Annotated in this window: 154 protein-coding genes, 1 tRNA gene and 1 riboswitch; of the genes, 92 read left to right on the top strand and 63 right to left on the bottom strand. The window is 48.3% G+C overall.

Annotated features, from left to right (window positions below; all coding sequences use genetic code 11):
* Positions 1 to 207: 207 nt before the first annotated feature.
* The 5 genes from aspA to AC5FX6_RS20915 form a co-directional block, all read right to left on the bottom strand.
* Positions 208 to 1,617, bottom strand: coding sequence for an aspartate ammonia-lyase (gene aspA, locus AC5FX6_RS20935; protein WP_493598911.1), 1,410 nt, complete (start codon positions 1,615 to 1,617; stop codon positions 208 to 210).
* A 29-nt stretch (positions 1,618 to 1,646) separates the two neighbouring features.
* Positions 1,647 to 2,831, bottom strand: a complete 1,185-nt coding sequence (locus tag AC5FX6_RS20930; protein WP_493598910.1) for a ribonuclease D — start codon at positions 2,829 to 2,831, stop codon at positions 1,647 to 1,649.
* A gap of 131 nt (positions 2,832 to 2,962) precedes the next feature.
* On the bottom strand, positions 2,963 to 3,193 hold the full coding sequence (locus tag AC5FX6_RS20925; RefSeq protein ID WP_493598909.1) for a hypothetical protein: 231 nt from the start codon (positions 3,191 to 3,193) through the stop codon (positions 2,963 to 2,965).
* A gap of 334 nt (positions 3,194 to 3,527) precedes the next feature.
* Complete coding sequence (locus AC5FX6_RS20920) at positions 3,528 to 5,252, bottom strand: M28 family metallopeptidase (protein ID WP_493598908.1); 1,725 nt, start codon at positions 5,250 to 5,252, stop codon at positions 3,528 to 3,530.
* Between the two features lie 77 nt (positions 5,253 to 5,329).
* On the bottom strand, positions 5,330 to 5,815 hold the full coding sequence (locus AC5FX6_RS20915) for a very short patch repair endonuclease (RefSeq protein WP_493598907.1): 486 nt from the start codon (positions 5,813 to 5,815) through the stop codon (positions 5,330 to 5,332).
* Between the two features lie 206 nt (positions 5,816 to 6,021).
* Here AC5FX6_RS20915 and AC5FX6_RS20910 point away from each other — a divergent pair, with 206 nt between their 5' ends.
* The 5 genes from AC5FX6_RS20910 to AC5FX6_RS20890 all read left to right on the top strand — a co-directional run bounded on the left by AC5FX6_RS20910 (position 6,022) and on the right by AC5FX6_RS20890 (position 13,320).
* Positions 6,022 to 8,775: a 2-oxoglutarate dehydrogenase E1 component gene (locus AC5FX6_RS20910; protein WP_493598906.1), complete on the top strand. Its 2,754-nt coding sequence runs from the start codon at positions 6,022 to 6,024 to the stop codon at positions 8,773 to 8,775.
* A 99-nt stretch (positions 8,776 to 8,874) separates the two neighbouring features.
* Complete coding sequence (gene odhB / locus AC5FX6_RS20905) at positions 8,875 to 10,443, top strand: 2-oxoglutarate dehydrogenase complex dihydrolipoyllysine-residue succinyltransferase (RefSeq protein WP_493598905.1); 1,569 nt, start codon at positions 8,875 to 8,877, stop codon at positions 10,441 to 10,443.
* Between the two features lie 253 nt (positions 10,444 to 10,696).
* A complete protein-coding gene (gene lpdA, locus AC5FX6_RS20900) occupies positions 10,697 to 12,100 on the top strand; it encodes a dihydrolipoyl dehydrogenase (RefSeq protein ID WP_493598904.1) in 1,404 nt (467 codons plus the stop codon).
* 140 nt (positions 12,101 to 12,240) lie between these two features.
* Positions 12,241 to 12,450 carry a hypothetical protein gene (locus tag AC5FX6_RS20895; RefSeq protein WP_493598903.1) on the top strand — a complete coding sequence of 70 codons (210 nt, stop codon included), beginning with the start codon at positions 12,241 to 12,243 and terminating at the stop codon, positions 12,448 to 12,450.
* Between the two features lie 84 nt (positions 12,451 to 12,534).
* Complete coding sequence (locus AC5FX6_RS20890; protein WP_493598902.1) at positions 12,535 to 13,320, top strand: pentapeptide repeat-containing protein; 786 nt, start codon at positions 12,535 to 12,537, stop codon at positions 13,318 to 13,320.
* A gap of 39 nt (positions 13,321 to 13,359) precedes the next feature.
* Here the strand turns inward: AC5FX6_RS20890 and AC5FX6_RS20885 are convergent, their stop codons facing one another.
* Positions 13,360 to 14,361: a S41 family peptidase gene (locus tag AC5FX6_RS20885; protein ID WP_493598901.1), complete on the bottom strand. Its 1,002-nt coding sequence runs from the start codon at positions 14,359 to 14,361 to the stop codon at positions 13,360 to 13,362.
* A 232-nt stretch (positions 14,362 to 14,593) separates the two neighbouring features.
* On the opposite strand from AC5FX6_RS20885, the gene AC5FX6_RS20880 reads away from it, so the two are divergent.
* Together AC5FX6_RS20880 and AC5FX6_RS20875 are read left to right on the top strand one after the other, a co-directional pair.
* Entirely contained in the window at positions 14,594 to 15,688 is a 1,095-nt protein-coding gene (locus AC5FX6_RS20880; protein ID WP_493598900.1) for a sensor histidine kinase, read from the top strand.
* Positions 15,689 to 15,707: 19 nt separating this feature from the next.
* A complete protein-coding gene (locus AC5FX6_RS20875; RefSeq protein WP_493598899.1) occupies positions 15,708 to 16,460 on the top strand; it encodes a LytR/AlgR family response regulator transcription factor in 753 nt (250 codons plus the stop codon).
* Positions 16,461 to 16,472: 12 nt separating this feature from the next.
* Here AC5FX6_RS20875 and AC5FX6_RS20870 read toward each other — a convergent pair whose 3' ends face one another.
* A complete protein-coding gene (locus AC5FX6_RS20870) occupies positions 16,473 to 17,036 on the bottom strand; it encodes a hypothetical protein (protein WP_493598898.1) in 564 nt (187 codons plus the stop codon).
* Positions 17,037 to 17,345: 309 nt separating this feature from the next.
* Between AC5FX6_RS20870 and AC5FX6_RS20865 the strand changes: the two genes are divergently transcribed.
* The 4 genes from AC5FX6_RS20865 (at position 17,346) to AC5FX6_RS20850 (ending at position 21,934) form a co-directional block, all read left to right on the top strand.
* Positions 17,346 to 18,065, top strand: coding sequence for an ABC transporter ATP-binding protein (locus tag AC5FX6_RS20865; protein WP_493598897.1), 720 nt, complete (start codon positions 17,346 to 17,348; stop codon positions 18,063 to 18,065).
* Between the two features lie 41 nt (positions 18,066 to 18,106).
* Complete coding sequence (locus AC5FX6_RS20860; protein ID WP_493598896.1) at positions 18,107 to 19,351, top strand: ABC transporter permease; 1,245 nt, start codon at positions 18,107 to 18,109, stop codon at positions 19,349 to 19,351.
* 191 nt (positions 19,352 to 19,542) lie between these two features.
* Entirely contained in the window at positions 19,543 to 20,793 is a 1,251-nt protein-coding gene (locus AC5FX6_RS20855; protein WP_493598895.1) for an ABC transporter permease, read from the top strand.
* A 43-nt stretch (positions 20,794 to 20,836) separates the two neighbouring features.
* Entirely contained in the window at positions 20,837 to 21,934 is a 1,098-nt protein-coding gene (locus AC5FX6_RS20850; RefSeq protein WP_493598894.1) for an efflux RND transporter periplasmic adaptor subunit, read from the top strand.
* Positions 21,935 to 21,989: 55 nt separating this feature from the next.
* Here AC5FX6_RS20850 and AC5FX6_RS20845 read toward each other — a convergent pair whose 3' ends face one another.
* Entirely contained in the window at positions 21,990 to 22,580 is a 591-nt protein-coding gene (locus tag AC5FX6_RS20845) for a membrane-associated protein (protein WP_493598893.1), read from the bottom strand.
* Between the two features lie 165 nt (positions 22,581 to 22,745).
* Between AC5FX6_RS20845 and AC5FX6_RS20840 the strand changes: the two genes are divergently transcribed.
* Together AC5FX6_RS20840 and AC5FX6_RS20835 are read left to right on the top strand one after the other, a co-directional pair.
* Positions 22,746 to 23,243: a CHRD domain-containing protein gene (locus tag AC5FX6_RS20840; protein ID WP_493598892.1), complete on the top strand. Its 498-nt coding sequence runs from the start codon at positions 22,746 to 22,748 to the stop codon at positions 23,241 to 23,243.
* A 91-nt stretch (positions 23,244 to 23,334) separates the two neighbouring features.
* Complete coding sequence (locus AC5FX6_RS20835) at positions 23,335 to 23,814, top strand: GNAT family N-acetyltransferase (protein WP_493598891.1); 480 nt, start codon at positions 23,335 to 23,337, stop codon at positions 23,812 to 23,814.
* A 15-nt stretch (positions 23,815 to 23,829) separates the two neighbouring features.
* Here the strand turns inward: AC5FX6_RS20835 and AC5FX6_RS20830 are convergent, their stop codons facing one another.
* A complete protein-coding gene (locus tag AC5FX6_RS20830; RefSeq protein ID WP_493598890.1) occupies positions 23,830 to 24,372 on the bottom strand; it encodes a DUF4864 domain-containing protein in 543 nt (180 codons plus the stop codon).
* Between the two features lie 157 nt (positions 24,373 to 24,529).
* Here AC5FX6_RS20830 and AC5FX6_RS20825 point away from each other — a divergent pair, with 157 nt between their 5' ends.
* From AC5FX6_RS20825 to AC5FX6_RS20810, 4 genes are all read left to right on the top strand, one after another.
* Positions 24,530 to 25,321 carry a phosphatase PAP2 family protein gene (locus AC5FX6_RS20825; protein WP_493598889.1) on the top strand — a complete coding sequence of 264 codons (792 nt, stop codon included), beginning with the start codon at positions 24,530 to 24,532 and terminating at the stop codon, positions 25,319 to 25,321.
* Between the two features lie 66 nt (positions 25,322 to 25,387).
* Positions 25,388 to 26,647, top strand: coding sequence for a zinc dependent phospholipase C family protein (locus tag AC5FX6_RS20820; RefSeq protein ID WP_493598888.1), 1,260 nt, complete (start codon positions 25,388 to 25,390; stop codon positions 26,645 to 26,647).
* Positions 26,648 to 26,911: 264 nt separating this feature from the next.
* Positions 26,912 to 27,361 (top strand): hypothetical protein, encoded by a 450-nt coding sequence (locus AC5FX6_RS20815; RefSeq protein ID WP_493598887.1) that lies wholly within the window; start codon positions 26,912 to 26,914, stop codon positions 27,359 to 27,361.
* Between the two features lie 136 nt (positions 27,362 to 27,497).
* Positions 27,498 to 27,944 carry a hypothetical protein gene (locus AC5FX6_RS20810; RefSeq protein WP_493598886.1) on the top strand — a complete coding sequence of 149 codons (447 nt, stop codon included), beginning with the start codon at positions 27,498 to 27,500 and terminating at the stop codon, positions 27,942 to 27,944.
* Positions 27,945 to 27,990: 46 nt separating this feature from the next.
* On the opposite strand, the gene AC5FX6_RS20805 is transcribed toward AC5FX6_RS20810, so the two are convergent.
* The 5 genes from AC5FX6_RS20805 to AC5FX6_RS20785 form a co-directional block, all read right to left on the bottom strand.
* On the bottom strand, positions 27,991 to 29,505 hold the full coding sequence (locus AC5FX6_RS20805; protein WP_493598885.1) for an HTTM domain-containing protein: 1,515 nt from the start codon (positions 29,503 to 29,505) through the stop codon (positions 27,991 to 27,993).
* A gap of 86 nt (positions 29,506 to 29,591) precedes the next feature.
* Positions 29,592 to 30,056, bottom strand: a complete 465-nt coding sequence (locus tag AC5FX6_RS20800) for a hypothetical protein (RefSeq protein ID WP_493598884.1) — start codon at positions 30,054 to 30,056, stop codon at positions 29,592 to 29,594.
* Positions 30,057 to 30,230: 174 nt separating this feature from the next.
* Positions 30,231 to 31,595: a lysophospholipid acyltransferase family protein gene (locus AC5FX6_RS20795; RefSeq protein WP_493598883.1), complete on the bottom strand. Its 1,365-nt coding sequence runs from the start codon at positions 31,593 to 31,595 to the stop codon at positions 30,231 to 30,233.
* Between the two features lie 173 nt (positions 31,596 to 31,768).
* The gene (locus tag AC5FX6_RS20790; RefSeq protein WP_493598882.1) at positions 31,769 to 32,167 is read right to left on the bottom strand and encodes a hypothetical protein; all 399 of its coding nucleotides are present in this window, start codon (positions 32,165 to 32,167) and stop codon (positions 31,769 to 31,771) included.
* Positions 32,168 to 32,432: 265 nt separating this feature from the next.
* Entirely contained in the window at positions 32,433 to 32,654 is a 222-nt protein-coding gene (locus AC5FX6_RS20785) for a hypothetical protein (protein ID WP_493598881.1), read from the bottom strand.
* 170 nt (positions 32,655 to 32,824) lie between these two features.
* Between AC5FX6_RS20785 and AC5FX6_RS20780 the strand changes: the two genes are divergently transcribed.
* The 6 genes from AC5FX6_RS20780 (at position 32,825) to AC5FX6_RS20755 (ending at position 40,599) form a co-directional block, all read left to right on the top strand.
* Positions 32,825 to 33,022 (top strand): helix-turn-helix transcriptional regulator, encoded by a 198-nt coding sequence (locus AC5FX6_RS20780; RefSeq protein WP_493598880.1) that lies wholly within the window; start codon positions 32,825 to 32,827, stop codon positions 33,020 to 33,022.
* A gap of 133 nt (positions 33,023 to 33,155) precedes the next feature.
* Positions 33,156 to 35,969: a carbamoyl-phosphate synthase large subunit gene (carB, locus tag AC5FX6_RS20775; RefSeq protein WP_493598879.1), complete on the top strand. Its 2,814-nt coding sequence runs from the start codon at positions 33,156 to 33,158 to the stop codon at positions 35,967 to 35,969.
* A 227-nt stretch (positions 35,970 to 36,196) separates the two neighbouring features.
* Positions 36,197 to 36,469, top strand: a complete 273-nt coding sequence (locus AC5FX6_RS20770; RefSeq protein ID WP_493598878.1) for a DUF4834 family protein — start codon at positions 36,197 to 36,199, stop codon at positions 36,467 to 36,469.
* 42 nt (positions 36,470 to 36,511) lie between these two features.
* A complete protein-coding gene (locus AC5FX6_RS20765) occupies positions 36,512 to 38,956 on the top strand; it encodes a YfhO family protein (protein WP_493598877.1) in 2,445 nt (814 codons plus the stop codon).
* A 39-nt stretch (positions 38,957 to 38,995) separates the two neighbouring features.
* Complete coding sequence (locus AC5FX6_RS20760) at positions 38,996 to 39,901, top strand: 1-aminocyclopropane-1-carboxylate deaminase/D-cysteine desulfhydrase (protein ID WP_493598915.1); 906 nt, start codon at positions 38,996 to 38,998, stop codon at positions 39,899 to 39,901.
* 68 nt (positions 39,902 to 39,969) lie between these two features.
* Positions 39,970 to 40,599, top strand: coding sequence for a DUF4230 domain-containing protein (locus AC5FX6_RS20755; RefSeq protein WP_493598876.1), 630 nt, complete (start codon positions 39,970 to 39,972; stop codon positions 40,597 to 40,599).
* Positions 40,600 to 41,046: 447 nt separating this feature from the next.
* On the opposite strand, the gene AC5FX6_RS20750 is transcribed toward AC5FX6_RS20755, so the two are convergent.
* A complete protein-coding gene (locus AC5FX6_RS20750; protein ID WP_493598875.1) occupies positions 41,047 to 41,529 on the bottom strand; it encodes a regulatory protein RecX in 483 nt (160 codons plus the stop codon).
* 147 nt (positions 41,530 to 41,676) lie between these two features.
* Between AC5FX6_RS20750 and AC5FX6_RS20745 the strand changes: the two genes are divergently transcribed.
* The 3 genes from AC5FX6_RS20745 to AC5FX6_RS20735 all read left to right on the top strand — a co-directional run bounded on the left by AC5FX6_RS20745 (position 41,677) and on the right by AC5FX6_RS20735 (position 45,829).
* Positions 41,677 to 42,558 (top strand): DMT family transporter, encoded by an 882-nt coding sequence (locus AC5FX6_RS20745; RefSeq protein ID WP_493598874.1) that lies wholly within the window; start codon positions 41,677 to 41,679, stop codon positions 42,556 to 42,558.
* A gap of 208 nt (positions 42,559 to 42,766) precedes the next feature.
* Positions 42,767 to 45,352, top strand: coding sequence for a DUF5686 and carboxypeptidase regulatory-like domain-containing protein (locus tag AC5FX6_RS20740; protein ID WP_493598873.1), 2,586 nt, complete (start codon positions 42,767 to 42,769; stop codon positions 45,350 to 45,352).
* Positions 45,353 to 45,463: 111 nt separating this feature from the next.
* Positions 45,464 to 45,829: a hypothetical protein gene (locus AC5FX6_RS20735; protein WP_493598872.1), complete on the top strand. Its 366-nt coding sequence runs from the start codon at positions 45,464 to 45,466 to the stop codon at positions 45,827 to 45,829.
* A gap of 74 nt (positions 45,830 to 45,903) precedes the next feature.
* Here AC5FX6_RS20735 and AC5FX6_RS20730 read toward each other — a convergent pair whose 3' ends face one another.
* Positions 45,904 to 46,854 (bottom strand): EamA family transporter, encoded by a 951-nt coding sequence (locus AC5FX6_RS20730; protein WP_493598871.1) that lies wholly within the window; start codon positions 46,852 to 46,854, stop codon positions 45,904 to 45,906.
* A gap of 304 nt (positions 46,855 to 47,158) precedes the next feature.
* Here AC5FX6_RS20730 and AC5FX6_RS20725 point away from each other — a divergent pair, with 304 nt between their 5' ends.
* From AC5FX6_RS20725 to AC5FX6_RS20690, 8 genes are all read left to right on the top strand, one after another.
* The gene (locus tag AC5FX6_RS20725; protein ID WP_493598870.1) at positions 47,159 to 49,609 is read left to right on the top strand and encodes a bifunctional UDP-N-acetylmuramoyl-tripeptide:D-alanyl-D-alanine ligase/alanine racemase; all 2,451 of its coding nucleotides are present in this window, start codon (positions 47,159 to 47,161) and stop codon (positions 49,607 to 49,609) included.
* Positions 49,610 to 49,719: 110 nt separating this feature from the next.
* Positions 49,720 to 49,968, top strand: coding sequence for a FeoA family protein (locus AC5FX6_RS20720; protein WP_493598869.1), 249 nt, complete (start codon positions 49,720 to 49,722; stop codon positions 49,966 to 49,968).
* Positions 49,969 to 49,980: 12 nt separating this feature from the next.
* Positions 49,981 to 52,134 (top strand): ferrous iron transport protein B, encoded by a 2,154-nt coding sequence (gene feoB, locus AC5FX6_RS20715; protein WP_493598868.1) that lies wholly within the window; start codon positions 49,981 to 49,983, stop codon positions 52,132 to 52,134.
* Between the two features lie 908 nt (positions 52,135 to 53,042).
* Positions 53,043 to 56,291 (top strand): SusC/RagA family TonB-linked outer membrane protein, encoded by a 3,249-nt coding sequence (locus AC5FX6_RS20710; protein WP_493598867.1) that lies wholly within the window; start codon positions 53,043 to 53,045, stop codon positions 56,289 to 56,291.
* An 11-nt stretch (positions 56,292 to 56,302) separates the two neighbouring features.
* Positions 56,303 to 57,790: a SusD/RagB family nutrient-binding outer membrane lipoprotein gene (locus AC5FX6_RS20705; protein WP_493598866.1), complete on the top strand. Its 1,488-nt coding sequence runs from the start codon at positions 56,303 to 56,305 to the stop codon at positions 57,788 to 57,790.
* A 180-nt stretch (positions 57,791 to 57,970) separates the two neighbouring features.
* Positions 57,971 to 60,322: a TonB-dependent receptor gene (locus tag AC5FX6_RS20700; protein ID WP_493598865.1), complete on the top strand. Its 2,352-nt coding sequence runs from the start codon at positions 57,971 to 57,973 to the stop codon at positions 60,320 to 60,322.
* 9 nt (positions 60,323 to 60,331) lie between these two features.
* Positions 60,332 to 61,396 carry a DUF4249 domain-containing protein gene (locus tag AC5FX6_RS20695; RefSeq protein ID WP_493598864.1) on the top strand — a complete coding sequence of 355 codons (1,065 nt, stop codon included), beginning with the start codon at positions 60,332 to 60,334 and terminating at the stop codon, positions 61,394 to 61,396.
* A 35-nt stretch (positions 61,397 to 61,431) separates the two neighbouring features.
* Positions 61,432 to 62,460: a DUF4249 domain-containing protein gene (locus AC5FX6_RS20690; RefSeq protein WP_493598863.1), complete on the top strand. Its 1,029-nt coding sequence runs from the start codon at positions 61,432 to 61,434 to the stop codon at positions 62,458 to 62,460.
* A gap of 4 nt (positions 62,461 to 62,464) precedes the next feature.
* On the opposite strand, the gene AC5FX6_RS20685 is transcribed toward AC5FX6_RS20690, so the two are convergent.
* From AC5FX6_RS20685 to AC5FX6_RS20665, 5 genes are all read right to left on the bottom strand, one after another.
* Entirely contained in the window at positions 62,465 to 63,181 is a 717-nt protein-coding gene (locus AC5FX6_RS20685) for an SAM-dependent methyltransferase (RefSeq protein WP_493598862.1), read from the bottom strand.
* Between the two features lie 205 nt (positions 63,182 to 63,386).
* A complete protein-coding gene (locus AC5FX6_RS20680; RefSeq protein ID WP_493598861.1) occupies positions 63,387 to 64,157 on the bottom strand; it encodes an alpha/beta fold hydrolase in 771 nt (256 codons plus the stop codon).
* Between the two features lie 57 nt (positions 64,158 to 64,214).
* Positions 64,215 to 65,270 (bottom strand): selenide, water dikinase SelD, encoded by a 1,056-nt coding sequence (selD, locus tag AC5FX6_RS20675; protein ID WP_493598860.1) that lies wholly within the window; start codon positions 65,268 to 65,270, stop codon positions 64,215 to 64,217.
* Positions 65,271 to 65,274: 4 nt separating this feature from the next.
* Positions 65,275 to 66,303: a tRNA 2-selenouridine(34) synthase MnmH gene (gene mnmH, locus AC5FX6_RS20670; RefSeq protein ID WP_493598859.1), complete on the bottom strand. Its 1,029-nt coding sequence runs from the start codon at positions 66,301 to 66,303 to the stop codon at positions 65,275 to 65,277.
* A gap of 1 nt (position 66,304) precedes the next feature.
* Positions 66,305 to 67,018, bottom strand: coding sequence for a pyridoxine 5'-phosphate synthase (locus tag AC5FX6_RS20665; RefSeq protein ID WP_493598858.1), 714 nt, complete (start codon positions 67,016 to 67,018; stop codon positions 66,305 to 66,307).
* Positions 67,019 to 67,184: 166 nt separating this feature from the next.
* On the opposite strand from AC5FX6_RS20665, the gene AC5FX6_RS20660 reads away from it, so the two are divergent.
* The 14 genes from AC5FX6_RS20660 to AC5FX6_RS20595 all read left to right on the top strand — a co-directional run bounded on the left by AC5FX6_RS20660 (position 67,185) and on the right by AC5FX6_RS20595 (position 80,617).
* Positions 67,185 to 67,646: a GatB/YqeY domain-containing protein gene (locus AC5FX6_RS20660; protein WP_493598857.1), complete on the top strand. Its 462-nt coding sequence runs from the start codon at positions 67,185 to 67,187 to the stop codon at positions 67,644 to 67,646.
* Between the two features lie 103 nt (positions 67,647 to 67,749).
* Entirely contained in the window at positions 67,750 to 68,268 is a 519-nt protein-coding gene (locus tag AC5FX6_RS20655) for a CvpA family protein (RefSeq protein WP_493598856.1), read from the top strand.
* Positions 68,269 to 68,559: 291 nt separating this feature from the next.
* The gene (locus AC5FX6_RS20650) at positions 68,560 to 69,132 is read left to right on the top strand and encodes an anthranilate synthase component II (RefSeq protein WP_493598855.1); all 573 of its coding nucleotides are present in this window, start codon (positions 68,560 to 68,562) and stop codon (positions 69,130 to 69,132) included.
* A 43-nt stretch (positions 69,133 to 69,175) separates the two neighbouring features.
* Positions 69,176 to 69,952, top strand: coding sequence for an alpha/beta fold hydrolase (locus AC5FX6_RS20645; protein WP_493598854.1), 777 nt, complete (start codon positions 69,176 to 69,178; stop codon positions 69,950 to 69,952).
* The gene (locus tag AC5FX6_RS20640) at positions 69,949 to 70,614 is read left to right on the top strand and encodes a CBS domain-containing protein (RefSeq protein ID WP_493598853.1); all 666 of its coding nucleotides are present in this window, start codon (positions 69,949 to 69,951) and stop codon (positions 70,612 to 70,614) included. Before AC5FX6_RS20645 ends, AC5FX6_RS20640 begins: the two co-directional genes overlap by 4 nt.
* Positions 70,615 to 70,706: 92 nt before the next feature.
* The gene (locus AC5FX6_RS20635) at positions 70,707 to 72,011 is read left to right on the top strand and encodes a POTRA domain-containing protein (protein WP_493598852.1); all 1,305 of its coding nucleotides are present in this window, start codon (positions 70,707 to 70,709) and stop codon (positions 72,009 to 72,011) included.
* A 15-nt stretch (positions 72,012 to 72,026) separates the two neighbouring features.
* On the top strand, positions 72,027 to 72,914 hold the full coding sequence (locus tag AC5FX6_RS20630; RefSeq protein ID WP_493598851.1) for an NAD kinase: 888 nt from the start codon (positions 72,027 to 72,029) through the stop codon (positions 72,912 to 72,914).
* Positions 72,915 to 73,037: 123 nt separating this feature from the next.
* Entirely contained in the window at positions 73,038 to 74,039 is a 1,002-nt protein-coding gene (locus AC5FX6_RS20625) for a DUF6089 family protein (protein ID WP_493598850.1), read from the top strand.
* Positions 74,040 to 74,088: 49 nt separating this feature from the next.
* Positions 74,089 to 74,895, top strand: a complete 807-nt coding sequence (gene porG, locus AC5FX6_RS20620) for a type IX secretion system protein PorG (RefSeq protein WP_493598849.1) — start codon at positions 74,089 to 74,091, stop codon at positions 74,893 to 74,895.
* Between the two features lie 60 nt (positions 74,896 to 74,955).
* The gene (gene uppS, locus AC5FX6_RS20615; protein ID WP_493598848.1) at positions 74,956 to 75,699 is read left to right on the top strand and encodes an undecaprenyl pyrophosphate synthase; all 744 of its coding nucleotides are present in this window, start codon (positions 74,956 to 74,958) and stop codon (positions 75,697 to 75,699) included.
* An 8-nt stretch (positions 75,700 to 75,707) separates the two neighbouring features.
* Positions 75,708 to 78,185, top strand: coding sequence for an outer membrane protein assembly factor BamA (bamA, locus tag AC5FX6_RS20610; protein WP_493598847.1), 2,478 nt, complete (start codon positions 75,708 to 75,710; stop codon positions 78,183 to 78,185).
* 9 nt (positions 78,186 to 78,194) lie between these two features.
* Positions 78,195 to 78,860 (top strand): OmpH/Skp family outer membrane protein, encoded by a 666-nt coding sequence (locus AC5FX6_RS20605; RefSeq protein ID WP_493598846.1) that lies wholly within the window; start codon positions 78,195 to 78,197, stop codon positions 78,858 to 78,860.
* A gap of 31 nt (positions 78,861 to 78,891) precedes the next feature.
* Positions 78,892 to 79,500: an OmpH/Skp family outer membrane protein gene (locus AC5FX6_RS20600; protein WP_493598845.1), complete on the top strand. Its 609-nt coding sequence runs from the start codon at positions 78,892 to 78,894 to the stop codon at positions 79,498 to 79,500.
* A 31-nt stretch (positions 79,501 to 79,531) separates the two neighbouring features.
* Entirely contained in the window at positions 79,532 to 80,617 is a 1,086-nt protein-coding gene (locus AC5FX6_RS20595) for an RluA family pseudouridine synthase (protein ID WP_493598914.1), read from the top strand.
* A gap of 85 nt (positions 80,618 to 80,702) precedes the next feature.
* Here the strand turns inward: AC5FX6_RS20595 and AC5FX6_RS20590 are convergent, their stop codons facing one another.
* From AC5FX6_RS20590 to mazG, 9 genes are all read right to left on the bottom strand, one after another.
* Positions 80,703 to 82,307: a tetratricopeptide repeat protein gene (locus AC5FX6_RS20590; RefSeq protein WP_493598844.1), complete on the bottom strand. Its 1,605-nt coding sequence runs from the start codon at positions 82,305 to 82,307 to the stop codon at positions 80,703 to 80,705.
* A 41-nt stretch (positions 82,308 to 82,348) separates the two neighbouring features.
* Complete coding sequence (locus AC5FX6_RS20585) at positions 82,349 to 83,317, bottom strand: PstS family phosphate ABC transporter substrate-binding protein (protein WP_493598843.1); 969 nt, start codon at positions 83,315 to 83,317, stop codon at positions 82,349 to 82,351.
* 1 nt (position 83,318) lies between these two features.
* Positions 83,319 to 83,573, bottom strand: a complete 255-nt coding sequence (locus AC5FX6_RS20580; RefSeq protein ID WP_493598842.1) for a hypothetical protein — start codon at positions 83,571 to 83,573, stop codon at positions 83,319 to 83,321.
* Positions 83,574 to 83,686: 113 nt separating this feature from the next.
* Positions 83,687 to 84,520, bottom strand: coding sequence for an energy transducer TonB (locus AC5FX6_RS20575; RefSeq protein WP_493598841.1), 834 nt, complete (start codon positions 84,518 to 84,520; stop codon positions 83,687 to 83,689).
* 236 nt (positions 84,521 to 84,756) lie between these two features.
* A complete protein-coding gene (locus tag AC5FX6_RS20570; protein ID WP_493598840.1) occupies positions 84,757 to 85,581 on the bottom strand; it encodes an energy transducer TonB in 825 nt (274 codons plus the stop codon).
* 3 nt (positions 85,582 to 85,584) lie between these two features.
* Positions 85,585 to 86,112, bottom strand: coding sequence for an ExbD/TolR family protein (locus tag AC5FX6_RS20565; RefSeq protein ID WP_493598839.1), 528 nt, complete (start codon positions 86,110 to 86,112; stop codon positions 85,585 to 85,587).
* 17 nt (positions 86,113 to 86,129) lie between these two features.
* Complete coding sequence (locus tag AC5FX6_RS20560) at positions 86,130 to 86,735, bottom strand: ExbD/TolR family protein (RefSeq protein WP_493598838.1); 606 nt, start codon at positions 86,733 to 86,735, stop codon at positions 86,130 to 86,132.
* Positions 86,736 to 86,753: 18 nt separating this feature from the next.
* Entirely contained in the window at positions 86,754 to 87,629 is an 876-nt protein-coding gene (locus AC5FX6_RS20555) for a MotA/TolQ/ExbB proton channel family protein (protein WP_493598837.1), read from the bottom strand.
* A 561-nt stretch (positions 87,630 to 88,190) separates the two neighbouring features.
* Positions 88,191 to 89,003 carry a nucleoside triphosphate pyrophosphohydrolase gene (mazG, locus tag AC5FX6_RS20550; RefSeq protein WP_493598836.1) on the bottom strand — a complete coding sequence of 271 codons (813 nt, stop codon included), beginning with the start codon at positions 89,001 to 89,003 and terminating at the stop codon, positions 88,191 to 88,193.
* Positions 89,004 to 89,172: 169 nt separating this feature from the next.
* Between mazG and glmM the strand changes: the two genes are divergently transcribed.
* The 3 genes from glmM (at position 89,173) to AC5FX6_RS20535 (ending at position 92,520) form a co-directional block, all read left to right on the top strand.
* Positions 89,173 to 90,564 (top strand): phosphoglucosamine mutase, encoded by a 1,392-nt coding sequence (gene glmM, locus AC5FX6_RS20545; protein WP_493598835.1) that lies wholly within the window; start codon positions 89,173 to 89,175, stop codon positions 90,562 to 90,564.
* A gap of 135 nt (positions 90,565 to 90,699) precedes the next feature.
* Positions 90,700 to 91,842: a cysteine desulfurase family protein gene (locus AC5FX6_RS20540; RefSeq protein ID WP_493598834.1), complete on the top strand. Its 1,143-nt coding sequence runs from the start codon at positions 90,700 to 90,702 to the stop codon at positions 91,840 to 91,842.
* Between the two features lie 96 nt (positions 91,843 to 91,938).
* Positions 91,939 to 92,520, top strand: a complete 582-nt coding sequence (locus tag AC5FX6_RS20535) for an LOG family protein (protein WP_493598833.1) — start codon at positions 91,939 to 91,941, stop codon at positions 92,518 to 92,520.
* Between the two features lie 151 nt (positions 92,521 to 92,671).
* On the opposite strand, the gene hemH is transcribed toward AC5FX6_RS20535, so the two are convergent.
* Positions 92,672 to 93,700: a ferrochelatase gene (hemH, locus tag AC5FX6_RS20530; protein WP_493598832.1), complete on the bottom strand. Its 1,029-nt coding sequence runs from the start codon at positions 93,698 to 93,700 to the stop codon at positions 92,672 to 92,674.
* Positions 93,701 to 93,924: 224 nt separating this feature from the next.
* Here hemH and era point away from each other — a divergent pair, with 224 nt between their 5' ends.
* From era to AC5FX6_RS20510, 4 genes are all read left to right on the top strand, one after another.
* On the top strand, positions 93,925 to 94,812 hold the full coding sequence (era, locus tag AC5FX6_RS20525; RefSeq protein ID WP_493598831.1) for a GTPase Era: 888 nt from the start codon (positions 93,925 to 93,927) through the stop codon (positions 94,810 to 94,812).
* Between the two features lie 63 nt (positions 94,813 to 94,875).
* Positions 94,876 to 96,189, top strand: a complete 1,314-nt coding sequence (gene der, locus AC5FX6_RS20520) for a ribosome biogenesis GTPase Der (protein ID WP_493598830.1) — start codon at positions 94,876 to 94,878, stop codon at positions 96,187 to 96,189.
* Between the two features lie 72 nt (positions 96,190 to 96,261).
* On the top strand, positions 96,262 to 96,447 hold the full coding sequence (locus AC5FX6_RS20515) for a hypothetical protein (RefSeq protein WP_493598829.1): 186 nt from the start codon (positions 96,262 to 96,264) through the stop codon (positions 96,445 to 96,447).
* A 162-nt stretch (positions 96,448 to 96,609) separates the two neighbouring features.
* Positions 96,610 to 96,771: a hypothetical protein gene (locus tag AC5FX6_RS20510; protein WP_493598828.1), complete on the top strand. Its 162-nt coding sequence runs from the start codon at positions 96,610 to 96,612 to the stop codon at positions 96,769 to 96,771.
* Positions 96,772 to 96,853: 82 nt separating this feature from the next.
* On the opposite strand, the gene AC5FX6_RS20505 is transcribed toward AC5FX6_RS20510, so the two are convergent.
* A complete protein-coding gene (locus tag AC5FX6_RS20505; protein ID WP_493598827.1) occupies positions 96,854 to 97,423 on the bottom strand; it encodes a hypothetical protein in 570 nt (189 codons plus the stop codon).
* 224 nt (positions 97,424 to 97,647) lie between these two features.
* On the opposite strand from AC5FX6_RS20505, the gene AC5FX6_RS20500 reads away from it, so the two are divergent.
* A complete protein-coding gene (locus AC5FX6_RS20500) occupies positions 97,648 to 98,730 on the top strand; it encodes a TPR end-of-group domain-containing protein (protein WP_493598826.1) in 1,083 nt (360 codons plus the stop codon).
* Between the two features lie 91 nt (positions 98,731 to 98,821).
* On the opposite strand, the gene murQ is transcribed toward AC5FX6_RS20500, so the two are convergent.
* From murQ to AC5FX6_RS20480, 4 genes are all read right to left on the bottom strand, one after another.
* A complete protein-coding gene (murQ, locus tag AC5FX6_RS20495; RefSeq protein WP_493598825.1) occupies positions 98,822 to 99,640 on the bottom strand; it encodes an N-acetylmuramic acid 6-phosphate etherase in 819 nt (272 codons plus the stop codon).
* Between the two features lie 47 nt (positions 99,641 to 99,687).
* Positions 99,688 to 100,548, bottom strand: a complete 861-nt coding sequence (locus AC5FX6_RS20490; protein ID WP_493598824.1) for a hypothetical protein — start codon at positions 100,546 to 100,548, stop codon at positions 99,688 to 99,690.
* A gap of 61 nt (positions 100,549 to 100,609) precedes the next feature.
* On the bottom strand, positions 100,610 to 100,867 hold the full coding sequence (locus AC5FX6_RS20485; protein WP_493598823.1) for a cytochrome b5 domain-containing protein: 258 nt from the start codon (positions 100,865 to 100,867) through the stop codon (positions 100,610 to 100,612).
* Between the two features lie 109 nt (positions 100,868 to 100,976).
* Positions 100,977 to 102,128, bottom strand: a complete 1,152-nt coding sequence (locus AC5FX6_RS20480) for a formimidoylglutamase (protein WP_493598822.1) — start codon at positions 102,126 to 102,128, stop codon at positions 100,977 to 100,979.
* A 233-nt stretch (positions 102,129 to 102,361) separates the two neighbouring features.
* Between AC5FX6_RS20480 and AC5FX6_RS20475 the strand changes: the two genes are divergently transcribed.
* From AC5FX6_RS20475 to AC5FX6_RS20450, 6 genes are all read left to right on the top strand, one after another.
* Entirely contained in the window at positions 102,362 to 104,119 is a 1,758-nt protein-coding gene (locus AC5FX6_RS20475) for an AMP-dependent synthetase/ligase (protein WP_493598821.1), read from the top strand.
* Between the two features lie 235 nt (positions 104,120 to 104,354).
* Entirely contained in the window at positions 104,355 to 104,789 is a 435-nt protein-coding gene (locus AC5FX6_RS20470) for a MarR family winged helix-turn-helix transcriptional regulator (RefSeq protein WP_493598820.1), read from the top strand.
* 26 nt (positions 104,790 to 104,815) lie between these two features.
* Entirely contained in the window at positions 104,816 to 107,218 is a 2,403-nt protein-coding gene (locus tag AC5FX6_RS20465) for a 3-hydroxyacyl-CoA dehydrogenase/enoyl-CoA hydratase family protein (protein WP_493598819.1), read from the top strand.
* A gap of 30 nt (positions 107,219 to 107,248) precedes the next feature.
* On the top strand, positions 107,249 to 108,427 hold the full coding sequence (locus tag AC5FX6_RS20460; protein WP_493598818.1) for a thiolase family protein: 1,179 nt from the start codon (positions 107,249 to 107,251) through the stop codon (positions 108,425 to 108,427).
* A gap of 39 nt (positions 108,428 to 108,466) precedes the next feature.
* Entirely contained in the window at positions 108,467 to 110,263 is a 1,797-nt protein-coding gene (locus tag AC5FX6_RS20455) for an acyl-CoA dehydrogenase FadE (RefSeq protein ID WP_493598817.1), read from the top strand.
* A gap of 145 nt (positions 110,264 to 110,408) precedes the next feature.
* On the top strand, positions 110,409 to 111,140 hold the full coding sequence (locus AC5FX6_RS20450) for a glycosyltransferase family 2 protein (RefSeq protein WP_493598816.1): 732 nt from the start codon (positions 110,409 to 110,411) through the stop codon (positions 111,138 to 111,140).
* On the opposite strand, the gene AC5FX6_RS20445 is transcribed toward AC5FX6_RS20450, so the two are convergent.
* The 9 genes from AC5FX6_RS20445 to mutY all read right to left on the bottom strand — a co-directional run bounded on the left by AC5FX6_RS20445 (position 111,141) and on the right by mutY (position 120,730).
* Positions 111,141 to 112,601 carry a hypothetical protein gene (locus AC5FX6_RS20445; protein ID WP_493598815.1) on the bottom strand — a complete coding sequence of 487 codons (1,461 nt, stop codon included), beginning with the start codon at positions 112,599 to 112,601 and terminating at the stop codon, positions 111,141 to 111,143.
* A gap of 150 nt (positions 112,602 to 112,751) precedes the next feature.
* A complete protein-coding gene (locus AC5FX6_RS20440) occupies positions 112,752 to 113,147 on the bottom strand; it encodes an acyl-CoA thioesterase (protein ID WP_493598814.1) in 396 nt (131 codons plus the stop codon).
* A 219-nt stretch (positions 113,148 to 113,366) separates the two neighbouring features.
* Positions 113,367 to 113,562: riboswitch (cobalamin riboswitch) on the bottom strand.
* An 8-nt stretch (positions 113,563 to 113,570) separates the two neighbouring features.
* The gene (gene recG, locus AC5FX6_RS20435) at positions 113,571 to 115,667 is read right to left on the bottom strand and encodes an ATP-dependent DNA helicase RecG (protein WP_493598813.1); all 2,097 of its coding nucleotides are present in this window, start codon (positions 115,665 to 115,667) and stop codon (positions 113,571 to 113,573) included.
* A gap of 115 nt (positions 115,668 to 115,782) precedes the next feature.
* Positions 115,783 to 116,256 (bottom strand): DUF6252 domain-containing protein, encoded by a 474-nt coding sequence (locus tag AC5FX6_RS20430; protein ID WP_493598812.1) that lies wholly within the window; start codon positions 116,254 to 116,256, stop codon positions 115,783 to 115,785.
* A gap of 73 nt (positions 116,257 to 116,329) precedes the next feature.
* Positions 116,330 to 116,875, bottom strand: a complete 546-nt coding sequence (locus tag AC5FX6_RS20425; RefSeq protein ID WP_493598811.1) for a Riean_0653 family protein — start codon at positions 116,873 to 116,875, stop codon at positions 116,330 to 116,332.
* 193 nt (positions 116,876 to 117,068) lie between these two features.
* Complete coding sequence (gldD, locus tag AC5FX6_RS20420; protein ID WP_493598913.1) at positions 117,069 to 117,641, bottom strand: gliding motility lipoprotein GldD; 573 nt, start codon at positions 117,639 to 117,641, stop codon at positions 117,069 to 117,071.
* 7 nt (positions 117,642 to 117,648) lie between these two features.
* Complete coding sequence (gldE, locus tag AC5FX6_RS20415; RefSeq protein ID WP_493598810.1) at positions 117,649 to 118,902, bottom strand: gliding motility-associated protein GldE; 1,254 nt, start codon at positions 118,900 to 118,902, stop codon at positions 117,649 to 117,651.
* Positions 118,903 to 119,045: 143 nt separating this feature from the next.
* Entirely contained in the window at positions 119,046 to 119,528 is a 483-nt protein-coding gene (locus tag AC5FX6_RS20410) for a single-stranded DNA-binding protein (RefSeq protein WP_493598809.1), read from the bottom strand.
* A gap of 110 nt (positions 119,529 to 119,638) precedes the next feature.
* Positions 119,639 to 120,730 carry an A/G-specific adenine glycosylase gene (gene mutY, locus AC5FX6_RS20405; protein ID WP_493598808.1) on the bottom strand — a complete coding sequence of 364 codons (1,092 nt, stop codon included), beginning with the start codon at positions 120,728 to 120,730 and terminating at the stop codon, positions 119,639 to 119,641.
* Between the two features lie 352 nt (positions 120,731 to 121,082).
* On the opposite strand from mutY, the gene AC5FX6_RS20400 reads away from it, so the two are divergent.
* The 3 genes from AC5FX6_RS20400 to AC5FX6_RS20390 all read left to right on the top strand — a co-directional run bounded on the left by AC5FX6_RS20400 (position 121,083) and on the right by AC5FX6_RS20390 (position 124,119).
* Complete coding sequence (locus tag AC5FX6_RS20400) at positions 121,083 to 121,388, top strand: HU family DNA-binding protein (protein WP_007655567.1); 306 nt, start codon at positions 121,083 to 121,085, stop codon at positions 121,386 to 121,388.
* Positions 121,389 to 121,460: 72 nt separating this feature from the next.
* The gene (locus tag AC5FX6_RS20395) at positions 121,461 to 122,324 is read left to right on the top strand and encodes a tetratricopeptide repeat protein (protein WP_493598807.1); all 864 of its coding nucleotides are present in this window, start codon (positions 121,461 to 121,463) and stop codon (positions 122,322 to 122,324) included.
* Positions 122,325 to 122,532: 208 nt separating this feature from the next.
* Positions 122,533 to 124,119: an Rne/Rng family ribonuclease gene (locus tag AC5FX6_RS20390; protein ID WP_493598806.1), complete on the top strand. Its 1,587-nt coding sequence runs from the start codon at positions 122,533 to 122,535 to the stop codon at positions 124,117 to 124,119.
* 88 nt (positions 124,120 to 124,207) lie between these two features.
* Here AC5FX6_RS20390 and AC5FX6_RS20385 read toward each other — a convergent pair whose 3' ends face one another.
* Positions 124,208 to 124,885, bottom strand: coding sequence for a porin family protein (locus AC5FX6_RS20385; RefSeq protein WP_493598805.1), 678 nt, complete (start codon positions 124,883 to 124,885; stop codon positions 124,208 to 124,210).
* A 67-nt stretch (positions 124,886 to 124,952) separates the two neighbouring features.
* Here AC5FX6_RS20385 and gldB point away from each other — a divergent pair, with 67 nt between their 5' ends.
* Together gldB and AC5FX6_RS20375 are read left to right on the top strand one after the other, a co-directional pair.
* The gene (gene gldB / locus AC5FX6_RS20380; RefSeq protein ID WP_493598804.1) at positions 124,953 to 125,948 is read left to right on the top strand and encodes a gliding motility lipoprotein GldB; all 996 of its coding nucleotides are present in this window, start codon (positions 124,953 to 124,955) and stop codon (positions 125,946 to 125,948) included.
* Positions 125,949 to 125,977: 29 nt separating this feature from the next.
* Positions 125,978 to 127,180, top strand: a complete 1,203-nt coding sequence (locus tag AC5FX6_RS20375) for a glycosyltransferase family 4 protein (RefSeq protein ID WP_493598803.1) — start codon at positions 125,978 to 125,980, stop codon at positions 127,178 to 127,180.
* A gap of 2 nt (positions 127,181 to 127,182) precedes the next feature.
* Here the strand turns inward: AC5FX6_RS20375 and AC5FX6_RS20370 are convergent, their stop codons facing one another.
* Positions 127,183 to 127,599, bottom strand: coding sequence for a hypothetical protein (locus AC5FX6_RS20370; protein ID WP_493598802.1), 417 nt, complete (start codon positions 127,597 to 127,599; stop codon positions 127,183 to 127,185).
* 421 nt (positions 127,600 to 128,020) lie between these two features.
* On the opposite strand from AC5FX6_RS20370, the gene AC5FX6_RS20365 reads away from it, so the two are divergent.
* Positions 128,021 to 128,542 (top strand): DUF4890 domain-containing protein, encoded by a 522-nt coding sequence (locus AC5FX6_RS20365; RefSeq protein ID WP_493598801.1) that lies wholly within the window; start codon positions 128,021 to 128,023, stop codon positions 128,540 to 128,542.
* 65 nt (positions 128,543 to 128,607) lie between these two features.
* On the opposite strand, the gene nth is transcribed toward AC5FX6_RS20365, so the two are convergent.
* The 5 genes from nth to AC5FX6_RS20340 form a co-directional block, all read right to left on the bottom strand.
* Positions 128,608 to 129,294 carry an endonuclease III gene (gene nth, locus AC5FX6_RS20360; protein WP_493598800.1) on the bottom strand — a complete coding sequence of 229 codons (687 nt, stop codon included), beginning with the start codon at positions 129,292 to 129,294 and terminating at the stop codon, positions 128,608 to 128,610.
* A 19-nt stretch (positions 129,295 to 129,313) separates the two neighbouring features.
* A complete protein-coding gene (locus AC5FX6_RS20355) occupies positions 129,314 to 129,544 on the bottom strand; it encodes a hypothetical protein (RefSeq protein ID WP_493598799.1) in 231 nt (76 codons plus the stop codon).
* Complete coding sequence (locus AC5FX6_RS20350) at positions 129,519 to 130,121, bottom strand: RNA polymerase sigma factor (RefSeq protein ID WP_007655595.1); 603 nt, start codon at positions 130,119 to 130,121, stop codon at positions 129,519 to 129,521. The genes AC5FX6_RS20355 and AC5FX6_RS20350 overlap by 26 nt, the downstream gene beginning before the upstream one ends.
* Positions 130,122 to 130,508: 387 nt before the next feature.
* A complete protein-coding gene (locus AC5FX6_RS20345) occupies positions 130,509 to 130,898 on the bottom strand; it encodes a group III truncated hemoglobin (protein WP_493598798.1) in 390 nt (129 codons plus the stop codon).
* Positions 130,899 to 131,054: 156 nt separating this feature from the next.
* Positions 131,055 to 131,390, bottom strand: coding sequence for a hypothetical protein (locus tag AC5FX6_RS20340; protein ID WP_493598797.1), 336 nt, complete (start codon positions 131,388 to 131,390; stop codon positions 131,055 to 131,057).
* Positions 131,391 to 131,908: 518 nt separating this feature from the next.
* Here AC5FX6_RS20340 and AC5FX6_RS20335 point away from each other — a divergent pair.
* Complete coding sequence (locus AC5FX6_RS20335; protein ID WP_493598796.1) at positions 131,909 to 133,177, top strand: MFS transporter; 1,269 nt, start codon at positions 131,909 to 131,911, stop codon at positions 133,175 to 133,177.
* A gap of 64 nt (positions 133,178 to 133,241) precedes the next feature.
* Here the strand turns inward: AC5FX6_RS20335 and AC5FX6_RS20330 are convergent, their stop codons facing one another.
* Positions 133,242 to 133,364, bottom strand: coding sequence for a 30S ribosomal protein THX (locus tag AC5FX6_RS20330; RefSeq protein ID WP_493598795.1), 123 nt, complete (start codon positions 133,362 to 133,364; stop codon positions 133,242 to 133,244).
* 364 nt (positions 133,365 to 133,728) lie between these two features.
* On the opposite strand from AC5FX6_RS20330, the gene uvrA reads away from it, so the two are divergent.
* The 7 genes from uvrA to AC5FX6_RS20295 all read left to right on the top strand — a co-directional run bounded on the left by uvrA (position 133,729) and on the right by AC5FX6_RS20295 (position 145,811).
* Complete coding sequence (gene uvrA / locus AC5FX6_RS20325) at positions 133,729 to 136,536, top strand: excinuclease ABC subunit UvrA (protein WP_493598794.1); 2,808 nt, start codon at positions 133,729 to 133,731, stop codon at positions 136,534 to 136,536.
* A 137-nt stretch (positions 136,537 to 136,673) separates the two neighbouring features.
* On the top strand, positions 136,674 to 137,435 hold the full coding sequence (gene tpiA / locus AC5FX6_RS20320; protein ID WP_493598793.1) for a triose-phosphate isomerase: 762 nt from the start codon (positions 136,674 to 136,676) through the stop codon (positions 137,433 to 137,435).
* Positions 137,436 to 137,527: 92 nt separating this feature from the next.
* Positions 137,528 to 137,899, top strand: coding sequence for a 7(1) septoil knot domain-containing protein (locus AC5FX6_RS20315; protein ID WP_493598792.1), 372 nt, complete (start codon positions 137,528 to 137,530; stop codon positions 137,897 to 137,899).
* Positions 137,900 to 137,908: 9 nt separating this feature from the next.
* On the top strand, positions 137,909 to 138,739 hold the full coding sequence (gene prmA / locus AC5FX6_RS20310; protein ID WP_493598791.1) for a 50S ribosomal protein L11 methyltransferase: 831 nt from the start codon (positions 137,909 to 137,911) through the stop codon (positions 138,737 to 138,739).
* A 19-nt stretch (positions 138,740 to 138,758) separates the two neighbouring features.
* Positions 138,759 to 143,549: a hypothetical protein gene (locus AC5FX6_RS20305; protein ID WP_493598790.1), complete on the top strand. Its 4,791-nt coding sequence runs from the start codon at positions 138,759 to 138,761 to the stop codon at positions 143,547 to 143,549.
* Positions 143,550 to 143,711: 162 nt separating this feature from the next.
* Entirely contained in the window at positions 143,712 to 144,356 is a 645-nt protein-coding gene (plsY, locus tag AC5FX6_RS20300) for a glycerol-3-phosphate 1-O-acyltransferase PlsY (protein WP_493598789.1), read from the top strand.
* A 93-nt stretch (positions 144,357 to 144,449) separates the two neighbouring features.
* Positions 144,450 to 145,811 carry a dipeptidase gene (locus AC5FX6_RS20295; protein ID WP_493598788.1) on the top strand — a complete coding sequence of 454 codons (1,362 nt, stop codon included), beginning with the start codon at positions 144,450 to 144,452 and terminating at the stop codon, positions 145,809 to 145,811.
* A 78-nt stretch (positions 145,812 to 145,889) separates the two neighbouring features.
* Here the strand turns inward: AC5FX6_RS20295 and AC5FX6_RS20290 are convergent, their stop codons facing one another.
* From AC5FX6_RS20290 to AC5FX6_RS20255, 8 genes are all read right to left on the bottom strand, one after another.
* Entirely contained in the window at positions 145,890 to 146,549 is a 660-nt protein-coding gene (locus tag AC5FX6_RS20290) for a porin family protein (RefSeq protein WP_493598787.1), read from the bottom strand.
* Positions 146,550 to 146,705: 156 nt separating this feature from the next.
* Positions 146,706 to 147,371 carry a porin family protein gene (locus AC5FX6_RS20285; RefSeq protein ID WP_493598786.1) on the bottom strand — a complete coding sequence of 222 codons (666 nt, stop codon included), beginning with the start codon at positions 147,369 to 147,371 and terminating at the stop codon, positions 146,706 to 146,708.
* Positions 147,372 to 147,728: 357 nt separating this feature from the next.
* Positions 147,729 to 148,313: a porin family protein gene (locus tag AC5FX6_RS20280; RefSeq protein WP_493598785.1), complete on the bottom strand. Its 585-nt coding sequence runs from the start codon at positions 148,311 to 148,313 to the stop codon at positions 147,729 to 147,731.
* A gap of 245 nt (positions 148,314 to 148,558) precedes the next feature.
* Entirely contained in the window at positions 148,559 to 150,097 is a 1,539-nt protein-coding gene (locus AC5FX6_RS20275; protein ID WP_493598784.1) for a YifB family Mg chelatase-like AAA ATPase, read from the bottom strand.
* Positions 150,098 to 150,233: 136 nt separating this feature from the next.
* Positions 150,234 to 150,809 (bottom strand): D-sedoheptulose 7-phosphate isomerase, encoded by a 576-nt coding sequence (gene lpcA, locus AC5FX6_RS20270; RefSeq protein WP_493598783.1) that lies wholly within the window; start codon positions 150,807 to 150,809, stop codon positions 150,234 to 150,236.
* Between the two features lie 8 nt (positions 150,810 to 150,817).
* Positions 150,818 to 151,159 (bottom strand): hypothetical protein, encoded by a 342-nt coding sequence (locus tag AC5FX6_RS20265; RefSeq protein WP_493598782.1) that lies wholly within the window; start codon positions 151,157 to 151,159, stop codon positions 150,818 to 150,820.
* A gap of 128 nt (positions 151,160 to 151,287) precedes the next feature.
* The gene (locus AC5FX6_RS20260; RefSeq protein ID WP_493598912.1) at positions 151,288 to 153,126 is read right to left on the bottom strand and encodes an ABC transporter ATP-binding protein; all 1,839 of its coding nucleotides are present in this window, start codon (positions 153,124 to 153,126) and stop codon (positions 151,288 to 151,290) included.
* Between the two features lie 254 nt (positions 153,127 to 153,380).
* Entirely contained in the window at positions 153,381 to 155,060 is a 1,680-nt protein-coding gene (locus AC5FX6_RS20255; protein WP_493598781.1) for a capsule assembly Wzi family protein, read from the bottom strand.
* 217 nt (positions 155,061 to 155,277) lie between these two features.
* Here AC5FX6_RS20255 and upp point away from each other — a divergent pair, with 217 nt between their 5' ends.
* Genes upp through AC5FX6_RS20240 form a run of 3 tightly spaced genes read left to right on the top strand, consistent with a single transcriptional unit; the run spans position 155,278 to position 156,890 of the window.
* Positions 155,278 to 155,940 (top strand): uracil phosphoribosyltransferase, encoded by a 663-nt coding sequence (gene upp / locus AC5FX6_RS20250; RefSeq protein ID WP_493598780.1) that lies wholly within the window; start codon positions 155,278 to 155,280, stop codon positions 155,938 to 155,940.
* Positions 155,941 to 155,954: 14 nt separating this feature from the next.
* Entirely contained in the window at positions 155,955 to 156,398 is a 444-nt protein-coding gene (locus tag AC5FX6_RS20245) for a GNAT family N-acetyltransferase (protein WP_493598779.1), read from the top strand.
* Between the two features lie 42 nt (positions 156,399 to 156,440).
* Entirely contained in the window at positions 156,441 to 156,890 is a 450-nt protein-coding gene (locus tag AC5FX6_RS20240) for a small multi-drug export protein (RefSeq protein WP_493598778.1), read from the top strand.
* A 37-nt stretch (positions 156,891 to 156,927) separates the two neighbouring features.
* Here the strand turns inward: AC5FX6_RS20240 and AC5FX6_RS20235 are convergent, their stop codons facing one another.
* Positions 156,928 to 158,268 (bottom strand): DEAD/DEAH box helicase, encoded by a 1,341-nt coding sequence (locus AC5FX6_RS20235; protein ID WP_493598777.1) that lies wholly within the window; start codon positions 158,266 to 158,268, stop codon positions 156,928 to 156,930.
* A gap of 122 nt (positions 158,269 to 158,390) precedes the next feature.
* On the opposite strand from AC5FX6_RS20235, the gene AC5FX6_RS20230 reads away from it, so the two are divergent.
* The 8 genes from AC5FX6_RS20230 (at position 158,391) to AC5FX6_RS20195 (ending at position 165,203) form a co-directional block, all read left to right on the top strand.
* Positions 158,391 to 159,014: a hypothetical protein gene (locus AC5FX6_RS20230; RefSeq protein WP_493598776.1), complete on the top strand. Its 624-nt coding sequence runs from the start codon at positions 158,391 to 158,393 to the stop codon at positions 159,012 to 159,014.
* Positions 159,015 to 159,085: 71 nt separating this feature from the next.
* On the top strand, positions 159,086 to 160,318 hold the full coding sequence (locus AC5FX6_RS20225; RefSeq protein WP_493598775.1) for a serpin family protein: 1,233 nt from the start codon (positions 159,086 to 159,088) through the stop codon (positions 160,316 to 160,318).
* Positions 160,319 to 160,421: 103 nt separating this feature from the next.
* The gene (locus AC5FX6_RS20220; RefSeq protein ID WP_493598774.1) at positions 160,422 to 161,756 is read left to right on the top strand and encodes a dihydroorotase; all 1,335 of its coding nucleotides are present in this window, start codon (positions 160,422 to 160,424) and stop codon (positions 161,754 to 161,756) included.
* Positions 161,757 to 161,767: 11 nt separating this feature from the next.
* The gene (locus tag AC5FX6_RS20215; protein WP_493598773.1) at positions 161,768 to 162,136 is read left to right on the top strand and encodes a DUF6980 family protein; all 369 of its coding nucleotides are present in this window, start codon (positions 161,768 to 161,770) and stop codon (positions 162,134 to 162,136) included.
* Positions 162,137 to 162,268: 132 nt separating this feature from the next.
* A tRNA-His gene (locus AC5FX6_RS20210) sits at positions 162,269 to 162,344 on the top strand.
* A gap of 144 nt (positions 162,345 to 162,488) precedes the next feature.
* On the top strand, positions 162,489 to 163,412 hold the full coding sequence (locus tag AC5FX6_RS20205; protein ID WP_493598772.1) for a PfkB family carbohydrate kinase: 924 nt from the start codon (positions 162,489 to 162,491) through the stop codon (positions 163,410 to 163,412).
* A gap of 156 nt (positions 163,413 to 163,568) precedes the next feature.
* Positions 163,569 to 163,769: a hypothetical protein gene (locus AC5FX6_RS20200; protein ID WP_493598771.1), complete on the top strand. Its 201-nt coding sequence runs from the start codon at positions 163,569 to 163,571 to the stop codon at positions 163,767 to 163,769.
* 198 nt (positions 163,770 to 163,967) lie between these two features.
* The gene (locus AC5FX6_RS20195) at positions 163,968 to 165,203 is read left to right on the top strand and encodes an NAD(P)/FAD-dependent oxidoreductase (protein ID WP_493598770.1); all 1,236 of its coding nucleotides are present in this window, start codon (positions 163,968 to 163,970) and stop codon (positions 165,201 to 165,203) included.
* Here AC5FX6_RS20195 and AC5FX6_RS20190 read toward each other — a convergent pair.
* On the bottom strand, positions 165,200 to 166,924 hold the full coding sequence (locus AC5FX6_RS20190) for a M61 family metallopeptidase (RefSeq protein WP_493598769.1): 1,725 nt from the start codon (positions 166,922 to 166,924) through the stop codon (positions 165,200 to 165,202). The two genes, AC5FX6_RS20195 and AC5FX6_RS20190, sit on opposite strands and share 4 nt — an antisense overlap.
* Positions 166,925 to 167,144: 220 nt before the next feature.
* On the opposite strand from AC5FX6_RS20190, the gene rpmH reads away from it, so the two are divergent.
* The 5 genes from rpmH to AC5FX6_RS20165 all read left to right on the top strand — a co-directional run bounded on the left by rpmH (position 167,145) and on the right by AC5FX6_RS20165 (position 170,760).
* Positions 167,145 to 167,303 carry a 50S ribosomal protein L34 gene (gene rpmH / locus AC5FX6_RS20185; protein WP_071594924.1) on the top strand — a complete coding sequence of 53 codons (159 nt, stop codon included), beginning with the start codon at positions 167,145 to 167,147 and terminating at the stop codon, positions 167,301 to 167,303.
* A gap of 57 nt (positions 167,304 to 167,360) precedes the next feature.
* Positions 167,361 to 167,753 (top strand): ribonuclease P protein component, encoded by a 393-nt coding sequence (gene rnpA, locus AC5FX6_RS20180; protein WP_493598768.1) that lies wholly within the window; start codon positions 167,361 to 167,363, stop codon positions 167,751 to 167,753.
* Positions 167,754 to 167,782: 29 nt separating this feature from the next.
* On the top strand, positions 167,783 to 169,432 hold the full coding sequence (locus AC5FX6_RS20175) for a S41 family peptidase (RefSeq protein WP_493598767.1): 1,650 nt from the start codon (positions 167,783 to 167,785) through the stop codon (positions 169,430 to 169,432).
* A 107-nt stretch (positions 169,433 to 169,539) separates the two neighbouring features.
* Entirely contained in the window at positions 169,540 to 170,238 is a 699-nt protein-coding gene (gene tsaB, locus AC5FX6_RS20170; RefSeq protein ID WP_493598766.1) for a tRNA (adenosine(37)-N6)-threonylcarbamoyltransferase complex dimerization subunit type 1 TsaB, read from the top strand.
* 9 nt (positions 170,239 to 170,247) lie between these two features.
* Positions 170,248 to 170,760 carry a DUF2480 family protein gene (locus tag AC5FX6_RS20165; RefSeq protein ID WP_493598765.1) on the top strand — a complete coding sequence of 171 codons (513 nt, stop codon included), beginning with the start codon at positions 170,248 to 170,250 and terminating at the stop codon, positions 170,758 to 170,760.
* Positions 170,761 to 171,286: the final 526 nt, after the last annotated feature.

Here is a 171,286-nt window from a genome sequence, read left to right as displayed (position 1 = left end):
CAAAGCGAAGGTATCTGTTAAAATTGTTGTGATTCTTACCCACATACTTATAGGTATAACTTAAACTGAATTGAAGTACTTAGTTATGGGATGTTAAAAGTTTTATAAGCTTTATTTCCTATTATTTTCGTCGCTACAACACCAGACAATAAAAAAGGGGCTGCATTTGATCAAATGCAGCCCCTTTTTTATTGATTACTCTGTAGACTATATATTGATGAACTTCGGATTGATCAGGTTCTCCATGGAAAAAATTTCATCCCACTTAGCCTGAGTGATCAATTTACGCTCTAACACTGTTATCTCATGAATAGACTTTCCTGTTGCTAATGCTTCTTTAGCGATGGAGGCTGACTCTTCATATCCTAAGATCGGGTTGAGTGAAGTCACAATGCCTATGCTGTTCATAACCATATTGCGGCAAATCTCTTCGTTGGCCGTAATGCCATCAACGCACTTGCTTTGCAAGGTATAGCATGCATTCTCCAGGAAAGTCAGAGAATTAAATAAACTGTACGCTATCACTGGCTCCATGACATTGAGTTGTAACTGACCAGCTTCCGCAGCCATCGTTACTGTCATATCTGCTCCTATCACATAGTAAGCAGTTTGATTAACTACCTCGGGTATCACAGGATTCACTTTGCCTGGCATAATAGAAGATCCTGGTTGCATGCGCGGGAGGTTAATTTCATTTAAGCCTGCTCGTGGGCCAGATGATAACAAACGCAAGTCATTGCAAATTTTAGACACTTTGATGGCGCAGCGCTTCATGACACCAGAAACCTGTACATAAGCTCCTGTATCGCAAGTAGCTTCGATCAGGTCTTCTGCAAGCACAACTGGCACACCCGAAATCTCCTTCAGAATATCTGTTACCATCTGAGGATAACCCTGCGGTGCGTTGATAGAAGTACCGATAGCCGTAGCCCCCATGTTAATCTCACAGATTAGCAGCTTGACTTCGTGCAGACGCTGTATATCTTCTCTGATTGTAGTCGAAAAGCCATGAAACTCTGCTCCTAAGGTCATTGGTACAGCATCCTGCAATTGGGTACGTCCCATTTTCAGTACTTCTTTAAACTCATCTGCCTTCCGTCCAAAGGCTTGCTGTAAAGCTTCCAGACTTTCGATGAAGGCCTGTATTTTCCAGTAAAGTGCCAGTCTGAAAGCAGTAGGGTAAGCGTCGTTTGTAGACTGTGAGCAATTCACATGGTTATTGGGGTGAAGGAAGTTGTACATTCCTTTCTGGTGACCCATATACTCTAAGCCAACATTAGCAATCACTTCATTCACGTTCATGTTTACGGACGTGCCTGCACCTCCTTGTATCATGTCAGTTACGAACTGATCCAGATACTCTCCAGCGATCAATCTGTCACTGGCATAAACGATCGCATCTGTTACTTCTTTGCTTAGTACGCCGCATTTGTGGTTCGCTAGTGCCGCTGCTTTTTTTACGTAAGCAAAAGCTTTTATAAACAGAGGCTCTTTCGAGATAGGTGTACCTGTTATGTGAAAGTTCTCGAGTGCGCGCGATGTTTGAATTCCATAGTAAACTTCATGAGGGATTTCTTTTTCTCCCAGAAAGTCGTGTTCAATCCTTACTGTATCCATGCTTATGATGTGTTCTTAAAGACAAATTTTTATTCGCCTGTCTGCTGTGGAGCAGTTACAACAGGTATTTCTATACCTAGGTCCTGCGCAACGGCCAGCACAATGTCGGTGGCGTACTTTTTGGTGCAGCGTAGTTTGCCGTTCTGGCTGTAATCGGTAATCAGGCTTTGGTTGATGATGAGCTTAGAAACATATTCTCCATACCGCTTGATGATTTCTTTCTGCACCTCCGTCAATAGCTCCTTGCGGCGTTCTGTTTCAGGAGTCCGCATTGGTCTATGAAAACGATGCTCCGGATAATCATGGCTGATATGATTTGCCTTGGCTGCTTCTTTAGCCTCGTGCAGCGCTTCCTCTAACATGCGCTCATTCTTTGGTTTCTTCAGGTTGCCATGTATACCTCGTGTATGGTTAAGCCATTCGTGCAGATCCGTGTTAGGGTTATTAGCTAGCTCAACCAAGGCATCATTGGGAATGACAAAGTGAGCAGGCTTGTTGAATTGCTTAGCTAAGTTCTCTCTGAAGGTATAGAGGTTTTTCAGGAGATACTGCTGGTAATAGTTAAGGCGGTAGGAATGTTTTAGCCGGAGGTGCGGGTTTTCTGATTCCGTATACTTCAGTTGCTCTAACAGATAGTCCTCTTCTTCGAGCCAGTGCATACGGTCTAGCTTCTCGATTTCCTGAAGTAGCTTCGCTTTGATCTCATGCAGGTAAATAACATCAATTGCTGCGTAGCGAAGCTGATCTTCAGTAAGAGGGCGCTTGTTCCAATTACTGGATTGCTGAGACTTATCTATCTCTTTTCCGAACTCTTCCTTCAGTACCGTTGCAAGTGAAGAGCGCTCGTAATTAAGAATTTTAGCGGCTACATCTGTATCGACTATACCTTTCAAGGAACAGCCCATCTTATCAAGCAACAGAATGTCGTTATTGGAGTGGTGAATGATCTTTGTGATAGCAGGGTTTTCCATTAGTTGGTAAAACGGCTTCAGATCATCAATGTAGAATGGATCAATAATAAAGCAAGTGCCTTTGCCGTCAGCAATCTGGATCAGGCAAAGGTTGAAGCCATAGGTATAGCGGTTTTGATCAAACTCAAGGTCAACGGCCAGTTCACGGCACTGCTCTAATCGCTCGACAGCCTGACGCAAGTCAGCATCAGACGCTACCAGTACAATTGTTACACCGTCCTCTTCTAAAGATAATTTTTCCATTGGCTAAATTTAAACAAGTATTAAGCCATATCCATACGCCGTGTACTATTTTTCTTTTACAGGTATAGCATAAAAAAGCCCCCTTCCATTACACTGGAAGAGGGCTTTTTAAACTAATGTATTTATGTATGCTACTGTATAGGTCTTTCTTCCGGAATATCGTCCGCTACACCATCATTTACGGTTGTATCCATAACAGTAGTAGTATCAGCTTCCATGTCCATATCTGCATCCATATCGATGTCAGAGGTTTCTACCTCGTCTATGCGGTCAGTTTCAGTTGCGGTGTTGTTATCAGAACCACAGGCCGTGAAAGCAAAGAAAGCGAATGCAGCAAATGCAAATTTTATTGTCTTTTTCATGATATTCAAGTTTTGTTAAACAAGTAAATTTGTACTTATTTATTCGGTTTATACGGAAAGGTAACCCCAGAGATTATATTTTTTTGTACAAATACCTGCGAATGCTCCTCAATATACTGTAAATGGATGTTTTTCGGGGGTTAAGAGAGCAGTTTATAGAATACATAGTTTGAGGTCTATTATGAGAGCTTGATTATAAAATAGGATATTATTTATTTTAGCCATGGGTGAGGCTGGTGAATTGCCAGTTTATCCGAACACTAAGGATAGAATCAAAAAAGAGCCTTCTCAGTTTTCCGGGAAGGCTCCTATTTTTGTGAAAGATTGGGTCCTACTATTTGCTATTAGATAGAGACTTCTCTCTTTTCGCTCTGAATTCGGACTTTTCACGCCACTTCGGGTATGTGTCACCATTTGCTACGCGATACCCCACTCTAAAGTAAAGCTGTAAGTCTTCAACAGCACCGTCCAGGTTCCAGTCATCGTATACCTCATCGCCCACCTTATGATAATGTTCGGCTGTATACTGCTCTTGTTTTTTGGTAATGAAGTCGGCTGGCTGATCGCGGGCGACTATACCTGATTTGGCATATAATGCAGGCACACCTTGCTTGGCAAACTCAAAATGATCAGAACGATAAAAAGAGCCTTTCTCAGGAGACGCCTCCGGCACGATGCGACGATTCTGCGTGCGAGCCTCTTCTGCCAGCACATCTTCGAGGTCAGAGTTGCCATACCCGATCACGATCACATCCTCAGTAGGGTGATAAGGGTTGAGCACATCCATGTTGATGTTAGCCAGTGTTTTGTTCAACGGGTATAACGGGTTAGATGCATAATACTTAGACCCAAGCAATCCTTTTTCTTCAGCGGTAACAGCCAAAAACAAAATCGAGCGTTTGGGCTTTTCGGGTAGTTCTGTGAAAGCTTTGGCCAGTTCAATCAGTCCAGCTGTGCCACTGGCATTGTCCATGGCACCGTTATAGATCTGGTCGCCCTGTAGTTTCTCATCCTTGCCCAGGTGGTCCCAATGGGCCGTGTATACCACATACTCATCTTTCAGTTTCGGATCTGCACCTTCCAGCTTAGCGACCACATTGCGAGACTCGATCTCGCGCAACTGGTTCTTGATCGTGAAGTTGGCTTTCGCATTCAGGGGAACTGGTTTAAAGCCCTTCTGAGCAGCCGCATTCTTCAGCTTTTCAAAGTTATTACCGGAAGCATTGAAGAGTTCGCGTGCCTTATCTTCCGTTATCCAGGACTCCACCGCTACACGGTCCATGTTCTTGCCTGAATTGCTAATGTCAAAGTTCTCACGGCTCCAGCTTCCCGATACTACTTCATAAGGGTAGCCAGCCGGTCCGGTTTCGTGAATGATAATAGCGGCGGCAGCGCCTTTCTCTGCCGCTATCTCGTACTTATAGGTCCAGCGACCATAATAGGTCATGGCCTTTCCACCAAACATAGTGCTATCCAACTGCTCAGGATTACCTGTACTAGGTATAGGCGGATCATTGATGAGCATGACGATGGTCTTGCCTTTTACATCTAAGCCTTTATAATCATCCCAACCGTACTCAGGTGCCACGATGCCGTAGCCTACAAACACCAGATCAGAGTTGGTTACGTTTACATCCTGCACAAACCGGCGTGATACAGCTACATAGTCGTCAGGGAAAGACAGGTTGATAGTTTTGCCGCCAGCTGTAAAGTTTGCCTTAGGCTGTGCTGTAAAGCCAAACATAGGAACGTTCTGCACAAAGGTGCCATCCGGATTGCCGGGCTGTAAGCCTAGTTTCTTAAACTCACGGGTAAGGTAGTTGACAGTAGAATCTTCGCCAACGGTACCGGGGCTGCGGCCTTCAAATTCATCTGATGCCAGCACACGAATGTGTTGCAAGAGGTCGTTCGCGTTGATGCTCTGTTGGGCAGCAAGTAAGCCAGTCGTATCACTGGCAACAGCGGTGCGTTCATCGCTGTCTGCTATCTCTCTGGAATTCTCATTACAGCTGTAAGTCAATAGGCTGAGCAAAGCCAAACCAATCAAATCTTTCTTCATAGGGTGGTGTAAGTATGTTGAGTTACTGAAGATAATACTTTTATTCAAGCCTATAGTTACGGCCGCCTGTATTTTGATCAAGCGGCTATTTCCCAGCTGGCAGGAACGCCTTGATGCAAGGTTTTAATCAGACTCAGGCACGAAGAAAGATCCTGATACAGTTGGCACTCCCTTATAACTACCCGCTGCCAGCCCGCTTCCCGATAGAGTGTTTTGTTCCGCTCGTCACGCAACAGATTATTTGTAAACTTATCTTCCCAGAATCGTAGGTTTGACTTGGGAAAAGCAGGTTGGCAGTAAGGACAGCGGTGCCAGAAGCAGCCGTGCACAAAAATGGCGAGTCGACGGGACGGGTAGCAGATGTCAGGCTTGCCGGGGGCTTTGCGCCAATGGATGCGATAGCCACGCAAATCATTCTGCCATAGTGCGCGACGCAATAAGAGTTCAGGCTTTGTATCGCGGCTCTTATTAGCACGCATGTACCGGCTCACTTTTTCCTGAGCAGTCAGAGGTTTGTTGGGTGCTGTCTTCTTATACCTTTTAGCTTTTCTGCGGGCTGCCAATCGTAACAGATGTGTAGATTCTAGCCTTTAACAAGGTATAGCCACAAGAAGTGCCGCAAGCAAGGAAATACAATCCTACTATATAAATGTTACAATGTAATGTATGATGCTGATTGTTAGGTGTATTTGCTTATGCGAATGTATAAAGTTTGATTTCTTATAAATACTCTTAACTTTGCCTTTACACACAGCCGTAAACATTAGTTATGGATAAATATACCTATATCGCCAATGCGCACGGAGCCTACATTGATGAGCTGTATAAAGCTTATCAGCAGGATCCTGAATCCGTTGATTTTGGATGGCGCAAATTCTTCGAAGGCTATGAATTCTCAACTGCTTACACTGAGAATGGCCACGAAACAGCGGAAGCTCCAGCTGTTGCCCCTGCCAAAGCCACAGCTGCAGGTGAGTCCGATAAAGAAGTCGCAGTACGCAACTTTATATACGCCTATCGCAGCCGCGGACACTTGCGCTCTAAGACAAACCCGGTTCGTGAGCGTAAAGACCGCAAGGCACTGCTGGACCTGAAAGATTTTGGTTTATCAGAGGCTGACCTGGGTACGGTTTTCCAGGTAGGTGAAATTATTGGTATAGGACCTGCTAAGCTGCGCGATATAGTAGCAGCAGTTCAGAAAATATACGAAGGCCCGATCGGTTACGAGTACATGTACATCCGTGATCCGGAAGTACTGTCCTGGTTGCAGAATAAGATCGAGAACGAGTCTTTGAACTTCAACCCGGGTATTGAATACAAGAAGCGCATTCTTTCTAAACTGAACGAGGCGGTTGTATTTGAGAACTTCCTGCACACAAAATTCTTGGGTCAGAAGCGTTTCTCACTGGAAGGTGGCGAAACGACTATACCTGCGCTGGATGCCATCATCGACAAAGCTTCTGAGCTAGGTGCGAAGGAAGTGGTGATTGGCATGGCGCACCGTGGCCGTTTGAACGTGCTGGCCAACATCATGGGCAAAACCTATGAGCAGATCTTCTCTGAGTTTGAAGGTACGGCTACGCCAGACCTGACCATGGGAGACGGTGACGTGAAATACCACATGGGCTTCTCCTCTGAAGTGGATACCCCATCTGGCAATAAAGTAAACCTGAAACTGGCACCAAACCCATCGCACTTAGAGGCGGTGAACCCAGTAGTGGAAGGTTTTGTACGTGCCAAGATCGACTGCATGTACGACCGCGATCCGAAGCAGATCGTGCCGATCCTGATCCATGGTGACGCAGCTGTTGCGGGTCAGGGCATCGTGTATGAAGTGACTCAAATGGCGAAGCTGACAGGCTACCAGACAGGCGGTACCATCCACTTTGTGATCAACAACCAGGTAGGTTTTACAACTGACTTTGAAGACGCACGTTCTTCCATCTACTCTACTGATGTTGCCAAAATCATTGATGCACCAGTGCTGCACGTGAATGGCGATAACCCGGAAGCGGTAGTATTTGCCGTACGTCTGGCCACGGAGTACCGTCAGAAGTTTGGCAATGACATCTTTATTGACATGGTATGCTACCGTCGTCATGGCCATAACGAGGCAGACGAACCGAAGTTCACACAGCCGCATCTCTATAACCTGATCTCGAAGCATCCGAACCCACGTGAGGTATACAACAAAGAGTTAATCAGCAAAGGAGATATTAATGCAGAACTGGCGAAGACAATGGACAAGGAGTTCCGCCAGATGCTGCAGGACCGTTTGGATATGGTGAAGCAAAAGCCGCTTCCATATAACTACCAGTCACTGGAGAAAGAGTGGAAAGAGCTGCGCCGTTCCAAGCCGGAAGATTTTAATCAATCGCCTGAAACAGGTATATCAGAGGAAGTAATCCAGAAAGTAGGTACAGCACTTTCAAACGTGCCGCAAGGCTTCAAGCCGCTCAAGCAGATTGAGAAGCTGTTGAAAGAGCGTAAGGAAATGTTCTTCGAAACTCGTCAGTTGAACTGGGCTGCCGCCGAATTGCTAGCTTACGGTTCCATCCTGGCTGAGGGCAGAGTAGTACGCTTAAGCGGACAGGATGTGCAGCGCGGTACCTTCTCGCACCGTCACGCTGTGCTGCGCGACGCTAACACCAGTGCTCCTTACTCTAACCTGAACTACATCCAGGAAGACCAGGTAAAGCTTGAGATCTACAACTCTCTGCTATCAGAATATGGTGTGCTGGGTTTTGAGTTTGGCTATGCCATGGCTAACCCGAATGCACTTGTAATCTGGGAAGCACAGTTTGGTGACTTCGCCAATGGTGCACAGGTAATGATCGACCAGTTCATCGCCGCTACAGAGTCTAAGTGGCAGCGTATGAACGGTGTGGTGATGCTGTTGCCGCACGGCTACGAAGGTCAGGGACCGGAACACTCCAACGCCCGTCCTGAGCGCTTCCTGCAGCTGGCAGCCGAGAATAACATGTTTGTGACCAATATCACAACGCCTGCCAACTTCTTCCACTTCCTGCGTCGTCAGCTGGCCCTGCCATTCCGCAAGCCGGCCATCAACATGGCGCCTAAGTCATTGCTGCGTCACCCGAACGTGGTTTCTCCTGTAGAGGAATTCACCAAAGGTGGTTTCAGAGAAGTGATCGGTGATAACTACGCTTCTGCTAAGTCAGTGAAGAAAGTGTTACTGTGCACTGGCAAGGTATACTTCGACCTGTTGGAAGAGCAGCAGAAGAACAAGCGCAAAGATGTAGCCCTGATCCGTATGGAGCAGCTGGCGCCATTCCCGAAAGTGCAGTTGGAAGCTGAATTGAAAAAATACAAGAACGCCAAGGTATACTGGGTACAGGAAGAGCCGGAGAACATGGGTGGCTGGATGTATATCCTGCGCATCATGCGCAATGGCATTGAAGATGTAGTGGCACGTAAGCCAAGTGCGTCACCTGCAACCGGTTACAACAAGATCCACGGCAAAGAGCAACAGGAGCTGGTTGAACGCGCGTTTGCGATATAATTTAATGAGCAGGTATAGGGGGATTAACTCGACTGATTTAGTCTATTATACCTGCTCGTTCGTAAGTCATAATTCGTAATTCATAATTTATAAAAAAATATGAGCTTAGAAGTTAAAGTGCCTGCTGTAGGTGAGTCGATCACCGAGGTAACCATAGCCCAGTGGCTAAAAAAAGACGGCGACCGTGTGGAGATGGACGAGGTGATTGCTGAGCTGGAATCTGACAAAGCCACCTTTGAACTGCCCGCAGAAGCCGCAGGCATTTTACGCATCGTTGCGCAGGAAGGCGATACCATTGATGTGGGCGCCACGATCTGCCGCATCGAGCAAAACGGTGAGGCCGGTGGCGCACCAGCTGCCCCTGCCGCCAAAGAAGAAACCGCTGCCCCGGCTGCACAGGAGTCTGCTCCTGCCGCTGCACAAGGCACTGGCGAAACAGTAGAAATGCGCGTACCAACCGTAGGCGAATCTATCACAGAAGTGACGATCGCCAGCTGGTTGAAGAACGAAGGTGACCACGTAGAAATGGACGAGGTAATCGCCGAACTGGAGTCTGATAAGGCGACGTTTGAGTTGCCAGCCGAGGCTGCCGGTACACTGCAGATCGTAGCGCAGCAAGGCGATACCGTAGAGATCGGTGGCCTGCTTTGCCGCATCGTGGCAGGTACTGGTGCAGGCGCTTCTAAACCAGCCGCTCAGCCGAGCGCTCCGGCCGCACAGCAGGCTTCACAGCCAGCTGCCGCTGCTCCATCTGGCGCACAGACTTATGCATCCGGTACGCCATCGCCAGCTGCTGGCAAGATCCTTTCTGAGAAAGGCATCAACCCAGCTGATGTGCAAGGTACAGGCCGCGACGGTCGCATTACAAAAGAAGATGCGATGGGTGCTCAGAAATCAGCTGCACAACCAACTGCCGCTCCGGCTCCTGCTGCAAAGCAAGAAGCTGCTGCTCCGGCTGCTACCGGCGATCGAAACCAGCGTCGTGAGAAAATGAGCTCACTTCGTAAGACAGTTGCCCGCCGACTGGTGCAGGTGAAAAATGAAACGGCTATGCTGACTACTTTCAATGAGGTAGACATGAAGCCGATCATGGACATCCGCGCCAAGTACAAAGACAAGTTCAAAGAGAAGCACGAGGTAGGTCTTGGTTTTATGTCCTTCTTCACGAAGGCTTGTACTGTAGCCCTGCAGGAGTGGCCGGCTGTTAATGCTCAGATTGACGGAAATGACATGATCTTCAATGATTTCTGCGATATTTCCATTGCAGTTTCGTCACCAAAAGGTCTGGTTGTTCCGGTTATCCGCAACGCAGAGCAGCTGACGCTGGATGGCATCGAGAAAGAAGTGATCCGTCTGGCCAAGAAGGCACGCGACGGGAAACTTTCAATCGAAGAGATGACTGGCGGTACCTTCACGATCACCAACGGTGGTGTGTTCGGTTCTATGATGTCAACGCCGATCATCAACGCGCCGCAGTCAGCTATCCTGGGTATGCACAACATCGTGCAGCGTCCGGTTGCTGTAAACGGTCAAGTAGAGATTCGCCCAATGATGTACCTGGCCCTGTCTTACGACCACCGCATCATCGATGGCCGCGAGTCAGTAAGCTTCCTGGTTCGAGTGAAAGAACTTCTCGAAGATCCGATGAGATTGCTGTTAGGCGTTTAATTTATTGATATAAGGAAGGAGGGGTAAGCGAAAAGGTTTGCTCCTCCTTTTTATGTTATTATAATTGCATTATGGCGCGAGCGTCCTCGCTCGTGACTTATATAGTGGGGCCTCCGGCCCATTTGGCTATACCTGAATTATAAGCTTGGTAGGCCAGAGGCCCACCCATAATAGACTCGAGCAAAGACGCTCGTCCCATATTAAAAGAAATCAAATACAAACGAGAGTATACCTCTCTTCAAAGTATAGAAAGATGAAATACGACGTTACAGTAATCGGTTCTGGTCCTGGCGGGTATGTAGCAGCTATACGCTGCGCACAGCTGGGCTTGAAAACCGCTATTATAGAGAAGTATAATGTGCTGGGCGGTACTTGCCTCAACGTGGGCTGTATACCTTCTAAAGCACTCCTTGATTCATCAGAGCATTATCACAATGCGGCGCATACCTTTAAGGAGCACGGCATCGAACTGAATGATCTGCAGGTGAATATCCAGCAGATGATCAAGCGGAAGGGCGAAGTAGTGAAGTCGAACAACGACGGCATCGCTTTCCTGATGAAAAAGAACAAAATCGACACGTACTATGGTCTGGGTTCGTTCGTGAACAAAAACACGATCAAGATCGCAGGTATAGACGGTCAGGAGCAGCAGATCGAGACAGAGAAAACCATCATCGCGACAGGTTCTAAGCCTACTGCGCTGCCATTCCTGCCAATCGACAAGAAGCGCATCATTACTTCTACAGAAGCTTTGTCGCTGACGGAGGTTCCTAAGAAAATGATCGTGATCGGTGGCGGTGTGATCGGTCTGGAGCTGGGTTCTGTGTATGCCCGCCTTGGTACGAAAGTGCAGGTGATCGAGTACATGGATGCCATCATCCCGACGATGGACCGTGCGCTCGGCAAAGAACTGCAGCGTGTGCTGAAGAAAACACTCGGCTTCGAGTTCTTCTTCAACCACAAAGTGACCGGCGCTACCAACGAGGGCGAAACAGTGACTGTGACAGCTGAGAACCCTAAAGGTGAGACAGTGACGTTTGACGGTGACTACGTGCTGGTGTCAGTTGGTCGTAAGCCATATACCGAAGGACTGGGCTTGGAGAACGCTGGTGTGCAGATGGGTGAGCGCGGTATGATTGCCGTGAACGATCACCTGGAAACCAACGTGCCGGGCATCTACGCGATCGGTGACGTGGTGCGTGGCGCTATGCTAGCGCACAAAGCCGAGGAAGAAGGCGTGTTTGTGGCCGAGACCATAGTAGGTCAGAAGCCGCACATTAACTACAACCTGATTCCAGGTGTGGTGTATACCTGGCCGGAAGTGGCAGGCGTAGGCTTTACCGAAGAGCAGCTGAAAGAGCAGGGCCGTGCTTACAAAACCGGTTCATTCCCATTCAAAGCGTCGGGCCGTGCCAAGGCATCAATGGACACTGATGGCTTTGTAAAGGTGCTCGCTGATAAAGAAACTGATGAGATCCTGGGTATGCACATGATCGGTCCGCGTATCGCTGACCTGATTGCAGAGGCAGTAGTGGCGATGGAGTTCCGTGCTTCGGCTGAGGATATTTCCCGCATGAGCCATGCGCACCCAACTTATACAGAAGCTATCAAAGAGGCTTGTCTGGCAGCGACTGAAAACCGCGCTTTGCATATCTAATTTGGAATCATTTATCAGTCCAAAACAGCATCATTCCGCAAGGGGTGATGCTGTTTTGCTTTATCACTATATAGGGATGATAACTCTCAATATGGATTTTACGTTGTATTAAAACATGAAAAATTAAACCAGGTACAGCCATGAACAAGCCGCAGCAGTCCTTCGACAAAGCTTTTAAAATTTTGCTTGGGCTCGGCATTCTGCTTCCATTTCTGGTAGCGAGTTATACCTGTCAATTGCTCTGCTCCAGCCTTGTAGAACGAGTACTTACCTTTGGCGCAGTTTTCCTGTTCGTATTTTTGATTTTCTGGATCGTGGCACGCACCATCGTGCAACTTTTGGATGAATAATTATTTTGTCAGGCAACCATCCTCCTGCCTGTTTCATCTTAGGGGTATAAGCTGATTTTCAAACCACTAATTATACCTTAGACCATGAAAAAATCATTCCTACTCCTTTTTCTGTTAGTTGTTCCTTTCCTGACGCAAGCACAAACACGTGTAAACGCCTCCGAAATCATCGACAAGATAAACCGTGGTGAAGCCGTCACTTACAAGAATGCTTTGATTGTGGGTGTGCTGGATCTGACAACGCTGGATAATATGCGCATCGAGAAAAAATCTGACGATAAGTACAGCACGAAAGAGTATCTGAGTACTGTGAAAGTGCCACTAACCTTTATTGACTGTACTTTTAAAGATGATGTACTGGCTTACTACAACTCTGACAATCAGGACTTAAAGCTATTCAACAGAAAAAACGAGGTATTCAATGCTAACTTCGATAAGGCGGTGCGCTTTGAGAACTGTGTGTTTGAAGGGTATAGTGCATTTAAATACTCTAAATTTAAAGACGACGTATCGTTTGCAGGCAGCCGTTTCCGAAACGAGGCAAACTTCAAGTATAGTAAGTTTTCGCAATCAGCTGACTACAGCAATGCGAAGTTTGAAGAAGAAGCCAATTTCAAATACGCCAACTTCCCACAGACTGCCAGCTTTAACCGTGCTACTTTCAGGAGAGAGGCAAACTTCAAGTACACGAAGTTCAGTCAGGATGCCAACTTCAGACAAGCGAACTTCAGAGGTTTGGCCAACTTCAAATATACCAAAGTGGGTAACAATCTGGACTTTCAAAGAACTGAGTTTAATGGGGATGAAGACTTTAAGTATACACAGGTGAACAACCGCAAAGTATCAAGAGCTGACCTGGTGAATAACTAGTTGTTAAATAAGAAAGGCCACCCCTAGGGGCGGCCTTTCTTATTTTCTGGCGTTTTTGAGATGTTTGATTGCTGCCTCCAGGTATAGTGCGTTGTTTTCCTTTTCGTTATCAGTCAGGCTAAGCTCAATATCAGGGGTGATGCTCTTACCGTATACCTTGCCGTTCCGGTCAGTGGCTTTTGTAGTGGTCAGGTTCAGCCAGGCGCCGTCAGACAAAACAAAGGGCTGATTGCTGGTCGTAAGGCCCAGTGTGCTGGTGCCGATTAGCTTGGTACGTTGTCTGCCGATAAAGGTGATAGCTGCAAACTCTCCCGAAGAGCTAGTGGATTTGCTCACCAGTACTGCAACAGGCAAGTTGCGTTTCTTTACTTTATAAGGTTTCGCAATTGTGTATTCCAAGCTATCTGTCAAACCTGTGATAGTGCCGTTTTTGTAAGTTTCGTGTCTAAGGTTACCATCCGCATCGGTATAACCTATCCAGTTGCCATCGCCTAAAATCGGGAGTAAGCCTGCCATGGTGGGTTCAAAATTGCCTCCTTGGTTTCTGCGCAGATCTATAATCCATCCTTTCGGCTTCTGGGCATCCAGGCTTTTAATGATGATTTGCAGGGAGTCTGTGAAGGCAAGTTGTTCTTCATTAAGAAAAGCGGCGAAGCCCGGAATAACGATCATGGCGTATTTCCCCTCCACCATGCGCCCCGATGGCATAGGCAATTTCTGAGAAGTGGCCTCCTCGTAGCTGTACTTCGATAATATCTTAATCACTTCGGCGCCATACAAGCCACTGTGCCCGTCACCCAACCGTTGCAGCGCTTTTTCTATAACCGGATAGGTGGCTCTTATTGACGTAGCGGCCTTCGCATCTTCCAGTGTTTTGGCATAAAGCGTTTCCCAGTCTGTCGTGTGCTTTTTCAGGGAGTTCTTTTTCATGATGTCCAACACCTGCACCACGTATGTCTGGATGGAGTCGGGCAATGCCTGTGCAAAGGAAAGCTGTGCTAAGGCAAGGAAAACAAGAAGGAGGGTGAGCGGCTTTTTCATGGAGCTAAAGTTTCGTTTTATATCAGTTTGCTTGTTTCATATAACTGATACAAACATACTGGCTCCTGAGTGAAGGCAACGGCAGTAATACAGCAACTGCCTATATCAATTGACGAACCGGTCTTTCACTACATATACGGCTTGTTACACGAGGTAGAGCGGTTGGTAAAGTAAATTGGGCAGTTGCTGTATTTTACCTGCGATGTTCTGTTCAATTCATTTATTTTTAGGGATGAATAAGAAGAAGATCATCCTGTTTCATTGTCTGTTCTGGTTTTTCGATTTCTTCAAAGACGCGGTTTACGGTTTCCAGTACTACTACTTTTATGATGCCCAGTATACTCTGGCGTCACTTTACAAAACCACAGCCGTTGACTTTGTGCGCACGCTATTGACGGCAGCACTGTTTTACCTGAATGCCTTGGTACTGGTACCTCGTTTTTTTGGCAAAGGCAGGTATGGAATTTATGCGCTCAGTGTGTTGACCTTGCTGGTGGTTTTTACACCGGTACACTATCTGCTGGAGGTTATCCTGTTGAAGTACTTTAATTGGGCTACCTATGGACGGGAAATCACCATGATTTGGATCTTTCAGAGTGTGCTGAGAGGCAGTCTTATGTACATCTTATTAGGTATAGCCTATGGGTATGTAGTGGATTACTTTAAAACACAGGAAGAGAAAAAGGAACTGGAGAAAGCAAAAATGGCAACAGAGCTGGCCTTTCTGAAATCACAGATCAATCCGCATTTCCTTTTTAATACCATCAACGACATTTACTCACTCACCTACCAGAAATCTGATCAGGCGCCAGAGGCATTGCTCAAACTTTCGGCGCTGCTGCGCTACATGCTACGCGAAAGCGAGGCAGACAAAGTGCTGCTCTCGAAGGAGGTAGCATACTTGGAGGATGTGATAGACCTGCAGCGCATCGGTTTGAAAGGCCAGGCTTTTATTGAGTTTGAGAAAGAGGGAGCTATTGACCAAAAGCTGATATCGCCGCTGGTGCTGATCGCTTTTGTGGAGAATGCCTTTAAACACGGTGTGTGCGATGATCCAAACCATCCGATCCACATCAATTTAGCTGTAGAAGGTGATACCTTGTTATTCGGGGTGCTTAACTGGAAGAACAATGACCAGAAAGACAGAACAGGAGGTATAGGGCTGGTGAATGTACGGCGCCGGCTGGAGCTGTTATACCCTGATTGCTATACCCTGGAGATTACAGACGAGCCGTCTACCTTTGAAGTGGAACTGGCACTGCAATTAAATGCCATGAAATCAATTCAACCAAACCAGCACCAAGCTATACCTGCCGCACCGTACTAAGCCTGACATGAACAACCAAATGAAAACAATACGCTGCCTTGTGGTAGATGACAAGCCGCTGGCGCTGGACATCCTGACAGATTATATTCGGAAGATCGACTTTTTAGAACTAGTGGCCAGCACCACCAGCGCTTTGGAGGCATTGAAGCGAATAGAACGGGAACAAATAGACCTGATCTTTTTGGACATCCAAATGCCTGAGTTGACAGGTATACAGGTTATGAAAATCATCGGTGACAAGTGCCGGGTTATCCTGACAACTGCCTACACCGAGTATGCACTGGAGGGTTATGAGCACAACGTGGTGGACTACCTGCTCAAGCCGATTGCTTTTGATAGGTTTTACAAAGCAGCACAGAAGGCACGGCAGCAGCTGGAGGCTAGTATCCCATCTATCACTACTATGCCTCCGGCTCAGTCAGAGGAAAGAGCTCCGGAGACAAGTAGCCGAAGTTTTATCTTTGTGAAGACGGAATACAAGATCGTGAAGGTGAGACTGGATGACATTCTGTATGTGGAGGGGCTGCAAAACTACGTGTCCATCTATACCCGCCACGAGCGTATCTTATCACTCCGGAACATCAAAAAGATGCAGGAGCAGTTGCCTGCGCAGCAGTTTGTACGGGTGCACAAGTCTTATATCATCTCACTTGATAAAATTGACTCCATTGAGCGGAACCGGATCTTTATAGGCGATGCCGTTATACCTGTTGGCGACACCTTTAAGGATAATTTTATGGAATTGATCGAAAATGCCAATAGGAGAGAGTAGCAGGATAAGCGGTCACTGCTGCAGTAGGTTGAACATCTTTCCCAAGCCTTCTTCAGGTGAATAAGTAGGTATAGGCGCTAGCTCCAGCCATTGTGCGCGCACCTGGTTGATCAGTGATAGGTCTGGTGGTGGCTGCTTACGCAATGCCACAATGCTGGCTGCGATGGCGGTTTTGAGAGTATTAGCCTTCACTCTGATCGTATACTGGCTATACCTTGCCGGGTGCAGGTGCACATGCCTTCCTTTCATGACGCCCCATCGCAGCACCCACTGGCTCGTGTCAGATAGTGTCACCAATCCATAATCTGCATCATCGCTGCCGGATAGGTAGATCTGGTATGCTTCTGGCTCCAGGATCTGATGCTTTTGCAGGTATAGGATTGTTTCGTGGGCAATCTCCTGTGCAGGAAGCTCACCCAGGTATAGGTCGAGCTGTGAGCTGCCTATCGTTTTGAGCAGTGCTACCAGATACGCATCTTCCGCATTAGTACAAGTCTTTATAAACTCCCGAATATAACCCAGGTGATGTTTGAGTGGATGGAAGAGGATAGGGGCGGATATATCCGAGTATCGCATAGCTTTTCTACGGAAAGTGCGCCTGGTAAGCAAAATATTTACGATACCCCAGGCAACCTGCCTTCCCTCTTTTTCATCTTTATGATGAGCACGGCAAAATAGTCGTGTATTGAGTTTCGTTTTAACTTAAATAAGACCTTAGGTAACTGGAGCTTGTCTGGTGTACTGTAATTGGTTGATAGATAAACTATACCTATCAATCGATATAATGTCGCTGTAGGTATAAGATTCAGAAAACTTAACGCTATATAGAGCACTTTGCAAAGCAATTACTTGTAATTTATTTGCCACCATTTTTGTCTGCTGCCTATGATACAGTTGGAAAATATACACAAATACTATGCGGTGGGGCACAACAAACTGCATGTGCTCAAAGGCATTAATATGCACATAGAAGAAGGTGAGCTGGTGTCGATCATGGGCTCTTCGGGCTCCGGCAAATCCACTTTGCTCAACATCCTCGGTATTCTCGACGATTACGACAGCGGCAGCTATACCTTAGCGGGCACACCTATCCGCAATTTATCGGCAGCGAAAGCGGCTTACTACCGCAACAAGTTTCTAGGCTTTGTATTTCAGTCCTTCAACTTGCTCTCTTTCAAGAATGCGATGGAAAACGTGGCCTTACCGCTCTATTACCAGAACGTGGGTCGCAAACAGCGCAACAAACTGGCACTGGAGTACCTCGACATGGTGGGCCTGAAAGACTGGGCAGAGCACTCCCCCAATGAAATGTCAGGCGGACAGAAACAACGTGTCGCTATTGCCAGAGCGCTTATTTCGCAACCCAAATTAATCCTGGCCGACGAGCCAACAGGCGCCCTTGACACGCAGACCTCTTACGATGTGATGGACATTTTCAAGGATGTCAACAGCAAAGGGATGACCGTGGTGATCGTGACGCACGAGAACGATATTGCAGCCCAGACGCACCGCGTCATCCGGCTCAAAGACGGCTTGATCGTGCACAATGACCACAGCGCAGAAGAGGCTGTACTGGCTGCAGAGGCCGTAGCAGCCAAAAGCTAAACCAGAAGGACAAGCACTAATAATAAACAACAAGCAATCAGATGTTCGACCTAGACAAATGGCAGGAGATACTCGGGACGATGCAGAAAAACAAGCTGCGTACGTTCCTGACCGCTTTTGGCGTGTTCTGGGGTATCTTTATGCTAGTACTGTTGCTGGGTGCCGGCAAGGGGCTGGAAAATGGGGTATACAACCGTTTCGGAGCCGGAGCCAAGAACAGCATCTACTTATGGACCGGCAAGACGGCATTGGCGCATAAGGGGATGTCGCCGGGGCGTGAGATCAAACTGACCAATCAGGATATCACGTCAGTACACCGCGATGTGGATAACGTGCAGATACTCTCACCCCGCAACCGAGTTTTGGGGGAGTATACTATCAATTATAAAACCAAGAACGGCTCTTATCAGGTGTTTGGTGCTGAGCCGGGTTTCCTGAAAATAAACGGAGAGATACCGTTCAGAGGCCGCTTGCTCAACGAAATAGACGAGCGTGAAAAGCGCAAGGTCGTTGTGATTGGTGATCAGGTAAGCAAGGTATTGTTTGGGGAAGGCGACCCGGTGGGAGAGTACGTCAACATCAAAGGGATACACTTTAAAGTAGTCGGCACTTTTAAGATGCGCGGCAACAACAGTAGCCGTCGTGAAGAGCGGGCCTATGTACCTTTCTCGACGCTGCAAGCCGCTTTTAACCAGCCCAACCAGGTACAGATGATGGCACTGGTAGCTGAGCCCGGTGTGAGCGCCAAAACCATGGAAGACCGTCTGCGCAACTTACTGGCTGAGCGGCATAAGTTCTCCAGTGAGGACAAAATGGCCATTGGGGTAGAGAATACCGAGGCGGAGTTTCTGAAAGTGATGGGCCTCTTCAATGGCATCAAGATATTTGTGTGGATAGTAGGTATAGGCACCCTGATCGCTGGTATTGTGGGCGTGAGCAACATCATGCTGATCATTGTGAAAGAGCGAACCCGTGAGATCGGAGTGCGCAAAGCCTTGGGGGCGACCCCTTTCTCTATCGTGAGCCTGATTTTGCAGGAGTCTGTGGTGATAACGGCCTTTTCGGGTTATCTGGGCTTGCTGGCAGGTACAGGTGTGCTCGCAGGTCTGGAGTATTTGATGGAGTCGTCGGGTGCAGAAGCACCTTTCTTCGCCAACCCCGAGGTAGACCCCGGTGTGGCGCTGGCAGCTACTCTGATCCTGGTTATTTCCGGAGCCCTGGCCGGTCTGATGCCTGCCCTGAAAGCGGCCAGGATCAAACCGATAGAAGCGCTAAGGGCAAGTTAATTTTGATTTAGTGATTGAGAGTGGTTGAGTAAATTATCTAAAAGATGGAAAATAAATTAACGAAGCTTATGAAGCATCTCGATTACCTGAGGGGTCTTCACCATTAAATTCTGCCTATCCCAAATTTTAATTCAATCATTCACTAAATCAAAACTCACATAGTCACTAAATCACTCATTCAAAACTAGAGTATGATCGACATTGATAAATGGACCGAGATTTATAACACCGTAAAGAAGCACAAGTTGCGTACGGCGCTGACGGCTTTTGGCGTGTTCTGGGGCATTTTCATGTTGGTGCTTTTGCTGGGTGCAGGCAAGGGGCTGGAGAAAGGGATTACCTCAGAGTTTAATGTGGCTAAGAATGCCGTGTTTGTGTGGACGCAACGTACGAGTGTGCCTTACATGGGGCTGAAAGCAGGCCGCTTTATCCAGATGACCAACGACGATATAGAAGCCATTCGGACATTTGTGCCGGAGGTGGATGTGATTGCACCGAGTAATCAACTGCGAGGCAGCTTCTCGGTGGTATATGGTACCAAAAGTTCGGCCTTTACCGTGAATGGCGAAACGCCCGAAGTACTACACGTGAAGCCGACTAACATCTTGAGTGGGCGCTTCATTAACCAAAAAGATATAGTGGAACGCCGCAAAGTAGCGATAGTGGGGCCACGTACCTTAGAGCTTCTATTTAGCGAAGGCCAAGATCCGATTGGCAAGTACATCAGCATCAAAGGCATCTACTTTCAGGTGGTGGGTACTTTTAAGCCGATCGGCAAAGACGAGGAAGTAGTGCAGGACGCTCAGACCATCTATATACCTAACACGACCTTGCAACAGGCCTTTAACCAGCCAAACCAGGTGAACTTTTTTGCCATGACACCCAAGACAGGTATACCTGCTGCGGTGGTGGAGGAAAAAGTAAAAGCCCTGTTGATGAAACGTCACAAAGTGGCTCCGACGGATCTGAAGGCTTTTGGGTCGGCCAACGTGGAGAAAGAGTTTCAGGATGTACAGGGGCTGTTTGCAGGTATAGCTGGCTTTAGCTGGCTGGTGAGTATCGGGACTATTATTGCCGGTATCATCGGGGTCGGCAACATCATGCTGATCGTGGTGAAGGAGCGAACCAAGGAAATAGGTATACGCAAGGCCCTGGGTGCTACACCGCTGTCTATTGTGAGCTTGATCATACAGGAATCCATTGTAATTACAGGCTTCGCCGGCTACATCGGTTTGCTGGCTGGCACCGGGCTCATCGCAACCATCGAAGGCTTTATGGTGGACAATAACGTGCAGGCAGGCTTCTTCGGACCGCCGGAAGTGAACCCGACCGTAGCCGTAACCGCTACTATTCTACTGGTGGTAGCCGGTGCGCTGGCTGGGCTTATACCTGCCACCAAAGCGGCCCGCGTGAATCCGGTCGTGGCCTTGCAGGAAGAGTAATTTTAAGCATCGAATAACAAAGAACATAATTGAGTATAGCACTATGAAAAAAGTTTTTATCGGACTGTTTGTGATTGTCATGCTGGCCTTGTCTGTTTGGCTGGGTCGGTACTTCTACAACAAGGCCAACACCGACCCGATCGTGTATAAAACGGAAGAGCCTTTTGAGGCAGACATCGTGAAAAAGACAGTGGCCACAGGCTCCATCGTGCCGCGCAAAGAGGTGGAAGTGAAGTCGCAGGTATCAGGTATTGTGGAGGAGCTCTACGTAGAGGCCGGGCAGATCGTGAAGCAAGGGCAGCTGCTGGCCAAGATCAAGATTGTGCCGAACATCGTGAACGTGAACAATGCCCAGAACACGCTGGAAACTGCCCGTATTAACTTCGAAGAAGCTAAGCGTGAGTTAGCTCGCCACGAGCAGCTCTACGAGCAGAAGGTGATCGCCGAACAGGAGTACCGCCGCTTTAAATCGGACTATGACCTGAAGCGCGAAGCCCTACAGTCAGCGGAGAGTAACCTGCAGCTGGTGCGGGAAGGTGCCTCCAAACGCAGTGGACAGGCCTCTAACCTGGTATACTCTACCATCGACGGTATGCTGCTGGATGTGCCAGTGAAAGTGGGTACTTCCATTATCGAGCGCAACAACTTCAACGAGGGCACCACCATCGCCTCCGTGGCCGACATGCGCAGCCTGATCTTTGAAGGTAAGATAGATGAATCGGAGGTAGGCAAGCTGAAAGAAGGCATGGACCTGATGCTGACCATCGGTGCCATTGAAGGGCGGGTGTTCAATGCCGAGCTCGAGTACATCGCCCCGAAAGGTGTACTGGAAGAAGGATCCATCAAATTCCCGATTCGTGCCAAGGTACTTCTCGACGAGAAAGACTTTATACGGGCAGGGTATAGCGCCAACGCTGACATCGTGCTCGACAAGCGTGAGAACGTAATGGCGGTGAAGGAAAGCTTGTTGAAGTTTGAGAAAGACAAGTCGTTTGTGGAAGTGGAAACCGCCCCGCAGGTGTTTGAGAAACGTGAAGTGAAAACCGGCCTTTCAGACGGCATCAACATTGAAGTGGTATCCGGGCTGAAGACTACCGAGAAGGTGAAAGTGCCGGATGCGAACGCTACGCAGAATATTTAATTGTTTAATTAGAGTGCATAAAAAAAGCGGGTTATACCCGCTTTTTTTATGCACTCTAATTAAACAGCCACTGCAGGATAAAGTGTGAGGGTAGAAAGATGCACAGAGGGAAGAAGAGCATGGTCAGGGCAAAGTACAGGCCTCTGGGTATAGCTTGCTGTGGCTCATTGCCCGGACCGAATACCCAGTTAACATTTTCTTTGGGGTCGGTGAGGAAGTAGCTGAGCGGCACTACCACCCACGCCAGAGCCGTCTGGTACCAGATAGCGCGGGTATCGTAGCCCCACTCGATCAGCAGCCAGATCACAATGGCCGGCAGAAACACATGAAACAGCGACAAACCTCTCAGAAACAGACTTTTGTCCGGGTGAAACATATAATCACTCAGGCCTAGCAGCTCCTTGCCAGTGAGCAAGCGACCAAAGTAGTCCACATTCCAGACAAGCTCCAGTCCCAATACGCCCACGGCCATCATACTCAGCAACAGGTGGTTTTCCGTCCAGAGCACGATGCCCACCGAGAAAAGCGCCACATCCGAGAACCAAAGAAAGTTGCCCGGGCCGTAGTGTTTCCAATATACGGGCACTAACACCAGTAGAAACAGGGTATAGGCAATCGTCAACCAAAGTGGAATAGTCTCGGGCATGAATTCAGACGCGTTCGGTCAATCTTTTTATACTCATGTTTATCGCCTAAGGATTGCAGGGGGTTCATAAACGGAATCGAATTGCACTTACTGGTTAACAATTGGCGGCGAGAAGAGTAAAACAATATAAGATATTGATTGATAAAAGCTTAAAATATTTAGTCTATGAAACGCCAGGATATAATTGCCAGAAAGATAATGTTCTATTGTTTAGTCGTGCTGAGTTGTTTTGCTTACGCCTGCGACAACGATGATGAAATGGATGACATGCTCGAAAGTGAAATTGAGTTCACAAACGTGGAGCTGTCCGGAGAAAACGAGGTGCCAGCTGTTGCCACAAGCGGATCAGGCTCCATTACGGCTACCTACGATCGCAGTACCAGGATACTGACTTATAACTTTAGCTGGACACTCGGGAATCCAAGTGACAATACAGTAGGGATACACTTTCATGGTCCGGCCCTGGCCACTGAGAATGCCCCTGTTGTAATACCAATCGAAAATCACACGGACAGCTATACCGGTACTGTCACAGGCACGACACGAGAGCTGACGCAGACCGAAGAGGACCAGTTGCTTGACGGAAGATGGTACCTGAACATACATAGCACTACCTACCCAAATGGTGAGTTGAGGGGGCAGTTGTTGCGTGGGGAAAACTAGGTATAAACTTGTAAGGAGAAATCCTTTTGTAATGTCCTGTTTGGGAATGATGTAGGTATAAGTGTAGATTTGCAGCAAATTAGAATGACCTATGCACTTGGCTACTACTGAAGCTACCGTACAGATACTGGATTTCGAGCCGCCGCACGCCGCCGTCTTCCGAGCCCTTAATGAAGAGTGGATTACCCGTTATTTTGTGATGGAAGAAGCCGATCACAAATCGCTCGGCAATCCGCAGAGCTATATTATTGACAAAGGTGGCTATATCCTGATGGCTAGCTACCAAGGCGAGGTCGTGGGGACTTGCGCGTTGATTAATGATGGGGATAATGTGTATGAGTTAGCTAAGATGGCAGTGGCTCCTAAGGCGCAGGGACTCAAGATCGGTAAACTATTAGGAGAGGCAGCCATCCAGAAAGCCCGGAATGCAGGAGCCCGTATGGTATACCTGGTATCGAACCGTAGACTTGAAACAGCCCTGAATCTATACCGTCGCTTAGGTTTTGTAGAAGTGCCGATGCCGCCGAGCATCTACGAGCGTGCCGACATCAAAATGGAATTGCCGCTGTAAAAACAGGTATAGCCGCTAGATCAGGCTGGTTTGGCGGTTTGAGTCCTGCCGGGCGACACCTACTGTCATCCAGCAGCCTTTGTACATGCCTTTTCGCTGCTTGGCGAGTATAAACAGGTAAGGCACTTGTTCTCCATTGGCTCCTTTGATCACCACAAGCTGATAAGCTGTATCATCTGTTATCACCATCTTACCCGTTTTGTATGAAACAAAGTTGAGCATCGGGCTATAGGCGGGATCGCGCACCATCATTCGGAAATGGTTGAGTGGTCCCAAACTTACCCGGCTGGTAGGAGATGAAAAGTTAAACACGGTGATAATGCCGCTATCTGTAACGTCGTTTCGTTGTAAGGCGTGAAGTTGGATTTTGATAACCTGACGAGGAGAAAGCGTCTTGGAGGGCTTCAGAAAACGGGCTTTTGAGTTCATAACCGTTTTGGCTTCGTCCGAGGTATAGCGTATATGATCTTCCGCATTCATCTCGGGCATAGCCGGAAACTGAACCCACAGCAACGCGAGCAGTATGACCCCTACAGCGAGCAGGAGTTTGTCGTACATATTTTCAAACCCTCTCATGTTAAATATGTACTTTATATAGAGCTAATAAGTTGTTAATAAATCATTTTGCTATGTGAACGGCTTATTTTTGCGGGTAAATGATCATTGCAGTATATCAAATTGAGAGAATTGCGTATAACAGTTGGATTTTTCCTTTATGCGGCATTCCCTTACATATCTCTTCCAAAACCTGAGAAGCTGGCTGGCGAAACAGCCGCTGGTGCAACAGTTTTACCAGCGTTTTCCCAGGCTCTCTTCCTTTGTCCTGCGCCGCTTCGATACCACGACTTTTATTGGACTGCCACTATCCATCTTATTGCTGGTCATCGGCGTCAATGCTGCCTTGCTTTCTCAACTGACAGAAGATGTGATCGAGTCGGAAGGGGTGGTGCACATTGACAAAGCTTTTACAGCTTTCCTTTACAGCATGCGCAGCGAATGGCTGAGTCAGACCTTCTATGCACTTACCCAGTTGGGTACCCGGGAAGCAGTGTTTGCCATCGGAGGCCTGGCTACGATCGTGTTGCTGTACCGGCGACGCTATACGGCGGTTTTAGCTTTCTGGCTTACCATGGCAGGGGTAGGGCTTTCCGTGCAGTACGGTAAGAAATTCATCAGCCGCGACCGACCGACTGAGGTGGCTTTTTATCCGGAGCATAACTTTTCCTTTCCAAGCGGGCATGCCACCACCAGCATGGCACTTTGGGGAATATTGGCCTATTTTGGATATCGCCATATACGTCAGAAGCGCTTGCGCAGTGGAGTGCTTGTAGGAGCCGGGGCGTTGATCTTATTGGTTGGGTTCAGCAGAATCTATCTGGGGGTGCATTTTCTTTCGGATGTCCTGGCCGGCTTTCTTCTGGGAGCTATGTGGGTACTTTTAGGGATAAGCATTGTGGAAGTGATGAGTTACCTCAAAGACCGAAAAAAACTGCGATCTTCTCTATAGAATATAGCCCATATCCTATCTCTTGCGTCGGCTTCTGCGTATAACACCCGACGCATACCCACTAGCATGAACTACCGCATCTTACCAAGGCTTAGTCTCCTGGCCTTCTTTCTATACCTGTTGCTAACAGCGACTACCGTGCGCGCTTATGGTGTGCTTACGCATCAGGCTATAATCGATGCTGCCTGGAAAGACTCCATAGAGCCTCTCCTGCGCAAGCGCTTCCCTAAGGCCACAGACGAAGACCTGCAAAAGGCGCATGCACACGCCTATGGGGGCTCTATTGTGCAGGACATGGGCTATTTCCCTTTCGGCAATACATTCTTCACAGACCTGACGCATTATGTGCGCAGTGGTGCTTTTGTAGAAAATCTTCTTAAATCATCCTCTACCATAGAAGAATACGGTTTTGCACTCGGGGCTCTGTCACACTACAATGCCGATATACATGGCCACCCACTTGGCACCAACAAGGCGGTGGCACTGGTATACCCGAAGGTAAAAGCCGAGCATGGTAAAGAAGTTACTTATGCAGAAGATCCCGTGTCGCATATCAAGACAGAGTTCGGGTTTGATGTGCTGCAGGTAGCTCGTGGCAACTATGCACCTGACGCCTACCAGGCTTTCATTGGTTTTAAAGTGTCGAAAGAGCTGTTGGAGCGGGCTTTTCTGGAAACCTATGGGCTTGAACTGAGCGATGTGTTTGTGAACGTGCCACTGGCAATCGGGACTTACCGCTACACTATCCGCGGCCTGATACCGGACCTGACCAAAGCAGCCTGGCAGGCCAAGAAAAGTGATATACAGCAAGCTAGCCCAGGTATAACCAGGAGTAAGTTCCATTACCACATGAAACGGGCAGATTTTAACCAGGCTTGGGGAACAGACTACGAGCGCCCCAACCTATTTGCCCGCTTTATCGCCTGGATCATTAAAGTGCTGCCAAAAGTAGGACCTTTCCGAACGTTAGCCTTTAAGCCGCCTACGCCCGAAGCGGAAAAGATTTTTTATCATAGCTTTAACACCACAGTCGAGAACTATACCAAGTTGATCAAGCAGCTCAGGCAGCAAGACCAGCTTACGTTGGCTAACATGCAGCTCGACACGGGGGAGCCAACAAAACCTGGTGGCTACAAGCTCACGGATGAGACCTATGCGGAATTGTTGCAAAAACTTGCCAATTCTGATTTTAAACACACAAGCCCTGCCCTACGACAGGACATACTCGCATTCTACCAACCCCGTAAAGCGATACAGGAAGTGGAGGAGGATGAGCGCTCTGAATTAAAAGAAGCCCTTCAAAAACTAAGAGCGCATCAGTTATAAGATCAAGCCTGTTCCTGATCTGTAAGGTACAGCTGCGTGAGCTCCCTCCCAGGGAAATTAAAATCAGCCTGCTCGCCGTTTCATTGGTTTTGTGACGTGGATATGATTATTGCGGGCCTGACTTGTGCGCATAGTGGAATATGATCACCAAACGAAACCCTGTACTCCAAAAACCGATACATATAAGTCTGACACCTTGTCTGATCAAGCTAAGTGTAGACGTATGACAGGGTGTACATGTGTTTAATTAAAATTAACTTACCTATGGAAAACAAAACAAATAAGAACTCGCAATCCAATCAGAATCCATCAGCTCAGAGCAGCTCACAATCAAATACATCAAATATCGGCTCAAGCCAGTCATCTGCTTCAGGCGCTACTAGTGGCAATCAGTCATCTGCCAGAAACACGTCAGGAAACAGCCAGTCGGCTTCATCAGGCAAGTCTAACTGGAAGGACACTTTCAAGAAAGAAAACCTGGATAAGATGTCAGGCAAGCTGCAGGAGTTTGGTAGCAGCACGATGAATAAAGTGAATGGCCTGAGCACTACTCAGAAAGTAGTAGGCGGATCATTGCTTGCGCTGGGCGCAGGCTGGGTAGCTATGAACTCGATGAATAAAAATAAATCAGGCAAAATGGGCTCTAAAATAGCGAGCGCCCAGGAAAAGCTGAAGAAAAACCTGAATAAGAATCTGGGAAGCAGCAATAAATAATTGCTCCTTTATAAAGCTACATGGCAAAAAGCCGGGTGATTAACCCGGCTTTTTGTTTCGTATAGGTATAGCAAACAGGCTAATCTTGCGTATAGCAACAAACTGACCTTAATAACTCTATGAAGAAGCTAATACTATGGAAGTAAGCAAAGCACTGGTAAGCGGTCTGGCAGGGGCCGTTGCCTTAACAATCGCACATGAAACCCTGCGCCGGCTAGTTCCCGAAGCACCCCGCATGGACGTGCTGGGAATGCGGGCTATTTCTAAAGTCATGAAAAAGGCAGGTGCCCAACCACCTGAAAGTAGTGTGTTGCGTGCCTGGGCCATGGTAGGGGATGTGGTATCTAATTCTGTTTACTACAGCATGGCCGGAACCGGCAAAGACACCTGGTTACGCGGCAGTCTGCTGGGAGCCGGAGCAGGGGCCGGTGCTGTGTTGTTGCCCGGCCCGATGGGCCTGGGCACTGACCCGAGCAACCGTACCAACAGTACCCGTGCCATGACGGTGGGACTGTACCTGATGGGCGGTCTGGTGGCCGCTGCCGTAAGTAGCGCACTTGCCTGCGACGACGATAGTTGTTGATACCTGTCATAAGGCATCAATGTAGTGCTCTGTCATTGCGAATAATCTACTCTGGTAGATTGGCGCAGATACAGAGCACTTCTTTTTGTGGAGTAACCGGTTGATAGTCGGGTAAGGTATATTCTTTCATATACACCACTTGCAACTCTTTCACAGGATTGCCTGGATGCGCTTCATTCCAGCGACGCACGAGGTAGTTGCAGTAGTACGGCCTCAAAAATGCGTAATGCACGAAGAGGTAGTTCTCAGAGTATTTTCGCCAACGGTCGTTTTTGAACATGCTCATAACGGAGGCAGGCTTGGCATAATCCGCCTCTTTGCCTTCACGGTTCAGGTCAATGAGCTGCCCGTCAGCTGCCTGGCCTTCCAGTACATACCAACCATCGTCTTTAAACACGGCTGGTGCAAACATGCCCCATCGTTGGTCCACACGCAGGAGATTGCCAAACCAGGTGGCAGAATCGGGCATAACGGGTACTCGGGCAGTTGCTCCTGACAGATTCCACCAAATGCAGTAGATCAGCACAAAAGTCACAAAACCTTCCCGTACATAATGTAGCTGGCTCTTGGTTAGCAGCGGCCTTTGCAAGCTGATCTGTAGTCGTAGCTGTGCAGGGCTTCTCAAGCCTTTGAAGATGCGCTGAAACTGACCCGAAAACGGTCTTCTGAATGAAGAAAGCAATTTCCTTTCTGCCCAGTTCATGGCTTGAGGCGGGAGCAAACCAGAGATGGAGGCAATGTTGATCAGGTAAAACAAGCCGACAAAGAGGGTCAGGCTAATACCGACATGAAACATAAACAATACGCCGATGACCACAAGCCGCCATACATGATTGTAAAAAGGAATCAGGAGCAGGAAGGGGAGCAGCAGTTCGGTATACCAGGTGGTCAGCGTCAGGAACCTGAGCAACTCAGGATAAGGGTATATGAGTTTGCCTACAGGCATCAGAATCTGGTCGAGACTGAGGGCATAATAGAGCGCAGTGCCATCGAGGTTCCACTCAGGTGAACTCTTGAGCAGGGCAGTGCAGAAATATACCAGAAAGATCTGCATAATGTAAGCTACTGTCGCTGCACTGAAGTAGGTAGTTTGCTGCAGTTCAAGCTTGGGAGACTTTGCAGCATCGTAGCTGTAGAACTTTCCCCATGGCAGGAACATACCCCAGAAGAGCAGCATGCGAAGAAGGTCGTCGCCCCCTTGCGCAATAAAAGTATTTCGGTTCTGGAGTGATACAAGCAGTATCCAGCTGACAATAGTGGCAGTGCGCGTCTTGTAGCCAAGCATCAAACAAACGGCAAACACAGCAGCAATCAGAAATAGAAAAGCCTGGACCTGCCAAAGTCCACTCAGGGTATGGAAAGAGAAATGATAAGGATGCCAGCCAAACTGATGGAGCACGTGCAACGGCAGCACGCCCATGTTGGAGTAATGTGCTTCGAGGTCCGTCGCACGTATGGCCAGGTCAGTTAGAATAATACCGGCCACCCATATGCGCATGATGGCCAGGGCTCGCAAGTCAACTGTAAAAACACGGCGCAGGTATAGTTGCAGTTGGTGCATGTGTGATCAAGGGTTATAATTAAAAAACAAAAAGGCAAAGACCGAAGAGGTGCTTGCCTTTTTGTTTAAGTAATTGAGTAAATCACCTATCTAGGTGAAGTGCCCATTGTGGTCGTTCCAGTTGTAGTACCTGTTGTGGTTCCAGTGGTTGTCCCTGTCGTGGTACCCGTTGTCGTGCCAGTAGTAGTACCAGTCGTTGTGCCGGTTGTGGTTCCTGTTGTCGTACCAGTCGTGGTGCCAGTAGTCGTACCGGTCGTTGTACCGGTTGTAGTTCCAGTGGTCGTACCGGTTGTTGTACCTGTCGTCGTACCAGTTGTTGTACCTGTAGTAGTGCCGGTTGTGGTGCCAGTAGTAGTACCTGTTGTAGTTCCGGTCGTTGTACCGGTCGTCGTACCCGTTGTCGTGCCGGTAGTAGTACCAGTCGTTGTGCCATACACGTCAGTATCTGTAGCGTCGGTATCAGTGCCGGTAGTAGTGGTATCTGCACAACCTGTCATTACCGTTGCTGCTACAAATGAAAGTGCAAGCATGTTTACAAATGTCTTTTTCATAGTCCTTATTGTTTGTAATACTGTAAAAATTAGATTTCAGTATCCTATTTACGGAACTAGTGCTATTTGGATAGTTATTTTGAGGAAATAGACTGGATAATTCCCGTTTCAGTACCAGATGTATGGTCTTCAGAATAGGAAAACAGGTGTAATTGCTATGAAATCGACGTGATCTTAACCAAGGCTTTGGCTGTCGGTTTGTTGGTGAAGGTATTCTTTTCGCGCTACTTCTAATTCTTCAATAAGCTCCTGCCGCTGTCTTTTCAGACTTTCCGCCACTGGGCTATTACTCAGAAAAAGGCGTAGCAGCAGCCAATGCTCCCGCACCCGAAGCAGAGTGTTCCAGTAGCGCAGTGCAAAAAAGCCCGACAAAGGTAGGCTGATCAGGTATAGCAGCAGGTATACGGCATTAGGCCAGAAGTGCCATAAGGCATAAGCCTGCAGTGCGTATAGGATCGGAAATGAGAAGATACCCACTGAGAGCATGATCGGCGCTCTGAACTCCTGCTCCTCTGTGAGGGCATCGGCTACTTTGGAAGGTATAATGTAGGCCAGGTAATTATTAATAAGTCCGTACAGGTATAGCGGGATGGTAAGTGCTAGCAGTAGGGTGCGGGCAAGACTCTGGCGTAGCAGTACATTGTTTTCCTCTACAGTGGGGAGGCGCTGCAGGTCGAGTTCCTGAAGCTGTTGGGTATAAGAGCGCAATTTATGTCGGAATTGCTCCACCCGCGATGGCTGCGTTTCCAGAAAGTAAGCCAACCCTTTCACAATAGCCCGCGTCAGCAGAAAATCGCGCACGTGGCGAGGAGCCTCTATGGTAGTCTGCAATGCCAGTTTCTGTTTGTATACCTGTTCAATCTGACGCACAAGCGTATCCTCGTCATCGGAGGGCGTTACGACGATCAGCTTCTCAAGTTGCTGGCGTATCTGGTCTGTCAGTTCGGTGACGGTACCCTTCTCGTTTTGCTGATACTGCGCTAAGTAGGGGGCTACTGCAATGGGTTTGCCCACATTCACAAACACATCACTTCGGAAGCGGGTAGGGTCGGAGTAGTTAAGGCCGACAGGAAGAATCTGCAAGTCAGCTACCGCTGACATATGTGCCACAGCGCCTAGCGCCATCCGGGCCGTGCCTGTTTTGATTTTGCGCAGACGCCTTTCATTAAAGCTAGTCCCCTCCGGAAATATAAGCAACGTTTTGTGTGCCGCGAGTGCCTGGTAACTGGCCTTAAAGGCTGCTTCGTTGTCCACTGCCTGGCCTGGCGTATCTTCCCTGCGGTGAATCGGAATAAGGTTCATGCGGTGTAGCAGCCAGTTATGCAGTGGCGAACTGAACACTGTACTTTTCGCGATAAAGTACACCTGTTGCGGAAGCAAGGAGGCGATCACGATCGGATCCATGAACGTGTTGGGGTGATTGGCAACAACGAGCAGTGGCCCACGTGTTGGCATCAGGTGACGGTTGCGCACCACAAACCTACGGAAGAACACCCAAAGGCCTGTGCGTAAAATCAGCTTTAAAATAAGGTATAGCATGTGCGCTTATCAGGTATGGGCATAACCTCACCGGGTAAGGATGCCTGCATTTAGCCTGACAATATAAGCAATATCATTTAATAGCCCGATACTGGCAAATGGAAGGCGAATAAGTCGCAACGGCAGGAATGGTAAGATGCTAATGGGTAATAGTAGAAGTAAGAAGCATCAGCTTATTCTTCAGAAGTAAGCCAATCGTAAGCGGAAGTGAGGTCATCAAACTCCCGGGTTTCGAAAGGGAGCGGAGATGATCTGCTGGTAAATACCTGCTGGATCTGGCGGCTGGCGGCTGGGTCAAAAGGAGTAAGGGATGCGGAACGTTTAAGCGGGAGTTGGCTGAAAGCCTGGGCATATACATCACGGGTCCAGGCCAGGTCATCGGGGTCGAGGGGGGCGAGCAAGCGGCTGTCTGTAATGGCGTACGGCACCCCCAACTCACGGGCAAGCCTGACCAGCCTAATAAGCGCCTGTCTGTATTGCAGGCTGCTGCATTTACCATACCATTGGCTTAGCAGCACATGACTGGCCGCGTGGTACTCTACAAGCAGATAATCTGTCTGGAAGTATACCATAATTTATGGCGTTAATTCGGTGAATTCCAGTCTAATGATACTGAATAATTATGGTAGAGTCAACCTTTGTAGCATAAAATAAAACTATTATAATAATATAGTAATGCTAGGCCTTGCAGGTGCTTTCCTGATTTATGCTGCTATCGTACATCAAAAACGAGTTGGTCGGGCTGGGGTATGCTGCAGATCGCACTGAATGGCCATGAAAAGCCGCAGATCCAGGCACTAAGTGCTTGAACCTGCGGCTTTTGGGGATAATAATTTTTTATTTCGTTCTTAGGTTGTTGGCGTTACTGCCATCTAACTTGCGAGTATCCTCTTCCTCTTTTGCAGCTGCGTTGCCGCCTTCTTCCACTCCTTCCGGCTCAGAATCCAGGATGTCGTGCTCCTCCTTTTTGAGACCCTCCAGTGGTTCCGGATTTTCTTCAGGCAGACGCTCGCTCTCTTCCGAATTGGTTATATAATCGTCTTCGCGTGGTGTTTCCATGGGTATTTAGTTAGGTTATACCTTGTGTACGTATCACAGACGCAAGGTTTGTGTGTATCCCATGTTAAGAATCTGATCTGTTTAACCCGGTGCACTCGCTCTACTACTTTTCTATACCTACGGCTCATTCAGGTATAATCTGTACCGCACCCGCAAAGCACTCGAGGCAGATGAAGAAACATCAAAGTAGAGCGGGCCAAAAAGACATGACCCAGGAGCAGCTGGCCGATGCTCTGGGCGTGAGCCGCCAGACGATCAATGCCATTGAGAAAAATAAATACCTGCCTTCTACCTTGCTGGCTCTTAAAATGTCAAATCTCTTCGGCTTGACCGTAAATGAGCTTTTTGTGCTCGAGGAGGGTGATTAGCAGGCTTCTTTTCACCTTAATATAGGTATAGCGGGTACCTTATGTTAAAAAAAGAAAGCCCTTTAGGGCATTTTTAGTTTGTGAGCCCGAACATTTTGCGGTAACTTTGGGCAATTTATACCTACCAAAGCACATGCCTAGAGACACCAGTATTAAATCCGTTCTGATTATTGGTTCTGGCCCCATCGTTATCGGCCAGGCCTGCGAGTTTGATTATGCGGGCTCCCAAGCCTCCCGTTCCCTTCGCGAAGAGGGGATCGAAGTGACGCTCATCAACTCGAATCCCGCCACTATCATGACCGATAGCGTAACGGCGGACAATGTGTACCTCAAGCCGCTTGAGAAGAAGTACATCATTGAAATTCTGGAAAAGCATAAGATCGACGCCGTGCTCCCGACCATGGGTGGGCAGACAGCCCTCAACCTGTGCATCGAATGCGATAAGGCAGGTATCTGGGAAAAATACGGCGTTCGTATCATCGGGGTGGACATCAACGCGATCGAGACCACCGAGGACCGCGAGAAGTTCCGTTTGAAGATGCTCGAGCTTGGGGTGAATGTTTGTAAGGGAGAAACAGCTACCTCGTTCCTGGAAGGAAAAGAGATAGCGCAGGAAATTGGTTTTCCACTCGTGATTCGCCCTTCGTTTACCCTTGGTGGTACGGGGGGCGGTTTTGTTAATACCCCTGAGGAATTCGACGCAGCCCTCACCCGTGGCCTGCACGCCTCGCCAGTGCACGAAGTACTGGTAGAGCAAAGCATCATGGGTTGGAAAGAATATGAGCTCGAGTTGCTGCGCGATAACCTCGGCAACGTGATCATCATCTGTTCCATCGAGAACTTCGACCCGATGGGCGTACACACCGGCGACTCCATCACGGTAGCCCCAGCCATGACCCTGCCCGACACGGTATACCAGCAAATGCGCGACCTGGCCATCAAGATGATGAACGGCATCGGGCAGTTTGCAGGCGGCTGTAACGTGCAGTTCTCCGTGAGCCCGGACGACGACACGATCATCGGCATCGAGATCAACCCGCGCGTTTCCCGCTCTTCGGCGCTGGCCTCTAAAGCGACGGGTTACCCGATCGCGAAGATCGCCGCCAAACTGGCCATCGGCTATAACCTCGACGAGTTGAAAAACGCCATCACCAAGACTACCTCGGCTTACTTTGAGCCAGCGCTGGACTACGTGATCGTGAAGATACCACGCTGGAACTTCGATAAATTTAAAGGTGCTAACCGCACGCTGGGTCTGCAGATGAAGTCTGTGGGCGAGGTGATGGGCATCGGCCGTACCTTCCAGGAGGCGCTGCAGAAAGCCTGCCAGAGCCTTGAGATCAAGCGCAACGGTCTGGGTGCTGACGGCAAGGAGATGACCAATTACGATGACCTCATCTACAACCTGAAGAATCCAAGCTGGAACCGTTTGTTCTGCATTAAAGATGCCATGCGCATCGGTATACCTACCAGCACCATCCAGAACCTGACCAAGATCGACCCTTGGTTCCTGGCGCAGATCGAAGAGATCGACATGCTGGAGAAGGAGATGGAGAAGTATACCCTGGCTACCCTGCCGGGAGAACTGCTGCGTGAAGCCAAAGTAAAAGGCTACGCCGACCGCCAGATCGCGCACATCCTGCGCTGCCTCGAAAGCGAAGTGCATGCTGTGCGTATGGAGCTAGGTATACAGCGTGTCTACAAAATGGTGGATACCTGCGCCGCCGAGTTCGAAGCCAAAACGCCATACTTCTACAGCACTTTCGACGGCGAGAACGAGAGCATCGTGACCGACAAGAAAAAGATCGTGGTATTGGGTTCTGGTCCGAACCGCATCGGCCAAGGCATCGAGTTCGACTACAGCTGCGTGCATGGGGTGCTGGCGGCCAAAGAGTGCGGCTACGAAACCATCATGATCAACTGTAACCCGGAAACGGTTTCAACAGACTTCGACATTTCGGACAAACTGTACTTCGAGCCGGTGTTCTGGGAGCACATCTACGACATCATCCTGCACGAAAAGCCAGAAGGTGTGATCGTGCAGCTGGGCGGACAGACGGCCCTGAAACTGGCCGAAAAACTGGACCGCTACGGCATTAAGGTAATCGGTACGAGCTACAAAGCGCTTGACCTGGCCGAGGACCGCGGTTCGTTCTCTTCTTTGCTGCGCGACCTGGACATCCCATACCCTCCGTTCGGTGTGATCGAAACGGCAGAAGAGGCGCTGGAACTCTGCAAAGAGCTCAAGTTCCCGCTGCTGGTGCGTCCAAGCTACGTACTGGGTGGTCAGAGCATGAAGATCGTGATCAACGAGAAAGAGCTCGAAGCCCACGTGATCGACTTGCTGAAAGACCATCCGGGCAACAAGGTGCTGCTTGACCACTTCCTTGATCATGCCATTGAGGCAGAGGCCGACGCGATCTGCGACGGTGAGGACGTGCACATCTGCGGCATCATGGAGCACATCGAACCGGCCGGTATCCACTCCGGTGACTCTTACGCGGTGCTGCCTCCTTTCGACCTGAGCGAAAACGTGATCAAGAAGATCGAAGACTATACAAAGCGCATTGCGCTGGCACTGGATACGGTGGGTATCATCAACATTCAGTTTGCCGTGAAAAATGAAGAGGTGTATGTAATTGAGGCCAATCCACGTGCGTCGCGTACCATACCGTTCATTGCAAAAGCGTACCGTGAGCCGTACATCAACTACGCTACCAAGATCATGCTGGGAGCGAAGAAGGTGAAAGACTTTAACTTCAACCCGCACAAAGAAGGCTATGCCATAAAAGTGCCGGTGTTCTCGCACAGCAAGTTCCCGGAAGTAAACAAGGAGCTCGGCCCTGAAATGAAATCTACGGGTGAGGCCATCTACTTCATCGACGACTTGCAGGATGATTACTTTGTGAAGATTTACTCGGAGCGTAATCTATACCTGAGCGTTTAGTAAATCGCTTCTGATAAACCGAAAAGCCTTCTCTGTAATAGGGAAGGCTTTTGGCATTTTGGGGACTATCGTCATTTTTAAGCCGTATACAAAATCCTTACCTTTGCATAAGCCTCCGCCGAAATGACAGGAAAAACTTTTTGGCAGGGGAATTGTATCTGAACAGGTACTGTTTTTGTTAAATAATAGGCAGCTGCCGTATGCTGGCTATACCTTAACCGACTATCATGATCAAATTCATATTCGTTACCCTACTCGTTATCTTTTTTATCCGACTGGTAGCGCCTTTCCTTTTCCGCTGGCTGCTGGCTTTCTTTGTGAAGAAGAGCCTGCGCAATGGCACTTTCTTTTACTCTAACATGAACCAGCCGCGTCCTGAACCGCAATCCAATGGCAATGGCCGACAAAAGGGCGATATCAAGATCGACTATGTGCCGGAGCAGCCTGATCGCAAGGATTTCAACGGCGGGCAGTATGTCGATTATGAAGAAATAAAATAAAAAGCCTATCTTTCAGCTCTATTCTGAGGTTTCCTGAAAGATATGACAGCTTCTATTGACTTTAAGCGCGATGTGCTCCCGCATATCATCGCGATTCTGATTTTCCTTCTCCTTACCGCCGTATACTTCGCTCCTGTCCTGTTTGAGGGCAAGGGGATGGCGCAGCATGACATTCTGCAGTTTAAGGGCGGCGCCAAAGAGATACAAGACTACCGCGAGGCCACCGGCGAAGAGACCCTCTGGACAAATTCCATGTTCAGCGGTATGCCTTCGTACCTGATCAACACCCGCTACCCCGGTGACTTCTCGGGCTACATCCATACCCTCCTGACTTTCAACCTGCCGGCTATGGCGGGCAATATCTTTATTACGCTCCTCTGTGCCTACATTTTGCTGGTCACACTGCGGCTCAATACCTGGGTTTCTATTATTGGTGCCATCGCCATTGCCTTTACTTCCTACAACTTCATCATACTGGAGGCGGGGCACAATACCAAGTCGCTTACCATTGCTTACATTCCGTTAGTACTGGCCGGTATGTTCTATGCGCTCCGGCGAAATGTTTGGATAGGGGCGACCATCTTTGCGCTGGCTCTGACGCTCAACCTGCACTTCAACCACCTGCAAATGACCTACTACATGCTCCTGATGGTACTCGTGTGGATCGTGGTGGAATTGATCTATGCCATCAAAGAAGGCCGTATAGCCGACCTGATCAAGCGTGGGCTGGTGCTGGCCGTGGCAGCCGTGCTGGCGGTAGGTGTGAATTTCGGCAGACTGTATACCGTGGCCGAGTACAGCCAGCACAGTATCCGCGGCAAGTCGGAGCTGAGCGTGGCCAACAGCGGCGACAAAACTTCCAGCGGCCTTGACCGCGACTATGCTTTTAGCTGGAGCTACGGCGTGGGCGAAACCATGACATTGCTTATACCTGATTTCTATGGTGGAAGCAGCAGTAACACCCGACTCGATAAAGATTCGCAGAGCTACCAGGCGTTACTGGGGCTTGGCTTGCCACCGGTTCAGGCAGAGCAGGCGCTAGAGCAAGGCTTGCCAACTTACTGGGGACCGCAGCCGATGACGAGCGGCCCGGTATACGTGGGAGCCATTGTGATATTCCTGTTTGTGTTGGGCCTCTTCATTGTGCACAAGCCAACCCGTATCTGGCTGCTTGGTGCTACGATTCTGTCTATTTTACTAGCTTGGGGTAAGAACTTTGAGGCTTTCAACTACTTCATGTTCGATTACTTCCCGGGCTATAACAAGTTCAGGGCAGTTTCATCAGCCCTGATTATTGCCCAGATCACGATGCCGTTGCTAGGTATACTGGCGCTTTACAAAGTCATCCGCGATCGCAATCTGATTAAAGACCTGGACAAGAAACTGATGATTTCAGGTGGTATTACAGCTGGTGTATGTTTGCTGGTGTGGGTGTTTGCTGGATCAGCTAGCTTTGTAGGAGCTGTCGATCCGCAGCTGCAGCAGTCTTACTTCCCGTTAGACGCTATCCGTGCCGACCGCGAAAGCATGATGCGCTCCGACGCCCTGCGTGCATTCGTCTTTATCGCCCTGGCCTTCGGTCTGCTGTACTTCTACCTCAAAGGCAAAGTGTCGGCCACCATGGCCATGGCAGGTATCGGTTTGCTGATACTTGTAGATTTGTGGAGCGTGAACAAGCGCTACCTCAACGACAGCGATTTTGAGAAGCGTGTGGTGGAAAACCACTTCCAGCCAACCAAAGCTGACCAGATGATCCTGCAGGACAAAGACCCGCACTACCGCGTGCTTTACCTGCCAAATCCGTTTAACGATGCCCGCACCTCTTACTTCCATAAGTCAGTAGGTGGTTACCATGGCGCCAAAATGCGCCGTTACCAGGACGTGATCGACCGCCACATAGTGCAGAATAACCTGGAGGTGCTGCGCATGCTCAACACCCGCTACGTGATCACAGGCGATCCGCAGCAGCCGGTGCAACGTGTACCAGGTGCCTTGGGCAATGCCTGGTTTGTGAGCGAAGTGAAAACGGTGAATACTCCGGATGAAGAGATCGAAGCCCTGAACGGACTGGACGCCAGCACCACAGCTGTGGTGGACGTGTCGAAGTTCAAGACGGCAGCGACAAGTTATAATGCGGAAGGCTCTACCATCGAGCTGACCGAGTATCAGCCGAATGCCCTGACTTATGCAGTGAATGCGGCGCAGGCAGGTCTGGCAGTATTCTCAGAGGTATACTATGCCGACGGCTGGCAGGCTTACCTCGACGGGCAACCAGTGGATCACATCCGGGTGAACTACATCTTGCGTGCCATGGAAGTACCGGCGGGTAAACATACCATCGAGTTCAAATTCGAGCCGAGTTCTTATACTTTAGGCAATACCATCTCTCTAATTTCGTCGATTCTGCTGTTAGTGGTGATCGGAGGGGCCATCTTTTACGGAATGCGCCGTAAACCTGCAGAAGTAGAAAAAGAAGTAATCGTGTAAGCCAAAGGCCCTGTATGCAAATGCGGGGCCTTTGTTTTGATGCCGATGGAAGCACCGCTGCAACAGTTACACAGTCCTGTTTGGGAATCGCATGGTATAGCGCTTTGGGTGAAGCGGGAAGACTTGCTGCACCCTACTATATCGGGTAATAAGTGGCGCAAACTTAAGTATAACCTGCAGGAGGCAACGAGTCTGCAGCACGACACGCTGCTGACCTTTGGCGGCGCCTATTCCAACCACATCGCGGCCGTAGCGGCGGCAGGGCAGGAGTTCGGTTTTAAAACCACCGGTATCATCCGGGGGGAAGAACATCTGCCGCTCAACCCAACACTCAGCTTTGCCACTTCGGCAGGTATGGCGCTGCACTACATCTCCCGCGAAGCGTACCGGCAGAAGTCCGACCCGCTATACCTGAAACAACTGGCTGAACAGTTCGGGCATCCTTACATTATACCTGAAGGCGGCACCAATGCCCTCGCCGTGAAAGGCTGTACTGAAATTGTGTCAAATATCTCCATCGACTACGACTACATCTGCTGCGCCAGCGGCACGGGTGGTACCTTAGCTGGCATCATCGCCGGGCTTGAAGGCAAGAAGCAGGTGCTGGGCTTTCCGGCCTTAAAAGGTGGAGACTTCTTGAAAGTGGAGATCGAGCAACTGATCAAAAGCTATAGCGGACAGCATTACTCAAACTGGCAGCTGATCACGAATTACCACTTTGGTGGCTATGCTAAGGTGAAGCCTGATTTATTGGACTTTATGCGCAGTTTTCAACAAGAGCATAATCTGCCGTTGGAGCCTGTTTATACCGGTAAGATGTTCCATGGTCTGGTTGATTTGATTCAGCAAGGCTATTTCCCAGAGGGCAGTCGCATTGTAGCGGTGCATACCGGCGGACTGCAAGGTAATGCCGGTTTTCAGGAAAGGCTAGGTATAGCCCTGTAGCAAATTTGAACTTTAGCACCATAATTGCTGTGTAGACCGTAGTTAACACAACCGACATCAATCTGCTCATGCCCCTCATTCGACTTTTGTTCCGCCTGCTGCCCTTCATCCTGTTGCTGCTGGTCGGCTGGTTTGTCTGGCGCCAGGTAAAAGACACCTTTGGACCCGACGAGAAACAACCTGAAGTCATCGTCAACCACAACACCATCCTAACTACTGTAGAAGAACTTGGGAAAATGGAGCTTGTGCGCTATAATTTTAAGGACGTGGTGGAGTATGAGAAAAACGTCTCCCGCTGGGTGCCTAACTCAAAAGTGGTGCTAATCGTGACAGGGGAAGCCGTAGGCTGTATTGATTTCACGAAACTAACCGAACAGGATATCTTCTTTCGAGGGGACTCACTCGTGCAGATCAGTCTGCCAGAACCTGAGATTTGCTACTATAAAATAGACCACAGCAAGTCCAAGGTCTTCTCTAAAGAAAACACCTATTTCCAGGATGCAGACCTGGTGCAGGAAAGCTATCGTTATGCAGAAAGCAATGTAAAGGAAGCTGCCTTGGAGTCAGGTATATTGCGCCAGACACAGGTAAACGCCGAGAAGGTGCTCAAACCGATGCTAGAGGAAATCACCGGACGCAAAGTGGTGCTAGTGCCGCAGCGGCGTATTCAGAATCCAGAGATGCCGAAGAGGAGGTAGTTTGAATTGTTGATAGGTAAATTTTCCGTGATCCTCGCTCGCGTCCCGCGAGTGTAAGCTTTTCGGTGGCCTCCCGCCAATTTTTGAGGATTTAAAGTAATTGCTAGAGGTCGTTTACCTTGTATGTCGCAGCGACAGAAAGCCTCTTCTTGGGGGGGAGGCTTTCATCCAAAGAGATCTTGTTCAAAGACCACTGTCATTCTGTAAAGAAACTTGTTTAAATGGAGGGACCCTTCCCCCCGGAGGTTAAGACTATGCTACTTGCGGGGGTAGGAACCCTCTCTACCAAGATCCTTTCAGGATGACAAAAAAGGCAGAGTAAAACGGGCTTGCCTTTCGGGAGGGGCTGTACAATCGTCCTCAAGCGGCCAGAGTCCGCCGGATAACTCACACTCGCGGGACGCGAGCGAGGGCAGGGACACACCAACTTTCTAACTTCTAAACTTTCTACTTTTCCAGATTTTTCAGCGCATCCTGCACTAAGTCATTCTCATAACCTTTGCTCACTAAGAAATAAGTTAACTTCTGGCGTCGGGCGAAGGGGTTCTTTTCTTTCTCGGTGGCGTTTTTCTTCTCCAGGAGCTGTTGCAGGTTTTGGTCGTATACCTCAAAGTCAATCTCTTTCAGGCCCTGCTTGATGCAGTAGTCAGAGATGCCTTTGGATTTAAGCCCCTGCACGATCTTGCGGCGCCCCCATTTCTTTAGACCATACTTGCCGCGCACATAAGCCTGTGCATAGCGTTCCTCGTCCAGCATTTTCTCCTGACCCAGCCGCACAATGATTTCCTCTACATCGTCGGGTTCGAGACCGTACGAAAATAGCTTTGTGCGCACCTCTTGTTGGGTCCGCTCCTGGTAGGCGCAGTAAGCCGCGGCCTTGATCAGAGCTTCTTTCGGGGTATAGGTTTTCTGTTTTTTCTGTCGTTCCAAATCGTTCGTTTTGCTCCTGTTTAAAACAAGTTTGGGCTTGCAAGAGTTGCGCTATTGCCAACTAAAAACAAGTTAGCAATACCACAATTAAATTACGCAAATCAACCTAATTCCCCCCACCTTTGTGGTTTCAAAATAGAATTAAGTATGTTTTCAAAAGGAGTCAGGTACATGCTACTGTCTACGCTGTTTTTCTCGCTCATGAACGTGTGCGTGAAAATGGTGCCGCATATACCTGCCATTGAGGTGATTTTGTTCCGCTCGGTGGTGTCGTTGGTAATGAGTTTCGTAGTGCTGCGCGCTAAGCGGGTAAGCGTATGGGGCAGCAACTACGGGCTCCTGATAGCCCGTGGTGCGGCTGGGGCCATGGCGCTTATGCTGTTCTTCACTACGCTGCAGAATATACCCTTAGCCACAGCAGCTACGCTGCAGTATCTGTCGCCCATCTTTACCACCATCATGGGTATTTTCATTGTGAAGGAGAAAGTCAGATCCTGGCAATGGGTGTTCTTTGCGGTGTCCTTTGCAGGGATTTTGGTCATTGAGGGTTTTGATGCAACTGCCGATTCGTTTTATGTATGGCTGGGCGTGATGAGTGCTGTCTTCTCGGGACTGGCTTATAACTTTATCAGGCGCCTGAATACACGGGAGCACCCATTGGTGATCGTGTTTTACTTTCCGCTGGTGGCACTCCCCATCTCGGGCATTTACTCTATTTTCAACTGGGTGCAGCCCGACGGTTGGGACTGGGGCATTTTGCTGCTGGTAGGCGTGCTCACGCAACTGGGGCAATACTACATGACCATGTCGTACCAGGCGGAGGAAATCTCGAAGGTGGCGAATCTTAACTTCATCGGAATTATCTATGCCCTTTCACTAGGCTTTATCCTGTTCGACGAGCAATTCGAACTGGCAACTTACATAGGTATGGGGCTGGTGCTGGTAGGGGTGGTTTTGAATGTACGCTACAAGAACCAACTATCGCAACGCAAGATCGAGGCACACGAAACGAAACTGCCTAAGGTATAGCGGATGAGGTTTTGCTAGATGCTGCCGCACCTGTTACATGATGCTGAAGCTGGCGTGCACCGGGGTTCTCTAAGGTATGGCCATGCAAAAGCATATACCTGTAAAGGGTTTGGCGAGCTAAATTCTGAAAAAGCTAAACACGATAGGCGGGTTTTGTCGTTAGTTCTTAAATTGTAAAGCATAACATTCAAGACAAGAGACTTCGTACATGCGCCCTGCTTTTCTACTTTTCCTGCTATACCTGCTGCCGGCCATTACTTTGGCGGGTACCTTGCGTGGACGCATCACTGACGAAAACAACCAGGGCCTGCCTTTTGCCAGCATCTATATCAAAGAAACCGCCAGCGGCACCGCCTCCAACGACCAGGGCAATTACCAGCTGCAACTACCAGCAGGTACCTATACCCTGGAGTTTAAGTATGTCGGGTATAGAGCCCGCATCGAAACCGTAACCATAGGCGAGAGCACGCAGGAACTGAATGTGCAGCTGATGCCGGAGGTGCTCAACCTGAAAGAGGTAGTGGTAAAGGCAGCTGATGAAGACCCGGCTTATGGCATTATGCGCAACGCCATCCGGCTGCGCAAGTACCACCGTGACGAAGTGAATGCCTGGAGCGCACGCGTGTATATGAAAGGCGTGGCCCGCATGGACAAAGTGCCCGGCAAAGTGCTTGGAGTGCGGGTAGTGGATGTGGATACGGGCATCGTATACCTGTCGGAATCGGTGTCGGAGCTACACTTTAAGAAACCTAACAAGGTAAACGAGCGCATCATCTCCTCTAAAGTGAGTGGCAAGAAACAAGGTTTCAGCTTCAATCAGGCCTCTGAGATGAACATTAGTTTTTATGACAACCTGCTCAAGGTACAGGGCCTGAGTGAGCGGGGTTTTGTGTCGCCGCTGGCCAACAATGCGCTCTTCTTTTACCGTTTCGAGTACCAGGGAGCTTTTGAAGAAAACGGACGTACCATCAACAAGATAAAAGTCATTCCACGGCGCAAAAACGATCCGGTGTTTCAGGGTAACATTTACATCGTGGACGGCACCTGGCGCATCCACAGCACTGATTTAACCCTCACCAAAAACGCAGGTATAGACTTCGTCGACTTCATCCGGGTGCGGCAGGTATACGCGCCGGTGCAGGACCATGTCTGGATGCCGGTGTCGCAGCGCTTTACTTTTGAGGCCTCGGGACTGGGCTTTAAGGGGGGCGGTTATGCCACAGGGGTGTACTCTAACTACAGGGTGCAGCCTGCTTACAGTCGTCCGCCAACCGTGGTGGAGCCGGAACCGGAAGTGGTGGAAGACGCCGTGGCGGTGGAGGTGAAACCAGCCCGACGGCAGCGTGCCCGCGTGATCAAACCTAAAGAGGCTACACCTGAAGAGCAACCCGCCATACACGACGAGAAATTGTTCAGCCGCGAAGTACTGGTAGTGGAGAAGGAGGCGAATACCCGCGACTCAGCCTATTGGGCCGCGATCCGTCCGGTGCCGCTTACCGAGGAGGAGCAAACTGACTATCAGCGCAAAGACAGTCTGGAGGTCATCCGTGAATCCAGGGTATACAAAGACTCCCTGGACCGCATCCGCAACAAGCCGACCTTTGGCAACTTTTTCATGCGCGGCTATACCTACAGCAACACCTACGAGCGCCGCTTTTTCCGGATAGACCCGTTGCTAAGCCTGACAGGTGGACCTAGTGTGCTGCAGTACAACACCGTGGAGGGCACCGTACTGAATGTGGGCATGGAGTACCGCCAGAACTTTGAGGATCGCAGGTATTACGAAATAGAGCCGACCATCCGCTACGGACTCACCAATGAGAAGCTCAATGCCAAACTACGCCTGAGCTATACCTACGACCCCATCAAGCGGAGCTCGATTTCGGTGGAGGGCGGCCGCTTTGTGGATCAGATCAACTCCACTAACCCGATCTCGCCTTTCGCCAATACGGTTTATACCCTGCTGTTGCAGCGCAACTACCTCAAGCTCTACCAGCGCGACTATGCCCGGGTGAACTACCGATCCGAAATACTGAACGGCGTCACGATCCTGACATCGCTGGACTACAGTCACCGGATGCCGTTGGAGAACACTACCACCTATACCTTCCGGGAAAGTAGTAGCGGCGGCTTTACCTCCAATGTACCCGAGACCGCTGAGTTGGCCGATGCCTCTTTTGAGCCGCATCAAGCACTGACAGCAGCCTTTACTGTGGCTTTCCGGCCGGGCATGAACTACATCTCCCGACCCGACCGCAAGATCAACATCGGTTCGCGCTGGCCTACTTTCTCGCTGGGCTACCGGGGAGGCCTCAAAGCGTTGGGAGGCGATGTGAAATACACCACCGTAGCGCTGCGCATCTCCGACGACTTCAGCTTGGGCCTGCTGGGCAGTAGTGAGTATAGCTTTACAGCCGGTACCTTCTGGGGTAAGGAGAACATGCGGCTGATGGACTATCGCCACTTCAATGGCAACCGCACCATTTTCGCGGGTGTGTACACTGGCTTCCAACTCCTCGACTACTATAGGTATAGCACCAACAGCCGCTACCTGGAGGGGCATTACGAGCATCACTTCAATGGTTTCCTGTTCAACAAGATTCCGCTCTTCCGTCGTTTAAAATGGCAGGAGGTCGTGAGCCTGCATTACCTGAACACACGCAAATCAGAAAACTATCTGGAGCTCGGCCTAGGTATAGAGCATATCTTTAAAGTGCTGCGCGTCGATTTCTTTACCTCTTTTCAGGAGCAGCAGAAGGTGCACACGGGAGTGCGAGTAGGATTCGGGTTTTAGGTTCGAAGCTTAGAAAGTATAATGCCCGTGAAGGGGCAGGAGCGCTGTTTTACAACCAAATAGACAGGTTGGACGTTAGAAATCAGAGAAGACTAATATTTTGAAACGACCATGAAAAACCTGAAAAATATACTTAAGACCGGACTTGCCGCTGCCTTTATGGCTACTGTAACGGTGGCTTGCGGCGATAGGCCGGCTTCGAACCCAACGGATGATACGAGTACCTCTGAGGCAATAACAGAGCGAAGCAAGTCCACCCAAAACCTGAACAACCCGCGCCCTGCACCAGTGGGCCGTACTGCTGAAACCGGCGAACAAGCAGACCGCTTCGGTGATCTGCCAGCTAATGTGGATTCAGCTGCCCGGGCCAAAGTGGAGCTTGATAAACAAAGGCAACTGGAAGCAAACCCAGACCAGCGCCCGAGACCACGCACGCCGACAGGCCGCCGCGTGGAAGGTGGTCGGGTAGATCAGTAAGAACTAACCTAAACCAGAAGAGGCCATACCTGTACGCATAGCAGGTATGGCCTCTTTGTTTTGCGAGATTTTAGTTACTTCACCACCGCCGTTGTGCCCACTGGCGGAATGACCATACCGGCCCCGGTCTTCTTGCGTCCTTTCAGGTTGATGTTGTAGATGATCACCGAGATAAAGATCAGAATATAGGCCGCTACTTTTACCGCCGTGGTCTCTTCGTTGAAGTATAGGAAAGCCACCACAAAGTTGAGGATCGGGTTGATGTACATCAGGATGCCAATCGTTCCCGACGTAAGCTCCTTGAGTGCATACAAATTCAGAAACAGCGGCAGCACCGTGAAAAGGGCGCTCAGTATACCTGTCATCAGAAAGAAATGCCCGTCGAGCGCCACGTCAGAGCTTCCTTTGAGCTGCCCGTAAAACGGCGCAATAAAAATGAAAGAGAGCAAAAGCTGCAGCGTGAGCAGCACGATCTTGTCGTATACCTTGAGAATGCGCTGCGTGATCAGGTAGAAGGCATAGCTCAGCGCAATCAGCAGACTGAACAGCAGGCTGGTCAGTTCACCTGTCCCGATCAGCACACAGCTTAGGGCACTCAGTCCAATGGCTACCCACTGGTTAGCCCGCAGTTCCTCTTTGAGCAGCGCAAAACCCAACACCGCCGTCAGGATCGGGCAAAGCAAATAGGAGAAAGAGCCCGTCTGGATGTTGATGTGGTTGATGACGTAAATAAATGCCAGCCAGTTGATGGTCAACAGCGAGCCGCCCAGAAAGGTGAAGAGTAGAAATTTGCGAGCCTCACGTGGTTTCGATGCCTTTACCAGGGCCAGTGTCTGCACGAGGTTCTTGCGCCGGAACAGCACCGTAATCAGCAACAGCAGGACTACCGACAAAGCCACCCGGAAGAACAGGATCTGTCCGCTTGGGTAGTCAGCCAGCGCCTTCAGCGGAAAAGGGATAAAGCCCCAGATCACAAAGGCCGCTATACCTGCCGCGTAGTATGGTTTGGTATTCGTTGTTTCCATTTTAAAATATAGTTGAAGTCCAGCATCCGGTACAGCTATCAGCAGTGTATGAAGCTGCATTTTTTGGCTGCCTGTGATGTTTCGACTTTATAATTATGTAGTCTCCGTCAATTTCCCAAAGACAGGAATAATACCTGTCAAAGAAATTAAAAGAGCGCAAAGGTATCGTTTTGATTTTGAAAATGCTGCTATATAGTTTCTTGTATTTATGTTTCAACATTGATTGTGGGGTGTTTTATTCTTCGTAGCCTGTCATAACCCTTTATTGGAAACACTATCTTTGAGCTTTTAAATCGATTTGTGTATGCTCACCTTTTACCAGCTTCAGACCATTACAGGAGGTACCCCGGTACAGCTAGTGCAGGACAGCTCTGTTGTGCATCTGCTCACGGACAGCCGCAAGCTTTCGCAGCCTGCGGGCACGTTGTTCTTTGCGATCAAGGGGCGCCACAACGATGGGCACGCCTACCTGAGTCAGCTGTATAAATTGGGGGTGCGACAGTTTGTAGTGGAGGAGGCAACAGGCCTAAGTGCGCTATATCCGGAAGCCAACATGCTGCAGGTGAGCAGTAGTCTGGAGGCACTGCAGGCGGTGGCAGCCTGGCATCGGGCGCAGTTCCGTATACCTGTGCTGGCCATCACCGGCAGCAACGGCAAGACCATCGTAAAAGAATGGCTGGCCCAACTGCTGAATCCGGAAGAGCTGGTGGTGAAGAGCCCGCGCAGTTATAACTCTCAGATCGGAGTGCCGCTCTCGGTCTGGCAACTGGATACCAACCATACCTTCGGCCTCTTTGAAGCAGGTATATCGCAGCCGGGTGAGATGCAGAAACTCCAGCAAGTCATACTGCCTACACTGGGACTGTTCACCAACATTGGCAGTGCCCACGACGAAGGTTTTACCAGTCGCCGGCAAAAAGTAGAAGAAAAATTGCAGCTATTCGGCCAAGTCGAATTGCTCTTTTACTGCCTCGATCACAAACTGGTGCATGAAGCAGTGCAGGCGAAAGCTATACCTGCTTTTACCTGGTCACGCCAGCAGCATGCGGATGTAAAGATTGACGGGAGTACTATCTCCGGCCACAAAACCATCGTGAGCTATACCTTCCGGGGCGAGCAGCATAGTTTGGCTATACCGTTCACAGACGATGCCTCGGTAGAGAATGCTCTGCATTGCCTGGCGGTGCTCTTACAGCACGGTATTAACCTGATGGATATACAGGACCGCATGGACCGTTTGCAGCCTGTGGCGATGCGCCTCGAAATGAAAGAGGCGATCAACGGCTGCTACCTCATCGACGACACCTATAACAACGACCTCGCCGGTTTATCCATCGCCCTTGACCTGCTGGCCAGTCAGCCGCAGCGAGGCCGGCGCACTTTGATTTTATCAGACTTGCTGGAGTCCGGTATGCCGGAAGAGAAACTTTACAGCGAAGTAGCGGCCCTGACCAAAGCGCACCAGGTAGAGCGCCTGATCGGGGTTGGCCCGACCATACAGGCGCATGGAGCAAAGTTTAGCGGAGACACAGCCTTCTATGCCAGTACTGCTGCATTTTTAGAGCAGTTCAGTTCTGAGCAGTTCCGCAACGAACTGATACTGGTCAAAGGTGCCCGTGTGTTCGGCTTCGAAAAAATTGTGCAGGCCTTTCAGCAAAAAGTGCATGGCACGGTGCTGGAGGTCAACCTGGATGCACTGGTGCACAACCTGAACTACTACCGCTCCAAACTGGCATCGGGCACTAAACTGATGGTGATGGTCAAAGCCCTTGCCTATGGCAGCGGCAGTTTTGAGGTTGCCAACCTGCTGCAGTTCCACCGGGTAGATTACCTGGCTGTTGCTTACGTGGACGAAGGGGTGAGTCTGCGCGAGCATGGCATCACACTGCCTATTATGGTCATGAACCCGTCACCGGACAGCCTGGCCAAACTGCATCAGTACAGCCTCGAACCCGAGATCTACTCTCTAGAACTCCTCCGCGATTTTCTGGCTACTGCTCAGCCTGACAGGCACTATAAAATTCACCTGAAGCTCGATACCGGTATGCACCGCCTGGGCTTTACGGATGAGGACTTCGAAGAACTGTTCGCATTGCTCTCCCATTCTCCGCAGGTGCGGGTGGTCAGCACGTTCAGCCACCTGGCCGGTGCCGACGAAGCCTTGCACAATGATTTTTCGCGCATGCAGCTGCAAAACTTCACGGCCTTGGCTGCTGAAGTAGAAGAGTGTCTCGGCTATACCGTGATCAAGCACATTCTCAACTCGGCAGGCATCGTGCGCTTTCCGGAGCATCAACTGGACATGGTGCGCCTGGGTATAGGGCTGTACGGCGTAGAGGCCACTGGCTCAGAGCAGGAGGCGCTACAGCCTGTCAGCACACTCAAGACCACCATCTCCCAGATCAAGCGCATCCGCAAAGGCGAAACCGTAGGCTACAGTCGCAAAGGCATAGCCGACACCGACAAGACCATCGCGACCATTGCCGTTGGTTACGCCGATGGCTACGATCGCCGCTTTAGCAACGGAGCAGGAGAGGTACTCCTGCATGGCAGAAGGGCGCCCATCATCGGCAATGTGTGCATGGACATGTGCATGGTGGATATAACAGGTATACCTGCCAAAGTAGGTGATGAAGTGACTGTGTTCGGTCCGCAGCTCACTTTAGTTGAATTAGCCCAGCGCATCGGTACTATTCCCTACGAGTTGCTTACCAATGTCAGCACCCGCGTCAAGCGCATCTTCTTCTCCGAGTAATCTGCAAATCGCCACATCCTCAAATCATAAGTCCTATTCTTTTGCAATACCGGGGAACAGCTTGTATCTTGCAGTTGTTTATAACAAGTCTAAATAAAAGAAGAGAAATCGTGCGTAACAGGACAAAAGAAACACAATCCCAGAAGAGTGTGCGCGATCTGAAGATCGGGGAGAGCGGAGAGATATGCTGTTTGAATGACCCTGAAATGGCGCTTAAGCTGTTGGAGATGGGTTGTATACCTGGTACCGCAGTAAAGTTGAACAGCAAAGCCCCTTTCGGTGATCCTGTCACGATCATTGTGAATGATTATACACTTTCTTTACGTTTAGACGAAGCTGAAACCATTCTGCTGAAGTAGATTTATTACCACATGGCTGTTACCATAGAGGCGGAAGCGCCAGAAGCCAAAAAAGCAACGCTCCATCAGCCGGTGGCCAAAATTGCTTTGATTGGCAACCCGAACTCGGGTAAGACTTCACTATTCAACCAACTCACAGGCCTTAACCAGAAGGTAGGCAACTTTCCGGGCGTCACTGTCGACAAGAAGACGGGCATCAGCCAGATTACCCCTAACCTGAAGGCGCAGATCATTGACCTGCCGGGCACTTACAGCCTGTATCCGAAGTCGCTGGACGAGCGTGTGATCATTGACCTGCTCTACGATCCGGCTTCCAAACATTATCCTGACCTTGTTATCGTAACGGCCGACGCCTCTAACCTGAAGCGTAACCTGCTGCTCTTTACCCAGTTGGCTGACCTGCGCATACCTGCCGTGCTTGGCCTCAACATGATGGACGTAGCAGAGACGGAAGGTGTGAAGATCGATATTGATGTGCTGCAGCGTGAACTGGGCGTGCCTGTTATTCCGCTTAATGCCCGAAAAGGGATTGGTATAGCTGCACTTAAGATCGTGATGTCGCAGCAACTGGCACCTGCCCAAACTTCCTTTTTTGATATTCCGGAGGATCTGAAGCCGGTGGTGCTTCAGATCAAAGAGCGATTCGACTTGCGCAACGATTATCTGGCGCTACACTATGCCCATCAGTATAAGAACCTGCGCTTCCTGTCAGAGCAAGACAAGGCATGGTTGGCTCAACTGCTGGAGTCGGTAGACTTTAAGTCGAACTCGGTGCAGGCCAACGAAACGATTGCTCGCTACGTGCGCATTAACGAGGTACTGCTCGATGTGGTGCGTATAGAGAAAGCCAAGGAGGAAGAGAAGTTCAGCAACAAGCTTGACCAGATCCTGACGCACCGCGTGTTCGGCTACCTCATCTTCCTGGTGCTGCTGTTCCTGGTATTCCAGGCCGTGTTTGCGTGGGCCAGTTACCCTATGGACCTGATTGACGAAGGTATAGCCGGTCTGAACAGTTTAATTCAAGAGAACTTCAGCGGCCCGCTGATCAACTTGCTCACCGAGGGGGTGATCGCCGGCTTGGGCGGTGTGCTGATCTTTATACCTCAGATCGCGATACTGTTTGCATTCATCGCCATACTGGAAGAAACCGGCTACATGGCCCGCGTGACGTTCATGATGGATAAGATCATGCGCAAGTTTGGTCTGAACGGCAAAAGCGTCGTGCCACTGATTTCAGGCGTGGCCTGTGCGGTGCCGGCTGTCATGTCAGCGCGCACCATCGAGAATTGGAAAGACCGGATGATCACGATCTTCGTGACGCCACTCATGAGTTGCTCAGCACGCATACCGGTATACACAGTACTGATCGCACTGGTGGTGCCGGAGGTATACTACTTTGGTTTCCTGAACCTACAGGGCATTGTGCTGATGGGCCTATACCTGCTGGGTTTCCTGTCAGCTATCTTCTCAGCGCTTTTATTAAAGGTATTGCTGAAGGCCCGTGAGCGTAGCTACTTCATCATGGAGTTTCCGGTGTACAAGATGCCGCGCTGGAAGAATGTGGGCCTGACCATTTTTGAAAAGTCCAAAACCTTCGTGCTCGAAGCTGGTAAGATCATCGTGGCGGTATCCATTATCCTGTGGGTGCTGGCCTCTTATGGTCCTGGCGATAGCTTTGAGCGTGCTGAAGAACGTGCTACGGCTGAGGCCGAGGCAAAAGGCTTCAGCGAAGAACAAACCAATAACCTGGTGTCGTCTTACCAGTTGGAGTCAAGCTATGCAGGCAAGTTCGGGCAGGCGATCGAGCCGGCTATCCGTCCGCTGGGTTACGACTGGAAGATAGGTATAGCGCTGCTTACTTCTTTTGCCGCCCGTGAGGTGTTTGTGGGGACTATCTCCACGATCTACAGCATAGGAGAGGAGGAGAACGTGAGTACGATCAAAGACAAGCTGATGTCAGAGAAGGATGCCGATGGCAATCCGTTCTTTACACCAGCGCGTGCCTTCTCTCTTCTGGTGTTTTATGCTTTTGCTATGCAATGCATCAGCACACTGGCCATCGTGCGCCGCGAAACCAAGAGCTGGATGTGGCCATTGGCCCAGCTCGTATATATGACAGGACTGGCTTATGTGGCTGCCTTTATCACCTTCCAACTGATGAAATAAGCTTCAACAAAATACTATTGAAAGCCCACTCCCTAAAGGAGTGGGCTTTTTTTTGTGCTGACAAGACTGTTTTAAGCATTAAGACTGCATCGATTTAAAAGGCGTACTATTTTCCATCTTTTAAGCTAAAAACTTGATTTTGTACAGCTTATGTTTTTAAAATTTGATTTTTCTGGTAAATTATTGAATAAATTTATCCTTTATATGACTCTATCGTATAAAGAGAAGCTTTTACCGTTTTGATCGAATTCTGATGAGGCGAAGAGTAGTCAAAGGGCACTGGAAAGATGGTCAGGTTTTGGTTTTAAGATCAAAAAAACGCATTAAATATTTGTGAAAGCCGAAAACATTCTTTAAAATTGAGAATCTCTCACCTTAAACAAATAAAACAATGAAAAGAACTCTACTACTCTCAGAGTCATTTTTACCCCACTGCCGCTTACCTATTCCAACCAAGCTAGCGGCCTCCTAGATTTATTCGATTAGCATAGCCTGCTATGAAGGCTATTTAACTGTTGTTTATCAGACTTTGACTGTCTGCTGTAACGACGGCTATATCCTTATTTGATTTACAATTTAACGTAACCAGCTTTCCCGGTATCTGATACAGTGATCTGTTGAGGATTTTTTCTGTTATGGTGCAATAGCCTGCTCTCATGGAGATGGCGTCAGCTTTATAAGCGAGCCTAGGTTAAATCCAACTACAGAAGCCCTTTCTACTACTGTCGTTCATCAGTATCAAATGTCAGGAGCAAAGGAAATTGGCAAAAAGGAGGTGATCAACGGAATAGAGCGAGCCTTTGCTCAACTATAAATACAAAACAATCGTACTGTGGCGGTTCACTGACACAGTACAACAATAACACCTTAACTATTTTGAATTAATTCTTACCTAAACAAACAGCGCAATGAAAAAAATTCTAATGCTATGCCTGCTGCTTGTGTCGGCCTTGATCCACGAGGCCATGGCTCAAGTCAGGGCGATCACCGGTACGGTGACAGACGCTACTACTAATCAGCCGCTGCCAGGAGTTACCGTCCTGGTGAAAGGCACAACAGTGGGTACTGCTACCGGAGCAGACGGTACTTATACTGTGAATGTGCCTGAAGGCAGCAACACACTTGTTTTCCGCTTTGTGGGTTATCAAACTATTGAGCGACCTATTGGCAATGCAGCTAGTGTAAACGTATCTATGGGCACTGATACCCGCCAGTTAGGTGAGGTAGTAGTAACAGCCCTTGGTATCGAGCGTACTAAAAACGAACTACCTTACGCTGCTCAGACAGTAGGTGGTGAGGAAGTGGCTCAAACACGTCAGCAGAACTTCACTAATGCACTATCTGGTCGTGTGGCTGGTGTGCAGGTAACCCAAAATAACAACCTGGGTGGCTCTACAAACGTGATTATCCGCGGTAACAAGTCTATCGGTGGTGCTAACCAGGCACTCTTCGTAGTTGACGGTGTTCCACTCGATAACTCTACCAACAACACTGCAAACCAGCAAACCGGTCGTGGTGGTTATGACTACGGTAACGCCGCAGCAGACATCAACCCGGACGACATCGAGTCGATGACGATCCTGAGAGGTGCCGCAGCGACAGCACTTTACGGTTCCCGTGCTGCCAACGGTGTTGTAATGATCACAACTAAGAAAGGCTCTAAGCGTCAGGGTATTGGCGTAACTGTTAACTCTGGTGCCAACTGGGGCTTCCTGGATAAGAGCACTTATACTCGCTTCCAGAAGGAATACGGTAGAGGCTATCCAGGTGCTGTGTATAGCACACAATACCCTGGCTTCTATGCGAACAATGTCGATGGTGACCCAGCTGGAACTCTGGAAAGAGTGGTTGTATTGAACGAAGACGGCTCGGCCGGTCCTCAGTTCGATCCAAACCTGCTGGTATGGAACTGGGATTCGTTCGACCGCTCTTCTCCTAACTTTGGCCGCCCTACTCCATGGGTACCAGGCGCAAATGATCCGACTACTTTCTTCGAAAACACTTACGGAACATCACACAGCATCGCTATTGACGGTACTAGTGACAAAGGATTCTTCAAGGTGAACTATGGCCGCAACAGCAACGATGGTATGCTGCCAAACTCTAACGTAACGAAGAACTTCATTAACTTCTCTACTTCCTTCGACCTGGTTGACAGGTTGACAGCTACTACCTCTTTGAACTATACTGAAACTGACGGTATTGGCCGTTACGGTACTGGTTACAGTGGCCTGAACCCGAACCAGGGCTTCAGACAGTGGTGGGGTACTGACGTAGACATTAAGGAGCAGGAGCGTGCTTACTTGGATACCCGTGAGAACGTAACCTGGAACCCAAGAGCATTCAACGATCCTCGTCCGATGTTCTTCGACAACCCGTACTGGACTCGTTACGAAAACTTCAACACAGACAACAGACGCCGTGCTTTGGGTTATGTACGTTTGGATTACAAACTGACAGACTGGTTGAACATCATGGGGCGTGCCTCACTTGACACTTACGACGAGGTTCGTGAAGAGCGTTATGCAGTAGGTTCAGTTGGTGTATCTAGCTATACAAGACACAATGGTCGTTTCAGCGAAGCTAACTACGACTTGATGGCCAACGTTGACAGAGACTTCTCTGAAGACTTCAACTTCAAAGCCACTGTTGGTACTAACATCCGCGACACGAAATTCTCGATGATCCGTTCTACTACGAACGGTGGTCTGGTAGTTCCTCGCCTGTACTCACTTTCTAACTCTCGCAACCCACTTGGACCTCCGGTGGAGCAAGACACTCGCCTTCGCGTGAATGGTTACTTTGCAAGTGCTACACTTGGTTTCAGAGACCTGGCCTTCCTCGATGTAGCATCCCGTGTTGACCAGTCTTCTTCACTTCCTCCTGCCAACAGAAATTACTTCTACCCATCTATCTCTGGTAGCTTTGTATTCTCTGAACTAATGGAGCCTTCTTACTGGTTCACTTATGGTAAGATCAGAGCGAACTATGCGGAAGTTGGTAACATGGCACTTCCTTTGAGTGTGTACGATACGTATAACCTGCTAGCTCCATTCGGTTCTACTTCGCTGGCATCTGTTAACGGTACCAGAAACAACCCTAACCTAAAGCCAGAGCGTACAAACAGCTGGGAAGTTGGTGTTGAATTGACCTTCATGGACGGCCGTACTGGTTTTGACGTGACTTACTACAATGCAAGCAGCGTTGACCAGATCTTGAACGTTCCGCTTTCAAGAGCTACTGGTTTCAATGCCCAGTGGATCAACGCCGGTGAGGTTGTAAACAAAGGTTTCGAGGTATCTGCTTTCGGCAGCCCAATCAAAACGGATGACTTCTCTTGGACAATCAATGCTAACTGGACTAGAAACAGAAGCATGGTAGAGGACTTAGGTCCGATTCAGAACTACCAGATCGCAGCTTTCCAGGGTGGTGTATCGCTTAACGCAGCTGAAGGTGAGCCATTTGGTACTATCAGAGGTGCAGGTTTCGTGTACAACGACAACGGCCAGCGTGTAGTAGGTGCGAATGGTCTGTACCTGTCGAACAGAAACGCTAACACAACAATCGGCGACATCAACCCTGACTGGGTAGGTGGTGTGACTAACACATTCCGTTACAAAGGAGTATCGTTAGGCTTCCTGATCGACGTGAAGCAAGGTGGCAGCGTATTCTCACTTGACCAGGCTTATGGTCAGTACACTGGTATTCCTGATAACACGGTATTCAACAACGACCTGGGCAACCCGGTACGTAACCCAATTATCCGTAACGCTGATGGTAGCTACGCTGAAAACAGCGGTGGTATGATTCTGCCAGGTGTGAAGGAAGACGGTACGCCAAACGACACACGTGTAGAGGTATTCTATGCAATGGGTTACAACAACCCGCCAGAAATGCACGTGTATGACGCCAGCTATGTGAAACTGAGAGAAGCTACTTTAGGCTTCGCACTGCCTGAGTCTCTAGTGTCTAGATTCAAAGTGTTCCAGGGTATAGACCTGTCGATCTACGGCAGAAACCTGTACATCTTCCACAAGAACACGCCGTACTCTGACCCAGAAGAAGGCCTGAGTGCAGGTACGCAGTCGCTTGGTTATCAAAGTGGTGCCTATCCTACCATGCGTAATGTAGGCTTTAACGTAAGAGCAAGATTTTAATAATAATGAATATGAAAAAGATATTTGCACTCTTGATGATCGCCATATCCTTTGTCGCGTGTACAAAGGAGTTTGATGACGACCTGATAGATCCGAAAAACCCTGTCTCGGTACCTGCCCCGATGCTTTTTTCAAATGCGCAGCGTAACCTGGTAGATCAGATGATTACCCCTAACGTGAACTCTGGTATCTTCAGACTGATATCACAGCACTGGGCCAACACGACCTATCCTGAAGAAAGCAGATACGACCTGGTAAGCCGTAACATTCCTCAGAACTTCTGGTTCACGCTGTACCGTGACGTACTGATGGACTTCAGAGAAGCTTCGATCATTATCAATAATGATCAGGCCATGAATGCTACAGTAAAAGCTAATCAGCTGGCTGTGATCGAAGTGATGGAAGTGTATACCTGGTCTGTACTGGTAAACACATTCGGTGACATACCTTACTCTGAGGCGCTGAACCGTGACATCATCTACCCAAGCTATGATGATGATGCAGCAATCTATGCTGACTTGTTCGCAAGATTGGATGCTGCTATCGCCACAATGAACGCCGATGGTGCTGCTGCTGCCGGAAGCTTTGGATCTGCTGACCTGCTGTATGGTGGTAATGTGGGTCGTTGGATTACTTTCGCCAACTCGCTGAAACTGAAACTTGGTATGACAGTAGCGGATGTGAATCCGGAGCGTGCCAGAACAGCTGCCAGCCAAGCTGCCCCTAATGTGTTCAAGTCAGCTGCTGACCAGGCTGTGTTCAGATACACTGCTACAACACCAAACGTAAACCCAGTGTGGACAAACCTGGTGCAAAGCGGTCGTAACGACTTTGTGCCTTCTGCCACACTAGTTGACAGAATGAATGAGCTGAATGACCCACGTCGTGCTGCTTACTTCACACAACTTAACGGTGCTTATGTAGGTGGTATCTATGGTAACAACAACACGTACGCTAACTTCTCGAAAGTAAATCCAACCATCACAGCGCCTGACTTCCCGGCAATCCTGCTTGGCTACGACGAGATCGAGTTCTACCTTGCAGAGGCTGCAGCTCGTGGTTTCATATCTTCCCCTGCTGCCACTCACTACAGAAATGCGATCACAGCTTCTATGATGCTGTGGGGTGTTACAGAGGCGCAGACTGCCGCTTACCTGGCGCAGCCACAACTAGTGGCCAACATCGCCGCTATGTCTGTACCTGGCCCTGCTAACAGCCTGACTCAAGCGCAGCGTCAAGCCCTTGGTGTACAGAAGTGGATTGCGCTTTATGAGCGTCCGTTCCATGCCTGGACAGAGTTCCGCAGACTGGACTATCCACAACTGCAGGCTCCAGATCCACAATACAGACCAGCTTACAACGTAGTACCGGTGCGTTACCCTTATCCACCGACTGAGCGTACGCTGAACCCTGACGCTGTGAATGCTGCTGCATCTGCAATTGGAGGTGACGAAGCCACAACCCGTATTTTCTGGGATGTAAGAGCCGCTGGACAATAAAAAATAGACATGATAATATTGAAGAAGTTTAATTAACTAGGTAGTAGTCTTCTTCATTTGAAAAAGGCCTTCGGTTTCCGGGGGCCTTTTCTGTTTTTATTTTAATCCGTGTTTGCACATATTTTATGTTGGAATTTGTAAATTGCTTTTGACCCTTCTGCTCACCAAAACAAACTCCCCATGCACAGGTTTGCTTTTACGCTTACACTGCTTCTTTACATTTTTAATGCTGCTTCGGCCCTGGGCCAAGTGGCAAACTATGAACTTAGCGGGACTATAACCAGCCAGTCAGGAGAGCCAATGGTCGGTGCCTACATCCTGATTAATCCAGGTAACAAAACGATCAGCACGGACGAGCGTGGGCGCTTCAGCGTCACTCTGCCGTCGGGCCAGTATACCTTGGAGAGCCAGTATTTAGGTATGGAGCGGGTCGTGCAGGAGGTTAATCTCAATCGAAACCTGAACCTGCGCTTGCAGATGAAGACGAAGGCCACCAGCCTGAGGCAGGTAGAGGTGGTAGCCAAGTCGTCAATGGATGTGCAATCGACTCAAATGGGCAGTACCTATATGGACGTGAAACTGCTCACCAAAATGCCCGCACTGCTGGGTGAGGTGGATGTGATCCGGTCAGTCTCCAGTTTGCCGGGGGTAGTGAGTGCAGGGGAGGGCACAGCGGGCTTCTACGTAAGGGGTGGCAGTGCCGACCAGAATCTGGTACTTCTCGACGATGTGCCTGTGTTCAACTCTGCACACTTGTTCGGTTTCTTTTCAGTGTATAATCCTGATGTACTCAAAAGCTATACCTTGCACCGGAGCGGCATATCGGCCAGGTACGGCAGTCGTATTTCCTCTATTTTGGATGTGCAGCTGCGCGATGGCAATGAAGAGCGCATGCAGTACCAGGCAGGTATATCACCTATTTCGGCGAAGTTTAGCGTCGATGGACCTGTTAGTCCTAAACTGACCATACTTGCAGCAGGACGTGCCGCTTATCCGACCTATTTGCTCCGGATGTTCAACAGCGAGAATATACGCGAGAGCTCCGGCCACTTTTATGACCTCAACCTAAAGGCGAGCTACAAGCTCAACGAAAATAATACCATCTCTTTCTCCTCTTACCACAGCGAGGATGGCTTCAAATTTCCGTTTGATACAACCTACCAATGGTCAAACACGCTGGGCAACCTGAAATGGACGCATGTGTACGGCAATAGCCTAAGCAGCACTGTGACAGTAGCCAAAAGCGTGTACACCAACAATATTGAAGGTATAGCTCCGGGAGACGAGTTCAATATGAACTCAGGTATAGACTTCACGCAGATTAAGGCGGACCTGGGTTATTTCGGACTGGAGCGCCACGCCATTGATTTTGGAGGAGGAGTTTCTTACTATGACATCCAGCCGGGTAAGCTCGAACCCTACGGGACTTCCAGTCTCAATCCGCGGGAATTGCAGATCGACAAAGGCACCGAATACCACGCATACCTGAACGACGAGATCACGCTAAACCAACGCCTGACCGTTTCATTGGGGCTGCGGCATACCTATTTTGTAAAACGTGGTCCGACGGAAGTGTATGTGTTTGCGGAAGGAAGGCCACGCAGCGAAACTACGATCACCGATACGCTTCATTATGGTGAAGGCAGTCGGGTGCATACCTATCAGGGATTGGAGCCGAGGGCTTCTATGCGGTTTTTGCTCAGTGACTCCCGGTCGCTGAAGGCAAGTTACAGCCGAACGCGGCAGTATCTTCAGCTAGTCACCAATACCGCCGCTATTACCCCAGTGGATGTGTGGAAGCTGGCTAACACCCATATTCAGCCGCAGGTAGCTGACCAGGTATCTTTAGGCTACTTTTATGTGAAGCCCGACAATGCTTTTGAATTCAGTTGGGAAGTGTATTACAAGTGGCTACAAAATCAGGTAGACTACAAGGACGGTGCTGTGCTGCTGCTTAATCCGGCGTTGGAAGCCGAGTTGCTGATCGGCAATGGTATAGCATACGGTTCGGAGTGGCTGCTCAAAAAGAACACAGGTCGCACTACCGGTTGGGTGAGTCTGACCTACTCTCGGTCTTTGCGTCAAATTGCCGGCGGGACGCCAGAAGAAACCATCAATAACGGCGATTGGTATCCGTCTAACTATGACAAGCCTCTTAACGTGAACATATTCGTGAACCGGCAGCTGCATCCGAAATGGACCGTTTCGGGCAATCTGAACTATACCACAGGCCGCCCCATTACAGCTTCTGACTCATGGTACCGTTACTACGGACACATATTTGCCAACTATGTCGGCCGCAACCAGGCCCGCATGCCCGATTATCACCGACTAGATGCTTCGCTCAACTATGAGTTCGAAAAGCGAAAGCGGGTTGCCTACACTGCCAGTTTCTCGGTGTATAACCTCTATGGTCGCAAAAACGCTTACTCGGCTTTTTTCAGGCACTACTATGGTCGTCCGCCGGGTGCCTACAAACTGGCGATCATCGGCGTGCCTATACCATCTGTTAACCTGAATGCCCGTTTCTAGGTGTGTAGCATGAACAGGAAACTCTTTATCATAGCGCTCGTGCTACTGGCAGGGTGTATCGATCCGATAGACTTTAAAAACAACAACCAGCAAAAGCACCTGGTAGTAGAGGCCAGCTTTACAAATGAGCCGGAACTGAACTATGTGAAACTGAGCTATGCCCAACCCTATGACTATCCCTACAATGAATTCGTGACCAATGCCCAGGTGTTTGTTACGAGCACTGAAGGAGAGCGCTTCGAGTTTAGCTATGGCGGAGAGGGAGGCACATTCTATGATAACATGGCCGGAAACTACTATCCGGTGTCGCCAATGGAGGCGGTCGGTAAAGTGGGCCACACCTATACCTTGCACGTCCTGTTCGATGGCCAGGTTTATCAGTCGCAGGCAGTGACGCTCCAACCTCCTGTGGCCATTGACTCGGTGCATTTTGAGGTAGATGAGCAGGTGTTTTCCTTTAGGGGATATCTGGAGCGGAAAAAATGGCCCGGCTATCGGGTACTCGTGAACTACCAGGATCCTGCCGGAGAGAAAAATTTTCTGCGCTGGACGTTTGCCAGCCAGTACGAAGTATCCACGCAGCCCGAAGACTACATAAATCCCGCTACCGGCAATCCGGCTCCCAAAAGCTGTTGCTCGCGTTGCTTCCTGAAAGAAAGGCTTGACAGATTTAAAGTCGTGGATGACCGTTTGGTGAACGGGCAGAAAGTGATTAATCAGGAAGTGCTTTTTTTGCCTTTTGAGCGGTACCTTGGGGTAAAGCACAAGCTACACGTGTACCAGCATTCTCTCACCGAAGAGGCTTACAATTTCTTCCGGATCATGGAACAGCTGCGCCAGAGCACCGGCACTGTATTCGACCCACCCCCGGCTGAGGTAAAGGGCAACTTGTTTAATTTGAATCAGGCAGAAGAGCAAGTACTCGGATTCTTTGATGTCTCAGCGGTTACGAAACAAGAAGTGGTTATTCTGCGGCAAGACATCGACTATCCCATAGCCCAGTTCAAGTGGCCCGACGATTGCCGCGAACTGCCTGGCGCTTCCATCGAAGTTCCGGTAGACTGGATGAAATAAGAAAATGACATTCGCCTGATTAAATGGTGCACTCTATGTTTAGAAAAATTCTTTCCTGCCTGCTTCTACTACTTGCCGGCTGCATTGACCCGATTGACTTTAAGCATAACAACCAGCAGGAGCACCTGGTCGTGGAGGCTAGCTTTACCAACATGGCCGGCATTAACTATGTGCGGCTTACGTATGCACAGCCCTATACCTCGCCTTACAATAAGTTTGAGGGAAGAGCGTCGGTAGTGATCACGAGTCGGGAAGGGGAGCAGTTCTATTTCAACTATGACCAGGCCGGTTATTACTACCCTGTGGATGTCGAAAGCACTTATGGAATACCTGGCCATACCTATACTTTACAGTTAACCGTGGGCGACAAATCATACCACTCAGAGTCGATTACCCTAAAGGAGCCTGTACCCATCACGCAAGTGCACTTTGCCGTGCATGAAAAGACTTTTGCTCTGCAAGGAGACAAAGTAAAAAGGAAGCACATGGGCTACCAGGTGCTGATGGATTTTCAGGATCCGGGGCAAGTACGTAATTATTACCGTTGGTCTTTTGCCCGGCAATACGAAATACTAACCCAGCCTTGGGACTACCTGAACGACATGGGTGACCCGGCTCCCAAAAGTTGCTGTGCCCGCTGCTGGATACAGGAAAAGGAAGAGACCTTTACCGTGTCAGACGATCGCTTAACCAACGGCAAATATGTGATCAACAAAGAGGTGCTTTTTATACCTTTTGAGAAGTATCTGCAAAGCAGGTATAAGATGAAGGTATACCAGCATGCCATCACCGCCGAAGCCTATGAGTTTTACCGTATTATGGGCCAGCAAAAAGAGAGTACTGGTACGGTGTTCGACCCGCCACCGTCAGAAATCAAAGGAAACATGCGCAGTATAAGCGCCCCGGAGGAGCAGGTGCTAGGCTTTTTTGACGTGTCGGGCGTTGTGATGCAGGAAGTGGACATCAGGGCTGACGACATTCCATATCCGGTCGGTATTTTTATTCACCCTGATGACTGCCGTGAATTGCCCGGAGCGACAGATGTGCAGCCTGTAGGTTGGTAATAGTTTATTTATAAATCAGAAAAACCGCCGGCTGCTTGTGTATGTCCGGCAGCTTGCCTTTCCACTCAGCTATCGTTTTAGTTTGGATGAATTCATGTTCAGGTGAAGTGATGTTGGCCGCAATGCACAGTCGTGTGCCGCCGCTTAGAGTCTGCACTAAGTCTTCGAGGAGCTTGTTGTTACGATAGGGCGTTTCCATGAAGATCTGCGTCTGATCCCGCTGCTGCATTTCCTTCTCCAGGTTGCGCAGCGCCTGTAATCGAGGCCCCTTCTCGATGGGCAGGTAGCCGTGGAAGGCAAAGCGCTGCCCGTTAAAACCACTGGCCATCAGGCTGAGCAGAATGGCTGACGGTCCGGCAAAAGGCACCACCCGTATACCTTTCTGATGCGCATACTTGGCTACCTCCGCACCTGGGTCGGCTATACCTGGGCAGCCCGCCTCCGAGATGATGCCTGCATCTATACCTTGCTCCAGCAGCGGCTTGAGTGAAGCCTGTACTTGTGCGGGCGTCGCATCCTTGTCTACCTGTATAAAGTTCAGCTGTTCGATTACTAACTCCGGGCAAATGCTTTTAACAAAGCGCCGGGCCGTACGCAGGTTCTCGACAATGAAATAAGTCAGACGGTTCACAGTTTCTTTTACCTGCGGCGATATCACTTGATCGGCCGTGTCATCAGCCAGAATGGTCGGGATAAGGTATAGTATGCCAGTCTTCTTCATAAGACAAAGGTATAGTTTAATTGTGAATTGACTGAATTGTTACAAAGGGGGCTATACCTGTTGATGGCTATACCTGAAGCACAAAGCCGCAGTTTTAGGCCGCGGCTTTGTGCTTAAAATTTAGCTGCATACAGGTTCAGTTAGATGCCGTCATACGGAGCAAATGACCCCGGTAAGACATACTTCACCCCGGAAATCCTGATATTTAGTCGGTATCCAGAAACCTTGTGACTAAGTCATATACCTCATCCGGTGCTTCGGCATGAACCCAGTGCCCGGCATTCGGGATAGTTTCTACCTCTACAAGCGTGAAAAGATGCTCAATGCAGGTATACACATCTTCTGGCAGGATGTAGCGCGAGCGTCCGCCTTTGATAAAGAGCGTGTGCTTTTTGAAAGGTGTATCCGATGTGATTGGGGCTGCTATCTTTTCGTAGTTCTTTTCGATCGCATCGAGGTTCATGCGCCATCCAAAGGTATTGTCCTCTTGGCGGTAAAGGTTCTTCATCAGGAACAGACGCACTTCTTCCTGTGATATTGTTTTGGATAGCTGCTTGTCCACATCGCTACGGCTTGTTACGCTGCTAATATCTACTGACTGTAGCGCATCAATGATCTCGTCATGGTGCGGCGGGTAAGCCTTTGGAGCAATGTCCACCACGATCAGTTTGGTGAGGCGAGTTGGGTACTTCAGTGCATAGTTCATCGCCACTTTGCCACCCATGGAGTGTCCCATGATGGCCGGCGTTGGGATTTGCAGTTCGTCTACGAGGCGTAGTACATCCTCGGCCATGGCGTCGTAGTCATGCTGTTCGCTGTGTGGGGAGCGCCCGTGGTTGCGCAAGTCTACCAGAAAGACGTTATAGTGCTCGGCCAGTCGCTTGGCCAGAGTTGCCCAGTTATCTAATGTACCAAACAGTCCGTGCAAGATCAGCAGCGGCTGTCCGTGGCCCATTTCCTTGTAGTGTAGTTTCATGTTTTTCAGTGATCAGTCAATATCAGTTCTTAGCTTACGGTAGAAGAGGAGAATGGATTATGATACCACCCGAATCAGCTTCTCTTCATTGCCTCGCTCATTCAGCACGCCTAGTGGCTCCAGCTGTAGGCCGTATTTCTGGAATACCTGCAGCACTTCTCCGCGGCCACTTGGTTCAACGGCTACCAGCAGACCGCCACTGGTTTGCGGGTCGCAGAGCAAATGCTTTTGGTCCGGGGTGAGCTCGGCTACTTTGTGGCCGTAGCTGTCGAAGTTGCGGTGGGTACCGCCAGGTATAGCTTTCTGAGCCAGATAATCCAACGCCTCAGGTATAACCGGCACTTTGTCAAAGTATACTTCGGCTGACAAGTTACTGCCTTCGCACATTTCTGAAAGGTGACCCAACAGACCAAAACCCGTCACATCGGTCATGGCTTTTACCTGTGGTAGTTGTCCCAGATCTGCGCCTATTTTATTAAGCTGCATCATCTGCTGTGGTGCCAGGTGCGTATGCTCCGGTTTTAGGATGGCTTTCTTTTGGGCTGTGGTGAGGATACCTACACCAAGCGGCTTGGTCAGGTATAGTTCGCAACCAGCTGTGGCCGTATCGTTTCGCTTCAGGTTTGGGATATCGAGCATACCAGTTACGGCGAGTCCAAAGATAGGCTCCGGACTATCAATGCTGTGGCCGCCAGCCAATGGTATACCTGCTTCGTGGCAGATGCTGCGGCTGCCTTCGATCACACGCTTGGCTACCTCAGGGGCCAGCTTGTCTACGGGCCAACCCAGCACGGCAATGGCCATGGTGGGAGTTCCGCCCATGGCATAGACATCCGAAATGGCATTGGCGGAGGCGATGCGCCCAAAGTCGTAGGCATCGTCCACGATCGGCATAAAAAAGTCGGTTGTGCTGATGACAGCACGGCCATGGCCAATGTCGTACACAGCGGCATCATCACGGGAACTGTTGCCAACCAGTAGCCTTTCGTTCTCAGGATAGTGAATGTCGGTGTGCAGGATTGCGTCGAGCACTTTAGGGGATATTTTGCAGCCGCAGCCAGCACCGTGGCTGTACTGGGTTAGCTTTATGTCTTGTGTGTTGGTTTCTTCCATCGTATTAAATCAGCTGATGCTGTTTCGAGAATTCGATCAGGCGACGTGCGTTCTCTTCCGTATTCAGTGTTTCCAGGGGGAGTCGCAACGGTGCTTGTTTTTTGGCCAGTTCATAGGTATAGGCCTTATCATAATAAGTCAGGGCGATGTCGACCATCTTTTCCATGTCCCCAGTATGGATGGCTTCAACTGCCTCTTTTGTGGCCAGTCCTCCCAGGCGTTTCTTTATTCTGAGGATGGCGGATTCTAAAATAGCCGGATCTGTGCGGCAGTATTCCTCGGCCAGTTTCTGTATACGCAGTGCTTTAGGGACTTCGAGCACAATAGTAGGAGAATGTTGCATCCGGTCAAAAAGGGGCTTGGGCAACTGTACCCGGCCAATGCTGATGCTCTCGTCCTCCAGCCATAGCGGACGCTGGGTGTCCAACTCAAGCATGGCCATACCTAACAAGTTCTCAAAGTGCTCGGTACTCGGTTGAGGTGCCATGCCAATGCTTCCAAAAGAAGAGCCTTTGTGATTGGCCAGTCCTTCAAGATCAATGATCTGCTGACCATGTTGTTGCAGGTATGGGAGGAGATCGGTTTTGCCGCTTCCGGTATGGCCGCTTAAAATTAGTAGCGGCCGCTCCCGCTCCATCTGCTCTTGCATGTAATGCCGGTAAGCCTTGTAGCCGCCCTGTAGCAGGTATACCTGAAAGCCCGAGAAGTCTAGGAGCCAGGCCATGGCCCCACTGCGCATACCGCCGCGCCAGCAGTGCACCAGTAGCTCTTTGCTTGGCGCCAATTTCTCTGCCTCCCGCACAAAGCCTGACATCTTTGGGCCAAACAAGTCGAGCCCGATCAGTACGGCCGGGTCATGCCCCTCTTGTTTGTAAGCCGTACCTACTCTAGCCCGCTCCTCATCCGAAAAGATAGGAAAACTCAAGGCCTGCGGTATACGCCCGATCGCATACTCTTTGGGTGCGCGGGCATCCAGCACAGGCAATTGCTTCGCTTTTGCCAGAAACTCTTCTACACTTATGCTTTTAACCACTTTATTTAAGTTGGCGCAGGTATAGCTGAATCGTATTCTCCAGCCCAAAGTACAATGCGTCACAGATCAGCGCATGCCCGATGCTCACTTCCAGTAGGCCGGGCAAGGTTTCTTTTAAGTACTTCAGATTGTCAAGGTCCAGGTCATGGCCTGCATTGAGACCTATGCCAAATTCTTGTGCTTTTTGAGCTGCCACCAGGTATGACCGTATGGCTTCTTCAGGATTGGTAGGGTATCCTTTGGCATAGGCTTCGGTATAAAGCTCAACCCGGTCAGTACCCACCAGCGATGCGCCTTCAATCATGCGCACATCCGGATCCACAAAAATAGAGGTGCGAATTCCTAGCTCTTTCAGTTCGCTGATCACATCGGTCAGGAAATCTTTGTGCTGCAGGGTGTCCCAGCCGGCGTTGGAGGTAATGGCATCGGGCGCATCCGGCACCAAGGTAGCCTGGGCAGGGCGTACGTCCTTCACCAGTTTGAGAAAATCAGGCGTTGGATTGCCTTCAATGTTAAATTCAGTGGTCACCACTTCTTTCAGATCGTATACGTCGCGGTAGCGGATGTGACGCTCATCAGGACGAGGGTGCACGGTGATGCCTTCGGCTCCGAATCGCTCGCAGTCTTTAGCGGCCTGCACTACGTTAGGTCTGTCACCGCCGCGGGCGTTCCGCAGTGTGGCTATTTTGTTTATATTTACACTGAGTTTGGTCATGGTATGTAGGTTGTAGCCCGCAGGCTGGTGATACGTATGCTTACGGAAAGACTAAATTAGTGGAAATTTGCTTAAGATGATAACCTATGGCTTTGGCCGTAGTAGTGTATAATATAAAGGCAGGAGGTTCATCGCTTGCTGTAAACAATCAATCAACAATAAGACTATGAGTTTAAAACAACGCATTGAAGCCGATATCAAGCAGGCGATGTTGGCCAAAGACAAAGCCCGTTTGCAGGCGCTTCGCAGCATAAAATCACAGATCCTGCTGGCTGAGACCGAAAAAGGCGGTACCGATGGTCTGAGCGAGGATACGGAGTTGAAGCTATTGACCAAAGCAGCAAAGCAACGCCGTGAGTCAGCAGAGGTATACGCCACGCAGCAGCGCCCCGATCTGGAGCAGGTAGAGCTTGCCGAGCTAGCCGTGATAGAAGAGTATATGCCAAAGCAGCTGGATGAGGGTGACCTGCGCATTCGTCTGCTGGACATTATACAGCGAGTGGGCGCAACCGGCCCATCGGACTTGGGTAAGGTAATGGGTGTCGCTTCCCGCGAACTGGCCGGGCAGGCCGACGGTCGTGCTATTTCCAAAGCCGTGGGTGATTTGCTCAACAATACCGATTTTTAATATCTCGATTTTTGCAGCCTCTCCACTAGGGGGAATGCAGCAATTGCATTATATTTGAAGGCAGTGGCGACAGGTGTTCGTCTCTGCCTTTAATTTTTTACGCGTGAGTACCTTCGATATTTTTCTGGCTATACCTATTCTGTTCGGCGCCTTTATGGGTTTTCGCAAAGGCCTTTTGCTCGAACTGATCTCGCTTTTCGCGCTTGTGCTGGGCATTCTGCTCGGGCTGAAACTGCTGGACTCTGGCCTGCCCATCATGAAAGAATATATTGGCGATGCCGGTGGTTTGCTGCCTTTCGTTACTTTTCTGGTCATCTTCGTAGCGATTATTCTAGGAGTGCGGGTGCTGGGCATTCTGCTCAAAAAAGTAATTGACTTTACTCCCTTTGGCCTTTTTGACAACATCCTGGGAGGTATGCTGGGTGCCCTGAAATGGACGCTGGCTCTGAGCCTTTTGCTGTACGTTTCGGAGATGGCGGGTATTTCAATCACACCCGAAACAGCAGCAAGCTCTATGGTATATCCATTCGTCGTCAAAACGACTCCATATGCCCTCAGTGTAATGAGTTATGTGCTACCGTTTGTGAAGTCGCTGTTGCTTTCGCTGAAGGATCACTTTTAGGCTTTAAGCTGCGGGATGGCATGTGCTTTTCAGAGTTTAGGAAAGTATCAGAGCAGGTATCCCGACGCTGTGGATCAAACCAAGCCTTACGTTTTTTTAAGTAGGTACAGCGCTATACTGGTCCGGTCAGAACCCTGGCTTATACCTTCGCTCTAGCCTAAGCTGGTTGCTGCGTTACAAGCTTTCAGTACAGCTGCAGTCACCAAAATTGACAATAGCTTTCTAAGCCGCCAATGGGAAAGGATGTTAATGTTAGCAACCGCTGCTTCACATCCACAAATTTTACAAATCATGCTGCTTCTGCTCGACAACTTTGACTCCTTTACCTATAACCTGGTTGACTACTTTGGTCAGTTAGGGGTAGAGGTGCATGTGTTGCGCAACGACGTGAAACTTGAGACCATTGAAGCTCTTCCAATAGAGGGAATCGTATTATCACCTGGACCGGGAGAGCCTAAGAAAGCCGGTATAATGATGGAGGTGATCCGTCACTACCATGACAAGGTGCCTATGCTGGGGATTTGCCTGGGACATCAGGCGCTGGGTGAGTTTTTTGGAGCCCGACTTGACAAAGGAGTGAAGCCCATGCATGGCAAGATTTCTGAGATTACTTGTGAAGCCGATCCGCTTTTTGCCGGACTTCCTTCTAAAATGTCCGTGGTGCGCTACCATTCGCTTGTTTTGCAACATTGGCCTGACTGTATTGTGCCGCTTGCGTATACAGCCGAAAGAGAGTTGATGGCCTTCAGGCATAGCGTACTGCCGCTGCATGCGCTGCAGTTTCATCCGGAGGCCGTGCTCACGACTTATGGGCTCAATATGCTGCGAAATTGGCTTAGTATTGCTAATATTGCAGGTCGGTAGCAGCCGGATTTTTTTCATCACATTACTTTTACCAATTTCAGGAATGAATCTACAGGTCAAACACGAAGGCGAATTTCAGTACATTGACGAAGGCGAAGGAGAGGTATTGCTGTTGCTGCACGGCTTGTTCGGAGCGCTGAGCAACTGGAATGGCGTAGTAGACCATTTCTCTAAAAATTACCGTGTGGTTATTCCGCTGATGCCGATCTATGAAATGGCACTTCACAAAGCAGGTGTACCTGGACTGGTTTCTTTTATAGAAGATTTTGTTAAATTTAAGAATCTGAGCGACCTAACGCTGCTGGGTAACTCCCTGGGCGGACACGTAGCGCTAGTCTATACCTTAAAGAATCCCGCCAAAGTGAAGCGACTTGTCCTGACGGGTAGCTCAGGTTTGTTCGAGGACTCCATGGGTGGTTCTTTCCCGAAGCGCGGCAACTACGAATATGTGAAAGAGCGCGTGGGTTATACCTTCTACAGCCCCGATACGGCTACCAAAGAGCTCGTGGATGAGGTGTTCGATATTACTAACAGCAATGCCAAGTGTCTGCGTATTATCGCTATTGCCAAGTCGGCGCAGCGTCATAATATGGCCAAAGATATCACAAACATAAAAGTGCCTACGTTGTTGATATGGGGATTGAACGATACCATCACGCCTCCGCTTGTAGCGCATGAGTTCAATAGACTGATGCCAGGCTCAGAGCTATACTTTATAGATAAGTGCGGGCATGCACCGATGATGGAACATCCGGAGCGGTTTAACAGTATCTTAGATAAATTTTTGGCCAAAACAGAAGCACGGGAAATAGCCACATGATCGCAGAAGAACTCATCAACCAAATGATACCACCGCTGAAGCTTTACGACACGGTCGAGAAGGCTTTGCGATGGATGGATGAGTTCCGCGTAAACGAACTGCCTGTGTCGCGTAACCGCAAGTACATGGGCTTGGCTACCGAAAGCAGTCTGATCGAACTGCCAGACCGCAACCAAACGCTGGAGCATGTAGCGCTGGAGTTTCAGGAAGTGTTTGTGATGCACCACCAGCACTTCTATGATGTGATGGAGGCCGCCATCAAAAACAAAATACAAGTTGTGCCCGTGCTTGACGAAGAGCAGGATTACATGGGCATCATCACGATCAATGACACGCTGGCTGCTTTTGGACAGATGTCGGCGCTGCAGGGGCAGGGTAGCATACTGGTGCTAACTATGCAGGAGCGCGACTATTCCCTCGGGCAAATTAGCCGCTTGATAGAGGAGGAGAATGTCAAGATACTGAGTGCTTACGTATCGCCTGACGAAGTAGACCCTTACAACATTAAACTCACGCTCAAACTTAATACGACAGATCTTACCCGCATTATTGCCACCTTAGAGCGATTCGAGTACAGGGTAACGGCGCAGTTCCAGGATGCATCCAAGTACGATGTAGGACGTGACCGTCTGGATATGCTATTCAAATACCTGGACATATAAGCCTGTCCGTGATCACGCGCACTTTCTTACTGCTTTGCTTTAGTTTGCTTTGGCATACCTTGGTGGCTCAGCCTTGCTATACCCAATCTGTTGTGATAGACAGTATCAGTTTTCAAGGCAATGAGGTCAGTAAAAGTCGCATGCTTCTTTTTGAATTGAATATAGCTCCCGGAGACACCATATTGACGGATGAGCTGGAAAAGCGACTGGAGGAAAACCGCAGAAGGCTGTTCAATCTGCGTCTGTTTCATGAAGTAGGCTATACCTATACCTGTCGCGAAGGACAGGTCGCCGTCACATATGCCATGCAGGAGCGCTGGTACCTATACCCTATACCTATCTTCGACTTAGCTGACCGCAATTTCAACGCCTGGCTCGAGCGCCGCGATTGGGGGCGTGTCGACTATGGTATCAATTTGATCAAGCGTAACTTCAGAGGTCGTAATGAAGAAGTGCGCATCAGATTGCAACAGGGATTTAACAAACGATTAGAGTTCATTTACCGGGTGCCGTATATCAGTCGCGCTCACAAGCTGGGTATGGACTTCGGCATAGCGGACTACCGCAGTCGCGCTATCGATTACCGAACCCTCGATAACCGGCAACGTTTCTTCGTGCAGGAGAGTGGCGTACCTATTCAGCGCACACTACTCACCACCGGCCTCACGCACCGGCAAAGCGTGCAACGACAAGAAGGACTTAGGCTTACCTATGTGAATGAGCAGGTGGCTGATACGGTGCTGGCCTTGAATCCATCCTATTATGACGGTGGTACACACGACCGGCAATATCTGCGAGTGGAGTTATCCAAAGTAGTGAACCTGCGCAACTCCTTTATCTATCCGCTTACGGGCAGTTATTTTGAAGCGATCGCAGCACAGACTTTCTTTGTGAACGGAAACGGGACACCTATCACAACCTTGCGCGCAAGGTATGTAGATTATCGCCATATATCGGGCAAATATTATTATTTTGTGGGTGGCGAAGCGCAAGCCAGGCTCTCAAAAAGGTATGCTTACGCTGATAATGTGGCATTAGGCTTTCGCTCGATGGTAAGGGGGTACGAGTTACAGGTAGTAGGAGGGCAGCACTTCGGATTATTGAAGCAGGGGCTTACCCGGGAGCTGTTTCAGCATGAGGGAGTTCATCTGAAGTTTATTCGGAGCCCTAAGTTCAACAAAGTGCCATTGGCTCTGTACGCCAATGTGTTTACTGATGCTGGTTACGTAGTCGATGATGTTTTCAATAAAGGCAATCCTTTGGCAAACCGGCTTCTGGCTGGAGCGGGAGCAGGCCTGCATATGGTCACATTCTATGACTTTGTATTTCGGGCAGAGTATACCATCAACCGTGAGGGGACAGGCGGTTTCTACTTTAGTGGTCGTTTTCCCTTCTAACATAAAAGAAATGATATGAAGATAGCTATACTGGGAAAACCCTTCGACGAGGAGTACGGGCCTTTTATCCAGAATCTGTTTGACGAGTTACAGCGCCGGAAAACTGATTTAATGGTGGTGGAGCACTTCAGCCTTTTTCTGCAGAACCGCATTAACCTGCCAGATGGTATACAGACCTTCACCCGCGGCGATAACCTGGACGGAGTTGATTTTGTGTTGAGCTTGGGCGGTGACGGCACACTGTTGGATACAGTCACTTATGTCGGGGCGCTCCAGATTCCGATCTTAGGTATCAATACAGGGCGACTCGGCTTTCTGGCTACCATCGCGCACGACAGTATAAACCTAGCCCTTGATGCACTTTTTAAAGGCCACTATACCTTCGATGACCGGGCGCTGATCCGGGTGGATTCCGACCTGGAGATCTTTGATGGCATCAACTTTGGGCTTAACGAGTTTAGTTTGCTCAAGCGCGATTCCTCGTCCATGATAGCCGTGCATGCGTATATAGATGGGGAGTATCTGAACACATACTGGGCTGACGGGCTAGTTGTAGCCACCCCAACCGGATCGACGGGCTACTCACTGAGTTGCGGCGGTCCGCTGGTGCTGCCACAGACTAACAATTTCGTCATATCACCCGTATGCCCTCACAACCTGAATGTGCGGCCCATGATCGTGTCAGACCGGAGCGTTATCTCTTTTGAGGTGGAAGGGCGTAGCAGCACATACCTCGCCTCGCTCGACTCGAGGTCCGTTCCAGTAGACATGTCAGTTCAGATAGCGGTGCGGCGTGAAAATTTTGTTGCCAGGCTTGTTAAGCTGCATCACGTAAACTTCCTGACCACATTGCGTGGCAAGTTAAACTGGGGTCTTGATAAAAGAACAAATATTTTCAGGTAAATTATATTCAATATTTAATATACAAATTTTTATACCAGAAAATTATTTCTATTTTTGTCACAATGGTTTAATTTGGATGAATTATAAGCCTGCGGAAATACGCTTAAAAGAAATTGGTTCGCTATGAAGAAATTTACTACGCTGTTTTTATTACTTACTGTTGTGCTTAGTACTGTAGCCATTGAGGCTGAAGCACAGCGCTTTACAAAAAGGAAGGAGTACTCGACGGTGGGTATCCAACTTGGTGCTTCCAACTACTTCGGCGACCTGGTGCCTCAGCCTAACTTCACGAGTATGCGTATCAAGTCTACTCGTCCGAGTGTAGGTATTAACTACACGCATCGTCACTTCCCTCGTATTTCTTCGCGTGTGGCTTTCAACTGGAACCGCATTGCGGGTGATGACGCCCTAGCAGCCGGACCTGATGAAGGTGAGAACTTAGGCCGATTCAGACGTAATCTGTCTTTCCGCAACGATATCAAAGAACTAAGTGCTGTAGCGATCATTGACCTTTTCGAAAACCGCAACTATTACCGTCGTCGTCCAGACTTCGTGCCTTATGGTTTCATCGGTGTGGCAGTAATGCACCACAACCCGAAAGCGTATTATGAAAATGGCTCTCACCCAGGCTTGTCAGCTGATCAGGATATTCCTTCCGGATGGTATGCCTTGCAGCCGCTTGGTACAGAAGGTCAGTTCGTAGATCATCCGGGTACTGTAAGCAGTCCTTATAGCCGCGTGCAGGTTGCCATTCCATTTGGCCTTGGCGTAAGATACAAACTGGATCGTAACTGGGACTTTAGCTTCGAAGTAGGCTGGAGAGCTACTTTCACTGACTATCTGGATGACGTAAGTACAGCCCACGTAGATAAAAATGTGCTGTTAAGTGAGGGTAATAGAGTAGACAACCGCAATGCTTCTGTGATTTTCTCTGATAGAAGCGCTGAATCAGGCTTCACAAATGATTTGATCACAGAACCTAATGGTTTTAGCCGTCTGCGTCCATATGGTACAAGCAATAACCGTACACGCGGTAACAGCTCTGACAATGATTGGTACATCCAAACAAGCTTAGGCCTGAACTATATCTTGAACCCACGTGTAAGAAGACCTAAATTCAGATAATATAACGGAGTATAGTGCGTTGTTTTCCTAAACTCCGAAATAAGTTTACATGATTTTGAATACATTCAGACAGACGCTCCTTATTTGTGTACTACTGCAAATTGGGAGCGTCTTTTTATGCAATACTGCTAAGGCACAGCTGCAGCAGATTAAGCCTGTAACTACCAGTGAGATTGGTGCAGGCATTGGTGGAGCTAATTATGTTGGTGAGATATCGCCCAATTATCGCTTTCTGAACAATCAGCCTGCTATGACGATCTTCTATCGTCATGATATTTCTGCTCCCATTACACTAAAGGCTGCCTTTATGGGTAGCCACCGCATTTTTAACGACAAGGCGTTCAAAGACGAGTCACAGAATTTACCCCATCACGATTGGCGTGACACGGAGCTAAAGCTGAGTATGCTGGAGTTCTCGCTAGGTATAGAGTACAACTTCCTTGACTATTATGCTGACATCCGTCAACCGCACCGCGTATCACCTTATTTTTTCTTAGGTGCAGCTCTGCTCAATTTTAACCATCAGCTAACCCGTCAGGGCGATGTGATGGAGCCATTCGACAACAAATTTACCGTTACAATTCCTTTTGGAGTAGGGGTGAAGTATGCTTTGAGTAAGCACTGGAACCTGGGTCTGGAGTTTGGTCCTCGTTTTATGTTTACAGATAACCTGGACTACCTACAAGAGAATGGGTCTGGGCTGTTGGCTGCCGATTTAGGCGCTGGCAACTCTAAGGCTTATGCTAACCCATTTGATAAGGATATGTACTTCTACAATGGTATAAGCCTTTCATACACGCTATACCGACTTAACTGCCCACCTGTTTACAAACGCAAAGCCGGAATACTAGATTAACCCGCTAAAATTTCATTAAATTATCTTGCTTTTTGTAACTTGCAAGGAAATTGTGGTTTAATGAATTTTAGGGAACAAGTAGATTTAGACAATTTGCCAAGACACATTGCCGTTATCATGGACGGAAATGGACGTTGGGCAAAGAAACGCGGTGGCTTGCGAATTTTCGGCCATCAAAGTGCTATCACAGCTGTGCGCGAAACAGTCGAGTCTGCGGCGGAGATGGGAATCGAGTATCTTACCCTATACGCCTTTTCTACAGAAAACTGGTCGAGACCCGCTACAGAAGTTTCTGCGCTGATGCAACTGCTGGTATCTACTATCAGAAAAGAAACCGCGACTCTCAATAAGAACAACATTCGCCTGCAAACGATCGGAAATACTGAAAGCTTGCCGAAAGCCTGCCAAAAGGAGCTGCTAGAAGCGATAGAGATAACAAAGGGTAACACCCGAATGACTCTGGTTCTCGCCTTAAGCTATAGCGGTCGTTGGGATATTGCGCAGGCTATGCAACGGATCGCAGTTGAAGTGGGTCATGGTACTATAGCGCCAGCTGATATAAGCGAGGCTACTGTAGCACAGTACCTCTCTACAGCAGGTATGCCAGATCCTGAGTTATTGATCCGTACGAGCGGAGAGCAGCGTATCAGCAACTTTTTGCTTTGGCAACTGGCTTATACGGAGCTATTTATTACCGAGCTATTATGGCCTGACTTTCGCAAAGAGCATCTCTACGAAGCCATATGTGCCTACCAGAGAAGAGAACGCCGCTTTGGCAAGACAAGTGAACAACTAACAAAGTGAACATATTAATGACAAGATGCATCTGGGTGCTTGTGTTTCTGCTAATGACAGGCACAGCTTCTTCACAAGTTCTGAATAATCAAGCACAGGGCAATAAGATAGACTACGCTCAGCCTCAGCAGTACCGCATTGGTGGAATTGAGTTTACAGGAATCAAATTTCTGGATCCAACTGCGCTCACCGGTATTATAGGTCTAAAAGTTGGCGACGAAATCACGGTACCGGGCGAAGATATAAGCCGCGCCATTCAGAAGTTGTGGGATCAAGGCATTTTGGGGGATGTGGATGTATACGTTACCCGAATCGAAGGAAACCAAATCTTTCTGAACTTCGATCTGAAGGAACGCCCGCGTCTGTCCCGTTTTGAATTCAACGGTATCAACAAATCACAGCAGGATGCACTTCGTGAAAAGATCAATCTGATCAGGGGAAAGACAGTAACAGATGCTGTGCTAAACCAAACGCGTAACATTATCCGCAAATACTACGCTGAGAAAAGTTACCTCAACGCGAAGATCAACATTGTGCAGCGCCCTGACTCGCTGATCCCAAACAGTGTTGTGCTCAATATCAATATTGATAGAGGCAATAAGGTAAAGATCTCTGAAATCATTTTTGAAGGTAATGAGGCCTTTGCTGACAAAAAGCTACGTCGTCAGCTCAAGAAGACAAAAGAGAAGCGCTTCTATAAAATATTCACTTCCTCTAAGTTCCAGCGCTCTGAGTATGAAAATGATAAGCAACTCCTGCTCGACTTCTACAACTCAGAGGGTTATCGTGATGTGACCATCGTGTCAGATAGTGTGTATAATATAACGGAAGACCGCCTCGGTATACGCATCACCCTGGATGAAGGCAACCGCTATTATTACCGAAACATCACCTGGAACGGCAACTACCTGTATGATGATGAGTACCTGACCCGAGTGCTAGGTATAGCCAGAGGAGATGTGTACAATAAGCAAGAGCTGGACAAGCGTCTGAACTATAACCCAACCGGAGTAGACGTATCAGCGCTGTACCAGAATGACGGTTATCTCTTCTTCAACATTGATCCGGTTGAGGTGACCGTAGATGGCGATTCAATAGACATCGAAATGCGTGTCTCAGAAGGACCTCAGGCTACGATCAGTAAAGTAACGGTAACCGGCAACACCAAGACAAGCGACCATGTGGTACTTCGCGAGATTCGTACCCTGCCTGGTCAGAAATATAGCCGCGACGACCTGATTCGCTCCCGTAATGAATTGGCTAACCTGGGCTACTTTGATCCGGAGACAATTGGGTTGAATCCAATGCCGAATCCGGAAGAAGGAACGGTGGATATTAACTATTCTGTATCAGAGCGCCCTAATGATCAAATCAGCCTCTCAGGTGGTTGGGGTGGTCCAATTGGAGCAGTAGGTACAGTAGGCCTTACGCTGAACAACTTCTCTACCCGTAAGCTGCTTAAGCTGTCGGAGTGGCGACCACTTCCGAGTGGTGATGGACAGCGCTTGTCCCTGAACGTACAGGCTAACGGGCGTTTCTACCAGTCTTACTCTTTCTCATTCACTGAGCCGTGGCTAGGTGGGCGTAAACCAAACTCACTTACGATGAGCTTATTTAAGACCATTCGCCGTGATCCAAGAGCAGAAGTGGACAGTCGCCTGAATGTTGATGGTGCTGCGCTGAGTTTAGGTAGAAGGCTAGAATGGCCGGATAACTTCTTCCAGCTGAGTCACTCCCTGAGCTATAACCGCTATACCCTGAAAAACTTCAACCTGTTTGGTGGTTTTAACAACGGTGTTTCTAACAGTATCTCATTTAACACGACACTGGCGCGAGTAAGTATTGATAACCCTACCTTCCCAAGAAGGGGCTCTAATATTTCACTCAGTGTGAACCTGACGCCTCCGTACTCCCTGTTTTCTGAGCAGCGTAACAACTATGAGTTCGTTGAATTCAATAAATGGATGTTCGATGGATCATTCTTTATGAATTTGGCAGGGAATTTGGTATTGAACACACGAGCCCACTTTGGTTTCGTCAATAACTACAGCTCTAAGACAAGCATTGGTCCTTTTGAGCGTTTTAGATTAGGAGGCAATGGCTTGGGTGGTGCTAACATCTTTGTAGGAACCGACTACATTGGTCTGCGTGGTTACGATGACGAGTCTGTGATCAATAATCCGGATGCGACTTTAATCAACACAGGTGGTATTGCTTATAACAAATTTGTGACGGAGGCCAGGTACTTGATTTCTCCTAATCCGGGTGCCACCATTTACGGTCTGGCATTCCTGGAAGCAGGTAACAGCTTCGGCTCTTACGACCGCTACAATCCATTTAAGCTGTATCGCTCAGGTGGTGTGGGTGTGCGTATCTTCATGGCAGCCTTTGGTCTGTTAGGCTTTGATTACGGCTGGAGATTTGATGATGTGCCTGGACGTCCGGAAATGAAACGTGGCCAATTCCACTTCATGATCGGACAGCAGATACGATAATGAATTAGTATGAAAAAGTTTTTGTTCATCTTTTTAGCCGGGTTTTTCTTAACGACTGTTTCGCAGGCGCAGAAGTTTGGCTATATTGATTCTAACTTTATACTGAGCAAGATGCCGGCCTACGGCAAAGCGCAGGTAGAGCTGGATAAGCAGAGTGCGGCCTGGCAGAAGGAAATAGAGGGGATGTACCAGGCAGTAGAAAAGATGAAAGAAGACTACAAAGCTGAAGAGGTGCTTCTCACAGAAGAGATGAAAAAGAAGCGCCAGGCAGAGCTAACCCGCAAAGAGAATGAAGTGCGGGAGTACCAGCGTAAGGTCTTCGGCTTTGAGGGTATGATGTTTAAGCGTCGCCAGGACTTGATCAGACCAATACAGGATGAAGTCTTTACGGCTGTGGAGAAAGTAGCTAAGGCAAGGGGCCTGCAAACGGTATTTGATAAGTCAGGTGACCTGATCATGATCTACACCAATCCTGTACACGACTATACTGAGTATGTACTGGAAGAGCTAGGACTTGCTACAGATAAACAGAATGTCCCTGGCAAACGGCCGGCAGATGCGTTAGTGGATGATCCGAATAGTTTGCCTGAAACAGGTATAGAGAACGAAGAGAATCAGACACAGCAAAACAGGCAGAAAACGCCGCCTCCAACAAAAAAGAAGTCAAACAACTAAACAACAAGAATAACAAATTAACCATCCAATCATGAACAAAATCAAATTTTTAGTAGTAGCGTTTTTCTTTATCAGCTTTGCCTCTTTTGCACAGACTAACGAGCAAGCGACTAAGATAGGATATGCTAATGTGGAAGAGATACTGAGCAAGATGCCGGAAAGAATGGCTATGCAGAAGGATCTTGAAATCTATGGTAAGAAACTGCAGGAAGAGTTTTCAACTAAAGAAAATGAATACAATACTAAATTGCAGGCTTACCAGAAAGGTGCTTCTACCATGGACAAAGTGGTGCGTGAAGACAAAGAGCGTGAGCTGATGAACCTGGAGCAGTCTATCCAGAAGTTCCAGTACGATGCCCAGATGTCTATTCGCGACAAAGAGCAGTCATTGATACAGCCTGTACTTGTAAAGATCGAGAATGCAATCAAAGAAGTAGCAAAAGAAAACGGCTACCTTTACATCTTGAGCGAGCAGGCTATTCTGGAAGGTCCTGACAGTGGCAACATCAATAACCTGGTGTTCAAGAAATTGGGTGTAGACCCTAACAAGCAGCCAGCAGCTGCACAGCAGGCGCAGCCACAACAGCAACCAGCTGCTGCTAAGCCAGCCACTACTACGCCAGCGAAGAAGAAAAAGTAATTAACACTCCTTTGTGAGTTCAGGAAAGCCGATGTTCTATACCTCGGCTTTCTTTTTGTTTATACCTAAATCTAGTACCGTGATTGACTTTGAAGAAGAAGAGCAGGGCAGTATAGAGGACTCGGATGAATTATACGAGCACCATCGGATAGTGGTGGATAAAGGGCAGGCGCTGTTGCGCATCGACAAGTTCCTGATGGACCGGCTGCCCAATGTAACCCGTAATAAGCTACAAGGCGCCATACGCTCTGAATCAGTACAGGTAAACCAAAAGCCGGTAAAAGTAAGCTATAAGGTGAAGCCACTGGATGTAATCACTATTACGTTGGCGACACCTCCTCGGGACACTGAGATCGTTCCGGAGAATATCCCTATTAACATTCTCTATGAAGATGACGAGCTCCTTATTATCAACAAGGAGCCAGGTATGGTGGTGCATCCAGGGTTTAATAACTGGTCTGGTACGCTGGTAAACGCGCTAACTTACCACCTGCAGCAGCTACCCACTTCTCGTAATGGGGAAGGTCGTCCCGGATTGGTTCATCGCATAGATAAGGACACATCTGGCTTGCTGGTGATAGCGAAGACAGAATATAGTATGGCTTATCTGGCGAAACAGTTTTTCAAACATACAATTGAGCGGACCTATTATGCACTGGTATGGGGCATACCAAAGCAAGATGAAGGTACAATTGTAGGGCATGTAGGACGTAGTGCCAAAGACCGGAGAGTAATGACCGTATACCCAAATGGCGAATTTGGGAAACATGCCGTTACACATTATAAAGTTCTCCAAAAGTTTAAGTATACATCTTTGGTACAGTGCAATCTTGAAACAGGACGTACCCATCAGATAAGAGCACATATGAAGTACCTGGGACATCCCCTGTTTTCAGATGCTACATATGGCGGCGATAAGATTCTGCAAGGTATGCCTACTGGATCTTATAAGACGTTTGTAGAAAATGCCTTTAAACTGATGCCGCGTCAGGCCTTACATGCTAAATCACTTGGCTTTGTACATCCTACTACAAAGGAGTTCATTCAATTTAATTCAGATCTTCCTCAGGACTTCCAATCTGCATTAGAGAAATGGTCTCTTTATGAAAATCAGTAAGATGAGGCTATAAGTAGTAGAGTCCCTTTAAAACAAAAAGCCCGCTCCATCTGGAGCGGGCTTTTATATATGCTATTAAAGACGATTAACGTTTCTTCTTAGTAGCAGTCGTCTTGTTAATCTCAGCAAGAGCTGTTTCAGCCTGCGTATTTGTAGGGTCTAATGTTTTTACTTCTGTCCAGTGCTTGATAGCGTTATCACGCTCACCTTTCAGATAGAAGTAGTAACCCAAATAAGTGTTAGCTTCAATTAGCTCCTTCTTATACTTTTCTTTCTCACCATTAGTCAGCTTAATAAACTCTTCGTAGTGAGGTTTCGCTAAGCCTTTTTCCGTTTCAGGGTCCATGTTAGACTGTGCACGAGCTCTCCAGATGTGACCGTAAGCATAAGTAGGGTTAGCGTCCGTGATCTTCTTGTAAGTCTCGTCAGCCTTCTCATACTGCTCAGCCATCATATAAGCATTGCCAAGGTGGAAGTAATCAGTGTTTGAAGCACCTAGTTTCTCCTGCTTTCTGTTATAAACCTCTACAGCTTTATCAAACTGCTTTTCACGGGCATACATGTTAGCCAAGTCATAGTAAAGCTCAGCTTTGGTAGGGTCCAATGAAATAGCTTTCTCGAGGTTTTGTACGGCCTTAGCAGGTTGGTTATTTCTAGCCAATATTCTGCCATAATATTCGTAGTCACTAGCGATCAGGTTATTCTGATCAACCTTGCTCAGGTAATTCTCCATTGCCTTGAGAGCCTCTTCTGGTTTTCCAAGTTCCAGGTAAGAATAAGCCAACAGACGGTTCATTGTCTTGTTATTCGGTTCAGTCTTCAAAACTTCCTGAACTTCACGCAATGTACCTTCATAATCCTTAGTTAAGAAAAGGAAAGATGCATACTTAGCACGTGTAGCAGGAGTATTCTCTGACATATCTACATACTGCTTGAACGTAGATAATGCTCTGTCATACTGACCAGCGAAGTAATAAAGCTCGCCCAAATCCCTGTAAGCTGGAGCATATTTTGGATCAAGCTCAATTGCCTTCTTATAAGCTTCTTCAGCTTCATTATAATTACGTGAGCTTGTATATAGCTGACCTCTTCTTAAGTGTGTCTTAGGGGACTTATCGTTGATACGAACAGCATTGTCATAGCTAGTCATAGCCTGACCACCATTTCCTAATTTCAAGTAAGCATCGCCCATCAGCAAATAAGCCTCAGCATTGTTCTTGTCGCGATCAATTGCCTGCTTCAGGTACTCAATTGCTTTGTTATAATCTTGCTCAGTAGCTTCAGGCGCCATCAAATAAGCTTCGCCAATGCTTGTCAATACATAAGAGTCTTTTTTGCCACGCTTCATCGCATCAGAAAAATGCTTCTCAGCAGCAGAACGGTTTCCTTTAGCAAGCTCTACCTTACCAAGGCCTACCATGTTAATAGCAGACTTAGAGTTATTGGCCAAACCGCGATTAAAATAAAAAGCAGCAGAGTCAACATTGTCAGAACGCAGGTATACATCACCTAATGCAAAATAGGCATTGTCAGCGTTCTTGTTGTTCAATTGAGATTTATAAATAGACTTAGCTTCCTGATAGCGCTCCAGCTCTACGGCTCTGCGGCCCTGATCGCCAGTCTGTGCAAATGCCGCTGCCGTAGGGAACATGGCAGCTACCAGCAAAGCATATTTCCAGTTATTTGTCATTGTTAGTTTATTTAGGTTGTGTTATTATTGTTTGTTTATTTTTAATCCTCTTCCTGACTGAAGTTGCGGGCCTGATTATTGAAGCCTACTATACGTACAGGCATAGTGGCAGGTACAAGACCAGACTTCAGTATTATACGTTGACCACGGTCACTTGCTACATAGGATGCAAAACCTGTGCCAAGACCTGCACGGCCCTCAGTACTAATGATATACCAGAATCTTCTAAGTGGATAATCCCCCTGCGCAATGTAGGCCTGATAGGGTTGAAAGTAGCTATCCGTTGTAACCGGATTATCCTCAGCACTTACACCTACAACCTTTACCTGCTTCAGGAAATTAAGGGATGTGGTATCATCGCGGTCACTTATCCAATTCACACCGATTACCCCTATCGCATTTTCGTTTTTAGCTACATAGTCAATGAGAGCAGGGTGGGAGTTGCTTGCTGATGCTGTAGAAGGCAATGGTTGGCCTGCCATCAAAGTATCACGCATATACCTGGCTGTGCTCGAGTTATTGTTATCGAACACGATCGCTATATCCTTTAACTTGCTTTCAGGGTTCAACTGCTTCCAAGTAGTGATCTTTCCAGTGAAAATGTCACGCAGTTCACTCATTGTCAGGAGAGTGTCCTGATTTTTGTTATGTACAATAAGAGCAACGCCATCAATGGCGATTCTTGTATAGCGAGGTGTTAATTTTCTCTGATCAAATACCTCTTTCTCTTTCTCTGTTAGTTTTCTCGAGACAATACCGATACGTGTGCTGTCATTCAGAAGGTCATCAAACACTTTACCTTCTGCTTTGTACTGCGCATTGATGTTGGCGTATTTGTAAATACCTTCAAATGTGCTGACCTGGCTCTCGATTATAGGCTGAAAAGTTTCATCAACACTAATGCCGATGGTACCTGTAGTAGAGGTATCGCGTTTTGTTTCAGGATCTCCGCCGCAGGCTGCTAGTGCAACCAGCCCGAGCCCCAAAAATATTTTGGCTGCTTTAATCATTTTATCTATCTCTCCTTGATTTGGAATTAACCTGATATGCTCTCACAAATCGTATGAGTCCATACAATATGAGTGTTCCGCCAAAGATAGTTCGTGTCGTTTGAGACATATCCAGGTTGTACTGTTCTTCATCCATAAAGATGATAAACAGACCTAGCGCTACATATACCAGTGTCATAAGCATGCCAAAGTAGCGTGCAAATTTGTTGAAAAATGTAACGGACGGTTTTTCGTCTTCTCCCCTTGGTCGTAGCATGTTGAGGTTTTCCTATATATGTAGGCCTAAATTTAAGGTTTATACTTTAAAAACTAAAGCAGAAGCTATTGCTATATGCAGATTAGCCTCTGCTTTATACTTTATATTACCGCTTATCGTTGCAAGTTGAATCGTATTGGTAAGGTATAGCGGACTGCAACTGGTTTGCCATTCTGTTTTCCTGGTGTCCAGTCAGGCAGGCTTTCTATAACGCGCAGCGCCTCTTCATCAGTTCCGAAGCCTAATCCCTTCAATACAGTGGCATTGGTCACTTTCCCATTTCTATTAACAACAAAGCTTACAATAACTATGCCTTCTATTTGCTCAGTGATAGCTTGTCGAGGATAGCGGATTTTCTTACCAATGTAGCGCATAAGAGCCGCCTCACCTCCTTCAAACGAAGGCATTTCTTCGGCAAAATCCATAATGGTATTCGTTTCACCACTTATATTGCCAGGGGATCCTTTGTCTCCATCTATACCTGTTAAGTCTATTCCGCTTAGCAGTTCACCATCAATATTTTGAGTACCTATTATTGCGCCATCCATCTGCTGTTGTGTGGGTGGTGCCTCATCTGGTCCGGGATGGGAATCCGGGACAACTTTTGTAGTGGGGTTCCTGACGGTTTTGATTTGTTTCTCTGTTACAGGAGTCGATGCCTCTTGTGCTGGCTTTGAATCTGATGGAGGTGGTGGCAGTATTTTATGATCAAGGATAATAAAATCATCCTCCAGGTTTTGTTTTGGTTGGGTAACTACCGCTCTTTGTTGCTCTGGCAGTAATAAAGGCCATCCAAGCCCTGTCGCAAATATGCTGGTAGCCACCAATGCTGCTGCCAACATGTGCTTACTGTATTCTTTTCTCAGTTCATAAGCTCCATACGCTTTGTTACGTGTTGCAAACACTACATTGTTGAATGTCATGTCGAATAAATAGTTCTCTTTCATGGCGCGTAAAGTTTAAGTGTGAAGCAGGGTTTTCCTGCATTTTCTTATTGGATGCACCATTGTCTATTATTCCATAAGTGAACCGTCTATTTCTTTCTTTTTAATTATAGGTTTGAGTTTAAGCTTTAAGCAACATTTTATTCAAGCGAAGACAGTTTCTTAGATTATTTTATAAAAGAGTTATAAACAAAAAAGGCCCTCGGAGGAGGGCCTTTTTTGTTAGTATTTAATAAGACTTACTTGATAGCAAATCGTACTGGCAACGTATAGCGAACTGGTACTGATCGTCCGTTCTGCTTACCTGGAGACCACTTTGGCATTGTTTTCACAACGCGCACAGCTTCTTCGTCAGTACCAGAGCCGAGGCTCTTAACAACCTCAATTTCTGAGATCTCGCCTGTACGGCTTACTACGAACGAAAGAACTACAAGGCCTTCTACGCCTGCACGCTGAGCGGCAGCTGGGTAGCGGATGTTTTTACCAAGATACTTCATCATTTCGCTTTCACCACCTGGGAATTCAGGCATCTGCTCAACGTAAGTATATGGCTTCTCTTCTACTACTTCAGCAACTACATCGCTGGTACCGTCAATGTCACCTAGATCAAGTGGAGCACCTTTAACACCTTCAACGTTCTTAGTACCGATGTCAATGTCTTCCAGTTCCTTTTGATCTGGCACTTTCTCTTCTTCTGTTACTTCAGCATCACGCTTCACTACAGGAGGCGTAAACTTCACCTGAGCGCGCACTGGTGGCGGCGGCGGTGGAAGATCTGGTGGCGGTGGCGGCGGTGGTGGCGTCGCTTCATCAATTGGTGGTGGTGGTGCTAACTCTACTTCTGTTACAATTCGCTCTACTGGTACCACTACTTCTTCTTCTTCGAACAGCTTTGCTATCAGTGGAATACTGATTAGAAGCGCGAAGATGGAGATAGCCATTATGGCAGCGGTAGTAACATGCTTGTTGTACAGTTGACGTAGTAGGTAGGCGCCATACGCTCTGTTTCGTCCGGCAAAGACGATATCGTCGAGCGATGCTTTTTCTAACTTACTAGTTTCCATGTGTTACTCTCCAGTTAAATTCTGAATCAACTGCTTATCATTGTCATTTATCTCAACAATAGCAAAGCGGTTTGTATCAGTGATTTTCAATTCATCCAATATATCTACTACGTTCTTGTAGCGAGACTTCTCCATTGGCTTTACGAGCACCGTCATTTTATCGTTCCCGCGCACTTTTGGCGAAATCAATACTTTTCTGATACCGTTGGCCGAATAGTTAGTCGTTTGTACTTCCGGGTTTTCAGCTGGATCGCCTAGACCAAAGTAGTAATAGACAACGTCATTCTCACCTAGTACAATCGTCATGGCGTTACTCGCTTTCAGAGCAATTTGCTCGTCTTCATTGTCAGGCTTCACAGGCATGTTGATTTCCATGGTCTGTGGCTTGCTGAAGGTTGTAGTAAGCATGAAGAATGTCAACAGAAGGAACGCAAGGTCTACCATGGGAGTCATGTCCAAATGGACAGACATTTTTTTGGCCCTTTTCTTACCACCTTTACCGGAGTCGGCTTTTTCTTGTATTTCTGCCATTTATTAGCTCCTTTCTATTAGAGGTTAGTAGGTCTATTTTCCATGTCCGTAATCAGGTTAAACCTGTTGATCTTACGTTCCTGTAGCGTATCCATTACTTTTTTAACAGCAGGATAGCTTACATCCACATCCCCTTTGATTGCGATAACAACTTTAGGGTTTGTTAGGCGGGTCTGGTGCACCCAGTCACCCAGTTCGTTTCTGGCAGAATCTACTGGTATACCTGGCTGATTCACTTCTTTGCGAGCAGCAGGCTCCATGGCCAGATACGACTTGAGTTGGTTCACCGGTACACCGAAGTTGGTCAGCAGCGAAAAGGTCTTACGCTCTTCTTCTGTGAAGCTAACGCCGTACTTGTTACCCATCTTGTCAAGCAACGCTTCTTTAGTTCCCTGTCCATCAACACCAAAGAACACTCTATCGTCTTTGTCAACTGTGATTGTGATGATGTTGGTGTCAGGAAGTTTGATCTCTGAAACTGAGGATGGTGTATCTACAACCACGGCCTCTTCAGGAGCAAACTTTGTTGTCAACATAAAGAAAGTAACCAGCAAGAAGGCCAAGTCCACCATTGGCGTCATGTCCAACGTCGGTTTGGTTCTTTTTACTTTTACTTTAGGCATTTTCTTGAGTTAAATCGATTAGATAGTTGTGTGAGGTCTTACAGTGTTTGCTGCAGTTTCGTGCTGCGAAGCAAATGTAGAGATGATGCTGAAACCAGCTTCGTCAATGCTGTAAGTCAACTCGTCAATCTTGCTTGTAAAGAAGTTGTAAGCAATGATCGCGATAGCAGAACCAGTTACACCAAGAGCCGTGTTGATAAGGGCCTCAGAGATACCGTTTGCAAGAGCTACTGCGTCTGGAGAACCTGCAGTTGCAAGAGCCGAGAACGCCTTCACCATACCTAGTACTGTACCGATCAAACCAGTCAGTGTAGAGATCGAAGCGATAGTAGAGATGATCACCAGGTTTTTCTCAAGCATTGGGAGTTCCAGTGAAGTAGACTCTTCGATTTCTTTCTGAATAGCGGCTACTTTCTCAGCTTTAAGCAATTCTGGCTCATTCTGCATTTCCTTATACTTGATAAGGCCAGCTTTTACCACGTTGCCAACAGAACCTTTCTGAACGTCGCAGGCAGCGATAGCACCGTTGATGTCACGCTGGTTCAGTTTCTGAGAGATTGTGCGTACGAAACCGGCAACGTTTTTAGTTCCTTTAGCTTTGCTGATAGTAAGTGCACGCTCGATAGCGAAGATGAACACCAGTAAGCAAAGGGTAAGGAGAATAGGTACAACCCAACCACCTTTATAAACAATACCGAGGTAGTTCTCAGGAAGTGGGTGGTTCGCGTTATCACCGCCTTCAAAGTTGGCAGGGTTACCGAACACGAACATATAAATAAGTACACATGCAATGAATGCAACCGGAATTACGATAGTGGCAAATAAAGAGGACGTTGTACCGCTCTTCTTTTCTACATTAGCATCTTTGCTCACTACTGCAGTCTTTTTTTCCATTTTGTTTAAAAGTTTAAAGTTTAGCTGTTTGTGTTGTAATTAAATCGATTGTGTATTATAAGAATGTAATTGTTTCGGATTTAGTTCTTTATTGGTTTTGCAATTTCTGCTTTTTCCGCAATTTTCAAACGTTTTAAGGCTTTAAATTTTGAAAATTCCCGTCTTAGTACTGAAAAGTCTATCTAAAATAGCTTTCTTAATGCTTTAGCCAAAAGCAAATATTGCGGCTTTACAAATATATTTTATTTTAAATTCTTATCCAAAGTTTAAACTTTGTGCGTCTTCCTGTTTAGCTCCCGACTTCTTAATCCTGCTTGTTAGTCAAGTGTTTAAGCGCCATAACGATTGGCAACAAACCTTGGCCGGATGATAGCAATATGCAAGCGATACGTGAGATTCCTGTAATAGTAATAAATACAGGGCAGATATTAGAGCAAGGAGAGCAAAGTATTCAAACTATTTGGTAATACTAAAATGAAATAATTTAAGTTTGTTTGAATCGCGTATGGGAACAAATTGAATCATAAATATAATGCATGTTCCGTAAATCTGTATGCATGCCTATCTTTTTTTTGCCTTATTCCAGTAAACGTCCATTTCTTTCAGGGACAAGTCCTGTAGTTGCTTACCATCATTAGTTGCTTCCTGCTCCATATATTGGAACCTGTCTATAAATTTAAGATTAGTTTTCTCAAGGGCTTCTTCAGGGTTTATGTCAATAAAGCGGGCAAAATTAATAAGCGAGAAAAGCAGATCTCCAAATTCACTGGTAGCCCTGTTGTGGTCTATGGATTTAAAGTCTACCATGTTAAACTCTGATTCAAACTCGCTCAACTCTTCCTGTACTTTCTTCCATACCTCTGATTTGTCATCCCAGTCAAAACCAGCGCCACGTGCTTTCTCCTGTATGCGCATTGCCTTAACCAGTGCGGGGAGTGAAGTGGGCACGCCACCTAATACGGACTTATTACCTTCCTTCAGCTTCAGCCTTTCCCAATTCTGTTTTACCTCTTCTTCCGTATTGGCAGTGGTATCGCCATAAATATGAGGATGTCTGAAGATAAGTTTCTCACAAAGGGAGTTCAGAACATCCGCTATATCAAAAGTCTTTTGCTCAGAAGCGATTTTGGCATAAAACACCATGTGAAGCATGATGTCACCAATCTCCTTCTTGATCTCTTGCATATCCTGACGGATAATTGCATCCGACAATTCGTAGGTTTCTTCTATAGTAAGGTGGCGGAGGCTATCGATGGTCTGTTTTTTGTCCCACAGGCACTTCTCGCGCAACTCGTCCATTACGTCCAGCAGTCGGTCAAATGCCTGCAGCTGACGTCCCCGCGGACTGTCTTCAAATTTTTGCGTGTCATTCATAAATACAAAGATAATAAAATCATCTGTGGCAAAGTTGTACTGCAAAGCAGGGAAGTGCCTATGCCAGGATGCTCTTTAAATATTAGATGCAGTTGGTAGCTAAATTCCATAAACTGCTAAACGTTAATTCTAAATTATTACTTTTGCAGCTGAAAAAAATATTCTAGTTGTGGCTTTAATAAAATCAATTTCAGGAATCAGAGGTACGATTGGAGGACAGGCCGGTGAGGCGCTTACTCCTGTTGATGTGGTGAAGTTTGCCGCCGCTTTCGGTACCTGGGTGTTACAGACTACTGGTAACAATACCATCATAGTTGGGCGCGATGCCCGCATTTCAGGCGATATGGTAAACAAGCTGGTATGTGCGACCCTGCAAGGCTTAGGTATACATGTAATCGATCTGGGCTTGTCAACTACACCTACTGTAGAAATGGCGGTGCCTGATTACAAAGCAGGTGGCGGTATTATTCTAACAGCAAGCCACAACCCGAAACAGTGGAATGCGCTTAAGCTGCTCAACCAGAAAGGTGAGTTCATATCTGATGTTGAGGGTAAACTGGTGCTGGAGCTGGCAGACAAAGAGGCTTTCGAATTTGCGCAGGTGAATGATCTGGGTAAATACTCGACCGACGATACTTATTTCAAGAAGCATATCGATGCCATTCTGGCTCTGCCGCTGGTAGATGTGGAAGCCATTAAAGCGAAAGACTTCAGCGTGGCAATCGACTGTGTGAATTCGACTGGAGGTATAGCGATACCGATGCTGTTGGAGGCGCTAGGGGTAAATAAAATAGAAAAGCTGTTCTGCGAACCAGACGGCAATTTCCCTCATAACCCAGAGCCGCTGCCTGAGAACCTGCGCGAGATCTCCCGTGTGATCGAAAAAGGCAAGTTTGACCTAGGTATAGTAGTAGATCCGGATGTAGATAGATTGGCTCTAATCAATGAAGACGGCAGTATGTTCGGTGAAGAATATACTTTGGTAGCCGTGGCTGACTATGTGCTGAAGAACCAGGTTGGGAACACAGTATCTAACCTTTCTTCCACCAGAGCACTGCGAGATGTGACTGAGAAAGCGGGCGGCAACTATTATGCTGCAGCCGTGGGAGAGGTGAACGTCGTGAACATGATGAAAGCCGAGCATGCGATCATCGGTGGAGAAGGCAACGGAGGTATCATTTACCCAGAGCTTCATTACGGACGTGATGCCCTGGTAGGTATAGCGCTGTTCCTGACACACCTGGCGCAATCAGGTATGAGTATGACACGCCTGCGTGCCAGCTATCCAAATTACTTTATCTCTAAAAATAAGATTGAGCTGACACCTGAGGTCGACGTGGATGAAGTGCTGCGCCAAATGCAGGAGCGTTATGCCAAGCAGCCGATCAATACGATTGACGGCGTGAAGATCGAATTTGACAAGGAGTGGGTGCACCTGCGCAAGTCCAACACAGAGCCGATTATCCGCATTTATGCTGAGTCGGAGAGCAATGCCACTGCTGAGCATCTGGCTAATAAGATTATTGCTGACATCAAAGAAATCATTTCGACAAAAGCGTAATGTGTTGTTGCTGTAGCATATTCATAACTTAGCAATCAGAAGTTGCGCCAAAGGAGAAACCATGCTTTTTCTCCCTTGGCGCAACTTTTTTTTATACTTTAGTAGTTCGTTAAAGAGAATCCAATACAAAATATCATGCGTGTTTACTTAGATAATGCAGCGACCACGCCTCTTGACAAAGAGGTTTTTGATGCCATGACTCCTTATATGCTAGAGCATTTTGGCAACCCGTCTTCCATTCATTCACATGGACGTGAGGTGAGGTCTGCCATAGAAAAGGCCCGCCGCACGGTAGCTACACTGCTAAACACGTCACCTGCAGAGGTGTTCTTTACTTCTGGTGGTACTGAGGCTGACAATGCTGCTATTGTCTGTTCCTGCCGTTCGCTAGGTATCAAGCATGCCATCACTACAAAGCTGGAGCACCATGCCGTGCTGCACACCATGGAAATGATGGAGAAGCAGGGCGAGGTGCAACTGAATTACCTGCGCCATGACGAACGCGGAAACCTGGACCTGGAGCACCTCGAAGAGTTACTGTCCAATCAGCCTCGCACAATCGTTTCAATCATGCATGCCAACAACGAGATCGGCACGCTCAACGACATTGAAAAGATCGGTGAAATCTGCAGAAAGTATGATGCTATCTTCCACTCTGACACGGTGCAGACCATGGGGCATTACAAGCACGATGTACAGCAGATCGGTGCCAATTTCCTGATTGGTTCAGCGCATAAATTTCACGGGCCCAAAGGAGTTGGCTTTCTGTACTGTGATGCCAGCACCAAGATTCAGCCTTTGATTCAAGGTGGTGCGCAGGAGCGCAACATGCGTGGTGGTACCGAGAACGTGTACGGTATCATTGGTCTGGCTAAAGCACTGGAAATTGCCTACCGTGACATGGAAGACCATCAGAAGCACATACAAGGATTGAAGGAGCGCATGATCTACAAATTGCGTGAGCAAATGGAGGATGTGAGTTTCAACGGTATGTCAGAGTTTGCTGACAAAAGCCTTTACACGGTACTCAATGTGAGTCTGCCGGCTTCTGATATCAACGAAATGCTGTTGTTTAGCCTCGACATTGCCAAGATTTCGGCATCGGGAGGTAGTGCTTGCAGCAGTGGCGCCAATGCAGGCTCGCATGTGTTGCGTGCCTTAGGTATAGACCCGGCTCGCGGATCTGTTCGCTTCTCTTTCAGCAAGTATAACACGGAAGCTGAGATTGACTATGTGGCCGAGACCATCGCCAAAATGTATAAAAGAGAGCTGGCCTAGGTATAGGAAAGTTTCTTTGTAAATAAAAAAGGCTTCAGCAGTAATGTTGGAGCCTTTCTTTATCAGTGGAATTTTAAAGAAGAATAAAGAATAGAAATGAGAAGTATAGGTGTTTTTTGTGGTGCTAATGCAGGTATAAACCCTGTGTACAGTGAGGCAGCAGCGCAACTTGGGAAGCTGATGGCGGGGCAAGGTATAAAGCTGGTATACGGTGGTGGCAATGTTGGTTTGATGGGGGTGATAGCAGATGCCGTGCTGGCCGCAGAAGGTATAGGTATAGGCGTGATCCCGCAGAGCCTGGTTGATAGAGAAGTAGCGCATCGGGGACTGCAAGAGTTGGTGGTAGTGGAAACCATGCACGAACGAAAAGCTATTATGGCTGCCCGTTCCGATGCTTTCATAGCCATGCCAGGCGGCTTTGGCACCTTCGACGAGATCTGCGAGATCATCACCTGGAACCAACTTGGCATCATCAAAAAACCTGTGGCATTCTACAATATCAACGGTTATTGGGATAAGTTCTTTGAGATGATCGACCACACTGTAAGTGAAGGCTTTGTGAAAGCAGACCAGCGCGAAAACCTTATTGTGGAAAGTGATCCAGAGGTACTGTTGCACAAAATCCGAGTATACGCTGATGCCACTTCTGACTATTGGGTTGATTTTAAGCGGATTTAATTGATGTACTGGAGATTGTGATCAATTCTCAGGTATAGCAAACAAGTAGTCAAGGTATAAAACGGAACAGCCGCTGCAGACTGCAGCGGCTGTTCCGTTTTATACCTGTGAAGATAGTATACCTATAAGGCTATCTTCAAGTCTTTAATTATTAATGCTGAAGAATCATCTCCTTCACGGCTTCTACCCACATCGGGTTTGAGTTCAGGCTCTCTACCAGCTGCCATTTTTCGCCACCGGCATGTTCAAACATCTCCTTGAATTCTTCGCCTACTTCAATGGTTGTCTCGAGGCAATCGGCTACAAAGGCAGGGCTATACGCTAACACCTTCTTAATACCACGCTCCGGCAGTGTTTTCAGCACTTCGTCGGTGTAGGGCTGTAGCCACGGATCTTTCAGCAGTCTGGACTGGAAGGTAACAGTATACTGATCTTCGCTAAGGCCAAGTTTTTCGGCCAATAGCCTGGAAGTGGCAAAGCAGGCGGCGCGGTAGCAGTATTTGTTGCGCTTGTTGTAGCTGTTGCAGCAGGCACCTAACTGGCAGTAACCTTTGTCACTTCCTTTGAGCACCTGGCGCTCGGGCAAACCGTGGTAGCTGAAAATCACATGGTCGTAATCATCCTGCGCCATGTGCTGCTTGCCCAATTCCGCAAAAGCATTGATAAAGCCGGGATCGTCGCAAAACGAAGAGATAAAATTAATGCTAGGTATAACCCACCACTCTCGCACGATTTCCATCACTTTATCCTGAACCGAGCCTGTAGAAGCAGCGGCATACTGCGGGAACAGTGGGAGCACGATAATGCGGTCTACACTTTTTTCACGAAGCTCTTCCAGTGCGCTGGCGATGCTGGGACTTTGATAGCGCATACCGAAGGCCACATGATAGTCAGAACCCAGTGCTTCCTGCAGCTTTTTCTGCAGGTCCAGTCCGTGGAACAGCAGGGGAGAGCCTCGTTCCGTCCATAACTGTTTGTATACCTTAGCTGATTTTGGGGCTCTGAAAGGTGCGATCACGCCATTCACCAAGGCAAATCTACCTACAGGGTTTATGTCAATTACGCGCCTGTCCAGTAGAAACTCGCGCAGATATTTTCTTACGTCAGGTGTGTTGGGAGTGTCTGGTGTACCGAGATTCACCAACAGAACACCGATCTTACCCATTTTTTTCTTGCTCATCTATAATTTATAGTGCTGTTGCTTTACAAAGATACGAAGTCTAACGAGTTAGTTATGATCGATAGTTTCTATACCCTGATAGAGGATTGCATGGACTAAATCAGAAAGGGGTATGAAATGTTTGAATCATTGCGCACTAAATCACTCATTTAAAATTCAAATCCACACATTTTCACCGGGTTTCGTAAAAAAAGAAGTAATTTTGCATCCTTAAATTTTAGTGTATGTCCGATAATCCGCACAAAGCCGGTTTTGTGAGTATAGTAGGGAAGCCAAATGTGGGTAAGTCAACCCTCATGAATGCCCTGGTAGGCGAGAAGCTTTCCATTATTACTTCCAAAGCCCAAACCACACGTCACCGCATCATGGGTATCCTGAATGGCGATGATTTCCAGATCGTGTACTCTGACACCCCCGGCATCATCAAGCCGCAGTATGCCTTGCATGAGTCGATGATGAGCTTTGTTCGCACCTCACTGGAGGATGCCGATGTTATCCTGTTTGTAACAGACATTTATGAAAAGCATGACGAGGACGATGTGATTAAGCGATTACAGCATGCCGAGGTTCCGATTCTACTGCTAATCAACAAAATTGACCAAGCCACTGAGGAGGAAGTGAACGAGAAGGTAGCTTATTGGCAGGAGAAGATGAACCCGACTGAGATCCATCCGATTTCAGCCTTGCATAACTTCGGAGTAGAGCAGTTATTTGGCCGCCTAATGGCTTTGTTGCCAGAGCACCCGGCTTTTTATCCGAAAGATGAACTGACTGACAAGCCCGAGCGTTTCTTTGTGTCGGAGATCATCCGCGAGAAAATTTTCCTCAACTATAAAAAGGAAATTCCCTACAGCTGCGAAGTGGTAGTGGAGGAGTTTAAGGAAGAAGAGGACATCATCCGTATCCGTGCCGAAATCAGCGTGGAGCGCAAGAGCCAGAAAGGCATTGTGATCGGCCACAAAGGCGAAGCGCTGAAAAAAGTAGGCATGCAGGCCCGCCTGGATATGGAGCAGTTTTTCCAGAAAAAGATATTTCTTGATTTATACGTGCGCGTGAACGAGAACTGGCGAACCGACCAGAAGCTGTTACGCCGATTCGGCTACAGCGAGTAGCGCACTATTAAAGCTTCGGGGCAAGGTGCTCCGGGGGCACTTTAACTATTTTATTTTATTTAGATGTCAACCAACATCATTGCAATCGTAGGTCGCCCAAATGTGGGCAAGTCTACACTTTTTAACCGCCTTGTAGGGCGCCGTCAAGCCATTATGGATAACGAAAGCGGCGTAACCCGCGACCGTAGCTACGGGCATGGCGACTGGACCGGCAAGTACTTCACCGTGATTGACACAGGTGGCTACGTGCACGGATCCGATGATATTTTTGAAGGAGAAATCAACAAGCAGGTAGAGCTGGCCATCAAAGAGGCCGATGTGATCCTGTTTATGGTAGACGTAGAGGCCGGCCTGACCGGACTGGACGAAGAGTTTGCCAATGTACTGCGCCGTACCGACAAGCCTATTTACATAGTGGCTAACAAAGCCGATACGAATGCGCGTGCCCACCAGATGGGAGAGTTTTATGCGCTGGGCTTGGGTATAGACATTTTCCCGGTATCGTCACAGAGTGGCTCTGGTACTGGTGATTTGCTAGACGAGGTAGTGAAGCACTTCAAAACCGAAGGTACAGAAGATCCGGATGCAGGTATACCTAGATTGGCTGTACTGGGTCGCCCGAACGTTGGCAAGTCCTCTTTCGTGAACATGCTGCTAGGTGTGGAGCGCAATATCGTGACAGACATTGCCGGTACTACCCGTGATGCCATCGACTCGCGTTATAACGCTTTTGGCAAAGAATTTATCATCGTGGACACGGCTGGTTTGCGTCGTAAGAGCAAGGTAAGCGAAGACATTGAATTCTATTCCGTGATGCGCTCTGTGCGTGCCCTGGAAGATGCTGATGTGTGTATCGTGATGCTGGACGCTACCAGAGGTATAGAATCGCAGGACGTAAACATTATTGCGTTAGCTGAGAAAAACCGCAAAGGCATCGTGATCCTGGTGAACAAGTGGGACATGGTGGAGAAGGATACGAACACAACTAAAGAGTTCGAAGAAAAGATACTCGAAGCAATTGCGCCTATCAAATATGTGCCGATCATCTTCACGTCTGTGGTAACAAAGCAGCGTGTGCACAAAGCGATCGAAACTGCGATGGAGGTATACGAGCAGAAGACCCGTAAAATCTCTACTTCGAAGCTGAACGATAAAATCCTTCCGGACATCGAGCGTTATCCGCCACCGTCTGTAAAAGGCAAGTTTATCAAGATCAAATATGTGACGCAGTTGCCGACGCACAACCCAACGTTTGCGTTCTTCTGTAACCTGCCGCAGTATGTGAAAGAGCCTTATACGCGCTACCTGGAGAACAGCATCCGCAAGCATTTTGGCTTCGAGGGTGTACCGATTAAAGTGTTGTTTAAGAAAAAATAAGAGCTTCTGTATCAATATATTCAGATATACTGTTATATTTGAAGCTTCATCTTTAACCAATCACAAAACATTATGAAAAAAGTATTCGGTTTACTATTCGTTGCAGGTCTTTTCACTTTCGCTTCATGCAACAACGCAGAGGAATCTGCAACTGAAGTTGAGGCTACTGAAACAGAAACTGTAGAGACAGTTGACGTTGAGACTGACATGGAGATGGACACTACTTCTGTAATGGAAGACACCACTACTGTTCAGTAATCACTAGTACCAGTACTCCCTGGCGATAACGTCAGGCAAAAGAAGAAAAGCACTCCAAGGAGTGCTTTTTTTTATATAGGGTAAAACCTATGCATAGCGGGACCGTATTGCAAGAAGCTTATTTCTCACCATAACCAACTTAATATGAAAAAGCCAATTTTAATGATTCTTGCAGCAGGCCTGTTGACATTCTCTTTTGCTTCATGCGACTCACGTGAGGAAAACACTCAGGAAAGAATGGAAGACACCGCAGAAGACGTAGGCGACGATGTGGAAGATGCCGCTGAAGAAACAGAAGACAAAGCAGAAGAAGTAGTACAATAAGTTACTAATAGCATAAAAAAACGGCAGGTCCTTTTAAGGTCTGCCGTTTTTTTATGTCTGCTGCAAAGGTATTATCGCTGGTTCATGGACCTAGTCGCTTCTGAATCATACCATTTACTAATCCAAAAAGCCGCTTAGGGGTGTAGGTGCGCCAATGTAGCTCATCCAGGGTGCCGCCCGAGTTGATATACGAGTCAATGTTATAGCCACGCATTTCGCTCAGCACGAAATCCCGGAAACTGATGGCCGCAATCCAACCTTCTTCCACATCCTCAAACCACTCTTCATAATAGTCATCCTCAGAGCCGTGAAAGTTGAATACATTCTCGCCTATTAGTATGAAATGCTTGATGCCCTCCTGTACCAGCGGGTCGATGATATTGCGCTTCAGTTTCATGATGTCATTGTTAAGGGCATCGTTCCACTCTCCAATAAACTCAATCACCGCAAAGCTCAGGTCGTAATCAGCATAAAGTATTTTCAGGAAAAGCGTTTCAGAATCTATATCGTCCCACTGTGGGTGGATGTAGTAGCCATATATGGTGTGGGTGTAATGTGTCAGGCTGTTCTCAACGCCATACAGTGGGGAACGTGGGTCGTCGGCAGCTGAGTAAAGCTCCAGCCAGTTGTAAAAGGGTTCAATCGTATGCATATGTGAATTTGTTCTGCTGCCCATGTCCAGGGGGCGCCATTTGTCTATCTACTCAAAGATTCTGGACAAAGTTGGCTATATTTAAGGAAGAAATCACCTGATTAGTCAACTCCTGCATGCGGATGCAGGTATAAGCAGGTACAAAATAGCCACTTGATATGCTAAGGCTATTCCGAGTACGTTATAACATAGCACGTTCTAACTGAAAACATCACTGACTTTCTATGCAGTTCACATCCAGTATTCAATTCCTAAAGCAAACAATCTCCTTGCTGCTCTTGCTTGTATTACTGAGCTTCAGCACTCAGGCGGTAGCTAAATCGAATTATATCAAAGAGTACCATCCACGCATTAACAAAGCGGAGCGACTGGTTATGGCGAAAGACTACGAAGGCGCACTGGAAACATACCAGCAGGCGTTTTCAGCTGTGCCTAAAGGCTTTGCCCGTGACTATTACAATGCCGCCGTATGTGCCGCGCTCACTAACAAGGAGAAGCAAGGTATAGACTACCTCGAGAAGCTGGTGGAAAAAGGCGTGACCATTGAATACCTGGAACAGCAGGAGGTATTTGAGCCATTAAGAGCCCACAAGGGCTGGAAAAAGTTTTCGAAGAAGTATCCGAAGCGTCGCAAAGCCTTCCGTGAGAACACAAACATAGACCTCCGCGCCGATTTAGATGAGCTCTGGGCTCGGGATCAGTTTTTCCGTCAGGCAAAAGGCGGCCTGCGTGTGCACGCGGATACGATCAAGAAAATAGAAGCTGACAACGTAAAAAGACTGCTGGCCTGGATCAGCAAACACGGTTATCCGGGAGAGGAACTGATAGGGGTGCCAGACACACTGGAGACGCTGCCACGTTTCAGCATCGTGATACAGCGCCAGACCTCTGCTCGTAATGGCTTTGATTTTACGCCTGTGCTCACGCAAGCAGTGCAGGAGGGTAAGCTCGACCCGCATGCAGCTGCTTACCTGATAGACCAGCAGCAAGGCAAGAATCTGTACCGGTCTAAAGTGCTGGCCCGTGTCATCTGCAACAAACCGGAAGACTGCAAAGATGATGAAGAGTTCGGAGACCTTTCGAGCCGCTACCTGGTGCAGCGTATGAGCGAGGAAGAAGAGGCGCAGGCGAATGAGTTACGACAGGCGCTCGGACTGGAACCTGTGGCAGACTACCGCGAGAAAATGCGCTACGCCGTGAGAGACGAACGCTTTAAGCTAGGTTATGACTGGGCAGTGATCAACTACAAAGTTCCAAGCAAGGAAGCTGCTAAAGTACTTGTGGAGAGCATGGCCATATTAGAGTAGCAGTTCAGTCAGAAAGCGATAAAGCAGATCGGCCTGCCAGTAGTTCATAACACTGGCAGGCCGATCTGCTTTATCAGGTGTAGCGGTTTATCTAAGCAATGCTATTGCCGTTGCGGTATGCCTCGATAGCGGCGCGTACACTGCCATATTTCTTGAGCAATGCGGCAGCCTCTGGCTTCGCTAGTTGCAGCTCATCCATCAGCATGCGTGTGCCACGCTCTACCAGTTTAGTGTTCGATAACTGCATGTCTACCATCTTGTTGCCTCTCACGTGGCCCAGCTGAATCATGGTAGTCGTGGTAAGCATATTCAGCACAAGTTTTTGGGCGGTTCCGGCTTTCATACGCGTACTGCCAGTTACGAACTCAGGGCCGGTGATTACTTCTACAGGGTAGTCAGCGGCGGCGGCTACGGCACTGTTGGCATTACACACGATACAGCCAGTGGCTATACCCTGGCGGCGGCAATCATCCAGTCCACCTATGACATAAGGTGTACTGCCTGATGCAGCTATACCTACTACGATGTCTTTGTCAGTGATATTATGCTCCTGTAAATCTTTCCAGGCTTGTTTGGAGTCATCCTCGGCAAACTCAACCGCCTTCCGGATAGCACCGTCACCCCCTGCTATAATGCCTACCACCATGCCATGTGGTACTCCGTAGGTGGGAGGGCACTCCGACGCATCCAATATGCCAAGACGCCCGCTAGTACCCGCTCCAATGTAAAATAGTCTGCCACCGTTGCGGAGTCGCTCCACAGTAGCATTTACAAGCGTTTCTATCTGAGGTATTACTCGCTCGACGGCTAATGGCACACTTTTGTCTTCCTGGTTAATACAGGTGAGCAGCTCGTGCACGGGCATTTGCTCTAATCTATCGTAGAGAGAATCGGATTCGGTGGTGGACACTGTATTGGTTGTTCAAATGTGAAGTCAGAAAATAAGCGTAGGTGCCGTTAAGCATTCTGCATTTTCAGCAGCTCCTGGTGGTAATTGATCAGGCCTTCGCTCGGGCTGGAGATAATAACTCCGATATGGCAACCATATTTCTTCGCCACAAGCTTAAGCGTGTCCGAGAAATGAAACGCGATAGAGCCCACAAAGTTTACTGGCAGCTCTCCAAAGCCCTCATACTTGCTGACATGACGCTCAAAGAACTCCTCAAAGTTCTCGTAGATCATCTCTTTGATCACCGGGCTTTTGCGCTTCTCATACATAAACTTAGCAAAGGTGGCCAGGTACTGGCTTGGGATATCGGAGCCGTATACAGCGTCCAGGATGCCGTCTTTGGTGAGGTTGTATTTGTTTTTGAGTGAAGTGGCCAGCTCCTCTGGTAACTCGCGGTACATATAAGCTTTGATCAGTAATTTGCCTAGATAAGCACCACTGCCTTCGTCCCCCATCAGGAAACCAAGCGAAGTCACATTGTCAATGATGTTCTTGCCATCATAAAGGCATGAATTAGAGCCCGTGCCCAGAATACAGGCTATACCTGGCTTATGACCGCACAAAGCGCGGGCCGCCGCCAGTAAGTCGTGGTCTACATAATTAGGCACATCCGGAAAAGCGCGGCTTAGGGCATCTTCCACTCGCTTGTTACGCTCCGGTGAACTGCAGCCGGCACCATAATAATAGATGGCGCTGATGTTTTTCTCTTTCAGCTGGGGCAGAAGCTCTGTCGCGAATATAAGGTAGATCTTATCTGTTTCAAGATACTGCGGGTTGATGCCGGTGGTAGTTACCTGTTCATACTCTTTGTTGGCATCAATTACACGCCAGTCTGTTTTGGTAGAGCCGCTGTCAGCTATCAGAATCATAGTCTTGGTAATTTATAGTTGATCAGGAGACTGCCGGTTAAGGCGGGTTACTCCCTATGTTTTATTTTCGGTATACTGAGTTTTTGACTTGTCCGATCACCTCAAATTTGTCAAATACATATTCGGTGTGCGGGGCGTCCTTCAATTCCTCGGTCAGGTCCTGTCCGGCCCAGTGTTCATAGTGATTGCCGCTCCGCCACAGTCTCGATTTCTTTACGTCATAAATCAGTCCTTTGTAGGCAACCCATACTTCGTCTCTGTCCTGCCCATTGCGTAGGGCGAGCTGTTGCAGGGTGTACTCCGGGAGATTTTCTTCCATTCAATTGCAGGTGCTATAGAGCCCAGGTTGCAAATATAATAATACTGCCCTAGTGATTGGGGCAAACGAAACAGAATCAGCTTTGTTTCTTTCCACGAATCCCGAAGGCTTAACCAATGCGGGCCTGGGTCAGAATCCAGCGGTTAGGCACTTCGCCTTTGATGGCCTGCAGATAATCTTCGTAGCTGCAAGGTACGATGCGCGGGCTTTTCTCGTCTGAAAGAGGCTCCACTTCCATCCACCACTTTTCACTTGTCTTGCTCTTATAGAAAGTCATGCGATCAGGGCCGTCGTTGAAAGCCACGGCATACTTGGTAAACTTGTTGGAGCTGAACTCAGTTTCGTGCTTGCGGTGATAGAAGCCCTCAATGAAGTACCAGACCATGGTCGCGATGGTCATGGCTGTAACTTCCTGCTCATCCTGGGTTGGGTCGTATTCATAAATTCCCAGTGAAGTCATCTGGTCATTCAGGCCGGCGTACCAGCAAAGCTGGCAAGCCTCCTCGCCTGTAAGTCCAAACGGGTTGGCAGGTGTATAGCCAGGCGCATCCTGATGACGGATTGCCGAGATGTCAAATGTGAGTAGGTCAGCTTGCCGTACCACGGGTTCCATTTCCTGAAGGCTGCGGTGTACTTCGCCCACACGGTAAGCCTCAAAGTGTAGCTTTTCAAACGTAGCCATTACCTCAGGGTCGACCAGGTAGGATTGGAAGCCGATCTGCCCCAGGCTGAAGAGGTAGTTTGGTTCGTGCATCAGGATCTGACGCAACTGCTTTCTGTTGGAAGGTACTTCATTATCCTCACTCATATCCACGCTGCTGTCCACAGTTACCATGTTCACGGCGCGCTCCAGGTGTTCATAGCCCAGGTACTGCCCGTATTCCAGGTCATGCGAGCCACCTATGATGACAGGTATGGTGTTATGGGAAATCAGTATTTCGACGATCTCCTTTAGGCGCAGGTAAGTGTCGTCAAGTGTTATACCCGGGCGTAAGTTACCTAAGTCAACTATGTTGCAGCGGCCGGCTCCCTTGTGCAGGCTGTACAGTTTTTTGCGAACAGCACGGGCCGGTATTATGTCAGCTATTGTTTCCTCTCCTAGTCCACGGGTTTCGTTTACACCGATCAGGGCAATATCAGCAGAGCGCCAGTCCGGAAACTTGCCAGTAAAGCGGCCGATGTAAGCACCGAGCGTGCGCGGTTTGTCGAGCAGCGCAAAGATGTCCTCGTTAAGAGGCTCGAAAAAAATGGAAAGGTTCATAAATCAGTATCAGGAAAGTCAAATATAGCAAAAATGCAGCTTTTGTAAGCGGAATTTAGTTAAGTATAACTTTTTGCCGTAAAAAGTGCTATCAATATAATGATTGGCAAATATTTGTGATGGCAGGTATAGAAATTTCAGAAAAAAATAATTAAAATGCACTAAACATTAGGTAAATGGCCTGTGTTGCGCCATCAACTTAAACGAGACTGACACTAACCTTAGTAAGCACAATGAACGTAACCCGTACTCTTGATTTGCTGCCTTTTCAGCTGCAAAACTCGCCACAGCCAGACTGTTTGGCTACAAAAATAAACGGACAGTGGGTAAAATACAGCACGCAGGATGTGCAGGACACTGCTAATCAGGTGAGCCTTGGTCTACTGAAATTAGGTATAGAGAAAGGCGATAAAGTAGCCATCATTTCCCTGAACCGGCCGGAGTGGGTGTTCGCTGACTTTGGTATACAGCAAATAGGTGCGATCAGCGTACCGATGTACCCAACCATTACGGTGGAGGACTACCGCTACATTTTTAACGACGCAGAGGTGAAGGCTGTGTTCGTGTCTGACGCGGAGCTCTATAACAAAGTGGTAGCCGCGACAGAAGGGATGGAGAGCATTAAAGAGATCTATACCTTCGATGAGATACACGGTGCCAAGCACTGGAAAGAAGTAATCAAATTAGGAGAAGGCGAAGACGTGGCCCAGCTTGAGCCATTGAAAGCTGGTGTTGGTCCGGATGATATCCTGACCATCATCTATACCTCCGGTACAACCGGCAACCCGAAAGGAGTGATGCTGACGAATAACAACATCATCAGCAACGTAACCGGTACGCTGCCTTATGTGCCGGTAAACCAGCATCACCGTGCCTTGAGCTTCCTGCCGCTTTGTCATATTTTCGAGCGCATGCTTCTTTATTTATACATGCGCATCGGGGTGTCGATCTACTATGCCGAGAGCATCGAGAAAGTAGCCGATAACCTGAAAGAAGTACAGCCGCATGTGTTTACGACAGTACCGCGCTTGCTCGAGAAGGTATATGATAAGATCGTAGCCAAAGGCATGGAACTAACCGGCGTGAAGCGCAAGCTGTTCTTCTGGGCATTGGAGCTTGGTCTGGAGTACGATACCCGCGAAGACAAAGGCTGGTGGTACAACAAACAGCTGGAGCTGGCCAATAAGCTTATCTTTAGCAAATGGAGAGAGGCACTGGGCGGCAACGTGATTGCGATCGTATCGGGTGGTGCGGCGCTGCAGCCTCGTCTGGCCCGTGTGTTCTGGTCGGCTAACATCCGCGTGATGGAAGGCTATGGCTTAACGGAGACTTCACCGGTAATTACCGTGAACCGCTTTGAGCCAGAGAATAATGCCATTGGGACAGTTGGTTTGCCGATTGACGGCGTGGAGGTGAAGATTGCCGAAGACGGCGAGATCCTGACCCGCGGTCCGCACGTGATGAAAGGCTATTATAAGAAGCCAGACCTGACTGATGAAGTGATTGATGCCGAGGGCTGGTTCCATACCGGTGACATCGGCGAGTTGGTTGATGGCAAGTATGTAAAAATTACCGACCGTAAAAAAGAGATGTTCAAGACGTCGGGTGGTAAGTACGTGGCCCCACAGCCGATCGAGAACAAGCTGAAAGAGTCAGTGGTAATTGAGCAAGCCATGGTGGTAGGTGCCGGACAGAAGTATGCCGCTGCCCTGATCGTGCCTTCGTTCTTAGGTCTGCAGGACTGGTGCTCGCATAAAGGTATACCGTATACCTCTGACGCTGAGATGATCGAAAAACCAGAGATTATCGATAAGTACAAGCGCGAAGTGGACAAAGCGAACGAAGGGCTGGCTCAGTACGAAACGATTAAGAAGTTCAAGCTGGTTCCTAACATGTGGACAGTGGAAAGCGGAGAGCTTACGCCAACACTAAAGGTAAAGCGCAAGAACATTACCAATAATTATCAAAAAGAAATAGACGCGATGTTCTAAATGGTCATGCTGAATTTCAGCATTTAGAACTGTTCACAAAACAAAAAACCCTTTCCAGACCGGAAAGGGTTTTTTGTTTGTAACTATTCTGCAGATTATACATAAACTATAGCTGACGGTATTTTAACACGATTGCCCTCTCCCATAAGGCTGAGAGGGCTTAAGATTAATTTTTCGTTAAAATAGTATGCAAGCATAACATTATTTTTTATATTTGGTATAAACACCAAGATGCATGAAGCCTGAAGAGACCGTAGATTATAATGTAAAGGTATGTTGGCACGCCATCTCGCGCATGTACAATACAGAGGCGGCTAAAAACGACATTACCACTTCCATAGGATTTGTTCTTCTCAACATTAATCAGGAGACAGGCACTCCCGCCACCAAAATAGCTCCTCTGCTTGGGCTGGAGGCACGTAGCCTGACCCGCATTTTGAAAAGCATGGAGGAGAAAGGCCTTATTTATAAGGTCTCCGACGACAAGGACAAACGACTGGTACGCATTTTTCTGACCGAGCTGGGACTGGAGAAAAAAGAAGTGTCGCGTCGGACAGTGCTCCATTTTAACCGCAAGGTGCAGGAGACAATACCGCAGGAAGAGCTCAATACCTTTTTCAGGGTATCAGAGCGCATCATCAACATGATCGAAAACAAAGAGATTTTCTAACCATAGTAGACCATCAAGCTTTTTCTATGAAAAGAATTATTAAGAAAGTAGCCGTGCTGGGTTCCGGTGTAATGGGCTCCCGCATTGCCTGCCACTTTGCCAACATCGGCGTGCAGGTGCTGTTGCTCGACATCGTGCCACGCGAACTCACCCCTGACGAAGAGAAAAAAGGGCTGACGCTGGAGAAGAAACAGGTCCGCAATCGCATTGTGAACAGTGCGTTGGAGGCCGCCATCAAGTCCAACCCTTCACCGCTTTACCGCAAGTCCGACGCCCGCCTGATCCAGACCGGCAACTTTGAGGACAATATGAAGGACATTGCCACTGCCGACTGGACCATCGAAGTGGTAGTGGAGAACCTCAAGATCAAGAAAACAGTGTTTGATCAAGTGGAGCAGCACCGCAAGCCGGGCACGCTGATTACTTCCAACACGTCAGGTATACCAATCCACATGATGTTGGAGGGACGTTCCGATGACTTTAAGAAACACTTCTGCGGTACACACTTTTTCAACCCGCCGCGCTACCTCAAGTTATTAGAGATTATACCTACGCCAGAAACGGATCAGGATGTTGTAGACTTCCTGATGCACTACGGCGACCTATACCTTGGTAAGACGACTGTACTGGCTAAGGACACCCCCGCTTTCATCGCAAACCGTGTAGGTATATACGCCATTATGCAGGGGCTACAGGTAATGAACAAACTCGGGCTGAACGTGGACGAGGTGGACCGCATTACAGGCCCGATCATTGGTCGTCCGAAGTCTGCCACGTTCCGCACACTGGATGTGGTTGGTTTGGATACCTTGGCCAATGTGGCGAACGGTCTGTACCAGACAGGCGAGCAGGATGAATCGCGTGAGCTGTTCAAGCTGCCGGACTACCTGCAGAAGATGGTAGAAAACAAATGGCTGGGCGACAAGACCGGGCAAGGCTTCTACAAAAAGACGAAAGACGCCAAAGGCAAAACTGAGATCCTCACACTTGACCTGAACACGCTGGAATACGGGCCGAAACAACGTCCGAAGTTCCAGAGCCTCGAGGTGCTTAAGCCAATTGAGGACCTGAAGAAGCGTGTGAAGACCTTCTCGAAGCAAAACGACAAAGCAGCGCAATTCTTCAACGAGTCACTCTTCGGTCTGTTCCAGTATGTGAGCAACCGCATACCTGAGATCTCCGACGAACTATACCGTATCGACGATGCCATGCGTGCCGGCTTTGGCTGGGAACTTGGTCCGTTCGAGTACTGGGACGTGATCGGTGCCCGTGAGGCCGTGCAGCGCATGACCGAGGCCGGTTACCAGCCTGCCCCTTGGGTAGAGGAGATGCTGAGCAAAGGCAAGGAATCTTTCTACATTGTGGAGAACGGCAACCGCCGCTACTACGACATACAGAGCAAAGAATACAAAGCGATACCAGGTGTGGAGAATTTCATTATTCTCGACAACCTGCGCAGCAACAAAGTAGTCTGGAAAAACTCTGGTGCCAGCCTGATCGATTTAGGTGACGGCATCCTGAACGTGGAGTTCCACACCAAGATGAACACCATCGGAGGCGATGTGGTACAGGGCTTGAACAAAGGTATAGAGATTGCCGAAAAGGAATTCCGGGGCATGGTAGTGGGCAGCGATGCTGCTAACTTCTCTGCCGGAGCCAATGTGGGGCTGATCTATATGTATGCCCTGGAACAGGAATACGACGAGATCAACTTCATGATCAAGCAATTCCAAGACACGATGATGCGCATGCGCTATTCGGCTATACCTGTGGTGGGCGCGCCGCATGGCCTGACTTTAGGCGGTGGCTGCGAGCTCAACCTGCATTGCGACCATGTGCAGGCAGCTGCTGAGACGTACATGGGTCTGGTAGAATTTGGCGTAGGCCTGATACCGGGCGGCGGCGGCACGAAAGAAATGACGCTCCGCGCAGCCGAGATGTACGAAGAAGGTGATATCGAATACAATACCCTCAAGAACATCTACCTGAATATAGGTATGGCGAAGGTGTCTACTTCGGCAAAAGAAGCTTTTGACTTAGGCTTTATGCGCGAAGGTGATGCCATTACCCTCAACAACAACCGACTGATAGCCGATGCGAAAGCGCAGGCAATTCGTCTGGCTGAGGCAGGGTATACGCAACCAGCCAAAAAGACCAATATCAAGGTACAGGGCAAAGGCGCTTTGGGTATGTTCCTGACGGGTGCCAGTGCCATGGTAACAGGTGGTTATATCTCAGAGCACGACCAGAAGATATCGCACAAGCTGGCTTATGTAATGTGCGGCGGCGACCTCTCTGCCCCAACGGATGTAAGCGAGCAATACCTGCTGGATTTGGAGCGTGAAGCCTTCCTGTCACTGACCGGTGAGCGCAAAACATTAGAGCGTATCCAAAGCATCCTGACCACAGGCAAGCCGCTGAGAAATTAAGTTTAGTACAAACTATAAAAGAGCATCAAAATGAACAACGCATATATAGTAGCCGGATTTCGTAGCGCAGTAGGCAAGGCCGGGCGTGGCGGCTTCCGGTTCACCAGACCCGATGACCTGGCCGCTGACGTCATCAAACATCTTTTGGCTTCTGTGCCTGCCCTAGACCCTGAGCGCGTAGATGATCTGATCGTAGGTAACGCGGTACCCGAAGCCGAGCAAGGCCTGCAAATTGGCCGCATGATTTCCTTATTATCATTACCTATGTCTGTGTCGGGTATGACCGTGAACCGCTACTGCGGCTCGGGTGTAGAGACCATCGCCATTGCCAGCAACCGCATCGCGGCAGGTATGGCGGACTGTATCATCGCAGGCGGTACGGAGTCTATGTCGATGGTGCCGACCGTTGGCTGGAAAACGGTTCCGAATTATAACATCGCTAGTAAGAACCCAGACTGGTACCTGAGCATGGGCCTGACGGCTGAGGCAGTAGCCAAAGACTATGGCGTTACCCGCGAAGATCAGGACGAATTCGCCTATAACTCGCATCAGAAAGCCATCAATGCCATCAAGAACGGCTACTTTAAAGAGCAGATCGTGCCTATTACGATAGAGGAAACCTATATCGACGAGAACGGCAAAAAGAAGACCCGCTCTTATGTGGTAGACACCGATGAAGGTCCGCGTGCTGATACTTCCCTGGAGGCATTGGCTCGCTTGAAGCCGGTGTTCGCAGCTGGTGGCTCGGTAACGGCGGGTAACTCTTCGCAGACATCTGATGGTGCAGCCTTTGTGATCGTGATGAGCGAGCGCATGGTAAAGGAGCTCAACCTGGAGCCGATTGCACGCATGGTAAGCTACGGCACAGGTGGCGTGGATCCACGCATCATGGGTATGGGGCCGATCGCAGCCGTGCCAAAAGCACTGAAAATGGCAGGCATGACGCTCAACGATATTGACCTGATCGAGATGAATGAGGCCTTCGCGGCCCAATCTATCGCTGTGATGCGTCACCTGGATTTTGATCCTGCGAAACTTAATATCAGTGGCGGTGCCATTGCTTTGGGTCACCCGCTGGGCTGTTCCGGCGCCAAACTCAGCGTGCAGCAGTTCCATGAACTGCGCCGACTCGGTAAAAAGTACGGCATGGTAACCGCTTGCGTAGGCGGCGGCCAAGGTGTTGCCGGCATCTACGAATTATTGAAGTAAAAACTAATCTGTACCTAAAAACACTAATCATATTCTGCCATGGAAAATGTAACAGATAAAAATAAGGCCACTGTTCGCGGTGGTGAATTCCTGATCAAAGAGACTGACGCGCAGGACGTATTTATACCTGCCGAGTTCAGTGAGGAACAGCGCATGATGGCGCAGACCTGTCTGGACTTTGTGCGCGAAGAAGTAACCCCGCTCCTTGAGCGTCTTGACAACCACGAGGAAGGCTTGATGGAGGGCTTGATGAAGAAAGCTGGAGAACTCGGTTTGTTTGCCGTATCAATGCCGGAGCAGTATGGTGGCCTGAACATGGACTTTAACACCTCGCTGCTGGTAACTGAATCAGTAGGGGGTGGCCACTCTTTCCCGGTGGCTTTTGCAGCACACACAGGTATCGGTATGCTGCCAATCCTGTACTTCGGTACGGACGAGCAGAAAGAGAAATACCTGCCGAAGCTGACTTCCGGTGAATGGGCGGCAGCTTACTGCCTCACTGAGCCGGGTTCTGGTTCTGATGCCTTGGCAGCTAAAACGAAAGCTGTGCTGAACGAAGCGGGTACACACTACATCCTGAACGGCCAGAAAATGTGGATCACGAACGCAGGCTTTGCCGACGTGTTCATTGTGTTCGCGCAGGTGGATGGCGACAAGTTCACAGGATTTATCGTGGAGAAAGGCTACCCGGGCCTGAGCCTTGGCAACGAGGAGCACAAAATGGGTATCAAGGGTTCTTCTACCCGTCAGGTTTTCCTGTCGGACTGTGAAGTGCCGAAAGAGAACGTGCTGGGCGATATCGGTAAAGGTCACCTGATCGCTTTCAACATCCTGAACATCGGTCGCATCAAGCTTTGTGCTGCTACCTTAGGCGCCTCTAAGAAAGTAGTGGACCTGTCGGTGAAGTATGCCAACGAGCGTCAGCAGTTCAAACTACCGATTTCGAAGTTTGGTGCCATCCGTCACAAACTGGCAGAGCAAGCCATTCGCATCTATGCCGTAGAGTCGGCACTGTACCGTTGCGGTATGGACATCTACCGCAAAGAGCAGGAGCTGCTGGCCGAAGGCAAAGGCGAGAACGAAGCCATGCTGGGTGCCGCACGCGAGTTTGCCGTAGAGTGTGCCATGCTGAAAGTGGAAGGTTCTGAAGTACTCGACTACGTAGTGGACGAAGGCGTGCAGATCTATGGTGGCTACGGCTTCTCGGCTGACTACCCAATGGACCGCGCCTACCGCGACTCTCGCATCAACCGCATCTTCGAGGGTACCAACGAGATCAACCGCATGCTCACTGTAGACATGATCCTGAAGAAGGCCATGAACGGCGAGTTGGACCTAATGGGACCTGCTCAAAACGTGCAAAACGAACTGATGGCTATACCTGATTTCGGTTCAGAAGAGGAAGGTCTGTTTGCTGCAGAGCACAAGGCTATCCGCAACTTGAAGAAAGCTATTTTGATGGTAGCTGGCACGGCAGTGCAGAAGTACATGAACTCACTGGCTAAAGAGCAGGAAATCCTGATGAACATTGCAGACATGGCCATTAAGACTTATGTGGCAGAATCAACGCTACTGCGTGTAGAGAAGCTAATAGGTATGAAAGGCGAGGATGCCGTGGCTAACCAGATCGACATCGTGCGTGTGACGGTGAACGATGCGGTTGATACTGCCTTCCTGGCTGGCAAAGACGCTATTGCCTCTATGGCAGAAGGCGACGAGCAGCGCCTGTTGTTCATGGGCCTGAAGCGCTTCACAAAGAAAGACCTCTACAATACCAAAGAAGCCCGTCGTCGTATCGCAGCTTCTATGATTGAGGCAAACGAATTCGTGTACTAGATTCTGACAAATCTATAGTTTAAGAAAGGCTGCCTCCATAGGGGGTAGCCTTTTTATTTTAATACACTGGAGTTAAATGACTTAATGGCCAAACATTCGTAAATATAGCAGAAAACTGAAATGTCACTAAAGTATAGAGGACAGTATGGGGGTAACCTGTTTAATACCTTGCTATAATGAGCGTGAGCGGATAGCAGCAGTACTGGAAGTCGTGACCAAAGTAAAGGGTATACGACAGGTCATCTGTGTTGATGATGGCTCGTCCGACAATACCGCGACTATGATAAGCCGGCAATGGCCAAATGTGGAGGTAATTCGCCTTAGTCAGAATCGCGGCAAAGCTGCTGCTGTGCAGTACGGCCTTCAGTTTGTACAGCATGAACTGATCTTGATGATGGATGCTGATCTGCAGGAGCTAAACGGCACTGAGCTTGAGAAAGCAATTACTGCTTTTCAGGACACAGCAAGCGTTGACATGCTGATTCTGCGTCGCATCAGGTCACCTTGGTTTGTGCGTTGGTACCGAAGCGATATCCTGCTGTCAGGAGAGCGGCTCCTGCGGCGGAGTGATCTGGAAAGGGTGTTGGCGCAACCAGTAGCCCGTTACCAGTTAGAAGTCGCCATTAACCGCTATATGATCAAGCGCAACAAGCGGGTACGTTGGATGCCCTGGTCGGCCATGAATACCTACAAAGTAGACAAGCTTGGGGTGCTGGAAGGCTCCCGTAGGGAGTTCAAAATGTACGTAGAGATCGTGGACTATGTCGGTTTCGTACACATGCTGGTGCAGCTGAGTTCTTTTACCCGCAAGCTTAAAAAGCAAAAAAGCGCGACCAGAGAATGGTCACGCATTTTATCGGGTATAAGAATGTCGTAATTATTTAATCTGTAAACGACGCAGTTGCAGACTATTTGCCTTTTTGCTCGGTCGAACCACGGTAACCAGGTCACGCTCTGAGAGCCAGGCTGTAAAGTCTTTCGCATAGGCGATGTTCTTATCGTTCGCCACATTCAGTCCAGCCGCCTTAGGCGCCTCTGCTTTGCCAGTAGTTGTATCAATGCGGCGCAGGTAGAGGTCGTATTTTCCTCCCAGTTCCTCGAGTGTGAGCAGGTGCAGGGTGTTACCTGACAGGTGATGGCGGTAAGAAATACCTGTAAAACCTTCATCTGACGGAGCCTTCTGATTTTTCATCAGTACCGAACTCCAGGCGGTGCCCATGTACTGGTCGTATGCAAACAGGTGAATCTCTTTAGCATAGTAAGGAGAGTTTTCACCTCCCTCCATGTATTTTTTCTCTGCCAGCACAATCAGTTTTTCCTCAGGTGTCAGAATCAGGTCGGTCAGATAAATGTCTTCGAGGCGGCTAGCTTTTGTTGCACCGCTTTTATCCAGGCTGTTTACACTGGCCAGGTATTCGGGTGTGAATCTGAACTCCTCGGCAAATACCATGTCTTCGTTTTCGAAATCAAACTTGACAGCTTTCAGACTAAAGTACTCACCACTTTTTTCATCAGCCGTGAGCACAACGCCATACAAGTTGCCATTGGGTTGCAAAGCATACTTGCTGTCCATGATATATACCTTCTTACCTTCGAACATACCACCAACCAGCACCGACATGCCCTTGGCGTCCGGCGACTTCAAGGTATACTGGCGCACGGTGAGGCGATCCATGTTTTCAGAGATCAGACTGATAAACTGGTCGCCGGCATCATTCAAAATTACCTCTGCTGAGACAATGCCGCGTAAGTCGGCCAGGTTATACTTGGTGTCTTTTATTTTCTGAAGCTTGCCATCGTACAGGCTGCCGCTTATACCTTCAACCACTTGGTTGCTGGTAACGCTATACCTGTAAGCCAGCAGTTTGGAGCCGTCAGGAGAGGTGGCTATACCTGCTTTGCGGGCATTGGCCGGTGCTTCAAGTAACAGCACGGGCTTGTCTTTCTGGCCGCTTCGCAAGTCTACCCGATGCGCATACAGTGCCTGGTTGCCCTGCTCGTTCGTACGGTGGGTGATCAATAACACGGCGTCCTGGTTCTTTGTGAAAGCCTCAACCGTCTCTTCTGCTGCAAGTGGTATCGCCGCTGCCCAACTCTTTTTAAGAGTAGCATTATAGCGCTCTATGGCATATTCGGTTGGTTTGCTGCGGCTGAGTATCACAAAACCGTCGGCCCCCAACGGAAGCGTCTTGCTGCTGATGCTTTGGTTGTATTGGTCTTCGCTGTTGTCAGGAAGATAAGTGAAAGGTATAGCGGCTTTCTTGCCCTGAGCGGCAACTGTAGTGGCAGACAGTAGCACTGCTAGCAATAAAAGCGGCAAAAAATGAAGCGTTTTCAAGGTATAGATTTTTATAATATTTACTGTACAAAGGGTTTTCTACTAGTATATAGCAGCTCGAATATAGGAGAAAATTGTTTCTCGTGGAACCAACGGGCGCAAAACCTTTTAACGCAAATAGTAAGAAATCAGGTATAGCCCGGCCTGCTGCTAGATTTCGTTTTCTAAAACCGGTACCGGTTGCTTTTTATCATCAATGGCTACAAACGTGAAACTGCCATGGATAGCTTTTAGCCGCACGTCAGAGTACATCTCTTCAATATAAATCTCCACTTCTACCTTCAGACTAGTGTTGCCGACACGCTTTACCTGACCGATCAGTTCAATGATGGTGCCTGCAGGTATAGGCTGGGTGAAATCTATTCTGTCAGATGATACCGTAACCACACGTTTACGACAAAAGCGGGTAGCCGTAATAAAATCGACTTCATCCATAAGTTGCATGGCCGTGCCGCCAAAGAGAGTGTCGTAGTGATTAGTGGTGTTCGGGAATACCGCTTTGAATATGCGTGTCTCTGATTGAGCAATGCGTTCTTGTAAGTTCATGAAGGTATAGTTTTAAAGATAGGAAAAACAGCTGTGGTGCCGGGGCTGCAATGGAAGTCGCTATAAAAAAGAATAAACGTGAATTGCAGCATAGGCTTGTTGTTAAACTATGCATACAGGCGCTGTAAAAAGCGGAAAGGGAAGGGCGCGAAACCAGAAGGCTGTAGAGGCTTCTGGACACGTTTATTTCTCAGACCACAGACTTTAGGCGCGAAAGCATGCGTAAGGGTATTTGGGGCAAGTCTCCTGGCTTATAACATCGCAGCCGTCCTTCTCATCCTATGCGGGACAATGGATCTTTTAATAGGCTGCAATTGCGTGTTATTTACAGTTGCGCGTCAGCCCGTGATTCTCACACGGTTCCTTTTTAAACCTCAGCTATACCTGCTGAGGTACCTCCAAACGCTGTAAAGATAGAAATTTTTAACTGATACGACTCCAGTTAATGGTATTTACGCTCAGTGATTTGATGTGGCGCATGATGTTCTGGTTCTGTGGCTGCTCTAACTGTGGGTCATCATTCAGCACACGCTGTGCCGCCGCCCTGGATTCCTGCAAAATAGGGGCATCCTTCGCCAGGTCAGCGATCAATAGGTCCAGCACACCGCTTTGCTGCGTGCCCATCAGGTCGCCTGGTCCGCGTAGTTTCAGGTCGATGTCTGCTATCTCAAAGCCGTTGTTAGTGCGTACCATCGTCTCTAGGCGGGTCTTGCTGTCTTTGCTCAACTTATACCCGGTCATCAGGATACAATAGCTCTGCTCTGCGCCACGCCCCACACGCCCGCGCAACTGGTGCAGTTGCGACAAACCGAAGCGCTCGGCACTTTCTATAATCATCACAGAGGCATTAGGTACGTTCACACCTACTTCTATTACGGTAGTAGCCACCATGATCTGGGTCTCGTTGCGGACGAAGCGCTGCATTTCATAGTCTTTGTCCTGTGCCTTGAGCTTGCCATGCACCATACTCACCTGGTACTCCGGGAAAGCCCGGCGTATGCTCTCATAGCCATCCGTCAGGTCCTTGTAGTCCATCCCTTCCGATTCCTCAATAAGCGGGTATACGATGTATACCTGGCGGCCCAGCTTGATCTGGTCGCGCACAAACTGGAACACCCGCAGACGGTGGCTGTCGAAGCGATGTACCGTTACGATCTCTTTACGGCCTGCTGGCATCTCATCGATTACCGACACATCCAAGTCACCATAGAGCGTCATAGCAAGGGTACGCGGTATAGGTGTAGCTGTCATCACGAGCACATGCGGAATAATACGTGGGTTTTTGCGCCATAGCTTGGAGCGCTGTTCTACTCCGAAACGGTGCTGCTCGTCCACAATGCAGAGACCCAAGTTGTGGAACTGCACTACATCCTCCAGCAAGGCATGCGTACCCACAATCATTTTCATGTCGCCGGAGCGCAGCTGCTCGTGCAGCACCCTGCGGTCTTTGGTTTTAGTGGAGCCGGTGAGTTTGCCGATGTTTATACCTAAGCGGTCTGCAAACTCCTTCAGGCCTGTATAATGCTGGTCAGCCAGGATCTCGGTAGGTGCCATCAGTACAGACTGCGCCCCGTTGTCAGCCGCGATCAGCATGGTGATAAAAGCAACGATGGTTTTGCCTGAACCCACATCGCCCTGTAGCAGACGGTTCATTTGCTTGCCAGCTGTCAGGTCTTTGTGTATCTCCTTGATTACCCGCTTCTGTGCATTGGTCAGGTCGAAGGTCATGTGGTTTTTGTAGAACTCTGTTACAGTAGGCACATGTTTGAATACCTGCCCGGCCAGGTCGGCGCGGCGTACCGTTTTTTGGCGCAAAAGGCGAAGCTGTATGTAAAAAAGCTCTTCAAATTTGAGTCGGAACTTGGCTGCATTATACTTCTCGACTGACTGCGGAAAGTGAATGTTGATCAGCGCATCCCGCTTGCTCATCAGGCGGTAATGGTCTATCAGCTCCGGCGACAGCGTTTCGTGTATGTTAGGCACCGCTACTTTCAGCAAAAGCTCCATCATACGGGCGATGGTCTTGCTCTCAACTCGGAAGGCTTTTAACTTTTCGGTGGTATGATAAACGGGCTGCAGAAAAGAAGTAGTTTGTTTTTCTTCGCCCAGCTCTTCCAACTCAGGGTGAGCCATGCTGAACTTGCCGTTGAAGGAAGTCGGCTTTCCGAATACAATGTAGTCGGTGTGGTTTTTCAGCGTTTTCTGCATCCACTTCACCCCCTTAAACCAAACCAGATCCATTTCACTGCCGTCTTCATCTACCAGTGTAGCGGCCAGGCGTTGCTTTCTGCCTTCGCCAATCACCTCCTTGCCTCGCACACGCCCACGTACCTGCACATAAGGCATGCTCTCGTCCAACTCAGCTATCTTGTAGAACTGGGTGCGGTCGAGGTAACGGAAGGGGTAGTGCTGAATGAGGTCACCATAGGTATAGATATTGAGCTCCTTCTGCATCAGCTCAGCTCGCTGCGGCCCCACGCCTTTCAGGAATTCGATCTTGGTAAGGAAGAAGTTGGTCAATGTCTGTTGGTCGTATTAGCAGGTATAGATTACAAAAATAAGCAAAAGCCCTGACAGGTGTAAGTACAGCCGGGGCTTTTGCATTGTGAGGGTAGAGATATCTTTAAAGACGCTGTCAGAATTCATAATACGTCGTATTAAAACTCCCATTTGAGATATCAACATCTTCTCCTGTAGCGGAGTTATAGGCTTTATAGTTGAAGGAGCCAGTGATCGTTTTTTTATATCTGTCTATTGAAGAAATGGATAGAGTGCCAGTATAGGCCATGTCTGTACGGAAATGTATGTTCGAGTCTTTAGAATAATAGCCAGCGTTATAATGATCCCCAAGTACATAATCCCTTACTTGGATTCCTCTTATCGTATCTCTCACACTTACCAAAAGAGAGGTAGAACCGTTTTGAGCGCTAAACCAGAATCTGCTTCCATTGTCTGTCAGATTAAATGATAGAGAGTTCGTCTTAAAGCCACTACTCGGCCACCATTTTTTGCCGTTTATCTTTACACAAAATGATTCATCACAGAAACTGTCCTTGGAGCAGGAAAGCAGGCCGACAAGAAATATCAGAAAGTATAGTTTATTTCTCATATGTAGTTACTGTCTTGATGTACGCAGTGAGCTCCGTGATAATAGATAAAAGTAAGGCAAATAAGTACTGAGCTTAGAAAATGCCGACATCAAAACGGCCATTGGTGACCGTCACCGTGTCTTGCCCGTGTATAGCCTTAAAAGCGAATATGCCTGACACGATTTTGTTGACTGTGTCCGCCCGGGTGATGATGACCTTGCCCGTATACCTGCTGTTGGTCATGAGCAACTTGCCAGGCACTTGGTAAGCTCCATGGTTATAAGGTTGTATCAGTTCACCGCCGATCGGTTTCGTAGTTGTGTTTAGCAGATACTCCCCTGGCTGTGTCACGTTTCGTAAGTAAATAGATATACTAGTTTTGTTTTTTCTGTAAGCAGTAACAAACACATTATTGCGTGTTTCGTCAAATGATCTTGTTGCTAGATACCCACCTTCCACAGGCTTAGGGGCTAGAAAACCAGTACCACCGTTAGCTACCCAGGCTTTGCCGTTCACAATAGCCCCCATGGTGTCGGCGCCAGTTTGGGTAGCATCGGGCAAGAGTTTCAACTCGTCCTTTTTACAGGCGGCAATCAGCAGCGGCATGATCAATAGCATAAGTTTGGGACGTAGTTTCATAGCAGGAGTAGTGGTTGGCTTATTAAATATAGTGAATATCAATTCATTATATAGGGGACTATATGTTTAATTCAATTAAAAAGAATATTTCGATTTGGCAATGACTGTCCGAACTGAAGAGAAACAAAAAGGACCGCAGGTATACCTACGGTCCTTTATTCATTGTCAAAAAGTCTTTTGTCGAAATCCTTTCTTACTTCTTGTTCTTAAATTCCAGCGTGTTTAACATGTGGATGATATCCTTCTTTACATACTCAATTACAGGAGCCAGCGAATCATTCTGGGTAGCTGTTCTGAAGTAGAGCGCCCCCCGGAAGAAATGGGTAGTCGTGTCCGTTACATAAAACTGGAACTGGCTCGGAATTTCGCCTTCCAGCTCAAACACAGATGCGATGTCTCCCTGTGGTGTTCTGATCTCGGTTTCCTCAATTGAGTATGCCTTTACCTGGTGTTTGCCGGTCAGTTTGCGAGCATCCTCAATCAGGTTGTTCAACATTTTAGGATTGTTGTTGATCGCCTTATACGTCAGCTGCACATTCGCCCCCAGACTCGGATAGATGATATTGATCCAGTGTGGTTGGGCAATCATAGAGGAATCAGGCCGGATTTTGGCGTACTTGGAGTACTCAAAGGTATAAGGGTGCTCGTCCTGCAACTGCTGGTAGGCAGCTTCCGGCAGGTCGATGCGATTGAATCCTTTTGGCTTTGGAGTATATTCTGCATTACAGCCAACTATAGCCAGGGCCATACCTGCCCATAGGGCCATTTGCAGTTTAGCTGACTTTATGATAGTGCTCTTTTTTGCTTGCGACATTAATCTTGACTCGTTTTACACGCTTATTGTCCGCCGACTCCACCGTAAAGAAGTAGCGACCGTACGACACTTCCTCGCCCACATAAGGTATGCGGCCAAAAAGCGCCAGCATGAGGCCTGCTACTGTTTCATGCTCGCTCTTCACCTCGTTAAAGGCATCGAACGGAACTTCCGTGATCTTACAGAAGTCGTGTAGCGATGTTTTACCGTCAAATATAAAGGTATTTTCGTCGAGTTGTGAGTAAATGATCTCGTCCTCGTCATCAAACTCGTCGTTGATCTCACCCACAATCTCCTCGATCACATCTTCCATGGTGAGCAGGCCGATGGTCGTGCCGTACTCATTCACCACGATGGCCATGTGCACGTGTTTCTCCCGGAAGTCCTGCAGCAAGTTAGAGATGTGCTTGGTCTCCGGTACAAAGAAAGGTGCTCTGATCAGGTTCTGCCATTTGAAGTCAGCTCCTTTGTCGAGGTGGGGCAACAGGTCCTTTACATATAGGATACCATCAATGCTATCGGTGCTGTCGGTATAGACAGGCACACGGGAATAACCCCACTTGATAATTTGGGGGAGCAACTCTGGCAATGTAGCACTCTGCGGAAAAGCCACGATATCCATACGGGGGCGCATGATCTGCTTTACCGTGATCGAACCGAAGTTTACGATGCCACGTAGGATCTTGCGTTCTTCCGGTGACGTCTCTTCGTTGTTTAGAGCTACATCAAGACTGTGGTGTAACTCCTCAAGCGTTTGACTATATGATCGCACACGGTATCGTTTGTCAATGTATGAGCTAATGCGGGTCAGCAACCAGGCAAGCGGTTTTAACACAGGTCCTACCCCGGCCAGGACAGGAGCCATGCGCAAGGCAATGGCAGGTCCGTGCTTGCGGGCGTATACCTTAGGCAGTACTTCGCCAAAGAAAACGATCAGAAAGGTAACAACCAGTACACTCACCAATAAGGTGGATGTGGTGATCGCTACAGAACCAGCTGCCTGCCATGCAATATAGGCGCAGAGCGTAATGATACTAACATTGATCGCATTATTGATGATCAGAAGCGACGCCAGCAGTTGGCGTGGGGACTGCAGCAATTGGTGTACCAGGTTCAGCTTTTTGTCTTTGCTTGTCCTGGCTTTCTCAATCTCCTGGGGCGTAAGAGAGAAAAAAGCTGCCTCCGCCCCCGAAGTGAGGGCAGAGAGCAGCAATAAGATAAAGCAGGCCGAAATGGCCGCTATATATTCAATTCTAAGTAAAGCAGTTGCGCTTTGTAAAAGTTGCAGTAAGCTATAACTTAGGGGGTCTCCGGAATCTAAACTGTCCAAAATCAGAAAGTTAAGTTAAACATGGGTTAGAACGGCAGGTCGTCTGGCTCGTCGTTCTGGAAGGCAGATGCATTGCCTTTGCCTGATGCGGCGGCAGTGCCCTGACCTGATGAGGATTGCCCTGAAGACTGTGACGAAGCACCGCCCTGGAAACCTCCTGAGCTGCCATTGCCGCCTTCACGAGCGCTGAGCATTGTCATGTTATCAGCAACGATCTCGGTGCTGTAACGCTGCACGCCATCTTTGTCCTGATAGCTGTTGGTGCGAATCTTGCCTTCAATGAAAACAGACTGACCTTTCTTCAGATACTTTTCGGCTACTTCGGCCAATCCACGCCATAGCACGATGTTGTGCCATTCGGTGCGCTCCTGGCGCTCGCCGTTTTTGTCTTTGAATGTTTCAGAAGTAGCTATCGGGAAACGAGCTACTGCTACACCGCCTTCAAGGTGGCGAACTTCTGGGTCCTTACCAAGATTTCCGATAAGGATTACTTTGTTAACACTTGCCATGTCTTTTTTTATTAAATATTAAATTGATTTGGGCTACTCCGACAACCAAGCCGGAGGCAAATATGGCTACTGAACCTCTAGAATGCATTTGCAAACAGAAAAGTTTCAGTTTATAAATTTAGTAAAATCTTCTCATCTTTCAAATAGCTATCAATAAGAATTGGCTTCGGTAGAGCCTCTATTTTTTCGGATGAATAAGGTGCCAGTCTCGCCTCCTGCAAAACTTCTTCACTTAAACGAAAATCGAGCCGAATGAGGTGAAATTGGGCCGTAATTTTCTGATGGCTAAGCACATGTCTGTAATCTTTGCAAGGAGACAAAAAGTGAGATTCCTGCACTGCTATACCTGCGTCGTTCAGTTCTTTCAATAGTTTGGTCTTGTCAAGTGTGCCAGAGTCGCTCTCATATAGATAAAAGTCGTACAGCCCTTCCCAAATATCGCCACTCAGGCGCTTACGCATGTAATACTCGCCCTCGTGCACAAATACCAGATAGTGAAAGAAGCGCGGCCGGGCAGCTTTGGCCTTTGACTTAACTGGCAGTTCCTGCACCATGCCATGCATAAAGGCGAAACAAGATTGCTGCAGCGGGCAAAGCAGGCAGTCAGGCATTACGGGCGTGCACTGGATGGCGCCAAACTCCATAATAGCTTGATTAAAGGTGTCAGGCGCATCAGCGGGTATAAGCTCATCGGCCAATTGCTGAAACACCTTGCGTGAAGCAGGTGCCGCAATATCATTTGTCAGTCCATAGACGCGGGCCAATACTCTGAAAACATTGCCATCGAGTACCGCGACCTTCTCCCTGAAGGCGAAAGAGGCGATAGCCGCCGCTGTATAGCTTCCAACACCACGCAGTTTCAGTAGCTCATCATAATTACCCGGGAACACACCGCCATACTCCTGCACAATTTGCTGCGCTGTGTGGTGCATGTTGCGAGCCCTGGAGTAATACCCAAGCCCCTGCCAGAGGCGCAGGACTTCATCCTGAGGAGCAGCTGCCAGATCCTGCACAGTAGGGTAAGTTTCTGCGAAGCGCTGAAAGTAAGGCAATCCCTGTGCTACCCGTGTCTGCTGCAGGATTACTTCAGAGAGCCAAATCAGGTATGGATTAGTAGTTTCACGCCAGGGTAATGCTCTTTTATGGCGTTGATACCATGTCAGCAGGGTATTGGAAAAATATTCACCAGAGGGATTTTTCATAAAAAAGAGGCTGGGCAAGCTTAGGCAACTTGAACAGACAAATGTAAGATATTGTTCTCAATGAAGGCGGAGTGAATTAGAGGCTGTTTTTGTATCTTATTAAAATATAAGCAGATACGATGCGTTAGGGAGGAGTCAGGCTGGCACGGGTATTGCAAGAACAGAAGCAGTTAAGAAGCACAAAGCAGGCACATTTAAGCTAAGGCAGAATCTGTAATAATTTAGTGCTAAAGCTTTTACTTGTCGAAAAGTAGGTATACCTTTGTGCCCCGAAAAATAGAGAACGACAGCACAGTTGTTGCTCTGAAAGAGAGAAAGTTAACTTATTACTAATTTATAAAAATCTAAGAAAGTGACTAAAGCAGAAGTAATATCAGAGATTGCTGATAAAACAGGCATTGATAAGGCTGATGTGCAATCTACCATTGAGGCGTTCTTCAAAGTAGTGAAAGACTCTATGGCCGATGGCAATAACATCTACGTGAGAGGTTTTGGAAGCTTTGTAAACAAGAAGCGCGCTAAGAAAGTGGCTCGTAACATTTCGAAGAACACTTCCATCATCATTGATGAGCACTTTATCCCAAGCTTCAAGCCGTCTAAGACCTTTATTGCTAAGATTAAAAACAGCAAAAAGATCAAAGAACTGGCTCATTCTTAATTCTTTCGTATATTTGCCGGTTGCCTGTTAGGTTATCTTTTAAAACACAGTCACTTATAAAAACAGAAATACATGTCACGTAATCAAATACTGATACTAGTTGCAGCTATCGCATTGGCAGCGGCAATGTTTTTTCTGCCTAAAGTGGTTGTGACAAAGGATGACAACAGCACGGTGGCTGCAGGACAAGCCTCTGCTATACCTGAGGGACACTCCGAGGATGATGGTCATGATCACGGCCCGTCTCCGGCTGCTGCGGCTGATGGCGTACATTCGACAGCTACGCCAGAGCAAATGATGGAACTCGCTACTGTGCGAGCACGCTATAACAAAGCGAGCGACGCCAAAACGCGTGGACTGTTAGCCTCTGAGTTAGCTGCTGCTTATGCTTCAGCAAGTAAGTTTGACAGTGCAGGTTACTATTACGAGTTAGCGGCTGACGCCCGTCCGGGTGAGAAAAACTACCGCAAAGCTGGTGACCAGTACTTCGAGGCTTTTACTTATGCGGCTACACAGCAGCGTGCCAGCGAAATGGGTGGCAAAGCTCGTAAGATGTACGAGCAGGTGTTGAAGAACAATCCTTCAGACATGGATGCGAAAACGAACGTAGCCATGACTTACATCGCCAGCGAAAACCCAATGCAGGGAATAACGCTGCTGCGTGAGGTGATTTCGGCAGACCCGAAAAACCAGAAGGCGCTGTTTAACTTAGGCATCTTGTCAGTACAATCAGGACAGTGGGATAAAGCCGTCGAGCGTTTTCAGGATTTGACAACTGTTAACCCGGAACACGTAGAAGGTACTTTTTATCTGGCTGTATCACTGGCTGAAACCGGTAAGAAAGAAGAAGCGATCAGGGTCTTCAACAAAGTAAAAACGATGAGCAGTGATCCTGCTCTGACTGCCTCCGTTGACGAATACCTGGCTAAACTGTAAAAAAAGAAATAATCATTTAATAAAAATTTCAAGACTATGCCTTGCGGAAAGAAAAGAAAAAGACATAAGATTGCTACTCACAAAAGAAAGAAGCGTCTAAGAAAAAACAGACATAAGAAGAAGTAATTTCTTCTGCGTTTATTGAGGCCCACATTGCTTCTGCAATTGTGGGCTTTGGTCTATACATCCAACTAATCTTTGAGAGAAATTGAGTAACGAGCTTATTATCAATTCTACTCAGGATGGAGAGCGCATCGCCCTTTTGCAGGATAAAAGACTCGTGGAATTTCACCACGAGAAAAAGGATACCAACTACATCGTAGGGGATATCTTTCTGGGAACTGTTAAAAAGGTGATGCCAGGCCTAAACGCCGCTTTTATTGATATTGGCTACCACAAGGATGCATTTTTGCATTACCATGATCTGGGAGCCAATGTCAAAACCCTAAACAAGTATGTAAAAGCGGCACAGACACAGAAGAACGCTTCTGCAAAGCTTAACCAGACTAAATTCGAGCCAGAAATTGACAAGCTCGGCAAGATCGCGGATGTTCTTAAAAAAGGACAGCAGGTCTTGGTGCAGATTGTCAAGGAGCCGATATCTACTAAAGGACCGCGACTTTCATGTGAGCTTTCGCTCGCTGGTCGATACCTGGTGCTCGTACCGTTTTCAAACACGGTAAGCGTATCCAAGAAGATCGTAAGTAAGGAAGAGCGCACACGTCTCAAGCGACTGATCAACTCGATCAAGCCAGAGAACTTTGGTGTGATTATCAGGACAGTGGCCGAGGGCCGTGAGGTGGCAGAACTCGACAGAGACCTGCGCAACATGGTGGAGAGCTGGGAAGAAGGCTTTAAATCGCTGAAGATAGCTAAACCCAACGATAAGATCATCGGGGAGTTAGGACGTTCTTCGTCCATACTGAGAGACTTAATGAACGAAAGCTTTGACAACATAGTAGTCGACGACGAGTCACTCTATGACGAGATCAAAGCGTACATCGGTAGCATTGCGCCAGATAAAGTAAAAATTCTGAAGCACTATACCGGTAAGACAAAAACCTTCGAACACTTTAACATTGAGCGGCAACTAAAGGCTGCATTCGGTAAAACAGTGACTATACCAGGCGGCGGATACCTGGTAATAGAGCACACCGAGGCCCTGCACGTAGTCGATGTGAATAGTGGGAACAAATCTAATACCGAAACCGATCAGGAGGCTACCGCACTGAACGTGAACATGATGGCTGCCAAAGAAGTGGCCCGTCAGCTGCGACTCCGGGATATAGGTGGTATCATTGTAATAGACTTCATCGATATGAAGTCGCCTGAAAACCGCCAGAAAGTATACGAGGTAGTCAAAGAGGAACTGAAGAGAGACCGATCCAAGTCAACAGTTCTGCCTATCTCTAAATTTGGCCTGATGCAGATCACGCGTCAGCGTGTAAGGCCAGAGCAGAATATCGTGACCGGCGAAGTATGCCCTACTTGTAACGGTACCGGTAAAATATCTGCCAGCATTCTGATTACTGATGAAATAGACGTAGCGGTAGACGACCTGCTCACGAGACACAACCATAAGAGCCTGACATTGTACGTACACCCTTTCCTGTATTCTTATTATACATCAGGTGTCGTTTCAAAACAGATGAAATGGTTCTTCCACTACTTCAAGTGGGTGAAATTTGTAAAAGACACTTCGCTCGGTATTACCGACTTTAAGGTAATGGACGACAAAGGCGAAGAAATAGAACTGCGCACCGCCCTGACGGAGGTGACCGAGGTGCAGGAATAAGAAAATTTTAATCAGTTTCAACTGGCAACAAAAAAGCCGCTCTGTTTATTCGGAGCGGCTTTTTTGATTTCAAAAGTATACTTATACTTTAGAACTTGATTCCTACATCGAGTGAAACACCGTTGTTTTTGATGGCGATGTTCTTGTCACCCAAACGGTCGCTGTAGAAATTGTCAATATTGCTCAGGCCGCGCAGGTAAGTTACGCCTCCGAACAGTTTGGTGCTTTGACCCAACTGCAGTTCAGCACCCGTGCCTAATATGGCGCTGGTCTCAAATATATTGAAGCGCTTAGCTGTCTTTTCGCCATTAATTACTTTCTGATTGTTTACCTGTGCAGATACCTTAGTCCCGAGTGAACCACCTACCTGAAAATACAGGATCACGTCAGGCGCCACTTCATTTGTGAAAAGCTTTAGGGTTAGTGGTACTTCGAGGTACTGGACAGTCAGATCGTCTTCTACCGGTACAGTGCTTGGCTGGCCATTCGGATCTTGGGTTGTGAAACTATACTTGATCTTGGAGCCTTTGCTACGATACATTAAGCCGGAACTGAAAGCATAGTTGTTTGAGAAAAAGTAATCGCCAACAACACCTACGCCTAAACGCAATGCATTGCTGCCCTTCTCAAAGCCGTGTCTGTCCTCAGCTATAAAACGATTGCCCGAAATTGTAGGGGAGAACTGAATGCCGATTTCCATTTGAGCCATGGCAGTGGATGTGAAGCCCAAAAAAAGTAGCAGAAAAGCGAGTTTTTTAAATTGCATGTTATTTTAACGCGTTAATTTATTCTAATACGGGATAACCCTGTATTTTTGTATTAAATATTCGGCAATGTATCACAGATTATTATTACTCGCAACCATCCTATTGCTTTTTAGCTGTAAGAAGCAGGAGGGCTGTGAAATACCAGAAGAAATTGAACGCATACCTGTAACGGTGGAAATTGAGCGACTCGAAAAACCTTTTTTCGCAGCGAACTCAAAGCAGGAGATCGCCTCTTTTCTAGACAATAACCCTGTATTTGCGGAGCGATTTATCCAACGCAAAAACTACCCATCGGACTCAGCTATGATCAATGCGCTCTTTGGGTTGGCGACAAATCCTGAGCTTCAAAAGCTGGCTCAAGAGGCAGAGGCAAAGTTCGGTGATATGAGTGCCGAAAAGCAGCAGCTCGAAACAGCTTTCAAGCATGTTAAATATTACTATCCCGAGTTCAAAGAGCCAAAAGTGAAAACCTTTGTATCCGGGCTTAACCAGGATTTGATGGTATCGGACAGCCTGCTGGTATTTGGCATTGACTTCTTTATCGGTAGAGACGCCAGTTATCGACCAGATACCTATGATTACATTCTGAAGCGGTATGAGCGGCCAAACATGGTGCCAGCTGCCATGTTGCTATTGTCAAACCGGTTCAACAAAACTAACTTTCTGGAGCGTAGCCTGCTTGCCGAAATGGTGAATACAGGTAAGGCTTACTACTTTGTGAAGTCCATCATGCCTTGCGCTCCGGATTCTACCATCATCGGGTACAGCGGCCAGCAACTGGCTGATGTGCGTCACAACGAAGGGCGTATCTGGGCACACTTTGTAGAGAAAAGCCTGTTGTACGAAAAGAGCCCATTTGTAGTGAACAAGTACATTGGCGAGCGTCCTAACACACCTGAGATCGATGCTACATCCCCAGGCCGTCTCGGGACCTGGGTAGGATGGCAGATCGTGCGCAAGTACATGGAGCGCAACCCGGAGGTTACGTTGCAGGAGCTGATGGCTGACGATGATCACCAGAAAATTTTTAACGAATCGAAGTATAAGCCTGAGAAGCGGTAGTACGATACACCGCCTCTATACCTGCGCGCATGCACATAGCTATTTTTAATCAGCATCACCACAACCCTGACTGCCCTGCTACTTGCAGGCATTATACCTTTTTGGAGTATCTGGCCAGGCAGCATAAGGTGAGTCTGATCACAAGTAACGCCTGGAAGCAACTTCGCATTACAGATAACTATAAGTGGGTGCCGGACGGCGTAGACTTGTATGAGCAGGAGGTGCCTTACAGTAACAAAATGGGTGTCCGGAGGCGACTGGTTTCATATGGGGGCTTTGCTGCCTACAGTCTGGCAAAAGGACTATCTATACCTAAGCCTGATGTGGTTTGGGGCGTATCCACGCCGCTTTCAACCCCTTGGATGGCAGCCCGTGTCGCAAAAATGCGCGGTATTCCATGGGTGTTTGAAGTTCAGGACTTATGGCCTAGCTTCCCCATCGAGATGGGGGCTGTAAAGAAGGAATGGCTGAAACGCCGTTTGTTTAGGCTTGAGAAGAATCTTTATCAGAGTGCCAACCACATCATTACGCTTTCTCCGGATATGGAAGACTATGTGGTAGGCCAGGGTATAGCGCGTGATAAAGTAACAACCATACTTAACGGTACTGACCTAGAGATGGCATATGCCGCTACTCCTGAGAATGTAGAGGCGCTGCGCAAACAGTATCAATTGCAGGGAAAGCAAGTGGTTCTTTATGCCGGGACCTTCGGCCGTGCCAACGATATACCTGCCATTATGCAAGCGGCTGAGGCCATGGCTGATCAGAAACAGATTGTATTTGTATTGGCAGGTGGGGGCTATTATGACAATGAGCTCAGGAAGCTGTCGCTGCGCCTGCCTAACCTGGTGCTGATGCCGCCTCAGCCACGACCTGATGTCTTCACCCTTTTCAAGCTAGCTGATCTGTCACTTATCACTTTCAACGATCTGCCTGTACTAGCTTCCAACTCACCGGCTAAACTGTATGATAGTCTGGCTTGTGGTGTTCCCGTGCTGGTGACCAATCCCGGTTGGACCAAATCCTTTGTGGAGCAATACAACTGTGGCTGGTACAGCCCTGCAGGTCAACCTGAGACACTGGCTCAGAAAATACAAGCGATATTAGCAGACCATAATCAGCGGCGGCAAGCCGGGGTGAATGGTCAAGCAATTGCCCAGCAGCTATTCGACCGCCAGCAACTTGCTGCTCAGGTCGAGCAAATCTTACTAAAAGTAGCTGGAAAGGTATAGCTTTAGTCTTTGATGCTGGCCGAAAGATGTTTGAAGTCTTCTTTTAGTTGTGCAGCGTGTGCGGCAAGCGTCCAGCATATCACTTTATAAAAGTGTGTTTTAGTCTCTACAGCTGTAATCAGCATAAAGAAATCCCCGTCTTCATCCGTCCACTTCAGTTCGTTTTGTGCGATCTGATTACCATTTGCCTCAAAAACCTTTGTTTTGCTTAGTTTTCGCTTTTTCTCTTCCTTCTTATAATCAGCAGCAAAGTTGTCTAGGAAATCCGCTGCATTCTCGAACTTCATGCCTCTTAGTTCAAGCTCTTCTTTTGAGTCTTCTATGACAACAGTATAAGCTTCTTTGTTCTTGTTGAAGTATTGCAGACTGGCCACATCATTCAGCTCATAGGTCTTCACCATATAGCTGGGTATCTCCATAGTGTAAGAATGACCCCCTTGGCGCTTCGCAAATTGAGTTTGAGCCTGTGTGGCTAAAGCACTGCCTAAAAGGAGTAGGCAGGAGAATAAGAATTTCAGGGAAGTAAAAGTTTGCATGCGTTGGTATGATTACGATGGTGAATAGCTAAATATAAGCAGATGTATTTAGTTTAGGCAATTATTTGCAGAACATCTGAGCTCAAAGTAGTGATGGCTATACCTTACATATAACATCAGTTTTGTTTTATTATCGATTTATATATGGCATATAAGTTTGGTAATCAGTGTCTTTATAGAAAGTGTTAAATGTGATTTTGATCTTTGGCACGACCTTTGGGTTTGTTGGTTTAGCAGAGCATATTTTCAGGCCTGAGCTTTGCTGCTGATCAAAAAACCACAGAATTGTAAAGGAGAAAGAAAGATGAAGAAGATTATAGCAGCCCTCTCACTGAGTTTATTAGTTGCCGGTAGCAGTGCTTATGCTCAGACCACAGCCAAACCACAAAATCAGAAACCACGCAGCGAGATGCGGGGAGCCAAGCAAGACAGAGCACAGAAAAGCCCTGAGGAGATGGCACAGATGAAAACTGATAGAATGGCACAAAGGCTGGAACTGAGCGCTTCGCAGAAGAACCAGTTACAGGCGCTGAACATGCGTCAGGCGCAAGAAATGAAAGCGATGCGTGAGAGCCACAAAGCAACCGGTGAAAAAACACCTGAGCAGAGAGCACAAATGCAGGAGGCTAGAAAAGCGAATCATGATAAGTGGCAGGCTGAGCTGAAAAGCATTCTGACTGCAGAGCAGTATGCTAAGCACGAAGCAGATCGTGAGCAGATGAAGCAGAAGCGTGCCGATGGCAGAAAAGGCCATAAGTCAGGTGAGTACAAAAAATCTGGCGAGCACAAGAATAGAGGAGAGTATAGAAAGCAGCAGGGGAAATAATCCCTTGATAAGATCCCATAGTTGAGGCGAGGGCGGACCATATAGTGGCTGCCCTCGCTTTTTTATTAGGCTATACCACCCACCTTGTTTTCGGGATCGTCCGGTATGTTGGGATAATACTTCTGAAAGAAAGCGCAAAAGTGCGTGAGTGGACACTCTTCACACTTTGGACGTCGGGCAAGGCAAATATAACGTCCGTGGAGGATGAGCCAGTGATGCGCCTTGGCAATAAGTTCCTGCGGTAGATTCGCAACCAACTCCTTTTCCACTTCCAGCGGTGTTTTGGCTGTTTTAGAAACGAGGCCAAGCCGCTTACTTACCCGAAACACATGTGTGTCCACTGCCATAGCAGGCTGGTTCCAGATCACGGATACGATCACGTTGGCTGTTTTGCGACCTACGCCCGGTAGTTTCACCAGTTCCTCCACTGTATTGGGGACTTCTGAGTTAAACTGTTCCACCAGCATTCTGCCTAAGCCAGCCAGGTGTTTAGCCTTGTTGTTAGGATAGGAGATACTCTTAATGATCGGGAAAATCTCTTCAGGTGTAGCTGCGGCCAGGTACTCTGGTGTAGGAAACGCTTCGAACAGAGCAGGCGTCACCATATTTACCCGTTTGTCGGTACACTGGGCGCTGAGTACAACAGCCAGTATAAGTTCGTAGGGATTTGTATAGGCTAACTCGGTTTCCGGTTCCGGAAAGTTCTGGGTAAAGTGCTCGATCAGCAGCTTGTAGCGTTCTCGTTTGCGCATAAAAAAAGTTTGCAGTCGGTTAAGACTGCAAACTTAAGCTTTTTGAGTAATTTAAAATGTTGTCGATAGACCGCTTGCTTGGGCTTTTAGCCGCGCTATCTAGCAGTCGCTGGAGGAGCAAGAGATCAGAGCAGCTTTCGGCTAACTCGTTGTCGTGCATCAATGCTGCTTCCAGTTGCTCGCGGGCAGGGTCTGCCAACTCATTGTATACATACTGGATCAGCTCATTCTGAGTAGAGGTTTTTATCATAAGCAATCGTGCTGTTTAGCATCTTTTTTCTTAGGTTGATCAATGCGTAGCGCATACGACCTAAAGCTGTGTTGATGCTCACACCGGTTGCTTCTGCTATTTCCTGAAAGCTCATATCAGCGTAGTGACGCATCATGAGTACTTCCCGCTGCGCTTGAGGCAGCGTCTGGATCAGCTCGCGTAGTCGGGCATGGGTGTCCTCCTTGATCTGCTGCGACTCAGCGGAGTCTTCAGCAAAAGACAAGGCATTGAACACATTACTGCCGTCCTCCAGCGTGATCATCGGGCTTCTTTTCTCTTTACGGAAAAAGTCGATTGCCAGGTTATGGGCAATGCGGCATATCCATGAAGAGAACTTGCCTTCCTCGTTATACCTGCCGCCCTTCATAGTATGGATTGCCTTGATAAAAGCATCCTGCATGAGGTCCTCAGCGGTATACGTGTCTTTTACAATCAGTAAGATCGTAGTGAATACTTTGTTCTTGTGTCTGTTTACTAGCTGTTCAAACGCATTTTCGTTACCTGCGATGTAGAGTGAGACCAAAGCGGAGTCACTCAGCTGGGTAGTTGTATTCATCGTAAAGCTACATTAGTTTAACGTAGAGCTTTATATCATATTGTTGCGTTAGGCTGTAAGAACAAATATTTTTCAGAAGTGTAAATCAAATATAGGAAAAGCATTTTGACTGTGCAAACATAGCCGGGTGCCTTTAACAAAAAACATTAAAGATGCTATATGTCAGTCAAGAATAACTGTTCCCTAATATACGGCAAGATAATATAAATGTATATGCTCTGAGTTAAATTTATTTTTCAGCATATAGCAATTCCGTATATTTTACTGATGCGCTCAGAATTTGTACTGATTCGCTGTAGCAATCAGGTATACCTTAAAACCAAACGGCAGCCTTACTGAGAATACTCCTCAGCAAGGCTGCCGTTTGGTTTTAGCTTCCGATCTGGCTTAGATTGTCATCTCTTTTCCAATAATATCCAGTAAGCCCATCTTCATTTGGAACACCTGTGCAATGCTGGTGGCTTTCTGCTTTAATTCTTTTGTTTTCTCCCCTTCAAACAGTTCATCGGCTGTTTCATTAAACAGCATGACCCAACGGGCAAAATGCTGCCTGTCTACAGGGAGACGCATGTGCTTTGGAAAAGGCTGCCCTTTATAGGCCATGGTGCCAAATAGCACCGAGCTCCAAAAGCTATACATAATGGGGAGGTGGTGCTCCCAGTTCACCTGTGCAAAACCATTGAAAACAGGCCCCAGCAGGTCGTCTTCGTTCACTTTGGCGTAAAACGTGTCAACCAGCAGTTTTATACCCTGCTCATCTCTAATATCTTCCTTCATTTGCCGCAAATTGAAACCTTATAGGTTTGCAAAGTTACCAGCACCAAAGCGAGAGAAAAATGACATTGGTCATTCTGTGTATAAAGAGCATAAAAAATCCTTCGTAAGAGCTGAGTATCTTTACGAAGGATAGGTGGTGAATACTTGAAGTGTTTTTTATTCGCGGTTGTATCGCTTTAGGCGGTTCAAGATCAGAAGTAGGCGGCGGTTGATCTCGCGCTCCTCTACAGGCGTGCATTGTGCAGTGATGTCGGCAGGGCGCTTGAGCTTGGCCTCCACAGCTTTGAGGTGCTCCAGGTAGCACTCAATGGTAGTGCAAGAGATATTCTGATACTGAAGGCCTTCCCCATCAGCCACTTTGCTGTTCAGGTTGATGGCATTTGCGATTTCAGTGTTTATCAGTTTAGTTACTGCAGAGCTAGAAGTGATTTCCTGCTGATACACCTTCTTCTCGATGTTCTCCAATAAACTGCGTATGTTCAGTTGTTCCATGGCGTTAGTATTTTTAAATTTCTTAAAGTCAATAAAGTCGACAGGTCCTTAGCTCAAGATACGGTCTTGAGTAGGCTGCGTTAACCCATAAAAGGATTGTTAATAAAAGAATAATACGGTGCTGTTGGCACCGGAAGCATGCGTAGGCACAGGTTGGAAATGGCTGGCATGCAGGAGTCGGCTGCTGGCTGAGGGGGTGCCGCTCCTTAAAAAATTATACTTCTATATAGGGGCGAGTGTTACAGTTTAAGTCATAAAATTCCGAATAATTTTATACGGTATAAGTACACAGGACTTTACGATTTATTCAGTGGATTGCTACTTAGGTTTTCAATATGTGTTGTGGCTAATGAAACGGCTTCAAAGGCAGGCCAGAAGACCACACCGGTCTTTGCCTCATGGCCGCCATTTACCCGAAAACATCTTGTGTAGTTTTATTCAGTGAGGCATTCCGCAGGTATGATCGCTGTGTTGTAGCTTTGTGGCTTTGGAAACTTATATGAGAAGGAGTAAAGTGAATGGGCGCTAAGTCAACACGCAGGCACGACCCCTATGCTGTGCTTCGGCTGCCGGAGTTCAGACATTACATATCGGCGCGATTGTGCATCACACTGGCTATGCAGATCCAGGCCGTTATTGTGGGCTGGCAAATCTATGATATCACCAAAGATGTCTTTTCTCTTGGTCTGATCGGGCTGGCAGAGGCTATTCCTTCCATTTTCGTGTCTCTGTATGCGGGGTATGTGGCTGATACGGTGCCCCGCAAGAAAATCATCGTGACGGTAGTGGCGGTGCTGCTGCTTTGTTCGCTGGCACTACTGTACTTCACCCTGGATGTGAGCCAAGTGCTTCCCCGCTACGGAGTGCTGCCGATTTACATGATCATCTTCATCAGCGGCATTGCCCGTGGTTTCATGGGGCCGGCCGTGTTTTCGTTTATGCCTCAATTAGTAGCCGATAAGCAACTCTACGCCAATGCCATCACCTGGAGCAGTACCACCTGGCAGGCCGCCTCGCTAATAGGCCCTGCCTTAGGCGGACTGGCTTATGGTTTCTATGGTATCACGGCGGCTTATACCCTGGATGCTGTGCTGGTGCTGCTGTCTCTCACATCTTTCGCGTTGATTGGCGGGAAGGCGCTCCCAGAAAATGTCAATCCGCAAAACATGATGGAGAGTCTGCGTTCCGGCATACGATTCGTGTTCGGTAACCAGATTATTTTAAATGCCATCTCTCTGGATATGTTTGCGGTACTATTCGGGGGAGCAGTGGCGCTACTGCCCGTGTTCGCCTCGGACATACTGCTGATCGGTCCGCAGGGGCTCGGTTTTCTAAGAGCTGCACCTGCCGTCGGTTCGGTTGTGATGGCCGTCTGGATGGCCTATTACCCCATTACTGTGAAAGCCGGAAAAATTATGCTCTGGTGTGTGGCGGGCTTCGGCCTGAGCCTGATATTCTTTGGCCTGTCCACCAGCTTCTGGCTTTCGCTGGTGCTGTTGGTGCTGAGTGGCGCTTTCGACAGCATTAGCGTTATCATCCGTTCCACACTGCTTCATACCCTGACGCCGGAGTACATGAAAGGTCGCGTCTCTTCTGTGAACAGCATCTTTATCGGCTCGTCCAACGAGATAGGGGCCTTTCGGGCAGGAGCGATGGCTAAAGTCATGGGTGCGGTGCCTTCCGTGGTGCTGGGTGGTGCAATTACGCTGCTAGTGGTAGGTATAACGGCCCTGAAAGCTGACAAACTGCGCAAGCTGGATCTGACACCGGAGTTGGAGGTTGCCTGAAAAAAAGCAGTCCCCTGCTCCGCTAGTTGGAGCAGGGGACTGCCAATGTGGTAGAGAAATAAGACTACTTAGCAGCGGCCTCTTTCTTTTCAGCGGCTTTTTGCTTGTTTGCCTGTCTTGGGCGGCTGTTGCCGTACGTGCCTTTCACGATTTTGCCTTTCTTTGATTTTTTATCTCCTTTTCCCATGATGTATTGGTTTTAACGGTTGTAGATCGAACCCATACATACGGATGAGGGCAGCTGCAGTTCAGGCATTTCTTGAAGTTTCGGATCAACCAGATTCTGTCAGCAAAATAAGTGCTGCTCAGACTGTAAGCAGATATGGGCTATACCTATAAATAGTAATAGAAAGCTAAACCTTTTTAGGGCTGTGGGTGTTTCAAAAGGATGCCATGTTGCATGAGGATGCCATGTTGCATGCTGTGGCGAAATGCCGGGCATAAGGCCAAAGGCTAAAAAGCCTTCTGAATGCGACAGGGTATTTGTATCTTTACATCGTATAAAAATCAGTTCGTCATGCGTTGGCTTTATCCTGCCTGCGCTATACTCTATGGCAGACATATCCGAAAATAACCTCGATACGCTCGACCCGCGCCAGCACATCATCATAAAAGGAGCGCGCGTGCACAATCTTAAAAATCTGAGCGTGGCCCTGCCGCGCAACAAGTTCATCGTCGTCACTGGTCTTTCCGGCTCCGGTAAGTCATCACTGGCTTTTGATACGCTGTATGCCGAGGGGCAGCGCATGTATGTGGAAAGCCTGAGCTCCTATGCCCGTCAGTTCCTGGGTCGTATGGATAAGCCTGATGTCGATTATATTAAAGGCATTAGCCCAGCCATTGCCATTGAGCAAAAGGTGAGCATCAAGAATAACCGCTCTACTGTGGGCACCAGCACCGAAATCTACGACTACTTGAAGCTGCTTTATGCCCGCATTGGCAAGACCTTTTCCCCGGTTTCGGGGGAGGTAGTGCAGAAGGATAGCGTGGCGGATGTGGTGGACTTTATCTTCTCGCTGGAGGATGAAGCGCGTGTCATGATCCTGGCACCGCTCCAGTTACATAAGGAGCGCACACTGGCCAAAGAGCTGGACTTGCTATTACAAAAAGGCTATTCGCGCATCTACGCAGGCGGGCAGGTATACTTTATTGAAGAGCTGCTCGAAGAGAAAAAGCCGAAGCTAGGCAAGGAAATCTACATACTCGTAGACCGTGCCGTAATCTATAAATCAGACGAAGACCTGCAGTTCAGGATTGCTGACTCGGTGCAAACAGCTTTTTTTGAAGGTCACGGAGAGTGTCGTGTGAAGTTTGGCGATGGCGAAGAGCGTATATTCTCGGACCGCTTTGAGCTCGACGGCATGGTGTTCGAGGAGCCTTCAGTTAACTTCTTTAGCTTCAATAACCCATACGGAGCCTGCCAGACCTGCGAAGGTTTTGGAAGTGTGCTAGGTATAGACCCCGATCTGGTTATACCTGACAAGAGCCTGACCATATACGAAGGAGCCGTTGCGCCTTGGCGATCTGAGAAGATGAACGAATGGCTGCAGCCACTTGTGAAGAACGGCATCCGCTTTGACTTCCCGATTCACCGTCCATACAATGAGCTTTCTGAGAAAGAGCAGGAACTGCTCTGGACCGGTAACAAATACTTCGAAGGCCTCAACGACTTCTTTAAGCACCTGCAATCGCAGACGCATAAGATACAGTACCGTGTGATGCTGTCGCGCTACCGTGGCCGCACTACCTGTCCTGATTGTAAAGGCTCCCGCTTGCGCAAAGACGCCAGCTATGTGAAGATCAACGATAAGAGCATCACTGACCTGGTACTGATGCCGATCACACAAGCATTGCCGTTTTTTGAGCAAATGCAGCTGACCGAACACGAGCGCAACGTAGCCGAGCGCCTGGTGACGGAGGTGACCAACCGCCTGGGCTATCTGGTACGAGTGGGCCTGGGTTATCTGACGCTTAATCGACTTTCCAACACATTGTCAGGCGGGGAGAGCCAACGTATCAACCTGGCAACGTCGCTGGGTAGTGCCTTGGTGGGATCTATGTACATTCTGGATGAGCCGAGCATCGGCTTGCACCCAAAGGACTCAGAGCAGCTGATTGGCGTGTTGCGCTCTTTGCAGAAACTTGGCAACACCGTGATTGTGGTAGAGCACGAAGAGGAAATGATGCGTGCTGCTGACCAGCTGATCGACATTGGGCCAGAGGCTGGCTCGGGTGGCGGTAACCTGATGTTCCAGGGTACGCTGGAAGAACTGACTAAAACTTCCGACACCTATACAGCCAAGTACTTGAGCGGCCGCCTCGAAGTGCCGGTGCCGGCACAGCGTCGCAAGTGGCGCAACGCCATCGAGATACAGGGTGCGCGTGAGAACAACCTCAAAAACCTGAGTGTGAAAGTGCCATTGGGCGTTATGACTGTGGTGACAGGGGTAAGTGGCTCCGGCAAATCTACCCTGATCAAGAAAATTCTGGCGCCGGCTATGATGAAGCTACACGGTAATACCGCTGAAGCAACCGGTAAGTTTGACAAGCTGGCTGGCGAGTACAACAAGATCCGACACGTTGAGTTCGTGGACCAGAACCCGATCGGCAAGTCGTCACGATCTAATCCGGTGACTTACGTGAAAGCCTATGATGCGATCCGTGCACTGTACGCTGATCAGGCCTTGGCCAAGTCACGTGGTTTTAAGCCTTCCCACTTCTCGTTCAACATTGAAGGCGGTCGCTGCGAGGTATGCCAGGGCGAAGGCCAGGTGAAGATCGAAATGCAGTTCATGGCCGATATCTATCTGACTTGCGAAAGTTGCAACGGGCAGCGCTTTAAGCAGGATGTGCTCGACATCAAGTACAAAGAGAAGAGCATTTCGGAAGTGCTGGAGATGACCATCGCTGACAGTATTGACTTTTTTGCAGACCAGACAAAAATCATCGAAAAGCTGAGACCACTGAATGACGTGGGGCTGGGCTATATCCGTTTGGGGCAGTCAAGCAACACCTTGTCCGGTGGGGAGGCGCAGCGTGTGAAACTCGCCTCTTTCCTAACCAAAGGAGTGCAGGCGCATCAGGAGGATATACTGTTCATCTTTGATGAGCCAAGCACGGGTCTGCACTTCCACGATATCAGCAAACTGTTGCAGTCCATCAATGCGCTAATTGAGAATGGCAACACAGTAGTGATCATTGAGCACAACATGGAAATTGTGAAATGTGCTGACTGGATCATTGACCTGGGGCCGGAAGGAGGCACCAACGGAGGGCACCTGCTCTTTGAAGGTACACCGGAAGAAATGATCAAACACGAAGAAAACCATACAGCCAGATTCCTGAAGGAAAGACTGTAAAGTATAAGGTATAGGAGCCGCAGCAATTGATTTTGCTGCGGCTCTCGTTTTTAAGGTATAGCAGGGCAGGTATACCATATTTTGCTAACTTGCCGTACGGGTGTAAATCAAAACAAATCAAATAGCTACTATAAAACATGAGAAAACGAATTGTTGCAGGCAACTGGAAAATGAACAAGACCTACGAGGAGGCGCTATCGCTGGTATCGGAGATCGATAATATGGTGAAAGACGAAATGAATGGTGAAGTGACCGTGATCGTAGCGCCTCCTTTCCCGTTCTTGCAGAGCGTAGGTAAATTGACACAAGGCAATGACCTGATGCACCTGGCTGCTCAAAACGTGAGTGAGCACGACAGCGGCGCCTATACCGGTGAGGTATCAGCTGCGATGCTAAAGTCAGTAGGGGTGCAGTACGTAATTATCGGTCACAGTGAGCGCCGCATGTACCACCATGAAGATGCTCAGGCCCTGTATAAAAAACTGAAAGCGGCTATTGCGCAAGGTATAACGCCGATCTTCTGCTGTGGTGAGCCACTGGAGGAGCGCGACGCAGACCGCCATTTCGACTACGTGGGCAAACAGCTGCATGATAGCCTCTCATACCTGAGCAACGAAGAATTTGACAAGGTAGTGATCGCTTATGAGCCGATCTGGGCTATAGGTACAGGCCGTACCGCCAGCAGCCAGCAGGCCCAGGAAATGCACGCTTACATCCGTGAGCAGCTTTCGCGCATGTTCGACGCTGAGGCAGCTTTCAATTGCTCTATCCTGTATGGTGGCAGCTGCAACCCGGGTAATGCCAAAGAGCTGTTCGCGCAACCAGATGTGGACGGCGGGTTGATTGGAGGCGCTTCGCTGAAGTCACGTGACTTTACCGACATTATCAAATCGTTCTAATAATCAGGTAACACAGGAAAAAGGCTGCCAACTAAAGAAGTTGGCAGCCTTTTTTATTGTAGATATAGTTATATTTGGCTAAATTATCTTCTATGATTCTTATAATATCCTTTTGGTTATCGCTGCTCCCATACCTGGCAGCGCCCCAACCAGCAGTCGCCCCTCCTGTAACTGTGGCCAGCAATGATATTTGCCGCATTTACGGCTCTGTATACCTGGAACGTGACCCTAAGTACAAAAACACTGCCGCTTACACGGTATACCTGGGCGATGAGGAAGCTTTTGCCTCGATGGTGGTATACCGGGAGAGCAATAAACTCTTTGCCGATGGTACCGCTATCTGGCATATCACGAACAAGAAAGCCTTTGCCGACCACGTGCTTTACGTGACCGATAACCGGAATTTTGCTGATTTTACTGTACACTTTACCAACGTGCGCTCTTATGCAGCGTGCCGTCCTTAACTATCACACATGGATTTTATAGAAGTAGCCCTTAAAGTAAACCCTGAGTTTGCCGACATCCTGACCGCTGAGTTGGGAGAATTGGGTTTTGATGCCTTTGAAGACACAGCCGAAGGCTTTAACGCTTACATTGACGAAGACAAGTATAGTCAGGAAGCGCTGGAGGAGATGCTTGCTCGCTATGCTGACTTTGTGCAGGTAGAGTACCAGGTACAGAAAATTGAGCGCCAGAACTGGAATGCAGAGTGGGAGCGCAATTTTGAACCGCTATTCATAGGAGAGCAAGTGTCAGTGAGAGCATCGTTCCACGAGAAACCAGCCGCAGCCAAGTATGACATTGTGATCAACCCGAAGATGTCATTCGGCACGGGCCACCACGAAACGACTACCCTGATGATCGAAAACCAGCTGACACTGGACCATCAAGGCAAACGTGTGCTGGACATGGGTTGTGGCACAGGTATACTGGCGATCATGGCAGGCGAGTTAGGCGCTACGGAGATTGTGGCCGTGGAGATTGAAGACTGGACAGTGGAGAATGCTCGCGAGAATGCTGAGCTAAACGGCTATGGCAGTATAGATGTGCGACTGGGCGGTGCAGAAACCATTGAAGGAGACCAACCATACGACATCATCCTGGCTAATATCAATCGCAATGTGCTCCTGGAAGATATGCCGGCTTATGTGGCCGTGCTGAAGCCAGCAGGTACGCTTTTGCTAAGCGGCTTTTATACCGAAGACCTCCCAGCACTGCAGGAGCGAGCAACTGAATTGGGCTTGAGCTATGTATCGCACCGCACAAAGAACAACTGGGTGTCTGCTATTTTTGAGAACAGGTAATTGATAATCCTTCCGACCTATGAAATATAAACTTCTACCCTTTTTATTTTTTCTGGCTGTGTTTGCAGCACAAGCCCAGACCAAACTGGCAACTGACCCGGAGCAGTATATCACGGATGCCAAGAATATGCTGGTAACCGGTAAAGCCAAGAATGCTGAAGCACTTGGGGCCGCACTGGAAAGCGTATGGGGTAACCAGCGACTCTCCGATAAGCAGAAACAGCAGGTGGTCGACATTTCGCAGCTGATGTACCGCAAGAAGATGCGCGTCAATCCGCATTACGAGAACTTCTACGAGATGCTGATAGGGGCTGTGAACCATCATAACATGCGCGGTGCTCAGATCGACAACATGCTGGAAGTGGTGGCCAAAGCTGTACAGCAGGATGAAGGTATAGCCCTCGACCGCTTTTTTCAAACTAGCAGCACCTACCTTAGTTCTGGTATCCTGTACCAGAACAAGCAGTATACCCTGCGCACCGTTGGAGGCAGCGTAAGCTTTGCTTATGAAGGCAAGGCGGCTCCAAAAGACAAAGACAAATCGGCGGAAGTAAGTGACTGGGATAGTTTCTCGTGGGACGACGAGGTGGCAGGCGAAAACACCGAGGCCACGGCTGATGATTGGGGAGACGCCTGGGACACGCCAAAGCCCGCAGCAAAAAAAGTTGATCCGAAAGTAGCAGAAAAGAAGCGCCGCGACGACTTTAAAAAGATGTTTGTGCCTGCTCAGCCGAAAGTAAGCGGACCGGTGCTGAAGCTCGAAAACGTTAACCTGAGTTTTGCTACCATCCACGATTCCACCGCCATCATGAAAACGAGCGGACACCTGATGCTGGCCAATAACCTGTTTGTAGGGGAAGGCGGATCATTCTCGTGGGAAGCAGACGGCAAGCCGGTTTCGGCCGCTTTCAAGGCCTATAACTTTGATATCACGGCGGCTGCTTTCAAAGTGCCTGATGCTACCATTACCTACAGCGCTGTGCTGGATGCGCCGATTGAGGGCGTTTTTGAATTCAGAAGCTCAAAAGCTGGCACTAGCGGGGAGAAATCCTACCCACGTTTCGCGTCATTCACAAACGATGCAAAAGTAAAAAGTCTGGGCAAGGATATCGTCTATACCGGTGGCTTTACACTGGCTGGTGACCTGATCGGCAGTAAGCCACTTGATGGCAGTATATCGGCTTTGGCAGTTCTGGAAGACGGGAAAAAGAAATTCCGATCGATGGCGCACAACTACAACCTAAACGACTCCATTATATTCGCTAACAGAGCTTATGTGGCCATTTACCAGAACCAGCGCCGGGACTCGCTGACGCATCCGGCCATGCAGTTGCGCTACTCCAAGCCAACCCGCGAACTGGTACTGACACGCGACAAAGGAGTGTATAGCAAAACGCCGTTCTACGATAGCTATCACAAGTTTGAGATCACGGCGGAGCGACTTGCCTGGAACCTGGGCACACCGCACATCAACTTCTCGATCCTGAATACCAAGACGCTCATACCGGTACAGCTGGAGTCGGCGCAGTATTTCTCTAATATGCGTTTCCAGCAGCTGGTAGGGGTCGCTAGTTTCCACCCGCTACAGGTGCTGGTATCTTATGCGGCTAAAGCTAAGACCAATGACTTCTATGCATTTGATGTAGCCAAGGCATCAAAACTGAACGAAAAAGCCGTGCGCGAAGCAGCCATAGGGTTGGCGCGTGAAGGTTATCTGACCTATGATGGACAATCGCATTTCATTTCTCTCAAACCCAAAGCGTGGCATTATGTCGGCTCAGCGCAGAACCTGAGTGACTACGACCACCTGGTAATTAAGTCGGTGGTGCCTTCGGGCCGTAATGCTACCCTGAACCTGAGCAACAACCGCCTGACGGTACGTGGTGTAGAGAAGATGGCCTTCAACAATGACTCAGCGGCGGTATACGCTGTGCCTGACAGTAACGTAGTGCACTTGCTCGACAACCGTAACATGGAGTTTGGAGGTAAATTGTATGCGGGCCGCCTTAACTTCAGAGGCTCTCAGTTCAAATTCGATTATAGTGAGTTTATGATCGATATGCAGAAACTGGACACGGTAGCATTTGTAACAAAGAAGCGTCGTGCGATAGGCAAGAAGAAAGAACTGGAGCAGGTAATGACGAGCCGTTCCGGTAAAATGTCAGGTAAGCTTTATATCAACCAGCCAAACAATAAGTCAGGACGCAAGCACTACCCAGAGTATCCTAAGTTTGACTCACCGATGGGTGGGCAGGTGGCTTTTGCCAGACCCGACGTGTTGGGAGGCGCCTACGATAGCACCGTTTACTTTGACATCCCGTCTTACAAACTCGATAGCTTAAGTAAAGGCAAGAGCATGCTCGGCTTCAGCGGTACCTTTCATTCCGGCAGTATTTTCCCGCCTATCAAGACCAAACTGACCATGATGCCAGACGAAACCCTGGGCTTCTACTACCAGCCTGGCCCTAACGGGCTACCGGCTTTCGGTGGTAAAGGTATAGCGTATGACACGATCATGATGAGCTCGGAAGGTATACAGAGCCGGGGCACCCTCAAGTACCTGACCTCAACTTTTGAGGCGCCGGAGTATACCTACCACCTCGATAAAGTAGTGACTCAGAAAGGTGCCAGCGCAAAAATGGAAGCCGGCGGCGGTAATGCTAACTTCCCGGTAGCAAGCCTGGGGCATTACGAAATGATCTGGATGCCGAAGCAGGACACCATGTACGTGATGGCCTCTGCCAAGGATCCAATGAAGATCTACAAAGAAGAGTTTAAGTTCACCGGTACAGCCAAGCTCTCGCCGGGCGGCCTGTACGGGGATGGCGAGTTGGACAATGCCGATGCGAATATTGTATCGCAGAAGCTGTCGATCAAAGGGCGCAGCCTGTCAGGCAACAATGCACAGATGATCGTGAAGTCTGACGTGGAAGGTAAGCCAGCGATGAAGGCGACCGATATGGCCATCAGCTACGACCTGGATAAACGCTTTGTAGAGTTTGGCAGTGAGCAGAAAGGTGTGGCAAGTATAGAATTCCCAAAAGCGCAGTACAAGACTTCGATGAGCCGTGCTACCTGGGATATGAAGCAGCAGAAAGTGAGCCTGGCAGCGGATGATGCTGGCGGGAAAAACTACTTTTACTCGCAGCACCCAGGTCAGGAAGGCCTGTACTTCAGCGCTGCTACCGGTGAGTATGATCTGAAAGTAAACTCTATTCTGGCAGGTGGCGTGCCTTATATACCTGTAGGAGATGTGCACATTATACCTGACAGCGGCAAAGTGGCTGTAGCAGCAGGTGCAACTATCACTACGCTGCGCAAGGCACGTGTAATGGCAGACTCGCTACAGCAGTTCCATAAGCTCTATGATGGCAATATTGATGTATTGTCCCGAAACGCCTTTAGCGGTACGGCGCTGCACGACTACCAGAATGCGGCTTCTGATTCGTTCAAGCTCCAGTTCGCGGACTTCGTTTATAAGCAGCATCAGTTGAAGAAGAAATCGAATATCAACACAACCTATGCGCAGGCGCTGGTTCGCGATAATGACAACTTTTACATTTTCCCGCACATCCGCTATAGAGGCAACGTGAAGATGTATGCTTACCGTCCGCACATGGATTTTGACGGCGACCTGAAACTGAACTTCACTGGAAACGAGGAAGATTCAGACTGGTTCCCGTTCAAGCGCGACTCCCTGAACCCGGACAATGTGCGTATCCCGATCATGAAGCAGAAGGCACCAGACGGGAACCAACTGTACACCGGTTTGCACTTGTCGCGCGGTACGTTTAAGCCATACAACACCTTCGTTTCGAAAAAGCAGTACGACGATGACCTGGATATCTTCACGGTAAGCGGAGACCTGTCTTATGATAAGGAGAACAGCGAATTCAAGATTACTGATGCGGCCCGTTCTGCTGCCGGCTCTTTTGAAGGCAATGAACTGCGTTACAACGAAGGCTCCAAGACGGTTGCCTTTGAAGGCAAGCTGAGGTTGGTGAATTCTATGAAGGATTTCGGAATAGAGTCAGCAGGCACAGGTATAGCCAAAACCGACAGCGGCTACTATGCCATTGATGCGCTCCTGGCCTTCGACATGAACATGCATTCACAGGTGATAACCGGGATTGGCAAAAAGCTGAACGAAACTGCCATACGTGGAGGCGGTGATCAGACGAATGAGGACGAGATGCTTTACAAACTGGGCAATATCATTGGCAACCGGGATGCGCAGCGCTACCGCGAGCAAGGCAGTATGATCAGTTTGCCGAAGCTGTCAAATAAGCTGGTTCGCAGCATGGTGTTCCATAATGTGGATCTGCGCTGGTCAAACAAGACCAATGCCTGGTACAGTGTAGGCAAGTTAGGTCTGTCTAATGTGATGAAAGAGGAAATAGGTGCTGAGATGGATGGCTTTATGGAAATAAAGCAGGACCTGAACGGCGAGCCACTGGTAAACCTATACCTGCAGGCCGATCCTTATACCTGGGTGTTCCTGAGCTATCTGGAAAACGGACTGGTAGTTGTAGCTTCTGATGCTGACCTGAACAAGATTATCCGCTCTAAAGCCAGTGGCGGCCGCGGTCGCAAGTATGGTATGTACATGGGCGAGAACATCGATAAGAACCGCTTTGTGGATCAGTTCAAGCATGACTACCTGGACGGTAAAGACGCCTTCAGAATGGCAACCCAGGCACCAGTAGCAGAGCAGGGTGGCTTCAATGTGGCCGAAGATGAAGTAGAGGACACCAAAAAGAAAAAGAAGAAGAAAAAAGGAAATGCAGAAGAGGAAGAAGGTTGGCAATAACCGGTAACTGCACTTCGGACGTATAGGGAAAGATAGTTCTCTTTTGGATATTAAATTAACAAGTCCCTATATTTGGGTTCTTTTCAAATAATAAAACTCAAGCAAACTGCACTTAATTCTGTTAAGTATAGTTAATGCAGACAAAAAGCTGACACACGCGTCATGAACATACTTTTAATTGCCGCTTTATTTATCGTAGCGTACCTGATCGGATCTATCTCCACTGCCGTTTGGATTGGCAAAGCTTACTACGGAATTGACATTCGCCAGCATGGCAGTGGAAATTCCGGGGCAACTAACACATTCCGGGTGCTAGGCAAAAAGCCAGGTACTATCGTTATGCTGATCGACATCTTTAAAGGCTGGGTCGCTACTTCGTTGGCCGCTTTACTGGTAATATTCAACGCAATTCCTTCCGAAGATCTGATTATCTATCAACTGGTGATGGGTGCCTTGGCAGTGGTAGGTCATATATTTCCGGTGTACGAGCGCTTTAAAGGCGGCAAAGGGGTAGCAACGCTACTAGGCATGATGCTGGCTATACACCTGGAAGTGGCACTGATGTGTATGGTCATCTTTGTGATCGTGCTCTTCACCTCCAGGTATGTGTCGCTGGGGTCCATGATTGCAGCATTGGCTTTTCCGATACTCTTATTGTTGCCGCGTTTTCATCCTGACAACCCGATCCTGATCATATTCGGATTTGTGGTTTTTGCCGTAGTGGTTTTAACGCACCGTAAAAACATCAATCGCCTGATAAACGGCGAAGAGAGCAAAGCCAACATAAAACTGGGACTGCGAAAATAGGTATACCAGTCCATCGGTATAAGCATTCTAAAAGCCACTCTTTCCGAAGGGTGGCTTTTTTCGTACCTTTAAGGCAGGACATTTATCTACACTATGAATCAATATATCACTGACAACAAAGACCGGTTTATAAATGAGCTGCTGGATATGCTGCGTATCCCTTCGGTAAGCGCTGACCCGAAGTTCAAGCAGGATGTACTGCGCACCGCTGATTTTGTAGCTCAAAAGCTGCGCGAAGCAGGAGCTGATAACGTGGAGCTGTGTGAAACCAGCGGTTACCCGATCGTGTATGGCGAGAAAGTAGTAGACCCTTCATTGCCGACGGTGTTGGTATACGGTCACTATGATGTACAGCCTGCCGACCCGTATGAACTATGGCACTCACCTCCATTTGAGCCTGTGATCAAAGACGGCAAGATCTACGCCCGCGGTGCCTGTGACGACAAAGGTCAGATGTACATGCACGTGAAGGCATTTGAAGTGATGATGCAGAACAACGCCCTGACCTGTAACGTGAAGTTTATGATCGAGGGTGAGGAAGAAGTGGGGTCCGCGAACCTGGCGACTTTCGTAAAAAACAATAAAGAGAAACTGGCCGCTGATGTGATCCTGATTTCAGACACAGGTATGCTGGGCAACGATACACCGTCTATCACAACCGGCCTGCGTGGCATGAGCTACGTGGAGGTAGAAGTTACTGGTCCGAACCGTGACTTGCACTCTGGTTTGTACGGTGGCGCTGTAGCCAACCCAATTAATATCCTGTGCCAGATGATCGCCTCGATGCACGATGAGAACAACCACATCACTATACCTGGCTTTTATGACAATGTGCAGGAGCTAAGCCAGGAGGAACGTGCCGAAATGGCCCGCGCTCCATTCAGCTTAGACAGGTATAAGCAAGCGCTCGACCTGCCGGATGTGCATGGCGAGGAAGGCTATACCACTATGGAGCGCAACTCTATTCGCCCAACGCTGGATGTGAATGGCATCTGGGGTGGCTATACCGGCGAAGGAGCTAAGACAGTTATAGCTTCTCAGGCTTTCGCTAAAATATCGATGCGCCTGGTTCCGAACCAGTCATCTGAAGAGATCACAGAGAAGTTTAAGAAGCACTTTGAAAGCATCGCACCAAAGAGTGTGAAAGTAGTAGTTCGTCCGCACCATGGCGGTGAGCCAGTTGTAACACCTACTGATTCGGTAGCTTACCAGGCTGCTGCAAAAGCTTATGAAGAAACCTTCGGCGTGAAACCGGTGCCAGTGCGCAGCGGTGGCTCTATTCCGATCGTAGCCATGTTTAAGTCTGAACTTGGGCTGGATTCCGTGCTGATGGGCTTTGGTCTGGATACGGATGCCATCCACTCACCTAACGAGCACTTCGGGGTATTCAACTTCATGAAAGGTATAGAGACGATCCCACAGTTCTATAAATATTATGCAGAGATGAGCAAGTAAGCTACCTCTCCAAAACAAAACAGCCCCGTTACTTAAGTGAAGTAGCGGGGCTGTTTTGTTTTCGGTAGGTATAAGCCTTTACCAATTACCTGGTCGGCGTGAAGGTAACATGTAGCCGATAGATAGTTGCCATACCAGGTTGCGCTGGGTAAGGTCTGCTTTTGGGAAAGGGCGGAGACTAGCTGTATGGCGTACGTTCAGGAAGAAACCGCTTTCGAGCATCAAACCGCCACCAATGGCGTAGCCGGCATCAAAGCTATTGAAATCATCCCGACTGAAATCTTCCCGACCGAAAACGATGGGAGGATCTATGGTCGGGTCTGAACTGACGCTGTTGACCTTGTTGCCTACATTGAGTAAATAACCCATGTAAGGGCCTGCTTCTACAAACAAAGCTGCCTTCTGCAGTTTGATCATGAGTGGAAGTTCAACATAATCAAGTCGTAAATCGCCGGTGAGGGCGGTTTCAGAAGCTGTGTTTAAGGTATAATTGTCGTAGGTAAAACCTTTGCGGCTATAATGAAGCTCCGGTTGAACCGATAGACGGGAGGCAAATTCGTAGGCGAATACAAATGCTCCGTGTATACCTGCCAGGTGGTTGATCTGATTGGAAGGAGCATCTGAGCCAACGGCTTTGGAGAAGCCACCACCGGCCTTTACTCCGTAGCGGTAATACTGGGCATCAGCTGCAAAGGAGGTAGCAAGCAGCAGTCCCATCAGGAATATTATCTTTTTCATAGTCTCGGGTTTAGCACATTTAGTTAAGTATAGAACTGTTGTTTATAGTACTACGGAGGAGGGTATTTAGTTAAGCATAGGTATGGCAGGCATAGGTAAAAACAAAAAAGCCGCCGGATGCGCAGCACCCGACGGCTTTATTATTAGATAAGTTAATTAGCGGCTGGTTGGCAACGCAAAACCTACTGTTACCATAAAAGTAGAGTGGCGGGCGTTGGTCAGGTCTCCGTCGAAATTCACGTCCTCTTTCACAAAGTCACTGAAGGCACCGTTGTAGCGCACACCGAAGCTGATGGCGTTATTGGCTGATGTGAATCCGATACCGGCTGCGTAGCCTACTTCAAATTCTGAAAGACCTGCTTTGCTCTTCTCATCACGGTTAGTGGATTGCAAATTGTCGTTAATATAGGTTCTGGTCTCGTTATTTACACTTAACAGGTAGGAAGCCTGTGGACCTGCTTCAAAATAAAGAGGGCCTGCTTTGATTCTGGCAAGTACTGGAAGATCGATGTAGTTATAGTTTACTTTACCCTCGCGTCTTCTGGTCTGACCAAGGAATGTAAACTCTGAGTCCTCGTTCTTAAAGCCTTTTACAGAATAAAGTAACTCTGGCTGTATCGAGAAGAAGTTGTCGACGATGCCGAAGTTAGCCATGATACCGGCATGAAAGCCGACCTTGTTATTAAAACGATCCTCGTCACGCAGGTCGCCTGACAGGTTAGAGATATTCGCACCGCCTCGTATACCGAAGCTTGCGTTTTGTGCCTGAGCACCAACTGCAGTCACTACTGCAAACACGAACATTAATACTAGCTTTTTCATAATTGGGTATTGGTTATTTTGGTGTAATCTGAGCAATATACGTGCAGAACTATATTTTTATTGAGTATATATGTGGGGTATTTTTACCAATAAGTAGTTATTTTATTGATTATCAGGTTGATAATTTTTTAATAATTGCACTTTATTTTACTTCTTTTTTAGTCGCTTCATCCATGAGGTCCTGGTAAGCTATACCTTATTACAAACAGTCGCCTGCTTTGTTACACGTACTTAGTGAGTGGCACCTTTATGATGATAGGATGAGGGAGGGAAGCAGGTATGGCAGCTGTATCTAAAAAGCCCCGGCATGAACCGGGGCTTCTGTATAATAGTTTTATTCTGTACTAATGGGGTCGGTTATCTGCCGCCGAACAGGTAGCCCAACGTCAGCATGAATACGTCATTACGATAGTTGCCTATGTTTGTGTTGTCATAAAGCTTAGAAATATCGCCGTTATAACGAACACCAATACTTAGGCCTAGTGGAGTCGCCTGCAGACCAACACCTGCCGCATATCCTAAGCTCGTACGCTTGTAATCATCCAGGTCTTCCGTAATCGTAGTATTGTTTACGTCTACCTCACCACCAATTCGGAACGATACCTGTGGACCGGCCTCAAAGTAAAGCGGTCCAGCATTTATACGTCCAAGAACCGGTACGTCCAGGTAATTGATTTTCCACTTCACATCATCAGCACTAGTCTCCGCGCCTTTCATAGAATAAAGGATTTCAGGCTGAATGGAAAAGAAGTTGTCAACCGACAAAGGGAAATTAGCGGTAAGACCTGCATGTCCACCCCAGATTCGGTCAAGGTTGTCAGCATCTGAACCACCAAAACCAGCATAATTTACACCAGCTCTAATACCTAGTCGTGGGCCTTGAGCATGTGCCGCAACCACTGTGGTCATGGCTAAAACGAGCATTAAAATTCTTTTCTTCATAGTAGTAAATGGTTAATTGGGTTAAGTATGTATTGTCAGGATCAGTCTTCTTCATTTTCAAGATCCTGACGTCCCATATTACGCAGTCCCCCAAGAAAAGTCTAAAAAAGTTTTAGGTTTTAACTTAGATGCAGTACAATTGAAAAGGCAGATTAAAACAGTATTAAAAAGAAAAGTTCAACACCTTTTTGAGGTATTGAACTTTCTAAATGCTTAATATATAGATAGTTGTGTTTTGGGTTGTATTATCCTGCCCAACCGTCTCTATCCAAGCTGCGGTACTGGATGGCTTCTGCTAAATGTTCAATTTTAATCTCGTCATTATCAGCGAGATCGGCGATGGTTCTACTCACTTTCAGGATGCGATCGTAAGCACGGGCTGAAAGACCGAGTCGTTCCATGGCAGTCTTCAACAGTGTGCGTCCGGCATCTGATATCTGACAGATTTCTTTCACCATTTGCGATGGCATCATGGCGTTAGAGTGTATGTCGTCAAAATCACTGAATCGCACTCGCTGTATCTCGCGTGCCCTGACTACTCGTTCGCGTATGGTTTCGCTGTCTTCTGACTTGCGGGTGGCTGTCATTTCATCAAACGTAACCGGCGTCACTTCCACGTGCAGGTCTATACGGTCGAGCAGCGGGCCGCTTACCTTGTTGAGGTAACGCTGTACCAGGCCGGGAGCGCATACACACTCTTTCTCGGGGTGGTTATAAAATCCGCACGGGCATGGGTTCATGCTGGCAATGAGCATAAAGTTTGCCGGGAAATCCAGGGTGGTTTTGGCTCTGGAGATGGTAACACGACGTTCCTCCAAGGGCTGACGCATTACTTCCAGTGCAGTGCGTTTAAACTCCGGTAACTCATCCAGAAACAGTACGCCATTATGTGCCAGCGAAATCTCACCGGGCTGCGGTATACCTCCACCTCCTACCAAGGCTACATCAGATATCGTATGATGTGGCGAACGGTATGGCCGGGTAGCGAGCAGTGACGACACTTCGCCCAGTTTGCCGGCAACAGAATGTATCTTAGTTGTTTCAAGCGCCTCGTGCATCGAGAGCGGAGGGAGGATAGAAGGCAGTCGCTTGGCCAGCATGGTTTTGCCCGCACCCGGAGGTCCGATCATGATTACATTGTGACCACCGGCAGCTGCGATCTCCAAAGCCCGTTTGATGTTTTCCTGCCCCTGCACATCCGAGAAGTCAGCGGCATACTGGTTGGCCGTGTTCTGAAACATGTCGCGGGTATCTACTTTGACAGGCTGGATGTCGAGTTCTCCGTTCAGAAAATCGATGGCTTCTTTGATATTCTCTACGCCGATCACATCCAGGTTATTCACAATGGCAGCTTCATTGGCATTGCGGGCAGGTAATATGATACCTTTAAAGCCTTCTTTGCGGGCTTGGATAGCAATAGGGAGCACTCCTTTGATTGGCCGAAGCGACCCGTCGAGTGAAAGCTCGCCCATGATCATGTATTGTGGAAGCTTGTCAGCTGTCATCTGTCCGCCGGCAGCTAACATGCCCATCGCAATGGTGAGGTCGTAGGCAGCACCTTCTTTCCGGATGTCGGCAGGTGCCATGTTAATGATGGTTTTCTGGCGTTTGAGCTTGTAGCCATACTGAGCCAATGCTGATTCTATACGCTGTTCGCCTTCTTTGATAGCATTGTCGGGTAGTCCCACCAGGAAGTACTTTGCGCCGGCGCTCACACTCACTTCCACGGTTACGGTATAGGCGTTTACGCCCTGCACGGCGCTGCCAAACGTCTTGATAAGCATAGGGGTTAGATGTTGATCTATAAATGCAATTTTGAATAAGTCAGATTCGCAACACAGCCTGTCAGTAATTGATTCCGGCTAGTGATGGTAAAATTGCAATTTTTAGAGTAGAGTATCACTGGGGATACCCTATACCTTATCCACAGATTTGTTTCTCGATCAGCAGGATCAGGATGTGAATGACTTTGATGTGGATTTCCTGTACGCGATCAGCGTAGCCTTGGTGTGGCACACGCACTTCCACGTCGCATAGGGCAGCTAGTTTGCCGCCGTCTTTGCCAGTGAGCCCAACTACCGTCATGCCTTTGGCCTTGGCGGCTGCGGCGGCTTTAAGCACATTAGCTGAGTTGCCGCTAGTACTGATGGCCAGGAGCACATCACCGTTATTGCCAAGCGCTTCGATGTAACGGGAGAATACATAATCGTATCCATAGTCGTTGCCCACGCAGCTCATGTGGCTTACGTCCGAGATAGAGATGGCAGGTATAGCCTGGCGGTTATTGCGATAGCGTCCCGTTAGTTCTTCGGCAAAGTGCATGGCATCGCACATGGAGCCGCCATTGCCACAGGACAGTATTTTGCCACCGGCTGCCACAGCATCAGCCATAGCCTTGGCCGCATTTTCAATAGCTGCAATGTTGTTAGGGTCAGCTATAAAGTTGTTGAGCGTCTGTTGCGCTTCCTGCAGCTCCTGGAGTATGATTTGGGTCATGTATAGTATTAGTTGCCAGCTACAGCCATCTCCATACGGACAGATTCTCTATAACTGTTGCTTCTGTATTCTTGTTTGCGCTCATACAGATCCGCTTTCAGCTCGTTGATTTTTACCTGAGCCATGTGCCGGTCATATTTAAGCGATGTGATGTAAAGTTTTCCGATTAGCAGCTTTACTAGCATCAATCCGGCGCCTACTGCGCCAAGTGTTTTGTAAAGGGTGAGCGCCTGTTCTTCGGTTGCGATCTCAAATATGGTTTTATGGTCCAGCAAGTCTGTTAGCAAAAGTGCTATAAACATAGCGTAGCAAAAAACGACCACATCAGAGAGTGTCTTAAGTTCTTTCATGCTTCAAGGTTGGATTTTGGTGCAAAAATGTATCGGGCTAAGCTATAAAAAAATATGAATATACCGAAACGTTAAGACCAAAATTTAATTTAAAGCAATGGTTGGTAACACTTAAGGGGTAAACGCTCTTATGATACCAGTTGCATTTGTGTAAGTTTAGCGTACAATCCGCCATGCTGTAGCAAGTCCTCATGCGTGCCTCGTTCTACAATGCGACCTTGTTGTAAAACTACAATCTCATCAGCATGCTGAATCGTACTCAACCTGTGCGCGATCACCACTGAGGTTCTGTTTTTCATCAGGTTGGTTAGCGCTTCCTGCACCAGTTTTTCCGACTCAGTATCCAGTGCCGATGTGGCCTCATCCAGGATCAGGATCGGAGGGTTCTGCAAAATGGCCCTGGCAATGCTCAATCGCTGGCGCTGTCCGCCGGACAAACGACCACCACGGTCGCCTATCATGGTCTGGTAGCCTTCCGGTGTTTTCACAATAAACTCGTGTGCGTTGGCAATCTTAGCGGCTGCAATCACTTCTTCTTCTGTGGCGTCCGTTTTATTAAAGGCGATATTGTTGAAAATAGTGTCATTGAATAGGATGGATTCCTGCGTTACCACACCCATCGTATCGCGCACCGACTCCATTGTATAGTCGCGAATATCGTGTCCGTCGATGAGGATGCTGCCAGTCGTCGGATCATAAAAACGCGGGATCAGGTCGGCCAGTGTGGACTTACCCCCACCTGATGGGCCTACCAGCGCCACAGTTTTGCCTTTATCGATACTTAGGTTGATGTCTTGCAATACGATATGGTCGCCATAGCTAAAGCTCACATCCCTGAACTCAATCTCATGTCGGAACTCCGGCAATACCTTCGCATTCAGTTTATTCTTTACCTGCGGTTCCGTGTCGATCACCTGCAAAATACGGTCGCCAGATACGAGTCCGCGCTGTATATTACTGAATGCCGCTGACATAGCCTTGGCCGGTACAAGTACCTGCGAGAACAGGATGATGTAAGTGATGAACTCCGCTGCACTAAGCTCTGACTCTTGGTTGAGCACCATAGTGCCGCCAAAATATAGAAGTAAGGCTACCACCGTTACGCCCATAAATTCCGAAAAGGGAGAAGCCAGATCACGTTTGTTAGCAATAGAGCGCTGCAGCTGAGCGTAACGCTCGTTTTGACCCTGAAATTTGTCAAGGATATACGGCTCGGCATTAAAGGCCTTGATCACCCGGATACCGCTCAGCGTCTCGTCAATGATGGTCAGGATAAAGCTCAGTGATTCTTGCCCCTGCTGCGCGGCCCGCTTCAGACGCTTGGCTATACCTGCTATGAGTATGCCTGAGAGCGGAAGGAGGATCAGAGTAAAGAGTGTTAGCTTTACTGACATAGTGAAGAGCACGACAAAAAAAGCGATAATGGAGATTGGCTCCCGGATCACTACAGTCATGGTATTCACCACAGAGTTCTCTACCTCCTGAATGTCCACGGTCATGCGGGTCATCAGGTCACCTTTACGTTCGTTGCTGAAATAACCCATGTGCAACTGTGTCACACGCTCATAGGTAGCATGGCGGATTTTCTTTACTACATGCGCCCGAAGTGTGCCCACCACCCGAAAGGCCAGGTACTTAAACAGATTGGCCAGAAACACTGAGATCACCACGATCACACATACAAAAAGCAATGCGCCCTGCCTTCCCTGCTCCAGAATAACCTGTCCGAAATGGAAGTTGAAGAAATCTTTGAAATACTCCAATGAGAGGCTAAACTCTGGCTTGGTAGTTACCATGGTCGTTGCTTCATCGGCACCCACAGTACCAAAAAGTACATTGAGCAGCGGAATTAGCAGCGTGAAGTTGAGCAGGCCGAAAATAATGCCTAGAACGGTATAGATGGTGTAAAGCGGTACAAAGCGGCTATAAGGCTTTGCAAACTGCAGTATCCGGAGATAAGTCTTCATGTTGATGTAGGCCATCATACCTGCCACAGGTATAAGAGGCTGCCCCGATCGCTTCCCGTAACGCACGGGTAGCTTGTCGGAAGTTTTTAAGTATTAATGAATTACAATATTGTAGGCTTTGCTATACCTGCCGTATGCCTGGCCGCTGCAAAGATAAGTAAATTAGAACAGGTATGTATAGCGAGCTCTAAAACGAAAGCGGGGGAGCCTTATTTCTAAAGATCCCCCGCTTAAGGTATAATTATACTTTCATTTTAGAATTCATGCAGTCGTTGGCCAATGTTCCAGCGTAGCGCCACAGAAGTAAATGCCGTGTTTTTGCTTAACGCAGCCACTTCTGCATCAGTGCGTCGGATGATACCTTTCAGGTCCACGAACAGATTATGCTTAAACTGGTAAGTAGCCGTCAGGTCAAGGTGCAGTTGATTAGTTCTGATACCCTGCGCAATCTCGTGCCCATAGTTCATAGGTCTTAAGTTATAGTCCAGGTTCACGTTGTTGCCCCAGTTGATGATTTCGCCCGTTTCAGATACTGCATCCTGACCAAATCGGGTGGCGATGGCTTTGGCTACCAAATTCAGGCGTGGCAATGGTTGATAGCGGGCTATACCTACAAACTCGTATAAGTTGGCTCCCATCGGGTGTGCCAGTGGCTGGCGGTTGTGCTGATAGTTGGAACTGCCACTGCGGTGCTGGTAAGTGTACGGGCGGATTATGTTCACTTCACCTTGAAGGTCAAAGTTGGACAGGCCGAACACATCGATATACTTCGCGCCAATCTGGCCTGCTTGCTTGTTTGCCCACCAGCCGTTGCCACCTGTTACTTCGTCGAGCACAAATTCATCGATCACTAATTGGCCATAAAGCTGAGCTGTTTTAAACAGGTCCCAACGGAAATCAAGGCCAAGGAGGGCATTGTCTGAGCTGCCCAGATTATGCTCTACGCTGCGGTAAAATATGATCGGGTTGAGATACTGGAGCTCAAATTTATTTCCTTCACGGCCAAGTATGATCTGCTCAAACAAGCCCACATTCAGGTTTTCAGTGATATTGATGCCTAACCGGTGGAAGGCCATGTATTTTTTAGGCAGTAACTGGTCGCCGCCCCCACGACGACGGTAGTCGGCAGTGAGTTCCTGAAACAGGTTCATGTAGTGCAGTTTCCAAACGCGGGTATTCAGCTTGAGGAAGAAAGCCGGAGGAGCGTAGTCAGAATATACCAAAGAACGGTAGCCATCGCCAATGAAGTGGCGGTCATGACCAAGTTGTATCTCCACGTGCTTAGACAGCGAGTAATTCATGTAGCCACGGGCTGTCAGGAAGTCGTAACCGTCCTTCTTAAAGGTTTTCCAAAGTCCTTCATGCGGCACCACACCGTCGCGACGAATGCGGTCCTCTACATAATCAGCGAATCGTGCCTGGTTCTCTCCGACAAAGGTATAGAAGCCGAAGCGATTGTCGATGCTACCCTCGATCTGAATACCTCTTGTGTTGACATAGCGTATGCCGTCGCTCTGGTTATCGTGGCCGAGCTCCAGGTGCAGCACCGGATTTACACGCAAAGTGAAGTCTTCGGATGCGTAATGATACAGATCGGTCTTGTTGCGGTAAAACGTGTTGAAGATCGGGCGGGCGCTGATGTTATCGTTGGCCTGTGTGGTGTAGTTCCAGTTGTCATTGAGCAAATACTGGATGTTGAACATGTCGGCATTGGAGCGCGGCTCACCTAGGGCAGCCTCGGCTAGTTCAGCCACTTCTCTGCGACCGATCGGGCGCACATTGGTATGCAGCTGCGGCACCTTTGTGCCCAGCTTGATCTGGTAGCGGTCTATCAGGTGATAGGTGTCGCGATCGTAAGGCACATATACATCCTGCGCCTGCACAGCAGGTATAGCCAGCAGACTGAGTGCCATGGCGGCAAATATATTTCTCATAAAGAAGGAGGCTCTAACCAGGGGAAAGTGATTTGTAAGATACTTGTTTAGAATTTACAATATTAACAAAAACACATGAAATTGCATGATACAGATTGCCGAAAGCAGGTATAGCTCAGGCTGCTACAGGTATAGCATTTGACCGGTTTAACGTTTTTAATGCCCAGAGATTGTCGTACGCCTGAAAGGCCTTATCTTTAGGTCATTGAAAATAGCCATGCCCATGCAAAACGATAACCTGCACATACTCACAGCAACCCCATCGCTAGCCAACCATTTCGTAGCCGAACTACGCGATGTATCGGTGCAGCACGACAGCCTGCGCTTCCGTCGCAACCTGGAGCGAGTAGGCGAACTGCTGGCTTACGAAATATCCAAAACGCTGCCGTACGAAACCCGCGACATCGTAACGCCACTGGCCACCACACAGACCCAGTTGCTCACTGCACAGCCAGTGCTGGCCACTATTCTCAGAGCCGGATTGCCGATGTACAACGGCATGCTCAATTACTTTGACAAGGCGTACAGTACCTTCGTGGGCGCTTACAGAGTAGAGGAACAGAACACCGAGCTTCAGATCAACATGGAGTACCTGGCCTCAACCGACCTGCACGACAAGATCCTGATCCTGGCAGATCCGATGCTGGCCACGGGCCGTTCGCTTGTGAAATCTTACAAAGGGATGCTACGCCACGGCAAACCGGTACAGGTACACATTGCCGCCGCTATCGCTTCACCGGAGGGAGTAGCGTATGTGCAACAGGAGGTGCCTGAGGCGCACATCTGGCTCGGTGCCATGGATGAGCGTCTGAACGAGCACTTTTACATTGTGCCCGGCCTGGGCGATGCCGGCGATCTGGCTTTCGGACCGAAGGTATAGGTATACCACCAGCTATGATCAGGCCTTATAGTCCGACCGACCAGGAAGCGCTTCTGCAAATACTGCGACTCAACACACCAGCTTATTTTGCTCCTGAAGAGGAAGATGACTTTGTGCTATACCTGTATGAGCGTCGGGAAGACTATTACGTAATAGAGCGGGAAGGGCAAGTAGTAGGTGCCGGCGGCATCAATTACTTCGATGGCTATACCTGGGCCAGGCTATCCTGGGACCTGATCCATCCTGCCTATCAGGGCAAAGGCATAGGGCGGGAGCTGACGCTGTTTCGCATTGCTAAGCTAAAGGAGATGCCCGGCATGCAATGGCTACAGGTACGGACAAGTCAGTTGGTTTATCCGTTTTATCAAAAGGTGGGATTTGAGCTAGAGGAGGTCGTGCATGATTTCTGGGCGGAGGGAATCGACCTGTACCAAATGAAAATGAATCTGGGCGCTTAGAGCCTGTGTATATTTAAACTCGCGTTGGCGTGCAGTAAGGGATTGGAGGAGCTTCTCAAATACATGTCGGTATACCTGATCAGCATGGTCAAGTTCATTGGTGGACCTCTGGCAGGGATGTCGCTGGGGATGGCTTACCTCGAAACCGTGCTCCTGACCGTTGCCGGTATGATGACAAGCGTGGTGGTATTTTCATTTGTTGGCAGGGAAGCTGCCCGTTGGTACTCCCGGTATCGACGAAACTACAGCCGACCGGTTTTTAGCCGCCGGAGTCGCCGGGTGGTGCGCATTTGGCGTAACTTTGGCGTTATAGGCGTTGCCTTCTTCACTCCACTATTTCTTACACCTGTTTTCGGCACTGTGGTAGCTGCCGTGTTCGGTGTGCCGCGCCGGCAGATTTTCCTGCACATGCTCTGGAGTGGCACCATGTGGGGCTTTGTTCTGACAGGCCTGGTGTACCGTTTTCAGGAAATAGCGCTGAAGTATCTATAGACAAAAACACCCTGCCACATCGGACAGGGTGCTTATCTTATCTTTTCTTCTTTTTCGTCTTTTGCCAGAAAGAGGCTCTTGGGTCGCGCTTACTGTCAGGTCGCTTTTTAGGTATGGCTTTCTTCTCGTGGAAGGCACCCTTAAAGTCTGGGTTATCGCTGCGCTTCTGGTGGTCAATGTCACGGGCGATAGCCTGCTGCTCTTCAAACGTAATGTCGTGAATCTTTACCTCCGCCGGCATCGGCTCCTCTGGTATCTGCATCCGGATCAGTTTCTCGATCTTACGGATGTGGTACATCTCTGCTGGGTTGGCAAACGTGATGGCGGCGCCCACTTGCTCAGCACGACCTGTGCGGCCAATGCGGTGCACATAATCTTCGTACACAAACGGCACGTCAAAGTTGATCACATGGCTCACCATGGTCACGTCTATACCTCTTGAAGCAACATCGGTTGCCACCAGAAAGCGAACTTCACCGCCTTTGAAAGCCTCCATGGAATTAATGCGGGTGTTCTGGCCTTTGTTGCCGTGAATGGCCCGCACTTCACCGTACTCGCGCCGTTCCAGGAACTTGGCCACGTTCTCGGCGTTTTTCTTACTGCGGGTAAAAATGATCACGCGGTTGAAGCTTTCCTTGTCGCGAATAAGGTGCTCCAGCATGGCGATCTTGGTGCGCAGGTTCGGCACCTGGTATAGCACCTGACTTACGGTTTCTACTGGCGTGGCCTGCGGCGTCACTTCAATACGAGTCGGGAACTCCAGAAACTCTTCTGACAGCTCCACTACCTTAGGGTGCATGGTGGCTGAGAAGAGCAGGTTCTGGCGCTTGCGCGGCAATACCTCCAGCAGCTGACGAATCTGCGGCATGAAACCCATGTCCATCATCTTGTCGGCCTCGTCCAGCACAAGCGTTTTGATCTCCTTTAATATAAGCTCACCTTTCAGGTATAGCTCCATCAGGCGCTTGGGTGTGGCTACCAGTATGTCAATGCCTTTGTTGATTGTCTCGATCTGGGTTTTAGGTCCCAATCCGCCGTAAATAACGGTGTGGCGCAGGTCGGTGTATTTGCCCAGCAGCGTAATGTTCTCTTCGATCTGCATGGCCAGCTCGCGGGTAGGGGCCAGGATAACGGCACGCGGGTTGGTGCCCTGCGCATACTTCACCTTCATCAGGATCGGCAACAGGAAGGCCGCAGTCTTACCCGTGCCCGTCTGGGCAATGCCCATCACGTCGTGCCCACCCATGATAACAGGTATAGCTTTGAGCTGGATTGGCGTTGGTTTCTCGTAGCCGGCTTCCTCAATGGCGTTCAGCAACTGACGGTTCAGCTTAAAATCCTCAAACGTGGTTATTTCTTTCTCGGCTTCTTCTGCCATGGTATTTCTAATCGTGTTGATATACAAAGGTACGGTAAATTTACGGGAGCGGGATACAGGCAGATAAGTTGTCGGGAATTTGTCTTACTTTGATCACCTCAACCAATCTTGTTTGCTAAGCCATGTTCAAAAGAATACTGAAATGGGTATTTGTCATCGCAGCCATAGGGTTCCTTTCTTTCGTCGGGTATATAATCGCCGTTTTATACGCATTCGGAGTTTTCGATAAAGATTACACAAAGCAAGACTTGATCGAGCATTATGAAGCCAATGCTGACGAGATGCTTGATCTCAAAACGTATTATTTAAGCATTGTGCCTGCTCAAAAAGTAGTGCACATTGAATTTGACGGGAATAGAGAGCTGGGTATATTTCACATTGTTACCAAAGATTCGCTAACTGGCAAATCAGTACAAGACAGCAATTGGAATCTTAAGATCAAGTCTGGCAAAGTAGATTCTATGATTGCCTCGCTGGGTTGGTCGCGGGAAACTCTGAAAACATTAAAATCAAAGCTTGATAATACCGGTTGCATATCGGTAACGAACAGCAGGCCCTTTAACATCGGTTTTCAGCGAAGCGGTATGGGCATGTACTTTTATAACTTGCTAGATCAACCCATGCCTGATAGCCTGAAGGCAGACTATAACGATGGTTGTACTTATGAGCTGTATACTGATCAGGTGGTGCTGGAGTATGGCGGCGGAGCAGTTGGCCCACAGTGCTTTCCTTGGAAAAAGAGATAATCAAAACACCCCATGCAACTCTTCCACCTCCATTAGGGTCTATCAGGTATAGACCTTAACCAACGTTCTCTATGAGCAAAAGCATATTATTGTCAGGTATAGCCCTTGTGGCAATGAGTTTGTTTTCTGGTTGCCAAAAAGAAATGGTAGACGAAGGACCAAATACGCCCAATACCCGCCCGTTAACTGCACAGGAGCAGAAGACCGTGAGCAGCTCCAATGACTTTGCTTTTCGTTCTTTTTCGGAGCTCAGCAAAGGCGAAGAGGCAGAGAATATTTTCATTTCGCCGCTCAGTATCAGCACGGCGCTCACCATGGCTTACAATGGAGCCGATGGCGAGACCAAGCAGGCCATTGGGCGCACGCTTGGTTTTGAGGCAGCCTCTGATGAAGAGATCAACAAATCCTTCAAAGACCTGATCGCTTTGCTGCAAGGTATAGACAAGAAAGTAATCTTCACATCGGCAAACTCACTTTGGCACAGTAACCAGGTGAGACTGCAGGCGCCGTTCATCCAAACGAACAAAAAGTATTTCAACGCCACCGTACAGGGGCTTGACTTCGCATCGCCCGCAGCAGTTGGGCAGATCAACAACTGGGTGAAGAACAGTACCAACAATAAGATTGATAAAATACTGGATGAGATTAAGCGGGATCAGGTCTTGTTTCTGATCAATGCCATCTACTTCAAGGGCACCTGGACCTACCCTTTTGATAAGGCGCTAACCAAACAGGGGCAGTTCCAGCTCGAGAATGGCAGTAGCATTACTCACGATTTCATGACCATGAAGAAAGGTGAATACCTGCACTACCGCGACAACACGGTTGATATGATCGACTTGCCTTACGGCAATGAGCAATACAGTATGACGATCATCATGCCGAGCGGCAACAATAAAGTGCAGGATATTATTCCGCTGCTAAACCCGGCTCGCCTGAACACCTGGCTGGCAGAGGGACGCAAGGCAACCTGGGAGCTGCATATGCCTAAATTCAAAATGGAATATGAAGAGGAGCTAAATGCCATGCTGATCAAGTTAGGAATGGGTGTTGCCTTTTCAGGCGGAGCCAACTTTAGTCGCATGATAGAAGGGCACAACAACCTGGCTATTTCGGAAGTAAAGCACAAAACCTTCGTGGAAGTGAACGAAGAGGGTACAGAGGCTGCCGCTGTTACTTCTGTCGGTATAGAATTTACCTCCATGCCAGCGGCCTACCGTGTCGACCGGCCCTTCGTGTTCATGATCCGTGAGAAATCCTCCAATGCCATTCTGTTCATAGGCAAACTGATGCAGCCCAAATAGCAGCAGGTATAGCCTTTACCCACAAGTGATAGCAATCTGGGTGCTTTTCTGCAGGAAACTTTGCTAATGTGTGTTAACTTTGTTGAGCACATATCTTAGCAGCATGAAATCTATCCTGATAAAGAACGCACAGCTTGTAAACGAAGGAACCATTACCACCGCCGATGTGCTGGTAAAAGACGGTCGCATTGCGCAGATCGGACAAGGTATAGAAGCCCTGGCCGACGAGACGATCGATGCCACTGGCCTGCACCTCATCCCGGGTGCTATCGATGACCAGGTGCACTTCCGGGAGCCGGGCCTGACGCATAAGGCGAATATCGAGACGGAGGCGAGAGCAGCTGTAGCAGGCGGCACGACTTCTTTTATGGAGATGCCGAACACGGTGCCAAACGCCGTAACGCAGGAGCTGCTGGAAGACAAGTATAAGATCGCTGCCGAGACATCACTGGCGAACTACTCCTTTTATATGGGCGCCACCAACGACAACCTTGCCGAGGTGTTGCTGACCAACCCAAACACGGTTTGCGGTATCAAGATTTTCATGGGCTCTTCCACGGGGAACATGCTCGTGGACAACGAGCAGACGCTCGAGCAGATATTTGCCAAGGCCAAGCTGCCGATTGCAGTGCACTGTGAGGATGAGCAGACCATCCGCGACAACATGGCCATCTATGAAGAGAAATACGGCGAGGATATACCTGTGAAGTGCCACCCGGAGATTCGCAACGAGGCAGCCTGTTTTAAATCATCGTATCTGGCCGTAAAGCTGGCTGAAAAGCACAACACCCGTTTGCACATCCTGCATATCTCCACTGAAGAAGAACTGAAGTTGTTCCGCAACGACATTCCATTGGAGCAGAAGCGCATTACCGCTGAGATATGCGTACATCACCTGTGGTTTGATAAAGAAGACTATGACAAGTTCGGCACCCAGATCAAGTGTAATCCGGCTATAAAAGAGCACCGTCACAAAGAGGGCTTGCTGCAAGGTTTGCTGGATGACAAACTCGACGTGATCGCCACTGATCATGCCCCACATACCTGGGACGAGAAGCAGGGCAAGTATAAGCAGGCCCCATCTGGTGTGCCGCTGGTGCAGCACTCGGTGCAGATGATGCTGGAGTTTGTAAAACAAGGTAAACTGACGATTGAGAAAGTGGTAGAGAAAATGGCTCATGCGCCGGCTATCCTCTTCAATGTGCGCGAGCGCGGCTACATCCGCGAAGGCTACTGGGCCGACCTCGTGTTGGTAGACACTAACAAACCATATACTGTTACCAAAGACAATACTTACTATAAGTGCAAGTGGTCTCCTTTTGAAGGCCATACCTTTAGCAGCACCATCACCCATACCTTGGTATCTGGTCACCTGGCTTTTGTCAACGGTGAATTTGATGAGAGCAAAAAAGGAGAGCGGCTGTTGTTCGATCGCTAACAGGCAGAGGTATGGAGTTAGAGCGATTCAAAGAACTGCACACACGCTTTTTCGGGAAAGACTTGTCGGAAGAAGCCTTGCAATCAGAGGAGTACGAAGCGTACGAAGAGGCTATACACGAAGACGAAGCGTGCTACAACTGGGCCATTACTGACAAACTGAACAGCAAGGGGTTCCACTACCAGGATTACTGTTGCCTGATGATGGCCGATAAGGTATATGAGAGTCTGGATGCCGACGGCGAGACTAGGTATGATGATCCGGAAGTAGTGATCAACCAGTGGGATGAGGGGTTATATGGTATACCTGTGCACAACGGAAGCGCCACTATGGTCGTGATCCACTACTGCCCTTGGTGCGGCACCAGGTTGAGTAAGTAGGGGGTATACCTTAGAAGGCCAAACTGTAAGTCTAAAAGACACAGCGAGATAGGAATTTTATCTAAAAAAATGCGTTCTGCGTATTGTAAATAAGAAAACGACGCGTATATTTGCATTCTCTAAACGAGACACGGTGGTTGTAGCTCAGTTGGTTAGAGCACCAGATTGTGATTCTGGGGGTCGTGGGTTCGAGACCCATCTTCCACCCGAAGCCCTTGAAGCAAACCTTCAAGGGCTTTTTTGTTTATATTGCATTGCTAAATGGTTGAGTTGCTAAATTGTTGACTAGCAGCAGGTATAAACCAAGAGCCATTTAACAATTTAACCAGTTAACAATCAACAATTCAAAAATATGAGCTTAGTAGTAGTAGGTTCGATGGCGTTTGATGCGCTGGAAACTCCTTTTGGAAAAACAGATAAGATCGTTGGTGGTGCCGCCACTTATATTTCATTGTCGGCTTCTTACTTTGTGAAGCCTGTGAACGTAGTATCGGTAGTGGGTGGCGATTTTGATCAGGACCACATCAGCCTGATGCACGAGCGCAACATCAGCACCGAAGGCGTGCAGGTAAAGGAGAACGAGAAGTCCTTCTTCTGGTCTGGCCGCTACTTCAACGATATGAACAGCCGCGAAACGCTTGTAACGGAGCTTAATGTGCTCGGCGATTTCGATCCGATCATCCCTGAGGCTTACCAGAACTGCGAGTACCTGATGCTCGGTAACCTGGCGCCACAGGTACAGCGCACAGTATTAGAGCGGCTGACTAACCGTCCGAAACTGATCGTGATGGATACCATGAACTTCTGGATGGATATTGCCATGGAAGAGCTGCAGCAGACGATCGGTATGGTGGACGTGCTGTCGATCAACGATGAGGAGGCACGCCAGCTGAGTGGCGAGTATTCGCTCGTGAAAGCTGCCCGCAAGATCATGGCGATGGGACCAAAATTCCTGATCATCAAGAAAGGGGAGCACGGTGCCTTGTTGTTCCACGACGACAAAGTGTTCTTCGCGCCAGCCCTTCCGCTGGAAGAAGTATTTGATCCAACCGGAGCAGGCGATACCTTCGCCGGCGGCTTCATCGGTTACATCGCCGCTACAGGTGACATCAGCTTCGAGAATATGAAGCGTGCGATCATCCACGGTTCGGCCATGGCTTCGTTCTGTGTAGAAAAATTTGGTACTGAAAGATTAAAGAGCTTGGGCCAGCAGGAGATTGACAACCGCGTGCAGCAGTTTGTGAGTCTGGTGGCTTTTGATACAGTATTATCCTAAGTATAAGAAATTTGTATATTAATAAAAAGGGAGGCTACGGCTTCCCTTTTTCGCTTTATGCGCAGGGGCTGCCTGAGGTGAAATTGTATTAAAATGTAACAAAGTGCAGGTGTTAGAGGTAAAACTAAAGTATAGATTACCTTAAAACTGAAGAAAATGAGCTTAAAAAACGAAAATAAAAAAACACTGGACGAGTTGAAGAAAAATAACCCGGAAGGCAAAGATCCTAAAAAGCCAATGGGTAATATTGATTCACAGCCGAACCAGAATGCTTTGAATGCAGACGATACGAAAGTGCAGAACCCGAATCGTAACCTGGCAAAGGGCGGTAACAACATGCCTTACGACAAAAAATAAACTAAAGCGAACAAACCTAACCTGGCGGGAGGTATTAACAACACCCCTTACAATAAGTAAACACGCCAGGAATACAAAATAAGACTATGGAAAAGGAGAGGAAGGCCCAAGGGCTTTCCTTTTTTATTTTCTTTTTGAACAGGTATAGCGCTAGGCTCAGGTTTGCTGTTTATTTTTAGTCTCAATTCAACCGCGAGCATGCAGCAACACGACATTTGTATACTGGGGGCCGGACCGGGTGGCGCTTCCGCAGCCCTGCACCTGGCCAACAAAGGCATCCCCTGTGTGCTGATTGATAAGGCCGTTTTCCCAAGGGACAAGGTATGCGGCGATGCGCTGAGTGGCAAAGTAGTGAGCGAACTCAAGCGTATTTCACCAGATCTGCCTGCCATACTGAGTGAGCAGGAGGCCCAGCTTCCGTCATGGGGAATCCACTTCATCTCTCCGGCGGGCTACAAATTGAGTGTACCTTTCAAGTATAACTACGATCCGACCCAGGATATCCCCTCCGGCTACATTTCCAAGCGGGTTGACTTCGACAATTTTCTGATCGAGCAGGTGAAGCAGCGACCCGAAATCACGTTGCTGGAAGGTATAGACATTGCCAATATCGAAAGAACGGAGCAGGGTTTTTCACTTACTGACAAAACTGGCGAACATCAATATAGTACATGCTTACTGATTGCCGCAAACGGTGCGCACTCTTCCTTTGCACGGCACGAAGCAGGTATAAAGCAGGAGCAGGAGCACTACTGCGCCGGGTTGCGGGCCTACTATAAAAATGTGGCAGGGCTGGACAAGGATAACTTCATTGAGCTACACTTTCTCAAAGATTTCCTGCCTGGCTATTTTTGGATCTTCCCATTGCCTGGTGGTCATGCCAACGTGGGCGTAGGCATGCTGAGTGAGACAGTGAGCCAAAAGAAGGTGAACCTCAAAAAGGAAATGCTCCGCATGATCGAGAACCATCCGGAGTTCAAGCAGCGCTTTGCTGGTGCGGAGCTTATGGGTGATATCAAAGGATACGGCCTGCCACTCGGTTCTAAAAAGCGTGTGATCTCCGGCGACAACTACATGCTAGTAGGCGACGCAGCCTCACTTATCGATCCATTTACGGGCGAAGGTATAAGCAATGCCATGATCAGCGGTCGCTGGGCCGCCACACAGGCTGAGTTGTGTCTGCAGCAGCAAAACTTCTCCGCTGATTTCATGCAGGGCTACGACAAAGCGGTGTACAACCGCCTCTGGAAAGAACTTAAACTGAGCCGCCGCATGCAGCGCCTGTTAGATTACCCTTGGCTGTTTAATCAAGTGGCTAGCAAAGCGTCCAGGAACAAAGCCCTTGCCGAAACTATTTCCTGCATGTTCACCGACCTTGACCTGCGGGAGCGACTTAAGCAGCCGTCTTTCTACCTCAAGCTTTTGTTCAACTAAAAGTCCTGTTTCAGCCAAAGCTTGAAGTTTTGCTTCTCGGTATCGGTGGCGTCCGGTCGTTTGGCAATGCTATACTTGGTGTAATAGGTTTGCTGACTGGGTTTCAACTGCATATGGCGCAATTGCTTGTTCCGGAAAAGTGTCAGCTCTATACCTTGTCTAAGGTCCATGTCTGCCAATAAAGGCTGCAGGTTTTGCTCGATTTTTCGCCCGTTCACCGCAATCAACTCGTCTTCCACGCTTAGCATTTCATTAGCTGGCGAGTCAGGTGCTATGGCTGTTACTTTGGTTGTTTGCGCATCAGCAATTACCTTAAATCCGAAGAGTCTTTCGGAGAGCATGGCGTTCTCTTCTGCCTTTAGCGTGCAGCCAACATAACCAAGCGCTTTGTCTAAGGCTTGCTCTATAGGCGCAGTGCCGTTGATATACCTTTCAAAGTACTCCTTAAACGCTTCACCGCCTATACCTAGCACCAGTTGCTCGTAATCTTGTTCGGTGTACCCAATGCCCTTCTTGCCAAACTCCTCCCACAGGTGCCGCATAACCGTGTCAAGACTGGCTTGGTTGTTCGTGCGCTGCCGTAGTTGAAGGTCCAGAAGCAGAGCCGTTAAAGCCCCTTTGATGTAAATGGACACCTTACGATCCGGTATACCGGGTTTGTAACCATCCAGCCAGAGGTCGAAGGAGGAATCGGCAACGGACATATTGTTGCGGCTGTAGTCGGCGAAGTAGCGCTGCAGGGTGGTGTTGAGTTCATCAAAATACTGCGCCGCCGTAAATACGCCCGAGCGGGCCAGCATGTAGTCACCGTAGTAGGTTGTTATACCTTCCGCCACATAGCCTGTCCGGAAGTAATTCTCCCCAGTAAAATCATAGGGCAGCATTTCTTTGGGACGAATCTGTTTGACGTTCCACGTGTGGAATAGCTCATGCGAGCTCACGCCCAGAAACTCCTTGTACAGAGCAGGCGTCATCAGCAGTTCGCCCGGGCCCAGCGTGATGACGGTGGAGTTAACGTGCTCCACTCCATGGTAGAAACGGTAGGGAAGGATCTCGTTCAGGTAGTGATAGTCCGCCACTGGGAAATCGCCGAATACCTCCAGTTGCTCCTTTGTGAAAGCCTCGAAGTCACTTTTAATTCGCTCCCAGTCTGGCCGGCAGTCTCCCTGTATCCAGATGTGGAAAGGTATACCTGCTACAGTAAAGGTTTCCTTTTTAAGTGAGGCGCTGGCAATGAATGGACTGTCCACTAACTGGTCGTAGCTTTCAGCTTGCAAGGTGTGGTGCTCTGTTTCAGAAAGTCCGCAGGCAATTTGCCAGTCGGCAGGTATAGCCAGTTGCAGTTGCTGCGGCTCGTGTTCATGGCCTTCCACGGCCATCAGGCAGTTGATCCCGTTCAGGTATAGCTGTTCTTCGTCCAGCCAAGAGCCGCCGCCGTCCATCTGCCGGGCATAGAAGCTGTAGCGCACTTCCACCGTATCAGCACCGCCTGTCTGCACCAGCCAGCGGTCCTTGGTCACCTTGCGCACAGGTATAGCCTGCCCGTTTGCACTAGCCGTAACACCGCGCAACTTCTGGGCAAAGTGCTGGAGTTCGTAGCGCCCCGGTCGCCAGGCGGGCAACTGCAGGTATAGCTCTTGATTACTGTTTTCAGGGATAGTGATCGTGATATCAAGGAAGTGCGTGAGCGGGTTGCTAAAGGAGATCTGGTACTTTATCATGCTAAGAGTACTTAAATTGCAGGTATAAAGATAGGGCAAAAGCGGTTGAAGGGCTATATTTGCTACCAGCAGGTATAGCTTACCGCATGCGTAAGCATCAGACTGTGAAATATTTGGCGCTGTTTTAACATGTTTTTTCAAATATTATAGAAGATGGATTGCTATTTAACAAAAGCTTCCCTAATTTTGCAGGCCATAATAAAATAACCATTGGCAGACGATGAAAAGAACATTCCAGCCTTCGCAGAGAAAAAGAAGAAACAAGCACGGTTTCAGATCTAGAATGGAAACCGCTAACGGTAGAAGAGTACTAGCTAGCAGAAGAGCTAAAGGCAGAAAGAAACTTTCTGTTTCTGACGAAAGAAGACACAAGGCTTAATTTTCGGTTGCGCTTTGCTCAATCCGGAGCCGCTCTATTACTGAATGGACCCCGTGAATGAACGATAAAGCACAGCAACCGAATTCCTATACATTTTCGAAAGAAGAACGCTTGTGCAGTAAGCGCCTTATCACGCTACTGTTTAGCAAGGGTTCTTCTTTTAATTTGTATCCGCTCAGGTTTGTATACCACACACCTGAAGCGCCTCTTTCCGAAAGTACGCAGTTAGTCATTTCCGTTTCGAAGCGCAATTATAAACGTGCCGTCGACCGGAACCGACTAAAGCGCCAGATACGTGAGGCTTACCGCCTTAACAAGCACCTTCTTACCCAAAATCAAGGGCAGGCACCCCGCCTCCTTGCCATTATTTACATTGGCAAGGAAAAAAAATCCTTTGATACAATCCAAAAAAAACTAATTTCCGGTTTGGAACGTTGTTTGACTAGATAGTCTTACCCCGCCCCTAAACCCGGAATATTATGTATAAGAAGTCTATAGCCGGCCTCCTCATTGGCTGCCTTGCGCTGACCCTCTTCTCTTTTAAGACAGAGTCGGAGCGCTATTTCGAAATTGCCAAAAACCTCGACGTTTTTGCCACGCTTTTCAAAGAAGTAAATACCTATTATGTAGATGAAGTGCCGCCTTCCAAACTGGTGCGCACCGGTATAGATGCGATGCTCAAGTCGCTTGATCCTTATACCAACTACATTCCCGAAGATGATATTGAAGATTTCCGAACCATGACCACTGGTCAGTATGGCGGAATCGGTGCGCTAATCGGTAGCCGCAATGGCAAGATCGTAGTGCAAATGCCGTACGAAAACTCCCCTGCTCATAAAGCGGGACTGGTGATCGGCGACGAGATCGTCAAAATAGATGGGGTAAATGTGTCTAGTAAGAACACTTCAGAAGTAAGCAAACTCCTGAAGGGGCAGGCAAACTCTACTGTAAAACTCGAAGTGCGTAGCTATGGTCAGAACAAAGCACGAACTGTAGAACTCACCCGTGCCAACATCATGGTTGACAATGTGCCTTACTATGGCATGATCGATAATGAGATCGGCTACTTCCAACTGTCAGGCTTCACAGTCGATGCTTCTAAGGAAGTAAGAAATGCGGTGCAGAAGCTGAAAGAGCAGGGCGCTAAAAAGATTATTTTCGATTTGCGCGACAATCCTGGTGGTTTGCTGCATGAAGCGGTAAACATCTCTAACCTGTTTGTTGACAAGGGTACCGATATCGTAAGCACCAAAGGAAAGGTGAAGGAGTGGAACAAGACCTACAAGGCCTTGGATGAACCGCTGGACAAGAACATGCCAATGGTGATTTTGACCAGTTCACGCAGTGCTTCAGCTTCAGAAATTGTAGCAGGCGTGATGCAGGATTATGATCGTGCTGTACTGGTAGGGGAGCGTACTTTCGGTAAAGGCCTGGTGCAGGCTACCCGTCCGCTCTCTTATAACTCACAACTGAAAGTAACCACTGCTAAATATTATATCCCGAGTGGCCGCAGCATCCAGGCAATCGACTACAAGCATCGCAACGAAGACGGCAGTGCTGGCAAAATTCCGGATTCGCTTAAAGTAGCGCATAAGACAGCTGGTGGTCGTATCGTGTACGATGGCGGTGGTGTTAGTCCCGATGTGGAAGTTACCCGCAAGACCTATTCTGAGATAGCTAAAACAATTGCTGTTAAAGGTTATTTCTTTGAGTATGCCAATAAATATAAAGCTGAGAACCCTACTATACCTTCAGCCAAGCAATTCAAGTTGACTGATACCGACTATCAGAAGTTTATCGCTTTCCTGGAAAACAAGGATGTGAACTACACGACTAAGGTAGAGCGTGAACTCGAAGAACTGACAGAGCAGGCTAAAGACGGCAAGCATTTGGAGGATATTAAGCTGGAGCTCGATGCCATTAAGAAAAAGGTGTCGCATAACAAATCAAATGATTTAACACGCTTCCGTGGAGAGATACAGGAAATGCTGGAGGCTGAGATCGCTTCGCGTTATTACCTGCAGAAAGGCTACATCGAATCTTCGTTTGATGACGATCCTGATATTCTGATGGCCAAGCGCGTGCTAAGTGACCAACAGCAGTATGCATCATACCTTAAAGTGAAATAGACATTTGAAGTATAATGAAAGAGGGTGATGCCAGTTTGGTGTCGCCCTTTTTTGTTTCTGGCTCTTTCGACTTACTTTTGTAACATCATTCATTATATATATAAAGCATGCCACTACTGCTCGCGCTCGAAACCTCCTCTGCTGTTTGTTCTGTTGCCTTATATAAAGGAGCGGACTTACTTGGAGCATCTGAGCTGCAGATCGAAAAGTCACACTCTTCCCATATCACGGTCATGATTTCGCAGCTAGTTGAGAACTGTGGCCATACCTTACAAGACTTAAGTGCTGTGGCTGTTTCCGGAGGGCCAGGATCTTATACTGGTTTGCGTATAGGAAGCTCTACTGCCAAAGGTCTCTGCTATTCACTTGATATCCCTTTGCTGGAAGTGTCTACTTTATATGGACTGGCAAAGCAAGCCATAGATGGAGTGCCTAATGCAAAGGACTACCTATTTTGCCCAATGATCGATGCCCGTCGCATGGAAGTGTATACCTGTCTGCTCAACTCAAAGCTCGAAGAACAGATGCCAGTGACTCCGGTGGTGCTGGATGAACAAAGCTTTGAAGAGCAACTTGCCCAACAACCAATCGTTTTCTTTGGTAATGGTGCATCAAAATTTAGAAAGCTTCAGGAGACTAATCCGAATGCACTCTTTATAGATAGCATTCAACCGTCAGCCAAACCGATTGGGCAATTGGCAATGGCAAAGTACGAGCAGCAGGTATTTGAGGATGTGGCCTATTATGAACCCTTCTATCTGAAGGATGTTTATATAACAAGTCCGAGTAAGAACACGATTAAATAAGCTATAATAATGTCAGATATAATAAACAAAGTTGCACAAAGCGCACTCGTGACGCTAAACCTGGAAGAGTTGCTTCATCCAGGAGAACGTGTAGTGTATGATATAAAGGATAACCTATTCCAGGGCTTGATTCTCCGGGAGAAGGATTTCAGAGCTTTTGTCAAAGAGCATGACTGGTCAACCTATACTGGAAAGAATGTGGCTATCATTTGCTCCGTGGATGCCATAGTGCCAACATGGGCCTATATGTTGCTGGCTACAAAACTACAGGCACATGCCAACTACTATGTCTTCGGTGATTTGGAAGCATTAGAGCAAGCACTGATGCAAGAAGCGATTGCAGGCATTAATCCAGAAGAATACCGGGATGGCAAAGTTGTGATCAAAGGTTGCGGTAGTATACCTGTGCCGACATATGCTTACGTAGAGATAATGCGAAAGCTATTACCAGTAGTGAGTAGTATGATGTATGGAGAGCCATGCAGTACAGTGCCTCTATATAAGAGACCAAAGACAACATAAGATAGCCTTAAAGTAAAACGAATGAAAAAAGCCCATTCCAAACCGGAGGGGCTTTTTTCATTAACAGTCAATAGATAATTAGGGCCAATATATAAAAGCTTCAACTGATCGGATAACCAAATTTAAAGGAATTAATACTATTCAAGAAAAAAATAGGATAGTGAGGAACTTCTGAAAGGAAAAATACTGTTACACTCTAGCGCAGCAAATACTGAGGCGCAATAGCATAGGGATGAACCACAGATAGCGTGATTATCTTCTTATACTGTTAACATTCAAACAACCTATCAGAGTGATCAAGAGCTCTGAAAACAAACAGTCTCTTAGCAATACAGGTAAAATAGCCTCTATTGCTAAGAGACGACAAAAACCGGCAAGAAAGTTTAAAACTATTCGGTTTGCCGGTCAGGCACTTAGCGGGAACCGCGGGTATGCAGCGGGGAAAGTTGAGATTGCCCCCTTGCGGGTCCGGAATTTTTGTGGACCTTTGCACTCCCCACCCGGCACAGCGGGACGGGGAAACAGC

Source organism: Pontibacter sp. LHS2 (assembly GCF_058932845.1).
This window is presented reverse-complemented; position numbering and strand designations above follow the sequence as displayed.

Excerpts from the sequence above, each read along its gene's own strand:
- aspA (WP_493598911.1), bottom strand. The coding sequence starts at position 1,617 with ATGGATACAGTAAGGATTGAACACGACTTTCTGGGAGAAAAAGAAATC.
- AC5FX6_RS20930 (WP_493598910.1), bottom strand. The coding sequence starts at position 2,831 with ATGGAAAAATTATCTTTAGAAGAGGACGGTGTAACAATTGTACTGGTA.
- AC5FX6_RS20925 (WP_493598909.1), bottom strand. The coding sequence starts at position 3,193 with ATGAAAAAGACAATAAAATTTGCATTTGCTGCATTCGCTTTCTTTGCT.
- AC5FX6_RS20920 (WP_493598908.1), bottom strand. The coding sequence starts at position 5,252 with ATGAAGAAAGATTTGATTGGTTTGGCTTTGCTCAGCCTATTGACTTAC.
- AC5FX6_RS20910 (WP_493598906.1), top strand. The coding sequence starts at position 6,022 with ATGGATAAATATACCTATATCGCCAATGCGCACGGAGCCTACATTGAT.
- odhB (WP_493598905.1), top strand. The coding sequence starts at position 8,875 with ATGAGCTTAGAAGTTAAAGTGCCTGCTGTAGGTGAGTCGATCACCGAG.
- lpdA (WP_493598904.1), top strand. The coding sequence starts at position 10,697 with ATGAAATACGACGTTACAGTAATCGGTTCTGGTCCTGGCGGGTATGTA.
- AC5FX6_RS20895 (WP_493598903.1), top strand. The coding sequence starts at position 12,241 with ATGAACAAGCCGCAGCAGTCCTTCGACAAAGCTTTTAAAATTTTGCTT.
- AC5FX6_RS20890 (WP_493598902.1), top strand. The coding sequence starts at position 12,535 with ATGAAAAAATCATTCCTACTCCTTTTTCTGTTAGTTGTTCCTTTCCTG.
- AC5FX6_RS20885 (WP_493598901.1), bottom strand. The coding sequence starts at position 14,361 with ATGAAAAAGCCGCTCACCCTCCTTCTTGTTTTCCTTGCCTTAGCACAG.
- AC5FX6_RS20880 (WP_493598900.1), top strand. The coding sequence starts at position 14,594 with ATGAATAAGAAGAAGATCATCCTGTTTCATTGTCTGTTCTGGTTTTTC.
- AC5FX6_RS20875 (WP_493598899.1), top strand. The coding sequence starts at position 15,708 with ATGAAAACAATACGCTGCCTTGTGGTAGATGACAAGCCGCTGGCGCTG.
- AC5FX6_RS20870 (WP_493598898.1), bottom strand. The coding sequence starts at position 17,036 with ATGCGATACTCGGATATATCCGCCCCTATCCTCTTCCATCCACTCAAA.
- AC5FX6_RS20865 (WP_493598897.1), top strand. The coding sequence starts at position 17,346 with ATGATACAGTTGGAAAATATACACAAATACTATGCGGTGGGGCACAAC.
- AC5FX6_RS20860 (WP_493598896.1), top strand. The coding sequence starts at position 18,107 with ATGTTCGACCTAGACAAATGGCAGGAGATACTCGGGACGATGCAGAAA.
- AC5FX6_RS20855 (WP_493598895.1), top strand. The coding sequence starts at position 19,543 with ATGATCGACATTGATAAATGGACCGAGATTTATAACACCGTAAAGAAG.
- AC5FX6_RS20850 (WP_493598894.1), top strand. The coding sequence starts at position 20,837 with ATGAAAAAAGTTTTTATCGGACTGTTTGTGATTGTCATGCTGGCCTTG.
- AC5FX6_RS20845 (WP_493598893.1), bottom strand. The coding sequence starts at position 22,580 with ATGCCCGAGACTATTCCACTTTGGTTGACGATTGCCTATACCCTGTTT.
- AC5FX6_RS20840 (WP_493598892.1), top strand. The coding sequence starts at position 22,746 with ATGAAACGCCAGGATATAATTGCCAGAAAGATAATGTTCTATTGTTTA.
- AC5FX6_RS20835 (WP_493598891.1), top strand. The coding sequence starts at position 23,335 with ATGCACTTGGCTACTACTGAAGCTACCGTACAGATACTGGATTTCGAG.
- AC5FX6_RS20830 (WP_493598890.1), bottom strand. The coding sequence starts at position 24,372 with ATGTACGACAAACTCCTGCTCGCTGTAGGGGTCATACTGCTCGCGTTG.
- AC5FX6_RS20825 (WP_493598889.1), top strand. The coding sequence starts at position 24,530 with ATGCGGCATTCCCTTACATATCTCTTCCAAAACCTGAGAAGCTGGCTG.
- AC5FX6_RS20820 (WP_493598888.1), top strand. The coding sequence starts at position 25,388 with ATGAACTACCGCATCTTACCAAGGCTTAGTCTCCTGGCCTTCTTTCTA.
- AC5FX6_RS20815 (WP_493598887.1), top strand. The coding sequence starts at position 26,912 with ATGGAAAACAAAACAAATAAGAACTCGCAATCCAATCAGAATCCATCA.
- AC5FX6_RS20810 (WP_493598886.1), top strand. The coding sequence starts at position 27,498 with ATGGAAGTAAGCAAAGCACTGGTAAGCGGTCTGGCAGGGGCCGTTGCC.
- AC5FX6_RS20805 (WP_493598885.1), bottom strand. The coding sequence starts at position 29,505 with ATGCACCAACTGCAACTATACCTGCGCCGTGTTTTTACAGTTGACTTG.
- AC5FX6_RS20800 (WP_493598884.1), bottom strand. The coding sequence starts at position 30,056 with ATGAAAAAGACATTTGTAAACATGCTTGCACTTTCATTTGTAGCAGCA.
- AC5FX6_RS20795 (WP_493598883.1), bottom strand. The coding sequence starts at position 31,595 with ATGCTATACCTTATTTTAAAGCTGATTTTACGCACAGGCCTTTGGGTG.
- AC5FX6_RS20790 (WP_493598882.1), bottom strand. The coding sequence starts at position 32,167 with ATGGTATACTTCCAGACAGATTATCTGCTTGTAGAGTACCACGCGGCC.
- AC5FX6_RS20785 (WP_493598881.1), bottom strand. The coding sequence starts at position 32,654 with ATGGAAACACCACGCGAAGACGATTATATAACCAATTCGGAAGAGAGC.
- AC5FX6_RS20780 (WP_493598880.1), top strand. The coding sequence starts at position 32,825 with ATGAAGAAACATCAAAGTAGAGCGGGCCAAAAAGACATGACCCAGGAG.
- carB (WP_493598879.1), top strand. The coding sequence starts at position 33,156 with ATGCCTAGAGACACCAGTATTAAATCCGTTCTGATTATTGGTTCTGGC.
- AC5FX6_RS20770 (WP_493598878.1), top strand. The coding sequence starts at position 36,197 with ATGATCAAATTCATATTCGTTACCCTACTCGTTATCTTTTTTATCCGA.
- AC5FX6_RS20765 (WP_493598877.1), top strand. The coding sequence starts at position 36,512 with ATGACAGCTTCTATTGACTTTAAGCGCGATGTGCTCCCGCATATCATC.
- AC5FX6_RS20760 (WP_493598915.1), top strand. The coding sequence starts at position 38,996 with ATGCCGATGGAAGCACCGCTGCAACAGTTACACAGTCCTGTTTGGGAA.
- AC5FX6_RS20755 (WP_493598876.1), top strand. The coding sequence starts at position 39,970 with ATGCCCCTCATTCGACTTTTGTTCCGCCTGCTGCCCTTCATCCTGTTG.
- AC5FX6_RS20745 (WP_493598874.1), top strand. The coding sequence starts at position 41,677 with ATGTTTTCAAAAGGAGTCAGGTACATGCTACTGTCTACGCTGTTTTTC.
- AC5FX6_RS20740 (WP_493598873.1), top strand. The coding sequence starts at position 42,767 with ATGCGCCCTGCTTTTCTACTTTTCCTGCTATACCTGCTGCCGGCCATT.
- AC5FX6_RS20735 (WP_493598872.1), top strand. The coding sequence starts at position 45,464 with ATGAAAAACCTGAAAAATATACTTAAGACCGGACTTGCCGCTGCCTTT.
- AC5FX6_RS20730 (WP_493598871.1), bottom strand. The coding sequence starts at position 46,854 with ATGGAAACAACGAATACCAAACCATACTACGCGGCAGGTATAGCGGCC.
- AC5FX6_RS20725 (WP_493598870.1), top strand. The coding sequence starts at position 47,159 with ATGCTCACCTTTTACCAGCTTCAGACCATTACAGGAGGTACCCCGGTA.
- feoB (WP_493598868.1), top strand. The coding sequence starts at position 49,981 with ATGGCTGTTACCATAGAGGCGGAAGCGCCAGAAGCCAAAAAAGCAACG.
- AC5FX6_RS20710 (WP_493598867.1), top strand. The coding sequence starts at position 53,043 with ATGAAAAAAATTCTAATGCTATGCCTGCTGCTTGTGTCGGCCTTGATC.
- AC5FX6_RS20705 (WP_493598866.1), top strand. The coding sequence starts at position 56,303 with ATGAAAAAGATATTTGCACTCTTGATGATCGCCATATCCTTTGTCGCG.
- AC5FX6_RS20700 (WP_493598865.1), top strand. The coding sequence starts at position 57,971 with ATGCACAGGTTTGCTTTTACGCTTACACTGCTTCTTTACATTTTTAAT.
- AC5FX6_RS20695 (WP_493598864.1), top strand. The coding sequence starts at position 60,332 with ATGAACAGGAAACTCTTTATCATAGCGCTCGTGCTACTGGCAGGGTGT.
- AC5FX6_RS20690 (WP_493598863.1), top strand. The coding sequence starts at position 61,432 with ATGTTTAGAAAAATTCTTTCCTGCCTGCTTCTACTACTTGCCGGCTGC.
- AC5FX6_RS20685 (WP_493598862.1), bottom strand. The coding sequence starts at position 63,181 with ATGAAGAAGACTGGCATACTATACCTTATCCCGACCATTCTGGCTGAT.
- AC5FX6_RS20680 (WP_493598861.1), bottom strand. The coding sequence starts at position 64,157 with ATGAAACTACACTACAAGGAAATGGGCCACGGACAGCCGCTGCTGATC.
- selD (WP_493598860.1), bottom strand. The coding sequence starts at position 65,270 with ATGGAAGAAACCAACACACAAGACATAAAGCTAACCCAGTACAGCCAC.
- AC5FX6_RS20665 (WP_493598858.1), bottom strand. The coding sequence starts at position 67,018 with ATGACCAAACTCAGTGTAAATATAAACAAAATAGCCACACTGCGGAAC.
- AC5FX6_RS20660 (WP_493598857.1), top strand. The coding sequence starts at position 67,185 with ATGAGTTTAAAACAACGCATTGAAGCCGATATCAAGCAGGCGATGTTG.
- AC5FX6_RS20650 (WP_493598855.1), top strand. The coding sequence starts at position 68,560 with ATGCTGCTTCTGCTCGACAACTTTGACTCCTTTACCTATAACCTGGTT.
- AC5FX6_RS20645 (WP_493598854.1), top strand. The coding sequence starts at position 69,176 with ATGAATCTACAGGTCAAACACGAAGGCGAATTTCAGTACATTGACGAA.
- AC5FX6_RS20640 (WP_493598853.1), top strand. The coding sequence starts at position 69,949 with ATGATCGCAGAAGAACTCATCAACCAAATGATACCACCGCTGAAGCTT.
- AC5FX6_RS20630 (WP_493598851.1), top strand. The coding sequence starts at position 72,027 with ATGAAGATAGCTATACTGGGAAAACCCTTCGACGAGGAGTACGGGCCT.
- AC5FX6_RS20625 (WP_493598850.1), top strand. The coding sequence starts at position 73,038 with ATGAAGAAATTTACTACGCTGTTTTTATTACTTACTGTTGTGCTTAGT.
- porG (WP_493598849.1), top strand. The coding sequence starts at position 74,089 with ATGATTTTGAATACATTCAGACAGACGCTCCTTATTTGTGTACTACTG.
- uppS (WP_493598848.1), top strand. The coding sequence starts at position 74,956 with ATGAATTTTAGGGAACAAGTAGATTTAGACAATTTGCCAAGACACATT.
- bamA (WP_493598847.1), top strand. The coding sequence starts at position 75,708 with ATGACAAGATGCATCTGGGTGCTTGTGTTTCTGCTAATGACAGGCACA.
- AC5FX6_RS20605 (WP_493598846.1), top strand. The coding sequence starts at position 78,195 with ATGAAAAAGTTTTTGTTCATCTTTTTAGCCGGGTTTTTCTTAACGACT.
- AC5FX6_RS20600 (WP_493598845.1), top strand. The coding sequence starts at position 78,892 with ATGAACAAAATCAAATTTTTAGTAGTAGCGTTTTTCTTTATCAGCTTT.
- AC5FX6_RS20595 (WP_493598914.1), top strand. The coding sequence starts at position 79,532 with ATGTTCTATACCTCGGCTTTCTTTTTGTTTATACCTAAATCTAGTACC.
- AC5FX6_RS20590 (WP_493598844.1), bottom strand. The coding sequence starts at position 82,307 with ATGACAAATAACTGGAAATATGCTTTGCTGGTAGCTGCCATGTTCCCT.
- AC5FX6_RS20585 (WP_493598843.1), bottom strand. The coding sequence starts at position 83,317 with ATGATTAAAGCAGCCAAAATATTTTTGGGGCTCGGGCTGGTTGCACTA.
- AC5FX6_RS20580 (WP_493598842.1), bottom strand. The coding sequence starts at position 83,573 with ATGCTACGACCAAGGGGAGAAGACGAAAAACCGTCCGTTACATTTTTC.
- AC5FX6_RS20575 (WP_493598841.1), bottom strand. The coding sequence starts at position 84,520 with ATGAAAGAGAACTATTTATTCGACATGACATTCAACAATGTAGTGTTT.
- AC5FX6_RS20570 (WP_493598840.1), bottom strand. The coding sequence starts at position 85,581 with ATGGAAACTAGTAAGTTAGAAAAAGCATCGCTCGACGATATCGTCTTT.
- AC5FX6_RS20565 (WP_493598839.1), bottom strand. The coding sequence starts at position 86,112 with ATGGCAGAAATACAAGAAAAAGCCGACTCCGGTAAAGGTGGTAAGAAA.
- AC5FX6_RS20560 (WP_493598838.1), bottom strand. The coding sequence starts at position 86,735 with ATGCCTAAAGTAAAAGTAAAAAGAACCAAACCGACGTTGGACATGACG.
- AC5FX6_RS20555 (WP_493598837.1), bottom strand. The coding sequence starts at position 87,629 with ATGGAAAAAAAGACTGCAGTAGTGAGCAAAGATGCTAATGTAGAAAAG.
- mazG (WP_493598836.1), bottom strand. The coding sequence starts at position 89,003 with ATGAATGACACGCAAAAATTTGAAGACAGTCCGCGGGGACGTCAGCTG.
- AC5FX6_RS20540 (WP_493598834.1), top strand. The coding sequence starts at position 90,700 with ATGCGTGTTTACTTAGATAATGCAGCGACCACGCCTCTTGACAAAGAG.
- AC5FX6_RS20535 (WP_493598833.1), top strand. The coding sequence starts at position 91,939 with ATGAGAAGTATAGGTGTTTTTTGTGGTGCTAATGCAGGTATAAACCCT.
- hemH (WP_493598832.1), bottom strand. The coding sequence starts at position 93,700 with ATGAGCAAGAAAAAAATGGGTAAGATCGGTGTTCTGTTGGTGAATCTC.
- era (WP_493598831.1), top strand. The coding sequence starts at position 93,925 with ATGTCCGATAATCCGCACAAAGCCGGTTTTGTGAGTATAGTAGGGAAG.
- der (WP_493598830.1), top strand. The coding sequence starts at position 94,876 with ATGTCAACCAACATCATTGCAATCGTAGGTCGCCCAAATGTGGGCAAG.
- AC5FX6_RS20515 (WP_493598829.1), top strand. The coding sequence starts at position 96,262 with ATGAAAAAAGTATTCGGTTTACTATTCGTTGCAGGTCTTTTCACTTTC.
- AC5FX6_RS20510 (WP_493598828.1), top strand. The coding sequence starts at position 96,610 with ATGATTCTTGCAGCAGGCCTGTTGACATTCTCTTTTGCTTCATGCGAC.
- AC5FX6_RS20505 (WP_493598827.1), bottom strand. The coding sequence starts at position 97,423 with ATGCATACGATTGAACCCTTTTACAACTGGCTGGAGCTTTACTCAGCT.
- AC5FX6_RS20500 (WP_493598826.1), top strand. The coding sequence starts at position 97,648 with ATGCAGTTCACATCCAGTATTCAATTCCTAAAGCAAACAATCTCCTTG.
- AC5FX6_RS20490 (WP_493598824.1), bottom strand. The coding sequence starts at position 100,548 with ATGATTCTGATAGCTGACAGCGGCTCTACCAAAACAGACTGGCGTGTA.
- AC5FX6_RS20485 (WP_493598823.1), bottom strand. The coding sequence starts at position 100,867 with ATGGAAGAAAATCTCCCGGAGTACACCCTGCAACAGCTCGCCCTACGC.
- AC5FX6_RS20480 (WP_493598822.1), bottom strand. The coding sequence starts at position 102,128 with ATGAACCTTTCCATTTTTTTCGAGCCTCTTAACGAGGACATCTTTGCG.
- AC5FX6_RS20475 (WP_493598821.1), top strand. The coding sequence starts at position 102,362 with ATGAACGTAACCCGTACTCTTGATTTGCTGCCTTTTCAGCTGCAAAAC.
- AC5FX6_RS20470 (WP_493598820.1), top strand. The coding sequence starts at position 104,355 with ATGAAGCCTGAAGAGACCGTAGATTATAATGTAAAGGTATGTTGGCAC.
- AC5FX6_RS20465 (WP_493598819.1), top strand. The coding sequence starts at position 104,816 with ATGAAAAGAATTATTAAGAAAGTAGCCGTGCTGGGTTCCGGTGTAATG.
- AC5FX6_RS20460 (WP_493598818.1), top strand. The coding sequence starts at position 107,249 with ATGAACAACGCATATATAGTAGCCGGATTTCGTAGCGCAGTAGGCAAG.
- AC5FX6_RS20455 (WP_493598817.1), top strand. The coding sequence starts at position 108,467 with ATGGAAAATGTAACAGATAAAAATAAGGCCACTGTTCGCGGTGGTGAA.
- AC5FX6_RS20450 (WP_493598816.1), top strand. The coding sequence starts at position 110,409 with ATGGGGGTAACCTGTTTAATACCTTGCTATAATGAGCGTGAGCGGATA.
- AC5FX6_RS20440 (WP_493598814.1), bottom strand. The coding sequence starts at position 113,147 with ATGAACTTACAAGAACGCATTGCTCAATCAGAGACACGCATATTCAAA.
- AC5FX6_RS20430 (WP_493598812.1), bottom strand. The coding sequence starts at position 116,256 with ATGAGAAATAAACTATACTTTCTGATATTTCTTGTCGGCCTGCTTTCC.
- AC5FX6_RS20425 (WP_493598811.1), bottom strand. The coding sequence starts at position 116,875 with ATGAAACTACGTCCCAAACTTATGCTATTGATCATGCCGCTGCTGATT.
- gldD (WP_493598913.1), bottom strand. The coding sequence starts at position 117,641 with ATGGCCCTATGGGCAGGTATGGCCCTGGCTATAGTTGGCTGTAATGCA.
- AC5FX6_RS20410 (WP_493598809.1), bottom strand. The coding sequence starts at position 119,528 with ATGGCAAGTGTTAACAAAGTAATCCTTATCGGAAATCTTGGTAAGGAC.
- mutY (WP_493598808.1), bottom strand. The coding sequence starts at position 120,730 with ATGAAAAATCCCTCTGGTGAATATTTTTCCAATACCCTGCTGACATGG.
- AC5FX6_RS20395 (WP_493598807.1), top strand. The coding sequence starts at position 121,461 with ATGTCACGTAATCAAATACTGATACTAGTTGCAGCTATCGCATTGGCA.
- AC5FX6_RS20385 (WP_493598805.1), bottom strand. The coding sequence starts at position 124,885 with ATGCAATTTAAAAAACTCGCTTTTCTGCTACTTTTTTTGGGCTTCACA.
- gldB (WP_493598804.1), top strand. The coding sequence starts at position 124,953 with ATGTATCACAGATTATTATTACTCGCAACCATCCTATTGCTTTTTAGC.
- AC5FX6_RS20375 (WP_493598803.1), top strand. The coding sequence starts at position 125,978 with ATGCACATAGCTATTTTTAATCAGCATCACCACAACCCTGACTGCCCT.
- AC5FX6_RS20370 (WP_493598802.1), bottom strand. The coding sequence starts at position 127,599 with ATGGAGATACCCAGCTATATGGTGAAGACCTATGAGCTGAATGATGTG.
- AC5FX6_RS20365 (WP_493598801.1), top strand. The coding sequence starts at position 128,021 with ATGAAGAAGATTATAGCAGCCCTCTCACTGAGTTTATTAGTTGCCGGT.
- nth (WP_493598800.1), bottom strand. The coding sequence starts at position 129,294 with ATGCGCAAACGAGAACGCTACAAGCTGCTGATCGAGCACTTTACCCAG.
- AC5FX6_RS20355 (WP_493598799.1), bottom strand. The coding sequence starts at position 129,544 with ATGATAAAAACCTCTACTCAGAATGAGCTGATCCAGTATGTATACAAT.
- AC5FX6_RS20350 (WP_007655595.1), bottom strand. The coding sequence starts at position 130,121 with ATGAATACAACTACCCAGCTGAGTGACTCCGCTTTGGTCTCACTCTAC.
- AC5FX6_RS20345 (WP_493598798.1), bottom strand. The coding sequence starts at position 130,898 with ATGAAGGAAGATATTAGAGATGAGCAGGGTATAAAACTGCTGGTTGAC.
- AC5FX6_RS20340 (WP_493598797.1), bottom strand. The coding sequence starts at position 131,390 with ATGGAACAACTGAACATACGCAGTTTATTGGAGAACATCGAGAAGAAG.
- AC5FX6_RS20335 (WP_493598796.1), top strand. The coding sequence starts at position 131,909 with ATGGGCGCTAAGTCAACACGCAGGCACGACCCCTATGCTGTGCTTCGG.
- AC5FX6_RS20330 (WP_493598795.1), bottom strand. The coding sequence starts at position 133,364 with ATGGGAAAAGGAGATAAAAAATCAAAGAAAGGCAAAATCGTGAAAGGC.
- uvrA (WP_493598794.1), top strand. The coding sequence starts at position 133,729 with ATGGCAGACATATCCGAAAATAACCTCGATACGCTCGACCCGCGCCAG.
- tpiA (WP_493598793.1), top strand. The coding sequence starts at position 136,674 with ATGAGAAAACGAATTGTTGCAGGCAACTGGAAAATGAACAAGACCTAC.
- AC5FX6_RS20315 (WP_493598792.1), top strand. The coding sequence starts at position 137,528 with ATGATTCTTATAATATCCTTTTGGTTATCGCTGCTCCCATACCTGGCA.
- prmA (WP_493598791.1), top strand. The coding sequence starts at position 137,909 with ATGGATTTTATAGAAGTAGCCCTTAAAGTAAACCCTGAGTTTGCCGAC.
- AC5FX6_RS20305 (WP_493598790.1), top strand. The coding sequence starts at position 138,759 with ATGAAATATAAACTTCTACCCTTTTTATTTTTTCTGGCTGTGTTTGCA.
- plsY (WP_493598789.1), top strand. The coding sequence starts at position 143,712 with ATGAACATACTTTTAATTGCCGCTTTATTTATCGTAGCGTACCTGATC.
- AC5FX6_RS20295 (WP_493598788.1), top strand. The coding sequence starts at position 144,450 with ATGAATCAATATATCACTGACAACAAAGACCGGTTTATAAATGAGCTG.
- AC5FX6_RS20290 (WP_493598787.1), bottom strand. The coding sequence starts at position 146,549 with ATGAAAAAGATAATATTCCTGATGGGACTGCTGCTTGCTACCTCCTTT.
- AC5FX6_RS20285 (WP_493598786.1), bottom strand. The coding sequence starts at position 147,371 with ATGAAAAAGCTAGTATTAATGTTCGTGTTTGCAGTAGTGACTGCAGTT.
- AC5FX6_RS20280 (WP_493598785.1), bottom strand. The coding sequence starts at position 148,313 with ATGAAGAAAAGAATTTTAATGCTCGTTTTAGCCATGACCACAGTGGTT.
- AC5FX6_RS20275 (WP_493598784.1), bottom strand. The coding sequence starts at position 150,097 with ATGCTTATCAAGACGTTTGGCAGCGCCGTGCAGGGCGTAAACGCCTAT.
- lpcA (WP_493598783.1), bottom strand. The coding sequence starts at position 150,809 with ATGACCCAAATCATACTCCAGGAGCTGCAGGAAGCGCAACAGACGCTC.
- AC5FX6_RS20265 (WP_493598782.1), bottom strand. The coding sequence starts at position 151,159 with ATGAAAGAACTTAAGACACTCTCTGATGTGGTCGTTTTTTGCTACGCT.
- AC5FX6_RS20260 (WP_493598912.1), bottom strand. The coding sequence starts at position 153,126 with ATGAAGACTTATCTCCGGATACTGCAGTTTGCAAAGCCTTATAGCCGC.
- AC5FX6_RS20255 (WP_493598781.1), bottom strand. The coding sequence starts at position 155,060 with ATGAGAAATATATTTGCCGCCATGGCACTCAGTCTGCTGGCTATACCT.
- upp (WP_493598780.1), top strand. The coding sequence starts at position 155,278 with ATGCCCATGCAAAACGATAACCTGCACATACTCACAGCAACCCCATCG.
- AC5FX6_RS20245 (WP_493598779.1), top strand. The coding sequence starts at position 155,955 with ATGATCAGGCCTTATAGTCCGACCGACCAGGAAGCGCTTCTGCAAATA.
- AC5FX6_RS20235 (WP_493598777.1), bottom strand. The coding sequence starts at position 158,268 with ATGGCAGAAGAAGCCGAGAAAGAAATAACCACGTTTGAGGATTTTAAG.
- AC5FX6_RS20230 (WP_493598776.1), top strand. The coding sequence starts at position 158,391 with ATGTTCAAAAGAATACTGAAATGGGTATTTGTCATCGCAGCCATAGGG.
- AC5FX6_RS20225 (WP_493598775.1), top strand. The coding sequence starts at position 159,086 with ATGAGCAAAAGCATATTATTGTCAGGTATAGCCCTTGTGGCAATGAGT.
- AC5FX6_RS20220 (WP_493598774.1), top strand. The coding sequence starts at position 160,422 with ATGAAATCTATCCTGATAAAGAACGCACAGCTTGTAAACGAAGGAACC.
- AC5FX6_RS20215 (WP_493598773.1), top strand. The coding sequence starts at position 161,768 with ATGGAGTTAGAGCGATTCAAAGAACTGCACACACGCTTTTTCGGGAAA.
- AC5FX6_RS20205 (WP_493598772.1), top strand. The coding sequence starts at position 162,489 with ATGAGCTTAGTAGTAGTAGGTTCGATGGCGTTTGATGCGCTGGAAACT.
- AC5FX6_RS20200 (WP_493598771.1), top strand. The coding sequence starts at position 163,569 with ATGAGCTTAAAAAACGAAAATAAAAAAACACTGGACGAGTTGAAGAAA.
- AC5FX6_RS20195 (WP_493598770.1), top strand. The coding sequence starts at position 163,968 with ATGCAGCAACACGACATTTGTATACTGGGGGCCGGACCGGGTGGCGCT.
- AC5FX6_RS20190 (WP_493598769.1), bottom strand. The coding sequence starts at position 166,924 with ATGATAAAGTACCAGATCTCCTTTAGCAACCCGCTCACGCACTTCCTT.
- rpmH (WP_071594924.1), top strand. The coding sequence starts at position 167,145 with ATGAAAAGAACATTCCAGCCTTCGCAGAGAAAAAGAAGAAACAAGCAC.
- rnpA (WP_493598768.1), top strand. The coding sequence starts at position 167,361 with ATGAACGATAAAGCACAGCAACCGAATTCCTATACATTTTCGAAAGAA.
- AC5FX6_RS20175 (WP_493598767.1), top strand. The coding sequence starts at position 167,783 with ATGTATAAGAAGTCTATAGCCGGCCTCCTCATTGGCTGCCTTGCGCTG.
- tsaB (WP_493598766.1), top strand. The coding sequence starts at position 169,540 with ATGCCACTACTGCTCGCGCTCGAAACCTCCTCTGCTGTTTGTTCTGTT.
- AC5FX6_RS20165 (WP_493598765.1), top strand. The coding sequence starts at position 170,248 with ATGTCAGATATAATAAACAAAGTTGCACAAAGCGCACTCGTGACGCTA.